Below are 208162 nucleotides of genomic sequence, written 5' to 3'. Positions count from 1 at the left end.
CACCCACTCCGCCCGCCCACTCCGCCCCGCCGATCTTGGTGCACTACCCATCGCCGGCGGTGGCCAACGCACCAAGATCCGCCTCGCCCAGCCCCGCCTCGCCCCGTCTGGCCGGTCGGTCTCGTCCCGTGGGTCTCGGCTCACCCGCCGATCTTGGTGCGTTGATCGTTGCCGGCGATGGGTAGTGCACCAAGATCTGCTCGCGTTCCGCCTTCGTCTCGCCCCGTGTGGTTCGGTTCGCCGATCTTGGTGCGTTGGCCACCGCCCGCGATGGGTAGCGCACCAAGATCTACGGGGCGGGGCGGGGCGGGGCGAGGCGTGGCGTGGCGTGGCGTGGCGTGGTGGGGTGGGTTAGTGGGGAGGGGAGGGGAGTGGGAGAGGGCGGCCTTCAGTTGGCTGATCACGTCTTCGGGGTGGTGGCGGATTGCCCAGGCGGGGAAACGCAGCACCCGGTCGCCGGGGAGCCACAGCGCGTTCTGGCGTCGCATGTCGGCCCACCACTGCTGAACGTCCATGTGGTGGCTGCCGTCCACCTCGATGTGGAGACGGTGTTCCGGGAAGTAGGCGTCGAGGTAGCGCCGCCGGCCGGTGGCATCCCGGCGGGTCTGCTGGAGCACCGGCGTCGGCAGGCCCGCCCCGCGGCACAGTCGGAGGAAGTCGGCTTCGGGGAGCGACTGTGCGCCGCCGGCTGCGCAGTCGAGCGCTTCCGTCATTGCGGCGTGATGGCGGGCGCGGGGGAGCGCGGACAGCACTGATCTGATCGCGTCGATGTGGGTCAGGCGTTGCTGCAGGCCGGCGCTGACGATCGCCCACGCGCGACGCGAGGAAGGCTGCCACTGTGCGGCGTCGACCAGTGAACGGGCGGGTGCCGTCGACGGTGGGCGCCCGTCGGGTTGCGGGTCGAAGCCGGCCGGGACGGTGGTGCGGTGGGCCACGACCCCCGTCGGCACTCGGCGGGGTGCGAAACCCCGGTCGGGCAGCAGTACGTGGATCTGCGTGTCGTCGAAGCCGCGGAACCCGGACAGTTCGAGTGAGGTGAGGCCACCGAGCCAGGCTTGACGGCCGGCGAGGGTGCCCAGGACGGCGATCCACAGGTGGGCGCGGCGTAGGACGGGGCCGGCGTGGGTCACGTAGACGGCACGGTGCGGTGACTGCCAGCGGCCGACGGCGAGGCGACGTTCGATCATCGGAGCGGTGAAGTGGCGTAGGGCCTGGTCACGGCTCAGCACATGGTCCTGGCGGTGCAGCAGGTCGTGGAGTTCGCGGGACATGACCGCTGCCAGTTCGGGGGACATGACCGGTGATGCTGCCGACCGGGCGGGAGCGCCGGGTGGGGCTGTGGATAACTTGTGGAGAAGGCGGAGATGCGTGTAGCCGCCCATCCCCGGAGGGAGGAGCGGCTACACGTACAAACAGTGAGCTCGAGGCTCAGGTCAGGCGCGCACGACCTTGCCGGCCTTGATGCACGAGGTGCAGACCTTGAGCTTCTTGGTCGTGCCGCCACCGGCCGGGGTGCGAACCGACTGGATGTTCGGGTTCCAGCGGCGGTTGGTCCGCCGGTGCGAGTGGGACACGTTGTGGCCGAAGCCCGGCCCCTTGCCACAGACGTCGCAAACGCTAGCCACGGGATACTCCTGGGTTTGAAACGAAAACTGACCTGATCCAAAAAATCGGGGCGCCCAGCAAAACACATCGTCCAGGCAACCCGGCAAGGCTACCCGATGCCACCGGAGAACAGCCAATCGCCCCCGGTCAGGGTGCGTGCCCGGCGATTGTCGGGGGTGGTTAGTACGCTTTTCGCGTGCTGGACACCCTCGATGCCGCCGCGGTACGCCGCTGGTGCGACGGTGGGCTGGCCTCCCTCCGCGCGCATCAGCACGAGATCGACGAGCTGAATGTGTACCCCGTGCCGGACGGTGACACCGGCACCAACCTGGTCCTGACCATGGTCGCCGCCCACGATGCGCTGGCTGCGGCCCCGGATGTGCAGGTGATCACTTCCCGGTCGGACGGATCCGGATCGGGTGACCGGGACGCTTCCGGGATGTGGCAGGAGCCACCGGAGGAGCCGAGGGCGGGACCCGCCGGCCGTCTGATGCGGCTGATGGCCCGGGGCGCCCTGCTCGGTGCGCGCGGCAACTCCGGCGTGATCGTGTCGCAGATACTGCGCGGGATGGCCGACTCGTTCGCGGCGTCGGTCGCGGTCCGCGGCGTCGAGCTGGCCGGGGCGCTGCGCACGGCGACGGAGGCCGCCTACGCGGCGGTGGCCCGGCCGGTCGAGGGCACGGTCCTCTCGGTGGTGGCGGCCGCGGCCGAGGGCGCCGGCCGGATCAAGTCGGACGACCTGGTGGCGGTGGCCCGGGCGGCGGCGGCCGCGGCGTCGGAGGCGCTGGCCCGCACCCCGCAGCAGCTGCCGGTGCTGGCCCGCGCCGGAGTCGTGGACGCCGGCGGCCGTGGCCTCTGCCTGCTGCTGGACGCCTTGGTGGCGGTGGTCACCGAGGAGACCACCGACATGAGGACCGCCGCCGAAAGACCGTCTGGCCGGCCGCCGGGAGCAGCCGTGCCACACCACCACGCGGCGGCCGGCGAGGTGGCGTACGAGGTTCAATACCTACTGGACGCCACCGAGGAGAGCGTCGCCCGGCTGCGGACCGTCCTCGACGGCCTCGGGGACTCGCTCGTCGTCGTCGGGACCGGCGACGGCGATCCGCCCACGTGGCATGTGCACGTCCACGTCACGGACATCGGTCCCGCCGTCGAGGCGGGGATCGAGGCCGGTCGCCCGTACCAGTTGAAGATCTCCGCTCTGGAGGAGAGACGCCCGGACCGTGACGCCCGTGGCGCGGTCGTCGTCGCCACCGGTGACGGGCTCACCGCGCTGTTCGAGGCGGAGGGCGCCACCGTCGTCGAACGCAATCCGTCCACCGCCGAGATCCTCGCCGCGATCCGGGCCACCGGCGCCGGGACCGTCGTGCTGCTGCCCAACGACGCGAACACGCATGCGGTGGCCGTCTCCGCAGCCCGGGAGGCCGACGGCGAGGGCATCCGGGTCAGCGTCGTGCCCACCCGCTCGCCGGTGCAGGCGCTGGCCGCGCTCGCCGTCCGGGACGACCAGCGGCCGTTCGCCGACGACGTGATCGCCATGGCCGAGGCGGCCGGGGCGTGCCGGTACGGCGAGGTGTGCACCGCCCAGCGTGACTCGTTCACCGTCGCCGGTCCGTGCCGTGCCGGTGACCTGCTCGGTCTGGTCGACGGTGAGGTGCACGTCATCGGCACCGATCCGACCGAGGTGAGCCACCGGCTGCTGGACCGGATGCTCGGCGGCGGCGGTGAGCTGGTCACCCTGGTGCTCGGCGCGGACGCCCCACCGGAGCTGGGCGAGAGCCTGCGCGGTCACGTCCACCGGACGTGGCCGTTCATCGAGTTGCAGTGTTATGCGGGCGGTCAGCCCCGTTACCACCTGTTGGCAGGAGTCGAATGACCACGACCGACACCCCGTTGACCGAGGTGCTGAGCGCGAAGCAGGCCAAGGACTTCGCCACCCACCTGGACCTGCACACCGCGGGCGACCTGATCTATCACTTCCCGAGGAGGTACGACGAGCGCGGCGAGCACACCGACCTGCGCCGTCTGGAGATCGACGAGCAGGTCACCGTGCTGGCGCAGGTGCAGGGGATCGCCGTCAAGCCGATGCGGGCGCGCAAGGGCAACATGCTCGAGGTGACCATCGGTGATGGTTCCGGGGCCACGTTGACCTGCACGTTCTTCAATCAGGCGTGGCGTGAGCGGGAGTTGCGCAAGGGCGTCTGGGGACTGTTCGCCGGCAAGGTCACCGATTTCCGGGGGAAGCGTCAGCTGAACGGCCCGGCCTATCAGCTGCTCGCCGCGGACGCCACGCAGGACGATGCGGCCGCCGAGATCGAGGAGTTCGCCGGGGCGATGATCCCGGTGTACCCGGCGGCGGCCGCGGTGCCGACGTGGACGATCGCGAAGGCGGTGGCGAAGCTGCTGGAGACGTTCGAACCGCCGGACGATCCGATGCCGGCCGCGGTCCGGGCGAAACGGAACCTGGGCGGCATCGGGACGGCGTTGCGGGAGATCCACCGGCCGAGCTCCGACGAGGCGCTGTACAAGGCGAAACACCGGCTGAAATGGGACGAGGCCTTTGCCGTACAGCTGACTCTCGTGCAGCGTAAAGCGCGGGCCGCGGCAGCGCCCGGCACCGCACGGCCTCGCGGGGAGAACGCCGGGGAGGGGTTGCTGGCGAAGTTCGACGCCGGGCTGCCCTACGAGTTGACCGAGGGGCAGCGGGCGGTCGGCGAGGAGATCGCGGCGGATCTGTCCCGGCCGCATCCGATGCACCGGTTGTTGCAGGGTGAGGTGGGTTCCGGCAAGACGCTGGTGTCGGTGCGCGCGATGCTGCAGGTGGTGGACGCCGGCGGGCAGGCCGCGCTGCTGGCGCCGACCGAGGTGCTCGCGGTGCAGCATTTCCGGGGCATCAGTGCCCAATTGGGTGCGCTGGGCCGGGCCGGTGAACTGGACGGCGATTCGGCGGGCACCCGGTTGACCCTGGTCACCGGTTCGCTGGGGGCGAAGGCCCGGCGTGCCGCGCTGGCCGAGCTCGCGGACGGGAGCGCCGGCATCGTCGTGGGCACACATGCCCTGTTGTACGAGGGAGTCGACTTCCGCGATCTCGGCCTGGTGGTGGTCGACGAGCAGCACCGGTTCGGTGTGGAGCAGCGGGACGCCCTGCGCGCGAAGGCGTCGCGGCCGCCGCACGTGCTGGTGATGACGGCCACGCCGATTCCGCGGACGGTGGCGATGACCGTCTACGGCGACCTGGAGACGTCCGTGTTGTCGCAGTTGCCGCGGGGCCGTTCGCCGATCGCGTCGCATGTGATCCCGGCGATGGACAAACCGGCCTATCTGGACCGGGCCTGGGTGCGGATCCGCGAGGAGGTGCGGGCCGGGCATCAGGCGTACGTGGTGTGCCCACGGATCGGTGACGGGCCGGAGGACGAGGACGCCCCGCCGCCGGACAACGAGCCCGCCCGCCGGCCGCCGCTGGCCGTCACCGAGGTGTTGCCGCTGCTCGAGGAGAAATACCTCAAGGGCCTGCGGATCGGCATGCTGCACGGCAAGATGCCGCCGGACGAGAAGGACGCGGTGATGCGGACGTTCGCGGCCGGCGACCTGGACGTCCTGGTGGCGACCACGGTGATCGAGGTCGGCGTGGACGTGCCGAACTCCACGGTCATGCTGATCATGGATGCCGACCGGTTCGGGGTGTCCCAGCTGCACCAGTTGCGCGGACGGGTCGGCCGGGGTTCCGCACCCGGCATCTGCCTGCTGCACACCGAGTCGGCCGAGGGGTCGGCCGCCCGGGAACGCCTGGACGCGGTGGCCTCCACCACGGACGGCTTCAAGCTCTCCGAGATCGACCTGGAGCAGCGCCGCGAGGGTGACGTGCTGGGCGCGTCGCAGTCCGGCAAGCATTCGCATCTGCGGCTGCTGTCGCTGATCCGGGACGAGAAACTCATCAAGGAGGCCCGGGCCGAGGCGTCCGAGCTGGTCGGCGACGATCCCGATCTGTCCCGGCATCCGGCGCTGGCGGCCTCGGTCGCCGCGCTGGTCGACCCGGATCGCGCCGAGTTCCTCGAAAAGGGATGACGAAAGGCGCGCCGGCCCCCGCGGACCGGCGCGCCTTCCTCCGTGCGTCTATCAGGCGGTTCCCCGCGTGTATCAGGCGGTGAAGTTCACCTTGCGGCGACGGGCCATGAAGAACAGGCCGACGCCGACGATGAGCAGCAGGGCCGCCCCACCGGCGATGCCACCGGCGGCGGCGCCGGTCAGCGGCAGGCTCTCGTCGTCACTGACCGGGGTGGTCGCGACCGGGGTGGTCGACGGCGACTCGCTGGGGGTCGTCTCCTCGCTCGGGGTCTCCTCGGCCGGGGTGCTCGGCGACGGGGAGGTCTCGGCGGCCGGGGTGACCGGCGGCAGGGTGGTCTCGCCGCAGTTCGCCGGCTTGGTCCAGACGACCTCGCCCTTCAGCGCGTCCAGGTCACCCTCGACCTTGACCTTGAGGCCCTCGGAGCCGACGAAGGCCACGTTCTCGGTCTTGCCTGGTGCCACGGTGACGGTCTGCGCGTCGCCCTTGTTCGGGGTGAAGGTGACGGTCAGGTCCTTGCCCTCGGCCGGGTTGGTGACGGTGAAGCCGAGACCCTCGCAGGCCTGGACCACGGAGGCCTCGGGGGTGGGCGCCTCGACGGTCTTGCAGTCCTCGGGCTTGGTCCACTCGCCGCGGTACAGCTCCTTGTCACCGGAGTTCACCACGATGCCCTTGGCGTTGGCGGCCGGGATGACGACGGTCTTCGGCTCCGCGCGGGCCGCGAGCTTCTCGGTGGTGGTGAAGCCGTCGGCGGCGGCGATGCTGAACGACGAGCTGAAGGTGCTGCGGTTGATCAGCTTCAGCGCGACGTTGCCGTCACAGTCGGACAGGGCCTCGACGGCCGGCTCGGCCTTGCAGGTGCCCGAGCCGCCGTTGTAGTACGCGTGCTGCGGGTTGCCCGGGACGGCGGTCGACTGGTTGCCGGGCTTGCTGCCCTCTTCGCCGACCTTGCGGTTGCCGTAGCGGTCGCTCGAGTCGGTGAGCGGGTTGATGACCGTGTCACCGAAGACGAAGTCGACCTGGGTGAAGCACTGCGGGACCTCGACCTGGAACTCCAGCTTGTTCGACTGGAGCTTGGCCGCGGTGGCGGGCTCGAACTTCTTCACCGAGGTGTCGAGCACGTGCTGCGGGGTGGCGAACCGTGCCGACGGGGCGGTGTAGGAGACCAGCGTGAACGACTGCTCGGCGCAGAGCGGGCCGTTGAGCAGTTCGATGCTCGCGGTGCCCGCCGGGCCGTTGAAGGTGTGCTGGTACTTGGCGTCCGCGGGCTGGACGCAGGTGGTGGTGGCGGACGCCGGGGAGGCGATGCCCACCAGGCCGGTCAGGCCGAGGAGGACACCGGCCGCAACGGCAGCAGCTCGGTGGATGCGGGGGATGGTGTTCATATTTTTGTGGGCACTCCAGAAGAGGGGAACGAGCAGGGCGCGCCGATTGGTGGTCGGCGCGCCCTGTGAGGTGCCGTGTTACTGAGGTGGTGCTACCTGCGGAATCAGGCGGTGAAGTTCACCTTGCGGCGGCGGGCCATGAAGAACAGGACGCCACCGACGGCGAGGAGACCGGCGGCACCGGCGGCGATGCCACCGGCGGCCGCACCGGTGACGGGCAGGCCGCCACCCGAGCCACCGTCGCACTCACCGTCGTACTCGTAGGGGATCGTGACGGTCTCGGAGAACGACTCGCCCTCGTAGGTCACCGCGATGGTGAGGTCGATCGAGAAGCCCTCGGTCGCGCTGAAGGTCTCGCTCTTCTTCTCGCCCGGGGCGATGGTGAGGTCGCGCTCCTCGCCCTTGCTGGTCTTGTAGTGCAGCTTGATCGCGATGCTGTCCTCGGGGTTGTCGAACCCGATGGTCATCGTGGTGCAGGTGACCTCGAAGATCGGCTCGGGCTCACCCGGGAGGCTGTCCGGCAGCGGGCTGTCCGGGGTCTCGCTGGCGCTCGGGGTGGGGGAGGCCGTGGTCGAGGTGGACTCGGACGGCTCCGGGCTGGTCGACTCGGAGACGCTCGGCTGCGGCGACGGCTCGTCCGACTGGCTCGGGCTCGGCGACGGGCTCTCCGGCGTCTTGCCGCAGGTGCCGTCGAAGTAGGCGGTGTCCGAGGCGGGCAGCACGGTGTGGCCGTTGTCGAACTCGGTGACCACGGTCAGGCGCGCGTACTTCTTGTCGGCCTTGACCCGCTGCTGGGCGGTGATGGGGGTGTTCGCCGGGTTGGTGAAGTCCTCCGTCACCTTGAAGCCGTCGAAGTCGACCGGCTTCTCGCCGCCCGGCTTGCCGTTGCCGACGGCGGCGTCGACCGACTTGAAGCGGAAGTTGTTCACACCCTCGGGCGCGTTGCCGGTGACGGTCCACTCGACGACCCAGTCGCCCTGGGCGGTGTCACACCAGGCGTTCTTGGCGATGCTGGCGTCGGTGGCGAACGCGGGGGTGGCAACGACGGCGACGCCGGCCAAACCGAGGACGGCGCCGGCGGCCAGCCCGGCCGCGCGACGGAGCGGGGATTGAGACAGGTTCACGCCTTCTCCTGTGACATGGGGGTCAAGAGGACGTGAGGAGACGGCCGGCTGTCGCTGGTGGACGGTAAGCGAGAACCCGCGACGACGCCTCCCCGCGTCGTCGGCGGACGGTCGACCCGGGGCCGTATCGTCCGCAACGGAGGTTGACCCTAGCCATTCCTCGAGATCAAAGAAATGTCCCAGCGCGCACTTAGATAGTTGTGACCAAGCTGAGATCTTTGCTCCACCGAACGGGACGGTACCGTTGCGCGTTGTGGCCATGACGAGGGAAATGTTCACTCGAGAGTGGCTCTGCCGGGGTGGTCAAGTAGCGTCCCCTGTGATGACCAGGATTATCGCGGGCACCCACGGCGGCCGTCGTCTCGCGGCCCCGCCCGGTGCCGGGACCCGGCCCACATCGGACCGCGTCCGTGAGGCCTTCTTCTCCTCTCTGGAGACATTGACGGAAATCTCCGGTGCGCGGTTCGCCGATCTCTACGCGGGATCCGGCGCGGTCGGCCTGGAGGCGCTCTCCCGGGGTGCGGCGCACACTCTTCTGGTGGAATCCGATGCCAAAGCCGCGCGGGTGATCCGGGACAACATCGCCACCCTGCGGGTCGGTCCGTCCGCCCGGCTGGCGACCGGCAAGGTTTTGCAGGTGCTGGCCGGCCCGCCGGACGGCGGCCCGTACGACGTGGTCTTCGCCGACCCGCCGTACGCCCTGGGCAGCGACGAGATCCAGTCGCTCCAGGAACAGTTGGTGATCAATGGATGGCTGGCTGAGGACGCCGTCGTCATCTTCGAGCGATCCAAGCGAACCGGGCCGATGACCTGGGTGGACGGCCTCGAGGAGGAGCGCACCCGGCGTTACGGCGAGACCACTCTTTGGTACGGTCGCCGATCATGAGACGAGCGGTGTGTCCAGGCTCCTTCGACCCGGTCACCAACGGGCATCTCGACATCGTGGGACGAGCCAGCCGGCTCTTCGACGAGGTCATCATCGGAGTCCTGATCAATCAGTCGAAGACCGGTCTGTTCACCATCGAGGAACGGCTGGAGATGCTGCGCGAGGCGACCGCCGAGTACGGCAACGTCCGTGTCGCCGCGTTCCACGGCCTTCTGGTGGATTTCTGCCGTGACCAGGGCGCGGCCGTGGTGGTGAAAGGTCTGCGCGCGGTCAGTGACTTCGATTACGAGTTGCAGATGGCGCAGATGAACATCGGGCTCTCCGGAGTGGAGACCCTGTTCATGCCGACCAATCCGCTCTACTCCTTCCTCTCGTCCAGTCTGGTCAAGGACGTGGTCAAGTGGGGTGGGGACGCGTCCGCGTACCTGCCCGACCCGGTGCGGGAACGCCTGATCAACCGCCTGAAGCAGAACTAGGCACGCCCGGCGCGCCGGAAACAGCGGCGGCGGTCACGCAGTAACGTGATCGGACCACGCCGTGTGAAGCAGCGGTGGGACGGGAGACGACAGGAGAGAGGCGCCGGTGGATCCGCTCGACCGTATCGACGAGATGATTGATTTCGTCCAGGAGGCGCGTTCCGTTCCGATGTCACGGACGAATTTCATGTTCGACCGTGCGGAAATGATCGATCGGCTCGAGATCCTCCGTTCCGAGCTCCCGTCCGAGCTGCGCAAGGCCGCGGCGGTCCTCGACGAGCGTGACCGGATCATCGAGGCCGGCCGCCGTGAGGCGGACCGGATCATCAACGAGGGTGAGGGCGAGCACGCCCGCCTGGTCTCGGTCAACGAGATCACCGTCTCCGCCGAGCACGAGGGTGCCCGGATCGTCGCCGAGGCGAGGACCGAGGCGCAGCGCCTGCGGGAGGAGGTCGACGACTACGTCGACACCGCCCTGGCCAACTTCGAGCAGTTCCTGACCCGGGCGCTGGCCTCGATCGAACGCGGCCGTGACAAGATGCACGCGCTGCGCGAGATCGGAACCTTCCAGGGTGAGGACGCGGAGCGCCCCCTTCCGTTCTGACAAGCAGCCCGATTCGACGACGTCCAGCAAGCTCAGGTAATGTTTTCGGTCGGCCTACCCATGGCTGAGGAATCACGATGCCCAAGTCACCGCAGAAGCACCTGGACCCCAGGCAGCCGCTGGTCGTCGACACGACGAAGCTCCCGCGACAGCCTGGTGCGACGCGTGCCCTGAATCGGGTGGCACCGGCCCCGGCGGACCTCGGCCTTGAGTTGATCTCAGTCCTCGAGGGGTCCGACCTCACGCTCGATCTGAGCCTGACGTCGGTCTCCGAGGGCGTCTACGTCAGCGGCACCGTGCGTGGCTCGCTCTCCGGCGAGTGCGGTCGATGCCTCAACGAGATCGACAAGCAGTTCGAGGTCTCCATCGCGGAGTTGTTCGCCTACGAGGACAGCACCACCGAGGAGACCACCGACGAGGACGAGGTGGGCCGGATGCAGGGCGACCTGATCGACCTGGAACCGGTGGTCCGGGACGCGGTGGTGCTGACCCTGCCGACCAATCCGCTCTGCCGGACCGACTGCCCTGGGCTGTGCCCCGAGTGCGGGGTGCACTTCGACGACCTCCCGGCTGACCACAGCCATGAGGACGTGGATCCCCGCTGGGCCGCTTTGCGCAATCTCCCGGCTGAGTAGTCTGAGGCGGCTCCGCCGCAACACCCGCAAGATCGTCATTGAGGAGTAGGAACCGTGGCCGTCCCCAAGCGCAAGATGTCGCGCAGCAACACCCGCTCGCGCCGGGCGAACTGGAAGGCGACCGCGGTTTCGACCGTGGCCTGCCCCCAGTGCAAGTCGCCGAAGCTGCCGCACACCGCTTGCTCGGTCTGCGGCACCTACAACGGCCGTCAGGTCCTCGAGGTCTGACGTCGCGCGTGACTCGCCCGATCTTCGGGCGGGTCGTGCCCGAACGGTGGCGAACCACCGGTGCCACGGCTCCCGGACAGCGGACTGTCGGGGAGCCTGGCACCGCGCGGATCGCCGTCGACCTCCTCGGCGGGGACCAAGCTCCCGCCGTCGTGGTTGACGGCGCTCTACGCGCCTGTCAGGCCGATCCGTCCCTTCACCTGACCCTCGTCGGTCCGGCCAAGGCCGCCGACGCGGTTCTCTCTGCCCTCTCACCGGCCGACCGTCGCCGGATCACCACCGTCCCGACCGCGGCGGACACCGTCCGCTCGGCGGTCAAGGTGGTCGCCGAGGGCGGCGCCGACGCGCTCGTCTCCGCCGGGGACACCGCCGCGACGGTGATCTCCGCCGCTCGTGAACTGGGCCGCTGGCCCGGTGTCCGCCGGCCCCCACTGGCCGCGGTGCTGCCCACCCGGTCCGGCCGTCTCGTGCTCCTCGACGTCGGCTCGACCGTCGACCCGGACGAGGAGACCCTCGTCATGCACGCCCGCCTGGGTGCCGCGTACGCCTCCGTCGTGAACCAGGTCACCGCCCCGCGTGTGGGTCTGCTCACCATCGGCAGTGAACCCGGCAAGGGCGACCGCCTGCGCCGCGCTCTCCCCCCGTTGCTCGCCACCCGCCCCCTGCCCGCCGGCGCCCGGTACGCCGGCCTGGTCGAGGGCGGTGACGTCGTGCTCGGTGCCGCGGCCGACGTCGTGGTGACCGACGGCTTCACCGGAAACGTCCTTCTGAAGGGCCTGGAAACCGGTTACGCCCTGGTCGGCTCGCCGAATCCGGACACCGAACTGCCGCCCCGGGCCGCGCTGCTGCTCGGTGTCGCCGGCACGGTCGTGGTCTGTCACGGCGCGGCCACCGGATCTGATCTGGCCGCGGGCATCGCCTTCGCGGCCGACCTGCATCGCCGCGCCTCGGTCGCGGCTATCGCCGATCTGCTGAGGTACAGCGAGGTATCACATGATGGATAAACGTCGTCGCCCGTCCACCGCGCCTCTCGAGGAGTCGTTCGGCGTGCCGTTCGGTGCCGAACTCCTGGAACGGGCGCTCACCCACCGGTCGTACGCGTACGAGAACGGCGGCCTGCCCACCAACGAGCGCCTGGAGTTCCTGGGCGACTCGGTGCTCGGCGTCGTGATCACGTCCGCGCTCTTCCACAACCACCCCGACCTGCCCGAGGGCCAGCTCGCCAAGTTACGGGCCAGCGTGGTGAACATGCATGCGCTGGCCGACGTGGCCCGTGGTCTGGGGCCCACCGGTCTCGGGCCGTACCTGCTGCTCGGCAAGGGCGAGGAGACCACCGGCGGCCGGGACAAGGCGAGCATCCTGGCGGACACGCTGGAGGCCCTGCTCGGCGCGATCTACCTGGAGCACGGTCTGGAGATCGCCGGCGAGGTGATCCACCGGCTGTTCGACCCGCTGATGGCCGAGTCGGCGGGCCGCGGCGCGGCGCTGGACTGGAAGACCAGCCTCCAGGAGCTGACCGCCGCACTCGGCCTGGGCGTGCCGGACTACGAGATCGAGGACTCCGGCCCGGACCACGCCAAGACGTTCACCGCCTGGGTGGTCGTCGCCGGCGACCGGTTCGGCGGTTCCGAGGGCCGCAGCAAGAAGCAGGCCGAGCAGCGGGCCGCCGCGGCCGCCTGGCGCACGCTGACCGAGCGGGCCGAGGAGGCGGAGAAGGCGGTGGCCTCGGAGAGCGTCGAGCCGGCATGACCGCCACGGCCGCCGAGGAGGAGACGACCGGGCGGGAGCCGACCCGCCTCTGGGACGCGGCCGGCGCCTGGCCGGGTGTACTCACCGCGGTCGGGCTGCTCGGGCTGACCCGGGTCGGCCAGCTGTTCATGATCTGGTGGCTGGGCGGCGCGTCGACCGGGGACGGCGGTCTCTGGCAGCGTCTGCTGGTGTGGGACGGCGGCTGGTTCCTGCGGGTGGCGATGGACGGCTACCCGACCGGCTACACGTACGCCGCCGACGGCACGCTGGAGGCCAACGAGCTGGCGTTCTTCCCGGTCTACCCGATGCTGATCCGGTTCGGCGCCGCGCTCGGCGTCGACCCGTCGGTGGCCGCGGTCGGTATCGCCTGGCTGGCCTCGATCGGCGCGGCGGTCGCCCTTCACCTGCTCGGGACCAGCCTGTACAGCAAGCGGGCGGGCTGGGCGCTGGTGGCGATCTGCTGCTCCGCGCCGGTCTCGGTGGTGCTCTCCATGGCGTACTCGGAAAGCATCTTCCTGGCCCTGGTGGCCGGGATGTTCGTGGCCGCGCACCGCCGGGTGTGGTGGGCGGCCGGGCTGCTCGGCCTGCTCACCGCGCTGAGCCGGCCGACCGGCGCGGCCGCGGCCCTGGGCCTGGCGGTGGCCGCCGTGATGGCGATCCGGGCGGACCGCCGGCAGATGTGGCAGCCGCTGACCGCCGCGGCCGTCGCGCTCTCCGGTGTGCCGCTCTTCCTCGGCTGGGTGGCGTTGCGGGTCGGCGACATGGACGCCTGGTTCCGGATCCAGACCGCGGGCTGGGGCACCTCGTTCGACTTCGGTCACAGCACGTTCGAGTTCCTGCGCACCTCGCTGAGCACCGGCGACGGCTGGATCCCGGTGAGCATGGCGTGGATGCTGCTGGTCGCGCTCGCCGCCGCGGTGATCGCCCTGCTCGGCAGGCCGTGGCCGCCGCTCGCGGTCTACGGCGTGGTCGCCATGATCCTGGTCTACGGGCAGGCCGGCTTCTACCATTCCAAGCCGCGGCTGCTGCTGCCCGTACTCTTGACCCTGCTCCCGGCCGTGCTGGCCGCCGCCAAGGCCCGGCCCCGGGTGGCCGTCCTGTCGATCGCCGCCTGGGCCGTCTTCGGCCTCTGGTTCGGCGCCTATCTCGTCACCGTCTGGCCCTACACCTTGTAAGAGAGGGACACCCCCGTGCCCGAGCTTCCCGAGGTCGAGACCGTCCGCATGGGCCTGGCCAAGTGGGTGGCCGGCCGCACCATCGCCGGCGTCGAGGTGCACCACCCCCGTGCGATCCGCCGGCACCTGCCCGGCGACGGGCACTTCGTCGCGGTGCTGACCGGCCGGACCATCCTGGACATCGCCCGGCGTGGCAAGTATCTGTGGTTCCCGCTGGACTCCGGCGACGCGATCGTCGGGCACCTCGGGATGAGCGGTCAACTGCTGATGCAGCCGGCCGAGGCGGCCGACGAGAAGCACCTGCGGATCCGGTTCAGCTTCACCGACGGCGGTCCCCAGCTGCGCTTCGTCGACCAGCGCACGTTCGGCGGCCTGGCGGTCTCCGAGGGAGGCGCCGAGCTGCCCGCCGAGATCTCGCACATCGCCCGGGACCCGATGGACCCGCTCTTCGACGACGCGGCGTTCTCGGCCCGGCTGCGCGGGCGGCACACCGAGATCAAGCGGGCCCTGCTCGACCAGACGCTGATCTCCGGGGTGGGCAACATCTACGCCGACGAGGTGTTGTGGCGCTCGAAGCTGCACGGCGTGCGGCCCACCGACCAGCTGACCGGGCCGGCCGTGACCCGGCTGCTCCAGCACGTGCGCGACGTGCTCGGCGAGGCGATCACGGCCGGCGGGACCAGCTTCGACGAGCTCTACGTCAACGTGAACGGGGAGAGCGGCTACTTCGACCGGTCGCTGAACGCGTACGGCCGGGAGAACGAGCCCTGCCCCCGGTGCGGCACGGCCATCCGGCGGGAGCAGTTCATGAACCGCTCCTCGTTCAGCTGCCCGAAGTGCCAGCCCCGGCCCAGGTCAGTCGGCGGCGTGCGCTCCGCGGCCGGCTGACGACGCCGCCGCGCTCAGGAACGGGCTGACGTCGGTCGCCAGCCCGAACCCGGCGCCCCGGCGGCCCATCAGCCGCCGGGCCGCGGTCAGCATCGCGGCGGGCACCCCGTGCACCAGGTGCCCGTCCCCGGGCCGGGTCCCGTCGCCGTCCCAGCTCTGGTACGCCTCCCAGTCCCCGTCGAAGGTGCAGATCCGGACACCCAGGTCGCGGTAGAGCGGGTGGGTCGGCACGCCCGGGTTCAGCACCACCCGGTGCAGGCCGCGCCGGGCCGCCAGCCGGACGGTCAGCGCCACCGGCCCGACCCCGCCGGATCCGGCCGGCGCCCGGTCCAGGAAGAGTCCCTCGACCCCGTCCGCGCGCCAGGTGTCCACGTCGGCGAGCACGTCGGCGAGTGACCGGCTGCCCCAGTCCAGGTCGATCAGCCCGAGGGCCTGGTGCAGGGTGCGGCGGTCGCCGGGGCGGTCCCGGACGATCCAGGTGTCGGTGTCCAGCTCCAGTTCGGGGGCGGGGTGGGCGTACGAGGGGAACAGGGTCTTCACGGCGTCCTCCGGAGGTCGGCGGCGGTCAGGGCGACGATGAGCAGTCCGGCGAGATGGGTGGCCGCGAGCACGATGACCGCGGCGGGCAGGGGACCGGACGGCGAGGGGAAGAGGGCGAGCACCACCGCGGCGAACGGTGGCAGGGCGGACAGCGCGGCGGCGATCAGGGTGCGGGTCCGGGCGGCGAGCAGGAACGTGACGGCGAAGACCCCGCCGAGCAGGGTTCCGGCGGCCAGCACCAGCACCAGGCCGCGGGCGTCGGAGGGCAGCCGGTAGGCGGCGAACGCCAGACCGGCCGCACCGGCGAGCGGCGGCATCAGCCCGGCCAGCGTGATCGCGGTGATGTTGCGGATGTGCCGGTCCAGTTCGGCGGGGGTCTCCGCGGAGTCGAGGCCGGCGTCGATGCGGGCGGTGTGCCAGGTGATCAGGGTCTCCAGGACCGGCACGGCGAGCAGCAGCGGCAGCGCCACCAGCAGCGGCGTCGCGACCGGGCAGGCCTGCCAGAGCAGGGCCACGCAGATCGCCTGGGAGGCGCCGATCACCAGGTAGCAGGCGCCGCGCTTACGTTCCGCGGTGGTGATCCGGGTGGTCCGGTGGTCCGGGGACGGGATGAGCGCCGGGCGGAAGGCCCGGATCGCGACGGCCACGATCGCGGCCGGCAGGAGGGTCTCCACCGGCAGTTGCGCGGCCCAGCCGACCCCGCCGGAACCCACGAGCACCGCGGTCGCCAGTATCCAGCTCGGCACGAACCATGCGGCCACCGAGCCTTCCGAGCGGGTCACCAGGGCGGCGGTCACCGAGCCCAGGGTGAGCAGGCCACCGATGCCGACCGTCGCGGCGAGCGCCCGGTCCGGCCCGAGCAGCGAACTCGGCGCGACCCACACCAGGGCGCACCAGAGGCCGGTCACCGCCGCGAATCCGCCGCTGACCACCCGCCCCGCCGCTGAGGGTCCGGCCCGCCGCGCGACGGTCACTCCCACGCTGGTCAGGGCCTGCGCCGAACTCCAGCCGAGCAGCAGCATGACGGCGGTGACCGGCCAGGCGACCTTGCTCAGTGCGCCGGTCGCGGCCACCGCGACGCTCAGCGGTCCGAGGTAGAGGAAACATCGGACCAGCGCGGCGTCCAGGATGCCGCGCCGGGCCGTTGCGCGCCCCGCGCTCTGCGGTCTTTCCCGGGGGTACGCGTCACCGGGGCGCTCGTTCGCGTCAGAGGTTTCCGCGGGCCCCTCGTATTCCGGGTACGGGTCCGCGGCCGACGCCGTCCAGTCCGACGCCGACCCGGTCCAGTCCGCGGCCGACGCCGTCCAGTCCGGAGCCGGCCCGGCCCAGTCCTGCCGCTGCTCGTGGTGGACGGCTTCGCCCAGTCCGGTCTCCCACGGGTTCCAGCGCTGGTCCAGCCCGTACCCGGTGACCGGCTCGTCCTCGGTGACGACCCGGCGCAGTCCGGTCTCCCACTCCCAGCCCGGTTCGGCCACCGGTTCGGGCAGCTGCCGGACGGGCTCCTCGTCGGCCCACACCGGCGTCCCCGGGCGTTCCGGCGGCGTCCACTGCCGGTCGCCGTCGGGGTCGATCCGGGGCTGGGTCCGGGTGGCCCACGGGTCCCAGCCGGGTTCGGCGAACGGCCCGCTGGTCCCGGGCACCACCTCGGCGTCCCCGATGGCCTCGCCCAGCCCGGTCTCCCACGGGTTCCACTGTGGTTCCGGTGCCCGGTAGGCCGGGTCGTGGTACCCGTGTCCGTCGACGGCCGGGGTGAGCCCGGTGGCCCACGGGTTCCAGGCCGGGATCTCGTGCACCCCGCTGTCCTCGGCCGCGTGCCGTCCCCGGCGGCGGGGGTGGGCGAGTTCGTCGCCGTACGGCGTCTGGTGGGTCTGGTCGGTGGCGTGCCGGCGGCGGTTGCGGTTGCGGGCCGACCGGGTGGTGCCGCCCCATCCGCCGCGGTCAGTGGTGGTCATGGGCAGGCCTCCCGGGTCAGCCAGCGCACCGTGGCCGGCATGGTGGTGCGCGGCGCCGGGACGGAGAGGGTCAGTTCGAAGGAGTGGACCGGTGGCGGGGCGGCCAGGTCGGTGTAGAGCGCGCCGTACGCGCCGACCACCCGGTCGACGGTGAAGTGCCGCAGCGCGCGGAGCCGGGCGGCCTCGCCGAGGGCGCGGCGGCGGGCGGTGTCGCGGAGCATCCCGACGACGGCGATGGCCAGTTCCGCCGGGTCGCCGGCGGGCACCACCACGCCGGTGTCACCGAGCGTCTCGGCGACCGGCCCGACGTTCACCCCGACCACGCCGCGTCCGGACAGCATCGCCTCGACCAGCCGGTACGGCGGGTCGGCGGGGCCGGGGACGTGCGCGACGACCTGTCCGGGGGTGTACCGGTCGCCGGCGCGGGCGGAGGCCTCGATGCGGACCGCGGCGCCGAGGCCGCGGCCGGTGATCCGGGTGAGGCAGTTCTCCCGGTGTGCCGGGGTGACGCCGGTCAGGTGCAGCACGGTGCCGGGTATCGCGGCGAGCACGTCGGTGAAGGCGTCCAGCAGCAGGTCCAGGCCGCTGTCCGGGCCGCCGCTGCCGGACCAGACCACGGTCGGCCCGGGTCCCGGCTCGCCGCTGCCCGGGTGGTGGCCCGGGTCGACGCCGGCCGGTACCGGGACCAGCCGGGAGGGCTGCGCCCCGTGGTCGAGGGCCCAGGCGTGGTGGTACGCGCTGAGCGGCGCGATCAGTTCCGCCTCGGCGTAGCCGGTCCGGGCGACGGCGGTGCGGAAACGGCGCAGGACGGTGCGCACCGAGGCGGAGAGCCGGTCTTCGGCGGGCCGTTGCCGGGGCACCGCGGCCCGGGCCTCGGTGAGGAGCAGGGGCGTGCCGGTGCGCCAGTGCCCGGCGAGTGCCGCGAGCAGGGGTGTGGTGCCGCCGACGCAGTGCACCAGGTCCACCTCGGGCACCGGTACGGCCAGCGCCCGCATGGCGTGCCGCAGCAGGGTCGCGGCGGTGCGCGCGTCACGCACGCTGAGTTTGGGCAGTCCGGGCCGGCCGGTGCGGGCCCGGTGCCCGCGCCAGGCGTCGGCGAGGGCGTCGGCGAGGGGGACGGCGCTCAGTCCGCCGGGGCGCCCGGTCAGGCGGGATATCCGGCGCAGGCCGTCGGCGAATCTCTCGCCCGCGACGACGCCGTCGCCGAGCAGGCCACGGCAGAGCAGGTCGGCGGCTTCGGCGGCGTCGTCGCTCGCGGGACCGCGCCGCCGCTGGCGGCCGGGGTCACGTTCGAGCGCGACGGCGCGCGCGGAGACGACATGGAACGGGAGCGGGTACGCGGGGGCGGACAGTAGTTCACGGTCCGTGACGGTCAGCAGCTCGAAACGGAAGGCCCGCAGCCCCTCGACGAGGCTCCGGCACCATCCACCGAGGGCATCCCGCCGGTACGGGTACCCGCCGCCGGTGAGGAGACAGATGCGCTCGCGCGACGGGGTGTGATTCACGCTGGGGGCAACGACACAACGAGGCGAAGTCACCGGAGCATGTCGGCTAGGCGACACAATTACGCACCTTTTGGCCCAATTTGTCGACCATGTTTGCCCGTTTTTGTCCGAAGGGTGGCGTCTGTTGGGCGGAAAGTGATCGTGAAACGTCGTTTCCCTTGCGTGGAAACGAATCGTTGATCGTCTATTCACTCTGCGTCGATCCCGGGAATGATCACGCGAACGTCCGCATTTCGAGATCGACAGGTCGAGTGAAGATGTATAAGCCCAGCTGACGACCGGTGGTGGCGTGTTTCACTAGTATCAAGCGGGCAACCGGCACGGCCTCGGCTTGACGGAGGATCGGTATCGGCGGACTATGGAGTTGTCGCTAGTCGCGCCCACTCACGCCCCGGTTCATTCGTGGTGTGAGCATCTGCACCTAAGAAGCTCGTTGCTCACCTAGGCGGGTTTCTGTGCTCTCGCGTGCCCGTGAGCACAGGTGTTCGCGTATGCACTGGGCGCACGTTGGCCGGCATCTCCGGCAACGCATAAACAACGAGACGCAGCGCGTCACAAGGAGTCACGATGGCGAAGGCCCTCTTCGGCCACGTAGGTGCGGCGCCCGATCGGCGCCTCATCGACGAGGTCACTCGACTGCGGTCCCGGGTGCAGTCCCTCGAGTTCGAGGTCACCCGTCTGCGGGCAGAGAATGATCGTCTCGCGGCGGCGGCCGCTGAGGCAGACGACATTCTGCGGCTCTCCGAGCCCGCCCTGACCTGATCCGCCTCACCGATCGCCGGTGAGATCCGCGGGGTGACCTCCCGGCGTTCATCCCCTCGCTCCACAGAAGCACCGAAGAAAGAGCGCGCCTCCACATCCGTGGCGGCGCGCAGCTTTTTCTCCCGCTCCGCCGGTTGCACCGGCCGGTTCGGGCTCGGCGTGTCCATGCTCCGCCGTTTCCCTGCGGGTAGCCTGCCACCAGCAGAGTTCCGCCGACCCCCGGAGATCCGTGCATCTCAAGAGCCTGACGGTGAAGGGTTTCAAGTCCTTCGCGTCCGCCACCACGTTGCGGCTGGAGCCGGGCATCACCTGCGTGGTGGGCCCGAACGGCTCCGGCAAGTCCAACGTCGTCGACGCCATCGCCTGGGTGCTGGGCGAACAGGGCGCGAAGGCGTTGCGGGGCGGGAAGATGGAGGACGTCATCTTCGCCGGCACCGCCGGCCGCGCGCCGCTGGGCCGCGCCGAGGTGACCCTGACCATCGACAACAAGGACGGCGCCCTCCCGATCGAGTACACCGAGGTCTCGATCACCCGCCGGATGTTCCGCGACGGCGCCAGCGAATACGAGATCAACGGCAACACCTGCCGGCTGCTCGACATCCAGGAGCTGCTCAGCGACTCCGGCATCGGCCGTGAGATGCACATCATCGTCGGCCAGGGCCGGCTGGACGCGATGCTGCACGCCAAACCGGAGGACCGCCGCTCCTTCATCGAGGAGGCGGCCGGCGTCCTCAAGCACCGCAAACGCAAAGAGAAGGCGGTCCGCAAGCTCGACGCGATGCAGGTCAACCTGAACCGGCTCGGTGACCTCACCCACGAGCTGCGGCGTCAGCTCAAACCGCTCGGCAAGCAGGCCGAGGTGGCCCGCCGCGCGGCCGGCATCCAGGCCGATCTGCGCGACGCCCGGCTCCGGCTGCTCGCCGACGACCTCTTCACGCTGCGCGGCACCCTGGACAAGGAGATCGCCGACGAGTCGGCGATGCGGGAGCGCCGCCAGCAGGTCGAGGAGGAGAACCGCGAGGTCCAGCGCTGGCTGGCCGACCTGGAGGCGGCCCACGCCGAGGACGCGCCACTGCTGCAGGCCGCCCAGGACACCTGGTACAAACTGTCCGCCCTGCAGGAGCGGTTCCGCTCCACCGAGCAGCTGGCCACCGAGCGCCTGCGGCATCTCGCGGCCACCCCCGACGACGAGCGGCCCGGCCGCGACCCGGAGATGCTCGAAGCCGAGGCCGAGCGGATCCGCGAGCAGGAGGAGGAGCTGCGCGAGGCCCTCACCGACGACCAGATGCGCCTGGCCGAAGCGGTGGAGTACCGCCAGGACCTGGAACGCCAGCTGGCCGCGGCCGAGGGCGCGCTGCGGACGGCCGCCAAGGCGATCGCCGACCGTCGTGAGGGCCTGGCCAAGCTGACCGGCAACGTGAACGCGGCCCGGGCCCGCACCACCAGCGCCGACGAGGAGATCGAACGGCTCGCCGCGGCGCACACCGACGCCCTGATGCGGGCCGAGGCGGCACAGGCCGAGGTCGACCTGGTGGCCGACGAGACGTCCGAGGCCGACCGGGACAACGCCGACCTGGACGCCCGGCACGACGAGGCGGTCGCCGCGCACGACCGGGCCGCCGCGGTGGTCCGGGAGCTCTCCGACGCGGAACGCGCCGCGGAGAAGGACGCCGCGAGCTGGAAGGCCCGCGAGGAGGCGCTGGCGCTCGGCCTCAAACGCAAGGACGGCGCCGGGGCACTGCTCGCCCGGGCGGGTCAGGTGCCCGGACTGCTCGGCAGCCTGGCCTCACTGCTGACGGTACGACCGGGGCACGAGGTCGCCCTGGCGGCGGCGCTCGGCGGTCTCGCGGACGGTGTGGCGCTCTCCGGCGTCGACGAGGCGATCGAAGCCGTGCGTACCCTCAAGATCTCTGATGCCGGCCGCGCCGAGCTGGTGATCGCCGCCCCGGCCGGACCGGGCATGCAGGGCCCGCTCGCGACCCTGCGCCCGGAGCTGCCCGAGGGCGCCGTCTGGGCGCCCGAGGTGGTCGACTGCCCCGAGCAGATCCGTCCGGCGCTGCTACGCGCACTGCGCGACGTGGTGCTGGTCCCGGACCTGACCGCCGCCGCGGCGCTGATCGCCGCCAACGGCGAGCTGCGCGCGGTCACCCCGGAGGGCGACGTGCTGGGCACGTTCGCGGCGGCCGGCGGTTCGGCGAAGGCCACCAGCTACATCGAGGTGCAGGCCGCGGTCGACGAGGCCAAGGCCAAGCGGGCCGCCGCCGAACAGGCGATCGCCGAACTCAAGGAGCAACTCGGCGCGGCCCGGGCCGAGGTGGCCGAGCTCAAACAGGCCGTCACGGTCGCCGCGCAGGCCAAACGGGCCGCCGAGGGCGAACGCAACGCCGCCGCCCGCCGGCTCGCCGAGCTGGGTGCCGCCGCCCGGTCGGCCAAGGCGGAGAGCGAACGTCTCGGCGCCTCCCGGCAGAAGGCCGAGGCCGCCCGGGAAGCCGACCTGATCCGGGTCGCCGAGCTGGAGGAACGGCTGCGGCTGGCCGAGGACACCCCGATCGACGAGGAACCCTCCACCGAGGAACGCGACCAGCTCGCCGCCACCGTCCCGCAGTCCCGGCAGAACGAGATGGAGGTCCGGCTCGCGGTGCGTACCGCCGAGGAGCGGGTCTCCTCGATCGCCGGCCGCGCCGATTCGCTGCTGCGCCAGGCCACCGCGGAACGCCAGGCCCGGGAACGTGCTGCCGCCCGCCGGGCCGCCCGGGCCCGGGGCGCCGAGATCGCCCGCGCGGTCGCCCTCGGCGCGTCCGCCGCCCTGGAACACGTCGCCGTCTCGCTGGCCGCCGCGGTCGAGCACCGCGACGAACTGGCCCAGGCCCGCACCAGCCGTGAAGCCGAGCTGCAGGAGGTCCGGGCCACCGCCAAGCGCCTGGTCGCCGAGCTCGAACGGCTGACCAGCGAGGTGCACCGCGACGAGATGGCCCGCGCCGAGCAGCGGATGCGCATCGAGCAGCTGGAGGCCAAGGCCGCCGAGGACTTCTCCCTCGACGTCGAGACCCTGATCAACGAGTACGGCCCGGAGCAGCCGGTGCCGCCGACCCAGGCCGACGTCGCGGCGGCCGAGAAGGACGGCAAACCGGTCCCCGATCCGGTGCCGTTCCACCGGCCCACCCAGGAGAAGCGGGCCAACAAGGCGGAACGTGACCTGACCCTGCTCGGCAAGGTCAACCCGCTGGCGCTCGAGGAGTTCGCGGCGTTGGAGGAGCGCTACAAGTTCCTCAGCGACCAGCTGGAGGACCTCAAGGCCACCCGCAAGGACCTGCTCACCGTGGTCAAGGACGTCGACGACCGGATCCTCGAGGTCTTCGCGTCTGCGTTCGAGGACACCGCCCGCGAGTTCCAGCAGGTCTTCCAGGTGCTGTTCCCGGGTGGTGAGGGCCGGTTGATCCTGACCGACCCCGACGACATGCTCACCACCGGCGTCGAGGTCGAGGCCCGCCCGCCGGGCAAGAAGATCAAGCGGCTGTCGCTGCTCTCCGGCGGCGAGCGTTCGCTGACCGCGGTCGCCATGCTCTGCGCCATCTTCCGGGCCCGTCCCTCGCCCTTCTACATCATGGACGAGGTCGAGGCGGCCCTCGACGATGTCAACCTGGGCCGGTTGATTACCCTTTTCCAGCAGTTGAGGGAGAAGAGTCAGCTGCTCATCATCACGCACCAGAAGCGGACGATGGAGGTTGCGGACGCCCTCTACGGCGTCACGATGCGCGCCGGCGTCACCCAGGTGATCAGCCAGCGCCTCAACCGCGAAGAGGAGTAAGACAGCTTATGCGCGACCGCGCCCGGGCCTTGATGATCGACCTGGACGGTGTGCTGCGCCGCTGGGACCCGGCCCCGATGATCGCCGTCGAGATCGAGTACGGGCTCAAGCCCGCCTCGCTGCTCGAGACGTCGATGTCGTGGGACATCTACCGGCCGGCGATGGCCGGTGAGATCACCGACGCCGAGTGGATGAAACTGGTGGCCGACCGGCTGCCGCTGGACGAGGCGGCCTCGACCGCGGCCGTGGCGGCCTGGCAGGCGTACCGCGGCGAGGTGGACCCGGAGGCGCTGGCCTTCGTGCGCGAGGTGCGGGCCGCCGGGCGGCCGGTCGCCCTGGCCACCAACGCCACCGACCGGCTGCGCGGCGACCTCGACGACCTCGGCCTGACCGGCGAGGTCGACCTGGTGCTCAGCTCCTGGGAGCTCAAGGTGCACAAGCCGGCCCCGGAGTACTTCGAGAAGGCCTGCGAGCAGCTCGGCCAGCTGCCCAAGCACGTGCTGGTGGTGGACGACGACGACCGCGTGGTCGCCGGAGCCCGGTCGGCGAAGATGTCCGGTTATCGCTGGACCGGGCCGGAACACGTGCCGTACCTGCGTAAGGTCCTCGACCTGCCGGCCTGACTCAGTCCCCGGTCACGCCGTCGATGCGTTCGCGCAGCAGGTCGGCGTGACCGTTGTGCCGGGCGTACTCCTCGATCATGTGTAGGTAGACCCAGCGCACGCTCATCGTCTTGCCCCGGGGGTTGATGAACTCGGCCTCCAGCGGCAGGCCGGCCACCGCGGCGTCGGCCAGCGGCAGCTCCGCCAGGAAGGCGGCGTGATCCGCGGCGGCGTCGGCGGTCGCCACGTTCTCGAAGTCGGCGTCCGGCTGCTCCGGGGTGCCGTAGAGGTCCGGCAGGTCCGGGTTGCCGGCCGCGCGCTGGCGGAACCAGGCCCGCTCGACGTCGGTCATGTGCCGGAGCAGGCCGAGCAGGGTCAGGTTCGACGGCTCGACGGCGGCGGTCCGCAGCTGCTCGGCGGTGAGGCCGGCACACTTGCCGACCAGGGTCTGCCGGTGCCAGTCCAGCCAGCCCTGGAGCATGGCGCGCTCGTCGCCGGTCAGTGGTTCGTCGACACGGTGCGCCTCGGGCGCGGTCCAGGAAGTCACAACTCGACATCCTGGACCAGCGCCGCGGGTGCCCGCCACCGGTTTCAGGGGTGGTACGAGACGGCCGCCACGTCGAACAGGTCACCGTCGGTGCTGGTGCCCTCGATCCGGGCGGTGGCCTTGACGCCGTCCAGGGTCAGGGTGCCGACCGCGTTGCCGAAGTACGGGCCGGCCCGCCGCTTCCAGCGGATCGCCGGTTTGCGGACACCGGCCGCCTTGGACAGTCCGCGGACCATCCGGGCCACCGCCCGGGACCAGGCGACCCGCATCAGCGGGCGCATCGGGGCCGGGACCGCGTTGTGGATCGGCGAGCACGTCAACTGGTAGACCGGGGTGGCCATGGCGTGCCCGAAGTCGGCGCGGGCCACGTACGAGTGGTGCACGTCGCCGGAGAGCACGCTGATCGAGGCCGGGGCCGCGTACGCCCCACCGGCGCCGACCCGGTGTCCCGGTGCGTCCGGCCCGCCCTCGCCGAGCCGCCGGAACAGTTCGCCCAGCGCGTCGAAGGACTTGCCGAACGCCGCCCAGTGCTCCAGGTCGAAGGCCCGGCGTACCTGCTCGCCGAAGGCCGCGGTCCGGGTGTCGGGCGACTCGGCGATCCGCTCGTTCCACGCCTCCAGGTGGTGGATGGCGGGCGGCATCAGCCAGGGCAGCGACGAGCCGACCACCAGGTGGTCGTAGTCGCCGTGTGCCCGGTCCAGGAACCAGGACCACTCGCTGGCCGGCAGCATGGCCCGTGCGCCCGGTGTGAGTACCCGGTTGCAGCGGTTGTCCAGCACCACCAGCCGGGTGCGGCCGATGTCCAGGGCGAAGCTCCACTGGTACGGCTGGTCGAGGTTCTCCGCCGACTCGGGCTCGTCGACGGTCAGCCCGAAGTCGTGCATCAGGTCGGTGGCGTCGTCGACCGAGGTCACCTTCTGGAACAGGGGGTCGGCGGCCAGCTCGTCCGGGCTGAGGTTGCCGATGTGCTGGTAGATCCAGTAGGAGGCGAGCCCGGCCGAGATCCGTTCCCGCCACCAGGGCTGCCGGGAGATGTCGGCGCGCCAGGAGGCCGAGGTGTTCCAGTCGTCGATGATCTCGTGATCGTCGAAGATCATCACGCTGGGGACGGTGGAGAGCAGCCAGCGGACCTCCGGGTCACGCCACGACTCCAGATAGAGCTTCGTGTACTCCTCGAAGGAGACGACCTGGTCCTCGGGGCCGTGGTGCTCACCACCCCGGCGACGGCGCAGATATCTGCGGACCTGGGCCGAGGTCTCGTCCGCGTACACCTGGTCGCCGAGCAGGACGATCTGGTCGGGCCGGGCCTGCGGATCGGCCATCAGCCGCCGGGCGTACGCGTCCAGCGCGTCCGGCGGCAGCTTCTTGCGCGACGACTGCGGCGTCGCCTCGCGGCAGGAGCCGAAGAGCAGACTCACCGGCTGATCGTGGTCGTCGGCCTGCCGGGTCCGGAGCACCGGTGCCGGGTACGGCGACTCCTCCTCGGGCCACACCACACGATCGTCCAGGAACACCCGATAGGGGTGCGCCGAGTCCGGGGTCAGGCCGGCCACGACGACGAGCGCGTAGTGGTGCCCGTACGCCGAGAAGGTGTCGGCGGAGCCGGCGCCGCCGCCCTCCACCTCGACCCGCACCCGTGCCGGCGCGCTGGTCTCCAGCCAGAGGGTGGCGCGCACGTCGACGACACGGCGCAGCACAGGGCCGATGAGTAGACGGGCGCTCACCGGAGCGGTCGGGGGGTGTGACGCATGGGAGAGCCTCCACGCTGGTTGTCGGGGGTGTCCCATCCTCTGTTACCCAGGGGCGGCACCGCCAGTGCGTGGCCTCCGCCACGGCCGCACGGCTCATCTGTCAGGATTCGGGAATGGAATACGTGGTCGCCGCAGTGATCCTGCTCGTGGTCCTGGTCGTCGGCGCGGTCGGGCTGGTGGTCCCGAAGATGCGCCGCAAGGAGATCCCGCCGCCCGCCGGGGGATCGACCACGACGTTGGAGCGCCCGCCCGCGGAGCCGCCCACGACCACGCCCGTGGTCCCGCCCACCGACGAGCTGCCGCCGCTGATCGAGCGCCCGGCCACGCCGCCGGTCGTCGTCGAGCCCGAGCCCACTCCGGTGGTCGTCGAGCCGGAGCCCGCACCCGAGACGGCTCCCGAGCTGGAGAGGCCGGCACCGACCGCGGGCCGCCTGGTCCGGCTGCGCGCCCGTCTGGCCCGCTCGAACGCGCTGGGCCGGGGCCTGCTCAGCGTCCTCTCCCGGGACCACCTGGAGGAGGACGACTGGGAGGAGATCGAGGACAGCCTGATCACCGCCGACGTCGGGGTCGAGGCCACCCAGGTGCTGGTCGAGCGGCTGCGTGAGCGGGTCCGGATCCTCGGCACCCGGACCGTCTCCGAGGTGCGGGCGCAGCTCGCCGAGGAGCTGGTCGCGGCACTCGAGCCGGACATGGACCGCAGCCTGAAGACCCAGCCGCACGAGGGCCGCCCGGCCGTCGTGATGGTGGTCGGTGTCAACGGCGCCGGCAAGACCACCACCTGCGGCAAGATCGGCCGGGTGCTGATCGCCGACGGGCGCAGCGTGCTGTTCGGCGCGGCCGACACGTTCCGGGCCGCGGCCGCGGAGCAGCTGAGCACCTGGGGCGAGCGGGTCGGTGCGGAGACGGTCCGCGGCCCGGAGGGCGGCGACCCGGCCAGTGTGGCCTTCGACGCGGTGAAGCGCGGTATCGAGACCTCGGTGGACACCGTCCTGATCGACACGGCCGGCCGCCTGCAGAACAAGGTCGGCCTGATGGACGAGCTCGGCAAGGTCAAGCGGGTGGTGGAGAAGCACGGTCCGGTCGACGAGACGCTCCTCGTGCTCGATGCCACGACCGGGCAGAACGGTCTGGAGCAGGCCCGGGTGTTCACCGAGGTGGTGGATGTCACGGGAGTGGTGCTGACGAAGCTCGACGGGACCGCGAAGGGTGGCATCGTCATCGCTGTGCAGCGCAAGCTGGGGATTCCGGTCAAGCTCGTCGGTCTCGGAGAGGGACCGGACGATCTCGCTCCGTTCGAACCGGCCGCGTTCGTCGAAGCCCTTCTCGACGGTGACGCGTAGGCTCGTTCACGTCGTGGTTACACAAGCCACGACGAAACACTCGTCGGATGCCGGGAGGGCGTGAGTGACGCAGGAGCCGGTGCGCGAGATCCCGCTGCACGGTGGCAACGTCAGCACGGTGTCCAAGATCGGTGACACGGTCCGGCGCAACGCCGGACCGTGGACACCCGCGGTCCACGCGCTGCTCAACCATCTGGAGCGGGTCGGATTCACCGGGTCGCCGCACGCGTACGGGATGGATGAGAAGGGCCGTGAGGTCCTCTCCTACCTGGACGGCGAGTGCGGCGAGTATCCGTTGGCGCCACACTGGGTGACCGAGGAGGCGCTGGTCACCGTCGGCACGATGCTGCGGATGTTCCACGACGCCCAGTACGGTTTCGTGCCCCCGCCGGGTGCGGTCTGGCGTTCGCTCGGGCCGCCGCCGCCGGACACCGAGGTGATCTGTCACCACGACGCCGCGCCGCACAACGTCGTCTGGCGGCCGGACGGCACCCTGTCCCTGATCGATTTCGACCTCGCTTCGCCGGGCTCACGGCTCTACGACGTGGCGTACGCGGCGTGGACCTGGGTGCCGCTCTTCAGTGACCGCGACTCCTACACCCTGGGGTGGAAGCGGCCGAACCGTCCGCGGCGGCTGCGGCTGTTCGCCGACGCCTACGGGTTGATCCCCCGGGACCGGCACCGCCTGGTGCGGACGATCCGTAAGAGGATCGTCGACCACGTGGAAGGCATCCGGCGGATGGCCGCGGCCGGCGACCCGGCGTTCGTCCGGATCGTGCACAAGGGCCATCTGCGCCGCCCGATGCGGGACCTTCGGTTGCTCGATTACGAGCGGCACACCCTTGAATACGCCCTTCGGTAGGTTTGGACCTGCCCGAACGGACTACTGTGAGGCTTTCTTCACACGTCGGAAACACGCCGTCACTTGCCGGTAATCGGCTCGCGACGGTGCGCGAAACAGGGGACCGGAAAGCTTCCGCAGCATCCGGCCAGGGGGCGCTGACGCCATGCTGAGCCGGGAAGGAGGGTTCCGACTCAAGGAGGCCAGCGTGCCTGAACCGACGATCGATACTGGCAACACCGCCTGGCTGCTCATCTCCAGCGCGATCGTTCTGCTGATGACCCCTGGACTGGCGCTGTTCTACGGCGGCCTCAACCGGTCCAAGGGTGTTTTGAACATGATCATGATGAGCTTCAGTGCGATGGGGCTCATCTCCGTACTTTGGTTCTTCTACGGCTTCTCCCTGGCCTTCGGCTCGGACGTCGGCCACGTCATCGGCAACATCGGTGATTATCTGGGCACCAAGACCTTCCTCGGCGCGGGCGACCTGTGGGGCGCCAGCGACGAGAACCCGAGCGGCACCGGCATCCCGCTGTACGTCTTCATGGCGTTCCAGATGATGTTCGCGATCATCACCGTCGCCCTGATCAGCGGCGCGATCAGCGACCGCGCCAAGTTCGGCGGCTGGCTGGTCTTCGCCGGAGCCTGGGCCACCCTGGTCTACTTCCCGGTCGCCCACTGGGTCTGGGGCGGTGGCTTCATCTTCGACCTCGGCGCGCTGGACTTCGCCGGTGGTACCGCGGTCCACATCAATGCCGGCGCCGCGGCACTGGCCCTGGCCATCGTGCTCGGCAAGCGGGCCGGCTGGCCGCGTGAGGCGATGAAGCCGCACAACGTGCCGTTCGTCGCCCTCGGTGCCGGTCTGCTCTGGTTCGGCTGGTTCGGCTTCAACGCCGGCTCCGAGCTCACCGCCGACGCCGTCACCGGTCTGGCCTTCATCAACACCCAGCTCGCCACCGCCGCCGCGGTCCTCGGCTGGCTGATCGTCGAGAAGATCCGCGACGGCAAGCCCACCCTGGTCGGCGCCTCCTCCGGTGCGATCGCCGGTCTGGTCGCCATCACCCCGGCCTGTGCCTTCGTCGCCCCCTGGGCGGCCACCCTGCTCGGCCTCGTCGCCGGTCTGGTCTGTGCCCTGGCGATCAGCCTGAAGTACAAGCTCGGCATCGACGACTCGCTCGACGTGGTCGGCGTGCACTTCGTCGGCGGCTGGATCGGCTGCCTCTGGATCGGCCTCTTCGGCACCAGCGACGTCAACGCCCTGGTCTCCAACGAGGGCCTGTTCTACGGCGGCGGCGTCACCCAGCTGGGCATCCAGGCTCTCAGCGCCCTGATCGTCACGGTCTACTCCTTCGTGGTCGCCTTCATCCTGGGCTTCGTGATCAACAAGACCATCGGCTTCCGCCTCTCCAAGGAGGAAGAGGTCGACGGCATCGACCTGGCCGAGCACGCCGAGAGCGCGTACGACCTGTCGCCCTCCGGTGGCAGCGGTTCCGGTGGAGCGTTCGCGATGGCCGGCATCAAGCCGGGCGTCACGCCGCCGGCCGAGGATGCTCCGGTGACGGAGAAGGTTTCCGGTTAAGTTCTGATGGCTGCTCCGATGGAAGGACTGAGCATGAAGCTGGTGACCGCAGTCATCAAGCCCTACCAGCTCGATGCGGTGAAGGAGGCTCTGCACGCCCTGGGCGTCGCCGGTCTCACCGTGAGCGAGGTGCAGGGTTACGGCCGGCAGAAGGGCCACACCGAGGTGTACCGGGGCGCCGAGTACACGGTCGAGTTCCTGCCGAAGATCAAGGTCGAGGTGCTGACCGACGAGATCGACGTCGAGAAGATCGTGGACGCGGTGGTCTCCGCCTCGCGGACCGGCAAGATCGGCGACGGCAAGGTCTGGGTGACGTCGGTCGACGACGTCGTCCGGGTCCGGACCGGCGAACGCGGCCTCGACGCGCTCTGACCGACATGACCAACCCGTTGAGTGAGCCGCCGGCGCCACCGGCCCGCCCGAGTGCCGGCGGCTCCCTCGACAAACTGCGTGCACACATCGGCGCCGCCGCCCGCGACCAGCGGGCGGCGGCGCTCGACGTATGGCTGGGCGAACTCTTCCCGTCCCACCTGCCCGGCGTCAGCCTGATCGCGGTCGGCGGCCTGGGACGCCGCGACTGCGCGCCGTACAGCGATCTCGACCTGGTCCTGCTGCACCGCGGCACGGCCGGGATCGACCGGATCGCGTCGGCCCTGTGGTACCCGATCTGGGACGCCCGCCTCGGGCTGGACCACTCGGTGCGTACCGTCCCCGAAGCGCTCTCCGTCGCGCACGACGACGTGAAGGTCGCCCTCGGCCTGCTCGACGCCCGGCACCTGGCCGGCGACCCGGCACTCTCCGCCGAACTGATCGCCGCGGCCGGCGACCAGTGGCGGCGCACCGCGATGCGGTTGATGCCGCCGCTGCGCGAGGTCACCGCCACCCGCTGGAGCAGCCACGGCGAGCTGGCCTTCCTGCTCGAGGGCGACCTCAAGGAGGCGTCCGGCGGGCTGCGCGACGTCACCCTGCTGCGGGGCATCAGCCGGGCCGGCGTCGCCGACCTGCGGCCCGCCGTCCGGGCCGCCGGCCTGCGCCTGCTGGACACCCGTGACGCCCTGCACCTCGCCGTCGGCCGCCGGGTGGACCGGCTGGTCGCGCAGGAACGGGCCGCCGTCGCGGAACTGCTCGAGATCGAGGACCCGGACACGCTGCTGCGGCGGGTGTCGAGTGATGCCCGTACCGTCGCGCACGCCGTCGACGACGCCTGGCGTGCCATCGACCGCCTGCGCGGTGGACGCCGCCGGGGCGGACCGCCCGCGCAGCCGCACCGCCGGCCGGTCGCCCGGGACGTGGTGGAGCAGGACGGCGAGCTGGTGCTGGCCCGCACCGCGATCGGCCCGGTCCCGGACCCCAGCCTCTCGTTGCGGGTGGCCGCCGCGGCCGCCGCCGCCCAACTGCCCATCGCCCGGGCCACCTGCGAGTGGCTGGCCGCCTTCTGCCCGCCGCTGCCCACACCGTGGCCGGACACGGCCCGCGCGGCGCTGGTCACCCTGCTGGGCTCCGGTCCGGGTCTGCTGCCCGCCTGGGAGACCTGCGACCGGTACGGCCTGATCGACGCCTGGCTGCCCGAGTGGGCCCGGATGCGCAGCCTGCCGCAGCACCACCCGATCCACCGGTACACCCTGGACCGGCACCTGGTGCAGGCCGCCTACGAGGCCACCCGGTTCACCCGCGAGGTGGACCGCCCCGACCTGCTGCTGATCGGCGCGTTCCTGCATGACGTCGGCAAGGGCCTGCCGGGTGACCACAGTGTGGTCGGCGCGCCGATCGCCGCCGAGATCGCCGGACGGATCGGTCTGCCCGCGCCGGACGTGGCGACCATCGAGAAGATGGTCCGCCTGCACCTGCTGCTGCCGGACGTGGCCGCCCGCCGCGACCTGAGCGACCCCAAGACCATCTCCACGGTGGCCGCCGCGGTCGGCGAGCCGGCCACCCTCGACCTGCTGCACGCGCTGGCCCGGGCCGACTCGCACGCCACCGGGCCGGCCGCCTGGTCGGACTGGAAGAGCCGGCTGCTCGCCGAACTGGTCCGGCGGGTGCACACCGCGCTGGACACCGGAGCGCTGCCCGAACCGCCCGCACCGGACCCGGAACTGCTCGCCGGCGACCTGCCGGCCGTGCACCTGGACGGGGACCGGGTGGCGGTCGCCGCCGCCGACCGCCGCGGCCTGCTCGCCGCGGTGGCCGCCTGCCTCGCCATGCACCGGCTGGACGTGATCGGCGCGAACACCATCACCGTCGACAACCGGGCCATCGTCGAGTTCTACACCTCGCCGCGGTACGGCTCGCCGTACGAGCCGGTCTCACTCGCCGCGGACCTGCGCCGGGTGGCCGGCGGCGACGTGTCGGTGACGCAGCGGGTCCGGGCCCGGGCGATGAGCGCCCGCGGCGGCACCGCCTCGCCCCGGGTGGTCTGGCAGCGCGACGTGGCCACCGACGCGGTGGTGCTGGAACTGCGCGCCGCCGACTCACCCGGACTGCTCTACCGCGTGACCAACGCCATCGACGAAGCCGGCGGTGAGATCCGCGCCGCCCGCATCTCCACCCTCGGTGGTGACGTCGTCGACGCCTTCTACCTGGTCGGGGCCTGGTCCGACGAGACCACCCGGGAACGGATGGAGGCCGCGGTCCTGGCCGCCGTCTGAGCGTCACCCCGAGCCGCGCCCGGCGTTGAGCTGATCGACATTTCGGGTACGGACGGAGAGTCGATGGCCGAGGCGCAGCCTGTTGCGTTGCTGGACGATCACGTCACGCTGGCCGGCGCCGGGGCGGAACTCTCGCTGCCGAACGCCGCGATGCGCAACCGCTCGGTGGCCGCCCGCCAGGTGCTGGCCCGGGCGGGCGTGGGCGCCGGCGTGACACTGGACGAACTACTCACCGCGGCGCGGGACGGTGACGCCCGGCGCCTGCGCCGGTTGCGCCGCCGTGCCCGGCCGGACCTGCTGGCCGGGCTGGCGCAGACCATCGCCCTGCAGGAGGAGCTGCCCACCGACCGGGGGGACGCGCTCGCCCTGTACGAGCTGATCCGCACGGCACTCGGCGCCGCCGCTCTGCCGCCGGCCCATCAGGCGCTGCACGCCCAGCTGGCGTACGCCTGGCAGGGCCCGGACCGGGCGAGGGCGCTGCTCCGGGCGTACCGGCGGATGCCGCGGGCGGCCCGGGAGACGCTGGAGATCGATCTGGCGAACCCGTACGCCGGCGGATCCGCCCCGGAGGAGACCTGGCTGGCCCGGTTCGGCGCGCTCTTCCCGTCGCCCCGCCCGGCCCTGACCGCCGGGTCGGAGCTGCCGCCGTTCGACCGGTTGACCGCGATGGTGGACATCCCGGTCGAGCCGACCGGTCCGCGGGTGTCGGTGGTGGTGACCGCGTACCGTCCCGGTCCCGGTCTGCTCACCGCGGTCCGGTCGGTCCTGGCGCAGTCGTGGCGCAACCTCGAGGTGATCGTGGTGGACGACGCCTCACCGCCGGAGCACGACGAGGTGCTCGCCGAGGCGGAGTCGCTGGACGGCCGGGTCCGCCTGCTGCGCCTGCCCGCCAACGCCGGCACGTACGCGGCCCGCAACGCCGGTGTCGAGGCCGCCCGCGGCGAGTTCGTCACCTTCCAGGACTCCGACGACTGGTCGCATCCCCGGCGGATCGAGTTGCAGCTCGCCCCGCTGCTGGCCGACCAAGCGGTGGTCGCGAGCACCTCCGAGGGCATCAGCGTCACCGACCAGCTGGTGATGACCCGTCCCGGCATCCGCCGGCTGCGCGTCAACGTCTCGTCGCTGCTGTTCCGCCGGGAACCGGTGACCTTCCGGATCGGCTGGTTCGACCACGTCCGCAAGGCCGCCGACTCCGAGTTCGCCGAGCGGATCGAGAAGACCTTCGGGCCGGGGTCGGTGGCCCGGGTGGCCCGTCCGCTGGCCCTGATCCGGCTCTCCGAGGGCTCGCTGTCGCGGGCCGAGATCCGGGCGTACTGGATGCATCCGGCGCGGACCGCGTACATGTCGGCGTACCGCTGCTGGCACGCCTCCGGGGTGCCGCTGCGCCAGGAGCGCGGCGGCCCGGACCGGGCGTTCGTGGCGCCGGCCCACCTCACCGGCGGCGCCCCCGCGCGCCGCTACGACGTGGTGGTGGCCGCCGACTGGCGGTTCCTGGCCGGTGTCCAGCGGGCCGCGCTGGCCGAGGTCCGGGCGTTGCGCCGGGCCGGGTTGTCGGTGGCGATCCTGCACCTGGAGTCGATGCGGTCGGTGCACCGGCTGCGCCGCTCGCTCAGCGGCACCGTCCAGCAGATGATCAATACCGGTCGGCTGGACCAGGTCCTGGAGACCGACGAGGTCGAGGCCGCGGTGCTGCTGGTCCGCCAGCCGGAGGTGCTGCAATTCGCGCCGGAGGACGGCTGCCGGGTACGCCCGCGCCGGCTGCTGATCGTCGCCGACCGGGCGCCGGCCCGGCAGGACGGCAGCGACCGGCGGTACACGGTGCCGGCGGCCACCGACGCCGCGAAGCGCCTGTTCGGCGCGGAACCCCTCTGGTGCCCGCAGGACGCCGGGGTCCGCGCCGCGTTGGAGGGTGCGGACCTGACGGAGTACGACCTGCCGGCCGTCGCCGAACTCCAGGACGTCGCGCGGCCGCTGCCCGATCCGGCCGCCCCGCCGGTGGCCGGCACCGACCTGTGCGACGCCGGTGAGTGGCCGCTCGACGTGGCCGCCGCGCTCACCGTCCCGCGGCGCTGCAAGGACGCGGACGTACGCCTGCGGCTGCCGGAGACCTCGGTCCGCCCGGCCGGGCTGCCCCGGTCCTGGCTGGTCTACGAGGCGTCCGACCTGGACCCGCGGACCTTCGTCGCGCAGCTCGACTTCTATCTGCACTTCCCACCGGAGCAGACCGCGGAACTGCTGTCCCGGCCGGCCCTGGAGGCGGCCGCCACCGGGTGCGTGGTGCTGGTCCCGGAACGTCTCGGGCCGGCGTTCGGCCCCGCCGCGGTGGCCTGCCGGCCGTCGGACGTACCCGCGGTGATCCGGCGTTTCCAGTCCGAACCCCGCCGGTACGCCGACCAGAGCCGCCGCGCCCGGTCGGCGATCGCCCGGGAACACCATCCGCAGGCTTTCGCCGAGCGGATCGGCGCCCTGGTCCGGGCCACCTCCGGCGCTCCGGCGCAGCGGGTGCCCGCCGACGGGGCGTAACGGTGGCGCGATCAGCAGCGTTACCGAGGGTGAATGTAGCGATGAGGAGTTCCCGATGAGCAACCTGTCCCGAATCGGCCGTCGGGTGACCCGCCGGCTGCCGCGCCTTTCCGGACGGCAGGTAGTGGCCCTGTTCGTGGTCGGCGCCCTGTGCGCGGGGGCCGCGGCGACCGCGCTCACCGGGTACGGCCGGGTGTCCGCGGCGCTCTTCGCCGCCCTGACCGGCGTGATCCTGTCCGCGCTGTTGATGCTCTTCCGCCGGTTGTCCCGGGTGCAGCGGGCCGGGGTGGCCGCGCAGAAGGACCTGCGGACGACGGTGGAGGAGATGCAGCGGCGCCTGGTCGCCGCGGTGGAGCGGGAACGTCTCACCGCCGGCGACCGGCACCTGGAACTGGCCGAGGCGATCGCCCGGGTCAAGCAGGTCACCGACCGCAAGGCCGGTGCCGCGCAGCTGCTCACCCTGCCGCGTGAGCTGGAGGCGACCGTCCAGCTGTTCCAGGGCTTCGTGCCGCGGGCGCCGATGCCGTCCTCCGGCGACTACGCGCTGAACCCGACGGACCTGCTCGAGGTGCTGCACCTGATCCGGACCCGGCAACCGCGGCGGGTGCTCGAACTGGGCAGCGGCACGTCCACGGTGTGGATCGCGTACGCCCTGGAGAAGGCCGGCGGCCGGCTGATCTCGCTGGACCACGACGCGGAGTACGCGCGGCGGACCCGGGACGCTCTGGAGGCGCACGGTCTCAGCGGTGTCGCCGAGGTCCGCGACGCGCCGCTCACCCCGGTCCCGGTGGAGGGCCGCGAGTACCCCTGGTACGACCCGGAGGTCCTGTCCGACCTGACCGACGTGGACTTCGTGCTGATCGACGGCCCGCCCGCGGCGATCGGCGCGGACGCCCGCTACCCGGCCCTGTACGTGATCGAGAAGCGCCTGGCGGACCGGGCGACGATCGTCTTCGACGACGCCGGGCGCAAGGACGAACAGGCCGCGATGGCCGCCTGGACCCAGCGGTTCGAGGGCCTGACCCGGGAGGGCGAACTGCTCGGCCGGCACGCGGTGCTCTCCTTCGTCCGGCCGGCCGCAATGGCCGCCGCGCACGGCTGACCCGTTTCGCCGGCTGATCGATGACCACGACGCTGACCCGCCGCGGCCCCCGCGCCCCGGCGGTCATCGCCGCGCACCGCCCGGCCCACCGCGACGACATCGAGGGCCTGCGGGCCGTCGCGGTGCTCCTGGTGGTGCTGGCCCACGTGGGCGTACCCGGCCTGGCCGGCGGCTATGTCGGCGTCGACGTCTTCTTCGTCGTCTCAGGGTTCCTGATCACCTCGCTGCTGCGGCGCGAGGTGGCCTCCACCGGTCGGCTCCGGCTGGCCCGCTTCTACGCCCGCCGGGCGGTCCGGCTGCTGCCGGTCGCCACCCTGGTGACGCTGGCGACCCTGGCCGGCAGCTGGTTCCTGGCACCGGCGCCCCGGTTCACCGAGCATGCGATGGACGCGCTGGCCGCGGCCACGTACACGATGAATCTGCGTCTTGCCGAGGTCGGCACCGACTATTTCGCCGGCAGCGCGCCCTCGCCGTTCCAGCACTTCTGGTCGCTCGCCGTCGAGGAGCAGTTCTACCTGGTCTGGCCGGTGCTGCTGGTGCTGCTGATGTGGGCCGGCCGGGGACGGCGCCGGGTGGTGGTGCCGGTGCTGCTGGTGCTGGTCTGCGTGTCGTTCTGGTACAGCACCCGGGAGCTGGACCGGGCCGCGTCGTGGGCGTACTTCGGTTCGCTCAGCCGGGCCTGGGAGCTCGGTGCGGGCGCCCTGCTGGCGTTCGGTGCCAGCTCGTCACGGCGTCGCCCGGCGCTGTGCTGGGTGGGTGGCAGCGCGATCCTGGCCGGTGCGGTCTTCTTCGACGGGGCCACCCCGTTCCCCGGTACGGCGGCGTTGCTGCCGGTGCTGGGCACCCTCGCGGTGATCGCGGCCCGGGGCAGCCGGCTGCTGGAGGCCGCGCCGATGCGCTGGCTCGGCCGGATGTCCTACGGCTGGTACCTGTGGCACTGGCCGTTGCTGTTCCTGGCACCGACCGGTCTGGTCGCGCGCTGCCTGCTGGCGCTGGGTGCGCTGCTGCTCGCCTTCCTGAGCCACCACCTGGTGGAGAACCCGGTCCGCTACCTGAAGCCGTTGACCGCGGTGCCGCGCCGGGGCCTGCTGCTCGGTTTCGGGTTGTCCGGCACCGCGGCCGCGGCGGCGGCGTTCGGCCTGCTCTTCCCACCGGTGGTGCCGACCGGCGCGGCGGTGGCCGACGCGCAGCGGATCATCTCGCAGGCCCCGAACCGGGAGCTGGAGCTGCGGCGGCTGGTGACGTCGTCGCTGTCGGCCGGCACGTTGCCGGGCAACCTGACCCCGGCGCTGTCGATGGTCGCCCGGCAGAGCCTGCCCCCGCAGGACGACGGCTGCCACGTCGGGCTGACCGGACCGTTCAAACCCAAGGGCGACTGCGTCTACAGCGATGCGAAGGCCGACCGTACGGTCGTGCTCTTCGGTGACTCGCACGCCCTGCAGTGGTTCCCGGCCCTGGCCGACTCGGCCCAGCGGCGCGGCTGGCGGCTCGAGGTCTACACCCGCAGCGCCTGCAGCCCGGCAGCGGTGGCACTGATCGAACGCCGCACCCAGCGCCGGTACGACGAGTGCGACACCTGGCGCGACCAGATGATCGACCGGATCGGCCGGCTGAAGCCCGACCTGGTCGTCGTCTCGTCCAGCGTGAATTACCGCGACCTGCTCGCCGACGCGCCGGGCGACCCGGACGCGGTGTGGCGCGACGGCTGGAAGAAGACCCTCGGCGAGCTGCGCGACCACGCCGGCGCGGTGGCGGTCATCGGCGACACGCCGTACTTCACCGCCGAGCCGGTCGACTGCCTGACCAGCCGGTCCACCGCGATCGGCAGCTGCGCCGGCGCGGCCCAGCAGGTGGTGATGGAACCCCGCTGGCGGCGGATCCAGCGGTCCACGGCGGTCGGGGCCGGTGCGCTGGTGGTGGACCCGCTGCCGTGGATGTGCAGCTCCGACAGCTGCCCGCTGGTGGTCGGCAACACCCTGGTCTACCGGGACAGCAACCATCTGACCGAGGCGTTCGTGCGCCTGGTCGCGCCGTTGCTGGACAGCCGCCTGCCCTGGGTCGGGCACCGGGACCGGAAGAAGTAGGCGCCCCTGCCGCGGGGACACCGCGGACCGGTGTCTGTGCACCGCACATCGGCGAACACCCGGCCGGGACCTGGTCCCGGCCGGGTGTGCTGTCGTCTCCGTCAGGTCGCCGCTGCGCCGCGTCGGCACGGCGACATCAGGTCGCCGGGGCGGCGCGTCGGCACGGCGACATCAGGTCGCCGGCGCGGCGCGGCGACGCGGCGGCGTCAGGTCGCCGGCTGGAGCAGCGCGGCGATCGCCTCCGCGTACCGGTCGTGGTGGTGGTTGCGCCAGACGAAGTCGACGCCCCGGGCACTCTGCGCCCGCAACGCCCGCGGCTTGCGGTGCAGCCGCTCCACCACCGAGGGCACCTCGTCCGCCGCACAGTACAGCGCGGACGTGCCGAACGTGGTCGCGTACCGCATCGGCAGCACCGGAACACACCCGGCGGCCAGCGCGATCAGCAGCTCCGGGCAGGCGGTCACCGCCTCCTCGTCGGACGGCATGTGCAGGTAGAAGTCCAGCTGGTGGAGGAAGCCGCGGGTGTCGACGTCGTCCGGGCCGTACACCAGCCAGCCCCGGCGCGGGTCGGTCACGGTGCCGCTGCGGTCCAGCAGGCGCACGTCCAGGGCCCCGGCGGCCGGCAGGATCTCCCGCAGCCGGGCGAAGGCCGCCGCGTCGCCGGACCAGAGCAGGCCGAGCACCGGGCGGTCGCCGCGCGGACCGGGCCGGTGCAGACGCCACTGCCGCAGGTTCACCGTGCCGGGCAGGTCGGCCTCGGCGAGCCGGTCCCCGAACGGCCCGGTCTCCAGCGCGAACCGCTCGGCGGGACCGGCCGGCGCCCAGGACGGCTCCACCCCGAACAGACGGCGGGCCTCGGACGCGCAGACACCGGCGGCCCGGGCCCACGCCGGGTCGGCCTCGACCACCACCCGGTCGGCGCGGACCGCCGACGAGTACCCGGGCGGGAAGGCCAGGAGCGCGGGGTCGTTCACCACGATCAGCCGGGCGTGCACCTCGTCGGTGAGCACGATCTGCTCGACCGTGCCGGTGTTCAGCATCTCCTGCAGGGTCCGGTTCAGGGCCGGCGGCTTCCCGGTGACCTTGCCGAGGGCGTCCAGGTGCAGCAGCGCCACCGAACGTCCGGGCTGGGCGTACGCGTGGACCCGCTCGGCGGCCGGCCAGTCGGTGTCGCTGTGCGCGGTCCAGTCGCCGGCCAGCACCGTGTCGTAGACGCGGCGGCGCTCCTTGGCGTCCCCGGCGAGCCGGCGTGGTGCCGCGAAGACCCGGGTGTCCGGGGTGATCGGGCGGAACGCGTCGGCCCGTCCGGCGGCCACGTGCCGGTGCCAGGCCTGGAACGCCGACAGGTACGCGTGCCGCGCCGGATGCATCCAGCCGGCCGCGATGTCGGCGCTGGACAGTGAACCCGGGCTGAGCCGGATCAGGGCGAGCGGTTCGCCACCCAGATGCCGGACCGCGGGCCGGCCGAAGACGGCACGGGCGCGTTCCACGTACTCGGCGTCGGCGCCCTTGCGGACGGTGTCCAGGTAACCGAGCCGGGCCAGTGCGGCGTCCCGCCGGATCATCAGCGACGACAGGTTGTACGACCGGAACTCCGGGTGCCCCAGCCGGGACACCACCAGGTCCTCGGTGACCCGGACGCCCACCGAGGTGGTCGCGACCAGCGACTCCTCCGCGAGCAGCGGGGCGACCTGCCGTTCCAGGCGCAGCGGGTGCGACCAGTCGTCGGAGTCCTGGAACGTCACGAACTCGCCGGACGCGGCGTTCAGCGCCATGTTGCGGGCCTGGTAGGTGCCGCCGTTGGCGGGCATCCGCAGGATCCGTACCCGGGGGTCCAGTTTGGCCGCCCGGTCCAGCACGACGTCGTATCCCGGACCGGAGCCGTCGTCGACGACGAGGATCTCGTGGTTGGTCCAGCTCTGCGCCACCAGCGACCGGACCGTGGTGAGCAGCGCCGTCCCCGGCCGGTACGTGGTCACGATCGTGGTGATCCGGTGCGGGGAGCCGTTCCGGGCCGCGGTGTTCGAGCGGATCCGGTCGAACCGGCTCGCGTCACCCGTGGTCACGGTCAGTCCCGGCGCCGGCAGCAGCTCGCCGAACCGGGCCGGCCAGTCCTCCTCGGCGGCCAGGTCGACGCCGAGCGCCACCCGGATCGCCTCGGGCACCTCCGGGTAGTCGGCGAGCAGTTTCGCGGTGCGGACCGGCTCGCCCAGGGCGAACGCCAGCTGGGCGTGCACCCCCTGGTGTGCCGGGGCCACGCCGGCCGCGCCGAACGTGCGCAGCAGCGAGTCGAACAGTGCCAGGGCGTCGGTCCGGTCACCGGGGAACAGGTCCTGGCAGGCGATGACCCGGGCCAGCTCGCCGAGCGCCCAGGGGTCGGCGTCCGGGAACAGCCGTCCGTCGTGTGCTCCGCCGACCAGGTCGTCGACCCGGCGGCGGGCGGCCGCGTACCCGAGGACGGTCCGTGCCGCCGCCGACCGGGTGTGCAGGGCGGCCGTGGCCGGTCCCGCCGGCCCGCCCGCCGTCATGGCCCGCCACTGTTGATCCAACAGGTCCGCGCCGTACGCGTCCGGAGTGGTGTGTTGCCTGCGCATGGGGTCCCTGCCGCTAGGTGTCGTCGTCGAGGGGATCAACGTGTCACCGGTCACGTGCGTGACGCCGGGCGAAGGCCGTTCGTTGTTCCCGCGGGACATCGAGGCACCGAGAATCGGAGAACACATCATGACCGCGAACGTCCATGACGTGGCGATCCTCTCGGACTTCCGGTATCCGGGGGGCACCTCGGCCAGCGTGGCCGCCGAGGTGCGCGCGCAGGCCCGGGCCGGGCTGTCCACGGTTCTGGTGCATGTGCGGTCGCCGCACCTCAAGCACGACCGGCCGTTCAACCCGCTGATCACCGACCTGCTGCGCGAGGGCCTGGCGGTGCTGGCCGCGGCCGGTGAGCAGGTCGACGCCCGGCTGCTGCTGATCCGCCAGCCGCGGATCTTCACCGAGGACCTGGCCGTACCGCCCCGGATCCGGGCCGAGCGCACCGTGATGGTGCTCAACCAGGCGCCCGGTGACGCCGCCGACCCGGCCCGCTACTACGACTTCGCGGCGGTCCGGACCCGGTTGGAGGGCTATTTCGGCACCGCGATCGAGTGGGCGCCGATCAGCACCCAGGTCCGCGCCGAGGTGCTGCGGGCCGCGCCGGGCGCACCGCTGGAGGGCACCGACTGGCACGAGATCATCGACGTGGCGGACTGGTGGTCGGAGCGACCGGGGCCCTCCGGTGAGCTGCCGGTGATCGGGCGGCACGGCCGGCCCGACCCGGTGAAGTGGCCGCGGACCACCGAGGAATTGCTGCAGGCCTATCCGGACGCGCCGGACGTCCGGGTCCGGGTGCTCGGCGGCGGCGAGATCGCGACCGAGCGTCTCGGGCGGACCCCGGTCAACTGGGAGATCGTCGAGTTCGGGACCGAGGCGCCGGGCGACTTCCTCAAGACGATCGACTTCTTCGTCTACTTCCACGACCCGGACCTGGTCGAGGCGTTCGGCCGGACCATCATGGAGGCGATGGCGGCGGGCGTACCGGTGCTGATCGGCGAGCACTTCCGGCCGGTCTTCGGCGACGCCGCGCTCTACACCACCCCGGCCGGGGTGGTGCCGCTGGTCCGGGAGCTGCACGCCGACCCGGAGCGCTATCGCGCGGTCGCGGTCAAGGCGAGGGACCTGGTCGAGCGGCGGTTCGGCTATCCGTCGCACCTGGCCCGGCTGGCGGTCCGTGAGGTACGCCCGCCCGGCGAGCTGGAGCTGCTGCGTTCCACCGTGAACCCGACCGACGGCCGGCCCCGCGGGGTGCTGCTGGTCAGCGACAACGGCGTCGGTCTCGGGCACCTGTCCCGGCTGATGGCGATCGGCCGGCGGCTGCCGTCCGACGTGCCCGCGGTGATCGCCACCCAGTCCCACGGGGTGTCGGTGGCGCACCGGGAGGGTTTCCTGACCGAGTACATCCCGTCCCGGTCGGTCCTCGGCCTGCCCCGGCAGCGCTGGACCGCGATGCTGCGCAGCCGTCTGGAGCACCTGGTCGACCTGTACCGGCCGGCCGTCGTGGCGATCGACAGCGTGCCGCACGACGGCATCGTCGAGGCCATCGCCGCCCGCCGGGACGTGACCTGGGTGTGGGTGCGCCGGCCGATGTGGCGGCGCGACACCGGCGCGGAGTGGATCGCCAAGGGCGAGGTGTTCGACGGCATCCTCGAGCCGGGCGAGTTCGCCGAGGCGGCCGACGAGGGCCCGACCGTGCCGGACCGCGGACGGGCGCACGGGGTCGCCCCGATCACCTATCTGGACCGGCACGAGCTGGCCGAGCCGGAGGCGGCCCGGGCCGCGCTCGACCTCGACCCGGAACGCCCGGCCGCGCTGTTGCAGCTCGGCGCGGGCAACATCAACGACATCTCCTCGCCGGCTGCCCGGATCGCCCGGCAGCTGCGCGAGTCGGGATTCCAGGTGGTGCTCGCCGAGTCGGCGATCGCCACCGAGCCGATGCCGCCGGTGCCCGGCGCCCAGGTGGTCAAGGTGTACCCGATCAGCCGCTATCTGCGGGGGTTCGACCTGGTGGTGAGCGCTTCCGGGTACAACTCGTTCCACGAACTGCTGGCCTTCGGGGTGCCGACCGTCTTCGTGCCGAACCGGGAGACCTCGCTGGACGACCAGGTGAGCCGGGCCCGGTTCGCCGCGGCGGCGGGCACCGCGCTGATCGTCGAGGACCCGGACGGCGAGGATCTGGACCGGGTGCTGGCCGAGGCGGTCCGCGAGGACGTCCGTGCCGAGCTGCGGCGCCGGTGCGCCGAGGTGGGGCCGGGCAACGGCGCGTCGGCGGCCGCGGACTGGCTCGTCGAACTGGCCGACCGAACCGTACGAACCGGAGTGTGACCATGTCCGACACGCCCACCCCGCTGCCTCTGCTCGGCGAGGAGCTCGAACCGGCCCGCATGGAGGCCCTCGTGGTCCGGTTGCGGACCGTCGAGCAGGAACGCGACGCGTGGCGGCAGCGCCATGCGGGCGCGGCCGAGGAACGTGACGAGGAACGGGCCATGGTCCGTCAGTTGCGGGGCAGCGGCTCGTACCGTCTGGGCCGGGCGCTGGTGTCGTTCGTCCGTGACCCGTTGCGGTCCTCGCCCCGGCTGTTGCGCCGGCTGGCGAGCCGGGTGCGCCGCCGTAAGGCCAAGTCGCCGCGCAAGACCCGCAAGGCCACCCCGAAGACCCTGCCCACGCATCTGTACGTGGCCCTCGGCCTGGACCTTCCGGCGCTGCGCTCGTTCGTGCTGGCCGTCCAGCAGCGCCTGCTGGTGGAGGCCGACCACCGGGCCGTGGTGCTCACCGACGAACCGTCGTTCTCGCTGCTCCGCAAGGTGGGGCTGATCATCGAGTACCTGCCGGACCGGCAGTCCTGGCAGCGGCACCGGCCGGCCCGGCCGTGGGACGGGGTGCTCGCCGAGCGGCTGGCCCACCTGTGCCGGGACCACACCGTCGCCCAGGTGATCTTCGTCGATCCTGATCATCCACCGGTATTGGCGGAGCTCCTTCGCAAAACCGACACAACCCCACCGGTGCAGCGGTCGTTGCAGCAGATGTGACCGCTGGAACCGCTACAATCCCTCACCAACCGGACGTCGGCCGGGGGCCGGGAACGCTGGAGAACTCCCCGCGTCCCGGCCGCCGCCTCTGGGCGCACGTCGTCCGCCGCTGCCTGCTGGTGCCGTTCCTGGTGCTGGCGCCGCTGGCCGCCGTGGCGCCCCGCGGAGACCAGCGGTTCAACCTCTACTGGCACGGCGGCCTGTTCCGCGACGACCCGCTGCGGATCATCACGCACACCATCGCGACCACCGAGACCTACCTGCGGCTGGGCAACTTCCGGCCCCTCGGACGGATGACCGAGAAGGCGCTCGACCTGCTCGTCTACATCGGCATGCAGCAGCTGCACCTGCCGGCCACCGTCCTGCTGCGCCTGGTGACGCTCGGCGCGGCGATCGCGGTCACGTTCGCCGTGGTGCTGCTCGCCGAGAGCGTGCTGACCCGCGGGCGGATGTTCACCACCGCACCGTCCGTCGTCGCGCTGCTGCTGCCGTACGCGGTCGGCGCCGGTTTCGTCGCAGCCGGCCGCAACAGCACCACCACCCTCTTCGGCGGCCTCTACCTGAGCACCACCGCGCTGGTACTGCTGGTCGCGGTGGCCGCCTGCCGGCTCGCACGGATGCGGTGGTGGCACGCGGTGTTCGCGGTCACCGCCGGCGGCGCGCTGGCGGTCTACAACGAGCCCGCCTACTTCGCCGTGCCGCTGGCCACCGCGGCGGTGCTGCTGCGCAACCGGTTCGTCCTCGGACAAGGGGCGCGGGAACTGCTGCGCTCGCCGGGCGTACGGTTCGCCGCCCTGCTCTGGGCCGGGTTCCTGCCGGTCTTCGGGACCGTCCGGTGGGTGATCCGCGGGTACTGCGCCGACGGAGGTTGCTATCACGGTTCGGACATGGTGGTGGACCCGGACAGCCTGCTGGTGCTGCCGGTCCGGATGCTCGCCTGGACCCCGCCGATGTCCTGGCCGGCAGCGACCGAGCGGGCCGGTGCGAGCTGGCCGTGGGGCATCCTGCCGGTGGTGGCGCTCCTGGTGCTGGCGGTGCTCGCGTTGCGTACCCTCAAGATCTCGCCGGAGGCGGACCGCCCGGCCGGACGTGCCCTGGCAGGTCTCGCCCTCACCGCCCTGGTTCTGTTGACCTTCGGGGCGCTGCCCGCGGCACTCAGCGTCGAGATCCACACCTACTACCCCGGACCGGCCCTCTGGCAGCAGGGCTGGCGCGACTCGGCGGTCACCGCCCCCGCCGGCATGCTGCTCGTCGCGACCCTGCTGGCGTTCGCCGCCCGCACCGGACGACGCTCCGCCGGCCTCGTCCTGGCCGTCCTCGTGCTCGCCGCCACCGGAACCGTCGCCGCCAACCGGGCCTACGCCGACGCCGCGGCCGGCTGGGAGGCGTCCCAGCTGGACAACCGGATCGCCCTGGCACTGGGCGCCTTCGAACGCGGCCGGGCCGGCGACGCACGGCGCTGCGCACTGCTCGACGAGGCCCTGCGCAGCCAGCAGGACCAGCCCTCCAAACAGCAGAGATACACCGATTCGCTGAACACCGCCGCCGAAGACCTCGCCGGTGTCCCGTTCTGCCGGGGGAACACGCCATGACCGACCCGCTGATCTCCGTCGTCGCACCGATCTACGACGAGGGGCCGGGCGTCGAACAGTTCGTCGCCCGGATCGCCGAAGTCCTCGAACCGGCCGGCCTGCGCTACGAGGTGGTCCTGATCGACGACGGCTCCGCCGACGACTCCTGGTCCCGGATCGTCGGACAGGCGCAGGCCGACCCGCGGGTCCGCGGACTCCGGCTGTCGCGCAACTTCGGCAAGGAGTCCGCCCTGCTGGCCGGGCTCGAGGCCGCCTCCGGCGACGCCGTCGTGGTGATCGACTCCGACCTGCAGCACCCGCCGTCCGCCATCCCGGCCATGGTCCGCCGATGGCAGGACGGCGCCCACGTCGTCGAAGCGGTCAAACGCAACCGGACCGGCCAGTCGATCGGCAACCGGCTCAGCTCCCGCCTGTTCAACAAGGCGTTCACCGGCCTCACCCGGGTCGACCTCGTCGACGCCACCGACTTCCGGCTCCTCAGCCGGGCCGCCCTGGACGCGCTGCACCGGATGCCGGAACACTCGTCGTTCTTCCGCGGCACCAGCAGCTGGATCGGCTTCACCCGGGCGACCGTCGAGGTGGACATCGACCACCGGGCGGGCGGGGCGTCCCGGTGGACGCTGCGGGCGCTGTTCCGGCTGGCCGTCAACGGGCTGACGTCGTTCACCTCCGCGCCGCTGCACCTGGTCACCCTCGCCGGACTGGCGTTCGCGGTGTTCTCGGTGCTGCTCGGGGCGCAGACCGTGGTCCGGTGGGTCAGCGGGCACTCGGTCGCCGGCTTCACCACGGTCATCCTGCTGCTGCTGGTCACCGGCACGTTCGTGCTGATCGGACTGGGCGTGATCGGCGAATACCTGGCGCGCATCCACGAGGAGGTGCGCGGCCGTCCCCGCTATCTGATCGAGGAACGGACCGTCCGGGACGCGATCCCCGAACAGTGGGTGGTCGAGCAGCGTGCCGAGCGTTGAGCGCCTTCTGCGGTACGGGGTGAGCGGCGGACTCAGCGCCGTGACCCATCTCGGCGTGGGCTGGGGCGGCCATCACCTCGGGCTGCCCCCGGTCCCGGCGTCGACGATCGGATTCCTGGCCAGCATCGTGGTGTCCTACACGCTGCAGCGCACCTGGGTGTTCCGCTCGGGCGCCGGCCACCTGTCGGCCGGCCCCCGGTTCCTGGCCGTGACGGCGGCGGCGTTCAGCCTCAACACGGTCGTGCTGTGGGTGGGCGCCGACCTGCTGCACGGTCCCTATCCGCTGGTTCAGGCGGTCGCGCTGGTCCTCATCCCGGCGCTGAACTACGTCCTCAACTCCCGCTGGACTTTCGCCTGACCCCTCAGGCGTGTTGAGTTCGGGCGCCGTGGACGCCCAAAGTCAGCACGCCTCTCGGGGTGTGTTGAGTTGGGGTGCTGTGGGCGCCGAAAGTCAGCACGCCTTTCGGGGTGTGTTGAGTTGGGGTGCTGTGGGCGCCGAAAGTCAGCACGCCTTTCGGGGTGTGTTGAGTTGGGGTGCTGTGGGCGCCGAAAGTCAGCACGCCTTTCGGGGTGTGTTGAGTTCGGGCGCCGTGGACGCCGAAAGTCACCACACCCCGAAAGGCGTGGTGACTTTCGGGAGGCGGCGTTCAGAGGCGGTGGGCCTCCGGGGCGGCCGTCACACCGCGGGTGTCGAAGAAGCGCTTCGCCAGCTTCGCGAGGTTCTCCGCGTCGTACTCGCGGTGGTTCTGTACCAGGATGACCAGGTCGGCCGAGGTGACCGCGCCCTCCAGATCCTCGGTCCGGGACACCGGCACCCCACCCACGTTCCAGGTCGTCACGTGCGGGTCGTGATAGGCGACCGTAGCGCCCAGCCCGGCCAGCTGACGGGCCAGCGGGGTGGCCGGCGACTCACGCTGGTCGGCGATGTTCGGCTTGTACGTGACACCCAGCAGCAGGATCGTCGCGCCCCGGACGGCCTGCCCGTCCGCGTTCAGCAGGTTCTGGGCGCGGCGGGCCACATAGGCCGGCATCGTCGCGTTGATCTCCTGGGCCAGCTCGACGAACCGGAACGGGTAACCCAGCTTGCTGCGGACATTATGCGAAAGGTAGTTCGGGTCGATCGGGATGCAGTGGCCGCCGACGCCCGGTCCCGGGTAGAACGCCTGGAACCCGAACGGCTTCGTGGACGCCGCGTGGATCACATCCCAGAGGTCGATGTCCAGCTCGTGGCAGAACCGGGCCATCTCGTTGACCAGGGCGATGTTGACGTGCCGGTACGTGTTCTCCAGCAGTTTCGCGGTCTCCGCCTCCCGGGTGCCCCGGGTCCGGACCACCGTCTCGACGAATCGGCCGTAGAAGTCCGCGGCCGCGTCGGTGCACGACGTGGTGTAGCCGCCGACCACCTTCGGGGTGTTGTGCGCGCCGAACGTCTCGTTGCCCGGGTCGATCCGTTCCGGGGAGAACGCCAGGTGGAAGTCGATGCCCGCGGTCAGGCCGGAGAACTTCTCCAGCAGCGGGCGTACCTCCTCGTCGGTGGTGCCCGGGTAGGTGGTCGATTCCAGCACCACCAGCATGCCGGGGCGCAGGTTGCGCCCGACCGCCGCCGAGGCGCCGAGGACGGCCCGCAGGTCCGGTCCGTCGCCCTCGGACAGCGGCGTCGGCACGCAGATCACCGCGGCGGCGGCCTCCGCGATCAGGGTCTCGTCGCTGGTCGGCCGGAAACCGCCGTCGAGCATCGCCCGGATGTCCGCGTCGTCCAGGTCGTCCACGTGCGAGCGTCCCTCGGCCAGCCCGCGCACCACGGTCTCGTTCACGTCGAAGCCGAGCACCGACATGCCGGACCGGATCGCCTGCTGCGCGAGCGGCAACCCGACGTATCCGAGTCCGAGGATGACAACGTCGTAGCTCACGAGCTCTCCTTCATAGGCATGGGGCGTTTCGGAGGTAGGGACTGTCGTGGGGCGGTGGCCGTCCGGGTCGCCGCCGCCAGTGAGGTGGTGCCGGGACGCGGATGGCTCAGTTCGAACGGCGACACGAACGGCAGGTACGCCGGCAGGAACTCGGCGACCAGGGCCTCCTGGTCGGCGACCGCGGCGCCGGCCACGTCCACGTCGTTGAGGCAGAAGGCGTCCACGTTGCGCCCGCGCAGCAGCCGGGCCAGCCGGAACGGGGTCTGCGGCTCGGCCAGGTCGGTGTAGAGGTACCGGATCCGGCCCGGCGCGGCCCGGCCGGTCAGGTACGCGTAGTACTGCTGCAGCGACGAGAGCAGCGAGATGTCGTCCGGGTGCCGGAACTGGTGCTCCGCCGTCTCGGCGACCTGCGCGGTGAATCGCTTCTCGATCTCGTCGATGACACTGCGCCGCGACGGGTGCGGGGTGTGCATCATCTTGCGGGTCAGCACCCGCCCGAACGCCTCCTCGATGAGGCGCCGGTTGTTCTTGGCGGCCGAGTCGGCGGGCCGGTCGCCGGGACCGCGCGGGGCGGTGTCCACCTGCTGCGTGGACGGGAAGAACTTGGTCAGCCCGCCCGGGGTGAAGAACAGGTCCGGGGTGACCGGGCGGCCCAGGATCACGTCGTCGTTGAGGTACAGGAAGTGCTCGGCCAGGCCCGGGATCCGGTGCAGGCGGGACTCGATCGCCTGCGAGTTGAAGGTGGGCAGCACCCCGGTGTCCCCGAAGACCTCCCGGTGGCCGACCAGGGTGAGCTTCGGATGCGACAGGTCGAGCCAGCCCGGCACCTGGTCGTCGGTGACCAGGAAGATCCGGCGTACCCACGGGGCGAAGCAGTGCAGGGCGCGCATCGAGTACCGCAGTTCGTCGCGGCTGGCGTACCGGGAGTCGTTGGCGGCCTGCCCGTTGATCTCGCCGACCCAGCTGTTCTCGGCCAGCGCCCGGCTCTTGCGCCGTTGCCAGGCCTCGTCGCCGCCGTCGACCCAGGTGTAGACCACGTCGATCGGGAAGTCGATGCGGTCCGGGTCGACACCGGTGAAGGCCGGCCGGGTGCGGTAGCCGGTGCTGTCGCCGGGCGAGCTGAACGGCCCGAAAACCGTCTCCGGGGCGATCACGGGCGGTTCATCGGCGGGCACCGAGTCGGCGAGCGGGTTGCGGCGTGGCGCGTGCAGGCGGCCGTCGGCGCCGCCGGTCCAGAACTCGACCTCGCAGGCGTGTTCGGCGCCGAGCACCAGGTTGCCGCCGGGATCGGTGACCGGCCAGCAGACGGCTGCGGTCTTCGGGCCGGGGGTGAACCGGCCGGAGTCTTCGGCGGCCAGTTCCCGGAGCAGCCGCAGGACCCGGTCGCGGTCGCTTGCGGGCACCGCGACGGCGGTGCGCAGCGGGTCGGGTGCGGGCACCCGGAACCAGTCGACGTCGGCCAGGTCGAGGGCCCGGACGACCCGGTCCAGGTTGTGCCGGCGGGCGCCGGCCGGGCAGGCGTCGGCCGCGACCCGGGCGATCACCCACCCGTCGCCGGTCCGGACCCGGAGGGTGCCGGGCCGGGTGCGCCGCCTGCGCCCGGGGACCGGTGCCGGTCCGAGCGGCATGAGGGTACGCGCAAAGCCGAGTCGCCGCTCCGGGGCGATCCGGGGGAGGAGCCGTGTCTCGGCAGCCTCGAAGATCCGTCGCCGGACCGACCAGGGAGTCAGCCGCAGGATCTGTCGCAGGGTCACACCCGTCGTCCTTTCGCCGCACGTCCGGACCCCTTAACGGCCGGACTGAGACGGAAGTTGCGCTCTATATCAGGAGTTGCACCTGTTACCTGCGGTATACGCCTTTCGTGAGCATCCGGGGCCTTGTTCGGAAGTGCTCACCCTTAGGGGAACGCTTCAGGGGTACGGCCGATGCGGGTGCTTGCTCCGGGGCGGCATGGTGGAGGAGAGCGTGCAGCGACGACGGCGGGAGGCCGTGATGGGCAAGGCACTGGCGTTTCTGGCAGCGGTGGTCGCCGGAGTGATCGTGGTCGGCTGGGTGGTCAGCTCGCTGCTCGGCGGCTTCCTCTACTACCTGATCGTGGGCGCCCTCGTGGTCGGCGGCGGCCTCTGGCTCTACGGCCGGATCAAGGGTGAGCTGGCGCCCGGCACCCGCACTCAGCGGCGGATCGAGGCGGCCGCCAAGACGTACCGCATGCGGAACCGGTGAGCTTCGTCAGCTACGGCTAGGCTTGCGGAGACGGGATTTACGACCAAGGGGAAGCCGCACCGTGTTTGACACCTTGAGTGACCGCCTCTCCGGGATCTTCACCAAGCTCCGCGGCAAGGGCAAACTGACCGACGCCGACATCGACGCCACCGCGCGCGAGATCCGTCTCGCCCTGCTCGAGGCCGACGTGGCGCTGCCGGTGGTCAAGGCGTTCATCGCCAGCCTCAAGGAGCGGGCGCGCGGCGCCGAGGTCTCCCAGGCGCTCAACCCGGCCCAGCAGATCATCAAGATCGTCCATGAGGAGCTCATCACCATCCTCGGTGGTGAGAGCCGGCGCCTGCAGTTCGCCAAGCAGCCGCCCACTGTGATCATGCTGGCCGGCCTCCAGGGCGCCGGCAAGACGACACTGGCCGGCAAGCTCTCCCGCTGGCTCAAGAACCAGGGCCACCAGCCGCTGCTGGTCGCCGCCGACCTCCAGCGGCCGAACGCGGTCAACCAGCTGCAGGTGGTGGGCGCCCGGGCCGGTGTCGAGGTCTACGCCCCCGAGCCGGGCAGCGGCGTCGGCGACCCGGTCAAGGTCGCGAAAGACTCGATCGAGGTCGCGCGGCGCACCGCCAAGGACATCGTCATCGTCGACACCGCCGGCCGCCTCGGCATCGACGCCGAGATGATGCAGCAGGCCGCCGACATCCGCGCCGCCGTCAACCCCGACGAGGTCGTCTTCGTCATCGACGCGATGGTCGGCCAGGACGCGGTGCAGACCGCCGAGGCGTTCCGCGACGGCGTCGGCATCACCGGTGTGGTCCTCTCCAAGCTCGACGGTGACGCCCGCGGTGGCGCGGCCCTCTCCGTCCGGCACGTCACCGGCCAGCCCATCCTGTTCGCCTCCACCGGTGAGAAGCTCGAGGACTTCGACGTCTTCCACCCGGACCGGATGGCCAGCCGGATCCTCGGCATGGGTGACGTGCTGACCCTCATCGAGCAGGCCGAGCAGGCCTTCGACGAGGATCAGAAGGAGAAGATGACCAGCAAGCTGCTCGGTGGCGAGCAGTTCACGCTGGAGGACTTCCTCGACCAGCTGATCGCGGTCCGCCGGATGGGCCCGATCGCCAACATCCTCGGCATGATGCCCGGCATGGGCCAGCTCAAGGGCCAGCTGGACGAGCTCGACGACAGCCACTTCGACCGGGTCACCGCGATCATCCGCTCGATGACCCCGACCGAACGCACCAACCCGAAGATCATCAACGCCTCCCGCCGGCTGCGCATCGCCAACGGCTCCGGCGTCACGGTGATGGACGTCAACCAGCTGCTCAACCGCTTCGCCGACGCGCAGAAGATGATGAAGCAGATGAGCGGCATGATGGGCCTGCCGGGCGGCCGCCGCAGCGCCACCAAGAGCCAGAAGAACAAGCGCAAGGGCACCAAGGGCGGCAACCGACCTCGCGTCGGCCGCGCTCCCGGTGGGATGCCGGGCGGGTTCCCGGGTGGCATGCCGCAGCTGCCGCCGGGGCTGGACCCGAGCGCGCTGCCCGGCGGGCAGGGCATGCCGCCGGGCTTCAAGCTGCCGAAGCTCGACTTCAACAAGCTGAGCAAGCCGCCGAAGGACGACAAGTAGCCACTGCGCAATCCCGCGGGAGAGCGGCAAGCAGTCACTGACGAGTGAAGACGGTTGAGGTCGTTGTCATGGTTCAGGGAGTCTCATGACACCCCCCAAGGAGGAACCCATGACTGCGGCCCTCAACCTGACCTCGTCCGAGTTGCAGGACAAAGAGGACTGGACCGTCGACGACCTGGCGAGCCTTCCGAAGGGCCTCCGCTACGAGCTCGTCGACGGAAGGCTGATCTTGCCATCCCCTACAGCCCTTCACCAGGAGTTCTGTTTAGAACTCGTCCTCATGTTGCGAGCCGGTGAGTGTCCACCGGATCACCGGCCGATCTTCGACATGTCAATCGAGATCAACCGGAGCAATGAACCCCGTCCCGATGTGGTGGTGATCGAAAAGCGTTACGCCACACGGTCACCGGTGCCGGTCGCCGGCGCGCTGCTCGTCGTCGAGGTGGTCTCGCCGACCTCACACTTCCGGGACATGCACGCCAAGACGAAGGTCTACGCGGCGGCGAAGGTCGAGGCCTACTGGGTCATCGACCCGGCCTTCGAGAAGGGCGTCGCGTTGACCGAGTTCCGGCTCGATGACAGCGGCGTCTATGAGGTGATCACCAATACCGACAAGGTGTTCACGACGGACGTGCCCTACCCGGTGACGATCGATCTTCCGGCGTTGACCGCCCTGCGTGACGAGCTGCGCGCGGCCGCGGACTGAGGGCCGGGGCCCGAAACCGATCCGGATCCGGTAGGACTTACTCATGGCTTTGCATGTGCGTGGGGCGGTTCTGCCGGACGGGGACGTCCGGGATCTGTGGCTGGTGGGGGACCGGGTCACCTATGAGCCGGTCGGCGGGGCCGAGACGGTCAGTGACGGCGGGTTCATCCTGCCGGGGCTGGTCGACGCGCACTGTCACCTGGGGATCGCGTACGGGGCCAAGCCGATCCAGAGCGTCGACGACGCCCGGGAGCTGGCCATGATCGACCGGGACGCGGGTGTTCTGGCGTTGCGGGACGCCGGGTCGCCGTACCCCTATCCGGAGCTTGACGACGAACCGGGCGTGCCGCGCCTGGCCCGGGCCGGGCGGCATGTGGCCGCGCCTCGGCGGTACCTGCGGGACATCGGTGTCGAGGTGGGGCCGGAGGACGTCGCGGCGGCCGTCACCGAGCAGGCGAAGGCCGGGACCGGCTGGGTGAAACTGGTCGGGGACTGGATCGACCGGGGTGTCGGTGACCTGGCGCCGAGCTGGGACGCGGCGACGATGGCCCGCGCGGTGGAGGCGGCGCACGCGGCCGGGGCGCGGGCGGCGGTGCACACGTTCTCCGAGGAGGGCGTGGAGATCATGGTGCGGGCCGGGGTGGATTCGGTGGAGCACGGCACCGGGCTGACGGTGGACCTGGTCGACGAGATGGCACGGCGCGGCACCGTGCTGGTCCCCACGATGATCAACATCCGGACGTTCGGGAAGATCGCCGATCAGGCCCGGGAGAAGTTCGCGGGGTACGCCGACCATATGATCGCCCTGCGGGACCGGTTCCCGTCCGTGGTGATGGCCGCCTACGAGGCCGGTGTCCCGATCTACGTGGGCACCGACGCGGGCGGCGGCATCCGGCACGGGCTGGCCGCCGAGGAGATGCTCCACCTGCACGAGGCCGGGATCCCGGCGGTGGACGTGCTGGCCGCGGCGTCGTGGCGGGCCCGGGATTGGCTGGGCTTCCCGGGACTGGTCGAGGGCGGGCCGGCCGACCTGGTCGTCTACGACGAGGACCCGCGCGTGGACCTGCGGGTGGTGCGGGCTCCCCGCCGCATCATCCTGCGGGGAACCGTCGTCCGTTAGCCCGCACCGGCCGGAGATCGCGGGCAGTGTCCCGAGGGCGATCTCCCGTCCTCGTCGAAGGGGGACACGGGACGACCACCCGGCGGGTTGCATGTGGCGCGCGACTAAGATGCTGCCTCATGGCTCGTGTGCTCACTCCCCGCGCGGAGGACTTCCCCCGGTGGTACCAGGACCTGATCGCCAAGGCTCAGCTCGCTGACAACGGCCCGGTCCGGGGGACGATGGTCATCCGCCCGGTCGGCTACGCCATCTGGGAGCGCATGCAGGCCGACATGGACCTGCGGATCAAGGAAGCCGGCGTCCAGAACGCGTACTTCCCGCTGTTCATCCCGGAGAACTACCTGCGCCGCGAGGCCGATCACGTCGAGGGCTTCTCACCGGAGCTGGCCGTGGTCACCCACGCCGGCGGCAAGGAGCTCGCCGAGCCGCTGGTGGTGCGTCCCACCAGCGAGACGGTGATCGGCGAGTTCATGGCCAAGTGGGTGGATTCCTACCGTGACCTGCCTCTGCTGCTCAACCAGTGGGCGAACGTGGTCCGGTGGGAGCTGCGCCCGCGCACGTTCCTGCGCACCACCGAGTTCCTCTGGCAGGAGGGGCACACCGCGCACGCGACCGAGCAGGACGCGCGTGACCACGCCCGGGACATCCACAAGAACGTCTACGAGAAGTTCATGACCGACGTGCTGGCCATCCCGGTCGTGCCCGGTCGCAAGACGAAGAGCGAGCGGTTCGCCGGCGCGACGAACACGATGACCGTCGAGGCCATGATGCGCGACGGCAAGGCGCTGCAGATGGGCACCTCGCACGAGCTGGGGCAGAACTTCGCGAAGGCCTTCGACATCACCTACTCGTCGGCGGAGCGCACGGTCGAGCACGCCTGGACCACGTCCTGGGGTACCTCGACCCGGATGCTCGGCGGCCTGATCATGGTGCACGGCGACGACAACGGTCTGCGGGTTCCGCCCCGGCTGGCGCCGGTGCAGGTGCAGATCATGGTGGTCAAGGCCGGCGAGGGCGTCACCGAGGCGGCGGTCAAGCTCCGTGACGAGCTCAAGGCCGCCGGGGTACGCGTAAAGCTGGACGACCGTGCCGACATTCCATTCGGCCGTCGCGCTGTCGACGCGGAGCTTCAGGGGATCCCGATCCGGGTCGAGGTCGGTCCCCGCGACCTGGCCACCGGAAACGTGGTGGTGGCCCGCCGGATCACCGGCACCAAGACCCCGGTCGCGCTGGCCGAGGTCGCCGCGATGGTGGACGCCTCGCTGGCGGCCGACCAGCAGCTGCTCTTCGACGACGCGCTGGCGTTCCGGGTCGAGAACACCGTCGACGTGAAGACGCTCGACGAGGCGATCGAGGCGTCGGCGACCGGCTGGGCCCGCGTGCCGTGGTCCGCGGTCGGCGACGAGGGCGAGAAGACGGCGAACGGCAAGGCCGTGACGGTCCGGTGCCTGACCCGCGAGGACGGCTCGATGCCGGAGTCGGACGAGGAGCCGGGCCTGATCGCCTACCTGGGCCGGTCCTACTGAGCACCCGGTTCGCGCCGGGTCGCCTGATCCTGCACCGCGACACCCACCTCGGCCGGATCGCCTTCGTGCATCCGGCCCGGGTGGTGTCCGACGACGACCGCGGGCTGCTGGTCTGGCTGGCGGCCGACTCGGTGATCGCGGTGGAGCGGGCGCTCGACGGGCGCGGGCCGCGGGACATGCCGTTCGCCGAGTGGTCGGCGGTCGGGCATGAGCCGCGGCTGACGACCTGGCGGGGCCCGGGTCTGTTGCGTTTCTTCCCGGTCGGCGCCGGCCACTCGGTCTGGTTCTTCCGGACGGCCGAGGGCGTCTTCCGGGAGTACTACGTGAACCTGGAGGAGCCGGCGGTCCGCTGGGACGACGGTGACGTGATCGGTTTCGACGTGATCGACCAGGACCTGGACATCGTCGGGCACTCCGACGGCACCTGGGAGTGGAAGGACGAGGACGAGTTCGCCGAGCGTCTCGCCCTGCCCGAGCACTACTGGGTGCCGGACGAGGCGGCCGTCTGGGCCGAGGGCCGCAGCGTGATCAAAAAGATCGAGGCGCACGAGTTCCCCTTCGACGGCACCTGGACCGACTTCCAGCCCGACCCCTCCTGGACCACGATCACCGAGTTGCCGCCGGGCTGGGACCGCCCGGTCGTGGCGCGGCACTGAGGTTTTGATCTTCACCACTCACGCAGAATGAAGGGCCAGGGCCGCCGTCAGGTGGGCCCCGGCCCGGCCTCGGCGGGAGCGACGCCATCCGACCGCCCCGCCCACCACCCAAAAGCGGAAGAAAACCTCCCCCTGCACCCGGATGCGACATAGATCTTCTGTTTTTGATCTTTGATGGGTATGTGAGCGGGCCGATTGCCCATACCTGCTTGCCGTCTGGCAGAATGGCTAGCTGGTATCCGGCATTTTCGAGGCGCCCTCTAACCCCTCGACATCGCCAATCCACGAGACATCGGTCCCGCATCCCCACGTGGGTTCCGGTCGGCTCACCCACGCAGTCACCAGGAGCGAATACACCGTGGCCGTTAAGATCCGGCTCCTGCGGATGGGCAAGATCCGCAACCCGCAGTACCGCATCGTCATCGCCGACTCGCGCACCAAGCGCGACGGTCGTGCCATCGAGTACGTCGGCATCTACCAGCCGAAGGAACACCCCTCGGTCATCGAGGTCAAGTCCGAGCGCGTGCAGTACTGGCTCTCCGTCGGCGCCCAGCCGTCCGAGGCCGTGCAGCGCATCCTGGAGAAGACCGGCGACTGGCAGCAGTTCAAGGGCCTGCCGGCCCCGCCGCCGCTGCTGGTGGCGCCGAGCAAGCAGAACAAGACCGAGGTCTACGAGGCCGAGGCCAAGGCCGCTGCGGGCATCGCCGACACCAAGCCGGCCACCCCGAAGAAGGGCGCCAAGGCCGAGAAGGCTGAGAAGCCCGCCGAGTCGAAGCCCGCCGAGTCGAAGCCCGCCGAGGCTGCTGAGCCGACCCGCGAGGCTGTCGCCGAGACGGCAGAGGACCCGGCCGGTGCCGGCGCCGACGCGAGCTGACGGGGCGCTCCGGCCCGCGCTGGAGCACCTCGTCAAGGGGATCGTCGACAACCCGGACGACGTCCGGGTTCGTCTGGTCGACTCGCGCCGCGGCAAGCGGCTCGAGGTTCGTGTGCACCCGGAGGACCTGGGAACGGTCATCGGGCGCGGCGGACGCACGGCCAAGGCCCTGCGCCAGGTGATCGGTTCGATCGGCGGGCGTGGCATCCGGGTCGACATCGTCGACGCCTACTGATGCTGCTCGTCGTCGGCCAGATCGGTAAACCGCACGGCATCCGGGGCGAAGTCTCCGTTGTCGTGCGCACCGACGAGCCCGAGGCACGCTTCACCGCCGGTTCGGTGTTCACCACGGAGGTCCCCCGGGACCGCCGGGTGAGCGCCGGCCCGGCGGGCGCGCCGGCTCCCGGTGTCCGTTTCGAAGTGCCGAAACAGCTCACCCTCTCCTCGATCCGCTGGCATCAGGGCCGCGGCATCGCGGTGTTCGAGGGCATCGACGACCGCAACGTCGCCGAGGCGATGCGCGGTGTCTTCCTCCAGGTCGACAGCGAGGCTCTGGAGCCGCCGGACGATCCGGACGAGTTCCACGACCACCAGCTCGTCGGGCTGCGTGTGGTGTCCGCCTCCTCCGGCGAGGAGTACGGCACGGTGCAGCGCATCGAGCACGCGCCGTCCTCGGACCTGATCGTGCTGGCCAAGACCGGTGGCGGGACGGCGTTGATCCCGTTCGTCACGGCGATCGTCCCGACCGTGGACCTCCCCGGTCGTCGCGTGCTCGTCGACCTCCCGGAAGGCCTCCTCGATCTGTGAAGGTCGACATCATCTCGATCTTCCCGGACTACTTCGCGCCGCTCGACCTCTCGCTGGTCGGGAAGGCGCGGACCACCGGGACTCTCGATCTCTCTGTGCACGATCTGCGCACCTGGACATCCGACGTGCACCGGACGGTGGACGACACGCCGTACGGCGGCGGCCCGGGCATGGTGATGCGCCCGGAGCCGTGGGGCCGGGCACTGGACGCGGTCGTCTCACCGGTCGCGACCCTGGTGATCCCGTCTCCGGTCGGCAAGCGGTTCACCCAGGCCGACGCCTACGAGCTGGCCGCCGCCGAGCACCTGGTGTTCGCCTGCGGCCGCTACGAGGGCATCGACCAGCGGGTGATCGACGAGGCGGCGAGCCGGATGCCGGTCCGGGAGGTGTCGCTCGGCGACTACGTGCTCTTCGGCGGCGAGGTCGCGGTCATCGTGATCATGGAGGCGATCACCCGGCTGCTGCCCGGCGTGATCGGCAACGCGGACTCGCTGACCGAGGAGTCGCACGCGGCCGGCCTGCTGGAGGCCCCGGTGTACACCAAACCGGCGTCCTGGCGCGATCTGGACGTTCCGGAGGTGCTGCGGTCCGGCGACCACGGCCGGATCGCCCGCTGGCGGCGGGACCGGAGCCTGCTGCGGACCGCCGACCGTCGTCCGGACATGCTCGCCGCCTACCCGCCCCGGGACCTCGACAAGTCGGACCGGAAGACCCTGACCGAGGCCGGATTTCAGATCCCGCCCGAGGGTGTGGCAGAGTAGGGAGGTTGCCGTCCTGCCCCGCGCCGTGGGGTGGAGGCGAGGATCCCCTGGACTCAGGGGGGATCAGAATCACCCGTCAGCGCACCGAACTCCCGGTGCGCACCGAGCACGAGGATGCAGCGATGAACACGCTGGACACTCTTGACGCCCTGTCGCGGCGTACCGATATTCCGGACTTCCGGGCTGGTGACACCCTCAAGGTGTACGCCCGGGTCGTCGAGGGCAACCGCTCCCGCGTCCAGATCTTCCAGGGCGTGGTCATCGCCCGTCACGGTGCCGGTCTCCGCGAGACCTTCAAGGTCCGGAAGATCAGCTTCGGCGTCGGCGTCGAGCGGACCTACCCGATCAACAGCCCGGCGATCGACCGCATCGAGGTCATCACCCGTGGTGACGTGCGTCGCGCCAAGCTCTACTACCTGCGTGAGCTCCGCGGCAAGAAGGCCAAGATCAAGGAGCTTCGGGAGAAGCAGACCGTCTGACCGGACGACGTGGTGCGACAGGGGTGGGCGCGGGCGGTTTACGCTTGCGCCTGTTCCGGACGCGCTCTGGTGAACCTTTCCAGTCCTACCGCTCGTAACTTTCCCTAGCCGGGAAACTCGGGCGGTAGTGCTGTATCCGGGGGCGGTTCGGCCGGTGAGCGGCAGGAGATGCGAAGCGTGGAACCGATGGAAGGTTATGGGCCGTCCTCGCGGCGGCGGCGGTCTGTGATCAGACGCAACAAGGAGATGCCGCTCTGGCAGGAACTCCCGCTGTTGCTGGTCGTGGCGTTCTGCCTGGCGGTGCTGATCAGGACCTTCCTGGTCCAGGCGTTCTACATCCCCTCCGGGTCCATGGAGAACACCCTGCTGGTGCAGGATCGCGTCCTGGTCAACAAGGTCGTGTACGACATGCGTGACCCGTTGCGCGGCGAGGTCGTGGTGTTCCGCGGCACCGACAAGTGGGCGCCCGAGGTCACCGAGGTGGTCAGCAACACGTTCCTGGCCAAACTCGGACGGACCATCGGCGACCTGGTGGGCGTCAGCCGCCCCGGCGAGCGCGACTTCATCAAACGGGTGATCGGGCTTCCGGGTGACAAGGTCGCCTGCTGCGACTCCGAGGGGCGGATCACCGTCAACGGGGTCGGGATCGACGAGCCGTACATCGCTGACGGTTTCAACTCCGATCTGAGCCAGCCGCCGATCGCCGGGCAGTGCACCAGCCGGCGGTTCACCGAGGTGACGATCCCCGACGGGCAGATGTTCGTGATGGGTGACCACCGGTCGGTCTCGCAGGACGCCCGCTGCCAGGGGCCGGTTCCCATCGAGAACGTCATCGGCCGTGCCTTCGTGGTCGTCTGGCCCAGTGATCGCTTCGCCGGACTCAGCGTGCCCGATGTCTGGCAGCAGTTCGCTGCCGCGCAGCCCACGGCCGCCGGGGCGGGTCCGGCGCCGGCCCGGCGCACCGATCCCGTGGTCGCCACGGAGATCCTGCCCTTACTCCTCAGCGTGGTTTTATCCGCGCGTTCCGGCATGTCGTTCGCGACTCGACGACGTAGGCTCCGAGCGTGATTGACGAGCAGACCGAAAAGCGCCCAGGTTCGTTCTGGCGCGAGCTTCCCATCCTGCTTGGTGTGGCGATCCTCGTCGCCGTGCTGGTGCGTGCCTTCGTCCTGCAGACCTTCTACATCCCCTCCCCGTCGATGGAGCACACCCTCAACGTCTGGGACCGGGTCCTCGTCAACAAGCTGGTCTACGACTTCCGCGACCCGCGTCGTGGCGAGATCCTGGTCTTCAAGGCGCCGACCGCGTGGCAGTCCGGCGCCGACGGTGAGGACTTCATCAAGCGGGTCATCGGCGAGCCCGGCGACAACGTGGTGTGCTGTGACGACCAGCAGCGCCTCATGATCAACGGGAAGTCGCTGGACGAGCCGTACATCTACACCGACGACGACGGCACCCGCAACCAGGTCGCCGACCAGCAGTTCAACATCACCGTCCCGGCCGGCCGGCTCTGGGTGATGGGCGACCACCGCGAGGCGTCCGGCGACTCCCTCGAGCACTACGAGCAGAGCCAGGCCACCGACGAGGCCGGCAAGATCCAGGACGCGACGATCACCATCGACTCGGTGGTCGGCCGGGCGTTCACGGTCTTCTGGCCGGTCGACCGGGCCACCTGGCTGTCGGTTCCGGACTCGTACGACACGATCCCCGACGCCTCGGGCAACTAGGCCGTGTCGCGTGGGTTCCGCGGGGCTGCGGCGTGACCCGGCCGGCACCTGGCGGCAGCCACCACCCGGACCCTGCCTCGCGCTCACGCGACCCACGAAACAGGGCCTGCATGCCGCTCCGGGTCGCAAGATCCTCGTCGGGCGCAATAGGCTTGTCGGCGTGACCGTGATTGACCGCCGTGCCGGCCGCGTCCTCCTCGTCGACCGCGACGAGCGGGTCCTGCTGCTGCACGGCGGCGATCCCGGCCGCCCCGAGCAGCGCTGGTGGTTCACTCCCGGCGGCGGCCTGGAGGAGGGCGAGACGACTGCTCTCGCCGCGCAGCGGGAGCTCTACGAGGAGGTCGGTCTCCGCGTCGAGCCCGGCGACCTGTCCGGCCCGGTCCACCACGAGGTGACCGAGTTCGAGTACGACTCCCGGCACTACCGCCAGGCCCAGGACTTCTATCTGCTCCGGGTGCCGGCCTGGGAGGTCGACACCAGCGGCATGGACGCCGAGGAGCAGAGCACCATCATCGCGCACCGCTGGTGGTCCGCCGAGGAGATCGCCGCGAGTGACGAGGCGATCTTCCCGCTCGACCTGGCCGGCCTGCTACGCCGGGTGCTGGAGGTCTGATGCTGGCTCCACCGCGCACCGTCGTCCGCCGGGAGGCGGGCCTCTACGCGCTCGAACAGGCCCTGCAGCGCCGCGGTTTCCAGCGTGTGGCGGGCGCCGACGAGGCCGGCCGGGGCGCCTGCGCCGGCCCGCTGGTGGCGGCCGCCGCGATCCTGCCGGAGGGCAGGCGCGGGGAGATCCCGGGCCTGGCCGACTCCAAGCTGCTGACCGCCGCCGCCCGGGAACGCGTCTACGACCAGGTGGTCGACAAGGCGCTGGCCTGGTCCGTGACGATCATTCCACCGGCCGAGGTCGACTCCCGCGGCCTGCACGTGTGCAACCTGGCGGCGATGCGCCGCGCGCTCGCGTCACTGACGGTCCGCCCGGAGTACGTGCTGACCGACGGGTTCCCGGTCGACGGCCTGGGCGTTCCCGGCCTCGCGGTGTGGAAGGGTGACCGGGTCGCGGCCTGCGTCGCGGCCGCCAGCGTGCTGGCCAAGGTCACCAGGGACCGGCTGATGGTGGAGCTGGACGCGAGATTCCCGGATTACGGCTTCGCCGTACACAAGGGTTACATCACCGACGAGCACAGTGCCGCGTTACTTCGGCACGGCCCCTGTGCCGAACACCGCTTCTCATATGCGAATGTCGCCGCCGCCTCCGGGCGCGGCAACCGGCCTCCCCGGGCGCGCCGACCTGCCGAGCGTCCGGCGGACACGATTCCGTCGCTGTTCGACTCATCCGTTACCGAGCCGCTGCTGCTTCGGGAGGCCACTGAGGGTACCGTCGGCGTGGCGTCGGGCGAGCAGCCTCAGCCGTCGCCGTCGGTGGGGGAAGATGAGGCCATGGAGGGCGAGAAACGATGAGCGCAGAGGATCTCGAGAAGTACGAGACCGAGATGGAGCTGCAGCTCTACCGGGAGTACCGCGACATCGTCCGCCAGTTCTCCTACGTCGTGGAGACCGAGCGCCGGTTCTACCTGGCCAACCAGGTCGACCTGCACGTGCGCAACTCCGACGGCGAGGTGTATTTCGAGGTCGAGATGCACGACGCCTGGGTCTGGGACATGTATCGGCCGGCCCGGTTCGTCAAGAACGTGCGGGTGATGACGTTCAAGGACGTGAACGTCGAGGAGCTGGAGAAGCCGGACATCTCGTTGCCGGACGACGCCAACTTCGGCTGATCGCGGTCATCCACATGCGGCGGCCGTCCACAGGGCGGTTCGCGGCAGCGGTGTGAGCCGGGCAGTGTCGGCGGCATGTCCATCGCCGCACACTGCCTGTTGTTGCTGATCCTGCTCCTGCCGGGCCCGGTCCGGTCCGGACTGTTCGGCTGGCCGGTCCCGTCGCCGCCGGAGGTGACCCGGCGTTTCGACCCGCCGCCCGACCCGTGGCTGGCCGGGCACCGCGGCGTCGACCTCGCGGTGACCCCGGGCGCCCCGATCCGGTCGGCGGGCGCCGGGACGGTGGTGTTCGCCGGCACGATCGCCGGCCGGGGTGTGGTGAGCGTGGCGCATCCCGGCGGTCTGCGGACCACCTACGAGCCGGTGACGCCGTCGGTGGCGACAGGCGACCGGATCCCGGCCGGGGCGGTGTTGGGGACGGCACAATCGGGGCACCCGGGATGCCCTCGGGCGGCGTGCCTGCACTGGGGACTACGCAGGGCGGACCACTATCTGGATCCGCTCGCCCTGCTGGGGTTGGGGCGTGCCCGCCTGCTGCCGCTCACCGTTGATAGTCCCTGAGTAGCGCCGGGAGCCGCTCGGCCAGGCGGTGGAACTCCTCCGGCCGGTTGTAGACCTGGGCGCTCAACCGCAGCAGACCCCGCCCACCCCAGGCGCTGACCTGCGTCTCCGCCGCCAGCTTGTCGGAGATGTGCTGCCGCAGCGCGATCGCCTCCGGCTGCGTGGACGCCAGCCCGGCCGGCAACGGCACCACCCGCATCGCCACGCCCGGTCCGGGGTCCGGCAGCTCGGAGGGCGCGAGGCCGAGAGCCACACCGACAACCCTCTGACCGTACGCGGCAAGCGCCTCGTTGTGCCGCCGGACGTCCTCGACACCGAGCGTGCGCAACGTGAACACACCGGCGGGCGCGGCCAGCCAGGGCGTGTAGTCGATGGTTCCCTGATACTCCACCGACAACGGGAAGCCCTCGTCGTGCTCCCAGGACACGATCAGCGGGTCGATCCGGCGGCGCCAGGCCGGCGCCACGTGCAGAAGCGCCGTGCCGCGCGGCGCCCAGCCCCACTTGTGCAGGTTCCCGACCCAGAAGTCGGCGCCGATCGCACCCACGTCGACCGGCAGCATCCCGGGCACGTGGGCGGCGTCGACAAGCACCGTGACGTCCAGTTCGCGGGCGGCGGCGGCGATCTCGCGTACCGGAAGGAGTTTCGCCGTCGCCGACGGCAGCTGATCGACCACCAGCAGCCGGGTCCGGCCGGGACGCAGCGCGGCCCGAATCCGGGCGACCACCTCCGCGGCCGGCGCGTCCAGCGGAACGGCGACGGTCCGCGCGCTCGCCCCGGTCCGCCGGCACTCCCGTTTCACGGCGGTGACCACCGCGCCGTACGCATGATCGGTGAGCAGCACCTCGTCGCCGGCCGCCAACCGCACCGACTGCAGCACCAGCGACACCGCGGCGGTGGTGGTCGGAACCAGCGCGCTGCCGTCCGGATCCGCACCGAGAAAGGTGGCGAGGTGACGTCGGGAGTGGATGATCCGGTCCAACAGCCCGGTGCCGTAGAACCGCAGCGGATTGGCCTCCATCTCGTCCCGCAGCCGCTGCTGGGCGCGCTGCACACCGATCGGCAGGGCGCCGAACGAGCCGTGGTTGAGATAGGACACCGCCGGATCCAGCGAGAACAGCAGCCGGGCGCCGGGAAGGGGTACGGGCGGGACGTCGGCGCTCATGCCTCGGATCGTACGACGGCGGTCGCTCTCAGGCTCGTGGATGTGCCTCTACGGGTCACTCGCATGCCCGTGGGTGCCGGGGCGTCGCTCTCCCGCCGGTCTCATGCCCGTGGATGCGCCTGCTTGAACGCCGAGCGCAGCCGTTCCGTCGAGACGTGCGTGTAGATCTGCGTGCTGGACAGCGAACTGTGCCCCAGCAACTCCTGCACGGCCCGCAGGTCGGCGCCCCCGTCGAGCAGGTGGGTGGCGGCGGAGTGGCGCAGGTCGTGCGGCCTGGTGTGCGGAAGACCGGCGACCCGGGCGGCGTCGGCGACGATCCGGCGGACGACGGTGGGCTGCAGACGGCCACCCTTGACCCCGAGGAACAGGGCGTCCCGGCTGAGACGGCCGCAGAGCTCCGGTCGCCCGTGCCGGAGGTAGGCGTCGAGGGCGTCCCGGGCGGGATGGCCGTACGGGACGGCACGCTCCTTGGCGCCCTTGCCGAAGACCCGGATCACCTGACGGGAGTGGTCGACGTCGGCGCGGTCCAGGTTGCAGAGTTCGCTGACGCGTACTCCGGTGGCGTAGAGAAGTTCGAGAACGGCCTTGTCCCGTAGCCCGGTGGCCGGGTGCTCCCCGTCGTCCGGTCCGTTGGCATGGGGTTTCTCGCCGGGCGGGTCCTCGCCGCCGGGGTTCTCGTCGCCGGGGCGCTCGGTGGTGGGGTCCAGCAGTTCGGCGGCCTGGTCGGCGCGCAGGACGGTGGGCAGCGAACGGTGGGCGCGCGGACTGGCAAGTTGGGCGCCGGGGTCGTCGGGGGAACGCCCGGTGCGCTGGGCCCAGGCGGTGAACGCCCGGGCGGACGCGGCGCGACGGGCCTGCGAGGTCCGCGCGGCACCGGTGTTCATCCGGGCGGCGAGCCAGCTCCGGAGGATCCCGATGTCCAGGGCGGCGAGGCCCGCGCTGTTCTCGCCGGCGACGTGGTCCTCATCCGCGTCGGGGCCTTCACCGGTGATGTGGTCTTCACCGGTTGTGCGGTCATCACCGGCGGGACGGCCCTCGCGGGTGGCGTGATCCAGCAGGGAGACGACATCGCCGACATACGCCCGGACGGTGTGCTCCGAACGGCCCTCGACGACGGCCAGGTGACGGCCGAACTCGTCGACCGCCTCACGCAGGTCGGGCGGTAGTGCCTGGTGCAGTTCACGGGTACCCATCGGAAACGACGGTCCAACGAGCGTGTCCCCGGGTCAAGTCTTCGGTGCGGTGTTTCTGTCGTACCCCGGGATTAGGGTTTTTCCATGGCACGCTGGGAAGAGATCGAGACAGAGGCACCGGAGTTCGCAGCCCGGGTGCGGGCGCTGTTCGACGCGGGGACCAACAAGACCATCGCCACCCTCCGCCGCGACGGCGCACCCCGGATCAGCGCGATCGAGACGCGGTTCGCCGACGGCGAGCTCACCTTCGGCATGATGGGCGACTCGCTGAAAATGGCGGACCTGCGCCGCGACCCCCGGTTGGCGCTGCACAGCCCGACCCTGGAGCCACCGGCCGACAATCCGGAGTCCGGCCCCGGCGACGCCAAACTGTCCGGTCGCGCGTGGGAGATCCCACCCCCGCCGGACGACCAGCACGAGGGCGCCGGTTTCTTCCGGGTGGACATCGACGAGGTGGCCCTCACTTACGTGGGAGTCCCCGCCGATCACTTGGTGATCGAGTCCTGGCACACAGGCCGGGGCCACCACCGCCGCACCCGAGCCTGACCCGTCGCCCGTCGCCTGTCGGCTGTCGCCCGTCGGCTGTTGCCTGTTGCCTGTCGGCCGTCGACCGCCGACCCTCACTTGGGTCCTGTCGCCCGTCCCTGGTCGCCCGTCCCTGGTCGCCCGTCGCCGGTCGCCCGTCGCCGGTCGCCGGCCCGCGGTCGCGGCCGCCTGTTGATTCGGCAGCCTTACCCGTCCCGCAAGAGCGGCAACGAAAACACCTACGGGAAGGGGTCAGGGGCGGGTCAGCTGTACGCGGTCGGCGGGGTGAACCTTTTCGGAGCCGTCGGGGGCGGTGATCACCAGGACGGGGACGCCCTCGGCCAGTTTGTGGCGGCGGCGCTCGACGTCGGTGGGCATGCGGGCGCTTACCTTGTCGCCACGGGTCAGCTGCAGGAGCTGGACCGGCTCGGGGATGCGGACGAAGGTGCCGCGTGGGCGGTCGACGGTTACCAGGCCCTCGGTGCGCAGCTGACCGATGGCCTGTCGCACCGTGGTTCGGCTGATGCTGTAATCCTGGGCCAGGCGCAGCTCGCTGGGCAGCGCCTCACCCGGACCCAGCTCGCCGGACTCGATCTGCCCGCGCAGCAGATCCGCCAGCTGACGGAAGACCGCACGGTCCGCGGAATGATCGATCATGGTAACTATTTTACGACTTCATGATGCTCCATCATGTTGTACCTACAGTCCGATGTTGCGCGAATGGGTTCGTCGCGCTCAGAAGGCCGAGCTTGGTCGGACGACGGGGTGGGCCGCGGGTGGTTGGCGGCCTTCGGCCAGGTCAGAAATGGTGCTGACGGAGCGCGGCGGAGGTCGTCGTCCATCCATCGAGGACAGTCCGGCTTGCGGGCGCGGTGTCGGGGTGTCAGGGGGTGTCGGGGCGGGTTCGGGTCCAGGTCAGGAAGCGGTCGTGGGGGTTGAGCGGCGGTTCGCTGTGGGTTCGGAGGTCTTCGAGGGCCTGGTGCATCTGCGCTGACATGTAGATCCTCAGCAGTGACGGAAACTCCCGGTATTCGTGGAGCAGTTCGTTTCGGGCTGTCGGGCACGGCCACGGTTGCCCGCATGCCTCGCAGTTCCAGAGTGGCCGCGAGTGCACGTGCGGCTTCTCGCCCGTCGTCACCGTTCCCCCGTCGGGTCTCGTCGGTCTCCTCCTGCCTGTCGCTCATCGGGACGGGTGCCGGGGGCGTCCGCGGCGACGACTGTCCGAAGTGGGCGGATTGTGGAGTGGTGGTGGCGGGTGGGCGGGGTGGTGGCCACCCGGTGGTGTTCGCGATGCGTGAAGAGGCGAAAGCGCTATTAGCCGCGAATGGGGAGCATTTGCTCGGCAGGTGCAGGCGTGGGGGCGGGTGGCGGTGGGAGCGGTGCTTTGCGCGTACGCGGTGAGCGGGGTTTGCATTCGATCTCTTCTGGTGTGGAGGGTCAGTGGTTCGGCCGGCGGTTGCCGTGTGGCCTTCGGCGGCCCGGCTGTCCAGCTCGATGCTGCTGAGCTGGGGTTAAGCTCCCGGCTCTGCCGACTGTGGAGTCGGCTTGGGGTGAACGTGGCACGGAGTTCCGCGTGCCAGGCGGGTGATCGTCGTCGGACTGTGCGTGGTGGGAGCGGTAGAGGCCTCCCCGGCGTCCCGCCTGTCGTTGCGGCAGGAAGGGCGGGAAGGGTGGGGTCGGCGAGGGCGGTCTGCGGTCGATGCAGGGGGCCGGCAGGCCGCAGATGCAGCGCCGCCAGAGGGTCCGCCAATCGCGGCGGTGCCTGGGATGATGCGGTACCGGGATCATTGTCAAGCGACCTCTAGGCATGCAGCCACTATAATGTGTGGAGGACTACCTGTCCCTTATCAACTGGATAGCCGACTAATAGTCCCGCGCCTACGGTCGATCATGTGGGAGTGAAGCCGATCCGCCTCATGGGCGCGCACGAGATCCGCATCCGTCTCGGCGGAGTCAGCCGACAGCGGGCGTACCAGATCACGAGTCGCACCGACTTTCCGAAACCGGTCGCTGACCTGGCACAGGGCAAGGTTTGGGCCACCGAGGACGTCGAGGCGTGGATGAAGGTCCATCGTCGTGATCTGGACGAGTCCGAGGACTGACAGGCGCGGCGGGAATCGACCGGCTTGTCGGCCCCGGAGTCGCCACCTCGAGTGGTGAGGCCGGAATTCGGCGAGCCGGTCCCAACCATGTCGAATTTTCGGGCCGGAAGACCACTCGAAGGGGACCGGTCATGTCGTTCGATCGGGCGCGAGGCCTATCCCCTCATCCGTTCGTGTGACTAGGCCCGCCCCTTCCAACAGTGGAAGGCGCCGCAGGACGGTCCGGACACTGACCCTGGCCTGCGCGGCGAGTTCGTCCGGAGTGGACCAGCCGCGGGCCGGCACCGCCTCGAGGATCAGCGCGGACTCCTCGTCCAGCGCGTCCCGCGGATGTTCCCGGCCGCGCGCCGGGGCGCTCAGGTGCTCGCCGATCCGGCCGACCTCCTCCAGCACGTCGGCCGCCGAGGTGACCAGCCGGGCGCTCGGTTGCGTCCGCAGCAGTTCGTGGCAGCCGACCGACATGGCCGATGTGACCGGGCCGGGCACCACCAGGGCCGGACGGTTCAGGGAGATCACCCGGCCCATCGTCTGGACGGCGCCGCTGCGGGCCGCGGCCTCGACGACGACCGTGCCGGCGGTGGCCGCGGCGATCACCCGGTTCCGGATCAGGAAACGGTGCCGGAGGGGTTCGGCGCCCAGCGGCCATTCGCTGATCAGCAGTCCGTTCTGGGCGATCTCCTCGAACATCGCGGTGTTGCCGACCGGGTAGGGGCGGTCCACCCCGCAGGCCAGGACCGAGACCGTGCGCCCGCCGGCGGCCAGAGCACCCCGGTGGGCGGTGGCGTCGATACCGAACGCGCCGCCCGAGACGATCGTCCACTCACAGCCGGCCAGGGCGAACGCCATCTCGGTCGTGACGTGGGTGCCGTACTCGGTGGCGGCCCGGGCGCCGACGACCGCCACCGACCGGTGCAGGGTCTCGGCCAGGGGCGGGCTGCCGCGTACCCAGAAGCAGAGCGGCGGCCGGGTGTCCTGCCCGACCCGGCCGGGGACGCCGAGTTCCAGGGTGGCGAGGTCGTCCACCCGGGACGGCCACTCCTCGTCCGCCGGGACGACCAGGCGTACGCCGAGCCGGTCGGCGTGCCGGAGCTGGGTCTCCGCGGCCCGGCGGGGGTCGGTGGCGGCCGTGCGGGCGGCCACCGCGGCCCGGAGCCGGGCGTCCGGGGCGTCGCCGTCGAGCAGGGCGTCCAGGGTGTCGGGCGCGCCGTGGTCGCGGACCAGCGCCCAGACGGTGCGGTCGCCGGGTTCGGTGAGCCAGGTCAGGGCGGCGCGGGCGGCGCGGTCCTGGTGACTGCCGGGTCCTCTGTCGATCATGTCGTTCCTCTCCTCGGGGTACGGGTTTCGCCCTGCCGCAGTTCGTAGGCCTCGTTCACCTCGCCGGCCGCCGGGCGGTCCCGTCCGTCCAGGTCGGCGACGGTCCAGGCCAGGCGCAGGACGCGGTCGAAGCCGCGGCCGGACAGGGTGCCGCGGTCGACGGCCCGGTGCAGCACGGTGGTGTCGCCGGCGGGCAGGCGCCACGGCGGCCGGCGCAGCACCGGTCCGGGCACCTCGGAGTTGGTCCGCCAGCCTTCGGCGGACCAGCGGGCGGCCGCGGCGGTCCGGGCCCGGTCCACCCGGGCGGCGACGCCGGCCGAGGACTCGGCGGGTTCGACCTCGACCATCAGCTGTGCCGCGCTCAGCGGCAGCACCGTGATCCGGATGTCGATGCGGTCCAGGAACGGTCCGGAGAGCCGCGCGAGGTAGCGCCGCCGCACGGTGGGCCCGCAGGTGCAGTGCCGGTCACCGGCGGACGAGGCGCACGGGCAGGGGTTGGCCGCGACGACCAGTTGCACGCGGGCGGGGTACTCGACGGTGCCCCGGGCACGGGACAGCACCACCCGGCCGCTCTCCAGCGGCTGGCGCAGCGCCTGCAGCGTGGCCCGGCTCATCTCCGGGACCTCGTCGAGGAAGAGGACCCCGCGGTGGGCGAGGGACAACAGCCCCGGCCGGGCGAGGCCCGCTCCGCCGCCGAGCAGCGACACCGTGCTCGAGGTGTGGTGCGGGGCCTGGAAGGGCGGCCGGCGGATCAGGCGGCCGTCGGGTGGCAGCACCCCGGCGATCGACTGCACGGCGGTGACCTCGAGCGCCGCGTCGTCGTCCAGCCGGGGCAGGATCGACGGGAGGCGTTCGGCGAGCATCGTCTTGCCCGCTCCGGGTGGGCCGAGGAGTGCCAGGTGGTGGCCGCCGGCCGCGGCCACCTCCAGGGCGTAGCGGGCCGTGTGCTGGCCGGCGATCTCGGCCAGGTCCGGTCCGGGGACCGTCGGGGCGGCCGGTACGGGCGGGATCTCCGGCAGGGGTGTGCCGTCGCGGAGGAAGGCGAGGAGGCCGCGGAGCGAGTCGACCGCCCGGACGGTGACCCCGGGGATCACCATGGCCTCGCGGGCGTTGGCGACCGGCACGATGACCCGGGTCATCCCGGCCCGGACGGCGGCGGCGACCATCGGCAGGACGCCCCGCACCGGCCGGACGGTGCCGTCGAGCCCGAGTTCGCCCAGGAGCACGACGCCGTCCAGCGCGGCCGGCGGCAGTTCGCCGGCGCTCGCCAGCATCGCCGTCGCCATCCCGAGGTCGAACCCGCTGCCGTGCTTCGGCAACGCGGCCGGCAGCAGGTTCACCGTTATCCGCCGATTCGGCCATTCCTCCCCGGAGTTGACCAGTGCGGCCCGGACCCGGTCCCGGGCCTCGTGCAGGACGGTGTCCGGCAGGCCGGTCAGGACGACCGCGGGCAGGCCGACGGAGAGGTCGGCCTCCACCTCGACGAGATGACCGGTGACGCCGACCAGGCCGACGCAGAGGACGCGGGCGTAGCTCATCAGAACGCCCCGCGGATGTGGACGACCCGGGCCGCGCCGCGCGGTTGCGGAAGCACCTCGACGACGTCGAACCGGATCTGGCGGGCATGCCGGCCGGACTCGGCCAGCCACTGTCCGGCCAGTCGCCGCAGCTTGCGGACCTTCTTCGGGTTGACCGCGGCGGCCGGTGGCCCGAACGTCCCCGACCGCCTCGTCTTGACCTCGCAGAACACGAGGTCGTCGCCGTCGATCAGGATCAGGTCGACCTCGCCGTCCGGGCACCGCCAGTTGCGGTGCAGCAGGACGAGGCCGTGTTCCTCCAGGTGCCGGGCGGCGAGGCGTTCGCCGTACGCCCCGACGGCCCTTCGCTCAGTCGTCATGCCGGGGGACGGTGGCACTGTCGCGGGCGCCGTGCGCCCCGGCCTGTGAGATCACCGGTGATGTGGATTGCCGGTCCGTGCCCGCGCGATGTGATACCGGCGGACACCAGGGCGGAAAGCGGACAGAGCGTCCGCAGGTCGCCGGGGTGGGACCGAGGGCGGCCCGGGTGGGCGCACCGGTTGGCGTATGCTTGTCGACGGCGACCGCCCAGGCGGTCGACCTCGCGCGCCCTCCGACCGTTGCCTGTCGCAGCTTCGTCTGTGGCGGGGCCGGCGGCGACGGCCCTCCCTGGTCCCGATCTTCTCGGGTCCGACTGTGGCTGCCGACCGGGCGCCAGGACGCTCACCGCCGGTGGGCGTGACAACCAGGGAAGACCAGGGAGTTACACCATGGCCGTAGTGACCATGCGTCAGCTGCTCGAGAGCGGTGTCCACTTCGGGCACCAGACCCGGCGCTGGAACCCGAAGATGAAGCGCTTCATCTTCACCGAGCGCAACGGTATCTACATCATCGACCTGCGCCAGACGCTCGACTACATCGAGAAGGCGTACGCGTACGTGCGGGACACCGTCGCCGAGGGTGGCCACATCCTCTTCGTCGGCACCAAGAAGCAGGCGCAGGAGGCCATCGCCGAGCAGGCGACCCGGGTCGGCCAGCCGTACGTGAACCACCGTTGGCTCGGCGGCATGCTGACCAACTTCCAGACGGTGTACAAGCGTCTGCAGCGCATGAAGGAGCTCGAGGCTCTGGGTGACCTGACCGGCACCGCCGCGGGTTACACCAAGAAGGAGACCCTGCAGCTCTTCCGCGAGAAGACCAAGCTGACCAAGACTCTCGGTGGTCTGCGTGACATGACCAAGACGCCGTCGGCGATCTGGGTCGTGGACACCAAGAAGGAGCACATCGCCGTCGACGAGGCCCGCAAGCTGGGCATCCCGGTCATCGCGGTGCTGGACACCAACTGTGACCCGGACGAGGTCGACTTCCCGATCCCGGGCAACGACGACGCGATCCGTTCGGCCGAGCTGCTGACCCGGGTCATCGCCACCGCGGTGGCCGACGGCCTGATCGCCCGCTCCGGCCGTGGCCGTGGTGGCAACGCCGAGGAGAAGCCCGAGGCTGCCGCTGTCGCCGCCGGCGAGCCGCTGCCCGAGTGGGAGCGCGACCTCTACGAGGGTGCCGAGAAGAAGGCCGAGGAGCCCGCCGCTGCCGCTGAGGCGCCGGCCGAGGTTCCCGCCGAGGCTCCGGCTGAGGCCGAGGCCGTTCCGGCTGCCGCCGCGCCGGCCGCCGCGGAGTAAGACCAGCTTCCGGTCGCCGCCGCTGGGGCGGCGGCGACCGCACACCTCCCGTCTGACATCGAGAGAAGAGTCATGGCCAACTTCACCGCCGCGGACGTCAAGAAGCTCCGCGACCTCACCGCCGCCGGCATGATGGACTGCAAGAAGGCGCTCGACGAGGCGGATGGCGACTTCGACAAGGCTGTCGAGTTCCTCCGCATCAAGGGTGCGAAGGACGTCGGCAAGCGCGCCGGCCGGACCGCGGCCAACGGCATCGTCGCCCACTCGGGCAAGGCGCTGCTCGAGCTCAACTGCGAGACCGACTTCGTCGCGAAGACCCCCGACTTCGTCGAGCTGGGTCAGCGTCTGGTCGAGTTCGGCGAGAAGAACGCCGTCGCGGACGCCGCGGCGCTGCTCGCCGCCACGCTGGAGGACGGCAAGACCGTCGCCGACACCCTCCAGGACTACGCCGCCAAGATCGGCGAGAAGATCGTCCTGAACCGCTTCACGGTTGTCGAGGGCACCGTCGCCGTCTACCTGCACCGCAAGGCGCAGGACCTGCCGCCGCAGGTCGGCGTCCTGGTGGAGTACGCGGGCAAGACCGACGAGGCCGGTGACGCGGACGCCCGCGCGGTCGGCATGCAGATCGCCGCGATGCGCCCGAAGTACCTCACCCGTGAGGAGGTCCCGGCCGAGGTCGTCGAGACCGAGCGCCGGGTCGCCGAGCAGACCGCTCGTGAGGAGGGCAAGCCGGAGCAGGCGCTGCCCAAGATCATCGAGGGCCGGGTGAACTCCTTCTTCAAGGACTTCGTCCTGTTCGAGCAGGCGTCGGTCACCGACAACAAGAAGACCGTCAAGCAGGTCGCTACCGAGGCCGGCATCGAGATCACCCGCTTCGTCCGGTACGAGGTCGGTCAGGAGTAAGGCTCCGCAATCATTGGCACGGGAGGTCGGTCACGCGGTTCTGCGTCCGGCCTCCCGGTCGCATAAGGTCTCCTGCAGAAACGAAGGGAAGGCGGGTCATGACTATGGTGACCGAGCAGTCCGCCACGGTTGACGATCAGAACCCGCCGACCATGCGGCCACGGCGGGTCGTTCTCAAACTCTCCGGCGAGGTTTTCGGCGGTGGCGCGGTCGGGGTCGACCCCGACGTCGTCCAGGCGCTGGCACGACAGATCGCGACGGTCAACCGCCGCGGCATCCAGGTGGCCGTGGTGGTCGGCGGCGGCAACTTCTTCCGCGGCGCCGAGCTGCAGAAGCGGGGCATGGACCGCAACCGGGCCGACTACATGGGCATGCTGGGCACGGTGATGAACTGCCTGGCGCTTCAGGACTTCCTCGAGAAGGAGGGCATCGAGACGCGGGTGCAGACCGCGATCACGATGGCCCAGGTCGCCGAGCCCTACATTCCGCTGCGGGCGATCCGTCACCTCGAGAAGGGCCGGGTCGTCATCTTCGGTGCCGGCGCGGGCATGCCGTATTTCTCCACCGACACGGTGACCGCCCAGCGCGCGCTGGAGATCCACGCGGACATGGTCCTGATGAGCAAGAACGGCGTCGACGGCGTCTACACCGCCGACCCGCGGGTCGACCCCGACGCCCGCAAGCTGGAGAACATCACCTTCCAGGAGCTTCTGCAGCGTGGACTGCGGGTGGCCGACCAGGCCGCGTTCAGCCTCTGCGAGGAGAACAAGCTCCCGATGCTGGTCTTCGGTGCGGAGGGCGACGACACCATCGTGCGTGCGTGTGCCGGCGAGCGGATCGGGACCCTGATCACCGCCTGAGCGCGTCCACGTCCCCACATCCCGCACCACCGAAGACAGCAAGGAGGCGAGAAGAGCCGGTGATCGAGGAAACCCTCTTCGAGGCCGAGGAGAAGATGGAGAGCGCGGTCGAGCACGCCAAGGAGGAGTTCGCCGCGATTCGCACCGGCCGGGCGACCCCGGCGATGTTCTCCAAGATCGTGGTCGACTACTACGGCGCTCCCACTCCCGTGACGCAGATGGCCTCCGTCGGTGTTCCGGAGCCGCGCATGGTCATCGTCAAGCCCTACGATGCGTCCCAGTTGGGCCCGATCGAGCGCGCCATCCGTGACTCGGACCTCGGGGTCAACCCGAACAACGAGGGCAACCAGCTGCGCATCCACCTGCCGCAGATGACCGAGGAACGCCGCCGCGAGATGATCAAGGTGGCGCGGGGCAAGGCGGAAGAGGGCAAGGTCGCGATCCGCAACGTGCGCCGCAAGGCCAAGGAGCAGATCGACAAGCTGGTCAAGGACGGCGAGACCGGCGAAGACGACGGCCGCCGCGGCGAGAAGGAGCTCGACGACGTGACGCACCGCTACGTCGCCGTCATCGACGAGCTCCTCAAACACAAGGAAGCCGAGCTGCTCGAAGTCTGATGTCCTACGTCGATCCGCGTGCCGGGCAGGCCTCCGGCGACGACACCAACGTGCCGGCGCCGTATGCCTACGGCCCTCCCGGCCTTCCGGAGGACCCGTATGCCGATCCCCGGCGCAGTCCGGCGGCCCCGGCATACCCGAATCCAGCTTGGCACGCGGATCAACAGGCCGTCACGAAAGAACCGCCGGTGACCCCCGAGCCGCAGGACGGGACCGACGAGTCCCGCCCGAAGGGCAAGGTCCGGGGCCGGCGGCGAGCCAAGCGCGGCCAGAAGCCCGGTGGCAGCCGCGCCGGCCGCAACCTCCCGGCCGCCATCGGGGTCGGTCTCGGCCTGGGCGGGATGGTCCTGGTCTCCCTGTTGATCTGGCGTCAGGCGCTGCTCGGCGTGGTGGCCGTGGCCGCCGCCGTCGGTGTCTGGGAGATGGCGCGCGCCCTGTCCCGATCGGGCGCCAACCCGCCGCTGATCCCGCTGATCGGCGGCGGCGTCCTGATGACCGGCCTCGCCTGGTACGCCGGCCCGGACGCGCTCACCCTCGGCCTGGTCGTGACTATCGGCGCCGCTGTGCTGTGGCGGCTGGCCGACGGGCTCGCCGCGGTCCGGCGTGATTTCACTCCCACCGTGCTGACCGCGGTGTACGTGCCGTTCCTGCTGAGCTTCGCGGCACTGCTGGTCCAGCCGGAGGACGGTGCCCTCCGGGTGATCTGCACCCTGGTCGCCGTGGTGCTCTCCGACACCGGCGGGTATGCCGCCGGCGTCTTCCTCGGCGCACACCCGATGGCCCCGAAGATCAGTCCGAAGAAGTCCTGGGAGGGCTTCGCCGGATCGGTGACCGCAGCCGCGATCGGCAGCGCCGCCCTGCTCTTCTTCCTGCTCGACATCCCGGTCTGGTTCGGCCTGATCTTCGGTGCCGTGATGTCGGTCGTGGCGGTTCTCGGCGACCTCGCCGAGTCCATGCTCAAGCGCGACCTCGGCGTCAAGGACATGAGCAATCTGCTACCCGGACACGGCGGCCTGATGGACCGGCTGGACTCGATCCTGTTCGCCGTTCCCACCGCCTACCTGCTGTTCTCGATCATCGCCCCTAGCTAGCTGTGGGCGACCACCTCGGCAGGCGTGAGAAGCTGGATATGCCATGACGATTCTTCCGGTCATCCCGATCAGCCCCGACCAGCCCGACGCGGTGACGACCCGCCGTCGCCCGAGCATGCCCCCGCGCCACCTCGCCGACCTGGATCTCGCCGGTCGGCGCAGCGCGGTGACCGAGCTCGGCGAGCCCGCGTTCCGGGCGAAGCAGCTCTCCACCCACTACTTCGGCCGCCTGGTGCGCGATCCCGCCGAGATGACCGACCTCCCGGCGGCGTCCCGTGACCGGATCACCGCCGACCTGCTGCCGAACCTGCTCACCGCGGTCCGTGAGCAGGAGTGCGACGACGGCGCGACCCGCAAGGCGCTCTGGCGTCTGCACGACGGGGCCCTGGTCGAGAGCGTCCTGATGGGGTACCCCGATCGGGTGACAGCGTGCGTCTCGAGTCAGGCCGGTTGCGGCATGGCCTGTCCGTTCTGCGCAACGGGTCAGCAGGGCCTGACGCGGAACCTGTCGGTGGCCGAGATCGTCGACCAGGTCGTCTATCTGGCCGGGGTGGCGGCGTCCGGTGCGGTCACCGGTTCACCCCCGCGGCTGTCCCGCGTGGTCTTCATGGGCATGGGCGAGCCGCTGGCCAACTATCCGCGGGTCATCCAGGCGGTTCGGCGGCTCACCGCGCCTGCTCCGGAGGGCCTGGGCCTCTCACAACGGCACATCACGGTGTCCACGGTGGGTTTGGTGCCCGCAATGCGCCGGTTGGTGGCCGAACAGCTCTCGGTGACTCTTGCGCTGTCCCTGCACGCCCCCGATGATGATCTGCGCGATGAGCTTGTGCCCGTCAACCAGCGTTGGAAGGTGGCCGAGGTGCTCGATGCCGCGTTTGATTACGCGGCGCAGACCGGCCGTCGGGTTTCCATCGAATACGCCCTGATCAGGGACGTAAACGATCAGCCCTGGCGTGCCGACCTGCTCGCCCGCCTTCTGAACGGCAAGCTGGCCCATGTGAATCTCATCCCGCTCAACCCGACTCCGGGCAGTAAGTGGGATGCCAGCCCGAAACCCGTCGAGCGCGAGTTCGTCCGCCGTCTACGAGAGGCCGGCGTGTCGACCACGGTGCGCGACACTCGGGGACGGGAGATCGACGGCGCATGCGGCCAGCTGGCCGCCGGCGAGCTGACGCAAGCGAGCGCAGGGGGCGCCGCAGCCGACGCGGAGGTGGCACAGTGACTGGGCTCAGGTCCCAGCAAGCGGAGTGGGAGACGTTGTGACGAGTCAGGGGCAGCGTTTCCGAAGGCGTGCACTACGACGGGGATACAAGGTCGACGAGGTCGACGGTTTCCTGGACCGCGTCGAGGCGACCCTGGCCGGCGAGCAGGTGGGCCCGCCGGTCGGTGCGCAGGAAGTGCATGACGTCGTCTTCCGCGTGCGTTTCGGTGGCTATGACGAGTGGCAGGTCGACCTTCACCTGGACCGGGTCGAGCGTCAGCTCGCCGAGTTCGAGGAGCGCGGCGGCCGCCCGGCTGATCCGATGCGTGACTCCATGCGCAGTGGCCTCACCGCGGTGCCGCAGAGCCCGCCCGGACCGCCGCCCGGGATGATGGGGCAGGGCGGTCCCGGCCCCGGCGGTCCCGGCCCCGGCATGGGCGGCCCCGGTCCGGACCGGATGGGCCCCCCGGATCGCATGGGCCCGCCCGACCGGATGGGTCCGCCTGATCGCATGGGCCCCCCGGACCGGATGGGCCCGCCCGACCGGATGGGCCAGCCGGTCGGCATGGGCATGGGTCCCGGCCCCGGCGGACCCGGTGGTCCCGGCGGCCCCGGTCCCGGCCCGGGGCAGGGTCAGGGGCAGGGCCAGCCGATGAACCGGGCGGCGCCGCCGACCGAGCGCATCCAGATGCCGTCGCGCGACGACCGGATGATGCCGCCGCAGATGCCGCAGCGTCAGCAGCAGATGCCGCCGCCGGACCCGTACGGCGGTCGCTACGACGAGCCGCCCTACGGCCAGCAGCAACCGCCGCAGCAGCCCCCGCAGCGTCCGGGTCCCCCGCCGGGTTACGACCCGGGCGGCTACGACCAGCAGCCCGGTTACGACCAGGGCGGCTACGACCCGGGTTACGACCAGGGCGGTTACGAGCCCGGCCGGCACGGCAAGGCCGACATGACGGCCGAGATCCGGATGCCCGAGCGTGAGCGTGACCCCCGTGGTTACGGCGGCCCGCCGATGCCGCAGGGCCCGATGCCGGGTCAGCAGGGCCCCGGCCCGATGGCGAACGCACCGATGAGCGGTCCGCCGATGGGTGGGGGCTACGGCGGCCCGCCTCCTCCGCAGCAGCCTCAGCAGCAGCAGTTCGGCCCGCCGCTGGGCGAGCCGGGAGGCGAGTTGTACCGCGTCGACCAGCTGCGCCGCACGTTCCAGCCGCGGCGCTTCGGCAGTGGGTACGACCCGTCGCAGGTGGACCGGCTGTTCGAGGGCATCCTGCAGGCGATGACCGGCCGCGGCCCGATGCCGGTGAACGAGAACGACCTCGACATGCTGCAGTTCGGTCTGGTGCCGAACGGCTACTTCGAGGCCGAGGTCGACGCCGCACTGCGCGAGGTCAAGGACATCCTGCTGCGCCACCGGTGACGGCCGGACAGACAGTGAAGAGGGGGCCGACGGCCCCCTCTTTGTCATCCGGCAGAGCTACTGGTCGTTCGGGCGCAGACCGGCCTTGCGCAGGATCACATCGCCGACGATGGCGGCGACGAGCAGCACCGCGGCCACCACGAGCCACACCTTCTCGGTGTTGCCCTGCTGGTTGCCCCAGAAGAACATCAGCATGATCACCGCGGAGATGAGTGCCCCGCGCTGGGCCCGCTTCCGGTTGCCCGGCTTCAGCTGGTCGGGCGCGTAAACCTCGTGGTGTTCATCCGCAGCCACGGTGGCATCCTCCTCGTCGATGGTGTAACGCGGAAACCAGTGTGTCACGGGGTCGGCGGGCGGCACCCGGCAACCCGGTTGTACTTTCAAGGCGTGCCAGCGCGGCGTCGCGCTCCGCGCGGCCCGGCGCAGGCACGGTCAGAAGCCGAGATTGAGGAGCGATCTAGTGCGGATCACGGGCACCGGCCATGCGAGCATGCGCATCGACACCGCCGCCGGCAGCATTCTGTGCGACCCGTGGGTGAATCCGGCGTACTTCGCCTCGTGGTTCCCGTTCCCCGACAACTCCCAGCTGGACTGGGAGACGCTGGGGGACTGCGACTACCTGTACGTCTCGCACCTGCACCGGGACCACTTCGACGCGGAGCACCTGAAGAGGTTCATCAGTAAGAAGGCGACCGTCCTGCTGCCGGAGTACCCGACGAGCGAGCTCGAGGACGAGCTGCGGGAGCTGGGCTTCAAGAGTTTCCTGCGGACCAGGTCGGACGAGGTGCACGAGCTCGACGGCGGCCTGAAGGTGATGATCCAGGCGCTGATCAGCCCGACCGACGGTCCGATCGGTGACTCGTCGCTCTGGGTCGAGCACGACGGCATCCGGGTGCTGAACCAGAACGACGCCCGCCCCACCGACCTGCAGCGTTTCGCCGAGCTGGGCCACGTGCACGCGCACCTGCTGCAGTTCTCCGGCGCGATCTGGTACCCGATGGTCTACGAGCTGCCGGAGAACGCGAAACGGGCGTTCGGCAAGCAGAAGCGGGAGCGGCAGTTCGACCGCACCTGGCGGTACATCGACGACCTGAAGGCGGACCACGTCTTCCCGATCGCCGGCCCGCCGTGCTTCCTCGACGACGAGTTGTGGCAGTTCAACGACATCTTCGGCGACGAGGGCAACATCTTCCCCGACCAGTCGGTCTTCCTCTCGGAGTACGCGAAGGTCGGTGGCACCAACGCCGTCGTGCAGCTTCCGGGCAGTGTGACGGTGCTGACCGACGGCGGCGCCACGCAGACCACCGAGCACCCGACGCCGGTCGACGAGTTCTTCGCCAACAAGAAGCAGCACCTCGAGGAGATGCGGGTCCGCAAGGCCCCGATCATCGCCGCCGAGAAGGCGTCCTGGCGGCACCCGGAGATCGACGTGCTGGGCGAGCTGAAGAAGCGGATCGAGCCTCTGCTCGAGGAGTCGATCTACCTGGCGAAGGGCGTCGGCGGCCCGGTCCGCTTCGACCTGGTCTCCTACGACGGCGACGAGGTCGAGTCGATCGTGGTCGACTTCCCCGGCAAGCAGGTGCGGCCCTACGCCGACGAGAAGGTGCGCTACCGCTTCCGCACGCAGCGGGAGCTGATCGAGCACCTGATCTTCATCGACGAGGGCGACTGGGTGAACTCGCTCTTCCTGTCCTGCCGCTTCTCCGCGGCCCGGATCGGGCAGTACAACGAGTTCGTCTACGCGTTCTTCAAGTGCCTCTCCGAGGAGCGCCTGCAGTACGCCGAGGGTTGGTACGACGAGCACGAGAAGGCCGTCGACGCCGAGGACATCCAGTTCGACGACTGGACCGTGCAGCGCCGCTGCCCGCACCTCAAGGCGGACCTGTCCCGGTTCGGGATCGTGGAGGGCAACGTGCTGACCTGCCAGCTGCACGGCTGGAAGTTCGATCTGCCCAGCGGCCGCTGCCTCACCAGCGTCGGCCACAAGATCCGTGCCGAGAAGAACAGCTAGGTCAAAACCTTCTTCATGTACGGGCGGGGCCGTCCACAGCACAGTCGTGCGGCGCTGGACGCCCCGTCCCTAAGCCTCCACCGGCAGCACCGCCCGCAGCAGCCCCCGCCAAACCCGTGTGTTGATTTGCGGCGTCCACAGCGCCCGAATTCACCACACCGCTTGGGGTGTGGTGATTTGCGGCGCCCACAGCGCCCGAATTCACCACACCGCTTGGGGTGTGTTGATTTGCGGCGTTCACAGCGCCCGAAATCAACACGCTGCTTGGGGTGTGGTGAATTCGGGCGTCCAGGGCGCCCGAAATCAACACACGGATGGGTTGAGGGGGAGTGGGCGGTTGGTGTGCGGCCCCGGATCGCCTCTTTCGCGAGGACGGGGCGGGTAGCGCGTACCCCTTAAAGGTCTTGAAGGATCTTGATCGCCGCGTTGTGGCCGGCTGCACCGATGACGCTGCCGGCCGGATGCGCCCCGGCTGACCCGGCGTAGAGGCCGTCGAGTCCGGTCGCGTAGGGCATCCGCTGGTCGAAGGCGACCGTGTTGTCGACGTGGTGGATGTGCCCGCCGGTGATGCCGAAGTGCTTCTCGATGCCCGGCGGGGTCAGCGGCATCACGTCGACGACCAGGTCGGACGTGCCCGGCGCGTAGCGGTCGCAGAGCGCCAGCAGCTGATCCACGTAGCCGGGCAGGAGATCGTCCCAGGACCCGTCGGCCGGCTGGTAGGGCACCGACTGCACGAACAGCGCCGACGAGTGGTTCCCGTCCGCGTCGCGCAGGGACTCGTCGACGGTGGTGTGCAGGTACCACTCGACGGTCGGCTCCGCGGGGAGGCGGCCGGCCTGCACCTCGGACCACATCCGGCGCACCGACTCCATCGGGGCCTCGCCGGGCAGCAGGTGGATGGTGGAGCCGAACGGCGACGGCGCGTCCGCCGGCAGGCACGAGAACCGCGGCAGGTCGCGCAGCGCCAGGTTGAGTTTGAGGGTGGTCCCTGTCCGGCGGGCCGCCGCCATCCGGTCGGTGAGCGCGGTGGGCAGCGCGCCGTCCGGCACGAGGCTCATCAGCCGGTACGGGTCGCAGCCGCCCAGAACCACGCGTGCGGTGATCGAACGGCCGTCCGCGAGCACCACGCCACCGACCGCGCGGTTGTCGACGGTGACCGCGGTGACCTCGGCGTCCGTGAAGATCCGGGCGCCCGCGGCGCGGGCCGTCTCCGCGAAGATCCGCGACACGGTGCCCATCCCGCCCTCGGCGATCATCCAGGTGCCGTCCGCGCCGGGCAGCCGGCACATGTTGTGCACCAGGAAGTTGTGGCCGGTGCCGGGGTCGTCGGGGCCGGCGTTGAGGCCGGAGAGGCCGTCGGTCACCACGTACATCGCGGTGAGAAGGTCGCTCTTGAAGCCGAACCGGGCCAGGTAGTCGACGACCGAGCCGCGCACCAGGTCGAGGAAGGTGCTCTGCAGCTGGGGACGGATGTGCCGGTCGGCGATCTCCTCCACCGAGCCGGGTTCCTCCAGCCAGGAGGGGGCCAGGTCGGCCCGCAGCGCGGCGATCTCCACGGCGAGCGCCTCGTCGGCGGCCACGTCCCGTGGCGAGAAGAACTCCGCCATCTGCCGGCGGGTGTCCTCGCGGTCCCGGCCGAACAGCAGGTACGGCGAGCCGGCCGGTCCCGGTGTCGGCAGGAAGTAGTGCGGGTCACGCCGCAGGGTGGGGATCGTCACGTCCAGGGTTTTCAGCAGCTCCGGCGGCATCAGGCCGAGGAGGTAGGACCCGGTGGACTGGCCGAGTCCCGGTGCCTTGGCGAACGGCCGTTCGGTGCGGGTCGCCCCGCCGATCCGGCCGGCCGCCTCGAGGACGACGACGTCGAGGCCGGCACGGGCCAGCAGGATCGCCGAGACCAGGGAGTTGTGACCGGCTCCGATGATCACGACGTCGGCGCGGCCGGGAATGGGCGTCATGGCGACGGAGATTACCCGGCGGGGCTGTCCGGCTCAGTCGGCGAATCGTCCGATAAATACGTCTTGACGGTGTGGGTGACCGCGAACCCGGCCAGAAGTACCAGGTGGAAGAGGTACAGCCAGAGGCCGACCGCCACCATCGCGCCGATCTCGGTGAATCCACCGAACGGGACACCCAGGTCCAGCGGCAGCGCGCAGAACAGCACGGAACCGTGCAGGAAGCCGGAGAGGTTGGCCGCGGTGAACGAGCCGATCAGGATCGTCGGGCGCCAGGGTGGGCGGCCGGGGGCGATGTAGCGGTACACCCAGATCACCACCGGTGTCAGCACCAGCCAGGTGGACAGGAAGGACAGGACCACACCGAGGACCGACCACCAGCCGCCCCGGACCCAGAAGCCGCTCGTGGTGGGCAGGGCGAGGAACGAGGCCAGCAGCAGCGCGGGCGCGGCGGCCAGGACCGGGAGCCAGAGGATCCGGCCGCGCCAGCCGACCAGGGATTCGCCGGGTTTCCGCAGCGAGACGAAGGCGCGGCGCAGCCCCTCGCCGTAGAGGGTGGCCGGGAGCAGGCTGGCGAGGGCCTGCAGCGGCGTCAGGCCGAGTCCGGCGGTGATCAGCTTCGTGAGGGCCTCGGGCGCGCCGATCGCATCCGGCAGGGCGGAAAGTGTCCTGTTTGTCAATTCAAGAACTATTTTTTCGGATATTGCCAGCCCGGTCAGCCAGATCGCCAGCAACGCGACCGGCACCACCGCGATACCGGCGTAGAAAGTGACGGCCGCGGCGTGAAGAGAGACGTCACGCCCCTTCAACGGCCGGAAGAGGTCCCGCATGGGGTGCCTTTACCCACTACGGAAAGATGGTCCACATGCGTGACCTCGTTCTGCTGGGCTCGACCGGATCCATCGGCACTCAGGCCATCGACATCGTCCGCCGCAACCCCGACCGGTTCCGGGTGGTCGCGCTCGGCGCCGGCGGCGGCAACGTCCCCCTGCTCGCCGAGCAGGCCCTCGAGCTGGGCGTCGAGGTGGTCGGCGTGGCCCGGTCGTCGGTCGTCCAGGACCTGCAGCTCGCGTTCTACGCCGAGGCGCAGAAACGCGGCTGGGCCACCGGTGACTTCAAGCTTCCCAAGATCGTTGCCGGCCCGGACGCGATGACCGAGCTGGCCCGGCACCCGGCCGACGTGGTGCTCAACGGCGTGGTCGGCAGCCTCGGGCTCGCGCCCACCCTGGCGGCGCTGGAGGAGGGCCGGATCCTCGCCCTCGCCAACAAGGAGTCGCTGGTCGCCGGCGGCCCGCTGGTGCGCCGGATCGCGAAGCCGGGACAGATCGTCCCGGTCGACTCCGAGCACTCGGCGCTCGCCCAGTGCCTGCGCGGCGGCACCGACCGTGAGGTGCGCCGGCTGATCCTGACCGCCAGCGGGGGAGCGTTCCGCGGGCGCCGCCGCGAGGAGCTGGCGAACGTCACGGTCGACGAGGCGCTCAAGCACCCGACCTGGGACATGGGGCCGGTGGTCACCATCAACACGGCGAACCTGGTGAACAAGGCCCTCGAGGTGATCGAGGCGCATGAGCTGTTCGGCATCTCGTACGACGACATCGAGGTGACGGTCCACCCGCAATCGGTGATCCACTCGATGGTCGAGTTCACCGACGGTTCCACCCTCGCGCAGGCCAGCCCACCGGACATGCGGCTGCCGATCGCGCTCGGCCTGGCCTGGCCGGACCGGGTGCCGGAGGCGGCGACCCCGGTCGACTGGACGCTCGCGCACAACTGGGAGTTCCGGCCGCTCGACACCGAGGCCTTCCCGGCGGTCGAGCTGGCCAAGGAGGCGGGCCGGATCGGTCATTGCCGGCCGGCCGTCTTCAACGCGGCCAACGAAGAGTGTGTGGCCGCGTTCGTCTCCGGTCGGCTACCTTTCTTGGGCATCGTCGACACCCTGGAACGGGTGCTGGCGGCGGCCCCCGATTTCGCGGAGCCGGGTACCGTCGAAGACGTGCTTGCCGCCGAGTCGTGGGCCCGTGCCCAGGCGCAGCGGACGATCGCGACTGTGGCTGAAGGAGCCTGATGCTGTTCTGGCTTGGTGCGGCGGCGTTCGCGCTGACCATCCTGATCTCGGTGAGCCTGCACGAACTCGGCCACATGATCACCGGCAAGCGTTTCGGGATGAAGGTGACGCAGTACTTCGTCGGCTTCGGCCCGACGATCTTCTCGTTCAAGCGCGGTGAGACCGAATACGGTCTCAAGCTCATCCCGCTCGGCGGCTTCTGCAAGATCGTCGGCATGACGCCGCAGGACGACGACGTCGCCCCCGAGGACCAGCACCGCGCGATGTGGCGCTTCCCGGTCTGGAAGCGGACGATCGTGATGGGCGCCGGCTCCGTCACCCATTTCCTGCTCGCGCTGGTCGGCGCGTGGGGCATGGCCGCCACCGTCGGCCTGCCCAACACCGACATCCCGCAGACCGCCGACGCGCAGCGGGCCGCCCCCGCGATGATCTACGTCGGCGACTGCATCCGGACCAAGCTCGACGACACCGCCGCCGACTGCGTGCCCGGCACCGGCAGCGCGCTCGCCGCCCCCGCCAAGGCGGCCGGCCTGCAGACCGGCGACCTGATCACCAAGGTCGGCAGCACCGCGGTGGCCAACTACGGCGAGCTGACCGACGCGATCCGCGCCTCGGCCGCCGGCGCCACCCCGTTCGAGTACGTGCGGGCCGGCCAGACCGCCACCGCCACGGTCGACCTGGTCACCGCCGAGCGCACGCCGGTCGAGGACGCCGACGGCCCGGTCTCGCAGGTCTCGGTCGCCGGCATCAGCTGGACCACCGACGCGCCCTCGGTCCTGCACTACAACCCGCTCACCGCGGTCCCCGCCGCCGGCGACTTCAGCTGGTACATCGTGAAGGGCTCGTTCAAGGCGATGGCCCGGATCCCGGAGAAGGTGCCCGCCCTGTGGCACTCGATCACCGGTGACGAGCGCGACCCGGACACCCCGATCAGCGTCGTCGGCGCCAGCCGGATCGGTGGCGAGGCCATCGAGAAGGGCGTACCCGAGGTCTTCTGGCAGGTCTTCATCTCGCTGAACATCTTCATCGGCATCTTCAACCTGCTGCCGCTGCTGCCCCTCGACGGCGGTCACATCGCGATCGCCTGGTTCGAGCGAGTCCGCTCCTGGCTCTACGTGCGCTTCCGTCGCCCCGACCCGGGACGCGTCGACTACTACAAGCTGATGCCCGTCACATATGCGGTCATCCTCATCGGTGGCGCGTTTACCCTGTTGACAGTCACCGCGGACATCATCAACCCCATTACGATCTTCAAGTGAGTGAGATGACTGCTGTCAGTCTGGGAATGCCCGCCCTCCCCCCGCCGCCGCTGGCCCCGCGCCGCAAGAGCCGGCAGATCAACGTCGGTGGGGTCCTGGTCGGTGGCGGCGCCCCCGTCAGCGTCCAGTCCATGACCACGACGCTGACCTCCGACATCAACGCCACGCTGCAGCAGATCGCCGAGCTCACGGCGTCCGGCTGCCAGATCGTCCGGGTCGCCGTCCCGTCGCAGGACGACGTCCTGGCGCTGCCCGCGATCGCCAAGAAGTCGCAGATCCCGGTGATCGCCGACATCCACTTCCAGCCGAAGTACGTCTTCGCCGCGATCGACGCGGGCTGTGCGGCGGTCCGGGTCAACCCGGGCAACATCCGCCAGTTCGACGACAAGGTGAAGGAGATCGCCAAGGCGGCCTCCGAGACCGGCACCCCGATCCGGATCGGCGTCAACGCCGGTTCGCTCGACAAGCGTCTGCTGGAGAAGTACGGCAAGGCCACCGCCGAGGCGCTGGTCGAGTCGGCTCTCTGGGAGTGCTCCCTGTTCGAGGAGCACGGGTTCCGCGACATCAAGATCTCGGTCAAGCACAACGACCCGGTCGTGATGATCCGCGCCTACCGGCAGCTCGCCGAGCAGTGCGACTACCCGCTGCACCTGGGCGTGACCGAGGCCGGCCCGGCCTTCCAGGGCACGATCAAGTCGGCGGTGGCGTTCGGCGCCCTGCTCGCCGAGGGCATCGGCGACACCATCCGGGTGTCGCTCTCCGCCCCGCCGGTCGAGGAGATCAAGGTCGGTCAGCAGATCCTCGAGTCCCTCGGTCTGCGTGAGCGCGGGCTGGAGATCGTGTCCTGCCCGTCCTGCGGTCGCGCGCAGGTCGACGTCTACACCCTGGCCGAGCAGGTCACCGCGGCTCTCGAGGGCTTCCCGGTGCCGCTGCGCGTCGCCGTGATGGGTTGCGTCGTCAACGGTCCCGGTGAGGCCCGCGAGGCCGACCTGGGCGTGGCGTCCGGCAACGGCAAGGGCCAGATCTTCGTCAAGGGCAAGGTCATCAAGACCGTCCCCGAGTCGATCATCGTGGAGACCCTCGTCGAGGAGGCTCTGCGCCTCGCCGACGAGATGGGCGCCGAGCTGCCCGACGAGCTCCGCGAGCTGCTTCCCGGCCCGACGGTCACCGTGCACTGACCGGTTCCTGAGGAAAGGCCCCGCGCTGCACCGGCGTGGGGCCTTTCTCTTGCGCTTTCTTCTCCTGTACGCCGGAAGCACTCTCGCTGCCGGAGCGCCTCCGAGCGGTCGGCCACCACCATGCCGGGCTCGCCACGATCACGGTCGTCTCCGTCATCCGCCGGTCCCGGCGCGCCCGTGGGGAGACGGGCGCGCGGGACGTGACCGTCACTCGCTGTCGGCGAGGATGGCGTACAGCTTGCGCTTGGTGTCGTTGAGCACCTCGAGCGCCTTCTGCCGCTGCTCCGGCGTGCCGCTGAAGCCGACCTGCTTGAGCGCGCTCATGATGCCGACTGCCGCGTCGCGGAAGTCCTGCACCTGATTCATCGTCTCGTCGCCGATCTGGGCCCACGGCGGGTTCTGCGCCGCGGCCTCGGCCTCGGCCCGGCCCTCGTCGGTGAGCTGGAAGCTCTTGCGGCTGCCGTCGGCGGTGGCCTCGATCTTGCCCTCGTCCTCCAGGAGCTGCAGGGTCGGGTAGACCGAGCCGGGGCTGGGGCGCCAGATGCCGTTGGTGCGGGCGTCCAGCTCCTGGATCATCTCGTAGCCGTGCATCGGCCGCTCGAGAAGGAGTGCCAGGATCGCCGGCCGCACGCTCTGCCGGCCGCCGCGTCCGCCCCGCCGGGGGCCGTGCCGGCCGAAGTCGGGCGGGAATCCGCCCGGCCCGCCGGGGCCGCCGAAGGGGAATCCCGGGCCGAACCCGAAGCCGCGCCGGCGGCCCTCGCCGCTCCAGCCGAACCCGCCGTGTCCCTCGTGCATGTTCCTCACTGCCTTCTCCGTTCGTTCGTCGATAGTTAGACGATATATCGGCAACGTGTCGGCGGCAAGGGTTTCTGGGATCGTGGGCTCGCGGCACGTGTCACGACGCCGGAATCTGGCAATGTGGTACCTGTGTTGACGGTGCCCATTCGCCAGCTCGGTGAGCCCGAGCGCGCGGCGGTCGAGCGGATTCTGGACGCCGACCCCTATGCGGGCGCGCAGATCTCCGAGAGAGTCGCCGCCCACGGCCTGAACTGGTGGCGGTCCGACGGCCGGATCTACGGTTTCGAACAGGGCCGCCGGATCGAGTCGATCATCTGGTCCGGGGCGCACCTGGTCCCGGTCGGCGCCACCCCCGCCGCCACCGCGGCCTTCGCCGACCTCCTCGGCGCCGAACCCCGGGTCTGCTCCTCGATCATCGGCCGGTCCGAGGCGGTCCTCGACCTGTGGAACCGCCTCGGCGGCCACTGGGGACCGGCCCGCGACGTCCGCCCCCACCAGCCGCTGCTGGTCACCGACCGGGACGCCCCGGTGCGGGCCGACCCGGGCGTACGGCTGGTCCGGTCGAACGAGATCGACCAACTCTTCCCGGCGGCCGTGGCGATGTACACCGAAGAGGTCGGCGTCTCCCCACTGCAGGACGACGGCGGCCGCGGCTACAAACGCCGGATGGCCGAGCTCGTCAAACAGAAACGGGCCTACGCCCGGTTCGACGGCGACCAGGTGGTGTTCAAGGCCGAACTGGCGATCATCACCCGGCGGACCACGCAGGTGCAGGGCGTCTGGGTACACCCCGATCACCGGGGCAGCGGACTCGGCACGGCGGCGATGGCCGCCGTCGTGGCGGACGCGCTGCGCCGGGTCGCGCCGACGGTCAGCCTCTACGTGAACGACTACAACGCGCCGGCCCGCCGGGTCTACGCCCGGTGCGGCTTCGTGTCCGCGGGATCCTTCGCCACGGTTCTGTTCTGAGCCGGCCACGGCCCGTCCGGTCGCGTTCGGCGAGCGGCTGAGAAGCGCGGACGGCCGACCTAGGCTGGAGAAGGTGAGCGCACCGTCCGACGCCGTGGTGATCGGCCTCCTCGAAGCGGCTCCGGACGCGATCATCGGCGTCGACCGGGACGGCCGGATCACCGTCGTCAACGCGCAGACCGTTCGCATGTTCGGCTACGAACGGCACGAGCTGATCGGCGAGCCGATCGAGATGCTGGTGCCGCACCGCTTCCGGCCGCGGCACCCGGCCCACCGGCGTGACTACCTGATCGACCCGCAGCCACGGGCGATGGGGGCCGGCGTACCCCTGGCCGCGCTGCGCAAGGACGGCAGCGAGTTCCCCGCCGAGATCAGCCTGTCGGCGCTGGTCTCCGAGGACATGGTGGTCGCGGCGGTCCGGGACGTCAGCGACCGGATCCGGCGGGAGGCGAAGTTCCAGGGTCTGCTGGAGGCCGCCCCGGACGCCATCGTCGGCGTCGCCGGGGACGGCCGGATCACCCTGGTCAACGCGCAGGCAGAACGGCTGTTCGGCTATCCGCGCAGCGAACTCCTCGGCCTGCCGATCGAGACGCTGGTGCCGGATTCGGCGCGCACCCGGCACCCCGGCCACCGGCACCGGTACTTCGCCGACCCGGAACCCCGGCCGATGGGCTCCGGCAGCCAGCTCAGCGGGCGGCGGAGGGACGGCAGCGAGTTCCCGGCCGAGATCAGCCTGTCCGCGCTGGAGACCGAGGACGGACTGATCGTGTCCGCGGCGATCCGCGACGTCTCGGAACGGATCGAGGCGGCCGCCGAACGCCAGCGGATGGAAGCCGAACACCAGCGCCTCGCGGCGGTCGCCGAACGGGAACGCCTGGAGGCGCAACTGCACCAGGCACAGCGACTGGAGAGCCTGGGCCAGCTGGCCGGCGGGGTGGCACACGACTTCAACAACCTGCTCGCGGTGATGCTGAACTACACCACGCTGGTCGCCGACCTGCTTGAGGAGGCGGCCGCGGACGACCCGGGCGGCTCCTGGTCGCAGGCGGCCGGCGACCTGCAACAGGTGCTCCGGGCCGGGCAGCGGGCGACCGAACTGACCCATCAGCTGCTGGCCTTCGGCCGCCGCGAGGTGGTCCGACCCCGGGTCCTCGACCTCAACGTCGTCATCCGCGAGGTGGAACAGCTCCTGTTGCGTACGCTCGGCGAACACATCCGGCTGCACGCCGAACTGGACCCGGGCCTGCGTCCGGTACTGGCCGACCCCGGGCAGATCGAACAGGTGCTGCTGAACCTGGCTGTCAACGCGCGGGACGCGATGCCGGGCGGCGGGACGCTCACCGTGCACACCGGCAACCACGTGGTGGGCCAGGGCGGCGACCAGTCGATGCGCCCGGCCGCCCCACCCGGCCGGTACGTGCGGCTGCGCGTCGCGGACACCGGCGTCGGCATCCCCGCCGACGTGCTGGAACGCGTCTTCGAACCGTTCTTCACCACGAAACCGGCGGGCGAGGGCACCGGTCTGGGCCTGGCCACCGTCTACGGCATCGTCACGCAGGCCGGCGGGTACGCGAACCTGCACTCCACGGTCGGCGCCGGCACCACGTTCGTCGCGTTGCTGCCGGTGACCCACGAGGTGGCCGCGGCGACCGCCCAGCCGTCCGCGCCGCAGCAGCTGAAACGGGGCGGCGAGACGATCCTGGTGGTGGAGGACGAGGCCGCCCTGCGCGCGGTCACCGAACGGATCCTGACCCGTAACGGCTATCAGGTACTGACCGCGAGCAGCGGGCCCGAGGCGATCAAGGCGGTCGAGGACCGGCATCTGCACATCGACCTGCTGCTGACCGATGTGATCATGCCGCACATGCACGGTCAGCAGCTGGCCGAGGAGATCCGCCGGGTCCGGCCGGAGTTGCCGGTGGTCTTCATGTCCGGGTACGCCCAGCCGTTCATCACCGGCGAGGGCACTCTCGAACCGCACACCATCCTGATCACCAAGCCGTTCAGTCAGCCGGAGTTGCTGGATCGTCTGCGGGACGCGTTGGACGGGATCTGAGGCCCGTTCTCACGTCGTCGTGGGACCGAGCTCGGTGATCAGCTCCAGCAGGGCGGGCAGGCCGCCGCGGTCCAGCTCCGGCGTCGGGGTCAGCGCCATGATCGGCACGGTCACACCGGCGTCCGCGTAGGCGCGCACCCGGTCGCGGCACTGCTCCGGCGAACCGTGCACGATCAGCTCGTCGACGAGCGCGTCCGGGATCGCGGCGAGCGCACCCTTGCGGTCGCCGGCCGCCCACGCCTGCCACATCGGGGTGAGCGCCTCCCCGCGGCCGAGCCAGCGGTGGAACGCCGCGTAGGCCGGGACGGTCAGATAGGACGTGATCAGGCGTCGGCCCACGGTGCGTGCCCAGGCGGCGTCCTCGGTCGGGATCAGGAAGATCCGGGTGGCCACCTCGAAGCCCGGCCCGGCCTCCTTGGTCTCGGCGAGCGCGGTGGGCACGTCGGACGCGGCCAGCCAGTTCAGGATCACGCCGTCGGCCTCGGCCGCGGCCAGCCGGAGCATGCCGGGGCGCAGCGCGGCGAGCATGAGCCGCGGCGGGACGGCCGGCGGGCGTTCCAGCCGGAACCGCTTGACCGTGAACGTCGCGAAAGCCTCGTCGACCTGCTCACCGGCGAGCGCGGCGCGCAGAAGGCGCAGCATGTCGCGGCTGCGGTCGAGCGGGCGATCGAAATCGGTCGCGTTCCAGTCGCCGACGACGACCGGTGAGGACGCGCCGATGCCGAGTTGGAAACGGCCGGGCGCGGTCTCGGCGAGGGCGGCGGCGGTCATCGCGAGCAGGCCCGGTCCGCGGGTGAAGACCGGGGCGATGGCGGTGCCCAGGCTCAGCCGGGGTTCCCAGGCGGCGGCCAGGGTGAGAGGGGTGAACCCGTCGGTGCCGTTCACCTCCGCGGACCACACGTCGGTGAAACCCGCGTCGGCCAGGGCCGTGTAGACGGCGGCGTGATCGGCGAGCGGAACGCCACTGAGCGGCACGGTCATGCCCCATCGCATCGACATGTCCCCGATCCTGCCGGTACGCCGGGCGTGATGTCCACCACCTCGGCAGGGCCGGACGACCTTTCGTGGGTATGTTTCTGCACTGACCAGTCAGTCTAAAAAGGGGGACCGCCATGTCGGTGCTCACCGCGACCGGTGCCGGCGTGCGACACCACCGCCGCTGGCTCCTGCGGGACCTGACCCTGACGGTCCAGCCCGGCCAGACCGTCGCGATCATCGGCCCACCGGGCAGCGGGCGCACCACCGCGCTACTCGCCCTGGCGAGACGGCTGCGGCTCAACGCCGGCACGATCCAGCTGACGGGTACGGCGGAACTCGGTCATGTTCCCGGCGTGACAGAGCCGGAACCCGTGCTGACGGTCCTCGAACACGTCCAGGAACGACTGGCGCTGCTCGGCCGGCCGGGCCTGCGCGGGCTCCTCACCGGGGCCGGCGCGGACGCCGCCGGGGTGCCACTGCACGGGCTCGACCCGGCGATGCGGGGACGGGACCTGTCGCCGTACCAGCGCCAGGTGCTCGGCGTGGTGCTGGCGAGACTGAGCCGGCCGTCGATGCTGGCCCTCGACGGGGTGGACGCGGGACTCGACGCGGCGGAACGGGACGACCTGTGGCGGCTGCTCGGCACGGTCACGGCCGGTGGGGTGGCGGTACTGGTGACGGCCCGGGAACTGGAGCCGGGACGGGCGGACGCGACGGTCACGCTCGACGATCCGCGTCTCGGGGAGCCGGGCCGGGCGGTCGTCGAATGGTCCGGCCCGGAGTCCGCATCCGGAACGGATCCGACGGACGTTCTGACAGATCTGCGAGCGGGTCAAGACCTGGGGCAGGCCGAGACGGTCGAGTTGCTGGTCACTGCCGGCCGCGTACAAGAAAAAACAGACACCGAGGGTGACGCCCCCACATCGAAGGACGAGGCACAGTGATGGGCGCATTGTCGCTTGCCGGCTGGGAACTGCGGCGCTTCCTGCGCGGGAAGCTGACCGCCGCGGCGCTCGCGGTGCTGGCAGTGGTGCCGTTGTTGTACGGGGCGCTGTACCTGTACGCGTTCTGGGACCCCTACGGCCGTCTCGATCACATCCCGGCGGCGCTGGTGATGCAGGACCAGCCGGCCGAGACCGAGGACGGCGAAACGGTGCACGCCGGGCAGGACCTGGCCGACGAACTGATCGACCGCGAGATCTTCGACTGGCACGTGGTGGATGCGGCGGACGCCTCGGCGGGGCTGACCGACGGCACCTACCAGATCGAGCTGAGCATCCCGGCGGACTTCTCGTCCCGGCTGGCCGGAGCACCGACCGCCGGGCAGAAGGCGCAGACCGCGCAGCTCGACGCGGTCAGCGACGACGCGACGAACTACCTCTCCGGGGTCTTCGCCCGGACCGCCTTCGACGAGGTCCGCGCGGCCGCGGCAGCCAGCGCGTCGGCGAAGTACTACGACAAGATGCTGATCGGATTCACCGACCTGCGGACCGAGACCGAGAAGGCGGCCGACGGCGCGGACCAGCTGCACGACGGCGCCGACCAGGCGGAGGACGGCGCGGACACACTGGCCGGTGGCCTGGACTCGGCGCACACCGGAGCCGGGCAGCTCGCCACCGGACTGAACCGGGCCGGCACCGGCGCGGACGCCCTGGCAGACGGGCTGGAACAACTCGACGAGGGCGCGGCGCAGCTGGCGACGGGCACCGCGCAAGCCGCACGCGGCGGCCGGAAACTGGCCGACACGGTGGACGCGGCAGCCGACCGGATCGAACCGGTACTGCGGAACAACGCGGAGACCATCGCGGACGCGGCGGACCAGGTCGCCACCGGCGCGGCCACGCTCGCCGACAACATCGGGGCGGTCACGGACGCCGCGGACAAGACGGTGACCGACGCGCGGAAACTGCGGGACTACCTGGACGGACTGCCGGACGACACCCCCGGGATCGCCGCGGCACGGCAACTGGCGGACCGGCTGCTCACCGACGCGACGGCCATCCGCGACCGGATCGACGCCGCCGACCTGACGTCGCTGCGCACCGACCTGCAGGCCGTCGCCCGGAACGCACGGAAGATCGCCGACGCGGCCCCGCACCTGGCCGACGACGTGGCGGCCGCCCGCACCTCCGTCGACGACCTCGCCGACGGGCTGGACAGCATCGCCACCGGTGCCGCCGAGCTGAAATCGGGCACGGCCGAGGCGGTAACCGGCGCGACCTCGCTGAAGAACGGCATCTACCGGCTGTCGAGCGGCGCCCGGGAACTGAACGGTGGACTGTCCGAACTCTCCACCGGCGGGCACCGACTGGCCTCCGGCCTGACCGACCTGACCGGCGGCGCGGGACGACTCGCCGACGGACTCGCCGACGGGGCCGCGCAGATCCCCTCCTACGACGACTCCTCGGACCGCGCCGGAGTGCTCGCCGACCCGGTGGCCCTCAACCGGCAGGTCCGCAACCCGGCCGGCACCTACGGCGTGGGGTTCGCGCCCTACTTCCTGGCCCTCGCGCTCTGGGTCGGCGCAATGATCAACTACATGCTGCTGCGGCCGATCAACCGCCGCTACCTGATGGCCGGACACCCGCTGCGGGTCGCCCTGGCCGGACTGCTTCCCGGCGTGGTGATGGGGGCCGTCCAGGCGACACTGCTCTACGCGGTGGTGCACCTCGGACTGGGACTCGACCCGGTCCACCCGTGGGCGACCTGGGCGCTGATGGTCGGCACCGGCACCGTGTTCGCCGCGGTGATGCAACTGCTGGGGGCACTACTCGGACCGGCCGGCCGCGTCGCCGCCCTCGTCCTGCTGATGCTCCAGCTGACGTCGTCCGGCGGCACCTACCCGGTCCAGACCACGCCGTGGATCTTCCAGGCGGTCCACCCGCTCCTGCCCATGACGTACGTGGTGGAAGCGTTACGCCACGCGGTCGACGGTGGTCCCGTGACGACGATCGTGCACGCGGCCGTGGTCCTGGCCGGGTTCGGGGCGGGCGCGTTCACGCTGACGGTCGCCACCGCGGGCCGCAAACGGCGGATGCGTACCGCGGACCTCCACCCCGAGCTGGTCCTTTAGGGTTCTGTCGTGGCTTCTTCCGCGGGCTCCCCCTCCGACGGCCGCTCCCGGCGGCGGCGGGACACACGTCAGAGGTTGTACGAGGCGGCCGTGGAACTGATCGCCGAACAGGGCTTCTCGGCGACCACGGTGGACGACATCGCGCTGCGGGCCAAGGTGGCGAAAGGAACGGTCTACTACAACTTCACCTCGAAGACGGAGCTGTTCGAAGAGCTGCTCCGGCACGGGGTCGGCCTGCTGACGGCCTCGTTCCGCGACGCGGTCGAAGGGTTGCCGCCGCGGGAGGCGGTGCGGGCGTTGGTGCGGGCCCAGTTGGAGTACATCCAGAAATATCGGTCTTTTGCGCAATTATTGTTGTCGGAGATGTGGCGCACCAACCGGGAGTGGCAGCAGACCCTGATCCTCCTGCGCTCCGAAGCGATCGAGGTGATCGCCTCCACCGTCCGGGCCGGCGTCGAGTCCGGCGAACTCCCCGCCGACCTGGACGTGCAGGTGGCGTCGTCGGCGCTGTTCGGCGTCGGCCTGGTGGTGGCCGTCGACTGGCTGGTCTTCCAGCCCGACCGCCCCATCGAGGACGTCGAGGAGTCCTTGCTGGCCATAGTCCGCCGAGTAGCCTGACCGGTCTCCCTCACTGGCGGCCGCTTTCGACTCACGCCTCCGCACCGCGGCATCGGACTCTTCCTCGCAGCCGCAGCCGCAGCCGCAGCCGCAGCCGCCGGCCGAGTCGTTCCGGCCGTCGTCCACGGTCCGTCTACAGGCCCAGTTCGACCGTGGGCGACGGCCGGGCGACCCCGAGCCGTTGTTGGCGGCTGTTTTCCGTCCGCCGAGCAGCCGTGGGCGACGGCTTGGAAGGCTCGGCTGTAGGTCACGGTTGGTTCCGCCGGTCTGCGTCGACCGTGTGCGGCGGCTGGCGACACGGCAACGGGCACGTCCACGTGAGTCGTAGGCGGGCCGTTGTGTGTCGTCGGCCGTGCATGGCCTTCGCCGTTCCTGGCATCGGCGTTACGCAGGTCGGTTGTCGCGTTTTGCGAGTTGGCAGCCGTGGGTGACGGCCGGGCGACCCCGAGCCGTTGTTGGCGGCTGTTTTCCGTCCGCCGAGCAGCCGTGGGCGACGGCTGGGCGGGCTCGGCCGTGGGGCACGGTCCGTTTTCGTGCTGGAGTCGACCGTGGGCGACGGCTGGGCGGGCTCGGCCGTGGGGCACGGTCCGTTTTCGTGCTGGAGTCGACCATCACCGACGGCTGGGCGACCTTCAGCCGTCGGTGATGGTTGTCTGCGTTGCGGGAGAGCCGTGGACAACGGCTGGGGTGACTGACGTGCCACTCGGGCTGTGTTGACCTTGGGGGGAGTGCTGGGGCTAAGGAGGTGCGGGCCTACAGACGTGCGGGCCTACAGACGTGCGGGCCTACGGACGTACGGGCCTGCGGGCCTGCGGAGTGGAAGGTCTGACGGCGGCCCGACGAGAGGGTGAGTGACTGGGCTGGCAAGAGGCCGGCCGACGAGCGGCCAGGTGGACGAACGAGCGTTCGTGTAGACGGGCGACCTGGTGGACGAGCGGGCGGCGGCGGAGAGCGGCCGGGGAGCGAACGGCTGTGACCAGGCGAGTGGACATCTGGCGGCGTGCGACCGGGTGGGTGGACGCGCGACCGGGCGAGTGGACGCGCGACCGGGTGGGTGGACGTGTTGCGGCGTGCGACCGGATGGGTGGACGTACGACCGGGTGGGTGGATGTGCGGCGGCCTGCGACCGGGTGGGTGGACGTGCGGCGAGTGGGCGGGCGCTGTGGCGGCGAGCGGGCGGGAGCGGGGGAGTGCGGGCGGGGAGCTGGCCGGCAAGGGTGGCTCCCCGCCGTTGCGGGTGACGGGAGGAACGGGTCAGGTGTTGCGCCAGGCTGTGGCGAGGGACGTGCGGCCGTTGGTGCGGAGCAGGGAGTTCTGGTAGATGCGGGCCCCGACCGCCAACGTTGCCGCAGCCGTCAGCAGGAGCAGCAGCAAGGCGATCACCGGTTCCCACGGGGCTGCCTCGCCGGTGAAGAGGCGGATCGGCATGGCCACCGGGGCGGAGAACGGGATGTAGGAGAGGACGGTCATCGCGGCCTCGTTCGACTGGACGCTCAGGACCACGAAGAACGGGATCATGATGAGCATCTGGACCGGGGTCGAGGTGCCGTTCACGTCCTCCTGGCGGGCGGCCAGGGCGCCCACCGCGGCCCAGAGTGCGGCCAGCGCGACGAAGCCGACCAGGAAGAACGGCAGGAACCAGCCGACGGCGGGGATCACGGCGCTGATCAGGGTGGTGTCCACGCCTGCGGTGCGCATGCCGATGACGGCGGCCGCCAGGAGCAGGGCCAGCTGGCCGAACGCCAGCAGGGTCATCGCGGCGACCTTGCCGATCAGCAGGGCACGGACGGGGACGCTGGAGACCAGGATCTCGACGACGCGGGTCTGCTTCTCCTCGGTGACGCTCATCGCGATCTGCACGCCGAACAGCAGCGTCGTCATGAAGAACAGGAACGAGATCGCGAACGGGACGATGAAACGGGCGACCGGGTCGACGTCGTCCGGGTCGAGTAGTTGCACCGGGGGTGCGGTGCTCAGGGCGCCGACCACGTCGCCGGGGGTCTCGTCGAGGGCCAGGACGCGCGGGCCGTCGACCACGGCGGCGTCCACGTCGCCGGAGCGGACCAGCTGTTCGGCGGTGGCCTCGTCGGGGACGGTGCGGACGTCCAGGCCGGCCTGCTCGAGGACGGCGGCGGTCGGTGCGCCGACCACGGCGACCCGGGTGGCTCCGCCGTCGAACAAACTCGGCAGGACGGTGCCGCCGACGGCGAACAGGAGCAGGAACACCGTACTGAAGAGGAAGGTCTTGTCCCTGATCTTGACCTTGATCTCGCGGGCCATGACCAGTCGGGTGGCGGCGAACGTGGTCACTGGATCACCTCTCGGAAGATCTCGGCCAGCGTGGGGCGGACCGGGGTGAAGGCACGGACCGGGCCGCGGGTGAGGGCGGCGCTCAGCACCTGCTGGTCGTCGACGCCGGTGGCCAGGTCGAAGACGGCATGCCGGCCGTCCAGGTCGACCAGGGTCACGCCGGGCTGGTCACGCAACCAGCCCGCGTCGCCGTCCACCTCGATCCGGAAACGCGGCAGGGTGTACGCCTCGCGAAGCGCCGCCCGTGCCCCGGCGGCCCGGATCGTCCCGTCCGCGATGATCACCAGGTCGTCGCAGAGGCGTTCGACCAGGTCGAGCTGGTGGCTGGAGAAGAGGACCGCGGCGCCGGCCGCGGCACGTTCGCGCAGGACGGCGAGGACGGTGTCGACCGCGATCGGGTCGAGGCCGGAGAACGGCTCGTCGAGGACCAGCAGCTCGGGGTCGTGCACGAGGGCGGCGGCGATCTGCGCCCGCTGCTGGTTGCCCAGGGAGAGGCGCTCGACGTGGTCGTCGGCGCGGGCCGCCAGGTCGAGGCGTTCGAGCAGCGTGCCGGTGTTGCGCCGGGCGTCGGCGGCGCTCATGCCGTGCAGCCGGCCCAGGTAGATCACCTGTTCGGCGACGGACATCTTGGGGTAGAGGCCGCGCTCCTCGGGCATGTATCCGAAACGCTGCCGGACCGGCCGGGTCAGCGGTGCGCCTCGCCAGGTGACCGCTCCGGCGTCGGCGTCGAGGACCCCGAGGATGATCCGCATCGTGGTGGTCTTGCCGGCGCCGTTCGCGCCGACGAAACCGGTGAGCCGGCCGGACTGCACGGTGAAGGTCACGTCCTTGAGGACCTGACGGTCGCCGAACGATCGGTCCAGAGCCTCGACATTCAAAGCCGTGGCCTCATCCAGAGACGGGGCTTCGACATTCAGGACCGTAGTCATGGGCCCAACGCTAGTTTTCCTCGGACTCCGTGTCGTCCGGCTCGGGGATGTCATCCCTGAGTAGGACGCACCACCCCCAGCTCGTACGCGAGAACGACGGCCTGTGTCCGGTCCCGTGCCCCGAGCTTGGTCAGTACCCGGCTGACGTGTGTCTTGACGGTCGTCTCGCCGAGGTGCAACGCCGTGGCGATCTCCGCGTTGCTGGCGCCCCCGGCCAGCGCGACCAGCACCTCGTGCTCGCGCGGGGTCAGGTCGCCGAGGCGAGCGTCCGAGCTCAGGTCGCCCGGGCGAGTGCCGGGGTTCGGGTCGCCCAGGCGGCCGGTCGGTTCGGGAGCACGTGGCCGCGGCGTGGTGAACTCCGCGATCACCCGCCGGGTCACCGACGGGGCGAGCAGCGCGTCTCCGGCGGCGATCACGCGTACCGCCTCGGTCAGGGCCTCCGGGGTGCCGTTCTTCAGCAGGAATCCGCTGGCCCCGGCCCGTAGCGCCGCGAACAGATAGTCGTCGCGGTCGAACGTGGTGAGGATCAGCACCGACGGCCCGTCCGCGGCGGTGATCCGGCGGGTGGCCTCCAGCCCGTCCAGGACCGGCATCTCCACGTCCATCAGGACCACGTCGGGTCGCAGGTCGAGGGCGAGTTCGACGGCCCGCAGACCGTCGGACGCCTCACCGACCACGGTGATGTCGTCCTCCATCTCGAGGATGACCCGGAATCCGGAGCGGACCAGCTGGTGGTCGTCGGCGAGGAGGACGGTGACGGTCACTGCCGGCCGGCCAGGGGGAGGCGGGCCCGGACCCGGAAGCCCGGTTCCCGGGTACGCGGACCGTATTCCAGGGCGCCGTCGTGCACAGCGACACGTTCCCGCATGCCGATCAGTCCCATGCCACCGGTGCCGGCGGGTGCGGCCCGGCCGTCGTCGGCCACGTCCAGTTCGATCTCGTCGCGGAGGTAGCGGATCCGGATGTCCAGTGCGGTGGCTCCGGCGTGCTTCAACGTGTTGGTCACGGCTTCCTGGACGATGCGGTAGGCGGCCTGGGACAGCGAATCCGGCAGCGGCGCCGCGTCACCATAGATTCCGAAGTCGACGGTCAAGCCGGATTCGCGAGCGCGGTCGACGATCTCCGGCACCCGGTCGATGCCGGCCGACGGCCCGGGTGTGGCTCCGGCCGACGACCGCAACGCCCCCAGCATCCTGCGCAACTCGTCCACCGCGGTCCGCGCCCCCTCTTCGACGGCCGCCAGCGCGGTCCGTGCCTTCGGTGAGGACGGATCCCTCTCCAGGGCGCGGCGCGCCGCCGACGCCTGGATCCCCATCGCCGACACGTGATGGGCGACCACGTCGTGCAGTTCCCGGGCGATGCGTACCCGTTCGTCCACCGCGGCACGCTCGGCCACCAGTTCCTGCGCGGCCCGCAAGGCGGAGGCCTGCTCCTCGATCCGGTGCCGGTGCCGGGCGTTGGTCCACACCGCGTCGCCCATCAGGTGGACGAAGGCGAAGTAGGCGATGTTGAGGATGAACGTGTTGAGGATGAGCGACCACACCGCGGGCAGTTCGCCGGACGACCGTTCGATGGTGATGTCACCGAACGAGATCACGAACGAGACGACCAGGTAGGCGAACATCACCGCGATGATGCCGGCGCGGACCACGCGTACCCGGGAACGGTCCTGACCCCACGCACCCAGCGTGTAGATGGCCGCGAACAGCACCCCCGAGGTGATCTGCTGCTCCTGCGCGCCGCGCCACTGCGCGCCGAGGTAGGCGGCCGAGACGACCACCGCGACGATCTCCGGCTGACTCCGCCGCCAGGCCAGCGGCAGGACCGTGGCGAGCACCCAGGCGAGTTGTTCGGGCAGCCCGGGCACGCCGTCGTGGCCGAGGATGCCGGCGCTGCGGGCCAGGAACAGGTTGAGGACGGCGGCTGCGGTGACGGCGAGGGCGATCCCGGCGTCGGCGCGCCGCTGCCGGGCGGTCGGGCCGGGACGCCGCCACTGTCCGGCGTGCGGGGCTGCCATCCGGTGACGATGTCATGCGTGGTCTGCGGAGGCCATCCCGGGAGAGGTGACGATGTCATGTGTGGTCTGCGGAGGCCATCCCGGGAGAGGTGACGATGTCACGCGTGGTCGGTGGCGGCCATCCCGGGCGTGACGCCGGGTGGCGTACGTCGCGTCTGGGTGGGGATGCGGGCGTCCTCGCCGGGGCCGAGCCGGCCGCCGAGTTCGCGGATGTGCCGGTGCGCCGCGGCGAGCCGGTCCTCCAGGGTGACGATCCGGCAGGCGGCGGCGAGCAGGAAACCCTCGTCGAGCAGCACCCGGACCCGGGCGGCGAGGTCGAGTTGGTGACGGGAGTAGCGGCGGTGGCCGCCGTGTGAGCGTTCCGGCTCGATCAGGCCGGTCCCGTCGAGGCTGCGCAGGAAGGCCGGGGTGACGCCGATCATCGCGGCGGCGCGGCCCATGGTGAATGCGGGAAGGTCGGGGTCCGGCTTCGCGGGCATGATCCCCTTACTCACAACATGATCCAGGGCCCCGGCGGGTAACCGGGGCCCTGGCTTTTCAATTCTTGTGCCGAGCAATCTCGGCGCATGTGGTCGACAGGCTGCGTGCCGCTAGCAGTCGACCTGAGTGATGGGCATCGGCTGCGATCACCTCTCGTCGGGCCGGGGACGTGTTTGCGCGTTGCTGCGGTATCTCGTCCTCCTATCCAACTCAGCGTCTTGTGCCATTTGCTGTGTCGGTCGTTGCCGCCCGACACACCAAAGGTATGCCCACCGGAAGCAGATTTCTAGACTCGCCGCTGTAGATTTTTTAGGCTAAAAGTCAGACTGACCTGCGGAAACAGTTTCGGTGATCTATGGGGGAGCGGCGGCGTGGAGCGGGCGCTTGCCAGGAGAGAGGTGACCGCGCCCCACGCCGCCGCCACGGGTGGAGATCAGCGGCCTTCCGAGGTGCCGCGTGAATCCAGGCTCGCACCGGCGGGTGGACGCGGCAATGCAATTAACGCCGCTCATTGACGCCCGTAACACGACGGGGAGATCATCACGGGATCTCGTGGCTCACGTCACACCCTTCGGGCAAGGGGGCAATCGGATGACCACTGACGAGGAACGACTCGCCCAACTCGGATACCAACAGGAGCTCCACCGCCGGCTCTCCGGCTTCTCCAACTTCGCCGTCTCCTTCTCGATCATCTCCATCCTGGCCGGTGCGATCACGTCGTACGGCATCGCGATGACCGCCGGCGGACCGATCGCCATCACCCTGGGCTGGCTCTTCGTCGGCGTCATGGTGACCTTCGTGGCCCTGGCCATGGCGGAGGTCTGCTCGGCGTACCCGACGGCCGGCGCGCTCTACTGGTGGGCCGCCGCCCTGGCCAAACGCAACAAGGCCGCGTGGGCCTGGTTCGTCGGCTGGTTCAACTTCCTCGGCGAGGTCGCCGTCACCGCCGCGATCGACTTCGGCGCGGCGATCACCACCTCGGCCTTCCTCAGCCTGGCCTTCGACATGGAGGTGACCACCGGGCGGACCTTCCTGATCTTCCTGCTGATCATCGGCGTGCACGGCCTGCTCAACACGTTCGGCGTCAACCTGGTGCGATTGCTCTCCGACGTGAGCGCCTGGTGGCACCTCATCGGTGTCGCGATCATCGTGGCGGTCCTCGCGATCGTCCCGGACCAGCACAAGCCGATCTCCGAGGTGTTCCTCGAGGTCCGCAACGAGACCGGCTTCACCTTCGCCGGAGCGGGCGTCTACGCGGTGCTGATCGGCCTGCTGATGGCGCAGTACACGTACACCGGCTACGACGCCTCCGCGCACGTGGCCGAGGAGACGCACGACGCCGCCCGGGCCGCACCCCGCGGCATCGTGATGTCCGTGGTGGTCTCGGTGATCGCCGGATTCGTGCTGCTCTTCGCGATCACATGGTCCATCCAGGACTACGACGCGGCCCGGACCAGCGACCTGGGCCTGCCGCCCGCGCAGATCTTCATCGACGCGGCCGGCCACGACCTCGGCACGTTCCTGCTGTTCATCTGCATGGTGGCGCAGTGGTTCTGCGGGATGGCGTCGGTGACGGCGAACTCCCGGATGTCCTACGCGTTCGCCCGCGACGACGCGATCCCCGGATCGAGGATCTGGAAGAAGGTCAACCCCCGCACGGGTACGCCGACCAACTCGATCTGGCTCTGTGTCAGCCTGTCCACCCTCCTCGTGCTGCCGTCGCTCTGGAACACCACGGCGTACCTGGCCGCCACCTCCATCGCGGTGATCGGCCTCTACATCGCGTACGTCGGACCGGTCCTGCTGCGCCGCCGTGACCCGGACTTCCAGCCCGGTCCGTGGAATCTGGGGCGGTGGAGTGCTCCGATCGGATGGATCGCGATCGGGTGGGTAGGAGTGATCTGCGTGCTGTTCGTGCTGCCGACGGCAGGGCCGATCACCGCGTCGAACTTCAACTACACGATCGTGGCGGTGGCCGTCGTGCTCGGCGCGGCCACCGTCTGGTGGTTCGCCGGTGCGCGGAAGTGGTTCACCGGGCCGAAGCAGAACCTGATCGAGAAGGCCGCCCACGGCGAGCCGACCGACTGATAGGACAGGCATATGGACCTCGAGGATCTGGATGTGGCCGTCGGCAACGGCAGCATCGACACCGTGCTGCTGGCCCTGACCGACATGCAGGGCCGGCTGCAGGGCAAACGGCTGCACGGGCGGTACTTCATGGACGAGGTGGTCTCCGGCGGCAGCGAGGGCTGCAACTATCTGCTCGCCGTGGACGTCGACATGAACACCGTGGACGGCTACGAGATGTCCTCGTGGTCCACCGGGTACGGCGATTTCGTCATGCGGCCGGACTTCGACACGCTGCGGCCGGTCCCGTGGCAGCCGGGCACCGCCCTGGTCCTCGCCGACCTCTTCGACACCGCCGGCGATCCGGTGCCGGCCTCGCCGCGGCAGATCCTGCGCCGCCAGCTGGACCGGCTGGCGGCGCACGGCCTGACCGCGTTCGCCGGGACCGAGCTGGAGTTCGTCCTCTACCGCGACACCTACGAGGAGGCGTTCACCAAGCGGTACCGCGATCTGACGCCGGCCAACCAGTACAACGTGGACTACTCCCTGCTCGGTACCGCCCGGGTCGAACCGCTGCTGCGCCGGATCCGCAACGACATGTTCGGCGCCGGGCTGGTCCCGGAGAGCGCCAAGGGCGAGTGCAACCTCGGCCAGCACGAGATCGCCTTCCGGTACGCCGACGCGCTCACCGCCGCCGACCACCACGTGATCTACAAGAACGGTGCCAAGGAGATCGCCGCCCAGGAGGGCATGGCGCTCACCTTCATGGCCAAGCCGAACGAGCGGGAGGGCAACTCCTGCCACATCCACTTCTCGTTGCGGGGCGAGGACGACCGGTCGGCGATGCTCGGCGACGGCCCGGCCCATCTGAGCGTGACCGGTCAGCGGGTGCTGGCCGGCCTGCTCGCCACGATGCGCGAGTTCAGTCTGCTGTTCGCGCCGAACATCAACTCGTACAAGCGGTACCAGCCCGGGTCGTTCGCGCCGACCGCGCTGCGCTGGGGCGTGGACAACCGGACCTGCTCGCTGCGGATCGCCGGTCACGGCGAGGGCATGCGGGTGGAGAACCGGGTGCCGGGCGGGGACGTCAACCCGTACCTGGCGATCGCGGCTCTGGTGGCGGGCGCGCTGCACGGGATCGAGAACGAGTTGTCGCTGGAGGACGAGTTCGCCGGGAACGCGTACCACGACGAGACCGCGGAACGGGTGCCCGGGACGCTGCGCGAGGCGGCCGGACTCTGGTCGGACAGCGGCGTGGCGGAGGCCGCGTTCGGGTCCGGCGTGGTCGCGCACTACGCGAACATGGCGCGGGTCGAGCTGGCCGCCTTCGACGCGGCTGTCACGGACTGGGAGTTGCGCCGCGGATTCGAGCGAATGTGATCTAGTGACGCCATGAACGTGACGGACGTCATCAATCCGGCGAACGGCGCGGTCTTCACGACCGTACCCTCGCTGGGTCTGGAAGAGACCGACGCGGCGATCGAGCGTGCGCGGACCGCTTTCGGTGAGTGGCGGCGGGTCGCGCCCGGGGATCGGGCGCGGCTTCTGCGCCGCTTCGCCGCGGTGGTGGAGGACCACTTCGAGGAGCTCGCCCTTCTGGAGGTACGCAACGCCGGCCACACGATCGGCAACGCGCGCTGGGAGGCGGGCAACGTCCGGGACGTCCTGAACTACTACGCGGGCGCCCCGGAACGGCTGTCCGGCCGGCAGATCCCGGTGCCCGGCGGTCTCGACGTGACCTTCCACGAGCCGCTCGGCGTGGTCGGGATCATCGTGCCGTGGAACTTCCCGATGCCGATCGCCGGCTGGGGATTCGTGCCGGCGCTGGCCGCGGGCAACACGGTCGTGCTGAAACCGGCCGAGCTGACGCCGCTGACCGCGATCCGGCTCGCCGAGCTGGCGCTGGAGGCGGGACTTCCGGAGAACGTGTTCCAGGTGCTGCCGGGCAAGGGGAGTGTGGTCGGTCAGCGGTTCGTTACGCATCCGGCGGTTCGCAAGGTGTGTTTCACCGGGTCCACGGCGGTCGGCAAGTCGATCATGGCGGGCTGCGCCGATCAGGTGAAGCGGGTGACGCTGGAACTGGGTGGCAAGAGCGCCAACATCGTCTTCGCGGACGCCGACCTCTCAGCGGCCGCGGCGGCGGCGCCGGGCGCGGTCTTCGACAACGCCGGCCAGGACTGTTGCGCGCGGTCGCGCCTGCTGGTCGAGGCCTCGGTCTTCGATAGATTTCTAGCGCTTTTCCAAGAAAATGTCGCAAAATTCCGGACATCTGATCCGTCCAGCGAAGAGTCGGATATGGGCCCGCTGATCTCGGCTGGCCAGCGTGCCACGGTCGCCGGCTACGTCGGTGGAGCCGACGTCGCGTTCCAGGGAACCGCACCCAGCGGCGACGGATTCTGGTTCCCGCCGACCGTCCTGCTGGCCCGCTCGGCCGACGACCCGCACTGGCGGGAGGAGATCTTCGGGCCGGTGGTCAGCGTCCTGCCGTTCCGGGACGAGGCCGAGGCGATCCGGCTGGCCAACGACACCGAGTACGGCCTCTCCGGCTCGATCTGGACCCGTGACGTGGGCCGTGCCCTGCGCGTCTCCCGGTCGGTCGAGACCGGCGCGCTCAGCGTCAACAGCAACTCGTCCGTCCGCTACTGGACACCGTTCGGTGGCATGAAGCAGTCCGGTCTCGGCCGTGAGCTGGGCCCGGACGCGTTGCTGTCGTTCACCGATGTCAAGAACGTGTTCATCTCGATGGGGGAGTGACAGTGGAGCGTCTGCAGGACCGGGTCGCCGTGATCACCGGCGCCGGCAGTGGGATCGGCCTGGCCACCGCGCGGCGGTTCGCCGCCGAGGGCGCCGAGGTCGTGTGCGTGGACATCTCGGCGGAGGCCGGCGAGGCGATCGCGCAGGAGGTCGGCGGCGAGTTCGTGGCCTGCGACGTCAGCGACGAGGAGCAGGTCAAGGCCCTCTTCGACGGGGTCGCCGAACGCCACGGCCGGGTGGACATCGCCTTCAACAACGCCGGCATCTCCCCGCCCGACGACGACTCGATCCTGGTCACCGGCATCGAGGCGTGGGAGCGGGTCCTCAAGGTCAACACGACGAGCGTCTTCTTCTGCTGCAAGTACGCCATCCCGCACATGCAGCGTCAGGGCAAGGGCTCGATCATCAACACCGCGTCGTTCGTGGCCCTGCTCGGGGCGGCCACCTCGCAGATCGCGTACACCGCCAGCAAGGGCGGCGTGCTGGCGATGACCCGGGAACTGGGTGTCCAGTTCGCCCGGGAGGGCATCCGGATCAACGCGCTCTGCCCCGGCCCGGTCGCCACCCCGCTGCTGCTCGAACTGTTCGCCAAGGACCCGGAACGGGCCGCCCGCCGGCTGGTGCACGTGCCGATGGGCCGGTTCGCCGAACCGGAGGAGATCGCGGCCGCGGTGGCGTTCCTGGCGAGTGACGACGCGTCGTTCATGACCGCCGCGCAGTTCGTCGTCGACGGCGGGATCACCGGGGCGTACGTGACGCCGCTCTGATGTTTCAAAGCCCACGGGCTGGGGCACGATTCCTCATACGCCCAGCTGGAACAGGGTGTAGGGGTCGAATCCCCGCCGGCCCGGGCCGATCCCCGTGCCGGTGGGACAGAAGGGCCCGTCACGCGGCGCCGGTCATCCGGCGCCGCGCGCCTGTGATTACGGTGGAGCGATGCGTCCGATCATCGGGATTACGACCTACGTGGTGTCCGCCTCCTGGGGCGTGTGGCACGACCTCCCCTCCACGCTCGTGCCGCACGACTACACCGAAGCGGTCCGGCTGGCCGGTGGCCGACCGGTCCTGCTGCCCCCGGACGACCTCGACGCGGACGTGCTGCGGGCCCTCGACGGCCTGGTGCTGGCCGGCGGACCCGACGTCGACCCGTCGCTGTACGGCGCCGCCCGCGGCCCGTTCACCGAGACCCGGCCGGACCGGGACGCCGGCGAGATGGCCCTGCTGCGCGCGGCCCTGGACCGGGACATGCCGGTCCTCGGCGTCTGCCGGGGCATGCAGCTGCTCACCGTCGCCGCCGGCGGCACGCTCCACCAGCACCTGCCCGACGTTCTCGGTCACGAGAAGCACCGGCCCGCCCCCGCGGTGTACGGCGAGCACGACGCGACCTTCGCCCCCGGCAGCCGGATCGCCGGACTGATGGGCGAGGACGTCACCATCAACTGTTTCCACCATCAGGGCGTCGCCGACCCCGGATCACTGACCGTCACCGGATGGGCTGAGGACGGCCTGCCCGAGACGGTGGAAGATCCGGGACGCCGGTTTGTTCTCGGCGTTCAGTGGCATCCCGAGGTGAGCCGCGATGTGCGCCTCTTCGGAGCCCTGGTCGCGGCGGCCGCCGGAGTCGAGGAGGAACCCGCCGCATGCGCAGACCGCTGATCGGCCTCACCGCGTACGCCCAGCAGGTGAAGTACGGCCACAACGACATGATGGCCGGCATGCTGCCGATGACCTACGTGAAGGCCGTGCACGCCACCGGCGGACGAGCTGTGCTGATCACCCCGGACGACCCGGGCACCGACGTGATCGAGTCGCTCGACGGCATCGTGTTCACCGGGGGCAACGACGTCGACCCGGCGCACTGGGACGAGCCCCGGCATCCGGAGACCGACCCCGACGAGACCCGTGACGAGGCCGAGTTGCCGCTGATGCGCGCCGCCCTCGCCGCCGGCCTGCCGATCCTCGGTGTCTGCCGGGGCATGCAGGTGATGGCGGTGGCCACCGGCGGCTCGCTGCACCAGCACGTGCCCGACCTGGTCGGCCACGAACGGCACCGCGCCTCGACAGGCACCGACCCGCTGGCCGCGAACGCGTCCGACTACGGCCGCCACGACGTGGTCGTCGAGGAGCGGACGGTCGCCCACGAGGTGTTCGGGCGCACCCTGACGGTGAACTCGTTCCACCACCAGGCGGTCGCCGAACCGGGTGAGTTCGTGCCGGTCGGCTGGTGCCCCGACGACCGGATCATCGAGATCATCGAGCATCCGGCGCACACTTTCGCGCTCGGCGTGCAGTGGCATCCGGAGAGGACCACCGACCTGCGATCGTTCGAAGCCCTGGCCCGGGCGGCGTCGCGGACCCGTGCGACCGCGTCCGCCTGACCGGGCGACCGTGCTCCGGCGGTGTTACGGTGCCACCGGATCGGATTCCTTGCAGTGGGAGGCGTGGTGATGGGCGTCCTGCCGAGGCGGCTGAGCAACGCCTTCGAGCGGGGTGGCGAGATGGGCGCCCGCATGTCCGCACTGGACTGGTCCACCAGCCCGGTCGGTGATCCGTCCGGCTGGCCGCCGGAGCTGGTCGACGCGGTCGTCACGATGCTCGCCTCACGCGCGCAGATCGTGATCTTCTGGGGTCCGCAGTGGGTGGCCTTCTACAACGACGCCTACATCGTCACGATGGGCGACAAGCACCCCGGCCACCTGGGCCGTCCCGGCGCCGAGATGTGGGCCGAGGCCTGGGCGGTGCTGCACCCGCTCTTCGACGGGGTGGTGGAACGCGACGAGTCGTTCTACGCCCGCGACCACCTGTTCCGGATCGAGCGCTACGGGTTCCTCGAGGAGACCTGGTTCGACATCTCCTACGATCCGATCCGTGACGACGAGGGCCGGCCCGGCGGGGTGATGTGCATCGTCACCGAGACCACCGGGCGGGTCCTCAGCGAGCGCCGGGTGCGCACGCTCAGCGCCCTCGGCCGCCGGCTGGCCGACTCGCCCGATCAGGACGCCCTGGTCGCCGAGGTGCTCGCGGTGCTCGGCGAGAACACCGCGGACATCCCGTACGCGTCGCTGTCCCTGAACGACCCGGACCCGCCCCCGGCTGTCGCCGCCGTGATCAAAAGCGGTCGTCCGGGACGGCTCGACGACGCGCTGGTGCTGCCCGTCGGCTTCGGCGCGGACGCCGACGGTGCGCTCGTCCTGGGCGTCAACCCGTCCCTGGTGATGGACGACGACTACCGCGACTTCCTCGACCTGGCCGCGGCGCAGATCTCCCGGGCGGTGTCCAACCTGCGGGCGTTCGAGCAGCAGCGCCGCCGTGCCGCCGAACTGGCCGCGCTGGACCGGGCCAAGACGAACTTCTTCTCCAACGTGAGCCACGAGTTCCGGACCCCGCTCACCCTGATCCTCGGCCCGCTGGAGGACCTGCTCGACGACCCGGCCGTCCCGGCGGAGGTCCGCGAACGCCTCGCCCCGGTCCACCGCAACGGCCTGCGCCTGCTCAAGCTGGTCAACACGGTGCTCGACTTCTCCCGGCTGGAGTCCGGCCGGATGCGCGCCGAGTACCGCCCGACCGATCTGGCCCGGCACACCGCCCGGCTGGCCGGCACGTTCACCGCGGCCACCGAGCGGGCCGGCCTGGAACTGGCCGTCGACGCGCCGCCGCTGCCCGAGCCGGTCTACGTCGACCAGGAGCTCTGGGAGAAGATCGTCTTCAACCTGCTCTCCAACGCGGTCAAGTTCACCCGCCGAGGCCGGATCACCGTCCGGGTCCGGGCCGACCAGGGCTTCGCGGCGTTCACCGTCGGCGACACCGGCATCGGCATCCCGGAACACGAGCAGTCCCGCCTCTTCGACCGGTTCCACCGGGTCACCGGCGTCTGGTCCCGCAGCCACGAGGGCACCGGCATCGGCCTGGCCCTGGTCCGTGAACTGGCCGAACTGCACGGCGGGTCGGTCGCGGTGCGCAGCCGGCCGGGCCGGGGCAGCGAGTTCACCGTCCGGATCCCGTTCGGCACCGGCCACCTGCCCGGTGAGCGGGTCAACGAGGAGCCGGCCGCGGCCGAGTCCGCCGACTCCCGTCTCTGGGTCGACGAGGCCACCTGGTGGGCCGGTGACGGCCCGGCCACCCCGGTGCCGGTCGACGAACGCTCCGGCGGCCGCATCCTGCTCGCCGACGACAACGCCGACCTGCGCGAACACGTGTCGCGGCTGCTCGCGCCCTACTGGGACGTGGACACCGTGGTGGACGGCGTGCAGGCGCTGGCCGCGGCCCGGGAGCGGCCGTTCGACCTGGTCCTCACCGACGTGATGATGCCCCGGCTGGACGGCTTCGGCCTGATCGCCGCCCTGCGCGCCGACCAGAGCACCCGCGACGTCCCGATCGTGGTCCTCTCGGCCCGGGCCGGCGAGGAGGCCGCGGTCGAGGGCCTGGCCGCCGGTGCCGACGACTACCTGGTCAAACCGTTCTCCACCCGGGAACTGATCGCCCGGGTCCGGGCCAACCTGGAGTTGGGCCAGCTGCGCCGGGAGATCGTCAACCGGCTGCGGGGCGTGGTCGACGCCGCCGTCGCGATCAACGCGGTGCCCAGCACCGCCGGGGTGCTCGACATCGCCGCCCGGCACGCGCAGACCATGACCTCGGCCGGCCGGGTCGTGCTGACCGTCTCCGGCGCCCGCGCCGAACGCGACGGCGGCGCCGACCCCTCCGCCCCGCCGGACGTCGAGCTGCCGCTGCCCGACACCGGCGGCGTCTCCCTCGGCGAACTGCGTGTCTGGTCCGGCGCCGACACCCCCGCCGACCACGTGGTACTCACCCAGCTGGCCCGGCTCGTCGGCCTGCGCCTGGCCAACGCCCGGCTGTACGAGAGCGAGCACCGGATCGCCAGCACCCTGCAGCACAGCCTGCTCCCGCAGACGCTGCCCCGCGTCCCCGGCGCCATCGTGGCCGGGCGCTACCTGCCGGGCAGCAGCGAGGCCCTGGTCGGCGGCGACTGGTATGACGCCATCGCCGGACCGGACGGCGAGGTGATCCTGGTGATCGGTGACGTCGTCGGCAAGGGCGTGCACGCCGCCGCGGGCATGGGTCAGCTGCGCAACGCGCTCCGGGCGTACATCCTCGAGGGTTTCGACTGTGGCTCGTCGCTGAGCCGGCTGAACCGTCTGGTGGACACGCTGGGCCGCCGCCAGTTCGCGACGGTGCTGTGCGTGGCGTTCGATCCGCGCAGCCGGCGGTTGAGGTACTCCTCCGCCGGGCACCCCTCTCCCGTGCTGGTGAAACAGGGCGAGGCCGGGACGTTTCTGTACCGGACGGCGCTGGGTCCCCCGATCGGGGCACTCGGTGATGTCGACTATCCGACCCGGGAGGTGGAGCTGGAGGCGGGCAGCCGGCTGCTGCTCTACACCGACGGACTGATCGAGGACCGGGTACAGGCCATCGACGAGGGCCTCGCCGAGCTGACCGCGGACGCGGCCAAACCGACCGACCACATCGAGGACCTGCTCGACGCCCTGCTCGCCAAGGCCGGCCGCCAGAAACGCCGTGACGACATCGCCCTGATCGCCCTCGAGGTGACCGAGCCGCGCGAGTTCGTGCTGCGGCTGCCCGCCGAACCGGGCCGGCTCACCGTGCTGCGCCGCCGCCTGGAGGACTTCCTCACCGCGCACGCGGTACCCGACGAGGACGCGTTCGACCTGGTCGTGGCGGTCTCCGAGGCGGCCGCGAACGCCATCGAACACCCGGTCGAGCCGGCCGAGCCGATCATCGTGGTGGAGGCGTCCCTCGACGAGGACGCGGTGACGGTGACCATCGTCGACACCGGCCGCTGGCGCCCGGCCACCGACCCCGGGTTCCGCGGGCGTGGGCTGGCCCTGATCGGCGCGCTCACCGAACTCTCGGTGCGCCGCTCCCCGAACGGCACCTCGGTGACCCTGCGCCGCCCGATCAGACGGACTTGAGCCAGGGCTGACCGCCCAGGCCGGCGATGTCCAGCACCCGGCGCACCCGCTCGGAGGGGATGACCTCCAAGGCGCCCGGGTAGTGCTCGGCGAGCCGGATCAGCGTGTGGATGGCCGCCGAGTCGAAGAAGGTGACGGCCCGCAGGTCGAGCGTCGCGCGACCGGTGCGGTCCGCGGTGGCCGCCCGGAACACCTGGTCGGCCGTGGCCATGTCGACCTCACCGGTCACGGTGACGGTGACCCGGTCACCGGTCACCTCACCGATCGCCGAGAAATTCGGGTCCTGGCCGTCTTGATCCACCAACACACGATTTCACAGCGTCACGGGAGCGGCAAGAACAGGGCGGTCCGCTCCGGTTCGGGCGTGCCGCGGGGCGGATAGTCTGTGGTACATGACCGTACGTGCCCCTCTCGTGCCGGGAAGACAGTCGCGTGAGCGCGCGGTCCCGGCGCACATCGTCCGCCCCGAATACGTGGGGAAGAAGCGGCCGCGGGAGTGGCGGGGCTCGCATGTGCAGACCCCCGAGACGATCGAGCGGATGCGCGTCGCGGGCCGGATCGCCGCCCAGGCCACCGAGCTGGCCGGGGAGCACTGCAAGCCCGGCGTGACCACCGACGAGATCGACCGGGTGGTCCACGAGTTCATCCTCGACCACGGCGCCTACCCGTCGACGCTCGGTTACAAGGGCTTCCCCAAATCCTGCTGCACCTCACTCAACGAGGTCATCTGCCACGGCATCCCGGACTCGACGGTGCTCGAGGACGGCGACATCATCAACGTCGACGTCACGGCGTACCTCGACGGGGTCCACGGCGACACCGACGCCACCTTCTGCGTCGGCGAGGTCGACGACGAGGCCCGGCTGCTGGTCGAGCGCACCCACGAGGCGATGATGCGCGGCATCCGGGCGGTCGCCCCGGGCCGCCCGATCAACGCCATCGGCCGGGTCATCGAGGCCTACGCCCGCCGTTTCGGTTACGGCGTGGTCCGCGACTTCACCGGCCACGGCATCGGCGAGACGTTCCACTCCGGCCTGTACATCCCGCACTACGACAACCCGCGCCTCGACACCGTCATGGAACCCGGCATGACCTTCACCATCGAGCCGATGATCACCCTGGGCACCCACGACTACGAGGTGTGGAAGGACGGCTGGACCGTGGTCACCAAGGACCGCAGGTGGACGGCCCAGTTCGAGCACACCCTGGTCGTGACCGAGGACGGCTACGAGATCCTGACCCTGCCGTGATCCCGGCCGGGTGCGGTGCGGTCACTCTCCTTTTCGTGTACGCGATGACGACGGTCCCGCCTCCACCCGCACCCCGAGTGCCGCGTCTGCCGGTGGTCGGAGTGTCGCGCCTGTCGTGACCGCCGCGTCCGCCGGTGGTCGGGAGTGTCGCGCCCGTCGTGACCGCCGCGTCCGGGGACGTGGCGGTCCCGGGCGGTCTGCACCGCCGCGGTCACCACGGCGGGTGGGCTTCGGGCGTGCCTGAGAAGTGCCCGTCCCGCCCGCGACCGGGGTGCGGGTTCGCCCGCGAGCGGCGGCGGGTTCGCCCGTCCCGTCCGCGACGGGGGTGCGGTGCTCCGGGCGTACCCGAAAAAGGGGGAAGGTCCCGTCAGTCGAAGAGGGCGCCCAGTGCGCCGTCCACCGGCCGTCCCCGGGCGCCGAGCTCCTCGCCCTGATATTTCAGGATCGCGCCCAGCTCCTGGGTGTCCGCGGACGCCAGCCCGGTCCGGCGCACCGCGTCCGCCGCGTTGCGGAAGTGGGTGCGGGTGAGCAGCCCCGTCACCAGCGCCGCGTGCAGCCGGGCCTCGGCCATCAGGATCAGGGCCGCGTCGGTGTCGAACCACTGGGCGAGCCGGACCGCGCGGGTGTGCGCACCGCTCGCCACCGCCCAGTCGTGCCGGGCCATGCCGGTGAACTCGATCGGGCGGGCCTCGGCGAGCAGGCTGAGGTGGGCCTCCCGCTGGTCGGTGAACCATTTCTGCGGGTCGTGCAGGGGGAACGTGGTGATGTACTGGTCGGCCTGCAACGGCCACCGCGGTGTGAGCGCCCGGGCCTGCCCCAGTCCTTCCTCGCCGGTCGTCACGCGCAGCTCGACCGGGATGCCGTCCACCTTGCGCAGTGCCGGTTTCGGGCCGGTCTTGGGCCGGTAGGTGACCACGACCAGGTTGATGTCGCTGCCGTCGTTGTCGTCGCCGTGGGCCATCGAGCCGCACAGCCCGATCGCCTGTACGTCGGCGGGCCAGCGTTTCTGGACGGCGTCGCGCAGCCGGGCTGCCAGGGAGCCGCGGACGGTGGTGGTGTCGAGTTCCTCGATCACGCCCTCATTCTCTGCCATCCGGGGTGGGACGGCATGCCGAAGAGGGCGACGGTCACCCGGCCCGGCCGGGGAAGGCCATGGTCAGGGGGGTGATGCCGCCGAGTTTGCGCCACCGCGTCGCGCGAATTGCGGAGTCGGTCATCGCGGACAGAGCGTCGGCGCGTTCGGTGTCGGTGGTGACCGGGAGGACCACCCGCCAGGCCTGGGCTACACCGTCCTCGATGTGGACGGCGAGTCTCAGTGCGGACGTGCGGTCGGCGACCTCGAACGGCAGGGCGTATCCGGGTGGGTTCGGTGCGGCGCTCGCCTTGAGGTCGTCGAGCCGGTCCACCAGCAGGTCGCGGCGTTCCCGGTGTTCCTGCTCGGCGGCCCGGGCGCGGTCCTGCTCGTTGTCCTTGAGGTGCACGCCGATCAACCCGTACGCGTAGATCGCGGCCTCTTCGGCGGCGAGCGCCGCGGCCAGTTGCTCCATCACGTCGCGAAACCCTATCGGGTCAGCGCAGCGCCTCGGCGTGTGTCGCCCGGCTGGCGGCGATCGATCCGACGAGGGCGGCCCGTTCGGCGGGTGCCGTCCGGCAGGCCGCGACCGCGTTCTTCTGCGCCGTCTGCTCGGCCTTGCGCAGGTCAGCGGTGCTGTCGCCGTCGGTGGCCGAACCGGATGCGGACGGGGCGGCCACCGCCGAGGGCAGGGTCGCGCCGATCATCGTGGCGAGTTCCGTCGCGTGTGCACGATGGTCCTCGGCGAGCGGGGTGAGCCGGTCGGCCAGGGCCGGCTGGGCCACCACGGCCCGCTCGTAGGCCGCGGCCATCGTCAGGGCCTCGTCGAGCAGCGGCTGCAGCGCGTCCGGTGCCGGTGGCGGCTCCGGATCGTCGCCGAAGCATCCACCCAGTGTCGTCGCGCCCGCCACGGCTCCGGCCGTGGCCAGCACCCGTCGCCGTGTGTGTCCCGTCTCTCTGATCGCCACCCGATCAGTCAACACCATGCCGTCGACCTGCGGTGGGGGTGGATTCGGTGCGGCGGCGCTCCGGCCGTCCCCCGGGCGCGTTACGCTCTGCGTCAGCCGCGGGGCCTTTGTCTGCCCGGCGGCATATAGTCGTGGCAGCGCAAAGCTAACGAGAGGTCGAGCCCGATGACGCAGCGTGGCCGCGCCGGGGCCCGACCCGGTGGGCATCCCCATAGCCGACGCACCCGCCCCGAACCCGAGGCGCGGACCCCTGCTCCTCCCCGTGTCGACCTGACCGCGGCCCGCGCCCGGGTCCGTGCGGTGATCGAGCCGGTGGTCGCCGGGGCCGGTTACGACCTGGAGGACGTGAATCTCTCCCGGGCCGGGCGGCGTTTCGTCGTGCGGGTGATGGTCGACACCGACGGCGGCATCAGCCTGGACGACGTGGCGGTCGTCTCCCGGGCGATCTCCGCGGCCCTCGACGAGGCCGAGGAGTCCGGCGGCGAGTTGCTCGCCGGGGAGTACCAGTTGGAGGTCGGTTCTCCGGGCGTCGACCGGCCGCTGACCGAGCCCCGGCACTGGCGCCGCAACATCGGCCGCCTGGTCGAGGTGGACGGGCTGACCGGCCGGATCGTGTCGACCGGTGACACGGGTGTGGTGCTGGACGTGGACGGCGTCTCGCGCGAGCTGGCGTTCGACGGGCTCGGCGCGGGCAAGGTCCAGATCGAGTTCAAGCGTATGGACGAAGCCGATTTCGGCGACGAAGACGACGATGACGATGACGATGACAATGACGAAGGGGAGGGCGAGGCATGAACATCGACCTCGCGGCGCTGCGCGCCCTGGAGCGCGAGCGGGAGATCCCGTTCGAGACGATTCTGGCGGCCATCGAGACCGCGCTGCTGACGGCGTACCGGCACACCGACGGCGCGGAGAGCCACGCCCGGGTGGCGATCGACCGTAAGAGCGGCGTGGCGTCGGTGCTGGCTCAGGAGTTCGACGCCGACGGCACGATGGTGCGGGAGTGGGACGACACTCCGCACGACTTCGGCCGGATCGCGGCGATGACCGCCAAGCAGGTGATCCTCCAGCGTCTGCGGGAGGCCACCGACGAACAGCACTTCGGTGAGTACGCGGGACGCGACGGCGACCTGATCACCGGTGTGGTGCAGGCCGACGCGGCCCGTGCCGAGAAGAACATCGTGACGGTCGACCTGGGCAAGCTCGAGGCGGTGCTGCCGCAGTCCGAGCAGGTGCCCGGCGAGCAGTACCCGCACGGCGCCCGGATCCGGTGCATCGTGGTGCACGTGGCCAAGGGTTTCCGCGGCCCGCAGATCACCCTGTCCCGCTCGCACCCGGCGCTGGTGAAGAAGCTCTTCGCCCTCGAGGTGCCGGAGATCGCCGACGGGACCGTGGAGATCGCCGCGATCGCCCGTGAGTCGGGTCACCGCACCAAGATCGCGGTGCGGTCGACCGTCTCCGGCGTGAACGCCAAGGGCGCCTGCATCGGCCCGATGGGTCAGCGGGTCCGCGCGGTGATGAGCGAGCTGCACGGCGAGAAGATCGACATCATCGACTGGTCGGACGACCCGGCCCAGTTCGTGGGCAACGCGCTCTCCCCGGCCAAGGCGCTGCGGGTCGAGGTGGTCGACGCGGCCACCCGTACGGCTCGTGTCACCGTGCCGGATTTCCAGCTCTCGCTGGCGATCGGCCGGGAGGGACAGAACGCCAGATTGGCTGCTCGGCTGACCGGTTGGCGCATCGACATCCGGCCGGACAACGAGCCTGCCGGAGTCTCGGACCGTGATGCGGCCGAGGCGGGGAACTGACCGGATACGCGTCCGGCCCGATCGAGGGGTAGACTTGGACTCGGTCGGCCCGACGCGAACCTGCGTTGGATGCCGCAACCGCGCGCCGGCCGCTTCATTGCTGCGGTTCGTCGCGGCTGGATCCGGGGAAGCTTTCCGGCTTCTGCCCGATCCTGGCCGCCGACTGCCGGGCCGGGGAGCGCATCTGCATCCCGATCCGGCTTGCTTCGCGCAAGCAGAGCGACGACGCGCCTTCGGGCGAGCGTTGCGCCTTACCGGTGTTGCTGACGCCGGTCTGCTAGCCGAGCACATTCGTGCGGTCTCCGTGCCGCACGAACCCACCGATGACGAGGCGTCGGCGCCCCGTCACGACCCAGCAAGGTAGGACGACCCAGATGAGCACACGATGAAGTCCCTGAAATGACCAGGCTTCTAGTGCACGAGTGAGGTCTGTGCGGGTACTGCTCGCACGACCTCGAAGTGAGGAGTGCAGTGCCAGGCAAGGCCCGCGTACACGAGCTCGCAAAGGAGCTCGGGGTCGACAGCAAGACCGTTCTCGCCAAGCTCAAAGAGATGGGCGAGTTCGTCAAATCCGCGTCCAGCACCGTCGAGGCCCCGGTGGCCCGGCGTCTGCGGGGCGCCCTCGAGGCAGGTTCCGGTGGCGGTTCAGCCCCGACCTCTGCCCCCTCTGCCGGCGGTGGAACCCCGTCCGGCTCTCCCAACTCGTCATCGGCCCCGCGTCCGGGTCCGCCGATGGCCCGTCCGCAGCCTCCGCGTCGTCCCGGCCCGCCGTCCGGCGGTCCGAACGCGCCCACCTCGCCGGCTCCGTCCCCGGGTCAGTTCGCCCGGCCGAAGCCGCCCGGTGGACGTCCCGGCCCGACGCCCGGTCCGGTCGCCAAGCCGGCCAGCGCGCACGACATCGAGGTGGCGGCCGCTGAGGCGCGCGCCTCGGCGCTGAAGGCCGAGCAGGAGGCCTCTGTCAAGGCTGCCCAGGCAGCTCAGGCCGCCCGCACCCGCGACGCCGAGCGTCGTCCGGGCCCGGCCGAGGGTGGCCCCGCGCGCCGCCCGGGTGGCCCCGGCCCCGGCAGTGTTCCCCCGCGTCCGGGTTCTCCGGCGGCGACCCGTGCCGCCGGTCCGCAGAACCCGCCCGGTGAGCGTGGTCCCCGTCCCGGCCCGGCCGGTGGCGCTCCCCGCCCGCCCGCGCGTGGCCCGGGTAACAACCCGTTCGGTGTCTCCGGTGGTGGCGGTCAGCGTCCGTCGCCGGCTTCGATGCCGCGTCCCAACCAGCCCGGCATGCCGCCGCGGCCGAGTCCTGCGTCGATGCCGCCGCGGCCCAGTCCCGCGTCGATGCCCGCGCAGCGTCCGGCCGGTCCCGGTGGCGGCCGTGGTGGCCCCGGTGGCGGCGCAGGTCGTCCCGGTGGTCCCGGCGGTGGCCGTGGCGGTCCCGGTGGCGGTGGCGGTGGCTTCCGTCCCGGTGGCGGCGGCGGTGCCGGTGGTGGCTTCCGTCCCGGCGGTGGCGGTGGCGGTGGCTTCCGTCCCGGTGGTGGCGGTGCCGGTGGTCCCGGTGGCGGTTTCCGTCCCGGTGGCGGCGGTCCGGTCGGTGCCGGTGCTCCGGGTCGTCCCGGTGGTGGCGGTGGCCGCGGTCGTGGCGGCGGTGCGGCGGGTGCCTTCGGGCGTCCCGGCGGCCGGCCGACGCGTGGCCGCAAGTCGAAGAAGCAGAGGCGTCAGGAGTTCGACAACCTGTCGGCTCCGCAGATGAGCTCGGGCGCTCCGCGTGGTCAGGGTCAGGACATCCGGCTCTCCCGTGGCGCGTCGCTCTCCGACTTCGCCGACAAGATCAACGCCAACCCGGGTTCGCTCGTCCAGGAGATGTTCAACCTGGGTGAGATGGTGACCGCGACGCAGTCGGTGTCCGACGACACCCTGCTGCTGCTCGGTGAGCACCTGGGCTTCAACGTCGTGATCGTCAGCCCCGAGGACGAGGACCGTGAGCTGCTCGCGCAGTTCAACATCAACCTCGACGCCGAGGTGGCGGAGGACCGTCTGGTCACCCGTCCGCCGGTCGTGACCGTCATGGGTCACGTCGACCACGGTAAGACGAAGCTGCTCGACGCGATCCGCAAGACCAACGTGGTCGCCGGCGAGGCGGGTGGCATCACCCAGCACATCGGTGCCTACCAGGTCGTCGTCCCGCACCAGGGCGAAGAGCGGGCGATCACCTTCATCGACACCCCGGGTCACGAGGCGTTCACCGCCATGCGTGCTCGTGGTGCCCAGGTGACCGACATCGTCATCCTCGTGGTGGCGGCGGACGACGGCGTCATGCCGCAGACGGTCGAGGCGCTCAACCACGCCAAGGCCGCTGAGGTCCCGATCGTGGTCGCGGTGAACAAGGTCGACAAGCCGGACGCCAACCCGGACAAGGTCCGGCAGCAGCTGACGGACTACGGCCTGCTCGCCGAGGAGTACGGCGGCGACACCATGTTCGTCAACGTCGCGGCCAAGCCCGGCATCGGCATCGACGAGCTGCTCGAGGCGATCCTGCTGACCGCCGACGCGTCGCTGGAGCTGACCGCTCCGATCGACGGCCCCGCTCAGGGTGTCGCGGTCGAGGCGCACCTGGACAAGGGCCGCGGTGCGGTCGCCACCGTCCTGGTGCAGAAGGGCACGCTGCGGGCCGGCGACTCGATCGTGGCGGGTGGCGCGCACGGTCGCGTCCGCGCCATGCTCGACGAGAACGGCAAGCAGGTCGCCGAGGCGGGTCCGGCCCGTCCGGTCCTGGTGCTCGGTCTGACCTCGGTGCCCAGCGCCGGTGACACGTTCCTCGCTGCTGAGGACGACCGCACGGTGCGCCAGATCGCCGAGCAGCGTCAGGCCCGCCGTCGTGCGGCCGCGTTCGCCAACTCGGGGACCAAGGCCACGCTCGAGACGCTCATGGCCCAGCTCAAGGAGGGCGAGAAGACCTCCCTCACGCTGGTCATCAAGGGCGACAGCTCGGGTTCGGTCGAGGCGCTCGAGGACGCGCTGTTCAAGATCGAGATCCCGGACGAGATCCAGCTCAAGGTCATCCACCGCGGCGTCGGTGCGATCACCGAGAGCGACGTCAACCTGGCGTCGGCCTCGTCCGAGCAGACCGCAACGATCATCGGCTTCAATGTCCGGGCCTCCAACAAGGTCAAGGAGATGGCCGACCGCGCCGGCGTGGAGATCCGCTACTACAGCGTGATCTACCAGGCCATCGAGGAGATCGAGGCGGCGCTCAAGGGCCTGCTCAAGCCGGAGTACGAAGAGGTCGAGCTGGGCACCGCGGAGATCCGCGAGGTCTTCCGCTCGTCCAAGATCGGCCTCATCGCCGGCTGTATCGTCCGGTCGGGTCTCATCCGCCGCAACACCAAGGCGCGCATCCTGCGCGAGGGTGTCGTGGTGGCCGAGAGCGTCACGATCAGCTCGCTCAAGCGGTTCAAGGACGACGCCACCGAGGTCCGCGAGGGCTTCGAGTGTGGTCTGACCCTGAGCGGCTTCGGCACTCCGCAGATCGGCGACGTCATCGAGACCTGGGAGATGCGCGAGAAGCCTCGCGTCTGATCGACCCAGCGATGGACGGCCTCGGTGCTTCGGCACCGGGGCCGTTCCCCTTTCTCCACCCTTGGGGTACGCGCTACCCGGCGTACCGTGGCTGCCGCGCGAGGCGCCGCACCGGCACGCCTGTGCCGCGACCGCCGGGCTGAGCTGCCCACCTTCCGGGGCGCCTGAAAGGATGTCGGCATGTCCCGGTATGCCATGCTGCTCGCCCCGTCCGCCAACCGCGTCTACGCCGATCAGGCGTCCCGGATCTCGCAGGCGGAACTGGCCGGGTTCAGCCCGGTGCTCTCCGCCGAACTGTCCGGGATCGACGCCACCACGATCGGCGGTGTGGAATACCTCACCTTCGACGGTGAGCTGACCACCCGTGACATCGCCTACCTGTCCAACCTCTCGTCGGCGTACGCGTTGTTCGAGCGGGTCGACGAGGAGTTGCTCCGTCCGCTCGCCCTCAGCCCGCTGGCCCGTTACGACAGCGACCTGATCACCATCCCGAAGTACGCGGGCAAGACCAACGAGCAGTTCACCAAGCTGGTGCTGAACCTCACCCTGCTCGGCTCCGCCTTCGCGCCGCGGATGCTCGACGGCAACCTCACCGTCCTCGACCCGCTGTGCGGCCGCGGCACCACGCTCAACCAGGCTTTGATGTACGGCTTCGACGGCATCGGTGTGGAGATCGACGGCAAGGACGTCGAGGCGTACAAGCTGTTCCTCCAGACCTGGCTGAAGCGTAAGCGCCTCAAGCACTCCGCCGAGCTGGTCCCGGTGCGCCGGCAGGGTCGACGGGCGGCCCGCCGACTGGAGGTGACCCTGGCGGCCAGCAAGGACGACCACAAGGCAGGCGCGGTGCAGAAGCTCATCGTGCTGAACGCCGACACCACCGGGCTGGACGGCCTGATCAAGGGCAATGTCGCTGACCTGATCGTCACCGACCTGCCCTACGGGATCGCGCACGGCAGCTACGAGGAGGACGGCGGCGGCATCTCCCGGCGCCCGCTGGACCTGCTGGAGCGGGCCGTGCCGGAGTGGCTGAAACTGCTGCGCCCGGGTGGTGCGATCGGTATCTCCTGGAACACCAAGGTCGCGAAGCGGGAGCTGGCCGAGGACATCCTGCTGGCGAACGGCCTGAAGCTGATCGAGTTCCAGCCGCTGGCGCACCGGGTGGACCAGGGCATCGAGCGTGACGTGCTGGTGGCCCGGAAATACAGCTGAATCCGGTGCGGCCCGGGCGTAACCTGCTCGCTGATGTATACCGAAACCGCAATCTTCGACCTGCTCCTGCCCGGTGATTCGCAGTCGCTGAAGCAGAAGCGCTCCTATGTCCGCCCGATCATCGCGATGCTCCGGAAATTCGAGGTGAGCGCCGCCGAGGTGGGTTTCCACGACCTGCACGGCCGGGCACAGATCGGTGTGGCGGTGGTGGCCGCCGAGGCGGCTCAGGCGCGGGCCGTCGTCGACACCTGTGAGAACCAGGTGGCGGGCCGTCCCGAGATCGAGTTGCTCTCGGTCAAGCGACGGCTGTACGGCGACGAGGACTGACGTGGGTACGCTTCAGCAGTTAAGGGCGGGGGCCGGTGCGGACCCGCGGGATCCATAGTCGGAGGTGGGCGATATGTCGGACCCAGCCAAGACACGTCGGCACGCTGAGCGTGTCCGGGAGTTGGTGGCTTCGCTGGTGCGGGAGATCAAGGATCCCCGTCTCGGCATGGTGACGATCACGGATGCCCGGCTCACCGGTGACCTTCGTGAGGCCACGGTGTTCTACACGGTGCTCGGCGACGTCACCGAGCAGGCCGGCACCGCAGCCGCGCTGGAGAGTGCCAAGGGCATGCTGCGCAGCCGGGTCGGTCACGCGCTCGGCCTGCGGCACTCGCCGAGCCTGGCGTTCGTGCTGGACAACGTGCAGACCCACGTCAAGGAGATCGACGACCTGCTCGCCGCGGCACGCCACCGCGACGAGGAGGTCCAGCGGCTCGCCGCCGGCAAGCAGTACGCCGGTGACGCGGACCCGTACAAGTCGGATGACGAGGACGAGGACGACGCCGAGCGGGTCGGTGCCCGCGAGGATCAGGGGTGACCCTGCCCTCCGGGCCGTCGGCCGACCAGTGGGCCGCCGCGGTCGCGGCGGTCCGCTCGGTCGGTGCCGACGACGAGGTGCTGCTGATCTGTCACGTCAACCCGGACGGGGACGCGCTGGGCAGCATGCTCGGTTTCGGTCTGGGACTGCGGCGGCTCGGGTTCACGCGTGTGCACGCGACGTTCCCGGGTGAGTTCACGGTTCCGGGGCCGTACACGGAGATGCCCGGCCTGGATCTTCTGGTGCCGGAGGCGGAGGCCTTCGCCGATCCGCGGCTGGTCCTGGTCTTCGACGTGGCGAGCGAGTCGCGTCTGGGTGGTCTGGCCGGCCGTCTCGCCGCTCCGCGCAGCGTGGTGCTCGACCATCACGCGTCGAACGCCGGTTTCGGCGGGGTGCGCCTGGTCGACCCGGATGCGGCGGCGACCTCGGTGGTGGCCGACGAGCTGCTGTCGCGGCTGGGTGTGCCGCTGGACACCGGCATCGCCGAGTGCTTCTACATCGCGCTGGCCACCGACACCGGCTCGTTCAGGTTCGACATGACCACGCCGGCGGTGCACGAGCTGGCCGCTCGCCTGATCGCCACCGGCATCCGGCCGGGTGACATCTCCCGCCGGATCTTCGACAGCGGCCCGTTCGGGGCGATGAAACTGACCGGTGAGGTGCTCGGCCGTGCGGTGCTCGACGAGTCCGCGGCCGGCGGCCGGGGCATGGTCTGGACCTGGGCGACGCTCGACGACCTGGACCGTCACGGTCAGCCGCCCTATGTGCTGGACACGCTGATCGACCCGGTGCGCCGGGTGGCCGAGGCGGACGTGGCGGTGGTGGTGAAGCAGACCGGCGCCGCCGAGTGGTCGGTCTCGATGCGCAGCAAGGGCGCGGTCGACGTGAGCGCGGTGGCGATGACGCAGGGCGGCGGCGGGCACCGGCTGGCCGCCGGCTTCACCGGTCACGGCGAGGCGCGGGACGTGGTCGACACCGTCCGCCGCCTCCTCGACCTGCACCTCACCTGATCGTGTGTCCCGGATCCCGGGATCCGGCCGTCCGGGCCGGTGCTGAACGATAGTTTGGGAGCTGAACGGTGATTTGGTTCCCGCGCGGCTGACACCGGCCGCCTTCCGTGGGGACCACGAGCCACCCGGGTCCACCGGCCCGGGCCGGTGTCCCTCTCCGCCTCCCGGCGATCCCGGGACCGGCCACGGACACCCTGCTCGACCGCTTCCGGGCGCCGCGACGCGCCCACCAGATCCGTGGAAGGACATCCTGATGGCTGCCAAGCCGAAGCCACCGCCTGCCGACGACGCCCGTGAGCAGGCCCGCCGAGCCTTGCAGACCTCGCTGGACACGCGCCAGTAGGTGTAAGCGACGGGCTGCCTTGCGGCCCTTACATGTGGGCGGGCATCATGGGACACCATGAGCCCGCCTGCCGACGGTTCCCGCACCGCCTCCGCCCGCCGGATCGCCTCTCTCGCCCTGCCCGCCCTGGTGGTGCTGGCCGCCGAGCCGCTCTACGTGCTGGTGGACACCGCGGTGGTGGGTCACCTGGGCGCGGTCCCGCTCGCTGTGGTCGCGGTCGGCGGCACCACCATGTCGGTCGCCGTCTGGTTCGGCATCCTTCTGGCGTATGGGACGACCGGCCGGGCCGCCCGCCGGTTCGGCGCCGGCGACCGGGACGGCGCGGTCGCCGAGGGGGTGCAGGCGTCCTGGCTGGCCCTCGCGGTCGGCCTGCTGCTGGCCCTGCTCGGTCTGCTCTTCGCCGGGCCGCTCGCCCGTGCGCTGGCCGGCAACCCGGAGACCGCCGACGCCGCCGCGGACTGGCTGCGCATCGCCGTGCTGGGCATTCCCGGTCTGCTGCTCGCCGCGGCCGGCAACGGCTGGATGCGCGGCGTGCAGGACACCCGCCGCCCGCTGACCATCGTGCTCGGCGCCAACCTGCTCTCCGCCGTGCTCTGCCCGGTCCTGGTCTATCCGCTCGGCCTCGGCCTGACCGGCTCGGCCATCGCCAACGTCACCGCCCAGTCGGTCGGTGGCGGCCTGTTCCTCGCCGCGCTGATCCGCGAGACCCGCGAGCTGCGCCCGGTGCCGGCGGTCATCCTCCAGCAGGTGGTGCTCGGCCGCGACCTGCTGATCCGGGGCGGCGCCTTCCAGGTCTGCTTCCTCTCCGCCACGGCGGTCGCCTCCCGGTTCGGCGTCGCGGCGGTCGGCGCCCACCAGATCGGCCTGCAGCTGTGGTTCTTCGCCGCGCTGGTGCTGGACGCGGTGGCCATCGCCGCCCAGTCGCTGGTCGGAGCGGCGCTCGGTGCCGACGACGCGGACGAGGCCCGGGACGTGGCCCGCCGGGTCACCGTCGCCGGCGGGATCTCCGCCGTGGTCTTCGCCGCCCTGGTCGCGGCCGGTGCCTCGGTCGTGCCCCGCTGGTTCACCGGCGACCCGGCGGTGCACGACCAGGCCGCGGTGATCTGGCCCTGGTTCGTGGCGCTGCTGCCGTTCGCCGGTGTGGTCTACGCCCTGGACGGGGTGCTGATCGGGGCCGGGGACGTGGCGTTCCTGCGCACCTCGACGGTGATCGGCGCGCTGCTCGGCTTCCTGCCGATGATCTGGCTGTCGTACGCCCTCGACCTCGGCCTGGGCGGCGTCTGGGCCGGCCTGGGCCTGCTGATCATGACGCGGCTGGTGGCGGTGGTGTGGCGCTGGCGGTCCGGGCGATGGGTGGTGCTCGGCGTGGCCCGGCAGCCGTGAGGCCGGGAGACCCCGCCTAATAGGGTGGTCGGGTGAACACGGACGGACTGATCGTGGTGGACAAGCCGGCCGGGATGACGTCGCACGACGTCGTCGCCCGGATCCGGCGGCTGGCGAAGACCCGGCGGGTGGGGCACGGCGGCACGCTCGACCCGATGGCCACCGGTGTGCTGATCATCGGGGTCAACCGGGCGACCCGGCTGCTGACCTACGTGATCGGCTCGCGGAAGAGCTACACCGCGACGATCCGGCTCGGCCAGAGCACGGTGACCGACGACGCCGAGGGCGAGGTGACCGCCACGACGCCGGCGGCCGCGGTGACCGACGAGGCGATCCGAAACGGTCTGGCCGCCCAGCGGGGTGAGATCGACCAGGTGCCCAGCGCGGTGAGCGCCATCAAGATCAATGGGCAGCGGGCGTACAAGCGGGTGCGCGACGGTGAGACGGTGGAGATCCCGGCCCGCCGGATCACCGTGTTCGCCCTGGACGTGCTGGACATCCGCCGCGACGAGCCGGACGTGGTGGACGTGGACGTCGACGTGACGTGTTCCTCCGGGACGTACATCCGGGCGATCGCCCGGGACCTCGGGACGGCCCTCGGCGTCGGCGGGCACCTGACGGCGTTGCGGCGTACCGCCGTCGGGGGACTGACCCTGGACTCGGCGGCCACCCTGGAGGACCTTGAACAGCGGGCCCCGGACGTGATCGGCCTGCCCCTGGCGGAGGCGGCCCGGCAGTCGTTCCCCCAGCGCACGGCCACCGAGGAGGAGACCCGGACGCTGCGGCACGGCGGTCCGCTGAGTGCGGTCGGCATCGAGGGGCCGTATGCGGTCTTCGATCCCGCCGGTGAGGTGCTCGCCGTCGTCAGCGAGCGTGAGGGGCGGGCCCGGGCCGAGATCGTCCTGGCCCCGGCCTGATCGATACGCTGGGTCTCGACAGAAGGAGCGTTCGGATGCAGCGATGGCGGGGGTACGAGTCCGTCCCCTCCGGGTGGGGCCGGTCGGTGGTGACGATCGGCGTCTTCGACGGCGTGCACCGCGGACACCAGATGATCATCGGGCACGCGGTGAAGCGCGCCCGTGATCTCGGCCTGCAGTCGGTGGTGATGACCTTCGACCCGCACCCGGCCGAGGTGGTCCGGCCCGGTTCGCACCCGGCCGTGCTCACCGAGCCGCTGCGCAAGGCGGATCTGCTCGAGGGCCTGGGCGTCGACGCGCTCTGCGTGGTGCCGTTCACGCCGGCGTTCTCCCAGCTGGCACCGGACGAGTTCGTGCACGGTGTGCTGGTCGAGGCGCTGCACAGTGCGGTCGTGGTGGTCGGCGACAACTTCCGGTTCGGGCACCGGGCGGCCGGCGACGTGACGATGCTCGAGTCGCTGGGGCACACGTTCGGCTTCACCGTGGAGGACGCGCCGCTGGTCGAGGAGGAGGGCCTGGTGTTCTCCTCGACCTACATCCGCAGCTGTGTGGACGCCGGTGACGTGCGGGCCGCCGCGGCGGTGCTGGGCCGGCCGCACCGGCTCTCCGGCGTGGTGATCCGCGGTGATCAGCGGGGTCGCGAGCTGGGCTTCCCGACCGCGAACCTGATGATCCAGCAGTATGCGGCGGTGCCGGCCGACGGTGTGTACGCGGCCTGGCTGACCCTGGACGCCAAACCGGACGAGCGCCTGCGGGCCAGTGTGTCGATCGGCACCAATCCGACCTTCAACGGGCGGGAGCGACGGGTCGAGGCGCACGTCCTGGACTTCTCCGGCGACCTCTACGGCGAGCAGATCAGCATCGATTTCGTCGGGCACCTGCGGGAGCAGCGGACATACGACGCCATCGAACCGTTGGTGGCCCAGATCCGGGCGGACGTCGAAGAGACCCGGGTGATGCTGCGGTAACCCCCTGGTAGGGTTGGTTCGTCGTCGGATTATCCGACACCGGTCCCGCACACCTGCCCGACGCCGCGGGTCGCGGGTCAACCGTGAAATCGGCAACACAGAAGTTCGGAGAACATGGCGCTCGATCAAGAGACCAAGAACAAGATCATGGGCGAGTATGCGACCAAGGACGGCGACACCGGTTCGCCCGAGGTTCAGGTCGCGATGCTCACCAAGCGGATCGCCGACCTGACCGAGCACCTCAAGGTGCACAAGCACGACCACCACAGCCGTCGTGGTCTGCTGCTCCTGGTCGGCCAGCGCCGCCGCCTGCTGAACTACGTTCAGAAGAAGGACATCGCCCGTTACCGGACGCTCATCGAGCGCCTCGGCCTGCGTCGATAGTCTGCTTGTCAGGGAGCGACCCCCGGTCGCTCCCTGAAACACTTCCTTCGGGGTAATCCCCTCGACGGAACCCGTTCCGAAACGGAACACTGCCACCCACGGACCCGCGCGGATCACCAAACCGTCAGCACCGGTCCTCGGTAGTGGTTCCCAGGCAGCTCTCCTGGGCACTTCGATCGAAGACCGGCTCTCCTGAACCGCGCTGTTGACCGCCGGGTCCTCGACGAAGGAGTACCAAACTTGACAGAGCAGAACAACGCTCTCGGAACCGACTTCCGCACCGCCGTGATCGACAACGGGTCGTTCGGCACCCGGGAGATCGTGTTCTCCACCGGCCGCCTCGCACAGCAGGCCGCCGGTTCGGTGATCGTCCAGCTGGGCGACACCACCGTCCTCTCCGCGACCACCGCCAGCAAGCAGCCGAAGGACCACTTCGACTTCTTCCCGCTGACCGTGGACGTCGAGGAGCGGATGTATGCCGCGGGCCGTATCCCCGGCTCGTTCTTCCGTCGTGAGGGCCGGCCCAGCGAGGACGCCATCCTCACCTGCCGCCTCATCGACCGCCCGCTGCGCCCGTCCTTCACCAAGGGCCTGCGCAACGAGGTCCAGGTCGTCGAGACGATCCTGGCGCTCGACCCCTCCCACCCGTACGACGTGGTGGCGATGAACGCGGCGTCGATGTCCACCAAGCTCTCCGGTCTGCCGTTCAGCGGTCCGGTCGGTTCGACCCGGGTCGCGCACGTCGACGGCCAGTGGATCGCGTTCCCGACCATCGAGGAGCTCGAGCGCGCCACGTTCGACATGGTCGTGGCCGGTCGCGTCACCGCCGAGGGCGACGTCGCGATCATGATGGTCGAGGCCGAGGCCACCCCGCAGGCGGTCAAGCTGATCGCCGCCGGTGCCACCGCCCCGACCGAGGAGGTCGTCGCGAGCGGCCTGGAGGCCTCCAAGCCGGCCATCCGCGAGCTGTGCCGTGCGCAGAGCGAGCTGGCCGAGATCGCCGCGAAGCCGGTCGCCGAGTTCCCGGTCTTCCTGGACTACCAGGACGACGTCTACACCGCTGTCTCCGAGGCCGTCCGCCAGGAGACCGCCGAGGCGCTGAAGATCGCCGGCAAGCAGGAGCGTGAGGAAGCCCTCGACCTGGTCAAGGCGAAGGCGCACACCCTGCTCGACGAGCGTTTCGAGGGCCGGGAGAAGGAGATCAGCGCGGCGTTCCGCTCGGTCACCAAGTCCGAGGTCCGCCAGCGGGTGCTGCGCGAGCAGATCCGCATCGACGGCCGTGGCCCGCGTGACATCCGTCCGCTGACCGCGCAGATCGGCGTGCTCCCCCGGGTGCACGGCTCGGCGCTGTTCGAGCGTGGCGAGACCCAGATCCTGGGCGTCACCACGCTGAACATGCTGCGCATGGAGCAGGCGCTGGACACTCTCGCCCCCGAGAAGACCAAGCGCTACATGCACAACTACAACTTCCCGCCGTACTCGACCGGTGAGACCGGCCGGGTCGGCTCGCCGAAGCGCCGCGAGATCGGTCACGGCGCGCTGGCCGAGCGGGCCCTGGTGCCCGTGCTGCCGTCGCGCGAGGAGTTCCCGTACGCGATCCGTCAGGTCTCCGAGGCCCTCGGTTCCAACGGCTCCACCTCGATGGGTTCGGTCTGCGCCTCGACGCTGGCCCTGCTCTCCGCCGGTGTGCCGCTGAAGGCTCCGGTCGCCGGCATCGCGATGGGTCTGATCTCCGACGAGGTCGACGGCAAGACGCAGTACGTCGCGCTGACCGACATCCTCGGCGCTGAGGACGCGTTCGGCGACATGGACTTCAAGGTCGCCGGCACCAGCGAGTTCGTCACCGCCCTGCAGCTGGACACCAAGCTCGACGGCATTCCGTCGGACGTGCTGGCCGGCGCTCTGCAGCAGGCGCACGAGGCCCGCGCCACGATCCTCGGTGTGATGACCGCGGCGATCGAGGCTCCGGCCGCGATGAGCGAGCACGCCCCGCGGGTCACCACGGTGAAGATCCCGGTCGACAAGATCGGCATGGTGATCGGGCCGAAGGGCCAGACCATCAACGCGATCCAGGACGAGACCGGCGCCGACATCTCCATCGAGGACGACGGCACGATCTACGTCGGTGCGACCAACGGCCCGGCCGCCGAGGCCGCGGTCGAGCGGATCAACGCGATCGCGAACCCGACGCTGCCGAAGATGGGCGACAAGTTCCTCGGCACCGTGGTGAAGACCGCCGCGTTCGGCGCCTTCATCTCGCTGCTGCCCGGCCGTGACGGCCTGCTGCACATCTCCAAGGTGGGCGACGGCAAGCGGGTCGACAAGGTCGAGGACTTCCTCAACGTCGGCGACAAGGTCGAGGTCCAGATCGCGGACATCGACGCGCGCGGCAAGATCTACCTCGACAAGGTCCGCCCGGAGGGCGAGGAGGCTCCGGCCGCCCCGGCCGCCGACGGTGCCCCGTCGGAGAACCGTCCGCCCCGCGAGGAGCGTGCTCCCCGCGGTGACGGTGGTGGCGAGCCCCGTCGTCGCCGGTCGCGTCCGGCCGGTGAGCGTGGCGGAGAGCGCCGCGACTAAGTGACAGACACCAGCAACCACGGGCCGGCCACTGTGCCGGCCCGTGTTGTCCCCACGGCGACCACCCCGCAGGAAGCGGTCAACAAGACGGTCCTGCCCAGTGGCCTGCGCATCATCACGGAGGCGATCCCGACCACCCGCAGCGCCGCGCTGGGGATCTGGATCGGCATCGGCTCCCGGGACGAGACGCCCGAACTTCACGGCGCCTCCCACTTCCTCGAGCACCTGCTCTTCAAGGGCACCCACAAGCGGACCGCTCTGCAGATCTCCGCGGAGATCGAGGCGGTGGGCGGGGAGACGAACGCCTTCACCACGAAGGAGTACACCTGCTACTACGCGCGGGTGCTCGACGCCGACCTGCCGCTCGCGGTGGACGTGCTCTGTGACGCGGTGGCCGACTCGCTGCTCGAGCCGGCCGACGTGGAGACCGAGCGGGGCGTCATCCTCGAAGAGATCGCCATGCACGAGGACGAGCCCGGTGACGAGGTCCACGACGTCTTCGCCCAGGCGATCCTCGGCGATCACCCGCTGGGCCGGCTGATCTCCGGAACCCCGGAGTCGATCACGCCGATGACCCGGGACGCGATCGACCGGTTCTACCGCGAGCGGTACACCGCTCCGGAGATCGTGATCGCCGCGGCCGGCAACCTGGACCACGACACCGTGGTCCGGCTGGTCGAGAAGGCGGTGGCCGGGACGGCGCTGGACACCGGTCCGGCCCAGCCGGCCGTCACCCGTGCGGCGGGTCCGGTGGTGCCGGTCCTCGCGCCGCAGACCGTCTACGTCGAACGCGACACCGAACAGGCGCACATCGTGCTCGGCGGCGTCGGCATGGGTCGTCACGACCAGCGCCGGTTCGCCCTCGGTGTGCTCAACAACGTGCTCGGCGGCGGCATGTCCAGCCGGTTGTTCCAGGAGATCCGGGAGCAGCGCGGTCTGGCCTACTCGGTCTACTCGTACGCCGCCCAGTACGCCGACGCCGGCCTGGTCGGCGTCTACGCGGGCTGCGCCCCGGCGAAGGCCCCCGAGGTGCTCGACCTGATCCGGGCCGAGCTGGCGCGGGTGGCCGCCGACGGGATCACCGCCGAGGAACTGGTCCGCGGCAAGGGCATGGCCAAGGGTTCGTACGTGCTGGGCCTGGAGGACACCGGCTCCCGGATGAGCCGGCTGGCCAAGTCCGAGTTGCTGCACGGCGACCTGATGTCCGTCGACGAGCTGCTGACAAGGGTCGATGCGGTGACGCTCGACGAGGTGCGGGCGGTCGCCGCGGAGCTGTTCGCCGGCGAGTTCTCGCTCGCCGTCGTCGGACCGTTCGACGAGACCGGCTTGCCCTCCTAGCTACCCTTGGACCCCGTGACGACGCTGGAGACCCCGCCCGAGACCCCCGCGACGCCGCTGACGCCGGACCGGCGCAAGCGGCGCATCATCGGGATGACGATCTGGGCGGTGGTCTTCGCCGTCGGTGTCTGGTTCGTCGGTGTCCCGACGAGCGACCCGCTGATCGCGTTCGGCTGGCTGTGGCTGGCCACCATCGCGTGGCGCAACTACGAGCCGTGGAAGACGCATCTGCGCTTCCTGCGCGACTGGCTGCCGGTGGCGCTGCTCCTGGTGGCCTACAACGTCTCGCGGGCGTACGCGGACGACTTCTTCGCCCCGCACGTCACCGAGCTGATCAAGGCCGACGAGTGGATGTTCGGCTGGTTCACCGGCGGTCAGGTGCCCACCACGTGGCTGCAGGAGCACCTCTACCAGGAGGGCGTCACCCCGTGGTGGCTGGCGCCGATCACCCTCGTCTACGCCTCGCACTTCCTGGCCGTGCCGACCATCGCGGTGATCCTCTGGGTGCGGAACCGGGCGACCTGGCTGCGGTTCATGCGCCGCTGGATCACCCTGTGCGTGTTCGGCCTGATCACCTACTTCCTCTACCCGGCGGCCCCGCCGTGGTGGGCGCACAAGTTCGGGTACCTCCCCGAGGCGGTGGCCCGGATCTCCACGAACGGCTGGGACGTGCTGGGCCTGCACGGCGCCGGCAACACCCTGAACGCGTTGCAGGTGCAGCAGTCGAACCCGGTGGCCGCGATGCCGTCGTTGCACACCGCCTGGGCGATGCTGGCGGTCGCGTTCTTCCTGCCGATGGTCCGCCGGCGCTGGTGGCCGCTGCTGTTCGCGTACCCGCTGGCGATGACCTTCACCCTGGTCTACACGGGCGAGCACTACGTGATCGACGTGCTGGTCGGCTGGGCGTACGTCGGCGTGGTCTTCCTGGTGGTGGGGCTCGCCGAGCGGTGGTCGGCCGGGCGGCGCGATGGGTTAAATTCACCGGGTGACGAACGTGGCTGAACCCATCCGTGTCGGTGTTCTCGGTGCTCGGGGCCGGATGGGCCTCGAGGTGTGCAAAGCGGTCGACGCCGCGGCCGACATGGAACTCGTCGCGATGGTCAACCAGGGTGACCGGCTGGAGACCGCCGCCGACGCGGGCGCGCAGGTCCTGGTCGAGTTCACCAACCCCGACGCGGTGATGGACAACCTGCACTGGGCGATCGAGCGCGGCATCCACGTGGTCGTCGGCACCTCCGGATTCACCGAGGACCGCATCGGGCAGGTCCGCGCGATGCTCGCCGGCAAGCCCGGCGTCGGTGTGCTGATCGCGCCGAACTTCGGGATCGGCGCGGTGCTGATGATGCAGTTCGCCGCCCGCGCCGCGAAGTACTTCGACTCGGTCGAGATCATCGAGCAGCACCACCCGCGCAAGCTCGACGCGCCCAGCGGCACCGCCCTGCACACCGCGCGCCTGATCGCCGAGGCGCGGGCCGAGGCCGGCAGCGCGCCGATGCCGGACGCGACCAAGGAGGAGCAGCTCGGCGCCCGCGGCACCGACGTCGACGGCGTCCGGGTGCATTCGATCCGGGCCGCCGGCCTGGTCGCCCACCAGGAGGTGCTGTTCGGCACCCCGGGGGAGACGCTGACCATCCGGCACGACTCGCTGGACCGGCAGTCGTTCATGCCGGGGGTGCTGCTGTCGGTGCGCGGGGTGCTGACCCGCCCGGGCCTGACGCTGGGCCTGGATCCGCTGCTCGGCTGAGTCCGCACCGTTGCCTGCGGCCGCTATGTTGACCAGCGATGACTGAGCTGACGACCGCCGGCCGCCGGGTGCGGGTCCTGGCGACCCTGGCCGTTTTCGGCCTGCTGCTGGCCGGGACGTTCTGGGGGCAGGACGACGACTTCCCGTTCGGCCCCTTCCGGATGTATTCGACGGCCCCCGACCCGAACGGCGCCGCCAAGGACACCCGGGTCGAGGGCGTCGACGAGACCGGCGCGGTGGTTGCGATCACCGAGGCGAACAGCGGGATCCGGCGGGCCGAGATCGAGGGCCAGCAGGCCGCTTACCAGGAGGATCCGTCCCGGATGAGCCGGATCGCCGAGGCCTACGCCCAGCACACGCCGGGCGCGCCCGCACTGCGGGAGGTGCGGATCGTGGTCCGCTGGCACGAGATCAAGGACGCCCGCCCGACCGGGAGGTCGACCGACGAGGTCATCGCGGACTGGGTGCGCTGATGCTCAGAAGATGGTTGTTCGAGCCGGTCCCGAAAGGCCGGATCGCCGCCTTCCGCACCGTGGTCTACCTGTTCGTCGCCGCCGACCTGGTGATCTTCACGCCGTGGGTGCGGTCGCACGCGAACACCCCCGGTGATCTCTACGAGCCGTTGTTGTTCGGCCGTCTGTTGCACCTGCCGACGCCGGGTCCGCTGCTGGTGCACGGCATCTTCTGGACCCTGCTGGCGCTTTCGCTGGCGGCGGCGAGCGGACGGGCGCCGCGTCTGCTGGGTTGGCCGGTCTTCCTGCTCTACGCCGAGTGGATGATCATCGCGATGAGCTACGGCAAGGTCGATCACGACCGGGTCGGCCTGCTCCTCGCCCTCGCGGTGCTGCCCACGGTGGGCCGGGCCCGGCACGGCGACCGGGAACCCACCGAGGCCGGTGGCTGGGCGCTGCGGGTCACCCAGATCGCGGTGATCTGCACCTATTTCCTGGCCGCCCTGGCCAAGCTCCGCTTCGGCGGCCTGGACTGGCTGACCAGCGGCGTGCTCGCCCAGGCGATCATCCGGCGCGGCACCGGTCTGGCCGACCTGATCGCCGCGGTCCCCGGTCTGCTCATCCTGTCGCAGTTCGGGATCATGGCGTTCGAGCTGCTCAGCCCGCTGGTCTTCGTGATCCCGCAACGCTGGCGCACGGCGGTGGTGGCGTTCTTCTACTCGTTCCACGTGATGGTCTTCGCGACGATCACCATCTCGTTCGCGCCGCATCTGGCCGCGATGGCCGCTTTCCTGCCGCTGGAGAAACTCCGCCTCCGGCGTCGTCCCACCCCGTCGGTCGAGCCCGCTGCCACCGGTTGACGCTCCTTCTCCGGTACGCGGTGAAGCACGCCGAAGTGGCCCGCGGCGGGACGGCCGGACCGTCTCCCGGCAATCCGGCCCGGCGGCCGCGTCCTCGGCCCTGACCCGGCAGCCGATCGCGGGGGAGCCACGGGACTCCCGCCTTGCTCGTACCATGAGAAGAAGCGGGGGAGGACCGCCGGGAGATCGTCAGGCGGGGTTCTCGGCCGGCGGCTGCGGACGCCGGTTCTGCGGGATCGCGCAGGCGGCCGTGCCACCCGGCATGAGGTGCCGGTGATCGGCGACCCACTGGTATGCGGGCCAGGCCAGGGCCCGCACCGGACCCACGCCGAGCGCCGAGCCCGCCAGCGACCAGGCCCGGCCCGCGTCGCGCAGCAGCAGGGCGATGGCGTCCGGCCCGGCCGCGGTGGTCCGGTCCGTGGCGACCCACTGCACGGCGGCCTCGCACTCCTCGACGGTCAGCCCGAGCTCGTCCAGGTCGGCGAACTGCCAGGGGATCACCGTCGCGGTGGTGGGGATGCGCTGCTCGATGAACTGCGCGCACGTGGTGCAGAAGGAGCAGTCGCCGTCATAGACGAAGGTCGGCACGTTGTCGGTCACGATCTCATTCTCCGCCGACCGCGACGTGCAGGCGAAGCTGGGGGACGAGAAGATCGTCGACGTCCAGGGCGCGGCCCGCGCCGTCGGGTTCCCAGCCGGTCGAGCCGAGGAATTTCCGCATCGCGTCGTCGGCCTCGTAGACCCAGGCCACCGCTGATCGGAATCCGTCATCACGCCAGTGGTCGACGGCGGCCGCGAGCAGCCGGCTGCCGTGTCCGCGGCGTCCCCAGCGCGGCTCGATCAACAGATCGGTGATCGCCACGACGTCGTCCGGGAGCGGCTTCTCCTCGGGCGCCAGCGCCTGCTCGTCGGCGGGCCCGGCGGCCACGAAACCGACCACCGTGGACACCGACTCACCCTGCTCGACGGCGGTCAGCACCCGGTGCCGGGCGGAGGGGGCGGCGGTGATCGCCTCGGTCCAGCCACGAGCCAGGTAGTCCTCGTCCAGGCCGGCCAGCACGTGCGGCGGGAACATCCGCCGGTAGGCCGTGCGCCAGGTGGCGAGCTGGATGCGGGCGATCTCCGATGCGTCCTCGGGACGCGCGGGGCGGACGAAGCCGAGTGCCATGGCGGCAACTTTGTCACACCCCTGGTCTACTCTGCTGACTCGATGGCACTCCCCGACTCCCTGTCCCTGGCCCAGGCTCGCCGGATCACCCTGGCGGCGCAGGGTTTCGCCGACGCCAAGCCGGGCGGCGCGACCGATCTGCGCCACCTGCGCCGGGTGTTGCGCCGACTCCATCTGATCCAGATGGACTCGGTCAACGTGTTGCAGCGTGCCCACTTCATGCCGCTCTACAGTCGCCTCGGCCCCTACCCGGCCGGTCTGCTCGAGCGTGCCGCCTATCGCAGGCCCCGGGAGTTGTTCGAGTTCTGGGGGCACGAGGCCTCGCTGATCCGCGCCGACCTGCAGCCGTTGTTCCGCTGGCGGATGGCCCGGGCGCACGAGCTGGCCTGGGGCGGCATGCGCCGGATCGCCCGGGACCGTCCGGAGCTGGTCGACTGGGTGCTCGCCGAGGTGCGGGAGCGGGGTCCGGTCACCGCCGCCGAGATCGAGAGCGACGTGCCGCGCAGCAAGGACCACTGGGGGTGGAACTGGTCGGAGGTCAAGCAGGCGCTGGAGTGGCTGTTCTATTCCGGCCAGGTGACCGCCGCCGAGCGGACCACCTCGTTCGCCAGGCGTTACGACCTGCCCGAGCGGGTGCTTCCGGCGGCGGTGCTGGCGGTGCCCGATCCGGAGCCGGCCGACGCGTTCCGGTCGCTGGTCGAGCTCTCCGCCCGGGCGCTGGGGGTGGCCGCCGAGCCGGAGCTGCGTGACTACTTCCGGCTGCCGCTGCGCGAGTGCCGGGTGGCGATCGCCGAGCTGGTCGAGGCCGGGGTGCTGCGCCCGGTGTCCGTCCCCGGGTGGAGATCCGCCTATCTGCACGCCGAGGCCCGGCTGCCGCGCCGGGTCGACGTGGCCACCCTGGTCAGCCCGTTCGATCCGCTGATCTGGGAGCGGGCCCGCACCGAGCGGCTGTTCGGCATGACCTACCGGATCGAGATCTACGTGCCGGCGCCGCAGCGCACGCACGGCTACTACGTTCTGCCGTTCCTGCTCGGTGACCGGTTCGCCGCCCGGGTCGACCTCAAGGCGGACCGGCAGGCCGGGGTGCTGCGGGTGCCGGCGGCCTGGCTCGAGCCGGGGGCGGCGCCGGAGGAGACGGCCGAGGCGCTGGCCGCCGAGCTGGTCCGGCTGGCCGGCTGGCTGGGCCTGGGCAGCGTGGCGGCACCGGACCGGGGTGACTTCGCGGGCCCCCTCATGAGCGCTCTGCAGGCGCGCGCCGCCGGTGTACCGTGACGGCCATGAGCGTGCAGAGTTCGTGGGGTCATCTGCCGCCCTGGCTCGCCGACCAGCCGGTCCAGGGCCCGCCGGTGCCGCCGGAGTGGTTCGTTGCGCCGCACATGCCGGAGCCGGACCGTCTGACCCGCCTGGTCGACCGGTTGACGCGGCGGTCGCCGATCTGGCTGGCGCCGCTGGCGATCCTGGCCTGCGCGGGCGCCGCGGCGGGTTACACGCTGGCCAGTGATCCGGCGTCGGCGCAAGCCGGTGCCGCGCCGACGTGCCTGCTCAAATACCTGACCGGTTTCGTCTGCCCGGGGTGCGGCGGCACGCGGGCCGCGTGGTTCCTGATGCACGGCGATCTGCCGGATGCCGCCCGGCATCACGTGATGTTCGTGTTCGCGGTGCCGTTCCTCGTCTACATGTATGTGGCCTGGGCCGGGCAGCGGGTCTTCCGGTGGCGGCTGCCGCAGTTGACGATCAGTCCAGCGGTCATGATCACATTCATGGCGGTCTGGGGTGTGTGGAGCATCCTGCGCAACCTCCCCTGGGCCCCGTTCACCGCTTTCTACGTGTGAGCGGAGCGTCCGATAGGTTGTCAGGTATGACGCACGACCCGCGGCCCTTCGGACGGCTGCTGACCGCCATGGTGACCCCGTTCACCCGGGAGGGCTCCCTGGACATCGAGGGAGCGGCCCGGCTTGCCGCCTACCTCGTCGACGAGCAGCACAACGATGCGCTCGTGGTCAGCGGGACCACCGGTGAGTCCCCCACCACCTCCGATGCGGAGAAGGAGACTCTGCTGAGGGCCGTGGTCGAGGCCGTCGGCGACCGTGCCCGGGTGCTCGCCGGGGTGGGCACCAACAACACCGCGCACACCATCGAGCTGGCCCACACCGCGGAGAAATCCGGGGCGCACGGCCTGCTGGTCGTCACGCCCTACTACAACAAGCCCCCGCAGGCCGGCGTCGAGCGGCACTTCCGCTCCGTGGCCGACGCGGTCGGGCTGCCGATCATGCTCTACGACATCCCGCACCGGGCCGGCACGGCGATCGCCACCGAGACGATGGTCCGGCTGGCCGAGCACGACCGGATCGTCGCGGTCAAGGACGCCAAGGGCGACCTGATCGCCAGCTCCTGGGTCACCTCGCGGACCCCGCTGGCCTACTACTCCGGCGACGACGCCGCCACGCTGCCGCTGCTCTCCATCGGCGGAGCGGGCCTGGTCGGCACCTCGACGCACTTCACCGGCGCCCTCGCCAAGAAGATGATCGAGGAGTTCGAGGCCGGCGACGTCGCCTCCGCGCTGGATCTGCACCGGCAGGCATTGCCGTTGTTCACCGGCATCTTCCGCTCTCCGGGGACCATCCTGGTGAAGGCCGGACTCAACGCCCTCGGGCTGCCGGCCGGTCCGGTCCGGTCGCCCCTGGTCGACGGGACCGACGAGGAACTGATCCAACTGCGCCAGGACGCCGCCGCGGCCGGCATTCAGCTCTGACAGGAATGAGGCGAATGAGTCACGCTCACGTGGAGCTGGGTCCGCCACCCCCGTTGCCGGAGGGCGCCCTGCGCGTCATCCCGCTCGGTGGGCTCGGCGCCATCGGCCGCAACATGACCGTTCTGGAGTTCGACGGCAAGCTGCTCGTCATCGACTGCGGGGTTCTCTTCCCCGACGTCGAGCAGCCGGGCGTCGACCTGATCCTGCCCGACTTCGCACCGATTCTGGATCGTCTCGACGACGTCCAGGCCATCGTGCTGACCCACGGGCACGAGGACCACATCGGTGCGGTGCCCTACCTGCTCGCCCACAAACCGGACATCCCGCTGGTCGGTTCGGAGTTCACGCTCGCCCTGGTCGAGGCCAAACTCGCCGAGCGCCGTCTGGACCCGTACACCCTGACCGTGCGGGAGGGCGGCACCGAGCGTCTCGGCCCGTTCGAGTGCGAGTTCTTCGCGGTGAACCACTCGATCCCGGACGCGCTGGCGGTGGCCGTGCGCACGCCGGCCGGTCTGCTGCTGCACACCGGCGACTTCAAGATGGACCAGGTGCCGCTGGACGGGCGGATCACCGACCTGGCCGGGTTCGCCCGGCTCGGTGCCGAGGGCGTCGACCTGCTGCTCTCCGACTCGACGAACGCCGAGGTGCCCGGTTTCGTGGCGCCCGAGCGCGACATCGGCCCGGTGCTCAGCTCGATCTTCGGCAAGGCGAGCGGCCGGATCATCGTGGCCAGCTTCGCCTCCCACGTGCACCGCGTCCAGCAGGTGATGGACGCCGCCTGGGAGTACGAACGCAAGGTCGCCCTGATCGGCCGGTCCATGGTCCGCAACATGGGCATCGCCCGTGACCTGGGCCTGCTGCGCATCCCGGACGGCCTGCTGGTCGGCCTGGACGAGGCCACCCACCTGCCGCCGGACGAGATCGTCTTCATGTCGACCGGTTCGCAGGGCGAGCCGATGAGCGCCCTGGGGCGGATGTCCACCGGCGACCACCGGCACATCACCATCGCGCCGGGTGACACCGTCGTGCTGGCCAGTTCCCTGGTTCCGGGCAACGAGACCTCCGTCTACCGGGTGATCAACCAGCTCTCCCGGGCCGGTGCCACGGTGATCCACAAGGAGACGGCCAAGGTGCACGTCTCCGGGCACGCGCCCGCCGGTGAGCTGCGCTACCTGCTCAACGTGACCCGGCCCAGCAACCTGATGCCGGTGCACGGCGAGTGGCGTCACCTGCGCGCCCACGCCCAGCTCGGCATCGAGACCGGTGTCGCGCCGGACCGGGTCGTGCTCTGCGAGGACGGCGACGTGGTCGACCTGGTCGAGGGGCATGCCCGGGTGGTCGGCAAGGTCCGCAGCCGCTACGTCTACGTGGACGGCCTCGCGGTCGGCGACGTCAGCGAGTCGCTGCTGACCGAGCGGCGCATCCTCGGCGACGGCGGGTTCATCGCGGCCACCGTGGTGATCGACTCGGTGACCGGCAAGGTGGTCGGCGAGCCGAGCATCTCGGCGAAGGGCTTCTCCGAGGACCCGGACGCGTTCAATCCGGTCATCCCTCTGCTCACCGCGGCGCTGCACCGCTCGGCCGAGGACGGGATCACCGACACCCACCAGTTGCAGCAGGTCGTCCGGCGGACGGTCGGCCGGTGGGTGAACGACGCGTACCGTCGGCGGCCCATGATCGTGCCAACCGTCGTGGAAGTCTGACGTCTTTTCAACCATTCTCGGTTTCGCTGCGTACTCCTTGGCACGGTGCCGCCCCCACGGCACCCGTGGCGGAGGGAGTTCTCCAAGATGCAGCGCAGACCGATCGTCGTGACGGCGGTGGCAGTGGCGGCGACCGCGGCGGCGGTGGCCTTCACTCTGCCGTCGCTCGCGGGAACCGAGGCGACGTCCGAGGCTCCGGCCGCGAGCAAGTCGGACGGGGGCCTGTCCCCGGACCTGCTCGCCGCTATGAAGCGCGACCTGGGTTGGGACAGTGAACAGGCGGCGGCGCGCCTCGCCCGTGCGGAGTGGGCGGGCGGTGTCTCGGCCACGCTGGCCGCGCAGACCGGCGCCGACTTCGGTGGTGCCTGGCTCGCCGAGGACGGCAACACGCTGAAGGTCGCGGTCACCGACTCGTCGGTCAGCGACGTCGTCAAGAAGGCCGGCGCGGTGCCGGTGCTGGTCAAGCGCAGCGAGGCCTGGCTGGACGGCGTGAAGAGCACCCTCGACGAGGTCAAGAAGGCCTCCGAGGACGTGACCGGCTGGTATGTGGACGTCGCCACCAACAAGGTGGTCGTGGTCGCCACGAGCAAGTCCGCCGGTCAGGCGTTCGCCGAGGCCGCCGACGTGCCGGCCGGCTCGGTGACGGTGAAGGTCAACAAGGCGCAGCCGAAGCCGCTCGTCGACATCCGGGGCGCCGACCCGTACTTCATCAACCTCGACGGCGGTCAGGCTCGCTGTTCCATCGGCTTCTCCGTGGAGGGCGGTTTCGTCACCGCCGGCCACTGCGGGGCCGAGGGTACCGAGACCACCGACCCGGACGGGGTGGAGCAGGGCACCGTCGAGTTCTCGGTCTTCCCGGGCGACGCCGACATGGGCTTCGTCGCGACGAACGACAACTTCACGCCGCGCGCGGTCGTCAACGACTTCAACAACAACGAACTCCCGGTCGCCGGCAACACCGAGGCCCCGGTGGGCGCGGCGGTCTGCCGTTCCGGTTCCACCACCGGCACGTTCTGCGGCACGATCCTCGCCAAGAACCAGACCGTCCGGTACCCGGAGGGCGCGGTCACCGGCCTGACCCGGACCGACGTGTGCGCCGAGGGCGGCGACTCCGGCGGCCCGTGGCTCTCCGGCGACCAGGCGCAGGGTGTCACCTCGGGTGGCTCCGGCGACTGCACGGTCGGCGGCGAGACCTTCTTCCAGCCGGTCAACGAGATCCTCGCGGCGCAGAACCTGACCCTGGTCACCACCGAGGGCGACGCCGAGGAGACCGCTCCGCCGGCGGAAGAGGGCGAAGAGGGCGCGGAGGGTGCGGAGGGTGGCGACGAGGCTGCCGCCGCCTGTGACTCCTTCCCGATCCAGGGCGAGGCCGCGATCAAGAAGGCCGGTCAGGCCGTGGCACAGCCGAACGGCGGCTCGTTCCGGGCCCGTGCCGGCACCCACACCGCCTGCCTGCAGGTCCCGGACGGCGCCGACTTCGACCTGGCGCTGCAGAAGGCCAACAACCGCGGCACCTTCCGGACGGTCGCCGAGGCCACCGGTGACCAGGTCAAGGAGCTGAGCTTCACCGGTCGCGCCGGCACCTACCGGTACGTCATCGTCTCCAACTCCGGCACCGGCACCTACTCGCTGGGCTTCAACGTCGCCTGAGCTCCCACCCAACCGTGACCGGGTGTGGAAGCCACCCGGTCACGGTCGGCGCCGGGTGGCGGACGACCTCAGCCCGGCCGGGGAGACCGCGGCCCGGCACGGAACCGGGGTCCTCACAGCATCACTGCTGCGGGGGCCCCGGTTCGGCGTTTCCGGACTTGAGCTCGCCGAGCGCCTCACCCAGGCGGCAGCCGGTCGCGACGCCGCACAGGATCACCTGATCCAGCTGTTCGGCGGTGACGCCCTGCTCCCAGTCGGTGGTGACCTCTCCCACCACGACCGCGGCGCCGTCGTCGGTCACGTGCACGTACGCCTTCGGCCACAGCTGGTCCCGGTTCCACGTGTTGCAGAACTCGTAGAGCCGCGGGATGTCGTCGACCGAGAAGACGTGCTGCATCATGGCCCGGACCTGCAGGATCTCCCGGCGTTCACCGAGCCGGAAGAAGTAGATCAGGTTGCCCTGGAAGTTGCCGGCGATGTCGCCGTCGGCATCGACGAAGTACGAGAAACCGCGCGTGTCCAGCGCGGCCTTGATCATGTCGTTGCTGAGAGGGTGCACCTGGTGATGGTAATTGCCCGGAAAGCGAGAAGCTGTCACGGTGCGCCTTCTCGGCGGATCGATCCCGCGGCGCTACGGTGACATCCATGGCGGGCCGTACTCCTCCGGCGAGCCGGGGTCGCGCCGCGTCGTCAACGCCGCGCGGCGCCGCGACTCCGCGTGCCCGAAAGACCCCGGCGAAAGCCGCCCCGGCCAAGAAGGCCGTCGCCCGCAAGGCCGCGCCCCGGCGTGCACCGGCCCGCCGGACCTCGGCCGGCGCGACGATCGGCGGTGGCATCAACTCGCTGTGGACCGGCATGGCCTCGGGCGTCGGCTGGGTGGCCCGCGGCGCCGGCCGGCAGGCCGCCAGCGCCCGGGACATCGCCCCCGAACACCGCCGGGACGGCGCCGGCCTGCTCATGCTCGGCTTCGCCATCCTGATCGCGGTCGCCGTCTGGGCGAACAGCGCCGGGCCGTTGGGCGCCTGGATGGCCGACACCGTGCGGCTCTTCCTCGGCAGCCTGGCCGTGCCGCTGCCGCTGCTGCTCTTCTACGGCGCGGTCCGGTTGATGCGCCAGCCCGCCGATCCCGACCACCACGGCCGCACCCTGGTCGGCTGGTCCACGATCATCATCTCGACGGCCTCCCTGCTGCACGTCTCCGGCCAGCCGACCGGCGAACTGGAGATGGACGAGGCGGGCGGCCTGCTCGGATTCGGCGTCGGCGGCGTGCTGGAACGCGCGGTGACCGCCTGGGTGGCCGTACCCCTGCTGCTCCTGCTCTTCGTCTTCGGCCTGCTGGTGATCACCGCCACGCCGATCGCGAAGATCCCGGAGCGGATCGTGCTGCTCTTCGACATGGTGCTCGGGCGGTCCGCGCCGCGGAACCCGGCGCCGATCGTGATCGACGAGGACGAGGAGTACTACCCGGACGAGCTCGTCGAGGAGATCGAGGAGGAGCCCAAACCGCGGCGCCCGGCACGACGGCGTCAGGGCACGATGGCCGAACCGGCCCCGGCCGTCGCGCCGATGGACGACTTCGACGAGGAGATCATCCTCCACGACACGGTCGCGCTGCCGAAGATGCCGGTCAGTCGCAAGAAGCCGCCGGAACACTCGCCGCCGCCGATGCAGGCCGAGCAGCTGGACATCTCCGCGGTCAAGGGCGACTACCACCTGCCCCCGCCGAACCTGCTCGCCGCCGGCGCCCCGGCGAAAGCGCGCAGCCGCGCCAACGACGAGATCATGGCGGCGCTCTCCGGGGTGTTCGACCAGTTCAACGTCGACGCGCAGGTCACCGGCTTCACCCGCGGACCGACGGTCACCCGCTACGAGGTGGAGATCGGCCCGGGCACCAAGGTCGAGCGGATCACCCAGCTGTCGCGCAACATCGCGTACGCGGTGAAGTCCCCCGACGTGCGGATCCTCAGCCCGATCCCGGGCAAGAGCGCGGTCGGCGTGGAGATCCCGAACACCGACCCGGAGAACGTGTCGCTCGGCGACGTGCTGCGTTCCGACGTGGCCCGCCGCGACCAGCATCCGATGCTGGTCGCCCTCGGCAAGGACATCGAGGGCGGGTTCGTGGTGGCGAACCTGGCGAAGATGCCGCACATCCTGATCGCCGGCGCGACCGGCGCGGGCAAGTCGAGCTGTCTCAACACGCTGCTGGTGTCGCTGCTGACCCGGGCCACCCCGGACGAGGTCCGCCTGCTGCTGGTCGACCCGAAGCGGGTGGAGATGACGGCGTACGAGGGGATCCCGCACCTCGTCACGCCGATCGTCACGAACCCGAAGAAGGCCGCCGACGCCCTCGAGTGGGTGGTCAGCGAGATGGACATGCGGTACGACGACCTCGCCGCCAACGGGGTCCGGCACATCGACGACTTCAACCGTAAGGTCCGCAGCGGCGAGATCACCGCGCCGCCGGGCAGTGAGCGGGAGATGAAGCCGTACCCCTATCTGCTGGTGATCGTCGACGAGCTGGCCGACCTGATGATGGTGGCCCCGCGTGACGTGGAGGACTCGGTCGTCCGGATCACCCAGCTGGCCCGGGCCGCCGGCATCCACCTGGTGCTGGCCACCCAGCGGCCGTCGGTCGACGTGGTCACCGGCCTGATCAAGGCGAACGTGCCGTCGCGGCTGGCGTTCGCCACCTCGTCGCTCGCCGACTCCCGGGTCATCCTGGACCAGCCGGGCGCGGAGAAGCTGCTGGGCCGCGGTGACGGACTGTTCCTGCCGATGGGCGCCTCGAAGCCGACACGCATCCAGGGCGCCTGGGTCGACGAGTCGGAGATCGCCGCGGTCGTCGGGTTCTGCCGGGAGCAGCGCGAGCCGGAGTTCCGGGAGGGCGTCACCGACGCGCCGCCGAGCAAGAAGAAGCAGATCGACGAGGAGATCGGCGAGGATCTGCAGCTGCTGCTCCAGGCGATCGACCTGGTGGTGTCGAGTCAGTTCGGTTCGACGTCGATGTTGCAGCGCAAGCTGCGGGTCGGGTTCGCCAAGGCGGGCCGGCTGATGGACCTGATGGAGTCGCGGGGCATCGTGGGGCCGTCCGAGGGGTCCAAGGCCCGCGACGTGCTGATCAAGCCGGACGAGCTGGAGGAGACGCTCGCCGGGCTGCGCGTCGACGGCTGATCCGAGGTCGTCTCGCGACGCGGTCGTCCCGCGACGCGAACGGCTTGCGGAGGGCCACCGGGCCCCGGGCGAGCGCCTGCTGCACGGCCGGATCCGCTCCGGTGGGAGGGCGCCGTCGGCCGGCTTTCCGCGCTCGTCACCCGGCCCATCGTATTGTCAATCTCACTCGGGGCCGGAAGCCGACCGAGCGGAGGAACGTCCTCGCCCGGTTGCCCGGTAACCTTGTCGGGTGTCTGTGACCCCACCCACCCGCCGTGTCGCGCTCCTGACCCTGGGCTGCGCCCGCAACGAAGTCGACTCGGAAGAGCTGGCAGCCCGTCTCGACGCCGGTGGCTGGGAGGTCGGCACCGACGCGGAGAACGCCGACGTGGTCCTCGTCAACACCTGCGGCTTCGTCGAGAAGGCCAAGCAGGACTCGATCGACACCCTGCTGGCCGCGGCCGACACCGGTGCCAAGGTCGTGGCGGCCGGCTGCATGGCCGAGCGCTACGGCAAGGAGCTCGCCGAGAACCTCCCCGAGGCGAACGCGGTTCTCGGCTTCGACGACTACACCGACATCGCCGGCCGTCTCGACGGCGTGCTGCGCGGTGAGAGTTTCGACTCGCACACCCCGCGGGACCGCCGTGAGCTGCTGCCGATCACGCCGGTCGCCCGGCACGCCGCCAAGGTGGTGGTCCCCGGGCACGCGACCGTCGACGAGCACACCCCGGCGCACCTGCGCACGGTGCTGCGCCGCCGGCTGGACACCGGCCCGGTGGCGTCGCTGAAACTGGCCAGCGGCTGCGACCGTCGCTGCGCGTTCTGCGCGATCCCGGCCTTCCGTGGTGCCTTCGTCTCCCGCGACCCGCAGGAGCTGCTGGCCGAGGCGGAGTGGCTGGCCAAGTCCGGCGTCCGCGAGCTCGTGCTGGTCAGCGAGAACAGCACGTCGTACGGCAAGGACCTCGGCGACCCCCGGATGCTGGAGAAGCTGCTGCCCCAGCTGGCCGCGGTCGACGGCATCGTCCGGGTCCGGGCGAGCTACCTGCAGCCCGCCGAGACCCGTCCCGGCCTGGTCGAGACGATCGCGACCACTCCGGGTGTGGCTGCCTACTACGATCTCTCCTTCCAGCACTCCAGCGAGCCGGTGCTGCGCCGGATGCGCCGTTTCGGGTCCACCGAGCGCTTCCTGGAGCTGCTCGACTCGGCCCGCAAGCTGGCGCCCGAGGCCGGTGCCCGGAGCAACTTCATCGTCGGGTTCCCCGGCGAGACCAAGCAGGACGTGGACGAGCTGGTCCGGTTCCTGACCGAGGCCCGCCTCGATGCGGTCGGCGTCTTCGACTACAGCGACGAGGACGGCACCGAGGCGGCCGGCCTGGACGGCAAGCTCAGCGAGGCGACGGTCAAGCGGCGCTACGACCGGGTCACCGCCCTGGTCGAGGAGCTGTGTGCGCAGCGGGCCGAGGACCGGATGGGCAGCACCGTCGAGGTGCTGATCGACACCATCGAGGGCGACGAGGTCGAGGGCCGGGCCGAGCACCAGGCGCCCGAGGTGGACGGTTCCACCACGCTGGTCGGCGGCGAGGGTGTCGACCTGGCCGCGCTGCGCCCGGGCGACCTGGTCCGGGCCAAGGTCACCGGGACCGAGGGGGTCGACCTGATCGCGGTCCCGCTGGAGATGATCTCTGCGGCCCCGGTGGCGCGATGACCGACGGGCCCGCTCCGATGGCCGCTGCCCGCACTGTGTCGCTGTACAACGCGGCCAATGCGCTGACCGTGGTCCGGATCGTGCTCGTCCCGGTGTTCCTGGCCCTGGTGGTCCTCTCCGAGATGCGTGACGCGGACTGGCGGATCACCGCCTGTGTGGCGTTCTGCGTGGCGTCGGCGACCGACTTCCTGGACGGCTGGATCGCCCGGCGCTGGTCGCTGATCACCTCGTTCGGCAAGGTCGCCGACCCGATCGCGGACAAGGCCCTGACCGGCACCGCGCTGGTGCTGCTCTCGGTCTACGACGTGCTGCCCTGGTGGGTGACGATCCTCATCCTGGTCCGCGAGTGGGGGGTGACCGCGCTGCGCTTCTGGGTGATCCGCTACGGCATCATCCCGGCGTCGCGCGGCGGCAAGCTCAAGACCGGCCTGCAGATCGTCGCCATCGCGTGGTACCTGTGGCCGTTCCCGCACCCGTTCCACCTCGTCGGTGTCTGGTTGATGGGCGCGGCTCTGGTGGTCACCGTGGTCACCGGCCTGGCCTACGTGGTGGAGGCCCTGCGCATGCGCGCCTCGGCCGGGAAGAGCGTCTGAAGGAGTCTCCCGTGGAGATGGCGGTGGCGGCCGCGGCGGCCGTGCGCGCGTTGACGGATCGTTGCGAGACGGTGGCCACGGCCGAGTCGCTCACCGGTGGTCTGGTCGGCGCGACGCTGGTCGCCATCCCCGGGGTGAGCTCTGTCTACCGTGGTGGTCTGGTGGTCTACGCCACCGATCTCAAGCAGAGCCTGGCCGGGGTGCCGGCCGGTCTGCTCGCCGAACGCGGCCCGGTCGACCCGGACGTGGCGCTGGCGCTCGCGGCCGGGGCACGGGACCGGTGCGGCGCCGACTGGGGCGTGGCCACCACCGGGGTGGCCGGTCCGGATCCGCAGGGCGGCAAGCCGGTCGGGCTGGTCTACGTCGCCGTCGCCGGTCGATCCGTCGCCGAGGTCCGCGAGTTGCGGCTGACCGGCGGCCGGGAGGCGATCCGTACCGAAAGTGTGACGGCCGTCCTGCAATTGCTCGATGACTCTCTCCGCTCCGCCCCGGCACCGGTCTGATCAGGGAATACCTCCGATACCGTGCGGGTTGTCCGGATCGGTGGCCGACCATGGAAAAGACTGAATTCGGCGGGGCGGGATGTCGGCACCGCTCGCGCCAGGTACGGTTGCGGGAAGCCTCCGGCGTATGCCGGCGGCCCTGCCCGCAGGAGGAGGTGCCATGGTCCTGCTACGCCGCGTTATCGGCGACGCACTTCGGGCGCGCCGGCAGGGACAGCACCGCACGCTGCGCGAGGTGTCGACCGCCGCGAACGTCAGCCTGGGTTATCTGTCCGAGATCGAGCGTGGTCAGAAAGAGGCCTCCAGCGAGTTGCTGGCCGCCATCTGTGACGCGCTCGGCGCCCGCCTCTCCGAACTGCTCGGTGAGGTCAGCAACACCCTCTCCGTCGCGGAGAGCATGGAGGGCGTTCTCGTCCCGGTCAGCGACCAGCCGGAGCCATCGCGGCCCGAGCCTGCTCGCGCCATGACGGCGGACGGCAAGGTGTCCGTCTCGGTGCGCCAGGATTCGCCGCTGAAGACGACGTTGCACGCGACCCGCAAGAGCCAGCGGGACATCGTCTACGCCGCTTGATCATGATCACACGACGAACGGACCGCTCCCGGGGGAGCGGTCCGGTTTTGTTTCGGGGTACGTGCCGGAGAGGCGGACGGGCCGCGGCATGGCCGGTCTCCCGTTGCGGCACCGGTCCCGGGGGCGTCTCGGCCGGTCGGCGGTGCTTGGCGGGCTGTCCGCGTGTCGCCGAGCGGCCTCAGGGGGGCGTAGCCTCGAAGCCAGGGGAGACCCTGAGATCCCCCGTAGGTCACGTGACGCCGCTGGCGTCGGGCTGACACGATGGGTGCCGCATCACCGTCAGGACTGTTCACGACGGTGATGCGTCCGACGGAGCGACATTTGAGGGGATACCGCGAGATGGCGAATCCGTTCGTCAAGGGCTGGCACTACGTGATGGCGCTCTTCGGCGCGAAGATCGATGAGTATGCCGACCCGAAGGTCCAGATCCAGCAGGCCATCGAGGATGCCCAGCGGCAGCACCAGGCCCTCGTTCAGCAGGCCGCCGCCGTCATCGGCAACCAGCGGCAGCTCGAGATGAAGCTGTCCCGCCAGATGTCCGAGGTCGAGAAACTGCAGGGCATGGCCCGGCAGGCGCTGGTGCTGGCCGATCGGGCCCGGTCCGGTGGTGACGAGGCCGAGGCGCAGAAATACGAGTCGACCGCGCAGACCCTGGCCACCCAGCTGGTCTCCGGCGAGCAGGCCATGGAGGACCTCAAGACCCTCCACGACCAGGCGCTCGCCGCGGCCGGTCAGGCGCGCAAGGCCGTCGAGAACAACGCGATGGTCCTGCAGCAGCGGATCGCCGAGCGGTCCCGCCTGCTCAGCCAGCTCGAGCAGGCCAAGATGCAGGAGACGGTCGCCAAGTCGCTGGAGTCGATGTCGCAGCTGACCGCGCCGGGCAACACGCCCTCGCTGGACCAGGTGCGCGACAAGATCGAGGAGCGGTACGCGAACGCCATGGGCCGGGCGGAGCTCGCCTCCAACTCGGTCGAGGGCCGGATCCTCGAGGTGCAGAAGTCCAGTCTGGACCTGGCCGGTTCGTCCCGGCTGGAGCAGATCCGGGCCAGCATGGCGGGGGAGAAGCTCGGCGCCGCGTCGGCGCAGCCGTCCGTGGAGCAGCCGGCGACGCCGGCCGCCGACCCGGCCAGTGTGGCGCGACTGGACGAGATCCGCGCCAGCATGAACCAGAAGCGCGGCGACACGAGCGCCGCCGGCTGAGTGGAGCGAGCGTGGACGCGAGGGGGAAGTACTTCAAGCGGCTCAGGAAGCTGCGCAAGTCGGCCCGCCGATGGAGCGTCCTGGGCGGCGGTCTGACGGCCGCCGCCGCGGTCCTCACCCCCTACCAGGGGATCGGCGCGGCAGACGCGGCCTGGACCGCCGGGGCGGGCGCCTCGGTGGTGCTGGCATGGTGGCGGTGGAGCGATCACCGGGCGCTGGCCGCGTCCCCGGCGCCTGCGGAACTCCCGCCGGCCCCGGTGCCCGGCCTGACCGCGGCGCTGGAACGCTTCCCGGCCGGACGCACCGTCCTGCACGAGGTCCGGCGTCAGAAGAACCGGTACTCCTTCCGCGGCTCGATCATCGCCGGCCCGTGGGACCGGCTGGAGATCGCCTCGCAGGCGATGACCGGTCTGGCCGGCCGGCTCACCGGCGAGGGGCAGGCCGCGGTCCTGGAGGCGGCCACCGCCGAGCAGTGGCTGCGTGACCTGGGCCAGCGGATCGCCAGTGTGGAGCGCGCCATCCCGCTCAGCCGGGCCGAGCAGCGCACCGGCCTGGAGCAGTCGCACACCGCCCTCGCCGAGCAGTTCGTCGACGGGGTCGTGGCGTTCGAGCAGCTGGTGGCGGCCGCGGCCAGTTTCGTCGCCGAGGACGGTCACCCGATCGCCGAGATACGCCACCCGGCGTATTCGGGACTGGTCGACGCGACCGACCGTCTGCGCGGGATCGCCGAGGGGCTGGCCGAGATGCGGGACGCGACCCGGCCGTTCACGACCGCTGACGTCTGGGCTGGCAGCCGGGACACCAGTAAGTGATCCGCTCGCCCTTCTCGTCCTTCTGGATGGCCGCACCGCACCGGCGGCAGGGTTGGGCGCGGCGGCCGTACACATAACTGATCTCGCTGCGGCGCAGCGAGCCGGTGGTGGTCTGGAGCCAGCGTCCCCGGTTGGAGGCGACCAGCTTCTGCGCCAGCACCACTGTGGCCCGCAGGTCGGGCACGTCGGCCACCGGCGTCCACGGCCACAGACCGCGCAGAAACAGCGTCTCCGCCTTGTAGAGGTTGCCCACCCCGGCCAGGTTCCGCTGGTCCAGCAGGGCTTCGGCGATGGTGGCCGTGGGGTGGGCGGCGATCCGGCGGACCGCCTCGTCCGGGTCCCAGTCCGCGCCGAGCAGGTCCGGCCCGAGGTGACCGACGAGCGTGTCCTCGGCGGCGGTCGGGACCAGCGTCAGGTCGTGCAGGTGGAAACCGACGGCGACCGACCGGGCGGTCCGCAGCGCCACCCGGATCAGGTGGGCGGGGCGACCACTCCAGCGTTCGCCGGGGGCGTATGTCCGCCAGGCCCCCTCCATCCGCAGATGCGAGTGCAGGGTGTGCGGCGGCCGGCCGTCCCGGGTGAGGCGCAGCAGCAGGTGTTTGCCCCGGCTGGCCGACTCGGCGACGGTCCAGCCGGTCAGGTCGGTGGTGGCCAGGCGCGGCACCCGGAAGTCGGAGCCGGTCAGCACCTCGCCGGTGAGCGCCTTCTCGACGACGCGAGCGGTGTTCCAGACGGTGTCCCCTTCCGGCATGACCCCATCCTGCCCGCCGTCGCGGGGAAGAAACCTCGGGCGGAAATGCGCGTGACCGGGCGTGGGCCGGCTGACATCCTGGCCGGCATGGATCTGGACATCGCACCGATCGGTGATCGCACCTTCCCGGAACTCGCCGATCACTGGCCGGTCTTCATGGGCGAGGATCCGAACGGTTCCCTCTACTACCGGCACTACCGGCGGCTCTGGCCGGAGTTCGCGCTGGTCGCCGTCGACCGGGACACCGGACTGGCGGTCGCCAAGGCCCACTCGGTGCCGATCGCGTTCGACGGCGACCTCGCCGCGGGACTCCCCGAGGACGGCTGGGACTGGGTGATGCGCACCGCCGCCCACGACCGCCTCGGCGGCGTCACACCGACGGTCGTCTCCGCCCTGGAGATCCTGGTGCGTCCAGACCTGCGCGGCACCGGACTCTCCGGGCGGATGCTCGCGGCGATGCGCGACAACACGGCCAAGCTGGGCTTCACCGACCTGGTCGCGCCGGTCCGGCCCAGCGGCAAGGCCGCTCAGATCACCAAAAGCATCGATGTGTACGCGTCTGAGCACCGTCCCGACGGCCTCCCGGTGGATCCGTGGCTCCGGGTCCACGTCCGCGCCGGTGGCACGATCGTGAACGTCGCGCACCACAGCATGGTGATCGCCGGAACCCTGGAGGCGTGGCGGACCTGGACCGGGCTGCCGTTCGACGTCTCGGGGGCGGTGGCGGTGCCGGAGGCGCTGGTGCCGGTGCACTGCGACGTGGAGCAGGATCACGCCGTCTACATCGAGCCCAACGTCTGGGTCCACCACCGCCTCTGACGGTCCCCTGCGGTCGATTTTTACCCTTCTTGGCCGGTTCTGATCAGCGGGCGGAGATCCGGACGATGTCGCCCGGGACCACCGAGAGGACCACGACCGCCCGGCCCTTGTTGATCGCGAGCGCCACGTGATCGGCGGAGTCGGCGAAGACGAGCATGTCGCCCGGCCCGACGTCGGCGAAGGTGGCGCCGTGCCGGGCCCGGACGTTGCCGTTGACCAGCAGATCCGCCCCCAGGCCGGTGAGCATCGACGACTCGGCCGCCAGCTGCACGTTGCCGAACCGGTCCACGGTCAGCACCTCGGCCTCGATCCAGCCGTCCCCGAGGGTCACCAGCGGATCGGGCAGCCGGTCCAGCGTCGCCGGGTCCACCGCCGGACCGGCCTCGGCGGGCGGCGCCCCGGCGGCGAGGCGTCCCGCGGCGGGCGCGAACACGTCCCGCCCGTGGAAGGTGCGGGACACGTCGCCGAGCGCCCAGTCCTTGTTGGTCAGCTCGTACGCCGCGTCGATGCCGCCCAGTGCCTCCGCCGCCCAGATCAGCAGGCCGTTGTCCGGGCCGACCAGCAGTCCGTTCGGGGTGCTCAGCACGACACCGCGGCGGGCCGTGCCGACGCCCGGGTCGACCACCGCGAGGTGTACCGAGGCCGGCAGATGGGGCACCGTCTGCGCGAGCACGGCCGCTCCCCGGGCCACGTCGGCCGGCGGCACATGGTGGGTGATGTCGATCACGCGGACGTCGGGGGCGACGCGCGCGATGGAGCCTTGGCACGCGGCGACAAAGCCGTCAAAAGTGCCGTAATCGGTCGTGAAACTGATCCATCCATAACCGGCCATGGTCCATGACGTTACTGCCTGTTGTTATCGGATGCGTGCCGGGCACGCCGCCGGGGCATGGCAGTGTGGATCCATGCGTCTCGTGATCTTCACCGAACCCCAGCAGGGTGCCAGCCACGACGATCTCCTGCGGGTCGCCAAAGCCGCCGAGGACGGCGGCTACGACGGTTTCTTCCGCTCCGACCACTACGTCAAGATGGGCGACGGTTCCGGCCTGCCCGGACCCTCCGACGCATGGATCACCCTGGCGGCGCTGGCCGTGCAGACCTCCCGGATCCGGCTCGGCACGCTGGTCACGTCGGCCACGTTCCGGCTGCCCGGCCCGCTGGCCATCGCGGTCGCCCAGGTCGACGCGATGAGCGGCGGCCGCATCGAGTTCGGTCTCGGCGGCGGCTGGTTCGAGAACGAGCACACCGCGTACGGCATCCCCTTCCCGCCCGTCGGCGAACGCTTCGACCGGCTCGAGGAACAGCTGGAGATCATCACCGGTCTGTGGGGTGCCGACGCCCCCTACAACTTCACCGGCAAGCACTACCAGATCGTCGACTCGCCGGCCCTGCCCAAGCCGGTCCAGTCGCCCCGCCCGCCGGTCATCATCGGCGGCCACGGCAAGAAGCGCACCCCGGCCCTCGCCGCCCGCTACGCCGCCGAGTTCAACACCCCGTTCAGCAAGATCGAGGACCTGCCCGCCCAGTACGAGCGGGTACGCGCTGCCAGCGCCGCGATCGGCCGCACCGAGCCCCCGGCCTTCTCCGCCGCCGCGGTCCTGTGCGTCGGCCGCGACGACGCCGAGATCCGCCGCCGCGCCGCCGCCATCGGCCGCGAGGCAGACGAGATGCGCGAGAACGGCGGCATCGTCGGCACCCCGGCCGAAGCCGTGGACATCATCGGCCGCTACGCCGAGGCCGGCGCCTCCCGCCTCTTCCTCCAGGCCCTCGACCTGTCCGACATCGATCACCTGGACCTGGTAGCCGCCGAGGTGGCGCCCCAGCTCTGACCTCGCCCCGCCACCCACGCGATTCGCACTCCACGTAGCCGGGCGCACGTAAGCCCGAGCTGCACGATTCCGGTCCCGTCAGGAATCGGATTCCGCGCGGGTCGGGTCGGGGTCGCGTGGGTGTGGGTCGCGTGGGTGTGGGTCGCGTGGGTGTGGGTCGCGTGGGTGTGGGTCGCGTGGGTGTGGGTCGCGTGGGTGTGGGTCGCGTGGGCGTGTGTTGCGTGGGCGTGAGTCGCGTGGGCGTGAGTCGCCCACCGGGAGACGGTTCCCCACACGGGGCGGCAGCGGCTCCCCGGTCTCAGGCACGCAGTCGCAGGCCCCGTGGGGTGGCGCGGAAGCCTGCCGTCGTCAGCGCCTCCCGCAGAGGCGACGAGTGCACCGATTCGCCGTCTGCGCGTTCCACCGACATCGTGCCGAGTGCCCCCGACCGGACCGCCCCCGCCAAGCCGTGCGCGGCAGTGGTCAGCGCCTCGGTGTCGTCCAGGAAGGACAGCAGGGTGCGGCCGCCGCGTTCCACGTAGAGCACCAGTTCGCCGCCGACCAGCACGACCAGGGCGCCCGCCTTGCGCCCCGCCCGGTGCCCGGCCTTGACAGCCGTCTCGCCGTCGCCGCTGTCCACGATCCGCTCGGGCCAGGGCAGGGCAGCGCCGAACGGGTTGGCCGGGTCGGTGGCCGCCAGCACCACCGACGTTCCGGTGCGCCGGACCGGGTCGGACGGCTCGGACAGCGCCCGCAGCCGGTCCACCGCCCCCGGCACCGCGAACTGCGCCGCCCCCAACCCCTCCACGAAGTAGCCGCGCCGGGCCGAACCGCGTTCCTCCAGCGCGGCCAGCACCGGGTAGACCGCGGAGAAGCCGCCGGTCACGCCCTCGGCCATCACCGCGCCACGGGTCACCACACCGTGCCGTTCCAGGAGCAGGTCGGCGAGGGCCGCCGCCCGCCGGGTCGGGTCGGGATCGCGGTCGGGAAGGCGGGACCAGCGGCCCGCCATGTTCAACGGTCCGGTGCGGGACGGCATGTTCGGCCGGCCGGGACGGCGGTACCGGCTGCGGGCCGGCGCCGCCTTGGCCCGGTGCGCCCCGCTGCCGCCGAGCAGGGCCCGGAGTGGTGCGAACGTGTCGTTGGTCAGGTGGCCGGCCCAGATCAGATCCCACACCGCGGACGCCAGCTCGGTGTCGTCGGTCGAGCCGACCCGGTCGGAGAGCGACCGGAAGAACAGTGCCTGCCCGTCGCCGAGCGACTCCAGCACCGCCTGGTGCAGTGGTGTCGCGGCGAACTCCTCGTCCGGCGGGGGCAGCAACAACGGGGCGCTGTCCGCGTACGCCATGGTCACCCACCCGTCGCCGCCGGCGATCGACCCGGACCCGGCCCACAGCACCTCGCCGCTGCTGCACAGTTCGTCGAGTTGGGGCGGGGCGTAGTCGGCGACCCGGGCAGGCAGGACCAGACGCTCCCAGGCGGATGCCGGAATCGCCAGACCCTGCACCTGTTCGAGGGTCGCGGCGAGCCCGTCCACACCACGGCTGTTGCCGCCCACCTGCTGCCAGCGGGGCAGGAACGCGGCGAGCACCCGGGGCGGCACCGGTTCGATCTCGCGGCGCAGCGCGGCCAGCGACCGGCGGCGCAGCATCCGCAGCACCTCGGCGTCACACCATTCGGTGCCGGCGCCGTCCGGGGAGAACTCGCCGGAGGCCACCCGGCCGGTCGCGCTCAGCCGTTTGAGTGCCTGCTCCACCACGAAGACACCGAGACCGAACCGGGCCGCACAGGTCGCCGCCGCGAACGGCCCGTGGGTCCGGGCGTAGCGGGCCACCAGGTCACCGAGCGGGTCGGCGACCGGTTCCAGGTAGGCCTCCGGGATGCCGACCGGCAGCGCGACCCCGAGCGCGTCCCGGTAGCGACCGGCGTCGTCGATGCCGATCCAGCGTTCCTCGCCGGCCACCCGCACCTGGACCGCGCGGCGTGCCCCGGCCAGTTCCACCGCCCACTCGGGGCGGGCGCCGCGCTCGGCCAACTCGGCGGTGGACAGGTCACCCAGCACCCGGAGCAGTTCGGCGGTGTCCTCGGCGTCGCGCGGGGTGCGCTGTTCGGTGCGCCACTGCAGCTGGGTCTCGGTCTCGGCGACGACTTGGGGATCCAGAAGTTCCCGCAGGTCGACCCGGCCGAGCAGCTCACCGAGCAGGGTGGAGTCGAGGGCCAGCGCGGCGGCCCGGCGTTCGGCCAGCGGGGCGTCACCCTCGTAGAGGAAGGCGCCCACATAGCCGAAGAGCAGTGATCGGGCGAACGGGGACGGGCGCTGCGTCTCGGTCTCGACCAGGCGCACCTTGCGGCCGGCGATCTCGCGCATCAGGCCGGCCAGACCGGGTACGTCGAAGACATCCTGCAAGCATTCGCGGGCCGCTTCGAGGGTGACCGGGAAGTCGGCGAACTCCCGCGCGACGTCGAGCAGCTGGGCCGACCGCTGCCGTTGCTGCCACAGTGGCTGCCGTCGTTTCGGGTCGCGGCGGGGCAGCAGCAGCGAACGGGCCGCGCACTCCCGGAACCGGGAGGCGAACAGTGCGGACGTGCCCACCGACTCCTCGACGATCTGGGCGATCTCCTCCGGGTCGAAGGCGACCAGGTCGGCGCCGGGCGGCTCCTCCGCGGTGTCCGGCAGGCGTACCACGATGCCGTCGTCGGAGGGCATCACCTGGCCGTCGACGCCGTACCGCTCGGACAGCCGGCGGCCGATCGCCAGCGCCCAGGGCGCGTTGACCCGGGCGCCGAGGACGCAGTGCACGGTCATCCGCCAGTCGCCGAGTTCGTCGCGGAAGCGTTCCACCACCACGGTCCGGTCGTCCGGCAGGTGCCGGGTCGCCTCACGTTGCTCGCGGAGGTAGGAGATCAGGTTGCCGGCCGCCCACTCGTCCAGTCCGGACTCGCGCAGCGTCGCGGTGGCCTGCTCGTCGCCGGCCCGGGTGAGCCCCCGCAGCCGGGCGCCGATGGCCCGGCCCAGCTCGATCGGCCGGCCGGGGGAGTCGCCTTTCCAGAACGGCATCCGGGCCGGTGCTCCGGGGGCGGGCGAGACCAGGACCCGGTCCGGGGTGATGTCCTCGATCCGCCAGGACGTGGAGCCGAGCAGGAAGACGTCGCCGACGCGGGATTCGTACACCATCTCCTCGTCGAGCTCGCCGACCCGCGACGCCTTCTCCGAGCCGGCCAGGAACACGCCGAAGGCGCCCCGGTCCGGGATGGTGCCGCCGCTGGTCACGGCGAGACGCTGTGCGCCTTTGCTGCCGGTGAGCAGGTCGGCGCCGCGTTCCCAGACCAGGCGGGGACGCAACTCGGCGAAGGCCGTCGACGGGTAGCGGCCGGAGAGCATGTCGAGCACGGCGTGCAGGGCGGAGTCGGGCAGCTCGGCGAAGGGCGCGGCCCGGCGCACCAGCGCGGCCAGCTCGTCGACCTGCCAGGTGTCCAGCGCCACCATCGCGACGATCTGCTGGGCGAGGACGTCGAGCGGGTTCCGCGGGTAGCGCAGCTCCTCGATGGCGCCGGTGCCCATCCGTTCCGCCACCACGGCACAGGAGACCAGGTCGCCCCGGTGCTTCGGGAAGACCACGCCCCGGGACACCGCGCCGACCTGGTGCCCGGCCCGGCCGATACGTTGCAGGCCCGCCGCGACGGAGGGAGGGGCCTCGATCTGTACGACGAGGTCGACCGCGCCCATGTCGATACCGAGTTCGAGGCTGGAGGTCGCGACGACAGCGGGCAGGAGTCCGGACTTCAGCGCCTCCTCGATCTGCTTGCGTTCCTCCCGGGACACGCTGCCGTGGTGTGCGCGGGCCACGATCGGCGGCGCCCCCGTCGTGGCCGCCGACTGAGCCATGATCGCCGCGGGCATCCGGACCGGTGGGGCGCCCGGCGAGGAGCCCATGAACGCCGTGGACATCGGGTCCGACGGCGCTCCGGGCGGCACGGTCACCCCCGGCGCGGCAGGACGGGACGAGGCGGATTCGGCGGATCGCGGTGCTTCACGCGTACCCGATGAATCGCCGGAATCGGACGCACCCGGGTCTTGGCCGGAGCGTTCGGCGGAGAGCTCGTTGAGCCGGGCGCACAACCGCTCGGCACCGCGACGGGAGTTGGTGAAGACGATCGTCGAGCGATGGGACTCGATCAGATCGAGGACGCGCTCCTCCACGGCGGGCCAGATCGACGGCGTGTGCCGGCCCTGCCCGGGGTCGTCGGCGCCGGGCTCGGGCCGCTCGTCGAGGCGGGTCATGTCCTCCACCGGGACCTCGACCACCACCTCGATGGTCTTGCTGCTCGGCGGCTGGACGATCTCGACGTCGTGTGCGCCGCCGAGGAACCGGGCCGTCTCGTCGATCGGCCGGACCGTCGCGGAGAGACCGACCCGCTGCGCCGGACGGCCGAGGAGGGCGTCCAGCCGTTCCAGGGAGAGGGCCAGGTGGGCACCACGTTTGGTCGCCGCGACCGCGTGCACCTCGTCGAGGATCACCGTCTCGACGCCGCGCAGCGAATCCCGGGCGGCCGAGGTGAGCAGCAGGAACAGCGACTCCGGCGTGGTGATCAGGATGTCCGGCGGAGTGCGGGCGAAGCCGCGTCGCTCGTCGGCGGGCGTGTCGCCGGTGCGCATGCCGACGGTGATCTCCGGCGGCGGCAGGTGGAGACGCCCGGCAGCCTGCCGGATGCCGGTCAGCGGGGCCCGGAGGTTGCGCTCGACGTCGACCGCCAGCGCCTTGAGCGGGCTGACGTAGAGCACCCGGCAGCGCCGCCGGGCCTCCTCGGGCACCGGCTCGCGGGCCAGGCGGTCGAGCGACCAGAGGAACGCGGCAAGCGTCTTGCCGGACCCGGTCGGGGCCACCACCAGGGCGTTGCGGCCCGCGCCGATGGCTCGCCACGCGCCGGTCTGGGCGGCGGTGGGCGCGGCGAACGCGGCCGAGAACCACTCCCTGGTGGCCGGACCGAATCTCTCGAGCACCTCTGGCACGTGGTTCATCCTCCTCCAGGGGTACGACAAAACCCGGCGACCGGGTGATCGGCGTTCCGTGGGCGGTCTGTACCCGATTATCCTGAAACCCGACCCGATGAGCAGTTACCTGATGGCGGTGAGGCGGAGTGCTCGTTGCCGGCCGTTACCGTCTTCTGGAGCCGGTCGGTGCCGGGGGGATGGGCCGGGTCTGGCTGGCCCACGACCAGATGCTCGATCGCGAGGTGGCGGTCAAGGAGATCATCCCGCCCGCCTGGATGACCGAGGCCGAACAGGATCTGCTGCGTCACCGGACGATGCGGGAGGCACGCAGCGCCGCCCGGCTGAGCCATCCGAACGTGGTCCGGATCTACGACGTCGTGCACGTCGGCGACCTCTCCTGGATCGTCATGGAGTACATCCCGTCCCGCTCCCTGCACCAGGTCCTGCACGAGGACGGCCCGTACGCCCCGCCGGCCGCGGCCCGGATCGGGCTGGCCGTGCTGGACGGTCTGGACGCGGCGCACCGGGCCGGCGTCCTGCACCGTGACGTGAAGCCGCACAACGTCCTGATCGGGGACGACGGCAACGTGGTGCTGACCGATTTCGGCCTGGCGATGATCGTCGACGAGGGTTCGATCACGACGCCGGGGCTGATCGTCGGCTCCCCGCAGTACGTGTCCCCGGAGCGCGCCTGGGAGGGCGCCTCGACCGTCGAGTCGGATCTGTGGTCGCTGGGTGCGACGTTGTACGCGGCCGTCGAGGGCCGGTCGCCGTACGCGCGGGACACCGCGATGGCGACGCTCGCCGCCCTGGCCACCGAACCGCCCGGCGATATGGACCGGGCGGGACCGCTGGCGGTGGTGCTGGAGGGGCTGCTGCGGTACGAGCCGGAGACCCGGCTGACGGCTGACGAGATACGCCCCCTGCTCCAGTCGGTCGCGGAGTCCGAAGACGCGGATGGTGAGCGGTGGCCGCTTCCCGCGACCGAGGGGAAGCCGTTCGACCCCGACGCGGCCTCCCGCGAACTCGTGGTCAGCGAGCCGATCCTCGCAGCCGCCATGTCCGCCCCGAAGCCCAGCGGACCGGAAACCGCCCGGAGATTCCATCCCCGGCGGGCACTGATCGCCGCCGGCCTGATGCTCGCCGTCCTGGTCAGCGGATTCTCCGTGCTCCATTTGGCCGGCGACGACGAGGCCGGCCGCGGACAGCCGGTCCGCTCCGTCGCGGCGAGGACGACCGGCACGCCCGTACCGAAGGCGAAGGTCGCCGAGGCCTGCGACCAGGCCTCGCCCGCCGCCCGGAAGACCCCGCAGAAGGGCGCCCTCCGCGGCGTCAACGGATGGAACCTCCAGGCCGGCTGGTCCTACTTCACCGGCGGCTCCGGGTTCCACCTGGCGGTCCCGGACGGTTGGGACTATCACCGCACCGGAACCACGTACTGCTTCCGGAACCCGAACGCCTCACAGGTCCTGAGCATCGACGTCGGCCAGGACCCGAAGCGGAACCCTCTCGAGGCCTGCCGTGCCGAGAGCCGCCGTCGTACGGGCCCCGGATATCAGCTGATCGGCATCGCGGCGGTCCCGTTGATCCATGCGGCCGCCGACTGGGAGTACCGCTACCGGACGCCTGCCGGTGCTCCCCGCCGGGCAGCCGTCCGATGGTTCGTGAGCGGCGGCAAGGCGTACGTCATCGGCTGGTCGACGTCGGAGAACGCCTGGACCACCGAGCTCAGCCACGCGCAGATGGTCCGCGGCACGTTCTGGACCGATCACGCCCCGCCGTCGGCCACCGGATCCGCCGGGGCGGGGTGACGCGCCACACCGCCGTCGCGGTGGCCGGTTTGACCCGTCATCCTGCCGTCGCGGTGGCCGGTTCGACCCGTCATCCCGCCGTTGCGGTGGCCAGTTTGATGCTGAAGCCCACGAAGAGCGCGCCCACGCCGGTGGCCGCGCCTGCCGCCAACCGCCGGCGTTCCCGGAACTGCCCGGCCAGGTAGCGCCCGCCGAAGATCAGCGCGCTCAGGTAGAGCGTGCTGAAGAACTGCACGATCGCCCCGAGCACCAGGAACGACAGCTCGGGATGGGGGTAGCCGGGTTGCACGAACTGGATGAAGAACGAGACGAAGAACAGGATCGCCTTCGGGTTGATCAGGCTGATCAGGGCCGCCCGCCGGAACGGCTGCCGCATGTCGACCGGCTCCTCCTCAGGCGGGGCCGTCGGCTCGGACCGGCTCCGCCATTTGTCCCACGCCCCGCGGAGGATGCCGAAGCCCAGCCAGGCGAGGTAGGCGGCGCCCGCGTATTTCACGACCAGGAACAGCGCGGGGTAGGTCCGTAGCAGGGACGCGACCCCGGACGCCGAGAGGATCATGAGCACCGCGTCGCCGAGGAGGACGCCGCCGGCCGCCTGGTAGCCGGCCCGTACACCGCGGCGCGCCCCCACCGACAGCACGAAGATCGAGTTGGGCCCGGGCAGCAGCACGATCGCCACCACACCCAGCACGTACGTCCAGAAATCCGTTATGCCCAGCACCGGCCGGTCCCTCTCCATGCGGTGAAAGCCATGATCATCCGACGTCCAGGCGGTCGCGCAGACGCCGGGCCGCCGCCGGCCACTCCTCGACCGTCATGGCGAACAACACGGTGTCGCGCCAGGTGCCGTCGGGACGCAGCCGGTGGCGGCGGATCACACCGTCACGGCTGGCGCCGAGCCGGGCGATGGCCTGCTGGGACCGTTCGTTGCGGATGTCGGTGTACCAGAAGACGCGCTCCGCCCCGAGCACGTCGAACGCGCGCTCCAGGAGCATCAGCTTGGCCTCGGTGTTGACGCCGGTCCGCCACCACCTCCGGCCGACCAGGGTGTGGCCGATGCCGACGGCCTTCCGGTCGGTGTCGATGTCGTGATAGGAGGTCATGCCGATCACCGTGCCGGTCGCCGGGTCGACCTGGGCCCACGCGGCCCGGCGGCCCTCCCACTGGTCGCGCAGCGCGGTCGTGATCTCGTCGGCCAGCTCCGCCGGTGAGGCCGGTTGCGGCCGGGGCAGGAACCGCCAGACCTCGTCGTCGTCGAGCGCCTCGAACAGTCCGGGCAGGTGTCCCGGAGTGAGCGGCTCCAGCCGGACGTGACGGCCCGTCATGACGGCCGGCGTCTGCCAGGCCGACGGGGCGCCGGGCAGGTAGGCCGGGGGAGCGGCGGTCACCTCGGGCTCGGTCACCGGCGGTCCGGCCACGGTCCGCAGCGGGAGGACGCCGGCCCAGTGCGGCAGGTCCCGGTCCTCCGGGTCGTCGACGGCGCCGGCCGCGCGCTCCCGCACCGAGACCTCGACCAGCGGAAGCGCCAGCACGCTGGTCTGGGCCAGCTCCTGCCGGGAGGGTGGGCGGCTGTCCGCGGCCCGGCCCGCGCCGACCTTGTCGGCCAGCACGGCCAGGAAGCGGGCCTTCTCCGCCGGGTCGGTGACCGGGCGGGCGACGCCGACGACGACCACCGACCGGTAATTGGCGCTGTGGTTGAACTGGGACCGCGCATAGACCAGGCCGTCGAGGAGGGTGACCGTCACGCACACCGGGATGCCGTCGCCACGTGCCGCGAGGGCCATCCGTGCGCCGGTCGATCCGTGCAGGTAAAGGGTGTCGCCCACCCGGACGTGCAGGTTGGGCAGGACGCGTGGCTCACCGTCGACCACGAAGCCGACGGCGCAGTCGTAGGCCTCGTCGAGGATCGCGTGCGCCTTGTCACGCTGGTAGCTCATCCTCTGGCGGTAGCGGGTGGCCGTGGTGCGCTCGGTGGGGGTGTAGAGGTCGGTCATGGGTGCCTCCGCCGGGTCGATCATGGTGCAGCGGTGCCTCGAGTTGCAGGGATGCCTGTACTAGTACAGAATGGCCGCTGTGGCAGCACAGTATCAGGTCAACGGGAGCAACGCCGCCGAGATTTCGGCGAGCATCGAGGCCGGCATCCGGGGCGGCCACTTCCTCTTCGGGACGTCCCTGCCCGCGGTGCGGATCCTCGCCGGGGACCTGCACGTCAGCCCGGCCACGGTCGCCCGCGCCTATCAGGACCTGCGGCAGCGCGGCGTGGTCGAGAGCGAGGGGCGCAAGGGCACCCGGGTCCGGTCCCGGCCCGCGCTGGCCCTGCTCCGGTCCGACCTGCGGCCGTCGATCCCACCGGGGATGCGCGACCTCTCCTCCGGCGAGCCCGACCTGCGTCTCCTGCCCCGGCTGGGTCCCGCTCTCCGTGCGGTGGCCGACCGCGGCGAGCCACCGAGGGGATACGCGCCGGAGAGCGTCCTGCCGGAGCTGGCCGCCGCCGCCCGGTCGCGGCTGCGGGCCGAGGGCATCCCGGTCGACGGCGCCGCGATCACCGTGACCGCGGGCGCGCTCGACGCGATCGAACGCCTGCTCCTCGCCCACCTGCGCCCCGGTGACGCGGTCGCGATCGAGGACCCCGGCTGGGCCAACCTGATCGACCTGCTCGCGGCGCTCGGCCTGCGGCCGGTGCCGGTCGCCGTCGACGAGCAGGGCATCGACCCGGCCGCTCTGGCCGGTGCGCTCCGCGCGGGGGCCCGCGCTGTCGTGGTCACCGTCCGGGCGCAGAACCCGACCGGCGCCGCCACCGGAGCCGACCGGGCCGTCCAGCTCCGCGAGTTGCTGACCGGTCATCCGGGGGTGCTGGTCGTCGAGGACGACCACGCCGCCGAGCTGGCCGACCGTGAGCCGCACTGCATCGGTCCGGTGACCAGTTCCTGGGCGTTCGTCCGGTCCGCCTCCAAGCCGTTCGGGCCGGACCTGCGGATCTGTGTGGTCGCCGGGGACGAGACGACCGTCGCCCGGGTGGCCGGGCGGATGCGGCTCGGGATGGGCTGGGTTCCGGCGCTGTCCCAGCAGATCCTCCTCCACCTGTGGCAGGACCCGGAGGTCACCGCCCTGGTGGCCGGCGCCGCCAGGGCATATGCGCAAAGTCGCACCGCCCTTCGCGACGCCCTGCTCGCCGCCGGTGTGCCCGCGCGGGGGGAGACCGGCATCAACGTCTGGATCCCGGTGCCCGACGAGACCCGCGTGGTCTCGGCGTTGCGGGACGAGGGCATCGCGGTGGCGCCCGGCTCGCTGTTCCGGATCGGGTCCGGGCCCGGCATCCGGATCACCGTCAGCACCCTGGCGGAGGCGGAGATCCCGGTCGTGGTGGCCGCTGTCGAGGCGGCGATCCGCCCGCGCGGGGTGGTGTCACCGATGCGGTGAGGGTGTCCCCCCGACAGGGGCGGGGCGGTCGTCACGGTGACGAACGGCACGGGTAGAACGGTGGGATGCCATGGACCGAGGCGCCCGCCGGCGCGCAGCAGTGGGTGCCCCCGCACCCGCAGAGCATCGATGCCCTGAAACAGTCCGCCGCCGACTGCCGGGGCTGTGAGCTGCATGAGAACGCCACCCAGACGGTGTTCGGCCGGGGTGCCCCGCACGCCCGGATCGTCTTCGTCGGCGAGCAGCCCGGCGACGTCGAGGACCGGCACGGCCTGCCGTTCGTCGGCCCGGCCGGCCGGCTGCTGCGCGAGGCCGTCGACGACGCCGGCATCGACCCGGCCGATCTCTACATCACCAACGCGGTCAAGCATTTCCGGTTCGAGATGCGAGGCAGCCGCCGCATCCACCAGAACCCGGGGCCGACCCACATCGCCGCCTGCCGGCCGTGGCTCGTGGCGGAGTTCTCGTTACTCAATCCGCAGATGGTGGTGATTCTGGGGGCGACGGCCGGACGGGCCCTGCTGGGGTCGTCGTTCCGGGTGACCCGGGACCGCGGCAAGCTGATGTCGTGGCCGGCCGCGTCCGAGCATCCGGAGGACTTCCCGGTCGCCGAGATCCAGGCGCTGGCCACGTTCCATCCGTCGGCGGTGCTGCGGGCCGATGACCGGGAGACGGCCTACCGCGTGCTCGTCGACGACCTGCGGACGGCCGCCGCGGCGGTCGCGTAGAGATCGACCGCGCCGCCTCTTGGGTAGGCTCGGGCGGTGCGGTTGACAGAATTCTGGGGACGACTCGAGCAGTCGTTCGGATCCGGTTATGCCCGGAGCATCGCGGCGGATCAGGCGTTCTCGGCGCTCGACGGCCGGACCATCAACGAGGCGATTGCTCAGGGTGTCGAAACCGTTACCATCTGGCGCGCGGTGGTGGCGGCATACCCCGATCGTGTGCCCTCGCGACTACGCTGAGCTGCTTTAGAACGTTTGTTCTGGCGTGTCACTCGATCGTCGTACAGGTGTTCGGCTATTGTCCACAGCGGCTCGGCCATCCACAGCCGGAGGTGGGGTGGATGATTTTTGTCGTACCCACCGCATACCGTGTCGGCCGTGGTGAACAAGAGCTCTTCGACGAAGAACGCGAAGTCGAATACAGGGGTGGCGGCAATGGCAGCAGGACCGGATAGGGAAAAGGCGCTCGAACTCGCGCTGGCACAGATCGACAAGCAGTTCGGCAAGGGCTCCGTGATGCGGCTCGGGGAGCGGCCGGTCGTGCAGACCGCCGTCATCCCGACCAGCTCCATCGCCCTCGACATCGCGCTCGGCGTCGGCGGCCTGCCGCGCGGCCGGGTCGTCGAGGTCTACGGCCCGGAGTCGAGCGGTAAGACGACGGTCGCCCTGCACGCGGTCGCCAACGCGCAGAAGGCCGGTGGGCTCGCGGCGTTCATCGACGCCGAGCACGCTCTCGACCCCGACTACGCGCAGGCCCTCGGTGTCGACACCGACGCCCTGCTCATCTCGCAGCCGGACACCGGTGAGCAGGCGCTCGAGATCGCCGACATGCTGATCCGCTCGGGCGCCCTAGACATCATCGTCATCGACTCGGTCGCCGCCCTCGTGCCGCGTGCCGAGATCGAGGGTGAGATGGGCGACAGTCACGTCGGTCTGCAGGCGCGACTGATGAGCCAGGCGCTGCGGAAGATCACGGGTGTGCTGAGCAACACCGGCACCACGGCGATCTTCATCAACCAGCTCCGCGAGAAGATCGGCGTCATGTTCGGCTCGCCCGAGACCACGACCGGTGGCCGTGCGCTGAAGTTCTACGCCTCGGTCCGGCTCGACGTGCGCCGCATCGAGAGCCTGAAGGACGGCACCGACGTGGTCGGCAACCGCACCCGGGTCAAGGTCGTCAAGAACAAGGTGGCCGCGCCGTTCAAGCAGGCCGAGTTCGACATCATGTATGGCAAGGGCATCTCGCGGGAGGGCTCGCTCATCGACGTCGGCGTCGAGCAGAGCATCGTCCGTAAGTCCGGTGCCTGGTACACGTACGACGGCGACCAGCTCGGCCAGGGCAAGGAGAAGGCCCGGGAGTTCCTCAAGGAGAACCCGGACGTCGCCGCCGAGATCGAGAAGAAGATCCTCGAGAAGCTCGGCGTCGGCCAGAGTGCCAACGACGCGGCCGGTGGCCCCGAGCTGCCGCCGGTCGACTTCTGATCGGCGGGTAGTCCGCGATGGCCGGACGACGTGGCGCACGGTCCGGGCGTGGATGGGATGCCATCCCGCCCCGGGCCGGCGCTGACGCGCACCCGGACCAGGACTCCCGGGATGCCGACGCCCGCCCGGGCCGGAATTCCCGGGGTGCCGACGCGCGCCCAGATCGGAATTCCCGGGGTGCCGACGCGCCCCGGCCCGAACCGCGGGACGAGTCCGAGGTGGCCCGGGAGATCTGTCTGCGCCAGCTCGCCGTCCGCCCCCGGACCCGGGCCGAGCTGGCGAAGGCCCTGGCCCGCAAGGAGATCTCCGATGAGGTGATCGCCGAGGTCCTCGACCGTTACGACGAGGTCGGCATCATCGACGATGCCGCGTTCGCACGCGCCTGGGTGTCCAGCCGGCACCACGGCCGAGGGCTGGGCCGGCGCGCGCTCGCCAACGAGCTGCGTCAGCGTGGGGTGGACGCCGAGGTGGCCACCGAGGCCCTGGAGGCGGTCGACGACGAGGCCGAGGCGGAGACCGCCCGTGCCCTGGTCGACCGGAAACTCCGTACCGCCCGGGGCGCGCCGGATGCCGTGTTCCGCCGCCTGGTGGCGATGCTCGCCCGCAAGGGCTACCCGGCCGGCGTGGCGATCCGGGCCGTCAAGGACGCCTTGGCCGAGCGGGATGCCGAGGCCGCCGAGTTCGCCGACAACCTGGATGCCGACGCCCTGGCCGACGAGGCCGCAGGGCAGTGACGCGGGCCGGTTCGACACCGGCCCGCCCTGATCGCGAACAGCCGGTAATGGCCCGATCTACGCGGCTCCCACCGATATAGTCCTGATGTGAGGATCCTTCCTCTGTCATCCCTTCGGCGGGATCTTCCGTGGCGTCCACGTGGCCGTGGCGGTGGAGCCGGCCACCACATCACCCGTTCTTGTCACGCTCCGTGTTGCATTCCCTCGCTCTCGCGGCAGGGGCCGACCCGTCGAGGCGGCGCTGAGGCAGAGGTGGGGCCGCGACTCGAGGGCGTCATCGCACGGTACGCCGGAAATATCCCGCTGAGATCGTGAGCTGGGCGTAAGCGCGTCTGTGCCGTACGTCCTATCCGCTGCCGAATCATGAGTCCTTGACCGAAGCGGTGCTTGCGACCTAGCCTCGCGTTACACAAGGTTTGTTCGACCATTGCAAGCAACAGACACAACATAGATCGCATTACATTACGGCATCACTTGAACTTGCACGGATGCAAGTTCGATGCGCCCGCCGGCCGCTGACCGCGTGGCCGGCGGCATGACATACCGGCGGTCAACCCCACAACTCCACACACTCTGATCCGAGCGGCACGTGGCCGACCCGGAGCCGGGAGGCATACCCGATCCGCGGGTCTCCGGGCTCCTGAGTCGACCGCGGCAGGGAGACTCGTACCGGTTCTCAGCCGACAGCCGAAAGGCCGGCGGTGGAGAAGCAACCGGAGACGGCCGGAATCCGGCAGGTGTATGCCGACTCCGGCACATGCCGATCTCGCTGCCGTATCGAGCCGACCCGCGACGGACACGCCACGAGGGCACCCGCTGACCGGCGGGTGCGCGACGAGGGCGCGTCCCGATCGGGCGTGCTGCGGCGGCGTGGCGGACGCCGGAGCCGGACGTGCCCCACCACGGGTGCGCGCACGGGAGGAGAGTGTCGGGCCCGGGGCCCGGTGCCGTCTGCGGTCGTCTGTCTTTGGTCGGGCATCCCGCACATAGCCCGCGCGCGTGCACACCGCGCCGGCGGCGAAGGGAGACGCGGCGAGATGACCCCCGAGTACTGGGTGCTCGTAGTAGCGATCGTCGTGCTCGCCGTATCCGTGACAGTCGGTCTGCTCCTGGGCGCCCGTGCCCTGCGCCGGCTCAGCGCGGACCGCCAGCACGCGCAGGACCGGGTCGGGGACGCGCAGGCCAAGGTAGCCGCCGCGGACGCGAAAGCAGCGACCGTTCGTGCGGAGACCGCCGCCGCCAAGGCCGAGGCGTCCTCCGCCCGTGCCGAGGCCCGCCGGGTTCTGGAAGCCGCGCACACCGAGGCCGACACCATCCTGGAGCACGCCCACCGGCAGGCCGAGTCGGACGCCGAGCAGGTCCGGGCCGCGGCCCGGCGCTCCGGCGAGCGGGAGATCGCGCTGCTCAACGCCACGGTCAAGGAGCAGTCCGCGGAGGTGGAGCGCCGCGCCGCCCGCATCGACGAGCGGGAACGCCTGCACGCCGAGGAGGTGGAACGCCTGCTCGAGCGGGAACGCCGCCTCACCACGCTGGAGTCCGACCTCAGCTCCCGCGAGTCGGAGTTGACCGCCCGCGAGGCCGAGGTGGCCCGCAACGAGGAGGTCAAGCGCCGTGAGCTGGAGCGGATCGCGGGCCTGACCGCGGACACCGCCCGGGTCGAGCTGATCGACGCCATCGAGGGGCAGGCGAAGCGCGAGGCGGCGATCCTGGTCCGCGACATCGAGACCGACGCCCGCAACACCGCGGACACCCGCGCCCGGCACATCGTGGTCGACGCGATTCAGCGGATCGCGAGTGAACAGACCGCGGAGAGCGTGGTCAGCGTGCTGCACCTTCCGAGTGACGAGATGAAGGGCCGGATCATCGGCCGGGAAGGCCGCAACATCCGGGCCTTCGAGTCGACCACCGGGGTCAACCTGATCATCGACGACACCCCGGAGGCGGTGCTGCTGTCCTGCTTCGACCCGGTGCGCCGGGAGGTGGGCCGCCTGACGCTGGAGAAGCTGGTGCTCGACGGCCGGATCCACCCGCACCGGATCGAGGAGGTCTTCGAGTCGGCCAAGAGCGAGGTCGACCGGCTCTGTGACCGGGCGGCCGAGGACGCGCTGGTCGACGTCGGGATCACCGACATCCACCCGGAGATGGCGAAACTGCTGGGCCGCCTGCGCTACCGCACCAGTTACGGACAGAACGTGTTGAAGCACCTGGTGGAGACCGCGCACATCGCCGGCATCATGGCCGCCGAGATGGGCCTGGACGTGGCGACCATGAAGCGCGCCGCGTTCCTGCACGACATCGGCAAGGCGCTGACCCACGAGGTGGAGGGCAGTCACGCGCTGATCGGTGCGGACCTGGCTCGCAAGTACGGCGAGCACGAGGACATCGTGCACGCGATCGAGGCACACCACAACGAGGTGCCGCCGCAGACCATCGAGGCGGTGCTGACCCAGGCCTCGGACGCCTGTTCCGGTGGCCGCCCGGGCGCGCGCCGGGAGAGCCTCGAGGCCTACGTCAAGCGCCTGGAGCGGATCGAGGAGATCGCCGGCGGCAAGATCGGCGTCGAGAAGGTCTTCGCGATGCAGGCCGGCCGCGAGATCCGGGTGATGGTCCGCCCCGACGACATCGACGACATCGGCGCCGCGGTCCTGGCCCGCGACGTGGCGAAGCAGATCGAGGAGGAGCTGACCTACCCCGGCCAGATCCGCGTCACGGTCGTGCGAGAGTCCCGAGTCACGGAACTAGCCCGATAAGACCTTTCCGAGGGTACGAGCCACACCTCACCAACCGCACCACCACCGCCCCGGAGCCGGCGGCGCCCGGCACCGTGCCCACTCCCGGCCGCCCGCGCCCGCCGGCTCATGCCCCAACCCAGGCGTGTTGAGTTGGGGCGTCGACGGCGCCCGAATTCACCACGGTGGTGGGTGTGTGTTGAGTTGGGGCGTTGAGGGCGCCCGAATTCACCACGGTGGTGGGTGTGTGTTGAGTTGGGGCGTCCACGGCGCCCGAAATCAACACGCGGAGGGTTTTCTGCGCTGACGGACGGCAACGGCCGCCCACCCCGAGAGGTGAGCGGCCGTTTGACCGAATCTGATGGCGCCTAGACGCCGCTGGCGCCGCCCTCGGCCTGTGACACCAGTGCCACGGCCGGCGGGTTCTGGGTCGGCGTGTCCGCCGTCTTGCGTCCCCGGGCCAGGCGCCGCTGCACGTACTGGGCGAGCTTGGACAGCGAGTAGTTCACCAGGATGAACAGCACCGCGATCACGATGTAGACCTGGATCGGGTTGCTCAGCGCGCCGATGATCTGCTTGCCGATGTTCAGGATCTCCTCGTAGCTGATGATGAAGCCCAGCGAGGTGTCCTTGAGAACCACGACCAGCTGACTGATCAGGGCCGGCAGCATGATCCGGAAGGCCTGCGGCAGCAGAACGATGATCGTCGTCTGCAGCGGGGAGAGGCCGATTGCGGCCGCCGCCTCGCGTTGTCCCGGCGGCAGGCCCTCCATGCCGGAGCGCAGGATTTCGGCGATGACCACGGAGTTGTAGATGGTCAGGCCGATCACCAGGTAGAACAGCGTGTCCATGGTGATGCCGAACTCCGGCAGCCCGCGGGCCACGAAGAAGATCGTCAGGACCACGGGCAGGCCGCGGAACACCTCGATGCAGACTCGGGTGACCGCCGAGAGCAGCCAGCTCAGACCGCGCAGCAGGTAGGAGACCGGCGTTGCGAACCCGGTGAACCGGCGCTTGACCAGGGTTTTGAGCTGGATCCGCAGGACCGCGACAAGCGTGCCGATCGCCAGCGAGCTGACGATCGCGAGCGCCGCGGCGGTCAGTGTGTTGACGATGCCGACGGAGATCCGGTCCCAGACGGCGCTGAAGTTCTCGTTGCCCGGGTCGATCAGCGGGCCCCAGAGTTCCAGCGTGAGCTGGCCCTTCTCGTCCATGGGCAGGTAGACCAGGAAGTACGCCCCGACGAGGATCAGCAGACCGACCAGGATGCTCAGGACCAGGGTCAGTCGGCGCTGCCGCGGTCCGGGCACGTCGTACAGCACGCTCTGCTGGCTCATCGGGCGGCCACCGCCTGCCGCCGCTCGATCCGGTCGAGGAGGGCGCCGAGGGGCACGGTCATGATCAGGTATCCGATCGAGATGCCGATGGCGACGGGCACGAAGGCGAATCCCTCCGCCGAGGTGAGCTGGTCGGCGCTCTGCGAGAGGTCACCGACCACGCCGAAGAAGCCGATCAGTGCCGAGTTCTTGATCATCGCGATGATCACCGAACCGAGCGGCACGATGCAGGCCTTCCACGACTGCGGCAGGACCACGAAGCGCAGGTTCTGGGTGAAGGTCATGCCGATCGCCCGGGCCGCCTCGGCCTGGCCTGGCGAGACCGCGTTGACGCCGGAGCGGAGCGCCTCACAGACGAAGGCGGCGGTGTAGAGCACCAGCGCGATCAGGGCGAACCGGAAGTAGGGCAGGTCGGTGCCGAGCCGGGTGAAGACCTGGTCCAGCACCGGGATGCGCAGGAAGTCGGCGTTGGAGCCGAGCACCGGCAGACCGAACGCGGCGAAGAACATCACCACGGTCAGCGGCATGTTGCGGAAGACGGTGACGTACGCCGTACCGAGGGCTCGCAGCGGCGGCACCGGAGAGATTCGCAGTACCGCCACGACGGCGCCCAGCACGAGGGCGCCGATCGCGGCGAGCACGCAGATCTGGAAGGTGAGCCAGAAGCCGCCCGCGAAGACGTCGAACCTGTCGATGAGCACATTCACGGGTCGAACTTCCTCCCCAACTTCTGATCAGTGACGGTGAATGTCAGTACTTGTCGACGGTCGGGGCGGTGCCGAGCTCCGCGCCGAACTTGCCGGCGGTGTCGTCCCAGGCCTTCTTCCAGCTACCGTCCTGGAACGCCTTCTCCAGGGTCTCGTTGATGAAGGTGCGGAACGCGGTGTCCTCGAGCTTCACACCGATGCCGTACGGCTCCTTGGTGAAGTTCTCGCCGGCCAGCTTGTACTTGCCCTCGTTCTTGGCGATGTAGCCGAGGAGGATGACGTTGTCCGTGGTCACGGCGTTGACCTGGCCACCGTCGAGCGCGGTGACGCACTTGTCGTAGGTGTCGAAGAGCACGACCTGCGAGGCGACGTCCTTGACGTAGGTCTTGATCGTCTCGGCCGGGGTCGAGCCGGTGACCGAGCAGACCTTCTGCGTGCCGTCCTTGAACGAGTCCGGCCCGGTGATCGCGGCGTCGTCCGCCTTGACCAGGATGTTCTGGCCGGCCTCGTAGTACGGCCCGGCGAACGCGATGCGCTTCTTGCGCTCGTCGTTGATCGTGTAGGTCGCGACGACGAAGTCGACGTTGCTGTTGACGATCGCGTCCTCACGGACCTTCGACGGCGTCTCGACGTACTCGATCTTGTCCTCGGCGATGCCGAGTTCCTTGACGATGATCTTCGCGACCTCGACGTCGAAGCCCTCCGGCTTGCCGGAGAGGCCCTTGAGACCGAAGCCGGGCTGGTCGAACTTGGTGCCGACCTTGATCGAACCCGCCTTGTTCAGCTTCTCCATCGTGCTGCCCGCGGCGAAGGTCTTCGCCTCGCCACCGCTGCTCTCGGTGGAGTCGTCGCTACCGCCACAGGCGGCGATGCCGAACGAAAGGGCCGCAACCGTGGCCAGTGCGGCTACGCGCGTGAAACGCATATCTCTGTTTCTCCTTCTTCGATCGGGCAGCCGCGGGGGCGGCGGACCCGAGGGGCACGTCAGTGCGTGAGGATCTTGGAAAGGAAGTCCTTGGCGCGGTCGCTCTGCGGGTTCGCGAAGAACTCCGCGGGCGGCGCCTGCTCCACCAGCTGGCCGTCGGCCATGAAGACCACGCGGTTGGCCGCGTGCCGGGCGAAGCCCATCTCATGGGTGACGACCACCATGGTCATCCCCTCTTTGGCCAGCGACGTCATCACGTCCAGCACCTCGCCGACCATCTCCGGGTCGAGCGCACTGGTCGGCTCGTCGAACAGCAGCGCCTTGGGCTGCATGGCGAGCGCGCGGGCGATCGCCACCCGCTGCTGCTGACCGCCGGAGAGCTGAGCCGGATATTTCTCCGCCTGACTGGCGATGCCGACCCGTTCCAGCAGCGACAGGGCCCGCTCACGGACCACTGCCGTCTTCTCCTTACGCACCTTGACCGGACCCAGCATCACGTTCTGCAGGATGGTCTTGTGTGCGAACAGGTTGAAGGACTGGAAGACCATGCCGACCTCGCTGCGCAGCTTGGCAAGAGCCTTGCCCTCAGCCGGCAGCGGTTGTCCGTCGAAGATGATCGAGCCGGAGTCGATCGGCTCCAGCCGGTTGATGGAACGGCACAGCGTCGATTTGCCGGACCCCGAAGGTCCGATCACGACGACCACCTCGCCGCGCGCAACAGACAGGTCCACGTCCTGCAGCACGTGCAAGGGGCCGAACCACTTGTTGACGCCCACAAGGTCGATGAGAGCCTCGTCTGTCACCCCTGGTCCATCCGCTCGTCGGTTCACTCGAATGCACACACCCTAGGGGTCGCTCCGTATCGGATTGTGTCGAGAATGGTCACGGAGCGGTAACGCAGCCGGTCCGGGGCTCGAGGGGTGTACACCATGATGGGTATGGCGGACGGCTTCCTGGCGGACGACCTCTGGAACTGGTGTGCCGCGGGACGAATCGACCCCGGCCGGGTGCGCGGCGCCCTGGCCGGCGCCCTCGAACGCCCGGTCCTCGACCTCGGACCACCCGGCCCTGCAGGCGCTCTGCTCTGCGACGTCTATCACGTCGGCGGTGACCTCCCGACCGTGATCGACGTCTATTTGGCCCCCTCCGACGTCGCCGAGGAGACCGTCGCGAGCGCCGTTGCGGTCCGGCTCGGCGTCGCGGTCCTGCTGCCCGACGACACCCTCAACCCGTCGCGGTACGTGCTCGCCGAACCCGACGGGACATTACGCGCCGTACACGTCGACGAACGGGAGACCGACGACGGTGTGGAACGCCGGCACGTCCGGCCGTGCACCGGAGCCGACCCGGCCTGTGTGCTGGCCGACGGGTGTGGCCGTTCGCGCTTCAAACCGACCCCCACGCCGGAGCGTCCCGCTGCGGCTTAAGAGGTAGCGTGGTTCATTGCCATGACTACCGAGATGCAGGGCAGCGCCCACCAAGAAACCGGGCAGCGCACCTATGACGTGCGCACCTACGGCTGCCAGATGAACGTGCACGACAGCGAGCGGATCTCCGGCCTGATGGAGGACGCCGGTTACATCCGGGCCGCCGCCGCGGACACGGCCGACGTGGTCGTCTTCAACACCTGCGCCGTCCGCGAGAACGCCGACAACCGTCTCTACGGCAATCTCGGCCACCTGCGCCCCACCAAGGTCAAGAACCCGGGCATGCAGATCGCCGTCGGTGGCTGCCTGGCGCAGAAGGACCAGGGCGAGATCGTCAAGAAGGCGCCCTGGGTCGACGTCGTCTTCGGCACCCACAACATCGGCTCGCTGCCCACCCTGCTGGAACGCGCGCGGCACAACGAGGAGGCCCAGGTCGAACTCCTCGAGTCGCTCGAGGTCTTCCCGTCGACGCTGCCCACCAAGCGCGAGTCGAACTACGCCGGCTGGGTCTCCATCTCGGTGGGCTGCAACAACACCTGCACGTTCTGCATCGTCCCGTCGCTGCGCGGCAAGGAGAAGGACCGCCGCCCCGGCGAGATCCTGGCCGAGGTCCGTGCCCTGGTCGCCGAGGGCGTCTCCGAGGTCACCCTGCTCGGGCAGAACGTCAACTCGTACGGCGTCGAGTTCGGCGACCGGCTGGCCTTCGGCAAGCTGCTGCGCGCCTGCGGTGAGGTGGACGGCCTGGAACGGGTCCGGTTCACCAGCCCGCACCCCAAGGACTTCACCGACGACGTGATCGCCGCGATGGCCGAGACGCCGAACGTGTGCCACTCGCTGCACATGCCACTGCAGTCCGGCTCCGACCGGGTGCTCAAGGCCATGCGCCGCAGCTACCGCCAGGAGAAATACCTGGGCATCATCGAGAAGGTCCGGGCCGCGATGCCCGACGCCGCGATCACCACCGACATCATCGTCGGGTTCCCGGGCGAGACCGACGAGGACTTCGAGCAGACCCTCGAGGTGGTCCGCAAGGCACGCTTCTCCAGCGCCTTCACGTTCCAGTACTCCAAGCGTCCCGGCACCCCCGCCGCGACCATGGAGGAGCAGGTCCCCAAGAAGGTCGTCCAGGAGCGTTACGAGCGCCTGATCGCCACCCTCGAGGAGATCAGCTGGGCGGAGAACAAGAAGCTCGTCGGCGAGAAGGTCGAGGTTCTGGTCGCGGTCGGCGAGGGCCGCAAGGACGAGCGGACCGGCCGGATGAGCGGACGGGCCCGCGACGGCCGCCTCGTGCACTTCGCCACCGGCGAACTCACCGGCCCCCTGGCCCCGCGTCCCGGCGACATCGTCGAGACCGTGATCACCTACGCCGCCCCGCACCACCTGAACGCAGACGGCGCTCCGCTCAGCCACCGGCGCACCCGGGCCGGCGACATGTTCGAGACGGGCCGCACCCCGAAGCTCAAGGGCGTCTCACTGGGCCTGCCGACGATCGGCGTCCCGGCTCCGCTGCCGCCCGCCGACGGCTGCGCCATCTGACGCTGCTCTGAGGCCGACGGCCGCGCTGCTCTGAGGCCGACGGCCGCGCTGCTCTGACGTCGACGGCCGCGCCGCCGTGACGTCGCCTCTGGCCCGACAGATCCGCTAGACAGGGGATTTGTCGGGCACGGGTGCCCGTCGAGGCAGGAGCCGTCTGATCGGGCTGCCAGTGCCGCCCTTGGGCCAGCCGCCCCTGGACCAGCTGCTCTTGGACCAGCTGCTCTTGGACCAGCCGCGTCTGACCAGCCGCGTCTGAACGGGCCGCCAACGTGAACACGTGACGGCCGTCCGGGCGGGCGTGTGGCGAGCACGGGTTGATGCCGCCGCTACGGGAGTGCTTTCGGGCGTACCCCGGAAACGCCGAAGGCGGCGGACAACGGCCCGCCGCCTTCGCGCGAAAGCGCAACCCTCAGCTGGTCTGCTCGGCCAGGGCGAGGAACTGCTTCTTCGAGGTGAGCGCCTGCTCGGCCTCCTTGATCCGGCGGTTGTCGCCGGCCGCCTTGGCCCGCTCCAGCCGCTGCTCGGCCTCCGCCACCTGGTCACGCATCTGACGCAGCAGCGGGTTGTCCTGCGGGCTGGTCTTGCGCCACGCGGAGTCCATCGCGACCCGGATCCGCTCCTCGGCGGCACGCCAGCGGCGGTCCAGCGAAGCGGCGGCCTCCCGCGGCACCCGTCCGGCGTCGTGCCATGCGGCCTGCGCGTCACGAAGCTTGTTCTGCGCGGCGCGGGCGTCCGCGTCCACGTCGACCGCCTCGAGCTCGGCCAGGATGGCCTGCTTCTTGTCCAGGTTGCCCTGGTACTCCGCGTCGCGGGCCGAGAAGACCTCGCTGCGGCGGGTGAAGAACGCGTCCTGAGCGGCCCGGAAACGTTCCCAGAGGCGCTGCTCGGCCTCCTTGGCGGCACGGGGCGCCGCCTTCCACTCCGTCATCAGGTCCTTGAGACGGTTGGCAGTGGTGTTCCACTCGTCCGAGCCGGAGATCGCCTCGGCTTCCTTGACCAGCTCCTCCTTGGCGGTCTGCGCCTGCTTGCGCTGACCGTCGAGGGTGGCGAAGTGGGCGCCACGGCGGCGGGTGAAGCCGTCCCGGGCGGCGGCGAACCGCTTCCACAGCTCACCGTCGGTCTTCTTGTCGACGCCGCGGATGGCTTTCCACTCGTCGAGGATCTCCTTGAGCCGGTCGCCGGCCGTCTTCCACCCGGTGGCGTCGGCGGCGATCTTCTCCGCCTCCTCGACCAGGGCGGTCTTGCGGGCCAGTGCCTCGGTCCGGGCCACCTCGCGGGCGGCGCGGGCCTCCCCGGCCTTCTCCTCGGCGAGGGCGGACAGGCGCTCGAGGCGGGCGCCGAGCCCGTCGATGTCACCCACCACGTGCGCCTCGTCGAGCGTCGTGCGCAGGCGCTTGACGCTGGTCAGCGAGTGTGACGCGTCGGCGGCGCCGGACTTGAGGCGAGCCTCGACGAGGTCGACCTCGGTCACCAGGTCCTCGAATCGCCGGGCGAAGTGGGCCAGCCCCTCCTCGGGGGTGCCCGCCTGCCAGGAGCCGACCACCCGGTCACCCTCGCCGGTCTTCACGTACACGGTGCCGTCGGCATCCACGCGCCCGAAGGTCGTCCAGTCGTTCATGAGCTCATCCTCGTCCTCCCGGCGTCACCGGCCCGAACCGGGCCCGTGGCCACCGCCACAGCGCAGTCTGAATGCCAACCTTCCCACCGGCATTCTTTCTCGCGCATTGTCACAGGTCCAACCCGGTTAGGGGAAAGCTCCCGCCGACGACCGTGACACAACGGTGTCCTACGGTTGGTTCGTGCCGTTCCGGACAGGTCGCAACGTGGTCACCGTCGTCGGTCCGACGGCGGCCGGCAAGTCGGCCCTGAGCATCGCTCTCGCCCACGAGCTGGGCGGTGAGGTGGTCAACGCGGACTCGATGCAGCTCTACCGCGGGATGGACATCGGCACCGCCAAGCTGACTCCGGCGGAGCGTCAGGGCCTACCCCATCATCTGCTCGACATCTGGGACGTGCGCGAGCCGGCGGCCGTCGCGGAGTACCAGCGGCTGGCCCGCGCGGCGATCGACGACATCCTCGGCCGGGGACGGGTGCCGCTGCTGGTCGGTGGCTCCGGTCTCTACGTGCGCGCGGTGCTGGAGGACTTCGAGTTCCCCGGCACCGACCCGGTGATCCGGGCGCGGCTGGAGGAGGAGCTGGCCGAGCGGGGTTCCGGGTTGCTGCACGAACGTCTGCGCGACCGCGACCCGGAGGCGGCCGGCAAGATCCTGCCGTCGAACGGGCGGCGTGTCGTCCGGGCGCTCGAGGTGATCGAGCTGACCGGACGGCCGTTCACCGCGTCGCTGCCTGATCCGAAACCGGTCTACGACGCCGTCCAGGTGGGCGTCGAGCGGGACCCGGCCGACCTGGACGAGCGGATCGCCCGGCGTGTCGACCTGATGTGGGAGGCGGGCCTGGTCGACGAGGTCAGGGGGCTCGACGGCATCCGTGAGGGCCGGACCGCCCCGCACGCATTGGGCTATCGGCAGGCGCTTGCGCAGATCGACGGCACGCTCACCGAGGAGAGTGCAAAAGCGGACACGGTGCTGCGGACTCGCCAGTTCGTCAGGCGTCAGCGGTCCTGGTTCCGCCGGGATTCGTCGATCGTGTGGCTGGACGGCGCCGACCCGTCGCTGGTCCGTGCCGCGCTGGCGCTCCTGGAGGGCTGACCTGCCCGTCGAGGGCTGACCTGCCCGTCGGGTTGATGTGCCGGGAAAGGGACGTCCGCCGCTCCGGGAACCAGGCGACGGAACGGACGACGGAACGGACGACGGGAGAGGCGACGGGAGAGGCGACGGGAGAGGCGACGGGGCACGTGACCGAGCCGGCCCTCCCGGCGCGCTGATGCTCTTGGCGGGTTGACAGGAGCTTGCGCGATGATGGGCGGCGTGCGTTTTACCAAGGGCCACGGAACTGGCAACGACTTCGTCATCGTCCCCGACCCGGACGGGGAGCGGGACCTGTCCCCGGAGCGCGTCGCGGAACTCTGCGACCGCCGGTTCGGCATCGGCGGTGACGGCGTGCTGCGGGTGGTGCGCAGCGCCAAAATTCCGGAGGGCGCCGGTCAGGCCGGTGCCGCCGAGTGGTTCATGGACTACCGCAACAGCGACGGCTCGGTCGCCGAGATGTGCGGCAACGGCGTCCGGGTGTTCGTCCGTTACCTGATCGAGAACGGACTCGCGACCCCGGGACCCGAGGGTCTGCCGGTGGCCACCCGAGCCGGGATCATGGTCGCGCTGGTCGAGGGGGCGTCCATCCGGGTGCGGATGAAGACCCCTTCGGTGTACGCGGGAAGCACCGCGACCCTGGGCGCCCTGACCGTCCCGGGTGTGGCGGTGGACTGCGGGAACCCGCATCTGGTCTGCGGCCTGCACGACGGGGTGACCCTGGAGTCCCTGGATCTGACGACGGCCCCCGGTCACGACGCCCGGGTGTTCCCGTCCGGGGTGAACGTCGAGTTCGTCGAGCCGGCCGAGCCGCTCGACGGCCGGGACGGGCACGTCCGCATGCGGGTGCACGAGCGCGGCTCCGGCGAGACTCTGTCCTGCGGGACCGGTGCGCTGGCGGTCGGCGCGGTGGCGTTGCGCGACGCCGGGCTGGACCGGGGTTCGGTCGCCGTGGACGTTCGGGGTGGCCGTCTGGTCGTCACCCACGACGAGTCCGGCTGGTGGCTGGCCGGCCCGGCGGTGCTGGTGGCCGACGGCGAGGCCCGCTGATGCCCGGTCCGCTGATGCCCGGTCCTGCTGTTCGCCTTCGGTGCGCTCGTCCACTGATCATGCGTTCGCAGCCGGATCGTTCGCATTCGGGTCGTTCGCTGTCGGTTCGTGCTCAGGAGGCTCGTCTCCGGACGGCCGGTGTTCAGGTCGCTTGTCTTCCGACAATTCGCCCTAAGGCCGTTCGCCCCGAACAGGCTTGTCCTGCACCGGCTCGTCCCGAACGTCCCCGTCCCGCACCGGCTCGTCCTCGGGCCGTTAGTTCTTCGGGCGGCCGGGAGACTCGGATCGGCGGGATGCGCTGATGCTGCATCGTGTCGCGCACCGGGGCTACTCCGCGGTCGCGCCGGAGAACACGCTGCCCGCCTTCGCCGCCGCGGTCCGGGCGGGCGCCACGTTCGTCGAGTTCGACGTGCGGGTGACCGCCGACGGTGTGCCCGTGGTGATTCACGACCGGACGGTCGACCGGACCACGTCGGGGCACGGCCGGGTGTGGGAGTTGCGGCACGACGAGATCGCCGGGCTGGACGCCGGTTCGTGGTTCGGGCCGGAGTTCGCCGGCCTGCGGGTGCCGACCCTGGCCGAGACCCTCGATCTGCTGCTCCCGGCCGCCGCCGAACTGCTCGTGGAGATCAAGTCACCGGCCACGCTCGCCGAGGTCAAGACGATCGTGGACCAGTTGGCCGAACGGGACCTGCTGGGTCGTACGGTGCTGCAGAGCTTCGACCCGGACGTGGTGCGCAAATGCCGCGAGGTGGCTCCGGAGGTGCGCCGGGGCCTGCTGCTGTTCCGGTTCGACGCCGAGACGTCGTCGCTGGCCGCGGAGACGGGCGCGATCTTCTGCAATCCGCCGGTCGACGACGTACTGGGCGGTCCGGCGGTGATGGCCGAGTTGTCGGCGGCCGGCATCGGCGTCATGCCCTGGACCCCGAACGACATGTCACAGTGGCCGGCCCTGGTCGAGGCGGGCGTGTCCGGCCTGATCACCGATTGCGTGGGCGAGCTGACCGGTTGGTCCCGCGCCCACCCGTAGCGCCCCCATTCCCGCACACGTCGACGTCCGTGGCGTTTTAGGACGCTGTGGGCGGTTGAAGTCACCACGCCGGGTGGGTGGGGGTGACCACTCACGCAGGTCGCCCCGGAGGGCTTCGCGATCTGGACGCGTCAGCGGCCAGCGAAGCTCTCCGGGGCCCTCGGCGGGAGCGACGGTCTGCACCACCCACCCCGCTACGACATCGGTTGTCCGATTTTGACCTTGAAGCCGTGGACGATCTTGAAGTCTTGGACGACCTCGTGGGCCTGGACGACCGGGAAGGCCGGTTCTAGAAGATGCCTTCCGGCGCCTGGTCGAGCTCGGACTCCGGGGTGGCGGCCGGGTTCACGGGTGCCGGCACCCCCTTGACCACCGCGCGGATGGCCGCGGCGACCGCCGGGGTGACGCGCGCGTCGAACACGCTGGGGATGATCACGGTGGGGTTGAGCTTGTCCTCGCCCACCACGTCGGCGATGGCGCGGGCCGCGGCCAGGGCCATCTCCTCGGTGAACTCCTCGGCGCTGACGTCGAGCATGCCGCGGAAGACGCCGGGGAACGCCAGCACGTTGTTGATCTGGTTGGGCTGGTCGGAGCGGCCGGTGGCGACGACGGCGGCGTGCTTGCGGGCCTCGCGCGGGTCGACCTCGGGGTCCGGGTTGGCCATCGCGAAGACGATCGACTTCTCGGCCATCCTGGCGATGTCGTCGCCGGTCAGCAGGTTCGGGGCGGAGACGCCGATGAAGACGTCCGCGCCGACGATCGCGCCGGGCAGGTCACCCGAGTAGTTGGCCTTGTTGGTGTGGTCGGCGAGCCACTGCATGGCCTCGTTGAGACCGTCCATGCCGCGGTGCAGCGCGCCCGCCCGATCGTAGGCGATGATGTCGCCGACACCCTGGCGGAGCAGCAGTTTCATGATGGCGGTGCCGGCCGCGCCGGCTCCGGAGACGACGACCTTGACGTCCTCCATGCGCTTGCCCACGACCCGCAGCGCGTTGGTGAGCGCGGCCAGCACGCAGATCGCGGTGCCGTGCTGGTCGTCGTGGAAGACCGGGATGTCCAGCTGTTCGCGGAGCCGCGCCTCGATCTCGAAGCAGCGGGGCGCCGCGATGTCCTCCAGGTTGATGCCGCCGTAGGCCGGTGCGATGGCCTTGACGATCTTGACGATCTCGTCGGTGTCCTGGGTGTCCAGGACCACCGGCCAGGCGTCGACGCCGCCGAAGCGCTTGAACAGGGCGGCTTTGCCCTCCATCACCGGCATGGCGGCGGCCGGTCCGATATTGCCCAGTCCCAGGACGGCCGAGCCGTCGCTGACCACGGCCACGGTGTTGCGCTTGATGGTCAGGCGGCGGGCGTCGGCCGGGTTCTCCGCGATGGCCATGCAGACCCGGGCCACACCGGGGGTGTACGCCATCGAGAGCTCGTCACGGTTGCGCAGCGCGACCTTGGAGCTGACCTCGATCTTGCCGCCGAGGTGCAGCAGGAAGGTCCGGTCGGACACCTTGCGGACGTCCACACCGTCCTGCGACTCCAGCTGCTTGACGACCTGATCGGCGTGCGCGGCGTCGGCGGTGTCGCAGGTCAGGTCGACCAGGACGCGCGTCGGGTCGGAGTCGACCACGTCGAGCGCGGTGACGATGGCGCCGGCCTCGCCGACGCACGTGGTGAGCCGTCCGATGGATGATGCGTCCGCGGTAACGGCGATGCGAATCGTGATCGAGAATCCTGCGCTGGGCAGGCGGGTGGTCACCACGGTGGTCCCTCCGACGTTGGTGGGTGAGTCACCCGCATTGTCGCTCTTGCGGAATAGTCGATTCCCCGGCGGTGGTTACTTGTGAGTCAGCCACTGTTATGTGGATGCGCTCGCCCGCGTGGCATGTCACGATCGGGCGTAGGAGGTCACTTTTGCGAAACACGTACCAGACACCCGTCCTTGACGAGCCGGATCTCACCTCCGGCGATCTCGAGCTCGAGGAGCGGCACTCGCTCAGGCGGGTGGCCGGTCTCTCCACCGAGCTGACCGACATCACCGAGGTCGAATACCGCCAGTTGCGACTCGAGAGGGTCGTGCTGGTCGGGGTGTGGACCGAGGGCAGTGTCACCGAAGCCGAGAATTCACTCACCGAGCTGGCCGCGCTGGCCGAGACCGCCGGTTCCGAGGTCCTCGAGGGCCTGATCCAGCGGCGCAAGCAGCCCGACCCGGCCACCTTCATCGGCCGGGGCAAGGTCGACGAGTTGCGTGACGTGGTCGTCTCCACCGGTGCCGACACCGTCATCTGCGACGGCGAGCTCTCCCCGTCCCAGCTGCGCAAGCTGGAGGAGGAGGTCAAGGTCAAGGTGGTCGACCGGACCGCCCTGATCCTCGACATCTTCGCCCAGCACGCCAAGAGCCGCGAGGGCAAGGCCCAGGTCGAGCTGGCCCAGCTGCAATACCTGCTTCCCCGTCTCCGCGGCTGGGGTGCGACCCTGTCGCGCCAGACCGGTGGAGCCGGTGGTGGCGGCAACGGCGGCGGCGTGGGCCTGCGTGGTCCCGGCGAGACGAAGCTGGAGATCGACCGCCGGCGGATCAACACGCGCATCGCGAAACTCCGGCGCGAGATCAAGGCCATGAAGACGGTACGCGAGACCAAACGGTCCCGCCGTACCGCGAGCGGTGTCCCCGCCGTGGCCATCGCCGGTTACACCAACGCGGGCAAGTCCAGCCTGCTCAACCGCCTCACGAGTGCGGGTGTGCTGGTCGAGGACGCGCTGTTCGCCACCCTCGACCCGACCACCCGGCGCACCGCCGCCGAGGACGGGCGGGTCTTCACCCTGTCCGACACGGTGGGGTTCGTCCGGCATCTTCCGCACCAGATCGTCGAGGCGTTCCGCTCGACGCTCGAGGAGGTGGCCGAGGCCGACCTGGTGGTGCACGTCCTGGACGGCGCCCACCCGGACCCGGAGGGCCAGGTCAGCGCGGTTCGTGAGGTGCTCGGCGAGGTCGGGGCCGACCGGATCCCCGAGCTCCTGGTGGTCAACAAGTGCGATGCGGCCGACGAGGAGACGATCCTGCGGCTCAAACGGACATGGCCGGATGCCGTGTTCGTCTCGGCCCGCTCCGGGTTCGGCATCGACGAGCTGCACAAGGCCGTCGCCGACCGGCTCCCACGGCCGGCGGTCGACCTGCGGGTCCTGCTCCCGTACGACCGGGGTGACCTGGTGGCCCGGGTGCACCGGTCCGGTCAGGTGCTGCAGTCGCGTCACCTGGACGACGGAACGGAGCTACACGTACGGGTGGATGAGCAACTCGCGGCTGAACTTTCCGCGTATCACTGTTGAAAGCTGCTGTTGAAACCGACTTCACGGGCAGACCCGTCAGCGTTGATCCACGCGTAATACCTTTGGGCGACGCCGCATGCGACACTGTGCGGATGCGGCGTCTCGTGTGCTCGATCATCGTGGGTCTGGGCTTGGTGATGGTCGGTTCCTCCAGCGCGTCAGCGGACGATCCGACCCCGGCGCCGACCGTCAGCGCCAAGTCGACTCCGGGCAAGAAGATCTGCGAGATCGACGACAAGGACCTCGACGAGGTGTCCGGTCTGCTGGTCACCAAGACCGGTTTCGTCGCGATCAACGACAGCGCCGACGTCGACGCCAAGAAGAAGGTCTTCTTCCTCGACAAGGACTGCAAGGTCGAGAAAGAGGTCGACTACAGCGGCTCCGGCCCCCGCGACACCGAAGACATGATCCTGTCGCCGGACGGCGAGACGATCTGGATCGCCGACATCGGTGACAACAACGCCCGCAACGGCGGGGAGACCCGCTCGACCGTCGGCCTGTGGAAGATGGCGGCCGACGGCAAGGCGGAGCCCAAACTGTTCCGGATGACCTACCCGGACGGCGACAAGCACGACGCCGAGGCACTGCTGCTCGACGGGGACGGCCTTCCGCTGGTCGTGACCAAGGAGATCGGCGCGGCGGCCGGCGTCTACAAGCCGACGGCGGCGCTGAAGGCGGGCGAGTCCGGCGTGCCGATGAAGCGGGTCGCCGAGATCAAGCTCTCCGCCACCGAGACCGAGGGCAACGCCCTGGCCCGGATCGGCAACAAGACCATCACCGGCGGCGCGGTCGCCCCCGGCGGTGCCAAGGTCGTGCTCCGGACGTACACCGACGCGCTCGAGTGGGATGTGGCGGACGGCAACGTGGTGGCGGCGCTGACGAAGGTGCCGCGGACCACGGGCCTGCCGAACGAGCCCTTCGGTGAGGCGATCGCGTACGGCACGGACGGCAAGACGTTCTACACCGTCTCCGACATGAACGGTAAGACCGACGAGGTCAAGAACTACATCCGGCAGTACACCCCGGCGACCACCGTCGCGGAGAAGTCGAAGAAGTCCGCGGACGACGCGGCCAACGCCTCGTGGTACTCCGATCTCACCCTCGACGACATCACCTACATGGTGGGCGGTGTCGGTGCGCTCGGCCTGATCCTGGTCGGCATCGGTGTCTTCGGCATCATGCGGTTCCGCAAGTCGCCGCAGTCCCGGGTGGCCGCCGAGGCCGACGCGGCGCCCAGCGGTGGCATCAACACCGTCGACCCGGAGACCGAGCTGATCGGGGTGGGCGGTGTGCCGCAGCGGCACATGGCGGCCAACGCCGCCGGTGGCGGTGGTGGTCCGGTCTACGGCGCCAAGTCCGGGCCGCCGGCCGGGGCGGGTGCCGGTGCCCCGCCGCGGGGCAACGCGGCGTACAGCGGTGGTGGAGCTCCCCAGCAGCAGCCCCGGGGTCCGCAGGGGCCACGCGGCCCGCAGCCTCAGCAGGGTCGCCCGCAGCAGGGTGGCGGTCCGAAGGGCCCGCAGCAGGGTCGTCCGGCGCAGCCCGCCCAGCAGCAGCCCGGTCGCCCGCAGCAGCCGGGTCCGGCCCGTGGCGGCCAGCAGCAACCACCGCCTCCGCGGGGTCCGCAGCCGGGTCGCGGCCCGCAGCCTCAGCAGGGTCGCCCCCAGCAGGGTGGTCGTCCGCCGCAGGGCGGCGCACCGCAGGGTGGCCGTCCGCAGCAGCAGCCGGGCCGTGGGCCCGGTCCCCAGCAGGGGCAGCAGCCCGGCGTCTACGGCGGCGGTCCCGGCCCGCAGCAGGGCGGCGGTCGTCCGCCGCAGGGGCAGCAGGGCGGCCGTGGTCCCGGTCCGCAGGGTCAGCGCCCGCCGCAGGGCGGTGGTGGCCGGCCTCCGCAGGGACGCCCGCCGCAGAACGGCCGCTGAGTCAGTCGTGCAGAAAGGGCCGGGGTCGCTGGATTTCCAGCGACCCCGGCCCTTTCTCTGTCACACGCGGCGCAGCACCGCCACGACACGACCCATGATGGTGGCGTCGTCACCCGGGATCGGGTCGAACGCCGGGTTCGCCGGCATCAGCCACACGTGCCCGTCGCGCTGCCGGTAGCTCTTCACGGTCGCCTCACCGTCGATCATCGCGGCGACGATGTCACCGGCCTCGGCGTTGGGCTGCTGCCGGACGACCACCCAGTCGCCGTTGCAGATCGCCGCGTCGATCATCGAGTCGCCCTTGACCTCGAGCATGAAGACCTCGCCCTCGCCGACGAGTTCGCGCGGCAGCGGGAAGAAGTCCTCCACGGCCTGTTCGGCCAGGATCGGGCCACCGGCGGCGATCCGGCCGACCAGCGGCACGTACGCCGGCTGGGGGCGGGCGGCCCGCAGCGCCTCGTCGTCCACCATCTCGGCGGGCGCACGGACGTCCACCGCCCGCGGCCGGTTCGGGTCGCGGCGCAGGTAGCCCTTGGTCTCCAGCGCCTTCAGCTGGTAGGCCACGCTCGACGGCGACACCAGGCCGACGGCCTCGCCGATCTCCCGGACACTCGGCGGGTATCCGTAGCGTTCCACCCAGTCCCGGATGAACTCCAGGATGCGGCGCTGCCGGACGGTCAGGTCGGTGGCGACGACCTCGGGCACGTGGCCGACCGGTGTCACCGACCGCAGCTGGGGGGCGTCGGCACCGCGGGAGCGGCTCGGCGTCCGGCGACGCGCGGCGGGGGCGCCGGCCTCGGGCTTCCTGGACTGTTGCTGTTGACTCGTGCGGTCGTCGGTCGACACGTCCGCCCTCCCTGTCGGCCAGTGCCTCGTCGGCACGTGAAGCATCGCGGAGCCGGACGGAACGCCGTGGGGATGGCGTACTTCCGGCTGACCCCTCTTGACGGAAAACCGTAATCGGCAGGTCCGACATATTCAAACATCTGTACGAGATTCTCCCGGCGTGTCGTACGGCAACGCTCGACTTCCGTACCCCTGTTCTGATAGACCCTCGTACGGGCGTTCTATAGAACGCGTGTCCTAGAAGGGGGATCGTCATGGTGGTCAGTGGTGTGCGACACGCCGAGCCTCCCTTGCGGCTCACGCGGCGTGGCCGGGTCGTGCTCCTGGGTGTCTTCTTCCTGATGTCGCTGCTGGCGAGTGTCGTCTTGTTCACCACCGCTTCGCAGGCCTGACTTGCGCTGTTCCGATGTCCCGAGTTGATCATCGGATGGGTACGTTGTCCGATTCCCCGGCGCGTCGCGCGGCCCTCGCCGGACGCGACGCGTGATGGTGACATCACCCCAGGTGGTGAGGTGCAAAATACGGCGCGTCGGCATGCAAGTGAACTTGCGTCGGTGTCCGCCGGGGCCTAGCGTCTACCCCAACATCTAGTGGCTACACGGATGTAAGTCATCCACAGGTTGGGGTTGCTCCACCTCGGGTTATCCACAAGCCGTTCACAGCGGTGCACTGGTCTGGACCAGCGCGGCGCTGCGTTTCGGCGTGTCCGGATCCCGATCACGGGGGTTCCGGAGGGGGAAACGGTGCGCTGTCCGTACTGCCGACACGCCGATTCGCGCGTCGTCGACTCACGAGAGGCCGACGACGGTCAACTGATCCGTCGCCGCCGATCGTGCCCCGAGTGCGGCAAGCGGTTCACGACCGTCGAGGAGGCGGTTCTCGCGGTCGTCAAGCGCAGTGGCGTCACCGAACCCTTCAGCCGGACGAAGATCATGAGTGGTGTCCGCAAGGCCTGTCAGGGCCGGCCCGTCGACGACGACTCCCTCGCGCTGCTCGCGCAGCGGGTGGAAGAGGCCGTCCGGGCCCGCGGCGCCGCCGAGATCCCCAGCCACGAGGTGGGCCTCGCGATCCTCACGCCGCTGCGTGAGCTGGATCAGGTGGCCTACCTGCGCTTCGCCAGCGTCTACAAGTCGTTCGACTCTCTCGACGAATTCGAGAACGAGATCGCTGCGCTGCGCGAGGCACGAGAAGCGCCGGCCGTCAGGGAAACCGGGACGCGACATGCTGTCGCGCCGCGGTCCGGCGCCCGCGCACCCAAGCTCAACGGCTGATCACAGCCGAATTCAAGCGACACTGTCCGCGTTTCTACCAGGGGGAGCACATCCATATGGCCGGAGACGGCATCACTGCGGGTCGCCAGCGCAACCGTGCGAGCGGGAGCACCGGCGCAGCGGCCGGTGGGCTGCGCGTGGAGCGGGTCTGGACGACTGAGGGTGTCCACCCGTACGACGAGGTGGAGTGGGAACGCCGCGACGTCGTCATGACGAACTGGCGCGACGGCTCGATCAACTTCGAGCAGCGGGGCGTCGAGTTCCCGGCGTTCTGGAGTGTCAACGCCGCGAACATCGTCACGACCAAGTACTTCCGTGGCGCGGTCGGCGCCACCGAGCGCGAGCAGTCGCTCAAGCAGCTCATCGACCGCGTCGTGAAGACCTACCGCCGGGCCGGCGAGGAGCACGGGTACTTCGCGACCGCCGCCGACGCGGAACTGTTCGACCACGAGCTCACCTGGATGCTGCTGCACCAGGTGTTCAGCTTCAACTCGCCGGTCTGGTTCAACGTCGGCACCAAGTCTCCGCAGCAGGTCAGCGCCTGCTTCATCCTCTCGGTCGACGACTCGATGGACTCCATCCTCGAGTGGTACAAGGAGGAGGGGCTGATCTTCAAGGGCGGCTCCGGCTCGGGTGTGAACCTGTCCCGGATCCGGTCGTCCAAGGAACTGCTGTCCTCCGGTGGCACCGCCAGCGGCCCGGTCAGCTTCATGCGCGGCGCGGACGCCAGCGCGGGCACCATCAAGTCCGGCGGCGCCACCCGGCGTGCCGCGAAGATGGTCATCCTCGACGTCGACCACCCCGACATCGAGGAGTTCGTCTCGACGAAGGCGCGCGAGGAAGACAAGATCCGCGCGCTGCGGGACGCCGGCTTCGACATGGACCTGGGCGGCGCCGACATCGTCAGCGTGCAGTACCAGAACGCCAACAACTCGGTCCGCGTCAGCGACGAGTTCATGCGGGCCTACGAGGCCGGCACCGAGTTCGGCCTGCGCAGCCGGATGGACGGCGAGGTCATCGAGACCATCGACGCCAGGAAGCTGTTCCGTGGCATCGCCCAGGCCGCGTGGGAGTGCGCCGACCCCGGCCTGCAGTACGACGACACGATCAACGACTGGCACACCAACCCCGAGACGGGCCGGATCACCGCGTCCAACCCCTGCTCGGAGTACATGTCGCTGGACGACTCGTCCTGCAACCTGGCCTCGCTCAACCTGATGAAGTTCCTCAAGTCCGACGGTGGCTTCGAGGTCGAGAAGTTCGTCAAGAGCGTCGAGTTCATCATCACCGCGATGGACATCTCGATCTGCTTCGCCGACTTCCCGACCGAGAAGATCGGTGTCACCACCCGGGCCTACCGCCAGCTCGGCATCGGGTACGCCAACATCGGCGCCCTGCTGATGGCGTCCGGCCTGCCGTACGACTCCGACGGTGGCCGCAGCGTCGCCGCCGCGATCACCTCGCTGATGAACAGCACGGCCTACCGGCGTTCCGCCGAACTGGCCGGCGTCGTCGGGGCGTACGACGGTTACGCCCGTAACGCCGACGCGCACCAGCGGGTCATGCGCAAGCACGCCGCCGCCAACGACGAGCTCCGCCCGCAGGGCAAGGTCGCCACCGAGATCGTCCGTGAGGCGACTCGGCAGTGGCAGTCCGGCAACAAGATCGGCGCGAAGAACGGCTGGCGCAACGCGCAGGCCTCGGTCCTCGCCCCGACCGGCACCATCGGCCTGATGATGGACTGCGACACCACCGGCATCGAGCCCGACCTGGCCCTGGTCAAGTTCAAGAAGCTGGTCGGCGGCGGTTCCATGCAGATCGTCAACCAGACGGTTCCGCGTGCCCTGCGCAGCCTCGGCTACCTCGAGGAGCAGGTCGAGGCGATCGTCGAGCACATCTCCGAGCACGGCAACGTGATCGACGCCCCCGGTCTCAAGCTCGAGCACTACGCGGTCTTCGACTGCGCCATGGGCGAGCGGGCCATCGCGCCGATCGGCCACGTGCGGATGATGGCGGCCGTCCAGCCGTTCATCTCCGGCGCGATCTCGAAGACGGTCAACATGCCGGAGACGGCGACCGTCGAGGAGATCGAGGAGATCCACTACCAGGGGTGGAAGCTGGGCCTCAAGGCGCTGGCGATCTACCGCGACAACTGCAAGGTGGGCCAGCCGCTCTCCGCCGCCAAGTCGAGCAAGGCCACCGCGCCCGCGCCCGCCACGGCCGAGGAGAAGGCGGTCGAGAAGGCGGTCGAGAAGATCGTCGAGAAGGTCATCGAGTACCGCCCGGTCCGCAAGCGCCTGCCGAAGAAGCGTCAGTCGGAGACGGTGTCGTTCTCGGTCGGCGGCGCCAAGGGATACCTCACCTCGTCGTCCTACCCGGACGACCGCCTCGGCGAGGTCTTCCTCAAGATGTCGAAGCAGGGTTCCACCCTGGCCGGCGTGATGGACGCCTTCTCGGTCGCCATCTCGATAGGCCTCCAGTACGGCGTCCCGCTGGAGACGTACGTCGCCAAGTTCACCAACATGCGCTTCGAGCCGGCCGGTATGACCGACGACCCGGACGTGCGCATGGCGTCGTCGCTGATGGACTACATCTTCCGTCGTCTGGCGCTGGACTTCCTGCCGTACGAGACCCGCGCCGAGCTGGGCATCTTCACCGCCCAGGAGCGGACCGCCCAGGCACAGGCCGAAGCGGCGGCCGAGGCCGCCGCGGAGGAGATGGCCACCCAGGCCGCCGCCACGTCGGTGCCGACCACCCCGTCCGGGGCGAACGGTGTCACCGTGGCCGAGGCCAAGGCGGCGTCGGAGAAGGAAGCCCCGGTCGTCATCTCCGCGGGTTCCTCGACCGAGCTCTTCGAGATCGTCACCGGTCAGTCCGCGGACGCGCCGCTCTGCTTCACCTGCGGCACCAAGATGCGCCGGGCCGGCAGCTGCTACGTGTGTGAGGGCTGCGGCTCGACCTCCGGCTGCAGCTGAGGCTGACCTCTCTGCATAGAGAGGCTGACCTCTCTGCATAGAGAGCGACAGCGAGATGCCTCCCACCCGGTGACGGGTGGGAGGCATTTTTCGATGACTGTGGTCGCCACTGATCCGGGACGGGCGCCGGGGCGGTCGGCGGGGCAACGGCCGACGGTTCCACCGTCTGGCCCGACAGGGCGTTCACCGGCTTTCCGGGAGCGACCGGTCCCGGGAAGTTAGGCTGCGGCATGCTCACCGACTTCGCACCCGCACCGATCAGGGGAGTCATCTTCGACTTCCACGCCACACTGGTCGGGGGTGGCGACTCCGGCCGGTGGATCGACGCCGCCGTCCGCCATCTGGTGGACGGCGGGGGCGCGAAACCCGACCTCGGCGCCGACCAGCTCGCGGGTCTCCGGGAGCATCTCGACCGGATCTGGCAGCACGCGCACGGGATCGACCCGGCCAGCGAACGGGACCTCAGCCACGACCGGCACCGGGACGTCTTCACCCGGGCCGTCGCCCTGTTCCCCGGGATCACCCCCGATCTCATCACTTCGCTGTACGCCGTGATGCCGGACCAGTGGCTCCCCTTCGACGACGTGCTCCCGGTCCTGCGGGAGTTGCGGTCGCGGGGCATCCGGGTCGTGGTGCTGTCCAACATCGGGCTGGACATCCGGCCCCTGCTCGACCGGGCCGGCGTGAGCGGCCTGGTCGACGGTGTGGTGCTGTCCTTCGAGGTGGGACTGGTGAAGCCGGATCCAGCGATCTTCGGCCGTGCGCTGGAGCTGCTGGGCGTACCCGGTGATCAGACCTTGATGGTCGGCGACAGCCCGCGGGACGATGTCGGCGGAGTGCCGTTGAGGATCCGGACGTTGATCCTGCCGCCGACCGGCGGCCCGGTGCACGGGCTGAGCGCCGTCCTGCAGATGGTCGGGGCCCGATGATCCGTGTGCTGGTCGTCGACGACCAGCCGATGATCCGCGCGGGCATCCAGGCGATCCTGAACTCGCAGGAGGACCTGTCCGTCGTCGGTGAGGCGGCCGACGGCCGGGCTGCGATCGAGCGCTGCCGGTCCCTGCGGCCGGACGTGGTCCTGATGGACGTCCGCATGCCGGTGCTCGACGGTCTGGCCGCCACCCGCGAGTTGCTCGGCACCCGGCAGGAGCACGTGCCGAAGGTGCTGATGCTGACCACTTTCGACATCGACGACTACGTGTACGCGGCGCTGCGGGCCGGCGCCTCCGGTTTCCTGCTGAAGGACAGCGAGCCGGAGGAGCTGATGCGGGCGGTCCGCGTGGTGGCGGACAGCGAGGCCCTGCTGTCGCCGCGGATCACCCGCCGGCTGATCGAGAACTTCGTCGACTCGCAGCCGGCGCCGCTCACCGCGAGCACCGCCCTCAACGCGCTGACCGACCGGGAACGGGAGGTGCTGCGGCACATGGCGATGGGGATGAGCAACGCCGAGATCGCCACGGCGTTGTACGTGGCCGAGCAGACCGTCAAGACACACGTCAGCCGGATCCTGAACAAACTCGGTCTGCGGGACCGGGTGCACGCCGTCGTGTTCGGTTACGAGAACGGCCTGGTCGTCCCGGGCCGGCCGGAGAAGGCCTGATCCAGCAGCTGCCGATAGGTGACCACCCGGATCCGGGCCAGGTGACTGTTGAACGACCGTAACGCCCGGTGCACCACCTCCGCGCCGGGCGCCGGGAATCCGATCAGGACGGTCGCGGTGATCCAGGTGTCGTCGTCCCACGGCGGATGGAGTTCGTCGACCCCGGTGAGGTAGTCGGTCACCTGCGACACCGCACGGTGCACGTGCTCGGTGACGATCGTCCGGCCGCGGCGTTCGACGACCACCGGCACGGCGGCGCGGCGGGGTACCACCACGTGCCGCGTACCGTCCGGCAGCAGCAGCGGGATGTCGTGGCAGGCGCCGGTGACCAGCCGGCGCGTCGCGGCCATCGGGTGGTACGTGCCACCCAGCACCCAGAGATTCCGCTGCAGCACCACCTGCAGGTCGCGTTCGGTGCTGCGCGGGTCGGCGACGGCGGCCTCGAGGTCCGCCGGAAGCGTCGGCATGCGCATGTGTCGATCGTCGGGCCCGTGCGGCCGGGCCGACCGACTGGGGGTGCGATTCCGCGTCAGGATCTGTGCGGGACGGACCGGAGCCAGGCCCCGAACTCGACCGCGTCCCGTACCCCGTGCTCCAGCACCGCCGTGTAGATGTCGAACCCGCTCACTTCGCCGGGATACTCCGGGCGCTGGTGCCAGAGCGTCTTGATCGCGAGGATCGCCTGCCGTTCCTCCTCGGTCAGCCGCCCGGCGAGTTCCCGGTGCCATGCGCCGGCAGCCGCGTGATCGTCGTGCAGCCAGACCGACACGTCCACCCGCCACTCACCGACGGTGAGCGTGATGTGGTGCCGCTCGTCGCGTTCCTTGCCGGTGGGTGACCGTTCACCACGCTCGTCGGAGTAGGCGAAACCGGTCAGCCCGGGGATCCCGACCGCGCGGCCGAGGAGGGCGACGACGTCATCCGGTCCGTACTGCGGGCCGCCGTGCATCATGACGTCGAGGTCCCGCCACACCATCAGCCCGGAGACGAAACTGCCGGTCGGCTCCACCGGGCCCAGCGGCTCCAGCGATGCGAGCACGGAACGTGCCTCTGCCTGCAGCTCTTCTGGCCGGCCCATCTCGCTCCCCTTCGGTCGTCGCCCCGTCCCCGGATGCCATCGACGGATGTGGCCGTTCCGGATCCGGCTCCCCACCATGATCCACCAGGTTGCGCGTCGCCGACACGAACCGATCCGGCGCGGTAGGTTGATGCTGTGGCCAGCCTCGATGTCGATCAGCCGCGCCTGCTCGTCGCCCGTAACGCCGTCGGGGCCGCCTTCGCGATGAACGGCCTGGCCTACGCCGGCTGGCTGTCCCGGGCGCCCGCCGCCCGCGAGGGTTTGGAGATCTCCGCGGCCGGGTTCGGCCTGCTGCTGCTCTGCATGTCCGCGTCGGCGGTCGCCGCGATCCCGCTGGCCGGCCCGCTCGTCCAGCGTCTCGGCCCGGCCCGCTCGGTGATGCTCGGGTGCGCGTCGGTGGTCACCGGCCTGACCGTGCTGGCCACCGGTGTCCTGCTCGGTTCGCCGGTGGTGGCGGGCGCCGGCCTGCTCTTCGCCGGCATGGGCACCAGCACGTGGGACGTCGCGATGAACGTCGAGGGCGCCGACGTGGAACGCCGCCTCGACCGGACGCTCATGCCCCGTTTCCACGCCGGGTTCAGTCTCGGCACGGTCGCCGGCGCGGCCATCGGTGCCGGTGCCGCTGCGACCGGCCTGCCACTCTGGGGGCAGCTCTACGCCACGTCCGCCCTCACCGCCGCGATCATGGTGTTCGCGGTCCGCCGCCTCCTGCCGCACGTCCGGCCGGAACCGGGCGAGGAACGCGGCATGACCGTCGCCCAGGCCTGGCGCGAACCACGGACCATCCTGATCGGACTGGTCATGCTCGGTTTCGGTTTCACCGAGGGTGTCGCCAACGACTGGCTCGCCATCGGCCTCGTCGACGGTTACGCGGCGAGCGACACGGTCGGCGCGGTCGGCTTCGGCGTCTTCGTCACCGCGATGACCCTGGCCCGCCTCTTCGGCGGCCACGCCATCGAACGCTGGGGGCGCGTCCCCATCCTCCGCGCCACCGCCCTGACAGCCCTGGCGGGACTTCTCCTGGTCGTCTTCGGCGGTTCACCGGTGGTGGCCCTGGCGGGCGCCCTGCTGTGGGGTGTGGGCGCCGCCCTGGGCTTCCCGGTCGGCATGAGCGCGGCCGCCGACGACCCGGCCCGGGCCGCCATCCGCGTCTCGGTGGCGGGCTCCGTCGGCTACGGCGCCTTCCTGGCCGGCCCGCCCCTGATCGGCTTCGCCGCCGAACATTTCGGCATCCTGCCGTCCCTGCTGTGCGTGCTGGGTGCTTTGGCCATCGGCTTGGGCGCGTCGGGCGCCGCACACCCCCTCGAGCCTTCCCGGGGTACGCCGTGAAGCACGCCCGCCGCCACCCGCCCCGCCACCTCCCACGGTCCGCCTGACGCCTTACCGGCCCGCGTGGTGCTTCCTCCCGGCCGCCGCGCGACATGTCCCGTGCGGGTTTGATCCGGCGACGTTCGCCCGGTTTCGCGCTGGTCGGCAGGGTTTCCGCATCGACCTGACTCTCCTCTGTGGGCGCGCTTCGTCCCGTACAAGATGATGTGTCGGGTCTGGTCCGTCGGTCATCGTGCGGTGCGGACGGTCAGCGGTGCTCGGTCAGGAAACCGGTGATCACGGCGGCGAGAGCGGTCGGCTGCTCGATGACCATGGCATGTGAGGCGTCCGCCAGGGAGAGGTAGCGCAGGTTCGGCGCGGCTTTCGCCTGCTCGACCAGGAAACGGCGGTGTGCCGCGTAGAGCTCGGCGAACGGCTCCTGCTCCGGCAGATCCCGGGTCGGCAGCACGACCAGTTCGGGGCAGGTGGTCGCCGCGTAGACCGGGGTCAGATCGAGCGCGTTCATCAACGCCCGCAGCTGGCTCGTGGTGGCGGCGGTCGGGCGTAGCGACGTCTCACCGTTCTGGTGGGCGAGACCACGGCGGAAGCCCTCGACCCACACCTTCTCGTTGGCGCCCATGTCGCGGGCCGCCATCTGCTGCCGCTCGACCAGGTCGGGCAGCTGCTCGGCCGGAATGACCTGACCGGCGGACGCCTCGATCGCGTCGAACACCGCGTGCAGCCGGGCCAGTTCCGCCTCGGCCTTCTCCGGGTCCAGGCCGGACAGATGGAGGGCCCGGGTGGGCGGCGGGTTGCCGTCGAGGCTGACGATGCCGGGCGACTCGGGGTGCCGCTCGCCCCACAGCGCGGCCAGCATGCCACCGAGCGAATGGCCGACCACAGCCGGGCGCTCCAACTCGAGCTGCACACAGACCGCCGCCAGGTCTCCGAGGGCCGCATCCCAGGTCCACTGGCCGTCCCCGGAACGCCCGTGCCCCCGCAGATCCACGGTGACCACCCGGTGGTCCGGACGTAACGCCCGAGCCAACGTGGTCATGTGAGCCAGGTTTCCGCCCGCCCCGTGCAGCAGAAGCAGAGGCGGCGCCTCACCCCCGAAGTCCCGAACAGCGAGCGGCAGATCGCCGGCGTCGATAAGGCGGTCGTTGATCATAAAGAGTCCCTTGTGGAAGTAGGTGCTGCCGAGCCCGGTTCGGTCGAGCCCGGGCCGGCGGAACTTGAGGCGTTCGAGGCCGGGGTGGCAGGGGCCGCAACGTCTGGAACCGGGCCGGCTTGGACCGGGCCGGCTTGGACCGGGCCGGTTTGGACCGGGCCGGTTTGGGCCGGGCCGGTTTGGACCGGATCGGTTTGGACCGGATCGGCTTGGACCGGATCGGGCGCGGGCGGGCCGCGCAGCCGGTCGCGGATGGCGGCGACCGGGACGCCCCCGTCCGGATGGCGGGGCAGGCGGCCCCGCCGCACCAGGTCGTGCACGCCCTGGCGGCTGATGCCGAGCATCGCGCCGGCCGTCGCCAACGACACCGACTCGGTGTAGGGGTGGCCGATCGTGCGGACCACGGCTTGGCCGAGCGGCGCCCGCCACCAGTCGACGTCCGGCGCGAAGGGCTGATCGCCGGAGTAGAGCGTGGCCATCAGTCTCACGATCGTGCGGACCGATCCGGCGTTGCCGTGCTCGATGCTCTCGGCCCAGCGCTCGGTCTCATGAGTCAGGCGTTGCCGCAGCCCGGCGACGGCCTCGTCGTCCTCCAGCAGGATCTCGAGGGGGTCGAGCAGGCGCACCTCGATCAGGTGGAGGAGGTGGTCGCCGAGGTCGCTCACCCACCCATCCTTCCGCTACTTGACATGCCACGTCAAGTAGTAAGGTTCGGCTCGTGAAGCGTCTTCCGCTGGCGCCGCGCGCCCTGACCGAGCCGCATCCGAGCCGTCTTTCGGCCGGCCATCCCCGGCGGCCGGAGATCCTGGCGGCCCATGCGGCGGCACTGGACGGTGGGCAGGCGGGCTACCTCGATCCGGATTCCGGACTTTTCGTGTTGAGCGCCGGGTTCCTGGCCGACCGCGGCACCTGCTGCGAACGTGGTTGCCGTCACTGTCCGTACATCGATGACCAGTGAAACGAGTCTTTCGCTCGGGCCTGCGGGTTAGTACCGTGTGCCCGACCCGGGAGGATCATCCAGTGCGTACGAGTCTCGCCGTCCTCGGCGCCCTCGCCCTGTTCGCCGTGTCCGGTTGCAGCGTGCGCGAGGAGAGCGCCTCCGCAGCCCTGCCCCCGGTCGAGGTGGTCGTGCCACCCGCGGCGTCGGCCGGTGGCGCCTGCATCCTCTGGGACTGGGGTTTCATCGAGGAGAAGATCGGCGTCCGGTTCTCGGTGGCGGCGGCCGACCAGATCGACGACACGTCCACCTGTGTGGTGCAGAACGTCGAGGCGTGGCCCGACCTGGCACTCTCGGTCGTCGAGACCACGAAGGCCGACGCCGACCTGTTCCTGGCCGAGCGGATGCCGGCCAAGGCGACGAAGCTCAAGGGCCTGGGCAAGGCCGGGTACCGGCTCAACACCAAGGCCGGCGGCGGCCACGGTCCGATCGTCGAGATCGGCTGGTTGAGTGAGGCCAAGCAGCTGCAGACGTTGCGCTTCACCTTCGCCAAGGGCGCCAAGGCGGACGCCGTCACCGCCATGAACAAGAAGCTGCTGGTCCTGGCGAAGGCGATGTCCACGACCGACGGCTGACCCGGCCGGTGGAGAAGCGGCCCGACGGCTGACCCGGCCGGGCGAAGAGGCCCGACGGCTGACCCGGCAGGGGGGAGAAGCGGATCGACGGCTGACCCCGGGTGGGTCACGGCCGGCTACCCGCTGACTCGCGCCACCGCGGAACACATCCGTCGGGAGAGCAGACGGACCGGGGAACGACAGACGCCACCGTCCCGCAGCAGCGGAACCGGTGGCGTCAGCGTCGGAAAGCCGAGGGCGAGGACCTCAGCGAGCGGCCACGAACACCCGCGAAGCCACCTCACGCGGCAACCGGATCTTGTCGCCCGAGCGGTCTATGGTCACCCCGTCGCGCTCCTGGGCCACCGTCACCGTCGTCCCCGGGTCGATCCCGGCCGCGTGCAGCTGGCGCAGCACGTCGGCGTTGGTCTGCACGCTCTCGCAGATCCGCCGGACCACCACGCTGCCGGACAGCCCGGGGAAGGCGAGGTTGCGCTCTCCGTGCAGCAGTGACTCGGCGGTCTCGTCCGGGGCGCCCAGCTGGTCCAGCCCCGGGATGGGGTTGCCGTACGGCGAGCGGGTCGGCTTGTTGAGCAGTTCGTAGACGCGCTTCTCCACGGCGTCGCTCATCACGTGCTCCCAGCGGCAGGCCTCCTCGTGGGCCTCCTCGTAGGGCATGCCGATGACGTTGACCAGCAGCAGTTCGGCGAGACGGTGTTTGCGCATGACCGCGACGGCGGCGCTGCGGCCCAGCTCGGTGAGGACGAGATGACGGTCGCCCTCGACGGTGAGGAGCCCGTCGCGCTCCATGCGGGCGACGGTCTGGCTCACGGTGGGACCGCTCTGGCGCAGGCGCTCGGCGATCCGGGCGCGGAGGGCGGGGATGCCCTCTTCCTCGAGCTCGAGGATGGTCTTCAGATACATCTCGGTGGTATCGACGAGATCGTTCATGATACGGCCCTCCCAGCAGCGATAATACCTCGTCACCGGGGGTTCGCTTCCGCCCCGAGCAAGTGGCATACGACCCTACCCGACCCAAAACAAGTGTGCTAACGACACATGCTCCCCCGTCCGAGGGATGGGCCGCGTGGCAGCATGTCCCGCATGGCGGATGACGCGACTGCTGTGGTGTGGGACAGTGCGCTGCTCGATTACGACATGGGTGATCATCCGCTGGATCCGGTGCGGGTGGAACTGACCATGGTCCTGGCTCGCGAGCTGGGTGTCCTGGATCGTCCCGGTATTCAGATGATCACTCCGCGTCCGGCGAGTGAGATCGATCTCACCAGGGTGCACCGCGAAGACTACCTCGAGGCGGTGCGGCTGGCACCGATCGATCCGTTCTTCACCGGATGGGGGTTGAACACCCCGGACAATCCGGTCTTCGAGGGGATGCACGAGGCGTCGGCGCGGATCTGTGGGGCGACCATCGCGGCAGCCGAGGCGGTCTGGACCGGTGCGGCCCGCCGCGCGGTGAACGTGTCCGGCGGCCTGCATCACGCGATGCCGGCCCGGGCCGCCGGTTTCTGCGTCTACAACGATCCGGCGGTTGCCATCGCCTGGCTGCTGGAACATGGTGCCGAGCGGGTGGCGTACGTGGATGTGGACGTGCACCACGGTGACGGCGTGCAGACCGCGTTCTGGAACGACCCGCGGGTGCTCACGGTCAGCCTGCACGAGAGTCCGCTCGCGCTCTTCCCCGGGACCGGGTTCGCCGACGAGACCGGTGGCCCGAAGGCGGAGGGCACCGCGGTGAACGTGCCGCTTCCCCCGGACACCGGCGACGCCGGCTGGCTGCGCGCCTTCCACGCGATCGTGCCGTCGGTGGTGCGCGCGTTCGCCCCGGAGATCATCGTCAGCCAGTGCGGCGCCGACGCGCATCTGCTGGACCCGCTCGCCGACCTGCGGCTGTCGGTGGACGGTCAGCGCGCGGCGTACATCGCCATCCGGCAGCTCGCGGACGAGGTCTGCGACGGGCGCTGGGTGGCCACCGGCGGCGGCGGGTACGCCCTCGTCGAGGTCGTCCCGCGGGCCTGGACGCACCTGCTCGCGGTGGCCAGCGGCGACCCGATCGCCCCGTCGACGCCGACGCCTGCGAGGTGGCGGACCCTCGCGGCGACGCGGCGTCCGGGCACTAGGATTCCGGAGACGATGACGGACGGCACCGAGCCGGTGATCGAGCACTGGTCGCCGGGCGACACCGACCCGATCGACCGGGCGATCCAGGCCACCCGCCTGTCGGTCTTCCCCCTGCACGGCCTGGACCCGCACGACCCCCGGGACTGAGTCACGGCACCGCGGAGAAGAGCACGAAGAGCGCAGAAGACGCAGCGAAGCGTCGAAGGAGGTGGGCGCGGTGAAGCGCAGCGCCGACGTGCTGCTCGCTGATGGCAGCACCGTGCACCTGCGGCAGATCCGTCCCGAGGACGCACCGGCCATCGTGGAGTTCCACTCCCGGATGAGCGACCGCACCCGCTACCTCAGGTACTTCTCGCCCTATCCGCGCATTCCGGAACGCGATCTGCTGCGTTTCGTCAATGTGGATCACCGGGACCGCGAGGCGTTCGTGACCGTCTCGGACGGCCGGATCACCTCGGTCGGCCGTTACGAGCGGCTCGGCTGGGATTCCCCGGAGGCCGAGGTCGCCTTCGTCGTCGAGGACGCGCATCAGGGCCGGGGCATCGGTTCGGTGCTGCTGGAACATCTGGCCGAGGCGGCCCGGGAGTGCGGCCTCACCCGCTTCGTCGCCGAGGTGCTCCCGGAGAACAGCGGCATGCTGCGGGTCTTCGGCGACTCCGGCTACCAGGTGCATCGACGGTACGCGGACGGTGTGGTGCATCTGAGTTTCCCGATCGCCCCGACCGAGCGGTCGCGGGAGGTGCAGGAGTCGCGGGAGCATCTGACCGAGGCCCGTTCGATCGCCCGGCTGCTGTCGCCGCGGGGTGTCGCCGTCTACGGCGCGAGCGCGAGTGGTCAGGGTGTCGGCGCGGCGATGCTCGGCAATCTGCGGGACGGTGGCTACACCGGTGAGCTCGTGCCGGTGCATCCCGCCGCGGACCGGGTCGCCGGGCTCACGGCGTACCGGAGGGCGGTGGATGCCGGAGTGGCTATCGACCTTGCCCTGATCGCCGTGCCCGCCCCCGCGGTGGCGGAGGCCGTGGCCGATGCCGCGCGTGCCGGGGCCGGTGGTGTCGTGATCGGTTCGGCCGGGTTCGCCGAGGTCGGTCCGGAGGGCGCGGCCCGGCAGCGGGATCTGATCGAGGCCGCGCACGTGCTGGGTCTGCGGGTGATCGGCCCGAGCAGTTTCGGGATCGCCAACACCGATCCGGAGGTGCGTCTCAACGTCACCATGGCGCCGCGTCTGCCGTCGGCGGGGCGGGTCGGTTTCTTCGCGCAGAGCGGCGCGCTCGGGGTGGCGCTGCTGGCCGAAGCCGATCGCCGGGGGCTGGGTCTGTCGAGTTTCGTCTCGGCCGGCAACCGGGCCGACGTGTCCGGAAACGATCTCCTGCAGTACTGGCAGGACGATCCCGGCACCGACATGGTGCTGCTCTACCTGGAGAGTTTCGGCAATCCGCGGAAGTTCGCCCGGCTGGCCCGCCGGATGAGCCGGGTCAAGCCGGTGGTCGCGGTGGCCTCGGCGACCCGCCCGCCGGGTCTGGCCGGTGACATGCCGGGTCCGGACGTGCATGCGGTGACCGCGCTGTTCGCCCGGTCCGGCGTGATCCGGGTGGACACCGTGCAGGAGATGTTCGACGTCGGCATGCTGCTGGCGCATCAGCCGCTGCCGTCCGGGCGCCGGGTGGCGGTGGTGGGCAACTCGTCCGCGCTGGCCGAACTGGCGGTGGTCGCCTGCCGGGCGGCCGGCCTGGTGATCGCCACCGGCTATCCGCACGACATCAGTCCGCTGGCCAGTGCCCATGACCTGGCCGACGCGCTCGCTGACGCGGCGGTCGACGACGGGGTGGACGCGCTGGTGGTCGTCTATGCGCCGCCGGTTCCGGGTCAGTTGTCGGAGGAGGACACCGACTTCGCCACCGCGCTGGCCAGTGTCGCCCTGGCCGGGGAGAAGCCTACGGTGGCCACGGTCGTTTTCGGTCAGGTGCCGCCACGCGTGCCGGCCTACCCCTCGGTCGAGGAGGCGGTCCGCGCCCTGTCCCGGGTGGTGACCTACGCCGAGTGGCTCCGGCGCCCGCCCGGCGTGCTGCCGACCCTGTCCGATGTGGATCACGCCGCGGCTGAGAGGGCCGAGACCGCGATCGATCTGTTGGCCGCCTATCGCATCCCGGTCGTGCCGTCGACGCTCGTCGACGACGAGGACGGTGCGGTCACCGCGGCGGCCGAGCTGGGATATCCGGTCGCGCTCAAGGCGGCGGGCGGGGGGTTGCGGCACCGGATCGACCTCGGCGCGGTGCGCCTCGCCCTCAAGGACCCTTCCGGGGTACGCGCTGCCTACCGCGAACTGGTCCGCGACTTCGGTCCGGGCGTCCTGGTGCAGACCATGGTCGCGCCCGGGGTGGCCTGTGTGGCCGAGGTCGTCGAGGATCCGGCGTTCGGTCCGGTCGTCGGCTTCGGGCTGGGTGGCGTGGCCAGCGAGTTGCTCGGCGACCTGGCCTGGCGCGCGGCCCCGCTGACCGACCGGGCGGCCGAGGCGCTCGTCGACGAGCCGCGCGCGGCCCCGCTGCTGCACGGTTACCGCGGGTCCACCCCGGTCGACCGGGCGGCCCTGATCGACCTGCTGCTGCGGGTGGGGCAGATCGCGGACCGGCATCCGCGGGTCCGTTCGCTGATCCTCAACCCGGTGCTGATGCGGCCGGACGGCTTCTCGGTGCTGCACGCGGCCGTCGAGTTCGGTGACGCCGGCGTCCGCCCGGACACCGGCCCGCGCCGGCTGCGCAGCCCGTGAAAAAGCCCCCGGCTCACGACCGGGGGCTTTCCTACGAGGTTCAGGAGGCGTAGGCCTCGAGGCGGGAGGCCCGCTCCGGGTCGCGCAGCTTGAGCATCGTCACCTTCTCGATCTGGCGGATGCGCTCGCGGCTCAGACCGAACTCGCGGCCCACCTCGTCGAGGGTGCGCTGGCGGCCGTCGTCGAGGCCGAAGCGCAGCCGGATCACCGCGGACTCCCGCTCGGAGAGGGTGGACAGCACGATCTCCACCTCGCTGCGCAGTTCGCCCTGCGAGGCGCCCTCGCCGGGCTGGCTCGGGCCGGCCGCGGCGACGAAGTCACCGAGGGCGCTCTCGCCGTCCTCGCCGACCGCCTGGTCCAGGCTGACCGGCTCCCGGTCGTACGAGATGAGCTCGATGACCTGGAACTCCGGCACGTCCATCGCCTTGGCGATCTCGCTGATGCCGGGTTCGCGGCCGAGGGCGGCGGCCAGGTCGCGGCGGCAGCGGACCATCCGGTTGACCTGCTCGACCATGTGCACCGGGATGCGGATGGTGCGGGCCTGGTCGGCCATGGCGCGGGTGATGGCCTGGCGGATCCACCAGGTGGCGTACGTGGAGAACTTGTAGCCCTTGGTGTAGTCGAACTTCTCGACGGCGCGGATCAGGCCGAGGTTGCCCTCCTGGATCAGGTCCAGGAACGCCATGCCGCGTCCGGTGTACCGCTTGGCGATGCTCACCACGAGCCGCAGGTTGGCCTCGAGCAGGTGGTTCTTGGCGGACTTGCCCTCTGCGGCGATCACCCGCAGCAGGGGCGCCAGGTCGGCGTCGGCGGTCGGCAGCTTCTCCTCGGCGAACAGGCCGGCCTCGATGCGCTTGGAGAGTGTCACCTCCTCGACCGCGGTGAGCAGCCGGGTCCGGCCGATGCCGTTCAGGTACGCACGGACCAGGTCGGCCGAGACGCCACGCTCGTCGGTGGCGTCCAGGTCGGCCATGGGCTCGACTTCGTCGGTCATGCTGTCCTCAACCACCGTCATGGACTCCGACGCCTTCATCTCCAGGACCACTTGAGTCCCCTCCCCGCGAGTAACGTCTCGTGCGTACCGTCACTTCCGTGCCGGTGAAGCAAGCTTCGTCGCAGGGGCGTTAAGCGGAGGTGAGGCCGGCGTCCAGGTGGCATGAATCAGGGAGAACCCTGACGACGCAAACGGCGACATCCCGGGCGTTCGCCCCATACGGGCGCTTGCCGTACGCCGATAATGTGCTTGGCCGAGGAGGGATCGTCGTGGTCTTCAAGCGGATGTTGCAGGCTCTGGGTGTCGGTGGGCCGTCCGTCGACACGGTGTTGTCGAACCCGAACACACACCCGGGCGGATTTCTGGAGGGTCAGGTCCACGTGGTCGGTGGCGAGCACGCCGTCGACATCGAATACCTGGCGATCGGCCTGATGACCCGGGTCGAGGTGGAGAGCGGCGACAGTGAATACCAGACGAACCAGGAGTTCCACCGGCAACGGTTGACCGGTTCGTTCCGTCTCGAGGCGGGCGCCCGGCACGACGTGCCGTTCCGGTTCGAGGTGCCCTGGCAGACCCCGATCACCGAGGTGTACGGGCAGCACCTGCACGGCATGACGATGGGCATGTCCACCGAACTCGAGGTGGCCCGCGCGGTGGACAAATCCGACCTGGACGCGGTGGTGGTGCACCCGTTGCCGGCCCAGGAGCGCATCCTCGAGGCCCTGCTGCGTCTCGGGTTCCGCTTCCACAGGGCGGATGTCGAGAAGGGCCGGGTCTACGGCGTGGAGCAGCAGCTCCCGTTCTACCAGGAGATCGAGTTCTACCCGCCCGCGCAGTATGCGAGCGGCATCAACCAGCTTGAGCTGACCTTCCTGCCCACCGCGCACAAACTGCAGGTGGTGCTGGAGCTGGACAAGCGCGGCGGGCTGTTCATCGAGGGGCACGACGCGTTCGGCAGCTTCGACGTCGACTACGCCACCGCCGACCAGGTCGACTGGACGAGCCGGCTGGACCAGTGGATGCGTCAGGCGGCGCAGCGGCGCGGCCTGTTCTTCTAGGGATCCGGTCTTCTAGAGCTCCAGCAGGACCGTGCGCGGTCCGACATTCACGCTCTCGACCAGCATGTGCGTCCGGAAGCGGCCGGTCTCCACGGTCGCTCCCCGGGCGCGCAGCGCCTCCACATATGCCGTGACCAGCGGCTCGGCCACCTCGGCGGGCGCCGCCGCGTTCCAGGTGGGCCGCCGTCCCTTGCGCGCGTCGCCGTAGAGGGTGAACTGGCTGACCACCAACAGCGGCGCATTGTCGTCCGCGGCGGACCGGTCGCCGTCGAGGATCCGCAGCTCCCACGTCTTGCGAGCCAGGTCGGCGGCCTTCGCCGCGGTGTCGTCGTGGGTGATCCCGACGAGCACCAGCAACCCGTCCTTGATCTCTCCGACGGTGTCGTCGTCGACGCGTACGCTCGCCCGGCTGACCGTCTGAACCAGTGCGCGCATCGTTCTCCCGCCGTCCTCACGCCGTGGTCGTCACGGCGCGTCCGACCGTATCCGAGGGCGGCCGGTGCTCGTACCCGAGGGCTGCCCTGTCTTTCTCCGAGGTCCGGCAGCGCGGGCCGGCGATGGATCCCGACCCGGCGAAATCAATCGGAATAGCCGAATACCTCCTCGTGGGAGTGCTGGTCGATGCCACGATTTGGCTGGTCGGATGGGGCACGTCGACCACTTTCTCCGGCGATGACCGGACGGCGTGCCCCCGATCGCGGCGACCTGATCCCTCTCGCGCCGGATCGACCGGACTCTGATGGGAGACCACCCATGCCCCTCACCAGCACCTCCACCGGGCGTGCAGCCGACTCCCGTTCGGCCCGCCCCGCCGCGTCGTCCCGTCCGGTGCGTACGGGAGGCGGAACGCCCCGGGCCGGCGACACCGACGCGACCCGCCGCCAGGCCCGGTCGGTGGCCAAGCAGCAGCAGGCAGCCGAACGGATCGCCACCGCCACCGCCGAGATCTCCGCGCAGAACGCCCAGGCGTCGGAGGCCTCCCGTCAGCTCTCCGAGTCGATGCAGCAGATCGCGGCCGGCGCCGAGGAGTCGTCGGGCGCGACGCAGCAGAGCCTGGCCGCGATGAACCAGATCGAGGAGCGGGTCAACCGGCAGCAGCAGACCACCCGTCAGGTGGCCGAGGTCTGCCAGGTCCTGCAGAACTCGCTCAACGAGGCCCGGATCGGGATCAACAACCTGCTCACCAACGTCGACAGTGCGTCGGCCCGGCAGAGCGCCTCGGTGTCCACCATCTCCGAACTGGAGAAGCAGGCCGACGAGATCGGCGAGATCGTCAAGACGGTCGCGCACATCGCCGACCAGACCAACCTGCTCGCCCTGAACGCCGCGATCGAGGCGGCCCGGGCCCGTCAGCACGGCAAGGGTTTCGCGGTGGTGGCCGACGAGGTCCGCACGCTCGCCGAGACCAGTGAGCGCAGCGCCCGGCAGATCCGCGACCTGATCGACGAGGTGCGCAACAGCGTCACCGACATCGCCGGGGCGGTGCAGGCGTCCGCGGAGGCGGCCCGCAGCGAGGCGGAGAAGGGCAAGACCATCAACTCGCAGTTGGAGATGATGCGCGCCGACATGGGCTCGATCATGGCCGGGGCGACGGAGATGGCCGAGACCGCGGAGCAGGCCCAGCGGTCGGCGAGCAACGCCAAGCAGTACTCCGAGGAGATCGCCGCGGCGGCCGAGCAACAGTCCGCGGCCTGCGAGGAATCACTGCAGACGGTGGCCCAGCAGACACAGGCGCTGAACCAGAGCGAGCAGGCCGCCGAGTCGCTGGCCGAGGTCGCCGAGTCGCTGCGCAACAGCACCGACATCGCCAAGAGCGCGGAGGACGTGGCCTCGGCCGCCGAGGAGCTCTCCGCCGCGGTGGAGGAGATCAACCGAGCGGCCGGCCAGATCAACGTCGCGATCAACGAGATCAACGCCGGGTCCCGTACCGCTGCGCAGAAATGCCGGCAGACCACTGACGCGGTGACCCAGATCGAGCAGGGCGCCCAGCTCTCGGCGAAGCGCGGCGAGGCGGCGGTGGATCGTTCCGACGCGATCCTGGAACTGCTCGTCACGAACCGGGAACAGGTCGGCTCGATGATCGAGGCGATCGGCACCGCGGCCCGGGAGGGCACCGAGAACGTCCGCAAGGTCACCGAGCTGGAGCAGATCTCCCGCCGGATCGACAAGATCGTCGACGCCATCGCGAACGTCTCGATCCAGACCAACATGCTGGCGGTGAACGGCTCCGTCGAGTCGGCCCGGGCCGGCGAGTTCGGCAAGGGCTTCGCGGTCGTCTCCACCGACATCCGCAACCTGGCCCGGGACTCGGCGGACAACGCGGACCGGATCAAGGACCTGGTCAAGTCGGTGCAGGACCGGATCGGCGAGGTTCGCAGCGATCTGGAGGAGACCAGCCGGCTCTCGCTGGCCGAGGCCGAGTCGGCGAAGACCACCACCGCCCGCCTGGAGGAGATCGAACGCGACATGCAACAGGTGCGCGGCGGCAACCAGGAGGTCCGGGAAGGGGCCAAGCAGATCGCCGGCTCACTTGCCGAGATCCGCAGCGGCCTGGATCAGATCTCCTCGTCGGCGAACGAGGCGGAGCAGCTGGCGGCCCAGTCCGCGACGGCGGCCCGGGAACAGGCGCAGGGCGCCGAAGAGCTCGCGGCCGCGGTCGAGGAGATCGCCGCGCTCGCCGACGAGCTGCAGAACAACGCGGCCTGACCGGACGGGGAGGGTACGACGCATGGACACCGACGAGGACCTCGCCGCCGCAGGGCCCGAGGAGAACGACAGCGCCGACTACGTCACGTTCACCATGGCGGGGGAGCGGTACGCCTTCCCGATGCGCCGGGTCCAGGAGATCATCCGGATGCCCTCGGTGGTCAAGGTGCCGCTCGGCCCACCGTCGCTGGAGGGCCTGGCCAACCTGCGTGGCCGGGTGCTGCCCGTGGTCAACCTGCGGACCTGCTGCGGGATGCCGCAGGCCGAGCACGACGAGCAGACGAGGGTGATCGTGGTCGACGGCGGTGTGCCGCTCGGCTTCGTGGTCGACCTGGTGGCGAGCGTGGTCAGCATCGATCCGCAGAGCATGGAGGCGGCCGAGTCGGTGCAGGCCACGGTCCGCTCCGACGTCCTGGTCGGGGTGATCAAGGACGACGACGGGGCGATGACCACGGTGCTCGACGTGGACCGGCTGATCGGCAGCCAGTTCTCCCGGCTCACCGACAAGCGGTTCGGTCGCGACGGTTCGGCCACCGCCCGGATGCCCGCCGAGGTCGAGGACGACCTGGACGGGGAGTCGGACGACACCCTGG

General features: G+C 70.8%; 182 protein-coding genes (1 of these 182 cut by a window edge). 128 read left to right on the top strand and 54 right to left on the bottom strand.

Annotation, left to right across the window (positions count from 1 at the left end):
* Positions 1–140: 140 nt before the first annotated feature.
* Entirely contained in the window at positions 141–1295 is a 1155-nt protein-coding gene (locus tag QSK32_RS26100; RefSeq protein ID WP_285473407.1) for an endonuclease domain-containing protein, read from the bottom strand.
* Between the two features lie 138 nt (positions 1296–1433).
* Positions 1434–1625: a 50S ribosomal protein L28 gene (gene rpmB, locus QSK32_RS26095; protein WP_026207002.1), complete on the bottom strand. Its 192-nt coding sequence runs from the start codon at positions 1623–1625 to the stop codon at positions 1434–1436.
* 176 nt (positions 1626–1801) lie between these two features.
* On the opposite strand from rpmB, the gene QSK32_RS26090 reads away from it, so the two are divergent.
* On the top strand, positions 1802–3481 hold the full coding sequence (locus QSK32_RS26090; RefSeq protein WP_045741391.1) for a DAK2 domain-containing protein: 1680 nt from the start codon (positions 1802–1804) through the stop codon (positions 3479–3481).
* Positions 3478–5670, top strand: a complete 2193-nt coding sequence (recG, locus tag QSK32_RS26085) for an ATP-dependent DNA helicase RecG (RefSeq protein WP_285473406.1) — start codon at positions 3478–3480, stop codon at positions 5668–5670. The genes QSK32_RS26090 and recG overlap by 4 nt, the downstream gene beginning before the upstream one ends.
* A 72-nt stretch (positions 5671–5742) precedes the next feature.
* Here the strand turns inward: recG and QSK32_RS26080 are convergent, their stop codons facing one another.
* The gene (locus tag QSK32_RS26080; protein ID WP_045741393.1) at positions 5743–7053 is read right to left on the bottom strand and encodes a hypothetical protein; all 1311 of its coding nucleotides are present in this window, start codon (positions 7051–7053) and stop codon (positions 5743–5745) included.
* A 104-nt stretch (positions 7054–7157) separates the two neighbouring features.
* The gene (locus QSK32_RS26075; protein ID WP_285473405.1) at positions 7158–8177 is read right to left on the bottom strand and encodes an LPXTG cell wall anchor domain-containing protein; all 1020 of its coding nucleotides are present in this window, start codon (positions 8175–8177) and stop codon (positions 7158–7160) included.
* A 322-nt stretch (positions 8178–8499) separates the two neighbouring features.
* On the opposite strand from QSK32_RS26075, the gene rsmD reads away from it, so the two are divergent.
* The 9 genes from rsmD to mutM all read left to right on the top strand — a co-directional run bounded on the left by rsmD (position 8500) and on the right by mutM (position 14818).
* The gene (gene rsmD, locus QSK32_RS26070) at positions 8500–9063 is read left to right on the top strand and encodes a 16S rRNA (guanine(966)-N(2))-methyltransferase RsmD (protein ID WP_045741395.1); all 564 of its coding nucleotides are present in this window, start codon (positions 8500–8502) and stop codon (positions 9061–9063) included.
* On the top strand, positions 9060–9539 hold the full coding sequence (gene coaD, locus QSK32_RS26065) for a pantetheine-phosphate adenylyltransferase (RefSeq protein ID WP_045741396.1): 480 nt from the start codon (positions 9060–9062) through the stop codon (positions 9537–9539). Before rsmD ends, coaD begins: the two co-directional genes overlap by 4 nt.
* A gap of 106 nt (positions 9540–9645) precedes the next feature.
* Positions 9646–10143 carry an SPFH domain-containing protein gene (locus QSK32_RS26060; protein ID WP_045741397.1) on the top strand — a complete coding sequence of 166 codons (498 nt, stop codon included), beginning with the start codon at positions 9646–9648 and terminating at the stop codon, positions 10141–10143.
* A gap of 77 nt (positions 10144–10220) precedes the next feature.
* The gene (locus tag QSK32_RS26055) at positions 10221–10778 is read left to right on the top strand and encodes a YceD family protein (protein ID WP_045741398.1); all 558 of its coding nucleotides are present in this window, start codon (positions 10221–10223) and stop codon (positions 10776–10778) included.
* Between the two features lie 54 nt (positions 10779–10832).
* A complete protein-coding gene (rpmF, locus tag QSK32_RS26050) occupies positions 10833–11006 on the top strand; it encodes a 50S ribosomal protein L32 (RefSeq protein WP_014694262.1) in 174 nt (57 codons plus the stop codon).
* Positions 11007–11041: 35 nt separating this feature from the next.
* Positions 11042–12010 carry a fatty acid synthesis plsX protein gene (locus QSK32_RS26045; protein ID WP_045741399.1) on the top strand — a complete coding sequence of 323 codons (969 nt, stop codon included), beginning with the start codon at positions 11042–11044 and terminating at the stop codon, positions 12008–12010.
* Entirely contained in the window at positions 12000–12755 is a 756-nt protein-coding gene (gene rnc, locus QSK32_RS26040; RefSeq protein WP_045741400.1) for a ribonuclease III, read from the top strand. The genes QSK32_RS26045 and rnc overlap by 11 nt, the downstream gene beginning before the upstream one ends.
* On the top strand, positions 12752–13930 hold the full coding sequence (locus QSK32_RS26035; protein ID WP_052720279.1) for a mannosyltransferase family protein: 1179 nt from the start codon (positions 12752–12754) through the stop codon (positions 13928–13930). Before rnc ends, QSK32_RS26035 begins: the two co-directional genes overlap by 4 nt.
* A gap of 15 nt (positions 13931–13945) precedes the next feature.
* Positions 13946–14818 (top strand): bifunctional DNA-formamidopyrimidine glycosylase/DNA-(apurinic or apyrimidinic site) lyase, encoded by an 873-nt coding sequence (mutM, locus tag QSK32_RS26030; RefSeq protein WP_285473404.1) that lies wholly within the window; start codon positions 13946–13948, stop codon positions 14816–14818.
* On the opposite strand, the gene QSK32_RS26025 is transcribed toward mutM, so the two are convergent.
* From QSK32_RS26025 to QSK32_RS26015, 3 genes are read right to left on the bottom strand one after another with little or no spacing between them, the layout of a single operon-like run.
* Positions 14786–15358 carry a spherulation-specific family 4 protein gene (locus QSK32_RS26025; protein ID WP_285473403.1) on the bottom strand — a complete coding sequence of 191 codons (573 nt, stop codon included), beginning with the start codon at positions 15356–15358 and terminating at the stop codon, positions 14786–14788. The two genes, mutM and QSK32_RS26025, sit on opposite strands and share 33 nt — an antisense overlap.
* A complete protein-coding gene (locus QSK32_RS26020) occupies positions 15355–17310 on the bottom strand; it encodes a hypothetical protein (protein ID WP_285473402.1) in 1956 nt (651 codons plus the stop codon). Before QSK32_RS26020 ends, QSK32_RS26025 begins: the two co-directional genes overlap by 4 nt.
* Positions 17307–18815, bottom strand: coding sequence for a DUF3492 domain-containing protein (locus tag QSK32_RS26015; protein WP_285473401.1), 1509 nt, complete (start codon positions 18813–18815; stop codon positions 17307–17309). Before QSK32_RS26015 ends, QSK32_RS26020 begins: the two co-directional genes overlap by 4 nt.
* A gap of 567 nt (positions 18816–19382) precedes the next feature.
* Here QSK32_RS26015 and QSK32_RS26010 point away from each other — a divergent pair.
* From QSK32_RS26010 to QSK32_RS26000, 3 genes are all read left to right on the top strand, one after another.
* The gene (locus QSK32_RS26010; RefSeq protein ID WP_045741404.1) at positions 19383–19577 is read left to right on the top strand and encodes a hypothetical protein; all 195 of its coding nucleotides are present in this window, start codon (positions 19383–19385) and stop codon (positions 19575–19577) included.
* A 229-nt stretch (positions 19578–19806) separates the two neighbouring features.
* Positions 19807–23385 carry a chromosome segregation protein SMC gene (gene smc, locus QSK32_RS26005; protein WP_045741405.1) on the top strand — a complete coding sequence of 1193 codons (3579 nt, stop codon included), beginning with the start codon at positions 19807–19809 and terminating at the stop codon, positions 23383–23385.
* An 8-nt stretch (positions 23386–23393) separates the two neighbouring features.
* On the top strand, positions 23394–24008 hold the full coding sequence (locus QSK32_RS26000) for an HAD family hydrolase (RefSeq protein WP_045741406.1): 615 nt from the start codon (positions 23394–23396) through the stop codon (positions 24006–24008).
* Between the two features lies 1 nt (position 24009).
* On the opposite strand, the gene QSK32_RS25995 is transcribed toward QSK32_RS26000, so the two are convergent.
* On the bottom strand, positions 24010–24468 hold the full coding sequence (locus QSK32_RS25995) for a DinB family protein (protein WP_285473415.1): 459 nt from the start codon (positions 24466–24468) through the stop codon (positions 24010–24012).
* Between the two features lie 110 nt (positions 24469–24578).
* Entirely contained in the window at positions 24579–26258 is a 1680-nt protein-coding gene (locus QSK32_RS25990; protein ID WP_045741408.1) for an alkaline phosphatase D family protein, read from the bottom strand.
* Positions 26259–26398: 140 nt separating this feature from the next.
* Between QSK32_RS25990 and ftsY the strand changes: the two genes are divergently transcribed.
* The 8 genes from ftsY (at position 26399) to QSK32_RS25950 (ending at position 38399) form a co-directional block, all read left to right on the top strand.
* Entirely contained in the window at positions 26399–27625 is a 1227-nt protein-coding gene (ftsY, locus tag QSK32_RS25985) for a signal recognition particle-docking protein FtsY (RefSeq protein WP_285473400.1), read from the top strand.
* Between the two features lie 64 nt (positions 27626–27689).
* On the top strand, positions 27690–28487 hold the full coding sequence (locus tag QSK32_RS25980; protein ID WP_045741410.1) for an aminoglycoside phosphotransferase family protein: 798 nt from the start codon (positions 27690–27692) through the stop codon (positions 28485–28487).
* 187 nt (positions 28488–28674) lie between these two features.
* A complete protein-coding gene (locus tag QSK32_RS25975; RefSeq protein ID WP_045741535.1) occupies positions 28675–30045 on the top strand; it encodes an ammonium transporter in 1371 nt (456 codons plus the stop codon).
* Positions 30046–30078: 33 nt separating this feature from the next.
* Positions 30079–30417: a P-II family nitrogen regulator gene (locus tag QSK32_RS25970; protein WP_045741536.1), complete on the top strand. Its 339-nt coding sequence runs from the start codon at positions 30079–30081 to the stop codon at positions 30415–30417.
* Positions 30418–30422: 5 nt separating this feature from the next.
* Complete coding sequence (locus tag QSK32_RS25965; RefSeq protein ID WP_083448902.1) at positions 30423–32690, top strand: [protein-PII] uridylyltransferase; 2268 nt, start codon at positions 30423–30425, stop codon at positions 32688–32690.
* Positions 32691–32753: 63 nt separating this feature from the next.
* A complete protein-coding gene (locus tag QSK32_RS25960; protein ID WP_285473399.1) occupies positions 32754–35213 on the top strand; it encodes a glycosyltransferase family 2 protein in 2460 nt (819 codons plus the stop codon).
* Positions 35214–35268: 55 nt separating this feature from the next.
* Positions 35269–36315 (top strand): O-methyltransferase, encoded by a 1047-nt coding sequence (locus tag QSK32_RS25955; protein WP_045741412.1) that lies wholly within the window; start codon positions 35269–35271, stop codon positions 36313–36315.
* A 20-nt stretch (positions 36316–36335) separates the two neighbouring features.
* Positions 36336–38399: an acyltransferase family protein gene (locus tag QSK32_RS25950; RefSeq protein WP_285473398.1), complete on the top strand. Its 2064-nt coding sequence runs from the start codon at positions 36336–36338 to the stop codon at positions 38397–38399.
* Positions 38400–38605: 206 nt separating this feature from the next.
* On the opposite strand, the gene QSK32_RS25945 is transcribed toward QSK32_RS25950, so the two are convergent.
* Positions 38606–40993: a glycosyltransferase family A protein gene (locus QSK32_RS25945; protein ID WP_285473397.1), complete on the bottom strand. Its 2388-nt coding sequence runs from the start codon at positions 40991–40993 to the stop codon at positions 38606–38608.
* Positions 40994–41120: 127 nt separating this feature from the next.
* Here QSK32_RS25945 and QSK32_RS25940 point away from each other — a divergent pair, with 127 nt between their 5' ends.
* The 5 genes from QSK32_RS25940 to QSK32_RS25920 are packed head-to-tail and all read left to right on the top strand — an operon-like array spanning position 41121 to position 46935.
* The gene (locus QSK32_RS25940) at positions 41121–43313 is read left to right on the top strand and encodes a glycosyltransferase (RefSeq protein WP_045741539.1); all 2193 of its coding nucleotides are present in this window, start codon (positions 41121–41123) and stop codon (positions 43311–43313) included.
* 2 nt (positions 43314–43315) lie between these two features.
* Complete coding sequence (locus tag QSK32_RS25935) at positions 43316–44017, top strand: hypothetical protein (protein ID WP_045741414.1); 702 nt, start codon at positions 43316–43318, stop codon at positions 44015–44017.
* Positions 44014–45609, top strand: coding sequence for a hypothetical protein (locus tag QSK32_RS25930; RefSeq protein WP_285473396.1), 1596 nt, complete (start codon positions 44014–44016; stop codon positions 45607–45609). The genes QSK32_RS25935 and QSK32_RS25930 overlap by 4 nt, the downstream gene beginning before the upstream one ends.
* Complete coding sequence (locus tag QSK32_RS25925; protein ID WP_285473395.1) at positions 45606–46577, top strand: glycosyltransferase family 2 protein; 972 nt, start codon at positions 45606–45608, stop codon at positions 46575–46577. Before QSK32_RS25930 ends, QSK32_RS25925 begins: the two co-directional genes overlap by 4 nt.
* Complete coding sequence (locus QSK32_RS25920) at positions 46564–46935, top strand: GtrA family protein (protein WP_045741417.1); 372 nt, start codon at positions 46564–46566, stop codon at positions 46933–46935. The genes QSK32_RS25925 and QSK32_RS25920 overlap by 14 nt, the downstream gene beginning before the upstream one ends.
* Positions 46936–47224: 289 nt before the next feature.
* On the opposite strand, the gene QSK32_RS25915 is transcribed toward QSK32_RS25920, so the two are convergent.
* The gene (locus QSK32_RS25915) at positions 47225–48487 is read right to left on the bottom strand and encodes a nucleotide sugar dehydrogenase (RefSeq protein ID WP_045741418.1); all 1263 of its coding nucleotides are present in this window, start codon (positions 48485–48487) and stop codon (positions 47225–47227) included.
* On the bottom strand, positions 48484–50241 hold the full coding sequence (locus tag QSK32_RS25910; protein ID WP_045741419.1) for a stealth family protein: 1758 nt from the start codon (positions 50239–50241) through the stop codon (positions 48484–48486). The genes QSK32_RS25915 and QSK32_RS25910 overlap by 4 nt, the downstream gene beginning before the upstream one ends.
* A gap of 211 nt (positions 50242–50452) precedes the next feature.
* On the opposite strand from QSK32_RS25910, the gene QSK32_RS25905 reads away from it, so the two are divergent.
* From QSK32_RS25905 to QSK32_RS25825, 17 genes are all read left to right on the top strand, one after another.
* A complete protein-coding gene (locus QSK32_RS25905; protein ID WP_285473394.1) occupies positions 50453–50710 on the top strand; it encodes a hypothetical protein in 258 nt (85 codons plus the stop codon).
* A 61-nt stretch (positions 50711–50771) separates the two neighbouring features.
* Positions 50772–52328, top strand: a complete 1557-nt coding sequence (gene ffh / locus QSK32_RS25900) for a signal recognition particle protein (RefSeq protein WP_285473393.1) — start codon at positions 50772–50774, stop codon at positions 52326–52328.
* A 109-nt stretch (positions 52329–52437) separates the two neighbouring features.
* Positions 52438–53034 (top strand): Uma2 family endonuclease, encoded by a 597-nt coding sequence (locus QSK32_RS25895; protein WP_285473392.1) that lies wholly within the window; start codon positions 52438–52440, stop codon positions 53032–53034.
* 43 nt (positions 53035–53077) lie between these two features.
* Positions 53078–54154 (top strand): amidohydrolase family protein, encoded by a 1077-nt coding sequence (locus QSK32_RS25890; RefSeq protein ID WP_285473391.1) that lies wholly within the window; start codon positions 53078–53080, stop codon positions 54152–54154.
* Between the two features lie 119 nt (positions 54155–54273).
* Complete coding sequence (proS, locus tag QSK32_RS25885) at positions 54274–55680, top strand: proline--tRNA ligase (protein ID WP_285473390.1); 1407 nt, start codon at positions 54274–54276, stop codon at positions 55678–55680.
* Positions 55677–56336, top strand: coding sequence for a ribonuclease FAU-1 family protein (locus tag QSK32_RS25880; protein WP_083448910.1), 660 nt, complete (start codon positions 55677–55679; stop codon positions 56334–56336). Before proS ends, QSK32_RS25880 begins: the two co-directional genes overlap by 4 nt.
* A gap of 358 nt (positions 56337–56694) precedes the next feature.
* A complete protein-coding gene (gene rpsP / locus QSK32_RS25875) occupies positions 56695–57210 on the top strand; it encodes a 30S ribosomal protein S16 (RefSeq protein WP_285473389.1) in 516 nt (171 codons plus the stop codon).
* The gene (locus QSK32_RS25870) at positions 57188–57445 is read left to right on the top strand and encodes an RNA-binding protein (protein WP_014447131.1); all 258 of its coding nucleotides are present in this window, start codon (positions 57188–57190) and stop codon (positions 57443–57445) included. Before rpsP ends, QSK32_RS25870 begins: the two co-directional genes overlap by 23 nt.
* Before the next feature lie 2 nt (positions 57446–57447).
* Positions 57448–58017, top strand: a complete 570-nt coding sequence (rimM, locus tag QSK32_RS25865; protein ID WP_285473414.1) for a ribosome maturation factor RimM — start codon at positions 57448–57450, stop codon at positions 58015–58017.
* Entirely contained in the window at positions 58014–58778 is a 765-nt protein-coding gene (trmD, locus tag QSK32_RS25860; RefSeq protein ID WP_285473388.1) for a tRNA (guanosine(37)-N1)-methyltransferase TrmD, read from the top strand. Before rimM ends, trmD begins: the two co-directional genes overlap by 4 nt.
* A gap of 122 nt (positions 58779–58900) precedes the next feature.
* A complete protein-coding gene (gene rplS, locus QSK32_RS25855; protein WP_045741543.1) occupies positions 58901–59257 on the top strand; it encodes a 50S ribosomal protein L19 in 357 nt (118 codons plus the stop codon).
* A gap of 168 nt (positions 59258–59425) precedes the next feature.
* The gene (gene lepB / locus QSK32_RS25850) at positions 59426–60325 is read left to right on the top strand and encodes a signal peptidase I (RefSeq protein WP_502872553.1); all 900 of its coding nucleotides are present in this window, start codon (positions 59426–59428) and stop codon (positions 60323–60325) included.
* Positions 60322–60984 carry a signal peptidase I gene (lepB, locus tag QSK32_RS25845; protein ID WP_045741427.1) on the top strand — a complete coding sequence of 221 codons (663 nt, stop codon included), beginning with the start codon at positions 60322–60324 and terminating at the stop codon, positions 60982–60984. Before lepB (QSK32_RS25850) ends, lepB (QSK32_RS25845) begins: the two co-directional genes overlap by 4 nt.
* A 160-nt stretch (positions 60985–61144) precedes the next feature.
* Positions 61145–61597 carry an NUDIX hydrolase gene (locus tag QSK32_RS25840; RefSeq protein ID WP_045741428.1) on the top strand — a complete coding sequence of 151 codons (453 nt, stop codon included), beginning with the start codon at positions 61145–61147 and terminating at the stop codon, positions 61595–61597.
* On the top strand, positions 61597–62442 hold the full coding sequence (locus QSK32_RS25835) for a ribonuclease HII (protein WP_045741429.1): 846 nt from the start codon (positions 61597–61599) through the stop codon (positions 62440–62442). The genes QSK32_RS25840 and QSK32_RS25835 overlap by 1 nt, the downstream gene beginning before the upstream one ends.
* Positions 62439–62759: a DUF2469 domain-containing protein gene (locus tag QSK32_RS25830; protein ID WP_045741430.1), complete on the top strand. Its 321-nt coding sequence runs from the start codon at positions 62439–62441 to the stop codon at positions 62757–62759. Before QSK32_RS25835 ends, QSK32_RS25830 begins: the two co-directional genes overlap by 4 nt.
* A gap of 75 nt (positions 62760–62834) precedes the next feature.
* Positions 62835–63320, top strand: coding sequence for a murein hydrolase activator EnvC family protein (locus tag QSK32_RS25825; protein WP_045741431.1), 486 nt, complete (start codon positions 62835–62837; stop codon positions 63318–63320).
* Here QSK32_RS25825 and QSK32_RS25820 read toward each other — a convergent pair.
* Complete coding sequence (locus tag QSK32_RS25820) at positions 63301–64485, bottom strand: aminotransferase class V-fold PLP-dependent enzyme (RefSeq protein ID WP_045741432.1); 1185 nt, start codon at positions 64483–64485, stop codon at positions 63301–63303. The genes QSK32_RS25825 and QSK32_RS25820 overlap by 20 nt on opposite strands.
* A 101-nt stretch (positions 64486–64586) precedes the next feature.
* Positions 64587–65678 carry a tyrosine recombinase XerC gene (locus tag QSK32_RS25815; RefSeq protein ID WP_285473387.1) on the bottom strand — a complete coding sequence of 364 codons (1092 nt, stop codon included), beginning with the start codon at positions 65676–65678 and terminating at the stop codon, positions 64587–64589.
* 84 nt (positions 65679–65762) lie between these two features.
* Here QSK32_RS25815 and QSK32_RS25810 point away from each other — a divergent pair, with 84 nt between their 5' ends.
* Positions 65763–66224, top strand: a complete 462-nt coding sequence (locus QSK32_RS25810; RefSeq protein WP_045741434.1) for a pyridoxamine 5'-phosphate oxidase family protein — start codon at positions 65763–65765, stop codon at positions 66222–66224.
* Positions 66225–66455: 231 nt separating this feature from the next.
* Here QSK32_RS25810 and QSK32_RS25805 read toward each other — a convergent pair whose 3' ends face one another.
* Positions 66456–66860, bottom strand: a complete 405-nt coding sequence (locus QSK32_RS25805) for a GntR family transcriptional regulator (protein ID WP_045741435.1) — start codon at positions 66858–66860, stop codon at positions 66456–66458.
* Between the two features lie 1259 nt (positions 66861–68119).
* Here QSK32_RS25805 and QSK32_RS25800 point away from each other — a divergent pair.
* Complete coding sequence (locus QSK32_RS25800) at positions 68120–68305, top strand: AlpA family phage regulatory protein (RefSeq protein ID WP_045741544.1); 186 nt, start codon at positions 68120–68122, stop codon at positions 68303–68305.
* A gap of 129 nt (positions 68306–68434) precedes the next feature.
* On the opposite strand, the gene dprA is transcribed toward QSK32_RS25800, so the two are convergent.
* The 3 genes from dprA to QSK32_RS25785 are packed head-to-tail and all read right to left on the bottom strand — an operon-like array spanning position 68435 to position 71516.
* Positions 68435–69619, bottom strand: a complete 1185-nt coding sequence (dprA, locus tag QSK32_RS25795; RefSeq protein ID WP_285473386.1) for a DNA-processing protein DprA — start codon at positions 69617–69619, stop codon at positions 68435–68437.
* The gene (locus QSK32_RS25790; RefSeq protein WP_285473385.1) at positions 69616–71157 is read right to left on the bottom strand and encodes a YifB family Mg chelatase-like AAA ATPase; all 1542 of its coding nucleotides are present in this window, start codon (positions 71155–71157) and stop codon (positions 69616–69618) included. The genes dprA and QSK32_RS25790 overlap by 4 nt, the downstream gene beginning before the upstream one ends.
* Positions 71157–71516, bottom strand: a complete 360-nt coding sequence (locus QSK32_RS25785) for a YraN family protein (protein ID WP_045741545.1) — start codon at positions 71514–71516, stop codon at positions 71157–71159. The genes QSK32_RS25790 and QSK32_RS25785 overlap by 1 nt, the downstream gene beginning before the upstream one ends.
* A gap of 390 nt (positions 71517–71906) precedes the next feature.
* Between QSK32_RS25785 and rpsB the strand changes: the two genes are divergently transcribed.
* The 7 genes from rpsB to QSK32_RS25750 all read left to right on the top strand — a co-directional run bounded on the left by rpsB (position 71907) and on the right by QSK32_RS25750 (position 78907).
* The gene (rpsB, locus tag QSK32_RS25780) at positions 71907–72815 is read left to right on the top strand and encodes a 30S ribosomal protein S2 (protein ID WP_045741439.1); all 909 of its coding nucleotides are present in this window, start codon (positions 71907–71909) and stop codon (positions 72813–72815) included.
* Between the two features lie 72 nt (positions 72816–72887).
* Positions 72888–73718, top strand: a complete 831-nt coding sequence (gene tsf, locus QSK32_RS25775; RefSeq protein ID WP_045741440.1) for a translation elongation factor Ts — start codon at positions 72888–72890, stop codon at positions 73716–73718.
* Positions 73719–73870: 152 nt separating this feature from the next.
* On the top strand, positions 73871–74578 hold the full coding sequence (gene pyrH / locus QSK32_RS25770; protein ID WP_245673880.1) for a UMP kinase: 708 nt from the start codon (positions 73871–73873) through the stop codon (positions 74576–74578).
* A 59-nt stretch (positions 74579–74637) separates the two neighbouring features.
* Positions 74638–75195, top strand: a complete 558-nt coding sequence (gene frr, locus QSK32_RS25765; RefSeq protein ID WP_045741442.1) for a ribosome recycling factor — start codon at positions 74638–74640, stop codon at positions 75193–75195.
* Positions 75195–76286, top strand: a complete 1092-nt coding sequence (locus tag QSK32_RS25760; RefSeq protein ID WP_045741443.1) for a phosphatidate cytidylyltransferase — start codon at positions 75195–75197, stop codon at positions 76284–76286. Before frr ends, QSK32_RS25760 begins: the two co-directional genes overlap by 1 nt.
* Before the next feature lie 43 nt (positions 76287–76329).
* Complete coding sequence (gene rlmN, locus QSK32_RS25755; RefSeq protein WP_045741444.1) at positions 76330–77508, top strand: dual-specificity RNA methyltransferase RlmN; 1179 nt, start codon at positions 76330–76332, stop codon at positions 77506–77508.
* A 37-nt stretch (positions 77509–77545) separates the two neighbouring features.
* Positions 77546–78907, top strand: a complete 1362-nt coding sequence (locus QSK32_RS25750; RefSeq protein ID WP_285473384.1) for a DivIVA domain-containing protein — start codon at positions 77546–77548, stop codon at positions 78905–78907.
* A gap of 57 nt (positions 78908–78964) precedes the next feature.
* On the opposite strand, the gene QSK32_RS25745 is transcribed toward QSK32_RS25750, so the two are convergent.
* A complete protein-coding gene (locus QSK32_RS25745) occupies positions 78965–79201 on the bottom strand; it encodes a DUF2631 domain-containing protein (RefSeq protein ID WP_045741546.1) in 237 nt (78 codons plus the stop codon).
* 166 nt (positions 79202–79367) lie between these two features.
* Between QSK32_RS25745 and QSK32_RS25740 the strand changes: the two genes are divergently transcribed.
* Entirely contained in the window at positions 79368–80918 is a 1551-nt protein-coding gene (locus tag QSK32_RS25740; protein WP_045741446.1) for a Rieske 2Fe-2S domain-containing protein, read from the top strand.
* A gap of 395 nt (positions 80919–81313) precedes the next feature.
* Here QSK32_RS25740 and QSK32_RS25735 read toward each other — a convergent pair whose 3' ends face one another.
* Both QSK32_RS25735 and QSK32_RS25730 read right to left on the bottom strand, forming a co-directional pair.
* Positions 81314–82873, bottom strand: a complete 1560-nt coding sequence (locus QSK32_RS25735) for a phytoene desaturase family protein (RefSeq protein ID WP_285473383.1) — start codon at positions 82871–82873, stop codon at positions 81314–81316.
* An 11-nt stretch (positions 82874–82884) separates the two neighbouring features.
* The gene (locus QSK32_RS25730; protein ID WP_045741448.1) at positions 82885–83700 is read right to left on the bottom strand and encodes a YhjD/YihY/BrkB family envelope integrity protein; all 816 of its coding nucleotides are present in this window, start codon (positions 83698–83700) and stop codon (positions 82885–82887) included.
* Between the two features lie 26 nt (positions 83701–83726).
* Here QSK32_RS25730 and dxr point away from each other — a divergent pair, with 26 nt between their 5' ends.
* From dxr to ispG, 3 genes are read left to right on the top strand one after another with little or no spacing between them, the layout of a single operon-like run.
* The gene (gene dxr, locus QSK32_RS25725; protein ID WP_045741449.1) at positions 83727–84935 is read left to right on the top strand and encodes a 1-deoxy-D-xylulose-5-phosphate reductoisomerase; all 1209 of its coding nucleotides are present in this window, start codon (positions 83727–83729) and stop codon (positions 84933–84935) included.
* Positions 84935–86194, top strand: a complete 1260-nt coding sequence (locus QSK32_RS25720; protein WP_045741450.1) for a M50 family metallopeptidase — start codon at positions 84935–84937, stop codon at positions 86192–86194. Before dxr ends, QSK32_RS25720 begins: the two co-directional genes overlap by 1 nt.
* Positions 86195–86199: 5 nt before the next feature.
* On the top strand, positions 86200–87372 hold the full coding sequence (gene ispG, locus QSK32_RS25715; RefSeq protein ID WP_045741547.1) for a flavodoxin-dependent (E)-4-hydroxy-3-methylbut-2-enyl-diphosphate synthase: 1173 nt from the start codon (positions 86200–86202) through the stop codon (positions 87370–87372).
* Positions 87373–87579: 207 nt separating this feature from the next.
* Here the strand turns inward: ispG and QSK32_RS25710 are convergent, their stop codons facing one another.
* A complete protein-coding gene (locus tag QSK32_RS25710) occupies positions 87580–88167 on the bottom strand; it encodes a PadR family transcriptional regulator (RefSeq protein WP_285473412.1) in 588 nt (195 codons plus the stop codon).
* Between the two features lie 132 nt (positions 88168–88299).
* On the opposite strand from QSK32_RS25710, the gene QSK32_RS25705 reads away from it, so the two are divergent.
* Together QSK32_RS25705 and QSK32_RS25700 are read left to right on the top strand one after the other, a co-directional pair.
* Positions 88300–89139, top strand: coding sequence for a GNAT family N-acetyltransferase (locus tag QSK32_RS25705; protein WP_045741452.1), 840 nt, complete (start codon positions 88300–88302; stop codon positions 89137–89139).
* Positions 89140–89212: 73 nt separating this feature from the next.
* The gene (locus QSK32_RS25700; RefSeq protein ID WP_285473382.1) at positions 89213–91195 is read left to right on the top strand and encodes a hybrid sensor histidine kinase/response regulator; all 1983 of its coding nucleotides are present in this window, start codon (positions 89213–89215) and stop codon (positions 91193–91195) included.
* A gap of 9 nt (positions 91196–91204) precedes the next feature.
* Here the strand turns inward: QSK32_RS25700 and QSK32_RS25695 are convergent, their stop codons facing one another.
* Positions 91205–92176: an LLM class F420-dependent oxidoreductase gene (locus QSK32_RS25695; RefSeq protein ID WP_285473411.1), complete on the bottom strand. Its 972-nt coding sequence runs from the start codon at positions 92174–92176 to the stop codon at positions 91205–91207.
* Between the two features lie 131 nt (positions 92177–92307).
* Between QSK32_RS25695 and QSK32_RS25690 the strand changes: the two genes are divergently transcribed.
* From QSK32_RS25690 to QSK32_RS25680, 3 genes are read left to right on the top strand one after another with little or no spacing between them, the layout of a single operon-like run.
* Positions 92308–93117 carry an ATP-binding cassette domain-containing protein gene (locus QSK32_RS25690; RefSeq protein ID WP_285473381.1) on the top strand — a complete coding sequence of 270 codons (810 nt, stop codon included), beginning with the start codon at positions 92308–92310 and terminating at the stop codon, positions 93115–93117.
* Positions 93117–95246: a YhgE/Pip domain-containing protein gene (locus tag QSK32_RS25685; RefSeq protein WP_045741455.1), complete on the top strand. Its 2130-nt coding sequence runs from the start codon at positions 93117–93119 to the stop codon at positions 95244–95246. Before QSK32_RS25690 ends, QSK32_RS25685 begins: the two co-directional genes overlap by 1 nt.
* Positions 95247–95255: 9 nt before the next feature.
* Positions 95256–95864 (top strand): TetR/AcrR family transcriptional regulator, encoded by a 609-nt coding sequence (locus QSK32_RS25680; protein ID WP_045741456.1) that lies wholly within the window; start codon positions 95256–95258, stop codon positions 95862–95864.
* A 1254-nt stretch (positions 95865–97118) separates the two neighbouring features.
* Here QSK32_RS25680 and QSK32_RS25675 read toward each other — a convergent pair.
* From QSK32_RS25675 to QSK32_RS25655, 5 genes are all read right to left on the bottom strand, one after another.
* The gene (locus tag QSK32_RS25675) at positions 97119–98174 is read right to left on the bottom strand and encodes an ABC transporter permease (RefSeq protein ID WP_045741457.1); all 1056 of its coding nucleotides are present in this window, start codon (positions 98172–98174) and stop codon (positions 97119–97121) included.
* Positions 98171–99103 (bottom strand): ABC transporter ATP-binding protein, encoded by a 933-nt coding sequence (locus QSK32_RS25670; RefSeq protein ID WP_045741458.1) that lies wholly within the window; start codon positions 99101–99103, stop codon positions 98171–98173. The genes QSK32_RS25675 and QSK32_RS25670 overlap by 4 nt, the downstream gene beginning before the upstream one ends.
* 50 nt (positions 99104–99153) lie before the next feature.
* The gene (locus tag QSK32_RS25665; RefSeq protein WP_285473380.1) at positions 99154–99867 is read right to left on the bottom strand and encodes a response regulator; all 714 of its coding nucleotides are present in this window, start codon (positions 99865–99867) and stop codon (positions 99154–99156) included.
* Positions 99864–101120: a sensor histidine kinase gene (locus QSK32_RS25660; RefSeq protein ID WP_285473379.1), complete on the bottom strand. Its 1257-nt coding sequence runs from the start codon at positions 101118–101120 to the stop codon at positions 99864–99866. The genes QSK32_RS25665 and QSK32_RS25660 overlap by 4 nt, the downstream gene beginning before the upstream one ends.
* 98 nt (positions 101121–101218) lie before the next feature.
* Entirely contained in the window at positions 101219–101614 is a 396-nt protein-coding gene (locus tag QSK32_RS25655; RefSeq protein ID WP_425394627.1) for a MerR family transcriptional regulator, read from the bottom strand.
* A gap of 577 nt (positions 101615–102191) precedes the next feature.
* On the opposite strand from QSK32_RS25655, the gene QSK32_RS25650 reads away from it, so the two are divergent.
* The 7 genes from QSK32_RS25650 to QSK32_RS25620 all read left to right on the top strand — a co-directional run bounded on the left by QSK32_RS25650 (position 102192) and on the right by QSK32_RS25620 (position 112369).
* The gene (locus QSK32_RS25650; protein WP_045741462.1) at positions 102192–103688 is read left to right on the top strand and encodes an amino acid permease; all 1497 of its coding nucleotides are present in this window, start codon (positions 102192–102194) and stop codon (positions 103686–103688) included.
* Positions 103689–103700: 12 nt separating this feature from the next.
* Positions 103701–105047, top strand: a complete 1347-nt coding sequence (locus QSK32_RS25645) for a glutamine synthetase family protein (protein ID WP_045741463.1) — start codon at positions 103701–103703, stop codon at positions 105045–105047.
* A 12-nt stretch (positions 105048–105059) separates the two neighbouring features.
* The gene (locus QSK32_RS25640) at positions 105060–106421 is read left to right on the top strand and encodes an aldehyde dehydrogenase family protein (RefSeq protein ID WP_285473378.1); all 1362 of its coding nucleotides are present in this window, start codon (positions 105060–105062) and stop codon (positions 106419–106421) included.
* 2 nt (positions 106422–106423) lie between these two features.
* Positions 106424–107188, top strand: a complete 765-nt coding sequence (locus QSK32_RS25635) for a 3-oxoacyl-ACP reductase (RefSeq protein WP_045741464.1) — start codon at positions 106424–106426, stop codon at positions 107186–107188.
* A 169-nt stretch (positions 107189–107357) separates the two neighbouring features.
* A complete protein-coding gene (locus tag QSK32_RS25630; RefSeq protein ID WP_285473377.1) occupies positions 107358–108077 on the top strand; it encodes a gamma-glutamyl-gamma-aminobutyrate hydrolase family protein in 720 nt (239 codons plus the stop codon).
* The gene (locus QSK32_RS25625; RefSeq protein ID WP_045741466.1) at positions 108062–108799 is read left to right on the top strand and encodes a gamma-glutamyl-gamma-aminobutyrate hydrolase family protein; all 738 of its coding nucleotides are present in this window, start codon (positions 108062–108064) and stop codon (positions 108797–108799) included. The genes QSK32_RS25630 and QSK32_RS25625 overlap by 16 nt, the downstream gene beginning before the upstream one ends.
* Before the next feature lie 69 nt (positions 108800–108868).
* The gene (locus QSK32_RS25620) at positions 108869–112369 is read left to right on the top strand and encodes a SpoIIE family protein phosphatase (protein ID WP_285473376.1); all 3501 of its coding nucleotides are present in this window, start codon (positions 108869–108871) and stop codon (positions 112367–112369) included.
* On the opposite strand, the gene QSK32_RS25615 is transcribed toward QSK32_RS25620, so the two are convergent.
* Complete coding sequence (locus tag QSK32_RS25615) at positions 112356–112670, bottom strand: STAS domain-containing protein (RefSeq protein ID WP_045741551.1); 315 nt, start codon at positions 112668–112670, stop codon at positions 112356–112358. The two genes, QSK32_RS25620 and QSK32_RS25615, sit on opposite strands and share 14 nt — an antisense overlap.
* A 91-nt stretch (positions 112671–112761) precedes the next feature.
* Between QSK32_RS25615 and map the strand changes: the two genes are divergently transcribed.
* A complete protein-coding gene (gene map, locus QSK32_RS25610) occupies positions 112762–113619 on the top strand; it encodes a type I methionyl aminopeptidase (protein WP_045741467.1) in 858 nt (285 codons plus the stop codon).
* A 367-nt stretch (positions 113620–113986) separates the two neighbouring features.
* On the opposite strand, the gene QSK32_RS25605 is transcribed toward map, so the two are convergent.
* Genes QSK32_RS25605 through QSK32_RS25595 form a run of 3 tightly spaced genes read right to left on the bottom strand, consistent with a single transcriptional unit; the run spans position 113987 to position 115677 of the window.
* Positions 113987–114694 (bottom strand): nucleotidyltransferase domain-containing protein, encoded by a 708-nt coding sequence (locus tag QSK32_RS25605; protein WP_083448911.1) that lies wholly within the window; start codon positions 114692–114694, stop codon positions 113987–113989.
* 52 nt (positions 114695–114746) lie between these two features.
* On the bottom strand, positions 114747–115166 hold the full coding sequence (locus tag QSK32_RS25600) for a ferritin-like domain-containing protein (RefSeq protein ID WP_502872559.1): 420 nt from the start codon (positions 115164–115166) through the stop codon (positions 114747–114749).
* Positions 115167–115188: 22 nt separating this feature from the next.
* On the bottom strand, positions 115189–115677 hold the full coding sequence (locus tag QSK32_RS25595; protein WP_211275324.1) for a hypothetical protein: 489 nt from the start codon (positions 115675–115677) through the stop codon (positions 115189–115191).
* A gap of 147 nt (positions 115678–115824) precedes the next feature.
* Between QSK32_RS25595 and rimP the strand changes: the two genes are divergently transcribed.
* The 18 genes from rimP (at position 115825) to QSK32_RS25505 (ending at position 135081) form a co-directional block, all read left to right on the top strand.
* Entirely contained in the window at positions 115825–116454 is a 630-nt protein-coding gene (gene rimP, locus QSK32_RS25590; RefSeq protein WP_285473374.1) for a ribosome maturation factor RimP, read from the top strand.
* Positions 116451–117467 carry a transcription termination factor NusA gene (nusA, locus tag QSK32_RS25585; RefSeq protein ID WP_045741471.1) on the top strand — a complete coding sequence of 339 codons (1017 nt, stop codon included), beginning with the start codon at positions 116451–116453 and terminating at the stop codon, positions 117465–117467. The genes rimP and nusA overlap by 4 nt, the downstream gene beginning before the upstream one ends.
* A 34-nt stretch (positions 117468–117501) precedes the next feature.
* Positions 117502–117831, top strand: a complete 330-nt coding sequence (locus tag QSK32_RS25580) for a YlxR family protein (RefSeq protein WP_342669777.1) — start codon at positions 117502–117504, stop codon at positions 117829–117831.
* 107 nt (positions 117832–117938) lie between these two features.
* Positions 117939–121031, top strand: coding sequence for a translation initiation factor IF-2 (gene infB / locus QSK32_RS25575; RefSeq protein ID WP_083448905.1), 3093 nt, complete (start codon positions 117939–117941; stop codon positions 121029–121031).
* Between the two features lie 180 nt (positions 121032–121211).
* Complete coding sequence (locus tag QSK32_RS25570) at positions 121212–122240, top strand: TRM11 family SAM-dependent methyltransferase (protein ID WP_045741474.1); 1029 nt, start codon at positions 121212–121214, stop codon at positions 122238–122240.
* Positions 122241–122273: 33 nt separating this feature from the next.
* Complete coding sequence (locus QSK32_RS25565; RefSeq protein ID WP_045741475.1) at positions 122274–122567, top strand: DUF503 domain-containing protein; 294 nt, start codon at positions 122274–122276, stop codon at positions 122565–122567.
* A 73-nt stretch (positions 122568–122640) separates the two neighbouring features.
* Positions 122641–123105 carry a 30S ribosome-binding factor RbfA gene (gene rbfA, locus QSK32_RS25560; protein WP_045741476.1) on the top strand — a complete coding sequence of 155 codons (465 nt, stop codon included), beginning with the start codon at positions 122641–122643 and terminating at the stop codon, positions 123103–123105.
* Entirely contained in the window at positions 123102–124115 is a 1014-nt protein-coding gene (locus tag QSK32_RS25555) for a DHH family phosphoesterase (RefSeq protein ID WP_285473373.1), read from the top strand. The genes rbfA and QSK32_RS25555 overlap by 4 nt, the downstream gene beginning before the upstream one ends.
* A 400-nt stretch (positions 124116–124515) precedes the next feature.
* Positions 124516–125841, top strand: coding sequence for an MATE family efflux transporter (locus tag QSK32_RS25550; RefSeq protein WP_285473372.1), 1326 nt, complete (start codon positions 124516–124518; stop codon positions 125839–125841).
* Between the two features lie 74 nt (positions 125842–125915).
* On the top strand, positions 125916–126758 hold the full coding sequence (gene truB / locus QSK32_RS25545; RefSeq protein WP_502872558.1) for a tRNA pseudouridine(55) synthase TruB: 843 nt from the start codon (positions 125916–125918) through the stop codon (positions 126756–126758).
* Between the two features lie 35 nt (positions 126759–126793).
* Entirely contained in the window at positions 126794–127726 is a 933-nt protein-coding gene (locus QSK32_RS25540) for a bifunctional riboflavin kinase/FAD synthetase (protein WP_045741480.1), read from the top strand.
* Between the two features lie 114 nt (positions 127727–127840).
* Positions 127841–128110 (top strand): 30S ribosomal protein S15, encoded by a 270-nt coding sequence (gene rpsO, locus QSK32_RS25535; protein WP_045741481.1) that lies wholly within the window; start codon positions 127841–127843, stop codon positions 128108–128110.
* 240 nt (positions 128111–128350) lie between these two features.
* The gene (locus tag QSK32_RS25530) at positions 128351–130687 is read left to right on the top strand and encodes a polyribonucleotide nucleotidyltransferase (protein WP_045741482.1); all 2337 of its coding nucleotides are present in this window, start codon (positions 128351–128353) and stop codon (positions 130685–130687) included.
* A gap of 33 nt (positions 130688–130720) precedes the next feature.
* A complete protein-coding gene (locus QSK32_RS25525; RefSeq protein ID WP_045741554.1) occupies positions 130721–132025 on the top strand; it encodes a M16 family metallopeptidase in 1305 nt (434 codons plus the stop codon).
* A gap of 93 nt (positions 132026–132118) precedes the next feature.
* Entirely contained in the window at positions 132119–133027 is a 909-nt protein-coding gene (locus QSK32_RS25520) for a phosphatase PAP2 family protein (RefSeq protein ID WP_052720286.1), read from the top strand.
* Positions 133011–133769 carry a 4-hydroxy-tetrahydrodipicolinate reductase gene (gene dapB, locus QSK32_RS25515; RefSeq protein WP_045741484.1) on the top strand — a complete coding sequence of 253 codons (759 nt, stop codon included), beginning with the start codon at positions 133011–133013 and terminating at the stop codon, positions 133767–133769. Before QSK32_RS25520 ends, dapB begins: the two co-directional genes overlap by 17 nt.
* Before the next feature lie 38 nt (positions 133770–133807).
* Entirely contained in the window at positions 133808–134242 is a 435-nt protein-coding gene (locus tag QSK32_RS25510; protein ID WP_045741485.1) for a hypothetical protein, read from the top strand.
* Positions 134242–135081: an MFS transporter permease gene (locus QSK32_RS25505; protein ID WP_285473370.1), complete on the top strand. Its 840-nt coding sequence runs from the start codon at positions 134242–134244 to the stop codon at positions 135079–135081. The genes QSK32_RS25510 and QSK32_RS25505 overlap by 1 nt, the downstream gene beginning before the upstream one ends.
* Before the next feature lie 189 nt (positions 135082–135270).
* On the opposite strand, the gene QSK32_RS25500 is transcribed toward QSK32_RS25505, so the two are convergent.
* Together QSK32_RS25500 and QSK32_RS25495 are read right to left on the bottom strand one after the other, a co-directional pair.
* Complete coding sequence (locus QSK32_RS25500; RefSeq protein WP_045741487.1) at positions 135271–135681, bottom strand: thiol-disulfide oxidoreductase DCC family protein; 411 nt, start codon at positions 135679–135681, stop codon at positions 135271–135273.
* A gap of 4 nt (positions 135682–135685) precedes the next feature.
* Positions 135686–136249 carry a GNAT family N-acetyltransferase gene (locus tag QSK32_RS25495; RefSeq protein ID WP_045741488.1) on the bottom strand — a complete coding sequence of 188 codons (564 nt, stop codon included), beginning with the start codon at positions 136247–136249 and terminating at the stop codon, positions 135686–135688.
* A gap of 42 nt (positions 136250–136291) precedes the next feature.
* Here QSK32_RS25495 and QSK32_RS25490 point away from each other — a divergent pair, with 42 nt between their 5' ends.
* From QSK32_RS25490 to QSK32_RS25470, 5 genes are all read left to right on the top strand, one after another.
* On the top strand, positions 136292–137521 hold the full coding sequence (locus QSK32_RS25490; protein ID WP_045741489.1) for a winged helix-turn-helix domain-containing protein: 1230 nt from the start codon (positions 136292–136294) through the stop codon (positions 137519–137521).
* Positions 137522–137526: 5 nt separating this feature from the next.
* Positions 137527–138081, top strand: a complete 555-nt coding sequence (locus QSK32_RS25485; RefSeq protein ID WP_052720287.1) for a DUF2752 domain-containing protein — start codon at positions 137527–137529, stop codon at positions 138079–138081.
* Positions 138082–138107: 26 nt separating this feature from the next.
* Positions 138108–139001 (top strand): 4-hydroxy-tetrahydrodipicolinate synthase, encoded by an 894-nt coding sequence (gene dapA / locus QSK32_RS25480; RefSeq protein WP_045741490.1) that lies wholly within the window; start codon positions 138108–138110, stop codon positions 138999–139001.
* A gap of 14 nt (positions 139002–139015) precedes the next feature.
* Positions 139016–140704, top strand: coding sequence for a ribonuclease J (locus tag QSK32_RS25475; RefSeq protein ID WP_045741491.1), 1689 nt, complete (start codon positions 139016–139018; stop codon positions 140702–140704).
* Between the two features lie 87 nt (positions 140705–140791).
* Complete coding sequence (locus tag QSK32_RS25470; protein ID WP_285473369.1) at positions 140792–142354, top strand: S1 family peptidase; 1563 nt, start codon at positions 140792–140794, stop codon at positions 142352–142354.
* Between the two features lie 121 nt (positions 142355–142475).
* Here QSK32_RS25470 and QSK32_RS25465 read toward each other — a convergent pair whose 3' ends face one another.
* On the bottom strand, positions 142476–142913 hold the full coding sequence (locus QSK32_RS25465) for a type III secretion system chaperone family protein (RefSeq protein WP_342669778.1): 438 nt from the start codon (positions 142911–142913) through the stop codon (positions 142476–142478).
* A gap of 86 nt (positions 142914–142999) precedes the next feature.
* Between QSK32_RS25465 and QSK32_RS25460 the strand changes: the two genes are divergently transcribed.
* The 7 genes from QSK32_RS25460 (at position 143000) to pspM (ending at position 150888) form a co-directional block, all read left to right on the top strand.
* Positions 143000–145525 carry an FtsK/SpoIIIE family DNA translocase gene (locus tag QSK32_RS25460; protein ID WP_045741494.1) on the top strand — a complete coding sequence of 842 codons (2526 nt, stop codon included), beginning with the start codon at positions 143000–143002 and terminating at the stop codon, positions 145523–145525.
* A gap of 229 nt (positions 145526–145754) precedes the next feature.
* Entirely contained in the window at positions 145755–147209 is a 1455-nt protein-coding gene (gene rimO, locus QSK32_RS25455) for a 30S ribosomal protein S12 methylthiotransferase RimO (protein WP_045741495.1), read from the top strand.
* Positions 147206–147802: a CDP-diacylglycerol--glycerol-3-phosphate 3-phosphatidyltransferase gene (gene pgsA, locus QSK32_RS25450; RefSeq protein WP_045741496.1), complete on the top strand. Its 597-nt coding sequence runs from the start codon at positions 147206–147208 to the stop codon at positions 147800–147802. Before rimO ends, pgsA begins: the two co-directional genes overlap by 4 nt.
* A 17-nt stretch (positions 147803–147819) precedes the next feature.
* On the top strand, positions 147820–148305 hold the full coding sequence (locus tag QSK32_RS25445; protein ID WP_285473410.1) for a CinA family protein: 486 nt from the start codon (positions 147820–147822) through the stop codon (positions 148303–148305).
* Positions 148306–148465: 160 nt separating this feature from the next.
* Positions 148466–148876, top strand: a complete 411-nt coding sequence (locus tag QSK32_RS25440; protein WP_045741497.1) for a helix-turn-helix domain-containing protein — start codon at positions 148466–148468, stop codon at positions 148874–148876.
* A gap of 339 nt (positions 148877–149215) precedes the next feature.
* A complete protein-coding gene (locus QSK32_RS25435) occupies positions 149216–150076 on the top strand; it encodes a PspA/IM30 family protein (RefSeq protein WP_045741498.1) in 861 nt (286 codons plus the stop codon).
* 11 nt (positions 150077–150087) lie between these two features.
* Positions 150088–150888 (top strand): phage shock envelope stress response protein PspM, encoded by an 801-nt coding sequence (gene pspM / locus QSK32_RS25430; RefSeq protein ID WP_285473368.1) that lies wholly within the window; start codon positions 150088–150090, stop codon positions 150886–150888.
* Here the strand turns inward: pspM and QSK32_RS25425 are convergent.
* Entirely contained in the window at positions 150842–151639 is a 798-nt protein-coding gene (locus QSK32_RS25425; protein ID WP_045741500.1) for a DNA-formamidopyrimidine glycosylase family protein, read from the bottom strand. The two genes, pspM and QSK32_RS25425, sit on opposite strands and share 47 nt — an antisense overlap.
* Positions 151640–151726: 87 nt before the next feature.
* Between QSK32_RS25425 and QSK32_RS25420 the strand changes: the two genes are divergently transcribed.
* Entirely contained in the window at positions 151727–152458 is a 732-nt protein-coding gene (locus tag QSK32_RS25420; RefSeq protein WP_285473367.1) for an N-acetyltransferase, read from the top strand.
* 43 nt (positions 152459–152501) lie between these two features.
* On the opposite strand, the gene QSK32_RS25415 is transcribed toward QSK32_RS25420, so the two are convergent.
* Positions 152502–153290, bottom strand: coding sequence for an SAM hydrolase/SAM-dependent halogenase family protein (locus tag QSK32_RS25415; protein WP_285473366.1), 789 nt, complete (start codon positions 153288–153290; stop codon positions 152502–152504).
* Positions 153291–153363: 73 nt separating this feature from the next.
* Here QSK32_RS25415 and QSK32_RS25410 point away from each other — a divergent pair, with 73 nt between their 5' ends.
* Positions 153364–154287 carry an LLM class F420-dependent oxidoreductase gene (locus QSK32_RS25410; RefSeq protein ID WP_045741502.1) on the top strand — a complete coding sequence of 308 codons (924 nt, stop codon included), beginning with the start codon at positions 153364–153366 and terminating at the stop codon, positions 154285–154287.
* Positions 154288–154585: 298 nt separating this feature from the next.
* On the opposite strand, the gene QSK32_RS25405 is transcribed toward QSK32_RS25410, so the two are convergent.
* Complete coding sequence (locus QSK32_RS25405; protein WP_285473365.1) at positions 154586–159286, bottom strand: Lhr family helicase; 4701 nt, start codon at positions 159284–159286, stop codon at positions 154586–154588.
* A 119-nt stretch (positions 159287–159405) separates the two neighbouring features.
* Here QSK32_RS25405 and QSK32_RS25400 point away from each other — a divergent pair, with 119 nt between their 5' ends.
* On the top strand, positions 159406–161070 hold the full coding sequence (locus tag QSK32_RS25400; protein WP_285473364.1) for a serine/threonine-protein kinase: 1665 nt from the start codon (positions 159406–159408) through the stop codon (positions 161068–161070).
* Between the two features lie 70 nt (positions 161071–161140).
* Here the strand turns inward: QSK32_RS25400 and leuE are convergent, their stop codons facing one another.
* Both leuE and QSK32_RS25390 read right to left on the bottom strand, forming a co-directional pair.
* The gene (leuE, locus tag QSK32_RS25395) at positions 161141–161809 is read right to left on the bottom strand and encodes a leucine efflux protein LeuE (protein WP_285473363.1); all 669 of its coding nucleotides are present in this window, start codon (positions 161807–161809) and stop codon (positions 161141–161143) included.
* Between the two features lie 16 nt (positions 161810–161825).
* Positions 161826–163064: a bifunctional pyridoxamine 5'-phosphate oxidase family protein/GNAT family N-acetyltransferase gene (locus QSK32_RS25390; RefSeq protein ID WP_285473362.1), complete on the bottom strand. Its 1239-nt coding sequence runs from the start codon at positions 163062–163064 to the stop codon at positions 161826–161828.
* 79 nt (positions 163065–163143) lie between these two features.
* Here QSK32_RS25390 and QSK32_RS25385 point away from each other — a divergent pair, with 79 nt between their 5' ends.
* The 6 genes from QSK32_RS25385 (at position 163144) to rny (ending at position 170181) form a co-directional block, all read left to right on the top strand.
* Positions 163144–164490, top strand: a complete 1347-nt coding sequence (locus tag QSK32_RS25385) for an aminotransferase class I/II-fold pyridoxal phosphate-dependent enzyme (RefSeq protein WP_285473361.1) — start codon at positions 163144–163146, stop codon at positions 164488–164490.
* A gap of 65 nt (positions 164491–164555) precedes the next feature.
* On the top strand, positions 164556–165218 hold the full coding sequence (locus QSK32_RS25380; protein WP_045741508.1) for a UdgX family uracil-DNA binding protein: 663 nt from the start codon (positions 164556–164558) through the stop codon (positions 165216–165218).
* A gap of 36 nt (positions 165219–165254) precedes the next feature.
* Positions 165255–165455 carry a DUF3046 domain-containing protein gene (locus QSK32_RS25375; RefSeq protein ID WP_285473360.1) on the top strand — a complete coding sequence of 67 codons (201 nt, stop codon included), beginning with the start codon at positions 165255–165257 and terminating at the stop codon, positions 165453–165455.
* Positions 165456–165650: 195 nt separating this feature from the next.
* Positions 165651–166697, top strand: a complete 1047-nt coding sequence (recA, locus tag QSK32_RS25370) for a recombinase RecA (protein ID WP_045741509.1) — start codon at positions 165651–165653, stop codon at positions 166695–166697.
* Positions 166698–166714: 17 nt separating this feature from the next.
* Complete coding sequence (locus tag QSK32_RS25365) at positions 166715–167431, top strand: regulatory protein RecX (RefSeq protein WP_285473359.1); 717 nt, start codon at positions 166715–166717, stop codon at positions 167429–167431.
* 1037 nt (positions 167432–168468) lie between these two features.
* Positions 168469–170181: a ribonuclease Y gene (rny, locus tag QSK32_RS25360; RefSeq protein WP_045741511.1), complete on the top strand. Its 1713-nt coding sequence runs from the start codon at positions 168469–168471 to the stop codon at positions 170179–170181.
* 347 nt (positions 170182–170528) lie between these two features.
* On the opposite strand, the gene QSK32_RS25355 is transcribed toward rny, so the two are convergent.
* The 4 genes from QSK32_RS25355 to QSK32_RS25340 are packed head-to-tail and all read right to left on the bottom strand — an operon-like array spanning position 170529 to position 173932.
* Positions 170529–171497 carry an amino acid ABC transporter permease gene (locus QSK32_RS25355; protein WP_045741512.1) on the bottom strand — a complete coding sequence of 323 codons (969 nt, stop codon included), beginning with the start codon at positions 171495–171497 and terminating at the stop codon, positions 170529–170531.
* Positions 171494–172204 carry an amino acid ABC transporter permease gene (locus tag QSK32_RS25350; protein WP_045741513.1) on the bottom strand — a complete coding sequence of 237 codons (711 nt, stop codon included), beginning with the start codon at positions 172202–172204 and terminating at the stop codon, positions 171494–171496. The genes QSK32_RS25355 and QSK32_RS25350 overlap by 4 nt, the downstream gene beginning before the upstream one ends.
* Before the next feature lie 43 nt (positions 172205–172247).
* The gene (locus tag QSK32_RS25345; protein WP_045741514.1) at positions 172248–173129 is read right to left on the bottom strand and encodes a glutamate ABC transporter substrate-binding protein; all 882 of its coding nucleotides are present in this window, start codon (positions 173127–173129) and stop codon (positions 172248–172250) included.
* A 59-nt stretch (positions 173130–173188) separates the two neighbouring features.
* On the bottom strand, positions 173189–173932 hold the full coding sequence (locus QSK32_RS25340) for an amino acid ABC transporter ATP-binding protein (protein ID WP_045741515.1): 744 nt from the start codon (positions 173930–173932) through the stop codon (positions 173189–173191).
* 135 nt (positions 173933–174067) lie between these two features.
* Here QSK32_RS25340 and QSK32_RS25335 point away from each other — a divergent pair, with 135 nt between their 5' ends.
* Together QSK32_RS25335 and miaB are read left to right on the top strand one after the other, a co-directional pair.
* Complete coding sequence (locus QSK32_RS25335) at positions 174068–174556, top strand: hypothetical protein (protein WP_045741516.1); 489 nt, start codon at positions 174068–174070, stop codon at positions 174554–174556.
* 21 nt (positions 174557–174577) lie between these two features.
* Complete coding sequence (gene miaB / locus QSK32_RS25330) at positions 174578–176092, top strand: tRNA (N6-isopentenyl adenosine(37)-C2)-methylthiotransferase MiaB (protein ID WP_045741517.1); 1515 nt, start codon at positions 174578–174580, stop codon at positions 176090–176092.
* Positions 176093–176501: 409 nt separating this feature from the next.
* Here miaB and QSK32_RS25325 read toward each other — a convergent pair whose 3' ends face one another.
* The gene (locus QSK32_RS25325; protein WP_045741518.1) at positions 176502–177710 is read right to left on the bottom strand and encodes a DUF349 domain-containing protein; all 1209 of its coding nucleotides are present in this window, start codon (positions 177708–177710) and stop codon (positions 176502–176504) included.
* A 181-nt stretch (positions 177711–177891) separates the two neighbouring features.
* Here QSK32_RS25325 and miaA point away from each other — a divergent pair, with 181 nt between their 5' ends.
* The 3 genes from miaA to QSK32_RS25310 all read left to right on the top strand — a co-directional run bounded on the left by miaA (position 177892) and on the right by QSK32_RS25310 (position 180877).
* On the top strand, positions 177892–178800 hold the full coding sequence (gene miaA / locus QSK32_RS25320; protein ID WP_285473358.1) for a tRNA (adenosine(37)-N6)-dimethylallyltransferase MiaA: 909 nt from the start codon (positions 177892–177894) through the stop codon (positions 178798–178800).
* Positions 178801–179019: 219 nt separating this feature from the next.
* The gene (dapF, locus tag QSK32_RS25315; protein ID WP_285473357.1) at positions 179020–179847 is read left to right on the top strand and encodes a diaminopimelate epimerase; all 828 of its coding nucleotides are present in this window, start codon (positions 179020–179022) and stop codon (positions 179845–179847) included.
* A 301-nt stretch (positions 179848–180148) separates the two neighbouring features.
* Positions 180149–180877, top strand: a complete 729-nt coding sequence (locus tag QSK32_RS25310) for a glycerophosphodiester phosphodiesterase (protein ID WP_285473356.1) — start codon at positions 180149–180151, stop codon at positions 180875–180877.
* Between the two features lie 289 nt (positions 180878–181166).
* On the opposite strand, the gene QSK32_RS25305 is transcribed toward QSK32_RS25310, so the two are convergent.
* Complete coding sequence (locus QSK32_RS25305; protein WP_045741520.1) at positions 181167–182627, bottom strand: NAD-dependent malic enzyme; 1461 nt, start codon at positions 182625–182627, stop codon at positions 181167–181169.
* Positions 182628–182779: 152 nt separating this feature from the next.
* Here QSK32_RS25305 and hflX point away from each other — a divergent pair, with 152 nt between their 5' ends.
* Both hflX and QSK32_RS25295 read left to right on the top strand, forming a co-directional pair.
* Positions 182780–184192 (top strand): GTPase HflX, encoded by a 1413-nt coding sequence (gene hflX, locus QSK32_RS25300; protein ID WP_045741521.1) that lies wholly within the window; start codon positions 182780–182782, stop codon positions 184190–184192.
* 92 nt (positions 184193–184284) lie between these two features.
* Entirely contained in the window at positions 184285–186108 is a 1824-nt protein-coding gene (locus tag QSK32_RS25295; protein ID WP_285473355.1) for a hypothetical protein, read from the top strand.
* A gap of 60 nt (positions 186109–186168) precedes the next feature.
* On the opposite strand, the gene lexA is transcribed toward QSK32_RS25295, so the two are convergent.
* Positions 186169–186999 carry a transcriptional repressor LexA gene (gene lexA / locus QSK32_RS25290; protein ID WP_045741522.1) on the bottom strand — a complete coding sequence of 277 codons (831 nt, stop codon included), beginning with the start codon at positions 186997–186999 and terminating at the stop codon, positions 186169–186171.
* Positions 187000–187697: 698 nt separating this feature from the next.
* Here lexA and nrdR point away from each other — a divergent pair.
* From nrdR to QSK32_RS25270, 4 genes are all read left to right on the top strand, one after another.
* Positions 187698–188225: a transcriptional regulator NrdR gene (gene nrdR, locus QSK32_RS25285; RefSeq protein ID WP_045741523.1), complete on the top strand. Its 528-nt coding sequence runs from the start codon at positions 187698–187700 to the stop codon at positions 188223–188225.
* A 56-nt stretch (positions 188226–188281) separates the two neighbouring features.
* On the top strand, positions 188282–191200 hold the full coding sequence (locus QSK32_RS25280) for a vitamin B12-dependent ribonucleotide reductase (RefSeq protein WP_045741524.1): 2919 nt from the start codon (positions 188282–188284) through the stop codon (positions 191198–191200).
* A gap of 230 nt (positions 191201–191430) precedes the next feature.
* Complete coding sequence (locus QSK32_RS25275) at positions 191431–192129, top strand: HAD family hydrolase (protein WP_045741525.1); 699 nt, start codon at positions 191431–191433, stop codon at positions 192127–192129.
* The gene (locus QSK32_RS25270) at positions 192126–192800 is read left to right on the top strand and encodes a response regulator (protein WP_045741526.1); all 675 of its coding nucleotides are present in this window, start codon (positions 192126–192128) and stop codon (positions 192798–192800) included. The genes QSK32_RS25275 and QSK32_RS25270 overlap by 4 nt, the downstream gene beginning before the upstream one ends.
* Here the strand turns inward: QSK32_RS25270 and QSK32_RS25265 are convergent.
* Together QSK32_RS25265 and QSK32_RS25260 are read right to left on the bottom strand one after the other, a co-directional pair.
* Positions 192755–193273 carry a Shedu immune nuclease family protein gene (locus QSK32_RS25265; RefSeq protein ID WP_285473354.1) on the bottom strand — a complete coding sequence of 173 codons (519 nt, stop codon included), beginning with the start codon at positions 193271–193273 and terminating at the stop codon, positions 192755–192757. The genes QSK32_RS25270 and QSK32_RS25265 overlap by 46 nt on opposite strands.
* Positions 193274–193329: 56 nt before the next feature.
* The gene (locus tag QSK32_RS25260; RefSeq protein WP_052720284.1) at positions 193330–193839 is read right to left on the bottom strand and encodes a hypothetical protein; all 510 of its coding nucleotides are present in this window, start codon (positions 193837–193839) and stop codon (positions 193330–193332) included.
* Between the two features lie 174 nt (positions 193840–194013).
* On the opposite strand from QSK32_RS25260, the gene QSK32_RS25255 reads away from it, so the two are divergent.
* Positions 194014–195207, top strand: coding sequence for an MFS transporter (locus QSK32_RS25255; RefSeq protein ID WP_285473353.1), 1194 nt, complete (start codon positions 194014–194016; stop codon positions 195205–195207).
* A gap of 247 nt (positions 195208–195454) precedes the next feature.
* On the opposite strand, the gene QSK32_RS25250 is transcribed toward QSK32_RS25255, so the two are convergent.
* Together QSK32_RS25250 and QSK32_RS25245 are read right to left on the bottom strand one after the other, a co-directional pair.
* The gene (locus QSK32_RS25250; protein ID WP_045741528.1) at positions 195455–196357 is read right to left on the bottom strand and encodes an alpha/beta fold hydrolase; all 903 of its coding nucleotides are present in this window, start codon (positions 196355–196357) and stop codon (positions 195455–195457) included.
* Positions 196354–197022, bottom strand: coding sequence for a helix-turn-helix domain-containing protein (locus QSK32_RS25245; RefSeq protein WP_285473352.1), 669 nt, complete (start codon positions 197020–197022; stop codon positions 196354–196356). Before QSK32_RS25245 ends, QSK32_RS25250 begins: the two co-directional genes overlap by 4 nt.
* 53 nt (positions 197023–197075) lie before the next feature.
* Here QSK32_RS25245 and QSK32_RS25240 point away from each other — a divergent pair, with 53 nt between their 5' ends.
* Both QSK32_RS25240 and QSK32_RS25235 read left to right on the top strand, forming a co-directional pair.
* Complete coding sequence (locus tag QSK32_RS25240; RefSeq protein WP_045741529.1) at positions 197076–197315, top strand: DUF5522 domain-containing protein; 240 nt, start codon at positions 197076–197078, stop codon at positions 197313–197315.
* Between the two features lie 62 nt (positions 197316–197377).
* The gene (locus QSK32_RS25235; RefSeq protein ID WP_052720285.1) at positions 197378–197929 is read left to right on the top strand and encodes a hypothetical protein; all 552 of its coding nucleotides are present in this window, start codon (positions 197378–197380) and stop codon (positions 197927–197929) included.
* Between the two features lie 246 nt (positions 197930–198175).
* On the opposite strand, the gene QSK32_RS25230 is transcribed toward QSK32_RS25235, so the two are convergent.
* Positions 198176–198859 carry an iron-dependent transcriptional repressor DtxR gene (locus QSK32_RS25230; protein ID WP_045741530.1) on the bottom strand — a complete coding sequence of 228 codons (684 nt, stop codon included), beginning with the start codon at positions 198857–198859 and terminating at the stop codon, positions 198176–198178.
* Between the two features lie 153 nt (positions 198860–199012).
* Here QSK32_RS25230 and QSK32_RS25225 point away from each other — a divergent pair, with 153 nt between their 5' ends.
* Together QSK32_RS25225 and QSK32_RS25220 are read left to right on the top strand one after the other, a co-directional pair.
* Positions 199013–200194: an acetoin utilization protein AcuC gene (locus tag QSK32_RS25225; RefSeq protein WP_045741531.1), complete on the top strand. Its 1182-nt coding sequence runs from the start codon at positions 199013–199015 to the stop codon at positions 200192–200194.
* 61 nt (positions 200195–200255) lie between these two features.
* Positions 200256–202811, top strand: a complete 2556-nt coding sequence (locus QSK32_RS25220) for a bifunctional acetate--CoA ligase family protein/GNAT family N-acetyltransferase (RefSeq protein ID WP_285473351.1) — start codon at positions 200256–200258, stop codon at positions 202809–202811.
* A 40-nt stretch (positions 202812–202851) separates the two neighbouring features.
* On the opposite strand, the gene sigB is transcribed toward QSK32_RS25220, so the two are convergent.
* Positions 202852–203805, bottom strand: coding sequence for an RNA polymerase sigma factor SigB (gene sigB / locus QSK32_RS25215; protein ID WP_285473350.1), 954 nt, complete (start codon positions 203803–203805; stop codon positions 202852–202854).
* A gap of 269 nt (positions 203806–204074) precedes the next feature.
* Here sigB and QSK32_RS25210 point away from each other — a divergent pair, with 269 nt between their 5' ends.
* Positions 204075–204863 (top strand): sporulation protein, encoded by a 789-nt coding sequence (locus QSK32_RS25210; RefSeq protein ID WP_285473349.1) that lies wholly within the window; start codon positions 204075–204077, stop codon positions 204861–204863.
* A 12-nt stretch (positions 204864–204875) separates the two neighbouring features.
* On the opposite strand, the gene dtd is transcribed toward QSK32_RS25210, so the two are convergent.
* Positions 204876–205298: a D-aminoacyl-tRNA deacylase gene (gene dtd / locus QSK32_RS25205; RefSeq protein ID WP_285473348.1), complete on the bottom strand. Its 423-nt coding sequence runs from the start codon at positions 205296–205298 to the stop codon at positions 204876–204878.
* Between the two features lie 318 nt (positions 205299–205616).
* On the opposite strand from dtd, the gene QSK32_RS25200 reads away from it, so the two are divergent.
* Positions 205617–207569 carry a methyl-accepting chemotaxis protein gene (locus QSK32_RS25200; RefSeq protein ID WP_045747932.1) on the top strand — a complete coding sequence of 651 codons (1953 nt, stop codon included), beginning with the start codon at positions 205617–205619 and terminating at the stop codon, positions 207567–207569.
* Positions 207570–207591: 22 nt separating this feature from the next.
* Positions 207592–208162 carry the start of a chemotaxis protein CheW gene (locus QSK32_RS25195; protein WP_045747933.1) on the top strand. It continues 1010 nt past the right edge of the window, so only the first 571 of its 1581 coding nucleotides appear in the window; it begins with the start codon at positions 207592–207594; its stop codon lies off the right edge, out of view.

The sequence above is a fragment of the Actinoplanes sp. NBRC 101535 genome, assembly GCF_030269225.1.
GTDB lineage: Bacteria > Actinomycetota > Actinomycetes > Mycobacteriales > Micromonosporaceae > Actinoplanes > Actinoplanes rectilineatus.
Note: the sequence above shows the minus strand (reverse complement) of the source record. Positions and strands in the feature narration are given on the sequence as shown.

Coding starts and splice junctions, on each gene's coding strand:
- QSK32_RS26100 (WP_285473407.1), bottom strand. CDS start 1,295: ATGTCCCCCGAACTGGCAGCGGTCATGTCCCGCGAACTCCACGACCTG.
- recG (WP_285473406.1), top strand. CDS start 3,478: ATGACCACGACCGACACCCCGTTGACCGAGGTGCTGAGCGCGAAGCAG.
- QSK32_RS26080 (WP_045741393.1), bottom strand. CDS start 7,053: ATGAACACCATCCCCCGCATCCACCGAGCTGCTGCCGTTGCGGCCGGT.
- rsmD (WP_045741395.1), top strand. CDS start 8,500: ATGACCAGGATTATCGCGGGCACCCACGGCGGCCGTCGTCTCGCGGCC.
- coaD (WP_045741396.1), top strand. CDS start 9,060: ATGAGACGAGCGGTGTGTCCAGGCTCCTTCGACCCGGTCACCAACGGG.
- QSK32_RS26055 (WP_045741398.1), top strand. CDS start 10,221: ATGCCCAAGTCACCGCAGAAGCACCTGGACCCCAGGCAGCCGCTGGTC.
- rnc (WP_045741400.1), top strand. CDS start 12,000: ATGATGGATAAACGTCGTCGCCCGTCCACCGCGCCTCTCGAGGAGTCG.
- QSK32_RS26035 (WP_052720279.1), top strand. CDS start 12,752: ATGACCGCCACGGCCGCCGAGGAGGAGACGACCGGGCGGGAGCCGACC.
- QSK32_RS26020 (WP_285473402.1), bottom strand. CDS start 17,310: ATGACCACCACTGACCGCGGCGGATGGGGCGGCACCACCCGGTCGGCC.
- QSK32_RS26010 (WP_045741404.1), top strand. CDS start 19,383: ATGGCGAAGGCCCTCTTCGGCCACGTAGGTGCGGCGCCCGATCGGCGC.
- QSK32_RS26000 (WP_045741406.1), top strand. CDS start 23,394: ATGCGCGACCGCGCCCGGGCCTTGATGATCGACCTGGACGGTGTGCTG.
- QSK32_RS25995 (WP_285473415.1), bottom strand. CDS start 24,468: ATGCTCCAGGGCTGGCTGGACTGGCACCGGCAGACCCTGGTCGGCAAG.
- ftsY (WP_285473400.1), top strand. CDS start 26,399: ATGGAATACGTGGTCGCCGCAGTGATCCTGCTCGTGGTCCTGGTCGTC.
- QSK32_RS25970 (WP_045741536.1), top strand. CDS start 30,079: ATGAAGCTGGTGACCGCAGTCATCAAGCCCTACCAGCTCGATGCGGTG.
- QSK32_RS25965 (WP_083448902.1), top strand. CDS start 30,423: ATGACCAACCCGTTGAGTGAGCCGCCGGCGCCACCGGCCCGCCCGAGT.
- QSK32_RS25960 (WP_285473399.1), top strand. CDS start 32,754: ATGGCCGAGGCGCAGCCTGTTGCGTTGCTGGACGATCACGTCACGCTG.
- QSK32_RS25955 (WP_045741412.1), top strand. CDS start 35,269: ATGAGCAACCTGTCCCGAATCGGCCGTCGGGTGACCCGCCGGCTGCCG.
- QSK32_RS25950 (WP_285473398.1), top strand. CDS start 36,336: ATGACCACGACGCTGACCCGCCGCGGCCCCCGCGCCCCGGCGGTCATC.
- QSK32_RS25945 (WP_285473397.1), bottom strand. CDS start 40,993: ATGCGCAGGCAACACACCACTCCGGACGCGTACGGCGCGGACCTGTTG.
- QSK32_RS25940 (WP_045741539.1), top strand. CDS start 41,121: ATGACCGCGAACGTCCATGACGTGGCGATCCTCTCGGACTTCCGGTAT.
- QSK32_RS25935 (WP_045741414.1), top strand. CDS start 43,316: ATGTCCGACACGCCCACCCCGCTGCCTCTGCTCGGCGAGGAGCTCGAA.
- QSK32_RS25925 (WP_285473395.1), top strand. CDS start 45,606: ATGACCGACCCGCTGATCTCCGTCGTCGCACCGATCTACGACGAGGGG.
- QSK32_RS25895 (WP_285473392.1), top strand. CDS start 52,438: ATGACTGCGGCCCTCAACCTGACCTCGTCCGAGTTGCAGGACAAAGAG.
- QSK32_RS25890 (WP_285473391.1), top strand. CDS start 53,078: ATGGCTTTGCATGTGCGTGGGGCGGTTCTGCCGGACGGGGACGTCCGG.
- proS (WP_285473390.1), top strand. CDS start 54,274: ATGGCTCGTGTGCTCACTCCCCGCGCGGAGGACTTCCCCCGGTGGTAC.
- rplS (WP_045741543.1), top strand. CDS start 58,901: ATGAACACGCTGGACACTCTTGACGCCCTGTCGCGGCGTACCGATATT.
- lepB (WP_502872553.1), top strand. CDS start 59,426: ATGCGAAGCGTGGAACCGATGGAAGGTTATGGGCCGTCCTCGCGGCGG.
- QSK32_RS25835 (WP_045741429.1), top strand. CDS start 61,597: ATGCTGGCTCCACCGCGCACCGTCGTCCGCCGGGAGGCGGGCCTCTAC.
- QSK32_RS25830 (WP_045741430.1), top strand. CDS start 62,439: ATGAGCGCAGAGGATCTCGAGAAGTACGAGACCGAGATGGAGCTGCAG.
- QSK32_RS25825 (WP_045741431.1), top strand. CDS start 62,835: ATGTCCATCGCCGCACACTGCCTGTTGTTGCTGATCCTGCTCCTGCCG.
- QSK32_RS25820 (WP_045741432.1), bottom strand. CDS start 64,485: ATGAGCGCCGACGTCCCGCCCGTACCCCTTCCCGGCGCCCGGCTGCTG.
- QSK32_RS25815 (WP_285473387.1), bottom strand. CDS start 65,678: ATGGGTACCCGTGAACTGCACCAGGCACTACCGCCCGACCTGCGTGAG.
- QSK32_RS25810 (WP_045741434.1), top strand. CDS start 65,763: ATGGCACGCTGGGAAGAGATCGAGACAGAGGCACCGGAGTTCGCAGCC.
- QSK32_RS25805 (WP_045741435.1), bottom strand. CDS start 66,860: ATGATCGATCATTCCGCGGACCGTGCGGTCTTCCGTCAGCTGGCGGAT.
- QSK32_RS25800 (WP_045741544.1), top strand. CDS start 68,120: ATGGGCGCGCACGAGATCCGCATCCGTCTCGGCGGAGTCAGCCGACAG.
- dprA (WP_285473386.1), bottom strand. CDS start 69,619: ATGATCGACAGAGGACCCGGCAGTCACCAGGACCGCGCCGCCCGCGCC.
- QSK32_RS25790 (WP_285473385.1), bottom strand. CDS start 71,157: ATGAGCTACGCCCGCGTCCTCTGCGTCGGCCTGGTCGGCGTCACCGGT.
- QSK32_RS25785 (WP_045741545.1), bottom strand. CDS start 71,516: ATGACGACTGAGCGAAGGGCCGTCGGGGCGTACGGCGAACGCCTCGCC.
- rpsB (WP_045741439.1), top strand. CDS start 71,907: ATGGCCGTAGTGACCATGCGTCAGCTGCTCGAGAGCGGTGTCCACTTC.
- tsf (WP_045741440.1), top strand. CDS start 72,888: ATGGCCAACTTCACCGCCGCGGACGTCAAGAAGCTCCGCGACCTCACC.
- pyrH (WP_245673880.1), top strand. CDS start 73,871: ATGCGGCCACGGCGGGTCGTTCTCAAACTCTCCGGCGAGGTTTTCGGC.
- QSK32_RS25760 (WP_045741443.1), top strand. CDS start 75,195: ATGTCCTACGTCGATCCGCGTGCCGGGCAGGCCTCCGGCGACGACACC.
- rlmN (WP_045741444.1), top strand. CDS start 76,330: ATGACGATTCTTCCGGTCATCCCGATCAGCCCCGACCAGCCCGACGCG.
- QSK32_RS25735 (WP_285473383.1), bottom strand. CDS start 82,873: ATGACGCCCATTCCCGGCCGCGCCGACGTCGTGATCATCGGAGCCGGT.
- QSK32_RS25730 (WP_045741448.1), bottom strand. CDS start 83,700: ATGCGGGACCTCTTCCGGCCGTTGAAGGGGCGTGACGTCTCTCTTCAC.
- dxr (WP_045741449.1), top strand. CDS start 83,727: ATGGTCCACATGCGTGACCTCGTTCTGCTGGGCTCGACCGGATCCATC.
- QSK32_RS25720 (WP_045741450.1), top strand. CDS start 84,935: ATGCTGTTCTGGCTTGGTGCGGCGGCGTTCGCGCTGACCATCCTGATC.
- ispG (WP_045741547.1), top strand. CDS start 86,200: ATGACTGCTGTCAGTCTGGGAATGCCCGCCCTCCCCCCGCCGCCGCTG.
- QSK32_RS25710 (WP_285473412.1), bottom strand. CDS start 88,167: ATGCACGAGGGACACGGCGGGTTCGGCTGGAGCGGCGAGGGCCGCCGG.
- QSK32_RS25695 (WP_285473411.1), bottom strand. CDS start 92,176: ATGACCGTGCCGCTCAGTGGCGTTCCGCTCGCCGATCACGCCGCCGTC.
- QSK32_RS25690 (WP_285473381.1), top strand. CDS start 92,308: ATGTCGGTGCTCACCGCGACCGGTGCCGGCGTGCGACACCACCGCCGC.
- QSK32_RS25685 (WP_045741455.1), top strand. CDS start 93,117: ATGGGCGCATTGTCGCTTGCCGGCTGGGAACTGCGGCGCTTCCTGCGC.
- QSK32_RS25670 (WP_045741458.1), bottom strand. CDS start 99,103: ATGACTACGGTCCTGAATGTCGAAGCCCCGTCTCTGGATGAGGCCACG.
- QSK32_RS25660 (WP_285473379.1), bottom strand. CDS start 101,120: ATGGCAGCCCCGCACGCCGGACAGTGGCGGCGTCCCGGCCCGACCGCC.
- QSK32_RS25650 (WP_045741462.1), top strand. CDS start 102,192: ATGACCACTGACGAGGAACGACTCGCCCAACTCGGATACCAACAGGAG.
- QSK32_RS25645 (WP_045741463.1), top strand. CDS start 103,701: ATGGACCTCGAGGATCTGGATGTGGCCGTCGGCAACGGCAGCATCGAC.
- QSK32_RS25640 (WP_285473378.1), top strand. CDS start 105,060: ATGAACGTGACGGACGTCATCAATCCGGCGAACGGCGCGGTCTTCACG.
- QSK32_RS25630 (WP_285473377.1), top strand. CDS start 107,358: ATGCGTCCGATCATCGGGATTACGACCTACGTGGTGTCCGCCTCCTGG.
- QSK32_RS25625 (WP_045741466.1), top strand. CDS start 108,062: ATGCGCAGACCGCTGATCGGCCTCACCGCGTACGCCCAGCAGGTGAAG.
- QSK32_RS25620 (WP_285473376.1), top strand. CDS start 108,869: ATGGGCGTCCTGCCGAGGCGGCTGAGCAACGCCTTCGAGCGGGGTGGC.
- map (WP_045741467.1), top strand. CDS start 112,762: ATGACCGTACGTGCCCCTCTCGTGCCGGGAAGACAGTCGCGTGAGCGC.
- QSK32_RS25600 (WP_502872559.1), bottom strand. CDS start 115,166: ATGGAGCAACTGGCCGCGGCGCTCGCCGCCGAAGAGGCCGCGATCTAC.
- QSK32_RS25595 (WP_211275324.1), bottom strand. CDS start 115,677: ATGGTGTTGACTGATCGGGTGGCGATCAGAGAGACGGGACACACACGG.
- rimP (WP_285473374.1), top strand. CDS start 115,825: ATGACGCAGCGTGGCCGCGCCGGGGCCCGACCCGGTGGGCATCCCCAT.
- nusA (WP_045741471.1), top strand. CDS start 116,451: ATGAACATCGACCTCGCGGCGCTGCGCGCCCTGGAGCGCGAGCGGGAG.
- QSK32_RS25570 (WP_045741474.1), top strand. CDS start 121,212: ATGTCCCGGTATGCCATGCTGCTCGCCCCGTCCGCCAACCGCGTCTAC.
- QSK32_RS25565 (WP_045741475.1), top strand. CDS start 122,274: ATGTATACCGAAACCGCAATCTTCGACCTGCTCCTGCCCGGTGATTCG.
- rbfA (WP_045741476.1), top strand. CDS start 122,641: ATGTCGGACCCAGCCAAGACACGTCGGCACGCTGAGCGTGTCCGGGAG.
- QSK32_RS25550 (WP_285473372.1), top strand. CDS start 124,516: ATGAGCCCGCCTGCCGACGGTTCCCGCACCGCCTCCGCCCGCCGGATC.
- truB (WP_502872558.1), top strand. CDS start 125,916: ATGACGTCGCACGACGTCGTCGCCCGGATCCGGCGGCTGGCGAAGACC.
- QSK32_RS25540 (WP_045741480.1), top strand. CDS start 126,794: ATGCAGCGATGGCGGGGGTACGAGTCCGTCCCCTCCGGGTGGGGCCGG.
- rpsO (WP_045741481.1), top strand. CDS start 127,841: ATGGCGCTCGATCAAGAGACCAAGAACAAGATCATGGGCGAGTATGCG.
- QSK32_RS25520 (WP_052720286.1), top strand. CDS start 132,119: ATGACGATCTGGGCGGTGGTCTTCGCCGTCGGTGTCTGGTTCGTCGGT.
- QSK32_RS25510 (WP_045741485.1), top strand. CDS start 133,808: ATGACTGAGCTGACGACCGCCGGCCGCCGGGTGCGGGTCCTGGCGACC.
- QSK32_RS25505 (WP_285473370.1), top strand. CDS start 134,242: ATGCTCAGAAGATGGTTGTTCGAGCCGGTCCCGAAAGGCCGGATCGCC.
- QSK32_RS25495 (WP_045741488.1), bottom strand. CDS start 136,249: ATGGCACTCGGCTTCGTCCGCCCCGCGCGTCCCGAGGACGCATCGGAG.
- QSK32_RS25490 (WP_045741489.1), top strand. CDS start 136,292: ATGGCACTCCCCGACTCCCTGTCCCTGGCCCAGGCTCGCCGGATCACC.
- QSK32_RS25485 (WP_052720287.1), top strand. CDS start 137,527: ATGAGCGTGCAGAGTTCGTGGGGTCATCTGCCGCCCTGGCTCGCCGAC.
- dapA (WP_045741490.1), top strand. CDS start 138,108: ATGACGCACGACCCGCGGCCCTTCGGACGGCTGCTGACCGCCATGGTG.
- QSK32_RS25475 (WP_045741491.1), top strand. CDS start 139,016: ATGAGTCACGCTCACGTGGAGCTGGGTCCGCCACCCCCGTTGCCGGAG.
- QSK32_RS25470 (WP_285473369.1), top strand. CDS start 140,792: ATGCAGCGCAGACCGATCGTCGTGACGGCGGTGGCAGTGGCGGCGACC.
- QSK32_RS25460 (WP_045741494.1), top strand. CDS start 143,000: ATGGCGGGCCGTACTCCTCCGGCGAGCCGGGGTCGCGCCGCGTCGTCA.
- pgsA (WP_045741496.1), top strand. CDS start 147,206: ATGACCGACGGGCCCGCTCCGATGGCCGCTGCCCGCACTGTGTCGCTG.
- QSK32_RS25445 (WP_285473410.1), top strand. CDS start 147,820: ATGGCGGTGGCGGCCGCGGCGGCCGTGCGCGCGTTGACGGATCGTTGC.
- QSK32_RS25440 (WP_045741497.1), top strand. CDS start 148,466: ATGGTCCTGCTACGCCGCGTTATCGGCGACGCACTTCGGGCGCGCCGG.
- QSK32_RS25435 (WP_045741498.1), top strand. CDS start 149,216: ATGGCGAATCCGTTCGTCAAGGGCTGGCACTACGTGATGGCGCTCTTC.
- QSK32_RS25425 (WP_045741500.1), bottom strand. CDS start 151,639: ATGCCGGAAGGGGACACCGTCTGGAACACCGCTCGCGTCGTCGAGAAG.
- QSK32_RS25420 (WP_285473367.1), top strand. CDS start 151,727: ATGGATCTGGACATCGCACCGATCGGTGATCGCACCTTCCCGGAACTC.
- QSK32_RS25415 (WP_285473366.1), bottom strand. CDS start 153,290: ATGGCCGGTTATGGATGGATCAGTTTCACGACCGATTACGGCACTTTT.
- QSK32_RS25410 (WP_045741502.1), top strand. CDS start 153,364: ATGCGTCTCGTGATCTTCACCGAACCCCAGCAGGGTGCCAGCCACGAC.
- QSK32_RS25405 (WP_285473365.1), bottom strand. CDS start 159,286: ATGAACCACGTGCCAGAGGTGCTCGAGAGATTCGGTCCGGCCACCAGG.
- leuE (WP_285473363.1), bottom strand. CDS start 161,809: ATGGAGAGGGACCGGCCGGTGCTGGGCATAACGGATTTCTGGACGTAC.
- QSK32_RS25390 (WP_285473362.1), bottom strand. CDS start 163,064: ATGACCGACCTCTACACCCCCACCGAGCGCACCACGGCCACCCGCTAC.
- QSK32_RS25380 (WP_045741508.1), top strand. CDS start 164,556: ATGCCATGGACCGAGGCGCCCGCCGGCGCGCAGCAGTGGGTGCCCCCG.
- recA (WP_045741509.1), top strand. CDS start 165,651: ATGGCAGCAGGACCGGATAGGGAAAAGGCGCTCGAACTCGCGCTGGCA.
- QSK32_RS25365 (WP_285473359.1), top strand. CDS start 166,715: ATGGCCGGACGACGTGGCGCACGGTCCGGGCGTGGATGGGATGCCATC.
- rny (WP_045741511.1), top strand. CDS start 168,469: ATGACCCCCGAGTACTGGGTGCTCGTAGTAGCGATCGTCGTGCTCGCC.
- QSK32_RS25355 (WP_045741512.1), bottom strand. CDS start 171,497: ATGAGCCAGCAGAGCGTGCTGTACGACGTGCCCGGACCGCGGCAGCGC.
- QSK32_RS25345 (WP_045741514.1), bottom strand. CDS start 173,129: ATGCGTTTCACGCGCGTAGCCGCACTGGCCACGGTTGCGGCCCTTTCG.
- QSK32_RS25335 (WP_045741516.1), top strand. CDS start 174,068: ATGGCGGACGGCTTCCTGGCGGACGACCTCTGGAACTGGTGTGCCGCG.
- miaB (WP_045741517.1), top strand. CDS start 174,578: ATGACTACCGAGATGCAGGGCAGCGCCCACCAAGAAACCGGGCAGCGC.
- QSK32_RS25325 (WP_045741518.1), bottom strand. CDS start 177,710: ATGAACGACTGGACGACCTTCGGGCGCGTGGATGCCGACGGCACCGTG.
- QSK32_RS25310 (WP_285473356.1), top strand. CDS start 180,149: ATGCTGCATCGTGTCGCGCACCGGGGCTACTCCGCGGTCGCGCCGGAG.
- QSK32_RS25295 (WP_285473355.1), top strand. CDS start 184,285: ATGCGGCGTCTCGTGTGCTCGATCATCGTGGGTCTGGGCTTGGTGATG.
- lexA (WP_045741522.1), bottom strand. CDS start 186,999: ATGCTTCACGTGCCGACGAGGCACTGGCCGACAGGGAGGGCGGACGTG.
- QSK32_RS25280 (WP_045741524.1), top strand. CDS start 188,282: ATGGCCGGAGACGGCATCACTGCGGGTCGCCAGCGCAACCGTGCGAGC.
- QSK32_RS25275 (WP_045741525.1), top strand. CDS start 191,431: ATGCTCACCGACTTCGCACCCGCACCGATCAGGGGAGTCATCTTCGAC.
- QSK32_RS25270 (WP_045741526.1), top strand. CDS start 192,126: ATGATCCGTGTGCTGGTCGTCGACGACCAGCCGATGATCCGCGCGGGC.
- QSK32_RS25265 (WP_285473354.1), bottom strand. CDS start 193,273: ATGCGCATGCCGACGCTTCCGGCGGACCTCGAGGCCGCCGTCGCCGAC.
- QSK32_RS25250 (WP_045741528.1), bottom strand. CDS start 196,357: ATGATCAACGACCGCCTTATCGACGCCGGCGATCTGCCGCTCGCTGTT.
- QSK32_RS25230 (WP_045741530.1), bottom strand. CDS start 198,859: ATGAACGATCTCGTCGATACCACCGAGATGTATCTGAAGACCATCCTC.
- QSK32_RS25225 (WP_045741531.1), top strand. CDS start 199,013: ATGGCGGATGACGCGACTGCTGTGGTGTGGGACAGTGCGCTGCTCGAT.
- sigB (WP_285473350.1), bottom strand. CDS start 203,805: ATGACCGACGAAGTCGAGCCCATGGCCGACCTGGACGCCACCGACGAG.
- dtd (WP_285473348.1), bottom strand. CDS start 205,298: ATGCGCGCACTGGTTCAGACGGTCAGCCGGGCGAGCGTACGCGTCGAC.
- QSK32_RS25200 (WP_045747932.1), top strand. CDS start 205,617: ATGCCCCTCACCAGCACCTCCACCGGGCGTGCAGCCGACTCCCGTTCG.